This window comes from Neobacillus niacini (assembly GCF_030817695.1).
Classification (GTDB): Bacteria; Bacillota; Bacilli; order Bacillales; family Cytobacillaceae; genus Neobacillus; species Neobacillus niacini_F.
The window spans coordinates 4,117,864-4,348,549 of the sequence record NZ_JAUSZQ010000002.1; the positions used below are offsets into that span (position 1 = coordinate 4,117,864).

General features: G+C 37.3%; 253 protein-coding genes, 3 pseudogenes, 1 riboswitch and 1 other annotated feature (2 of these 258 running past the window's edge). Of the genes and pseudogenes, 36 read left to right on the forward strand and 220 right to left on the reverse strand.

Going from position 1 to position 230,686, the window contains the following annotated elements:
• From QFZ28_RS20650 to QFZ28_RS20735, 18 genes are all read right to left on the reverse strand, one after another.
• A protein-coding gene (locus QFZ28_RS20650; RefSeq protein WP_307196390.1) for a PolC-type DNA polymerase III crosses the window boundary here: on the reverse strand, positions 1–2,929 show its 5' portion. 1,394 nt of this gene lie to the left of the window's left edge; only the first 2,929 of its 4,323 coding nucleotides appear in the window; the start codon lies at positions 2,927–2,929; its stop codon lies off the left edge, out of view.
• Positions 2,930–3,084: 155 nt separating this feature from the next.
• Entirely contained in the window at positions 3,085–4,344 is a 1,260-nt protein-coding gene (gene rseP / locus QFZ28_RS20655; protein WP_307196391.1) for an RIP metalloprotease RseP, read from the reverse strand.
• A gap of 18 nt (positions 4,345–4,362) precedes the next feature.
• Positions 4,363–5,505, reverse strand: a complete 1,143-nt coding sequence (dxr, locus tag QFZ28_RS20660; protein ID WP_307196392.1) for a 1-deoxy-D-xylulose-5-phosphate reductoisomerase — start codon at positions 5,503–5,505, stop codon at positions 4,363–4,365.
• A gap of 21 nt (positions 5,506–5,526) precedes the next feature.
• Entirely contained in the window at positions 5,527–6,315 is a 789-nt protein-coding gene (locus QFZ28_RS20665; RefSeq protein ID WP_307196393.1) for a phosphatidate cytidylyltransferase, read from the reverse strand.
• A 38-nt stretch (positions 6,316–6,353) separates the two neighbouring features.
• Positions 6,354–7,133, reverse strand: coding sequence for an isoprenyl transferase (locus QFZ28_RS20670; RefSeq protein ID WP_307196394.1), 780 nt, complete (start codon positions 7,131–7,133; stop codon positions 6,354–6,356).
• A 251-nt stretch (positions 7,134–7,384) separates the two neighbouring features.
• Complete coding sequence (gene frr, locus QFZ28_RS20675; protein WP_307196395.1) at positions 7,385–7,942, reverse strand: ribosome recycling factor; 558 nt, start codon at positions 7,940–7,942, stop codon at positions 7,385–7,387.
• The gene (gene pyrH, locus QFZ28_RS20680; protein WP_307196396.1) at positions 7,942–8,667 is read right to left on the reverse strand and encodes a UMP kinase; all 726 of its coding nucleotides are present in this window, start codon (positions 8,665–8,667) and stop codon (positions 7,942–7,944) included. The genes frr and pyrH overlap by 1 nt, the downstream gene beginning before the upstream one ends.
• A gap of 107 nt (positions 8,668–8,774) precedes the next feature.
• Positions 8,775–9,656 carry a translation elongation factor Ts gene (tsf, locus tag QFZ28_RS20685; RefSeq protein WP_307196397.1) on the reverse strand — a complete coding sequence of 294 codons (882 nt, stop codon included), beginning with the start codon at positions 9,654–9,656 and terminating at the stop codon, positions 8,775–8,777.
• A 123-nt stretch (positions 9,657–9,779) separates the two neighbouring features.
• Positions 9,780–10,484, reverse strand: coding sequence for a 30S ribosomal protein S2 (rpsB, locus tag QFZ28_RS20690; RefSeq protein ID WP_034677043.1), 705 nt, complete (start codon positions 10,482–10,484; stop codon positions 9,780–9,782).
• Between the two features lie 323 nt (positions 10,485–10,807).
• The gene (gene codY, locus QFZ28_RS20695; protein WP_283864478.1) at positions 10,808–11,587 is read right to left on the reverse strand and encodes a GTP-sensing pleiotropic transcriptional regulator CodY; all 780 of its coding nucleotides are present in this window, start codon (positions 11,585–11,587) and stop codon (positions 10,808–10,810) included.
• Positions 11,588–11,641: 54 nt separating this feature from the next.
• Positions 11,642–13,045 (reverse strand): HslU--HslV peptidase ATPase subunit, encoded by a 1,404-nt coding sequence (gene hslU / locus QFZ28_RS20700; RefSeq protein WP_307196398.1) that lies wholly within the window; start codon positions 13,043–13,045, stop codon positions 11,642–11,644.
• A gap of 16 nt (positions 13,046–13,061) precedes the next feature.
• A complete protein-coding gene (gene hslV, locus QFZ28_RS20705; protein WP_307196399.1) occupies positions 13,062–13,604 on the reverse strand; it encodes an ATP-dependent protease subunit HslV in 543 nt (180 codons plus the stop codon).
• A gap of 347 nt (positions 13,605–13,951) precedes the next feature.
• Positions 13,952–15,259 carry an FADH(2)-oxidizing methylenetetrahydrofolate--tRNA-(uracil(54)-C(5))-methyltransferase TrmFO gene (gene trmFO, locus QFZ28_RS20710; RefSeq protein WP_307196400.1) on the reverse strand — a complete coding sequence of 436 codons (1,308 nt, stop codon included), beginning with the start codon at positions 15,257–15,259 and terminating at the stop codon, positions 13,952–13,954.
• Positions 15,260–15,471: 212 nt separating this feature from the next.
• The gene (topA, locus tag QFZ28_RS20715) at positions 15,472–17,550 is read right to left on the reverse strand and encodes a type I DNA topoisomerase (RefSeq protein ID WP_307196401.1); all 2,079 of its coding nucleotides are present in this window, start codon (positions 17,548–17,550) and stop codon (positions 15,472–15,474) included.
• 445 nt (positions 17,551–17,995) lie between these two features.
• A complete protein-coding gene (gene dprA / locus QFZ28_RS20720; RefSeq protein WP_307196402.1) occupies positions 17,996–18,883 on the reverse strand; it encodes a DNA-processing protein DprA in 888 nt (295 codons plus the stop codon).
• 73 nt (positions 18,884–18,956) lie between these two features.
• Positions 18,957–19,859: a succinate--CoA ligase subunit alpha gene (gene sucD / locus QFZ28_RS20725; RefSeq protein ID WP_307196403.1), complete on the reverse strand. Its 903-nt coding sequence runs from the start codon at positions 19,857–19,859 to the stop codon at positions 18,957–18,959.
• Between the two features lie 23 nt (positions 19,860–19,882).
• Positions 19,883–21,043 carry an ADP-forming succinate--CoA ligase subunit beta gene (sucC, locus tag QFZ28_RS20730; protein WP_283864472.1) on the reverse strand — a complete coding sequence of 387 codons (1,161 nt, stop codon included), beginning with the start codon at positions 21,041–21,043 and terminating at the stop codon, positions 19,883–19,885.
• Positions 21,044–21,263: 220 nt separating this feature from the next.
• The gene (locus QFZ28_RS20735; RefSeq protein ID WP_307196404.1) at positions 21,264–22,040 is read right to left on the reverse strand and encodes a ribonuclease HII; all 777 of its coding nucleotides are present in this window, start codon (positions 22,038–22,040) and stop codon (positions 21,264–21,266) included.
• A gap of 433 nt (positions 22,041–22,473) precedes the next feature.
• Between QFZ28_RS20735 and QFZ28_RS20740 the strand changes: the two genes are divergently transcribed.
• On the forward strand, positions 22,474–23,649 hold the full coding sequence (locus QFZ28_RS20740; protein ID WP_307196405.1) for an IS256 family transposase: 1,176 nt from the start codon (positions 22,474–22,476) through the stop codon (positions 23,647–23,649).
• A 302-nt stretch (positions 23,650–23,951) separates the two neighbouring features.
• Here QFZ28_RS20740 and ylqF read toward each other — a convergent pair whose 3' ends face one another.
• From ylqF to QFZ28_RS20855, 23 genes are all read right to left on the reverse strand, one after another.
• A complete protein-coding gene (gene ylqF, locus QFZ28_RS20745; RefSeq protein WP_307196406.1) occupies positions 23,952–24,842 on the reverse strand; it encodes a ribosome biogenesis GTPase YlqF in 891 nt (296 codons plus the stop codon).
• A gap of 21 nt (positions 24,843–24,863) precedes the next feature.
• Positions 24,864–25,415 carry a signal peptidase I gene (lepB, locus tag QFZ28_RS20750; protein WP_307196407.1) on the reverse strand — a complete coding sequence of 184 codons (552 nt, stop codon included), beginning with the start codon at positions 25,413–25,415 and terminating at the stop codon, positions 24,864–24,866.
• 173 nt (positions 25,416–25,588) lie between these two features.
• Complete coding sequence (gene rplS / locus QFZ28_RS20755) at positions 25,589–25,933, reverse strand: 50S ribosomal protein L19 (protein ID WP_034675704.1); 345 nt, start codon at positions 25,931–25,933, stop codon at positions 25,589–25,591.
• Between the two features lie 147 nt (positions 25,934–26,080).
• Positions 26,081–26,821 (reverse strand): tRNA (guanosine(37)-N1)-methyltransferase TrmD, encoded by a 741-nt coding sequence (trmD, locus tag QFZ28_RS20760; RefSeq protein WP_307197085.1) that lies wholly within the window; start codon positions 26,819–26,821, stop codon positions 26,081–26,083.
• Entirely contained in the window at positions 26,821–27,339 is a 519-nt protein-coding gene (rimM, locus tag QFZ28_RS20765) for a ribosome maturation factor RimM (RefSeq protein WP_307196408.1), read from the reverse strand. The genes trmD and rimM overlap by 1 nt, the downstream gene beginning before the upstream one ends.
• 14 nt (positions 27,340–27,353) lie before the next feature.
• The gene (locus QFZ28_RS20770; protein WP_307196409.1) at positions 27,354–27,740 is read right to left on the reverse strand and encodes a YlqD family protein; all 387 of its coding nucleotides are present in this window, start codon (positions 27,738–27,740) and stop codon (positions 27,354–27,356) included.
• Positions 27,741–27,865: 125 nt separating this feature from the next.
• Positions 27,866–28,096, reverse strand: coding sequence for a KH domain-containing protein (locus tag QFZ28_RS20775; RefSeq protein ID WP_307196410.1), 231 nt, complete (start codon positions 28,094–28,096; stop codon positions 27,866–27,868).
• A gap of 5 nt (positions 28,097–28,101) precedes the next feature.
• Positions 28,102–28,374 (reverse strand): 30S ribosomal protein S16, encoded by a 273-nt coding sequence (gene rpsP / locus QFZ28_RS20780; protein ID WP_307196411.1) that lies wholly within the window; start codon positions 28,372–28,374, stop codon positions 28,102–28,104.
• A 108-nt stretch (positions 28,375–28,482) separates the two neighbouring features.
• Positions 28,483–29,835 (reverse strand): signal recognition particle protein, encoded by a 1,353-nt coding sequence (gene ffh, locus QFZ28_RS20785; RefSeq protein ID WP_307196412.1) that lies wholly within the window; start codon positions 29,833–29,835, stop codon positions 28,483–28,485.
• Between the two features lie 12 nt (positions 29,836–29,847).
• On the reverse strand, positions 29,848–30,180 hold the full coding sequence (locus QFZ28_RS20790; protein WP_307196413.1) for a putative DNA-binding protein: 333 nt from the start codon (positions 30,178–30,180) through the stop codon (positions 29,848–29,850).
• A gap of 87 nt (positions 30,181–30,267) precedes the next feature.
• The gene (gene ftsY / locus QFZ28_RS20795) at positions 30,268–31,257 is read right to left on the reverse strand and encodes a signal recognition particle-docking protein FtsY (RefSeq protein ID WP_307196414.1); all 990 of its coding nucleotides are present in this window, start codon (positions 31,255–31,257) and stop codon (positions 30,268–30,270) included.
• 19 nt (positions 31,258–31,276) lie between these two features.
• A complete protein-coding gene (gene smc, locus QFZ28_RS20800; RefSeq protein ID WP_307196415.1) occupies positions 31,277–34,843 on the reverse strand; it encodes a chromosome segregation protein SMC in 3,567 nt (1,188 codons plus the stop codon).
• Positions 34,844–34,903: 60 nt separating this feature from the next.
• Positions 34,904–35,644, reverse strand: coding sequence for a ribonuclease III (gene rnc / locus QFZ28_RS20805; RefSeq protein WP_307196416.1), 741 nt, complete (start codon positions 35,642–35,644; stop codon positions 34,904–34,906).
• 163 nt (positions 35,645–35,807) lie between these two features.
• Positions 35,808–36,041: an acyl carrier protein gene (gene acpP / locus QFZ28_RS20810; RefSeq protein ID WP_307196417.1), complete on the reverse strand. Its 234-nt coding sequence runs from the start codon at positions 36,039–36,041 to the stop codon at positions 35,808–35,810.
• Positions 36,042–36,110: 69 nt separating this feature from the next.
• Positions 36,111–36,854 carry a 3-oxoacyl-[acyl-carrier-protein] reductase gene (fabG, locus tag QFZ28_RS20815; protein ID WP_307196418.1) on the reverse strand — a complete coding sequence of 248 codons (744 nt, stop codon included), beginning with the start codon at positions 36,852–36,854 and terminating at the stop codon, positions 36,111–36,113.
• Positions 36,851–37,798, reverse strand: coding sequence for an ACP S-malonyltransferase (gene fabD, locus QFZ28_RS20820; RefSeq protein ID WP_307196419.1), 948 nt, complete (start codon positions 37,796–37,798; stop codon positions 36,851–36,853). The genes fabG and fabD overlap by 4 nt, the downstream gene beginning before the upstream one ends.
• Positions 37,799–37,812: 14 nt before the next feature.
• Positions 37,813–38,817, reverse strand: coding sequence for a phosphate acyltransferase PlsX (gene plsX, locus QFZ28_RS20825; RefSeq protein ID WP_307196420.1), 1,005 nt, complete (start codon positions 38,815–38,817; stop codon positions 37,813–37,815).
• Positions 38,818–38,823: 6 nt separating this feature from the next.
• Positions 38,824–39,396 carry a transcription factor FapR gene (gene fapR, locus QFZ28_RS20830; protein ID WP_307196421.1) on the reverse strand — a complete coding sequence of 191 codons (573 nt, stop codon included), beginning with the start codon at positions 39,394–39,396 and terminating at the stop codon, positions 38,824–38,826.
• A 117-nt stretch (positions 39,397–39,513) separates the two neighbouring features.
• Complete coding sequence (gene recG / locus QFZ28_RS20835; protein ID WP_307196422.1) at positions 39,514–41,562, reverse strand: ATP-dependent DNA helicase RecG; 2,049 nt, start codon at positions 41,560–41,562, stop codon at positions 39,514–39,516.
• 1 nt (position 41,563) lies between these two features.
• Positions 41,564–42,442 carry an L-serine ammonia-lyase, iron-sulfur-dependent, subunit alpha gene (gene sdaAA, locus QFZ28_RS20840; protein ID WP_307196423.1) on the reverse strand — a complete coding sequence of 293 codons (879 nt, stop codon included), beginning with the start codon at positions 42,440–42,442 and terminating at the stop codon, positions 41,564–41,566.
• 71 nt (positions 42,443–42,513) lie between these two features.
• A complete protein-coding gene (sdaAB, locus tag QFZ28_RS20845; RefSeq protein WP_307196424.1) occupies positions 42,514–43,176 on the reverse strand; it encodes an L-serine ammonia-lyase, iron-sulfur-dependent subunit beta in 663 nt (220 codons plus the stop codon).
• 250 nt (positions 43,177–43,426) lie between these two features.
• Positions 43,427–45,109, reverse strand: coding sequence for a DAK2 domain-containing protein (locus tag QFZ28_RS20850; protein ID WP_307196425.1), 1,683 nt, complete (start codon positions 45,107–45,109; stop codon positions 43,427–43,429).
• Between the two features lie 36 nt (positions 45,110–45,145).
• Entirely contained in the window at positions 45,146–45,508 is a 363-nt protein-coding gene (locus QFZ28_RS20855; protein WP_045515300.1) for an Asp23/Gls24 family envelope stress response protein, read from the reverse strand.
• Between the two features lie 360 nt (positions 45,509–45,868).
• Here QFZ28_RS20855 and rpmB point away from each other — a divergent pair, with 360 nt between their 5' ends.
• Positions 45,869–46,057: a 50S ribosomal protein L28 gene (gene rpmB, locus QFZ28_RS20860; protein ID WP_289340368.1), complete on the forward strand. Its 189-nt coding sequence runs from the start codon at positions 45,869–45,871 to the stop codon at positions 46,055–46,057.
• A 101-nt stretch (positions 46,058–46,158) separates the two neighbouring features.
• On the opposite strand, the gene spoVM is transcribed toward rpmB, so the two are convergent.
• From spoVM to QFZ28_RS20945, 17 genes are all read right to left on the reverse strand, one after another.
• Entirely contained in the window at positions 46,159–46,242 is an 84-nt protein-coding gene (gene spoVM / locus QFZ28_RS20865) for a stage V sporulation protein SpoVM (RefSeq protein ID WP_035445740.1), read from the reverse strand.
• 96 nt (positions 46,243–46,338) lie between these two features.
• On the reverse strand, positions 46,339–46,986 hold the full coding sequence (locus QFZ28_RS20870; RefSeq protein ID WP_307196426.1) for a thiamine diphosphokinase: 648 nt from the start codon (positions 46,984–46,986) through the stop codon (positions 46,339–46,341).
• Between the two features lie 58 nt (positions 46,987–47,044).
• Positions 47,045–47,689, reverse strand: coding sequence for a ribulose-phosphate 3-epimerase (gene rpe / locus QFZ28_RS20875; RefSeq protein ID WP_307196427.1), 645 nt, complete (start codon positions 47,687–47,689; stop codon positions 47,045–47,047).
• Between the two features lies 1 nt (position 47,690).
• A complete protein-coding gene (rsgA, locus tag QFZ28_RS20880; protein WP_307196428.1) occupies positions 47,691–48,572 on the reverse strand; it encodes a ribosome small subunit-dependent GTPase A in 882 nt (293 codons plus the stop codon).
• A 42-nt stretch (positions 48,573–48,614) separates the two neighbouring features.
• A complete protein-coding gene (pknB, locus tag QFZ28_RS20885; RefSeq protein ID WP_307196429.1) occupies positions 48,615–50,576 on the reverse strand; it encodes a Stk1 family PASTA domain-containing Ser/Thr kinase in 1,962 nt (653 codons plus the stop codon).
• The gene (locus QFZ28_RS20890; protein ID WP_307196430.1) at positions 50,576–51,328 is read right to left on the reverse strand and encodes a Stp1/IreP family PP2C-type Ser/Thr phosphatase; all 753 of its coding nucleotides are present in this window, start codon (positions 51,326–51,328) and stop codon (positions 50,576–50,578) included. Before QFZ28_RS20890 ends, pknB begins: the two co-directional genes overlap by 1 nt.
• A 5-nt stretch (positions 51,329–51,333) precedes the next feature.
• Positions 51,334–52,425: a 23S rRNA (adenine(2503)-C(2))-methyltransferase RlmN gene (gene rlmN / locus QFZ28_RS20895; protein ID WP_373428095.1), complete on the reverse strand. Its 1,092-nt coding sequence runs from the start codon at positions 52,423–52,425 to the stop codon at positions 51,334–51,336.
• Positions 52,426–52,428: 3 nt separating this feature from the next.
• On the reverse strand, positions 52,429–53,778 hold the full coding sequence (gene rsmB, locus QFZ28_RS20900; RefSeq protein ID WP_307196431.1) for a 16S rRNA (cytosine(967)-C(5))-methyltransferase RsmB: 1,350 nt from the start codon (positions 53,776–53,778) through the stop codon (positions 52,429–52,431).
• Between the two features lies 1 nt (position 53,779).
• On the reverse strand, positions 53,780–54,724 hold the full coding sequence (fmt, locus tag QFZ28_RS20905) for a methionyl-tRNA formyltransferase (RefSeq protein WP_307196432.1): 945 nt from the start codon (positions 54,722–54,724) through the stop codon (positions 53,780–53,782).
• On the reverse strand, positions 54,721–55,206 hold the full coding sequence (def, locus tag QFZ28_RS20910) for a peptide deformylase (protein ID WP_307196433.1): 486 nt from the start codon (positions 55,204–55,206) through the stop codon (positions 54,721–54,723). The genes fmt and def (QFZ28_RS20910) overlap by 4 nt, the downstream gene beginning before the upstream one ends.
• A 118-nt stretch (positions 55,207–55,324) precedes the next feature.
• Positions 55,325–57,736: a primosomal protein N' gene (gene priA / locus QFZ28_RS20915; RefSeq protein WP_307196434.1), complete on the reverse strand. Its 2,412-nt coding sequence runs from the start codon at positions 57,734–57,736 to the stop codon at positions 55,325–55,327.
• A complete protein-coding gene (gene coaBC / locus QFZ28_RS20920) occupies positions 57,723–58,946 on the reverse strand; it encodes a bifunctional phosphopantothenoylcysteine decarboxylase/phosphopantothenate--cysteine ligase CoaBC (RefSeq protein ID WP_307196435.1) in 1,224 nt (407 codons plus the stop codon). The genes priA and coaBC overlap by 14 nt, the downstream gene beginning before the upstream one ends.
• 137 nt (positions 58,947–59,083) lie before the next feature.
• Entirely contained in the window at positions 59,084–59,329 is a 246-nt protein-coding gene (gene rpoZ / locus QFZ28_RS20925; protein WP_307196436.1) for a DNA-directed RNA polymerase subunit omega, read from the reverse strand.
• Positions 59,330–59,944, reverse strand: a complete 615-nt coding sequence (gmk, locus tag QFZ28_RS20930) for a guanylate kinase (protein WP_307196437.1) — start codon at positions 59,942–59,944, stop codon at positions 59,330–59,332. It abuts the gene before it with no gap.
• Between the two features lie 11 nt (positions 59,945–59,955).
• Positions 59,956–60,219, reverse strand: a complete 264-nt coding sequence (gene remA / locus QFZ28_RS20935; protein ID WP_095247706.1) for an extracellular matrix/biofilm regulator RemA — start codon at positions 60,217–60,219, stop codon at positions 59,956–59,958.
• A gap of 59 nt (positions 60,220–60,278) precedes the next feature.
• Positions 60,279–61,154, reverse strand: a complete 876-nt coding sequence (locus QFZ28_RS20940; protein ID WP_307196438.1) for a YicC/YloC family endoribonuclease — start codon at positions 61,152–61,154, stop codon at positions 60,279–60,281.
• 117 nt (positions 61,155–61,271) lie between these two features.
• Complete coding sequence (locus QFZ28_RS20945) at positions 61,272–63,950, reverse strand: calcium-translocating P-type ATPase, SERCA-type (RefSeq protein WP_307196439.1); 2,679 nt, start codon at positions 63,948–63,950, stop codon at positions 61,272–61,274.
• 190 nt (positions 63,951–64,140) lie between these two features.
• Here QFZ28_RS20945 and QFZ28_RS20950 point away from each other — a divergent pair, with 190 nt between their 5' ends.
• A complete protein-coding gene (locus tag QFZ28_RS20950; protein WP_307196440.1) occupies positions 64,141–65,850 on the forward strand; it encodes an Rqc2 family fibronectin-binding protein in 1,710 nt (569 codons plus the stop codon).
• 32 nt (positions 65,851–65,882) lie between these two features.
• On the opposite strand, the gene pyrE is transcribed toward QFZ28_RS20950, so the two are convergent.
• The 45 genes and pseudogenes from pyrE to QFZ28_RS21175 all read right to left on the reverse strand — a co-directional run bounded on the left by pyrE (position 65,883) and on the right by QFZ28_RS21175 (position 112,197).
• Positions 65,883–66,515: an orotate phosphoribosyltransferase gene (pyrE, locus tag QFZ28_RS20955; RefSeq protein ID WP_307196441.1), complete on the reverse strand. Its 633-nt coding sequence runs from the start codon at positions 66,513–66,515 to the stop codon at positions 65,883–65,885.
• Complete coding sequence (gene pyrF / locus QFZ28_RS20960; RefSeq protein WP_307196442.1) at positions 66,512–67,228, reverse strand: orotidine-5'-phosphate decarboxylase; 717 nt, start codon at positions 67,226–67,228, stop codon at positions 66,512–66,514. Before pyrF ends, pyrE begins: the two co-directional genes overlap by 4 nt.
• Positions 67,200–68,141, reverse strand: a complete 942-nt coding sequence (locus tag QFZ28_RS20965; RefSeq protein ID WP_307196443.1) for a dihydroorotate dehydrogenase — start codon at positions 68,139–68,141, stop codon at positions 67,200–67,202. The genes pyrF and QFZ28_RS20965 overlap by 29 nt, the downstream gene beginning before the upstream one ends.
• Positions 68,138–68,911, reverse strand: a complete 774-nt coding sequence (locus tag QFZ28_RS20970; protein ID WP_307196444.1) for a dihydroorotate dehydrogenase electron transfer subunit — start codon at positions 68,909–68,911, stop codon at positions 68,138–68,140. The genes QFZ28_RS20965 and QFZ28_RS20970 overlap by 4 nt, the downstream gene beginning before the upstream one ends.
• Positions 68,908–72,114, reverse strand: a complete 3,207-nt coding sequence (carB, locus tag QFZ28_RS20975; RefSeq protein ID WP_307196445.1) for a carbamoyl-phosphate synthase large subunit — start codon at positions 72,112–72,114, stop codon at positions 68,908–68,910. The genes QFZ28_RS20970 and carB overlap by 4 nt, the downstream gene beginning before the upstream one ends.
• Positions 72,093–73,199 carry a carbamoyl phosphate synthase small subunit gene (locus QFZ28_RS20980; protein ID WP_307196446.1) on the reverse strand — a complete coding sequence of 369 codons (1,107 nt, stop codon included), beginning with the start codon at positions 73,197–73,199 and terminating at the stop codon, positions 72,093–72,095. Before QFZ28_RS20980 ends, carB begins: the two co-directional genes overlap by 22 nt.
• The gene (locus QFZ28_RS20985) at positions 73,196–74,485 is read right to left on the reverse strand and encodes a dihydroorotase (protein WP_307196447.1); all 1,290 of its coding nucleotides are present in this window, start codon (positions 74,483–74,485) and stop codon (positions 73,196–73,198) included. The genes QFZ28_RS20980 and QFZ28_RS20985 overlap by 4 nt, the downstream gene beginning before the upstream one ends.
• Positions 74,445–75,389 (reverse strand): aspartate carbamoyltransferase catalytic subunit, encoded by a 945-nt coding sequence (locus QFZ28_RS20990; protein WP_307196448.1) that lies wholly within the window; start codon positions 75,387–75,389, stop codon positions 74,445–74,447. Before QFZ28_RS20990 ends, QFZ28_RS20985 begins: the two co-directional genes overlap by 41 nt.
• A 156-nt stretch (positions 75,390–75,545) precedes the next feature.
• Complete coding sequence (locus QFZ28_RS20995) at positions 75,546–76,856, reverse strand: solute carrier family 23 protein (RefSeq protein WP_307196449.1); 1,311 nt, start codon at positions 76,854–76,856, stop codon at positions 75,546–75,548.
• 162 nt (positions 76,857–77,018) lie between these two features.
• The gene (pyrR, locus tag QFZ28_RS21000) at positions 77,019–77,561 is read right to left on the reverse strand and encodes a bifunctional pyr operon transcriptional regulator/uracil phosphoribosyltransferase PyrR (protein WP_307196450.1); all 543 of its coding nucleotides are present in this window, start codon (positions 77,559–77,561) and stop codon (positions 77,019–77,021) included.
• Positions 77,562–77,737: 176 nt separating this feature from the next.
• Positions 77,738–78,649: an RluA family pseudouridine synthase gene (locus tag QFZ28_RS21005; RefSeq protein ID WP_307196451.1), complete on the reverse strand. Its 912-nt coding sequence runs from the start codon at positions 78,647–78,649 to the stop codon at positions 77,738–77,740.
• Positions 78,621–79,112, reverse strand: a complete 492-nt coding sequence (gene lspA / locus QFZ28_RS21010; RefSeq protein ID WP_307196452.1) for a signal peptidase II — start codon at positions 79,110–79,112, stop codon at positions 78,621–78,623. The genes QFZ28_RS21005 and lspA overlap by 29 nt, the downstream gene beginning before the upstream one ends.
• A gap of 79 nt (positions 79,113–79,191) precedes the next feature.
• Positions 79,192–79,488, reverse strand: coding sequence for a hypothetical protein (locus QFZ28_RS21015; RefSeq protein WP_307196453.1), 297 nt, complete (start codon positions 79,486–79,488; stop codon positions 79,192–79,194).
• A 144-nt stretch (positions 79,489–79,632) separates the two neighbouring features.
• A pseudogene (gene ileS / locus QFZ28_RS21020) lies at positions 79,633–82,405 on the reverse strand (isoleucine--tRNA ligase).
• 74 nt (positions 82,406–82,479) lie between these two features.
• Positions 82,480–82,717: a binding site (T-box leader), on the reverse strand.
• A gap of 50 nt (positions 82,718–82,767) precedes the next feature.
• Positions 82,768–83,283, reverse strand: a complete 516-nt coding sequence (locus QFZ28_RS21025; RefSeq protein WP_307196454.1) for a DivIVA domain-containing protein — start codon at positions 83,281–83,283, stop codon at positions 82,768–82,770.
• A 92-nt stretch (positions 83,284–83,375) separates the two neighbouring features.
• Positions 83,376–84,149 (reverse strand): YlmH family RNA-binding protein, encoded by a 774-nt coding sequence (locus QFZ28_RS21030; RefSeq protein ID WP_307196455.1) that lies wholly within the window; start codon positions 84,147–84,149, stop codon positions 83,376–83,378.
• Between the two features lie 28 nt (positions 84,150–84,177).
• Positions 84,178–84,441 carry a YggT family protein gene (locus QFZ28_RS21035; protein WP_307196456.1) on the reverse strand — a complete coding sequence of 88 codons (264 nt, stop codon included), beginning with the start codon at positions 84,439–84,441 and terminating at the stop codon, positions 84,178–84,180.
• A gap of 6 nt (positions 84,442–84,447) precedes the next feature.
• Positions 84,448–84,882: a cell division protein SepF gene (locus QFZ28_RS21040; RefSeq protein ID WP_307196457.1), complete on the reverse strand. Its 435-nt coding sequence runs from the start codon at positions 84,880–84,882 to the stop codon at positions 84,448–84,450.
• 1 nt (position 84,883) lies between these two features.
• Complete coding sequence (locus QFZ28_RS21045) at positions 84,884–85,570, reverse strand: YggS family pyridoxal phosphate-dependent enzyme (protein WP_307196458.1); 687 nt, start codon at positions 85,568–85,570, stop codon at positions 84,884–84,886.
• Positions 85,567–86,391: a peptidoglycan editing factor PgeF gene (gene pgeF, locus QFZ28_RS21050; protein ID WP_307196459.1), complete on the reverse strand. Its 825-nt coding sequence runs from the start codon at positions 86,389–86,391 to the stop codon at positions 85,567–85,569. The genes QFZ28_RS21045 and pgeF overlap by 4 nt, the downstream gene beginning before the upstream one ends.
• Before the next feature lie 73 nt (positions 86,392–86,464).
• Positions 86,465–86,734 carry a YlmC/YmxH family sporulation protein gene (locus tag QFZ28_RS21055; protein ID WP_307196460.1) on the reverse strand — a complete coding sequence of 90 codons (270 nt, stop codon included), beginning with the start codon at positions 86,732–86,734 and terminating at the stop codon, positions 86,465–86,467.
• A gap of 101 nt (positions 86,735–86,835) precedes the next feature.
• The gene (sigG, locus tag QFZ28_RS21060; protein ID WP_307196461.1) at positions 86,836–87,615 is read right to left on the reverse strand and encodes an RNA polymerase sporulation sigma factor SigG; all 780 of its coding nucleotides are present in this window, start codon (positions 87,613–87,615) and stop codon (positions 86,836–86,838) included.
• 169 nt (positions 87,616–87,784) lie between these two features.
• Entirely contained in the window at positions 87,785–88,504 is a 720-nt protein-coding gene (sigE, locus tag QFZ28_RS21065) for an RNA polymerase sporulation sigma factor SigE (RefSeq protein WP_063251599.1), read from the reverse strand.
• A gap of 44 nt (positions 88,505–88,548) precedes the next feature.
• The gene (gene spoIIGA, locus QFZ28_RS21070) at positions 88,549–89,487 is read right to left on the reverse strand and encodes a sigma-E processing peptidase SpoIIGA (protein WP_307196462.1); all 939 of its coding nucleotides are present in this window, start codon (positions 89,485–89,487) and stop codon (positions 88,549–88,551) included.
• A 237-nt stretch (positions 89,488–89,724) separates the two neighbouring features.
• Entirely contained in the window at positions 89,725–90,861 is a 1,137-nt protein-coding gene (gene ftsZ / locus QFZ28_RS21075; RefSeq protein WP_307196463.1) for a cell division protein FtsZ, read from the reverse strand.
• 42 nt (positions 90,862–90,903) lie between these two features.
• The gene (gene ftsA, locus QFZ28_RS21080) at positions 90,904–92,190 is read right to left on the reverse strand and encodes a cell division protein FtsA (RefSeq protein WP_307196464.1); all 1,287 of its coding nucleotides are present in this window, start codon (positions 92,188–92,190) and stop codon (positions 90,904–90,906) included.
• A gap of 126 nt (positions 92,191–92,316) precedes the next feature.
• Positions 92,317–92,679 (reverse strand): small basic family protein, encoded by a 363-nt coding sequence (locus tag QFZ28_RS21085; protein WP_132085939.1) that lies wholly within the window; start codon positions 92,677–92,679, stop codon positions 92,317–92,319.
• On the reverse strand, positions 92,679–93,416 hold the full coding sequence (locus QFZ28_RS21090; RefSeq protein WP_307196465.1) for a DUF881 domain-containing protein: 738 nt from the start codon (positions 93,414–93,416) through the stop codon (positions 92,679–92,681). The genes QFZ28_RS21085 and QFZ28_RS21090 overlap by 1 nt, the downstream gene beginning before the upstream one ends.
• 52 nt (positions 93,417–93,468) lie before the next feature.
• Positions 93,469–94,176 carry a DUF881 domain-containing protein gene (locus QFZ28_RS21095; protein WP_307197087.1) on the reverse strand — a complete coding sequence of 236 codons (708 nt, stop codon included), beginning with the start codon at positions 94,174–94,176 and terminating at the stop codon, positions 93,469–93,471.
• A complete protein-coding gene (locus QFZ28_RS21100; protein WP_307196466.1) occupies positions 94,157–94,957 on the reverse strand; it encodes a cell division protein FtsQ/DivIB in 801 nt (266 codons plus the stop codon). Before QFZ28_RS21100 ends, QFZ28_RS21095 begins: the two co-directional genes overlap by 20 nt.
• Before the next feature lie 193 nt (positions 94,958–95,150).
• On the reverse strand, positions 95,151–96,059 hold the full coding sequence (murB, locus tag QFZ28_RS21105; protein WP_307196467.1) for a UDP-N-acetylmuramate dehydrogenase: 909 nt from the start codon (positions 96,057–96,059) through the stop codon (positions 95,151–95,153).
• Between the two features lie 63 nt (positions 96,060–96,122).
• Positions 96,123–97,226 (reverse strand): undecaprenyldiphospho-muramoylpentapeptide beta-N-acetylglucosaminyltransferase, encoded by a 1,104-nt coding sequence (murG, locus tag QFZ28_RS21110; RefSeq protein ID WP_307196468.1) that lies wholly within the window; start codon positions 97,224–97,226, stop codon positions 96,123–96,125.
• A 154-nt stretch (positions 97,227–97,380) separates the two neighbouring features.
• Positions 97,381–98,481, reverse strand: coding sequence for a stage V sporulation protein E (spoVE, locus tag QFZ28_RS21115; protein WP_307197088.1), 1,101 nt, complete (start codon positions 98,479–98,481; stop codon positions 97,381–97,383).
• 53 nt (positions 98,482–98,534) lie between these two features.
• A complete protein-coding gene (gene murD / locus QFZ28_RS21120; RefSeq protein ID WP_307196469.1) occupies positions 98,535–99,887 on the reverse strand; it encodes a UDP-N-acetylmuramoyl-L-alanine--D-glutamate ligase in 1,353 nt (450 codons plus the stop codon).
• Positions 99,888–100,862, reverse strand: a complete 975-nt coding sequence (gene mraY / locus QFZ28_RS21125) for a phospho-N-acetylmuramoyl-pentapeptide-transferase (RefSeq protein ID WP_307196470.1) — start codon at positions 100,860–100,862, stop codon at positions 99,888–99,890. It lies immediately after the preceding gene.
• A 1-nt stretch (position 100,863) separates the two neighbouring features.
• A complete protein-coding gene (locus QFZ28_RS21130; RefSeq protein WP_307196471.1) occupies positions 100,864–101,319 on the reverse strand; it encodes a hypothetical protein in 456 nt (151 codons plus the stop codon).
• 2 nt (positions 101,320–101,321) lie between these two features.
• The gene (locus QFZ28_RS21135; RefSeq protein WP_307196472.1) at positions 101,322–102,782 is read right to left on the reverse strand and encodes a UDP-N-acetylmuramoyl-L-alanyl-D-glutamate--2,6-diaminopimelate ligase; all 1,461 of its coding nucleotides are present in this window, start codon (positions 102,780–102,782) and stop codon (positions 101,322–101,324) included.
• A gap of 191 nt (positions 102,783–102,973) precedes the next feature.
• Positions 102,974–104,893, reverse strand: coding sequence for a stage V sporulation protein D (locus QFZ28_RS21140; protein ID WP_307196473.1), 1,920 nt, complete (start codon positions 104,891–104,893; stop codon positions 102,974–102,976).
• A gap of 89 nt (positions 104,894–104,982) precedes the next feature.
• Entirely contained in the window at positions 104,983–107,217 is a 2,235-nt protein-coding gene (locus QFZ28_RS21145; protein WP_307196474.1) for a penicillin-binding protein, read from the reverse strand.
• Positions 107,214–107,573, reverse strand: coding sequence for a cell division protein FtsL (gene ftsL / locus QFZ28_RS21150; RefSeq protein ID WP_307196475.1), 360 nt, complete (start codon positions 107,571–107,573; stop codon positions 107,214–107,216). The genes QFZ28_RS21145 and ftsL overlap by 4 nt, the downstream gene beginning before the upstream one ends.
• A 36-nt stretch (positions 107,574–107,609) precedes the next feature.
• Positions 107,610–108,542, reverse strand: a complete 933-nt coding sequence (gene rsmH / locus QFZ28_RS21155) for a 16S rRNA (cytosine(1402)-N(4))-methyltransferase RsmH (protein ID WP_307196476.1) — start codon at positions 108,540–108,542, stop codon at positions 107,610–107,612.
• A gap of 60 nt (positions 108,543–108,602) precedes the next feature.
• On the reverse strand, positions 108,603–109,034 hold the full coding sequence (gene mraZ / locus QFZ28_RS21160; RefSeq protein ID WP_306072615.1) for a division/cell wall cluster transcriptional repressor MraZ: 432 nt from the start codon (positions 109,032–109,034) through the stop codon (positions 108,603–108,605).
• 154 nt (positions 109,035–109,188) lie between these two features.
• Positions 109,189–110,823, reverse strand: coding sequence for a bacillithiol biosynthesis cysteine-adding enzyme BshC (gene bshC, locus QFZ28_RS21165; RefSeq protein ID WP_307196477.1), 1,635 nt, complete (start codon positions 110,821–110,823; stop codon positions 109,189–109,191).
• A gap of 79 nt (positions 110,824–110,902) precedes the next feature.
• Positions 110,903–111,295 carry a DUF3397 domain-containing protein gene (locus tag QFZ28_RS21170; protein ID WP_307196478.1) on the reverse strand — a complete coding sequence of 131 codons (393 nt, stop codon included), beginning with the start codon at positions 111,293–111,295 and terminating at the stop codon, positions 110,903–110,905.
• A complete protein-coding gene (locus tag QFZ28_RS21175; RefSeq protein WP_307196479.1) occupies positions 111,292–112,197 on the reverse strand; it encodes a 2-dehydropantoate 2-reductase in 906 nt (301 codons plus the stop codon). The genes QFZ28_RS21170 and QFZ28_RS21175 overlap by 4 nt, the downstream gene beginning before the upstream one ends.
• 170 nt (positions 112,198–112,367) lie before the next feature.
• Here QFZ28_RS21175 and QFZ28_RS21180 point away from each other — a divergent pair, with 170 nt between their 5' ends.
• Positions 112,368–112,841 (forward strand): N-acetyltransferase, encoded by a 474-nt coding sequence (locus QFZ28_RS21180; protein ID WP_307196480.1) that lies wholly within the window; start codon positions 112,368–112,370, stop codon positions 112,839–112,841.
• 65 nt (positions 112,842–112,906) lie between these two features.
• Here QFZ28_RS21180 and QFZ28_RS29880 read toward each other — a convergent pair.
• The 5 genes and pseudogenes from QFZ28_RS29880 to QFZ28_RS21200 all read right to left on the reverse strand — a co-directional run.
• A pseudogene (locus QFZ28_RS29880) lies at positions 112,907–113,128 on the reverse strand (RsfA family transcriptional regulator); the annotation flags it as partial.
• A gap of 167 nt (positions 113,129–113,295) precedes the next feature.
• Positions 113,296–113,530, reverse strand: a pseudogene (locus QFZ28_RS29885) (RsfA family transcriptional regulator); the annotation flags it as partial.
• Between the two features lie 81 nt (positions 113,531–113,611).
• Positions 113,612–114,379 carry an enoyl-CoA hydratase/isomerase family protein gene (locus QFZ28_RS21190; protein ID WP_307196482.1) on the reverse strand — a complete coding sequence of 256 codons (768 nt, stop codon included), beginning with the start codon at positions 114,377–114,379 and terminating at the stop codon, positions 113,612–113,614.
• Between the two features lie 102 nt (positions 114,380–114,481).
• Positions 114,482–114,655 (reverse strand): 50S ribosomal protein L32, encoded by a 174-nt coding sequence (rpmF, locus tag QFZ28_RS21195; protein WP_307196483.1) that lies wholly within the window; start codon positions 114,653–114,655, stop codon positions 114,482–114,484.
• Between the two features lie 82 nt (positions 114,656–114,737).
• Positions 114,738–115,265, reverse strand: a complete 528-nt coding sequence (locus QFZ28_RS21200; RefSeq protein ID WP_307196484.1) for a YceD family protein — start codon at positions 115,263–115,265, stop codon at positions 114,738–114,740.
• A gap of 261 nt (positions 115,266–115,526) precedes the next feature.
• Between QFZ28_RS21200 and QFZ28_RS21205 the strand changes: the two genes are divergently transcribed.
• Positions 115,527–116,744 carry a nucleotidyltransferase gene (locus QFZ28_RS21205; protein WP_307196485.1) on the forward strand — a complete coding sequence of 406 codons (1,218 nt, stop codon included), beginning with the start codon at positions 115,527–115,529 and terminating at the stop codon, positions 116,742–116,744.
• A 31-nt stretch (positions 116,745–116,775) separates the two neighbouring features.
• Here QFZ28_RS21205 and QFZ28_RS21210 read toward each other — a convergent pair whose 3' ends face one another.
• Positions 116,776–117,795: a SepM family pheromone-processing serine protease gene (locus QFZ28_RS21210; RefSeq protein ID WP_307196486.1), complete on the reverse strand. Its 1,020-nt coding sequence runs from the start codon at positions 117,793–117,795 to the stop codon at positions 116,776–116,778.
• Between the two features lie 7 nt (positions 117,796–117,802).
• Entirely contained in the window at positions 117,803–118,582 is a 780-nt protein-coding gene (locus QFZ28_RS21215) for a patatin-like phospholipase family protein (RefSeq protein ID WP_307196487.1), read from the reverse strand.
• A gap of 212 nt (positions 118,583–118,794) precedes the next feature.
• On the opposite strand from QFZ28_RS21215, the gene ylbJ reads away from it, so the two are divergent.
• The gene (gene ylbJ / locus QFZ28_RS21220; protein WP_307196488.1) at positions 118,795–120,012 is read left to right on the forward strand and encodes a sporulation integral membrane protein YlbJ; all 1,218 of its coding nucleotides are present in this window, start codon (positions 118,795–118,797) and stop codon (positions 120,010–120,012) included.
• 46 nt (positions 120,013–120,058) lie between these two features.
• Here ylbJ and coaD read toward each other — a convergent pair whose 3' ends face one another.
• Together coaD and rsmD are read right to left on the reverse strand one after the other, a co-directional pair.
• On the reverse strand, positions 120,059–120,541 hold the full coding sequence (coaD, locus tag QFZ28_RS21225) for a pantetheine-phosphate adenylyltransferase (protein WP_307196489.1): 483 nt from the start codon (positions 120,539–120,541) through the stop codon (positions 120,059–120,061).
• A gap of 13 nt (positions 120,542–120,554) precedes the next feature.
• Positions 120,555–121,115 (reverse strand): 16S rRNA (guanine(966)-N(2))-methyltransferase RsmD, encoded by a 561-nt coding sequence (gene rsmD / locus QFZ28_RS21230; protein ID WP_307196490.1) that lies wholly within the window; start codon positions 121,113–121,115, stop codon positions 120,555–120,557.
• 365 nt (positions 121,116–121,480) lie between these two features.
• Between rsmD and QFZ28_RS21235 the strand changes: the two genes are divergently transcribed.
• Entirely contained in the window at positions 121,481–121,870 is a 390-nt protein-coding gene (locus tag QFZ28_RS21235) for a DUF7147 family protein (RefSeq protein ID WP_307196491.1), read from the forward strand.
• Between the two features lie 38 nt (positions 121,871–121,908).
• On the opposite strand, the gene QFZ28_RS21240 is transcribed toward QFZ28_RS21235, so the two are convergent.
• Positions 121,909–122,184: a YlbG family protein gene (locus QFZ28_RS21240; protein ID WP_307196492.1), complete on the reverse strand. Its 276-nt coding sequence runs from the start codon at positions 122,182–122,184 to the stop codon at positions 121,909–121,911.
• A 114-nt stretch (positions 122,185–122,298) separates the two neighbouring features.
• Between QFZ28_RS21240 and QFZ28_RS21245 the strand changes: the two genes are divergently transcribed.
• Positions 122,299–122,631, forward strand: a complete 333-nt coding sequence (locus QFZ28_RS21245; RefSeq protein ID WP_307196493.1) for a hypothetical protein — start codon at positions 122,299–122,301, stop codon at positions 122,629–122,631.
• Positions 122,632–122,666: 35 nt separating this feature from the next.
• Here QFZ28_RS21245 and QFZ28_RS21250 read toward each other — a convergent pair whose 3' ends face one another.
• The 4 genes from QFZ28_RS21250 to QFZ28_RS21265 form a co-directional block, all read right to left on the reverse strand.
• The gene (locus tag QFZ28_RS21250) at positions 122,667–123,110 is read right to left on the reverse strand and encodes a YlbF family regulator (protein ID WP_307196494.1); all 444 of its coding nucleotides are present in this window, start codon (positions 123,108–123,110) and stop codon (positions 122,667–122,669) included.
• A gap of 60 nt (positions 123,111–123,170) precedes the next feature.
• Positions 123,171–123,557 (reverse strand): hypothetical protein, encoded by a 387-nt coding sequence (locus tag QFZ28_RS21255; RefSeq protein ID WP_307196495.1) that lies wholly within the window; start codon positions 123,555–123,557, stop codon positions 123,171–123,173.
• A gap of 100 nt (positions 123,558–123,657) precedes the next feature.
• Entirely contained in the window at positions 123,658–123,897 is a 240-nt protein-coding gene (locus QFZ28_RS21260; RefSeq protein WP_307196496.1) for a YlbE-like family protein, read from the reverse strand.
• An 18-nt stretch (positions 123,898–123,915) separates the two neighbouring features.
• Positions 123,916–124,311: a YlbD family protein gene (locus QFZ28_RS21265; RefSeq protein ID WP_307196497.1), complete on the reverse strand. Its 396-nt coding sequence runs from the start codon at positions 124,309–124,311 to the stop codon at positions 123,916–123,918.
• Between the two features lie 139 nt (positions 124,312–124,450).
• On the opposite strand from QFZ28_RS21265, the gene QFZ28_RS21270 reads away from it, so the two are divergent.
• Complete coding sequence (locus QFZ28_RS21270; protein ID WP_307196498.1) at positions 124,451–124,939, forward strand: PaaI family thioesterase; 489 nt, start codon at positions 124,451–124,453, stop codon at positions 124,937–124,939.
• Positions 124,940–124,963: 24 nt separating this feature from the next.
• Here the strand turns inward: QFZ28_RS21270 and QFZ28_RS21275 are convergent, their stop codons facing one another.
• Both QFZ28_RS21275 and QFZ28_RS21280 read right to left on the reverse strand, forming a co-directional pair.
• Positions 124,964–126,019 carry a CAP domain-containing protein gene (locus QFZ28_RS21275; RefSeq protein WP_307196499.1) on the reverse strand — a complete coding sequence of 352 codons (1,056 nt, stop codon included), beginning with the start codon at positions 126,017–126,019 and terminating at the stop codon, positions 124,964–124,966.
• 513 nt (positions 126,020–126,532) lie between these two features.
• Complete coding sequence (locus tag QFZ28_RS21280; RefSeq protein WP_307196500.1) at positions 126,533–126,967, reverse strand: CBS domain-containing protein; 435 nt, start codon at positions 126,965–126,967, stop codon at positions 126,533–126,535.
• A 188-nt stretch (positions 126,968–127,155) separates the two neighbouring features.
• On the opposite strand from QFZ28_RS21280, the gene QFZ28_RS21285 reads away from it, so the two are divergent.
• Positions 127,156–127,515 carry a YugN family protein gene (locus tag QFZ28_RS21285; RefSeq protein WP_307196501.1) on the forward strand — a complete coding sequence of 120 codons (360 nt, stop codon included), beginning with the start codon at positions 127,156–127,158 and terminating at the stop codon, positions 127,513–127,515.
• A gap of 38 nt (positions 127,516–127,553) precedes the next feature.
• Here the strand turns inward: QFZ28_RS21285 and QFZ28_RS21290 are convergent, their stop codons facing one another.
• The 8 genes from QFZ28_RS21290 to cyoE form a co-directional block, all read right to left on the reverse strand.
• A complete protein-coding gene (locus QFZ28_RS21290; protein WP_307196502.1) occupies positions 127,554–128,732 on the reverse strand; it encodes a GNAT family N-acetyltransferase in 1,179 nt (392 codons plus the stop codon).
• 78 nt (positions 128,733–128,810) lie between these two features.
• Positions 128,811–129,275: a DUF420 domain-containing protein gene (locus tag QFZ28_RS21295; protein ID WP_307196503.1), complete on the reverse strand. Its 465-nt coding sequence runs from the start codon at positions 129,273–129,275 to the stop codon at positions 128,811–128,813.
• A gap of 94 nt (positions 129,276–129,369) precedes the next feature.
• On the reverse strand, positions 129,370–130,275 hold the full coding sequence (gene ctaG / locus QFZ28_RS21300) for a cytochrome c oxidase assembly factor CtaG (RefSeq protein WP_307196504.1): 906 nt from the start codon (positions 130,273–130,275) through the stop codon (positions 129,370–129,372).
• Positions 130,276–130,401: 126 nt separating this feature from the next.
• Positions 130,402–130,737 (reverse strand): cytochrome c oxidase subunit IVB, encoded by a 336-nt coding sequence (ctaF, locus tag QFZ28_RS21305; protein WP_307196505.1) that lies wholly within the window; start codon positions 130,735–130,737, stop codon positions 130,402–130,404.
• Positions 130,738–130,741: 4 nt separating this feature from the next.
• Positions 130,742–131,371 carry a cytochrome c oxidase subunit 3 gene (locus tag QFZ28_RS21310; protein ID WP_307196506.1) on the reverse strand — a complete coding sequence of 210 codons (630 nt, stop codon included), beginning with the start codon at positions 131,369–131,371 and terminating at the stop codon, positions 130,742–130,744.
• Positions 131,371–133,245 carry a cytochrome c oxidase subunit I gene (gene ctaD, locus QFZ28_RS21315; protein ID WP_307196507.1) on the reverse strand — a complete coding sequence of 625 codons (1,875 nt, stop codon included), beginning with the start codon at positions 133,243–133,245 and terminating at the stop codon, positions 131,371–131,373. Before ctaD ends, QFZ28_RS21310 begins: the two co-directional genes overlap by 1 nt.
• A 32-nt stretch (positions 133,246–133,277) precedes the next feature.
• Positions 133,278–134,336 carry a cytochrome c oxidase subunit II gene (coxB, locus tag QFZ28_RS21320; RefSeq protein WP_307196508.1) on the reverse strand — a complete coding sequence of 353 codons (1,059 nt, stop codon included), beginning with the start codon at positions 134,334–134,336 and terminating at the stop codon, positions 133,278–133,280.
• A gap of 183 nt (positions 134,337–134,519) precedes the next feature.
• Positions 134,520–135,458 carry a heme o synthase gene (cyoE, locus tag QFZ28_RS21325; protein ID WP_307196509.1) on the reverse strand — a complete coding sequence of 313 codons (939 nt, stop codon included), beginning with the start codon at positions 135,456–135,458 and terminating at the stop codon, positions 134,520–134,522.
• 587 nt (positions 135,459–136,045) lie between these two features.
• Between cyoE and QFZ28_RS21330 the strand changes: the two genes are divergently transcribed.
• Positions 136,046–136,951: a COX15/CtaA family protein gene (locus QFZ28_RS21330; RefSeq protein ID WP_307196510.1), complete on the forward strand. Its 906-nt coding sequence runs from the start codon at positions 136,046–136,048 to the stop codon at positions 136,949–136,951.
• A gap of 42 nt (positions 136,952–136,993) precedes the next feature.
• Here QFZ28_RS21330 and pyc read toward each other — a convergent pair whose 3' ends face one another.
• The 3 genes from pyc to QFZ28_RS21345 all read right to left on the reverse strand — a co-directional run bounded on the left by pyc (position 136,994) and on the right by QFZ28_RS21345 (position 142,157).
• A complete protein-coding gene (gene pyc, locus QFZ28_RS21335) occupies positions 136,994–140,434 on the reverse strand; it encodes a pyruvate carboxylase (RefSeq protein ID WP_307196511.1) in 3,441 nt (1,146 codons plus the stop codon).
• Between the two features lie 59 nt (positions 140,435–140,493).
• Positions 140,494–141,693 (reverse strand): FtsW/RodA/SpoVE family cell cycle protein, encoded by a 1,200-nt coding sequence (locus QFZ28_RS21340; protein WP_307196512.1) that lies wholly within the window; start codon positions 141,691–141,693, stop codon positions 140,494–140,496.
• A 182-nt stretch (positions 141,694–141,875) separates the two neighbouring features.
• Positions 141,876–142,157: a YlaN family protein gene (locus QFZ28_RS21345; RefSeq protein ID WP_307196513.1), complete on the reverse strand. Its 282-nt coding sequence runs from the start codon at positions 142,155–142,157 to the stop codon at positions 141,876–141,878.
• A gap of 173 nt (positions 142,158–142,330) precedes the next feature.
• On the opposite strand from QFZ28_RS21345, the gene QFZ28_RS21350 reads away from it, so the two are divergent.
• Positions 142,331–142,828 (forward strand): peptidyl-prolyl cis-trans isomerase, encoded by a 498-nt coding sequence (locus QFZ28_RS21350; RefSeq protein ID WP_307196514.1) that lies wholly within the window; start codon positions 142,331–142,333, stop codon positions 142,826–142,828.
• Positions 142,829–142,892: 64 nt separating this feature from the next.
• On the opposite strand, the gene QFZ28_RS21355 is transcribed toward QFZ28_RS21350, so the two are convergent.
• The gene (locus QFZ28_RS21355) at positions 142,893–144,221 is read right to left on the reverse strand and encodes a PhoH family protein (RefSeq protein ID WP_307196515.1); all 1,329 of its coding nucleotides are present in this window, start codon (positions 144,219–144,221) and stop codon (positions 142,893–142,895) included.
• A 198-nt stretch (positions 144,222–144,419) separates the two neighbouring features.
• On the opposite strand from QFZ28_RS21355, the gene QFZ28_RS21360 reads away from it, so the two are divergent.
• Entirely contained in the window at positions 144,420–145,007 is a 588-nt protein-coding gene (locus QFZ28_RS21360) for a YhcN/YlaJ family sporulation lipoprotein (protein ID WP_307196516.1), read from the forward strand.
• Positions 145,008–145,026: 19 nt separating this feature from the next.
• Here QFZ28_RS21360 and QFZ28_RS21365 read toward each other — a convergent pair whose 3' ends face one another.
• Positions 145,027–145,482: a pyridoxamine 5'-phosphate oxidase family protein gene (locus QFZ28_RS21365; RefSeq protein ID WP_307196517.1), complete on the reverse strand. Its 456-nt coding sequence runs from the start codon at positions 145,480–145,482 to the stop codon at positions 145,027–145,029.
• Between the two features lie 169 nt (positions 145,483–145,651).
• Here QFZ28_RS21365 and QFZ28_RS21370 point away from each other — a divergent pair, with 169 nt between their 5' ends.
• Positions 145,652–145,852 (forward strand): YlaI family protein, encoded by a 201-nt coding sequence (locus tag QFZ28_RS21370; RefSeq protein ID WP_307196518.1) that lies wholly within the window; start codon positions 145,652–145,654, stop codon positions 145,850–145,852.
• A gap of 33 nt (positions 145,853–145,885) precedes the next feature.
• Here QFZ28_RS21370 and QFZ28_RS21375 read toward each other — a convergent pair whose 3' ends face one another.
• The 3 genes from QFZ28_RS21375 to typA form a co-directional block, all read right to left on the reverse strand.
• Entirely contained in the window at positions 145,886–146,179 is a 294-nt protein-coding gene (locus QFZ28_RS21375) for a hypothetical protein (RefSeq protein WP_307196519.1), read from the reverse strand.
• A 14-nt stretch (positions 146,180–146,193) separates the two neighbouring features.
• Positions 146,194–146,445 carry a YlaH-like family protein gene (locus QFZ28_RS21380; protein WP_373428154.1) on the reverse strand — a complete coding sequence of 84 codons (252 nt, stop codon included), beginning with the start codon at positions 146,443–146,445 and terminating at the stop codon, positions 146,194–146,196.
• 93 nt (positions 146,446–146,538) lie between these two features.
• Positions 146,539–148,374 (reverse strand): translational GTPase TypA, encoded by a 1,836-nt coding sequence (gene typA / locus QFZ28_RS21385; RefSeq protein WP_307196522.1) that lies wholly within the window; start codon positions 148,372–148,374, stop codon positions 146,539–146,541.
• Between the two features lie 177 nt (positions 148,375–148,551).
• Between typA and QFZ28_RS21390 the strand changes: the two genes are divergently transcribed.
• Positions 148,552–148,737 (forward strand): YlaF family protein, encoded by a 186-nt coding sequence (locus QFZ28_RS21390; protein ID WP_307196523.1) that lies wholly within the window; start codon positions 148,552–148,554, stop codon positions 148,735–148,737.
• Positions 148,738–148,802: 65 nt separating this feature from the next.
• Here the strand turns inward: QFZ28_RS21390 and QFZ28_RS21395 are convergent, their stop codons facing one another.
• The gene (locus tag QFZ28_RS21395) at positions 148,803–149,600 is read right to left on the reverse strand and encodes an inositol monophosphatase family protein (RefSeq protein ID WP_307196524.1); all 798 of its coding nucleotides are present in this window, start codon (positions 149,598–149,600) and stop codon (positions 148,803–148,805) included.
• Between the two features lie 203 nt (positions 149,601–149,803).
• On the reverse strand, positions 149,804–149,998 hold the full coding sequence (locus QFZ28_RS21400; RefSeq protein ID WP_179597428.1) for a hypothetical protein: 195 nt from the start codon (positions 149,996–149,998) through the stop codon (positions 149,804–149,806).
• 178 nt (positions 149,999–150,176) lie between these two features.
• Here QFZ28_RS21400 and QFZ28_RS21405 point away from each other — a divergent pair, with 178 nt between their 5' ends.
• Entirely contained in the window at positions 150,177–150,809 is a 633-nt protein-coding gene (locus QFZ28_RS21405; RefSeq protein WP_307196525.1) for a YktB family protein, read from the forward strand.
• Positions 150,810–150,844: 35 nt separating this feature from the next.
• Here the strand turns inward: QFZ28_RS21405 and QFZ28_RS21410 are convergent, their stop codons facing one another.
• Positions 150,845–151,117, reverse strand: coding sequence for a UPF0223 family protein (locus tag QFZ28_RS21410; protein WP_307196526.1), 273 nt, complete (start codon positions 151,115–151,117; stop codon positions 150,845–150,847).
• 238 nt (positions 151,118–151,355) lie between these two features.
• The gene (locus QFZ28_RS21415) at positions 151,356–152,315 is read right to left on the reverse strand and encodes an NAD(P)H-dependent flavin oxidoreductase (RefSeq protein ID WP_307196527.1); all 960 of its coding nucleotides are present in this window, start codon (positions 152,313–152,315) and stop codon (positions 151,356–151,358) included.
• A gap of 201 nt (positions 152,316–152,516) precedes the next feature.
• Here QFZ28_RS21415 and QFZ28_RS21420 point away from each other — a divergent pair, with 201 nt between their 5' ends.
• Positions 152,517–153,989 carry an aminotransferase class I/II-fold pyridoxal phosphate-dependent enzyme gene (locus QFZ28_RS21420; protein ID WP_307196528.1) on the forward strand — a complete coding sequence of 491 codons (1,473 nt, stop codon included), beginning with the start codon at positions 152,517–152,519 and terminating at the stop codon, positions 153,987–153,989.
• A 47-nt stretch (positions 153,990–154,036) separates the two neighbouring features.
• Here QFZ28_RS21420 and QFZ28_RS21425 read toward each other — a convergent pair whose 3' ends face one another.
• Entirely contained in the window at positions 154,037–154,159 is a 123-nt protein-coding gene (locus QFZ28_RS21425) for a GapA-binding peptide SR1P (RefSeq protein WP_307196529.1), read from the reverse strand.
• 275 nt (positions 154,160–154,434) lie between these two features.
• Between QFZ28_RS21425 and QFZ28_RS21430 the strand changes: the two genes are divergently transcribed.
• Positions 154,435–154,869 carry a DUF1885 family protein gene (locus QFZ28_RS21430; protein ID WP_307196530.1) on the forward strand — a complete coding sequence of 145 codons (435 nt, stop codon included), beginning with the start codon at positions 154,435–154,437 and terminating at the stop codon, positions 154,867–154,869.
• 411 nt (positions 154,870–155,280) lie between these two features.
• On the opposite strand, the gene lpdA is transcribed toward QFZ28_RS21430, so the two are convergent.
• From lpdA to QFZ28_RS21455, 5 genes are all read right to left on the reverse strand, one after another.
• Entirely contained in the window at positions 155,281–156,696 is a 1,416-nt protein-coding gene (gene lpdA, locus QFZ28_RS21435) for a dihydrolipoyl dehydrogenase (protein ID WP_307196531.1), read from the reverse strand.
• Positions 156,697–156,699: 3 nt separating this feature from the next.
• Positions 156,700–158,046 (reverse strand): dihydrolipoamide acetyltransferase family protein, encoded by a 1,347-nt coding sequence (locus tag QFZ28_RS21440; protein ID WP_307197089.1) that lies wholly within the window; start codon positions 158,044–158,046, stop codon positions 156,700–156,702.
• A 122-nt stretch (positions 158,047–158,168) separates the two neighbouring features.
• Complete coding sequence (locus QFZ28_RS21445) at positions 158,169–159,146, reverse strand: alpha-ketoacid dehydrogenase subunit beta (protein ID WP_307196532.1); 978 nt, start codon at positions 159,144–159,146, stop codon at positions 158,169–158,171.
• A gap of 3 nt (positions 159,147–159,149) precedes the next feature.
• A complete protein-coding gene (gene pdhA / locus QFZ28_RS21450; protein ID WP_307196533.1) occupies positions 159,150–160,265 on the reverse strand; it encodes a pyruvate dehydrogenase (acetyl-transferring) E1 component subunit alpha in 1,116 nt (371 codons plus the stop codon).
• 342 nt (positions 160,266–160,607) lie between these two features.
• Positions 160,608–161,273 (reverse strand): YkyA family protein, encoded by a 666-nt coding sequence (locus QFZ28_RS21455; protein WP_307196534.1) that lies wholly within the window; start codon positions 161,271–161,273, stop codon positions 160,608–160,610.
• A 148-nt stretch (positions 161,274–161,421) separates the two neighbouring features.
• On the opposite strand from QFZ28_RS21455, the gene def (QFZ28_RS21460) reads away from it, so the two are divergent.
• Positions 161,422–161,976, forward strand: coding sequence for a peptide deformylase (gene def / locus QFZ28_RS21460; RefSeq protein ID WP_307196535.1), 555 nt, complete (start codon positions 161,422–161,424; stop codon positions 161,974–161,976).
• A gap of 41 nt (positions 161,977–162,017) precedes the next feature.
• Here def (QFZ28_RS21460) and QFZ28_RS21465 read toward each other — a convergent pair whose 3' ends face one another.
• Positions 162,018–162,788: a Cof-type HAD-IIB family hydrolase gene (locus QFZ28_RS21465; protein WP_307196536.1), complete on the reverse strand. Its 771-nt coding sequence runs from the start codon at positions 162,786–162,788 to the stop codon at positions 162,018–162,020.
• 530 nt (positions 162,789–163,318) lie between these two features.
• Here QFZ28_RS21465 and QFZ28_RS21470 point away from each other — a divergent pair.
• Positions 163,319–163,528 carry a DNA-dependent RNA polymerase subunit epsilon gene (locus QFZ28_RS21470; protein WP_307196537.1) on the forward strand — a complete coding sequence of 70 codons (210 nt, stop codon included), beginning with the start codon at positions 163,319–163,321 and terminating at the stop codon, positions 163,526–163,528.
• Between the two features lie 6 nt (positions 163,529–163,534).
• A complete protein-coding gene (rnjA, locus tag QFZ28_RS21475; RefSeq protein WP_307196538.1) occupies positions 163,535–165,202 on the forward strand; it encodes a ribonuclease J1 in 1,668 nt (555 codons plus the stop codon).
• Between the two features lie 76 nt (positions 165,203–165,278).
• Here the strand turns inward: rnjA and QFZ28_RS21480 are convergent, their stop codons facing one another.
• From QFZ28_RS21480 to QFZ28_RS21545, 14 genes are all read right to left on the reverse strand, one after another.
• Positions 165,279–165,938 (reverse strand): potassium channel family protein, encoded by a 660-nt coding sequence (locus QFZ28_RS21480; RefSeq protein ID WP_307196539.1) that lies wholly within the window; start codon positions 165,936–165,938, stop codon positions 165,279–165,281.
• A gap of 71 nt (positions 165,939–166,009) precedes the next feature.
• Positions 166,010–166,588, reverse strand: a complete 579-nt coding sequence (locus QFZ28_RS21485) for a DUF4349 domain-containing protein (protein ID WP_307196540.1) — start codon at positions 166,586–166,588, stop codon at positions 166,010–166,012.
• Complete coding sequence (locus QFZ28_RS21490) at positions 166,578–166,916, reverse strand: DUF4349 domain-containing protein (RefSeq protein WP_307196541.1); 339 nt, start codon at positions 166,914–166,916, stop codon at positions 166,578–166,580. Before QFZ28_RS21490 ends, QFZ28_RS21485 begins: the two co-directional genes overlap by 11 nt.
• A 107-nt stretch (positions 166,917–167,023) precedes the next feature.
• Positions 167,024–167,479, reverse strand: coding sequence for a TlpA family protein disulfide reductase (locus tag QFZ28_RS21495; RefSeq protein ID WP_307196542.1), 456 nt, complete (start codon positions 167,477–167,479; stop codon positions 167,024–167,026).
• 65 nt (positions 167,480–167,544) lie between these two features.
• A complete protein-coding gene (locus tag QFZ28_RS21500; RefSeq protein WP_179158453.1) occupies positions 167,545–168,093 on the reverse strand; it encodes a peroxiredoxin in 549 nt (182 codons plus the stop codon).
• Positions 168,094–168,250: 157 nt separating this feature from the next.
• Complete coding sequence (locus QFZ28_RS21505; protein ID WP_307196543.1) at positions 168,251–169,369, reverse strand: N-acetyldiaminopimelate deacetylase; 1,119 nt, start codon at positions 169,367–169,369, stop codon at positions 168,251–168,253.
• A 63-nt stretch (positions 169,370–169,432) separates the two neighbouring features.
• The gene (dapD, locus tag QFZ28_RS21510; RefSeq protein ID WP_307196544.1) at positions 169,433–170,143 is read right to left on the reverse strand and encodes a 2,3,4,5-tetrahydropyridine-2,6-dicarboxylate N-acetyltransferase; all 711 of its coding nucleotides are present in this window, start codon (positions 170,141–170,143) and stop codon (positions 169,433–169,435) included.
• Between the two features lie 77 nt (positions 170,144–170,220).
• On the reverse strand, positions 170,221–171,105 hold the full coding sequence (locus QFZ28_RS21515) for a LysR family transcriptional regulator (protein WP_307196545.1): 885 nt from the start codon (positions 171,103–171,105) through the stop codon (positions 170,221–170,223).
• Positions 171,106–171,211: 106 nt separating this feature from the next.
• Entirely contained in the window at positions 171,212–172,654 is a 1,443-nt protein-coding gene (locus QFZ28_RS21520; RefSeq protein WP_307197090.1) for an MDR family MFS transporter, read from the reverse strand.
• Positions 172,655–172,773: 119 nt separating this feature from the next.
• Positions 172,774–173,226 (reverse strand): cyclic-di-AMP-binding protein CbpB, encoded by a 453-nt coding sequence (gene cbpB / locus QFZ28_RS21525; protein ID WP_307196546.1) that lies wholly within the window; start codon positions 173,224–173,226, stop codon positions 172,774–172,776.
• Positions 173,227–173,337: 111 nt separating this feature from the next.
• Entirely contained in the window at positions 173,338–173,574 is a 237-nt protein-coding gene (locus QFZ28_RS21530; protein ID WP_045515459.1) for a YkuJ family protein, read from the reverse strand.
• Between the two features lie 180 nt (positions 173,575–173,754).
• On the reverse strand, positions 173,755–174,249 hold the full coding sequence (locus QFZ28_RS21535; protein ID WP_307196547.1) for a DUF3993 domain-containing protein: 495 nt from the start codon (positions 174,247–174,249) through the stop codon (positions 173,755–173,757).
• A gap of 184 nt (positions 174,250–174,433) precedes the next feature.
• On the reverse strand, positions 174,434–174,673 hold the full coding sequence (locus QFZ28_RS21540) for a hypothetical protein (protein WP_307196548.1): 240 nt from the start codon (positions 174,671–174,673) through the stop codon (positions 174,434–174,436).
• A 68-nt stretch (positions 174,674–174,741) separates the two neighbouring features.
• Positions 174,742–175,953, reverse strand: coding sequence for an EAL domain-containing protein (locus QFZ28_RS21545; RefSeq protein WP_307196549.1), 1,212 nt, complete (start codon positions 175,951–175,953; stop codon positions 174,742–174,744).
• A 158-nt stretch (positions 175,954–176,111) separates the two neighbouring features.
• Between QFZ28_RS21545 and QFZ28_RS21550 the strand changes: the two genes are divergently transcribed.
• The 4 genes from QFZ28_RS21550 to QFZ28_RS21565 all read left to right on the forward strand — a co-directional run bounded on the left by QFZ28_RS21550 (position 176,112) and on the right by QFZ28_RS21565 (position 179,884).
• Positions 176,112–176,900 (forward strand): C39 family peptidase, encoded by a 789-nt coding sequence (locus tag QFZ28_RS21550; protein ID WP_307196550.1) that lies wholly within the window; start codon positions 176,112–176,114, stop codon positions 176,898–176,900.
• A 207-nt stretch (positions 176,901–177,107) separates the two neighbouring features.
• The gene (locus QFZ28_RS21555; protein ID WP_307196551.1) at positions 177,108–177,986 is read left to right on the forward strand and encodes a metallophosphoesterase; all 879 of its coding nucleotides are present in this window, start codon (positions 177,108–177,110) and stop codon (positions 177,984–177,986) included.
• A 131-nt stretch (positions 177,987–178,117) separates the two neighbouring features.
• Positions 178,118–178,594 (forward strand): YkyB family protein, encoded by a 477-nt coding sequence (locus QFZ28_RS21560; protein ID WP_373428096.1) that lies wholly within the window; start codon positions 178,118–178,120, stop codon positions 178,592–178,594.
• A 135-nt stretch (positions 178,595–178,729) separates the two neighbouring features.
• Positions 178,730–179,884 (forward strand): aminotransferase A, encoded by a 1,155-nt coding sequence (locus QFZ28_RS21565; RefSeq protein WP_307196552.1) that lies wholly within the window; start codon positions 178,730–178,732, stop codon positions 179,882–179,884.
• Positions 179,885–179,918: 34 nt separating this feature from the next.
• On the opposite strand, the gene QFZ28_RS21570 is transcribed toward QFZ28_RS21565, so the two are convergent.
• From QFZ28_RS21570 to QFZ28_RS21610, 9 genes are all read right to left on the reverse strand, one after another.
• Positions 179,919–180,098, reverse strand: coding sequence for a hypothetical protein (locus QFZ28_RS21570; protein ID WP_215040604.1), 180 nt, complete (start codon positions 180,096–180,098; stop codon positions 179,919–179,921).
• A 67-nt stretch (positions 180,099–180,165) separates the two neighbouring features.
• On the reverse strand, positions 180,166–181,044 hold the full coding sequence (locus QFZ28_RS21575; RefSeq protein WP_307196553.1) for an NAD(P)-dependent oxidoreductase: 879 nt from the start codon (positions 181,042–181,044) through the stop codon (positions 180,166–180,168).
• Positions 181,045–181,199: 155 nt separating this feature from the next.
• Positions 181,200–181,673 (reverse strand): hypothetical protein, encoded by a 474-nt coding sequence (locus QFZ28_RS21580; protein WP_307196554.1) that lies wholly within the window; start codon positions 181,671–181,673, stop codon positions 181,200–181,202.
• 88 nt (positions 181,674–181,761) lie between these two features.
• Positions 181,762–182,547 (reverse strand): SDR family oxidoreductase, encoded by a 786-nt coding sequence (locus QFZ28_RS21585; RefSeq protein WP_307196555.1) that lies wholly within the window; start codon positions 182,545–182,547, stop codon positions 181,762–181,764.
• A gap of 150 nt (positions 182,548–182,697) precedes the next feature.
• A complete protein-coding gene (ptsP, locus tag QFZ28_RS21590; RefSeq protein ID WP_307196556.1) occupies positions 182,698–184,410 on the reverse strand; it encodes a phosphoenolpyruvate--protein phosphotransferase in 1,713 nt (570 codons plus the stop codon).
• Complete coding sequence (locus QFZ28_RS21595; RefSeq protein WP_307196557.1) at positions 184,410–184,676, reverse strand: phosphocarrier protein HPr; 267 nt, start codon at positions 184,674–184,676, stop codon at positions 184,410–184,412. The genes ptsP and QFZ28_RS21595 overlap by 1 nt, the downstream gene beginning before the upstream one ends.
• A gap of 342 nt (positions 184,677–185,018) precedes the next feature.
• Entirely contained in the window at positions 185,019–186,671 is a 1,653-nt protein-coding gene (locus tag QFZ28_RS21600) for a glycerol-3-phosphate dehydrogenase/oxidase (RefSeq protein ID WP_307196558.1), read from the reverse strand.
• 54 nt (positions 186,672–186,725) lie between these two features.
• Positions 186,726–188,216, reverse strand: a complete 1,491-nt coding sequence (gene glpK / locus QFZ28_RS21605; protein WP_307196559.1) for a glycerol kinase GlpK — start codon at positions 188,214–188,216, stop codon at positions 186,726–186,728.
• A gap of 64 nt (positions 188,217–188,280) precedes the next feature.
• Complete coding sequence (locus QFZ28_RS21610) at positions 188,281–188,475, reverse strand: hypothetical protein (protein WP_307196560.1); 195 nt, start codon at positions 188,473–188,475, stop codon at positions 188,281–188,283.
• Between the two features lie 232 nt (positions 188,476–188,707).
• On the opposite strand from QFZ28_RS21610, the gene QFZ28_RS21615 reads away from it, so the two are divergent.
• Positions 188,708–188,896, forward strand: coding sequence for a YkvS family protein (locus tag QFZ28_RS21615; RefSeq protein ID WP_063251529.1), 189 nt, complete (start codon positions 188,708–188,710; stop codon positions 188,894–188,896).
• A 241-nt stretch (positions 188,897–189,137) separates the two neighbouring features.
• Here the strand turns inward: QFZ28_RS21615 and QFZ28_RS21620 are convergent, their stop codons facing one another.
• Positions 189,138–189,257 carry a DUF6254 family protein gene (locus QFZ28_RS21620; protein WP_257029191.1) on the reverse strand — a complete coding sequence of 40 codons (120 nt, stop codon included), beginning with the start codon at positions 189,255–189,257 and terminating at the stop codon, positions 189,138–189,140.
• Between the two features lie 151 nt (positions 189,258–189,408).
• On the opposite strand from QFZ28_RS21620, the gene QFZ28_RS21625 reads away from it, so the two are divergent.
• Complete coding sequence (locus tag QFZ28_RS21625; RefSeq protein WP_307196561.1) at positions 189,409–190,020, forward strand: CPBP family intramembrane glutamic endopeptidase; 612 nt, start codon at positions 189,409–189,411, stop codon at positions 190,018–190,020.
• 42 nt (positions 190,021–190,062) lie between these two features.
• Here QFZ28_RS21625 and QFZ28_RS21630 read toward each other — a convergent pair whose 3' ends face one another.
• On the reverse strand, positions 190,063–191,115 hold the full coding sequence (locus tag QFZ28_RS21630) for a YkvI family membrane protein (protein WP_307196562.1): 1,053 nt from the start codon (positions 191,113–191,115) through the stop codon (positions 190,063–190,065).
• Between the two features lie 205 nt (positions 191,116–191,320).
• Here QFZ28_RS21630 and QFZ28_RS21635 point away from each other — a divergent pair, with 205 nt between their 5' ends.
• Positions 191,321–193,480, forward strand: coding sequence for an ATP-dependent Clp protease ATP-binding subunit (locus tag QFZ28_RS21635; RefSeq protein WP_307196563.1), 2,160 nt, complete (start codon positions 191,321–191,323; stop codon positions 193,478–193,480).
• Between the two features lie 43 nt (positions 193,481–193,523).
• On the opposite strand, the gene QFZ28_RS21640 is transcribed toward QFZ28_RS21635, so the two are convergent.
• Together QFZ28_RS21640 and QFZ28_RS21645 are read right to left on the reverse strand one after the other, a co-directional pair.
• Complete coding sequence (locus QFZ28_RS21640; RefSeq protein ID WP_307196564.1) at positions 193,524–195,218, reverse strand: M3 family oligoendopeptidase; 1,695 nt, start codon at positions 195,216–195,218, stop codon at positions 193,524–193,526.
• A gap of 97 nt (positions 195,219–195,315) precedes the next feature.
• Positions 195,316–195,756, reverse strand: coding sequence for a MarR family winged helix-turn-helix transcriptional regulator (locus QFZ28_RS21645; RefSeq protein ID WP_307196565.1), 441 nt, complete (start codon positions 195,754–195,756; stop codon positions 195,316–195,318).
• Between the two features lie 313 nt (positions 195,757–196,069).
• Between QFZ28_RS21645 and QFZ28_RS21650 the strand changes: the two genes are divergently transcribed.
• On the forward strand, positions 196,070–197,302 hold the full coding sequence (locus tag QFZ28_RS21650) for an MFS transporter (RefSeq protein ID WP_373428097.1): 1,233 nt from the start codon (positions 196,070–196,072) through the stop codon (positions 197,300–197,302).
• 30 nt (positions 197,303–197,332) lie between these two features.
• On the opposite strand, the gene QFZ28_RS21655 is transcribed toward QFZ28_RS21650, so the two are convergent.
• Positions 197,333–197,872, reverse strand: coding sequence for a hemerythrin domain-containing protein (locus QFZ28_RS21655; protein ID WP_373428098.1), 540 nt, complete (start codon positions 197,870–197,872; stop codon positions 197,333–197,335).
• Positions 197,873–198,056: 184 nt separating this feature from the next.
• Between QFZ28_RS21655 and QFZ28_RS21660 the strand changes: the two genes are divergently transcribed.
• Positions 198,057–198,404, forward strand: a complete 348-nt coding sequence (locus tag QFZ28_RS21660; RefSeq protein WP_307196566.1) for a hypothetical protein — start codon at positions 198,057–198,059, stop codon at positions 198,402–198,404.
• A gap of 129 nt (positions 198,405–198,533) precedes the next feature.
• Here QFZ28_RS21660 and QFZ28_RS21665 read toward each other — a convergent pair whose 3' ends face one another.
• From QFZ28_RS21665 to QFZ28_RS21720, 12 genes are all read right to left on the reverse strand, one after another.
• On the reverse strand, positions 198,534–198,818 hold the full coding sequence (locus QFZ28_RS21665) for a ferredoxin family protein (protein WP_063251520.1): 285 nt from the start codon (positions 198,816–198,818) through the stop codon (positions 198,534–198,536).
• Positions 198,819–198,918: 100 nt separating this feature from the next.
• Positions 198,919–200,052, reverse strand: a complete 1,134-nt coding sequence (locus tag QFZ28_RS21670) for a site-specific integrase (protein WP_307196567.1) — start codon at positions 200,050–200,052, stop codon at positions 198,919–198,921.
• A gap of 132 nt (positions 200,053–200,184) precedes the next feature.
• Positions 200,185–200,355, reverse strand: a complete 171-nt coding sequence (locus QFZ28_RS21675; protein ID WP_307196568.1) for a hypothetical protein — start codon at positions 200,353–200,355, stop codon at positions 200,185–200,187.
• Positions 200,345–200,497: a hypothetical protein gene (locus QFZ28_RS21680; protein WP_307196569.1), complete on the reverse strand. Its 153-nt coding sequence runs from the start codon at positions 200,495–200,497 to the stop codon at positions 200,345–200,347. The genes QFZ28_RS21675 and QFZ28_RS21680 overlap by 11 nt, the downstream gene beginning before the upstream one ends.
• Positions 200,498–200,504: 7 nt before the next feature.
• The gene (locus QFZ28_RS21685) at positions 200,505–200,702 is read right to left on the reverse strand and encodes a helix-turn-helix transcriptional regulator (protein WP_307196570.1); all 198 of its coding nucleotides are present in this window, start codon (positions 200,700–200,702) and stop codon (positions 200,505–200,507) included.
• A 10-nt stretch (positions 200,703–200,712) separates the two neighbouring features.
• On the reverse strand, positions 200,713–200,886 hold the full coding sequence (locus QFZ28_RS21690) for a helix-turn-helix domain-containing protein (protein ID WP_307196571.1): 174 nt from the start codon (positions 200,884–200,886) through the stop codon (positions 200,713–200,715).
• A gap of 18 nt (positions 200,887–200,904) precedes the next feature.
• Positions 200,905–201,141 (reverse strand): helix-turn-helix domain-containing protein, encoded by a 237-nt coding sequence (locus tag QFZ28_RS21695; RefSeq protein ID WP_307196572.1) that lies wholly within the window; start codon positions 201,139–201,141, stop codon positions 200,905–200,907.
• A 263-nt stretch (positions 201,142–201,404) separates the two neighbouring features.
• The gene (locus QFZ28_RS21700; protein ID WP_307196573.1) at positions 201,405–201,683 is read right to left on the reverse strand and encodes a hypothetical protein; all 279 of its coding nucleotides are present in this window, start codon (positions 201,681–201,683) and stop codon (positions 201,405–201,407) included.
• Positions 201,684–201,686: 3 nt separating this feature from the next.
• Complete coding sequence (locus tag QFZ28_RS21705; RefSeq protein ID WP_307196574.1) at positions 201,687–202,388, reverse strand: replication-relaxation family protein; 702 nt, start codon at positions 202,386–202,388, stop codon at positions 201,687–201,689.
• 4 nt (positions 202,389–202,392) lie between these two features.
• Entirely contained in the window at positions 202,393–203,604 is a 1,212-nt protein-coding gene (locus QFZ28_RS21710) for an FtsK/SpoIIIE domain-containing protein (RefSeq protein WP_307196575.1), read from the reverse strand.
• Positions 203,605–203,615: 11 nt separating this feature from the next.
• Positions 203,616–203,960: a hypothetical protein gene (locus QFZ28_RS21715; RefSeq protein WP_307196576.1), complete on the reverse strand. Its 345-nt coding sequence runs from the start codon at positions 203,958–203,960 to the stop codon at positions 203,616–203,618.
• A 157-nt stretch (positions 203,961–204,117) separates the two neighbouring features.
• On the reverse strand, positions 204,118–204,552 hold the full coding sequence (locus QFZ28_RS21720) for a hypothetical protein (RefSeq protein WP_307196577.1): 435 nt from the start codon (positions 204,550–204,552) through the stop codon (positions 204,118–204,120).
• Positions 204,553–204,854: 302 nt separating this feature from the next.
• On the opposite strand from QFZ28_RS21720, the gene QFZ28_RS21725 reads away from it, so the two are divergent.
• Genes QFZ28_RS21725 through QFZ28_RS21735 form a run of 3 tightly spaced genes read left to right on the forward strand, consistent with a single transcriptional unit; the run spans position 204,855 to position 205,435 of the window.
• Positions 204,855–205,070 (forward strand): helix-turn-helix transcriptional regulator, encoded by a 216-nt coding sequence (locus QFZ28_RS21725; RefSeq protein ID WP_307196578.1) that lies wholly within the window; start codon positions 204,855–204,857, stop codon positions 205,068–205,070.
• Positions 205,042–205,200 carry a hypothetical protein gene (locus tag QFZ28_RS21730; protein ID WP_307196579.1) on the forward strand — a complete coding sequence of 53 codons (159 nt, stop codon included), beginning with the start codon at positions 205,042–205,044 and terminating at the stop codon, positions 205,198–205,200. The genes QFZ28_RS21725 and QFZ28_RS21730 overlap by 29 nt, the downstream gene beginning before the upstream one ends.
• Positions 205,184–205,435: a hypothetical protein gene (locus QFZ28_RS21735; protein ID WP_307196580.1), complete on the forward strand. Its 252-nt coding sequence runs from the start codon at positions 205,184–205,186 to the stop codon at positions 205,433–205,435. The genes QFZ28_RS21730 and QFZ28_RS21735 overlap by 17 nt, the downstream gene beginning before the upstream one ends.
• Positions 205,436–205,488: 53 nt before the next feature.
• Here the strand turns inward: QFZ28_RS21735 and QFZ28_RS21740 are convergent, their stop codons facing one another.
• Entirely contained in the window at positions 205,489–206,187 is a 699-nt protein-coding gene (locus tag QFZ28_RS21740; RefSeq protein ID WP_307196581.1) for an EAL domain-containing protein, read from the reverse strand.
• A 75-nt stretch (positions 206,188–206,262) separates the two neighbouring features.
• A riboswitch (cyclic di-GMP riboswitch) is annotated at positions 206,263–206,345 on the reverse strand.
• 303 nt (positions 206,346–206,648) lie between these two features.
• Positions 206,649–206,798, reverse strand: coding sequence for a hypothetical protein (locus QFZ28_RS21745; protein WP_307196582.1), 150 nt, complete (start codon positions 206,796–206,798; stop codon positions 206,649–206,651).
• A 193-nt stretch (positions 206,799–206,991) separates the two neighbouring features.
• Between QFZ28_RS21745 and QFZ28_RS21750 the strand changes: the two genes are divergently transcribed.
• Both QFZ28_RS21750 and QFZ28_RS21755 read left to right on the forward strand, forming a co-directional pair.
• Entirely contained in the window at positions 206,992–207,138 is a 147-nt protein-coding gene (locus QFZ28_RS21750; RefSeq protein WP_307196583.1) for an aspartyl-phosphate phosphatase Spo0E family protein, read from the forward strand.
• 121 nt (positions 207,139–207,259) lie between these two features.
• Positions 207,260–207,616, forward strand: a complete 357-nt coding sequence (locus QFZ28_RS21755) for a DUF898 family protein (protein ID WP_307197094.1) — start codon at positions 207,260–207,262, stop codon at positions 207,614–207,616.
• Positions 207,617–207,713: 97 nt separating this feature from the next.
• Here QFZ28_RS21755 and QFZ28_RS21760 read toward each other — a convergent pair whose 3' ends face one another.
• From QFZ28_RS21760 to QFZ28_RS21875, 24 genes are all read right to left on the reverse strand, one after another.
• The gene (locus QFZ28_RS21760; RefSeq protein ID WP_307196584.1) at positions 207,714–208,421 is read right to left on the reverse strand and encodes an N-acetylmuramoyl-L-alanine amidase; all 708 of its coding nucleotides are present in this window, start codon (positions 208,419–208,421) and stop codon (positions 207,714–207,716) included.
• Between the two features lies 1 nt (position 208,422).
• Positions 208,423–208,893: an HNH endonuclease gene (locus QFZ28_RS21765; RefSeq protein WP_307196585.1), complete on the reverse strand. Its 471-nt coding sequence runs from the start codon at positions 208,891–208,893 to the stop codon at positions 208,423–208,425.
• A complete protein-coding gene (locus QFZ28_RS21770; RefSeq protein ID WP_307196586.1) occupies positions 208,893–209,117 on the reverse strand; it encodes a phage holin in 225 nt (74 codons plus the stop codon). Before QFZ28_RS21770 ends, QFZ28_RS21765 begins: the two co-directional genes overlap by 1 nt.
• Position 209,118: 1 nt before the next feature.
• Positions 209,119–209,316 (reverse strand): hemolysin XhlA family protein, encoded by a 198-nt coding sequence (locus tag QFZ28_RS21775; protein WP_307196587.1) that lies wholly within the window; start codon positions 209,314–209,316, stop codon positions 209,119–209,121.
• A gap of 36 nt (positions 209,317–209,352) precedes the next feature.
• Positions 209,353–209,535, reverse strand: a complete 183-nt coding sequence (locus tag QFZ28_RS21780) for a hypothetical protein (protein WP_307196588.1) — start codon at positions 209,533–209,535, stop codon at positions 209,353–209,355.
• Between the two features lie 3 nt (positions 209,536–209,538).
• Positions 209,539–211,155: a phage tail protein gene (locus QFZ28_RS21785; protein WP_307196589.1), complete on the reverse strand. Its 1,617-nt coding sequence runs from the start codon at positions 211,153–211,155 to the stop codon at positions 209,539–209,541.
• A gap of 161 nt (positions 211,156–211,316) precedes the next feature.
• Entirely contained in the window at positions 211,317–212,426 is a 1,110-nt protein-coding gene (locus QFZ28_RS21790) for a GerAB/ArcD/ProY family transporter (RefSeq protein WP_307196590.1), read from the reverse strand.
• A gap of 94 nt (positions 212,427–212,520) precedes the next feature.
• Entirely contained in the window at positions 212,521–212,652 is a 132-nt protein-coding gene (locus QFZ28_RS21795) for a hypothetical protein (protein WP_307196591.1), read from the reverse strand.
• A gap of 152 nt (positions 212,653–212,804) precedes the next feature.
• Complete coding sequence (locus QFZ28_RS21800) at positions 212,805–214,511, reverse strand: glycosyl hydrolase family 28-related protein (RefSeq protein ID WP_307196592.1); 1,707 nt, start codon at positions 214,509–214,511, stop codon at positions 212,805–212,807.
• Between the two features lie 51 nt (positions 214,512–214,562).
• Positions 214,563–215,378 (reverse strand): phage tail family protein, encoded by an 816-nt coding sequence (locus QFZ28_RS21805; RefSeq protein WP_307196593.1) that lies wholly within the window; start codon positions 215,376–215,378, stop codon positions 214,563–214,565.
• Positions 215,375–217,561 carry a phage tail protein gene (locus QFZ28_RS21810; protein WP_307196594.1) on the reverse strand — a complete coding sequence of 729 codons (2,187 nt, stop codon included), beginning with the start codon at positions 217,559–217,561 and terminating at the stop codon, positions 215,375–215,377. The genes QFZ28_RS21805 and QFZ28_RS21810 overlap by 4 nt, the downstream gene beginning before the upstream one ends.
• 2 nt (positions 217,562–217,563) lie before the next feature.
• Positions 217,564–217,848 carry a hypothetical protein gene (locus QFZ28_RS21815; RefSeq protein WP_307196595.1) on the reverse strand — a complete coding sequence of 95 codons (285 nt, stop codon included), beginning with the start codon at positions 217,846–217,848 and terminating at the stop codon, positions 217,564–217,566.
• A 68-nt stretch (positions 217,849–217,916) separates the two neighbouring features.
• Positions 217,917–218,261, reverse strand: a complete 345-nt coding sequence (locus QFZ28_RS21820; RefSeq protein WP_307196596.1) for a hypothetical protein — start codon at positions 218,259–218,261, stop codon at positions 217,917–217,919.
• A gap of 68 nt (positions 218,262–218,329) precedes the next feature.
• Complete coding sequence (locus QFZ28_RS21825; RefSeq protein WP_307196597.1) at positions 218,330–218,755, reverse strand: phage major tail protein, TP901-1 family; 426 nt, start codon at positions 218,753–218,755, stop codon at positions 218,330–218,332.
• 11 nt (positions 218,756–218,766) lie between these two features.
• Complete coding sequence (locus QFZ28_RS21830; RefSeq protein ID WP_307196598.1) at positions 218,767–219,165, reverse strand: DUF3168 domain-containing protein; 399 nt, start codon at positions 219,163–219,165, stop codon at positions 218,767–218,769.
• Positions 219,162–219,593: an HK97-gp10 family putative phage morphogenesis protein gene (locus tag QFZ28_RS21835; protein WP_307196599.1), complete on the reverse strand. Its 432-nt coding sequence runs from the start codon at positions 219,591–219,593 to the stop codon at positions 219,162–219,164. The genes QFZ28_RS21830 and QFZ28_RS21835 overlap by 4 nt, the downstream gene beginning before the upstream one ends.
• An 8-nt stretch (positions 219,594–219,601) precedes the next feature.
• Positions 219,602–219,910, reverse strand: a complete 309-nt coding sequence (locus tag QFZ28_RS21840) for a phage head closure protein (protein WP_307196600.1) — start codon at positions 219,908–219,910, stop codon at positions 219,602–219,604.
• The gene (locus tag QFZ28_RS21845) at positions 219,907–220,206 is read right to left on the reverse strand and encodes a phage head-tail connector protein (RefSeq protein WP_307196601.1); all 300 of its coding nucleotides are present in this window, start codon (positions 220,204–220,206) and stop codon (positions 219,907–219,909) included. The genes QFZ28_RS21840 and QFZ28_RS21845 overlap by 4 nt, the downstream gene beginning before the upstream one ends.
• A gap of 6 nt (positions 220,207–220,212) precedes the next feature.
• The gene (locus QFZ28_RS21850; RefSeq protein WP_307196602.1) at positions 220,213–220,380 is read right to left on the reverse strand and encodes a hypothetical protein; all 168 of its coding nucleotides are present in this window, start codon (positions 220,378–220,380) and stop codon (positions 220,213–220,215) included.
• A 58-nt stretch (positions 220,381–220,438) separates the two neighbouring features.
• Positions 220,439–221,251 (reverse strand): phage capsid protein, encoded by an 813-nt coding sequence (locus QFZ28_RS21855; protein ID WP_307196603.1) that lies wholly within the window; start codon positions 221,249–221,251, stop codon positions 220,439–220,441.
• 27 nt (positions 221,252–221,278) lie between these two features.
• Positions 221,279–221,902, reverse strand: a complete 624-nt coding sequence (locus QFZ28_RS21860) for a DUF4355 domain-containing protein (RefSeq protein WP_307196604.1) — start codon at positions 221,900–221,902, stop codon at positions 221,279–221,281.
• Between the two features lie 88 nt (positions 221,903–221,990).
• Positions 221,991–222,677 (reverse strand): minor capsid protein, encoded by a 687-nt coding sequence (locus tag QFZ28_RS21865; protein ID WP_307196605.1) that lies wholly within the window; start codon positions 222,675–222,677, stop codon positions 221,991–221,993.
• A 184-nt stretch (positions 222,678–222,861) separates the two neighbouring features.
• Positions 222,862–224,145, reverse strand: a complete 1,284-nt coding sequence (locus QFZ28_RS21870; RefSeq protein ID WP_307196606.1) for a phage portal protein — start codon at positions 224,143–224,145, stop codon at positions 222,862–222,864.
• Between the two features lie 14 nt (positions 224,146–224,159).
• A complete protein-coding gene (locus tag QFZ28_RS21875; RefSeq protein ID WP_307196607.1) occupies positions 224,160–225,635 on the reverse strand; it encodes a hypothetical protein in 1,476 nt (491 codons plus the stop codon).
• A 386-nt stretch (positions 225,636–226,021) separates the two neighbouring features.
• Between QFZ28_RS21875 and QFZ28_RS21880 the strand changes: the two genes are divergently transcribed.
• Positions 226,022–226,189, forward strand: a complete 168-nt coding sequence (locus QFZ28_RS21880; RefSeq protein ID WP_307196608.1) for a hypothetical protein — start codon at positions 226,022–226,024, stop codon at positions 226,187–226,189.
• A 616-nt stretch (positions 226,190–226,805) separates the two neighbouring features.
• Here QFZ28_RS21880 and QFZ28_RS21885 read toward each other — a convergent pair.
• The 8 genes from QFZ28_RS21885 to QFZ28_RS21920 all read right to left on the reverse strand — a co-directional run.
• Complete coding sequence (locus tag QFZ28_RS21885; protein WP_307196609.1) at positions 226,806–227,228, reverse strand: phBC6A51 family helix-turn-helix protein; 423 nt, start codon at positions 227,226–227,228, stop codon at positions 226,806–226,808.
• Positions 227,229–227,267: 39 nt separating this feature from the next.
• Positions 227,268–227,585 carry a hypothetical protein gene (locus tag QFZ28_RS21890; protein ID WP_307196610.1) on the reverse strand — a complete coding sequence of 106 codons (318 nt, stop codon included), beginning with the start codon at positions 227,583–227,585 and terminating at the stop codon, positions 227,268–227,270.
• 52 nt (positions 227,586–227,637) lie between these two features.
• The gene (locus tag QFZ28_RS21895; protein ID WP_307196611.1) at positions 227,638–228,030 is read right to left on the reverse strand and encodes a hypothetical protein; all 393 of its coding nucleotides are present in this window, start codon (positions 228,028–228,030) and stop codon (positions 227,638–227,640) included.
• A 166-nt stretch (positions 228,031–228,196) separates the two neighbouring features.
• Positions 228,197–228,322, reverse strand: a complete 126-nt coding sequence (locus tag QFZ28_RS21900) for a hypothetical protein (RefSeq protein ID WP_307196612.1) — start codon at positions 228,320–228,322, stop codon at positions 228,197–228,199.
• 119 nt (positions 228,323–228,441) lie between these two features.
• On the reverse strand, positions 228,442–228,636 hold the full coding sequence (locus QFZ28_RS21905; protein ID WP_307196613.1) for a hypothetical protein: 195 nt from the start codon (positions 228,634–228,636) through the stop codon (positions 228,442–228,444).
• 91 nt (positions 228,637–228,727) lie between these two features.
• Positions 228,728–229,285 carry a hypothetical protein gene (locus QFZ28_RS21910; protein WP_307196614.1) on the reverse strand — a complete coding sequence of 186 codons (558 nt, stop codon included), beginning with the start codon at positions 229,283–229,285 and terminating at the stop codon, positions 228,728–228,730.
• Positions 229,286–229,354: 69 nt separating this feature from the next.
• Positions 229,355–229,543 carry a helix-turn-helix domain-containing protein gene (locus QFZ28_RS21915; protein ID WP_307196615.1) on the reverse strand — a complete coding sequence of 63 codons (189 nt, stop codon included), beginning with the start codon at positions 229,541–229,543 and terminating at the stop codon, positions 229,355–229,357.
• 172 nt (positions 229,544–229,715) lie between these two features.
• A protein-coding gene (locus QFZ28_RS21920) for a hypothetical protein (protein WP_307196616.1) crosses the window boundary here: on the reverse strand, positions 229,716–230,686 show its 3' portion. The gene runs 487 nt beyond the window's last position; the window shows 971 of its 1,458 coding nt (coding positions 488–1,458); the start codon falls outside the window, past its right edge; it ends in the stop codon at positions 229,716–229,718.

Consider the following 230,686-nt stretch of genomic DNA (forward strand, 5'->3'; position numbering starts at 1 on the left):
CTCCAGAGAAGTTCAAATCGATATCAGGAACCTTGTCTCCTTTAAAGCCTAGGAAAGTTTCAAACGGGATGTCATGTCCGTCTTTACGGTATTTACCACCACATTGCGGGCAATCCTTATCAGGTAAATCAAAGCCTGAACCAACAGAACCATCATTGAAGAATTCTGAATGCTTACAGTTTGGACAGACGTAATGAGGCGGCAATGGATTCACTTCGGTAATTTCCGTCATCGTTGCTACCAAAGAAGAACCTACCGAACCACGTGACCCAACAAGATATCCATCATCTAAGGATTTTTTCACTAGCTTATGAGAAATCAAGTAGATTACAGCGAAACCATGTCCGATGATACTCTTCAATTCTTTTTCAAGGCGTGCTTCCACGATTTCTGGAAGCGGCTCTCCGTAAATCTTCTTTGCCATTGAATAACTCATTTCGCGCATTTCTTCATCTGCGCCTTCAATTCGCGGTGTGTATAAGTCGTCTTTAATTGGCTTAATGACATCAATCATTTCCGCAATTTTGTTTGTATTGGTTATAACAATTTCTTTCGCTTTTTCTCCTCCAAGGAAAGAAAACGCAGCAAGCATTTCATTGGTTGTCCTGAAATGGACATCTGGCAGTTTGTGACGATTTAACGGGTTTGCTCCACCTTGTGAATTAACTAATATTTTTCGGTAAATCTTATCGTTCTCATTTAAATAATGTACATTACCAGTTGCAACAACCGGAATGCCTAATTTATCACCAAGCTTTACAATATTACCAATGATATCTTCAAGTGCCTTTTCATCACGAACTAGTTCCATTTCAATTAATGGAGCATTGACTTCCTTCGGCATAACCTCAAGGTAGTCATAGAATTGTGCCGCTGATTCCACTTCATCAGGGGATTTTTGCATCATCCCTTCAAAAACTTCCCCTTTATTACAGCCGGATCCTACAAGAATACCTTCTCTGTATTTTTGAAGTACAGACCGTGGCAATCTCGGAACTCTATAAAAATATTCAATATGTGAAATAGATACAAGTTTAAATAAGTTCTTTAAACCCACTTCTGTTTGCGCAAGCAGCGTACAATGATAAGGACGTGCCCGTTGATAGGCATTCCCTTTCCCCATGTTATCGTTAAATTGGTCATGGTACTCAATTCCTTTTTCTGTCGCATCCTTTAGCATTTTCAACAGTAAATATCCTGTTGCTTCAGCATCATAAATAGCTCGATGGTGCTGGGTTAATTCTATATCGAATTTCTTTGTTAATGTATTTAAACGATGATTTTTCATTTCCGGATAAAGAAATCTACCTAATTCAAGCGTATCGATAACTGGATTTTTCGCTTTTTCAAGACCAATATTTTTATAACCCACATTTAGGAACCCCATATCGAAAGAGGCATTGTGCGCAACCAGAACAGTGTCCTCTACCCAGCCATAAAACCTTTGGATTACTTCTCCAACATCAGGAGCATTTTGCACCATATCATCAGTAATACCTGTTAGGTTAATAGTTGTTGCTGATAGCCGATGATGAGGATTTGCGAATGATTCAAATCGGTCAATAATTTCCCCATTTCTAATTTTAACTGCCGCAAGTTCAATAATCGTATCATACACGGCTGACAAACCAGTCGTTTCCACGTCAAATACGACAAATGTATCTTCTGCCAATAAACGATGGGCATCATTATAGGCAATCGGCACACCATCATCCACAAGATTTACTTCTACACCATAAAGGATTTTAATATCGTTTTTCTTTCCTGCACCATAAGCCTCCGGGAAGGATTGGGCAACAGCATGATCCGTAACGGCAATCGCCTTATGACCCCACTTCTTAGCTTGTGCTATAAGCGCCCCTACAGGAGTGACTGCATCCATTGAACTCATAGGAGTATGAAGATGAAGCTCTACACGTTTTTGATCTTCCGGAGCTGTATCTTTACGCCCCTCAGGCTTAATTTCGTTTATATCATTTCCAATCATGACTAAATCACGTACAAAGGTGTCATTTTGAATGCTGCCTCGTACTCTAACCCACATGCCTTTTTTGACAAGCTGGTAAAGAGCCGCGTCTTCTTTATCCCGCGAAAACATTTTAACCATAAGAGAGCTTGTGTAATCCGTAATCTTAAAGGTTAGCAGTGTACGGCCGCTTCGCAATTCTCTTGTCTCCGCATCAAATATATACCCTTCGACTGTAACTCTTCTTTCTTCATCCACAATATCAATCATATTTCGCAGGTCTGAATCATCTTTAATAGTAAGACCAATTGAAAGCGGACCCTCAGGAGCACCCCCGCCAGACTCTTTCTCCGCTTCTTTCTTTTGTAAATCAGCTAAGGCCATGAGTCCGCGTTCTTGATCTTCTTTCTGTTTTGCTAATAAAAATTGTTGATATTCGTCATTTTTTTCTACACTCTTGATGTCTGTTTCAACCGTTAAACTTGGAAATCCAAACGATTGATATAGACTGGTAATCATTGTTCCATACTTCTTTTTTAAGGCCATACCTTCCGTCTCATTGCGTACTGATATGGTTAACTTATTACCATTAACAGCCGGAACTTGTTCATTCAATAATTTTAGCATTGGCGGAGAGATACCATCAATTTGTCGTATACTATGATTCCAATATTCTAGAAGTAGTTCTGGTTGAAAGCTTTGATCTTCTACTTTTAAATCATAGGTAATATTCGCTATATTTGAGAACTTTCTTTCAAGTTGAGTTGTGAAACGAAGATATAAACTATAAGGAAGAATTTTTTCTAGTAAAAATTGAAAATGCCATTTTCTTGCCTTTTTTTCAACAATAAACCTTTCAATTTGTGCATTTTGAAATTGTGCTACCACAGCGTCTTCGATTAATTCTAGTTGCTGGAGCAAGAGTAAGAATCGCTCTTTTTTGCCAGAGGCATGTTCGCTCATCATTCCCTCTCCCATCTATATAAAGTCTCTATTATATCTTTTATCAAAAAGTAATTATATCATATGATACCTAATCATTCGGCTTATTTCGACAGAAAAATAAAACCAAATTAGAAATTAAAAAAAGGTCCACTAGGGAACCTTTTTCTAAAAACTTATAAGAAAAACCTTTGGATATCATTCCAGGTAACAACCAGCATAAGGAGCATAAGAAGTGCAAATCCAATAAAGTGGACCATTCCTTCCTTATGACGATCAATTGGTTTACCTCTTACTGCTTCTACTGCAAAGAACATTAGCCTTCCGCCATCAAGCGCAGGAATAGGCAAGAGATTCATAATTCCAAGGTTAATACTCAAAATAGCAGCCCATTTCATGACATAGTAAATGCCAGACTGCACTACTGTATCAGTTGAAGCATAAATTCCAACCGGACCTGAAAGCATGTCGATGGAGAACTGACCGGTAACTAACTGACCCAACATGACAAAAATCTGCTTTGTCCAAAAGTATGTCTCAGTAAAACCAGCCGTAATCGCTTTAAGCGGTGATTTCTCAATAGGACTATAAACACCAATTAAACCGATTTTTTCACCCTCAACGGTTTGCTCCTTTGGAGTAACGGTGAGTTCCTGATCTTTGCCATCTCGAGTTATTGAAAAATCAAGTTCCTCATTCGGATTTTCCCTAATAATTTCAACAACATCGGACCAACTTGAAATTTCAGCGCCGTTAATACTGTTGACAATGTCTCCTTGCAGGAGACCTGCAGCATTTGCAGCACCATCGGGCGTGATCTCCCCTAATTTTGGTTCATTTGTAGGAACACCTTGTAGGAACGCAATGATAATGAACAAAAAGAACGCCAGGACAAAATTCATCATCGGCCCTGCAAAAATGGCCATTGTTCTTTGTGGCAGCGTCTTGGAGGCAAATTGTCGATTATATGGAGCTAATTGTGTTTCAATCCCATTTTCAATCGTAACTGCCGTCGGGCTCACAGAGAAAGTTTGCAAGCTTTCTTCTTCATCCTCTGGATATCCCTTGATAAATAGCTTGTGTTCAATATCTGCATATTCCACTTCAACAATCCTGCAATCAGGATACTTTTCTTTATTGTTTAATATGATTTTAGTAACCGTATTATCTTTGTCAAATAAAAGCCCAATTCTGTAACCTGGTTTTATTTCGACACTTTCTGGATCTTCACCTGCCATGCGGACAAAACCACCTATTGGCAATAACCTAATGGTATACGTGGTTTCCCCTTTTTTATGGGAGAAAACCTTAGGACCAAACCCGATTGCAAATTCACGGCATAAAATACCTGCACGTTTTGCAAAAACTAAATGGCCTAATTCATGGAAGAAGACTAGAGCTCCAAAGATAACAATAAAGGCAATAACTGTACTCAAACTAAAAAACCACCTTTTTTATAGAAGTGAAGATACATATTGTCTTGTTTCTTTGTCCACCTCATGAATAATGGATAAGTCAGGATCTATAATTACATCATGCCTGCTTAATGCCTTCTCAATCATATCCTCAATTTGTAAGAACGTAATCTTTTCATTTAAAAAGGCAGCTACGGCAACTTCATTTGCTGCATTCAAGACAGTTGGAAGTGTTCCGCCTTTTTTTCCAGCTACATATGCAAATTGCATACAGCGAAACCGATTTTTATCCATTTCTTGAAAATGCAATGTACCAATTTGTGCTAAATTTAAACGTTGTGAAGTAGTTAGTGGTAAGCGATCAGGGTATGAAAGCGCATATTGGATAGGTACACGCATGTCCGGTGTTCCTAGCTGTGCGATTATGCTGCTGTCATGAAATTCGACCATCGAATGAATAATGCTTTCTTTGTGAAGAAGGACATCAATTTTTTCATACGGCATATTATAAAGCCAATGTGCTTCAATCACTTCAAGCCCTTTATTCATCATCGTAGCAGAATCTATCGTTATTTTTGCTCCCATTGACCAATTGGGATGATTTAAGGCTTCCTTGACGGTAACACCTTCAAGGTCGTTCCGTGTACGATCACGGAAACTTCCACCGGAAGCAGTCAAAATCAATCGTTCTATGTTCTTATCTTTTTCACCCTGCAGGCATTGAAAAATAGCCGAATGTTCACTATCTACTGGAAGTAATGCTACTCCATTCCGTTCGGCAGCTTCCATGACAAGATGTCCAGCTGTTACCAATGTCTCCTTATTAGCAATCGCGATGGTTTTTCCACTTTCAATTGCTTGTAAAGTGGGATTTAAACCAACACTTCCGATAACAGCATTTACAAGGATATCAGCCGAAGGATAGACAGCAACTTCTACCAGTCCCTCATCACCAAAAGTAAATTTAGTTTTAGGAAATTCTGATTTTAATGTATTACAATCATGGTACTCTTGTACAGAAACAAGCTCTGGTTGAAATTCAGTAATCATTTTTCTAGCTAATTCTAGATTTTTTCCCACAGAGATTGCCACTAATTTAAATGCTGATGGATGTTCACGCAGAATATCTAAAGTTTGGGTCCCAATCGAGCCAGTAGCACCCAAAATACTAATTTTTTTCAACGTTCATTCAACTCCCGAATTCTACCATAAGTGGAAAAAGTGTAATAATGGTAGAATGAATAAAAGACTATCAAAACGGTCAAGGATCCCACCATGTCCTGGCAAAATATTTCCCGAATCCTTCACGCCAAAGTGACGTTTAAACGCAGATTGGACTAAGTCCCCAATTTGTCCAAAAATGGAAAGGACAGCAGTTATTGCGAGTAAAGAAAGCAAGTTTGCGTTGATTTCCGTCAATAAAGAAAATAAGACCGCGACAATTAGTGCACAAAACACACCGCCAAGAGAACCTTCTACCGTTTTGTTCGGGCTAATTTCAGGCCAAAGTTTCCTTTTTCCTGTAGCTTTTCCTACAAAATAAGCACCTGAATCAGTTGCCCAAATCATAAATAAAGAGTAAAAAATATAAACTAGACCCGCATCACGCGTTTCAATAAAGAAATAAAAACCGATTCCAACATAAATGGCAGATAATATGGAAAAACCAACATCTTCAAAGGTAAAACGATTTTTTGTTATCACTGTAAATGCCAATAACAAGAAGATAAAAGCAATGCCAAGTTCTGTTTTTGTATAATATAATATATTAGCTATATCACTGTACTGCTCTGGATAAAGAATCACCCAAAGAAATAAAAGTGTTAATAGTCCATGTACAGAAAAAATACTAAGTTTCTTCATTTTTAATAACTCATACAACCCCACTGTTGCCAAGAAGTACGTTAAAAATACAAAAGGTAGTCCACCGTAAAAAACAATAGGTAGAAATAAAGCAGCTGCTACGACTCCTGTTATGATTCTTTGCTTCATCTAAGATTTCAACACCTTTTTAGGACTTGAGAGAGTACTTAAATACCGCCAAATCGACGTTGACGATTCTGAAATGCTTCAATTGCTTCAATTAGATGTTTTTCTCTAAAGTCTGGCCATAATACATCCGTAAACCAAAACTCCGTATAGGCTAATTGCCATAGCATAAAATTGCTTAGCCGTATTTCTCCACTAGTCCGAATCAATAAGTCCGGGTCTTTGTGGGCTGAAGTCATCAGATAGGAGGAGAACACCTCTTCGTTTAAATCGCTCTCTTTCAGTATTCCACTTTTATAATCATTTAAGACTTTTTTGGTTGCGTCAATTATTTCGGATCTACTCCCATAGTTAAGCGCAAAATTTAATACAAGACCATTATTGTCTTTTGTATCTTCTATCGCTTTTTCGATTGCATGTAATGTATGTACCGGAAGCTGGTCTTTATAGCCCATCATCGCTACTTGAACATTTTCTTCAATTAATTCAGGCAGGAAGGTCCCTAAAAATTCCTCTGGAAGCTTCATTAAATAGTCTACTTCATTTTTTGGGCGTTTCCAATTTTCTGTTGAAAAAGCATATAACGTCAGCGTTTTTATCCCAAGGGTGTTTGCTAACTTCGTTATTTTACGCACGACCTTCATACCCTCATGATGGCCGGCAATTCGTGGCAATGCTCTCTTCTTTGCCCAACGCCCATTGCCATCCATAATAATCGCTACATGTTCCGGTACCGGCAAATTTTTAACCTTTTCTATATTTTCTCGGAGTGTGGAAGAGTTATTATTTTGATTCTTCCAAAGCCTAATTTTATTAAACATAACATTGCTCCTCCAAATTAAGATAATCATTTCCTCCGATAATAGATCATGCCCACAGAGCCTGTGTTGATATATATGAAGAATGCTGATTTTCGCATGCTTTTATCATACCAAAAAAGCAAAAATATATCTTCTTCTAATTAATTTATGTATTAGGACAAGAAATAAGAATGACGTTTACCTTTCAACTTTAAATATATTAAAGTGAAAATAGTGAAAAAACCCCCTGAAAAGAGGGTTCTTCAAAATAATTAAACTTCCAAGATTTCTTTTTCTTTGTCTTTTGTTATTTGGTCAATCTTACTGATATGCTCATCTGTTAGTTTTTGGATATCATCAGAATAACCGCGAAGTGCGTCTTCGGTTATTTCTCCGTTTTTCTCCAGCTTTTTCAAATCGTCGTTACCGTCACGGCGGATATTACGGATAGCTACTTTAGCCTCTTCTGATTCTTTCTTAACCACTTTCACAAGCTCTTTGCGTCGCTCTTCTGTCAATTGAGGAATCGCAAGGCGAATAACCTGACCATCATTTGACGGATTTAAACCTAAATCGGATTTAAGAATGGCTTTTTCAATATCACCTAAAATAGACTTATCATACGGCTGAATGACAAGTAGTCTAGCTTCTGGAGTTGATATTCCAGCCATTTGATTCACTGGAGTTGGTGCTCCATAATAGTCAATTGTTATTCTATCTAGTAATGAAGCACTCGCTCTCCCTGCACGAATACTTGCAAGCTCACGAGTGTAAGCTTGTATTGCTTTTGACATTCTGTCTTTTACTGTTGAAATCACTTGTTTTGGCATTAATTTTTCCCCCTAACAATCGTTCCAATCTTTTCACCCATAACGGCACGTTTAATATTACCTTGTTCCATAATAGAGAAGACAATAAGTGGAATATCATTATCCATACATAATGAAGAAGCAGTTGAATCCATAACAGCCAATCCTTCTTTAATTACGTCTAAGAAAGTGAGGTCATCATATTTTGTTGCATTAGGGTCCAAACGTGGATCAGCTGAATAGACACCATCAACATTGTTTTTTGCCATTAATATTACTTCAGCATCGATTTCAGCTGCTCGGAGTGCAGCAGTTGTATCTGTAGAGAAATAAGGATTTCCTGTACCAGCAGCAAAAATAACTACTCGCTTTTTTTCTAAATGTCTCATTGCACGACGTCTAATATATGGTTCTGCAACCTGGCGCATTTCAATGGACGTTTGAACGCGGGATTCAATCCCCAAGTGTTCTAAACTGTCTTGAAGTGCTAATGAATTCATGACTGTGGCAAGCATACCCATGTAATCTGCAGTTGCTCTGTCCATTCCCATCTCACTGCCTATTTTACCACGCCAAATATTACCACCGCCAACAACAACTGCCACCTCTACACCAAGTTCTGCAATTTCCTTCACTTGTCCAGCGATTGATTTAATAACGGATGGTTTAATACCGAAGCTAGATTCTCCAGCAAGTGCTTCCCCGCTTAGTTTTAGAACGACACGTTTGTACTTAGGACCGCTCATATGAACCTCCTTATTATGTATATTAATTATTTAAAAAAACTTTAAAAATAGGGAACACAACGTGTTCCCTATTCAAAACATATTTTGCGTACCATGCTTTCAAAAAATTACTTTTTATTAACTTGGTTCATAACTTCTTCAGCGAAGTTGTCTTCACGCTTTTCAATACCTTCGCCTACTTCGTAGCGAACGAATTCACGAACGGTTGCGCCTTTTGATTCAACAAACTGACGAACTTTTTGGTCTGGGTTTTTAACGAAAGTTTGGTCAAGCAGACATACATCTTCGAAATACTTTCCAAGACGGCCTTCAACCATTTTTGCTACGATATTTTCAGGCTTACCTTCGTTAAGTGCTTGTGTAGTTAGTACTTGACGCTCACGTTCAACTTCTTCTTGAGAAACTTGGTCACGAGAAACATATAAAGGTCTTAGAGCAGCAATGTGCATTGAAACATCTTTCGCTGCATCTGCATCAGTAGTACCTTCAAGAACTGTTAATACACTAATACGACCACCCATGTGAAGGTAAGCACCAAAAGCATCATTGTCAGTTTTTGATACTACAGTAAAGCGGCGTAGTGATAATTTTTCACCAATTTTAGCAATAGCTGCATTGATATAGTCTGCAACTGTTACTCCATTGATTGTTTGTGCAGAAGCTTCTTCAACTGTTGCTGGCTTGTTAGCAAGCAAGTGAGCAGCTAATTCTTTTACAAGGGTTTGGAATGCTTCGTTCTTTGCAACGAAATCTGTTTCAGAGTTTACTTCTAAAATAACTGCATTGTTTCCTTCAGCAACAACATATGTTAAACCTTCTGCAGCAATGCGGTCGCCTTTTTTCGCAGCTGAAGCAATCCCTTTTTCACGTAAGAAGTCGATTGCTTTTTCCATATCACCATTTGTTTCTGTTAATGCTTTTTTACAATCCATCATGCCTGCGCCTGTTTTTTCGCGTAGTTCTTTTACCATTTGAGCAGTAACTGCCATTTTAAATTCCTCCTTAAACTATGTACTATACTAATATCTTAGCCATTCCAACTTAAGATAAACATTTCTTAAAAAAAGGTGATAAAGGGTCTCCCTCTTATCACCTTTGAATAAGTCGATATCTTACGCTTCTTGTGCTACTTCTTCACCTTGTTTAGCTTCTAAGATAGCATCCGCCATTTTACCAGTTAAAAGCTTAACAGCGCGGATTGCATCATCGTTAGCTGGAATTACAACATCGATTTCATCTGGATCACAGTTAGTATCAACAATACCTACGATAGGAATGTTTAACTTTTTAGCTTCTGCTACTGCGATACGCTCTTTACGAGGATCGATGATGAATAGTGCATCTGGAAGCTGCTTCATATCTTTAATTCCGCCTAAGAATTTTTCAAGGCGTTCTTGTTCTTTCTTTAATTGAACTACTTCTTTTTTAGGTAATACTTCGAAAGTACCGTCTTCTGACATTCTTTCAATATCTTTTAAACGGCCAATACGCTTTTGGATTGTTTCAAAGTTTGTTAACGTACCACCCAACCAACGTTGGTTAACAAAGTACATACCTGAACGAGCTGCTTCTTCTTTAACAGAATCTTGAGCTTGTTTCTTAGTACCAACAAAAAGGATCGTTCCGCCATTAGCAGCAAGATCTTTCACCCAGTTATAAGCTTCTTCAACTTTCTTAACTGTTTTTTGTAGGTCGATGATGTAGATACCGTTACGCTCTGTGAAGATATATTTCTTCATCTTAGGGTTCCAACGGCGAGTTTGGTGTCCAAAGTGTACACCAGCTTCAAGCAATTGCTTCATTGAGATTACTGACATGTTTTTTTCCTCCTATGGTTTCGTTTTCCTCCGCTTGTCTCATTTTCAAACAGCAACTGTAACATCTACAGCACCGGCTGTTTAAATCAACAAGCGTGTGTAATAACACCGTTAAATAATATAGCATATGTCCAGATAACAATCAAGTTTTACTTTCAAAAAAAATCCCCAGTTAGACTGGGGACTCACTGCTTACATTGTCTAGCTCCAGCGCCTAGCCCCTCGAGGTCAGAAGCCAATCGCTTCGGAAGGCAAAAAGCGCCTTCTGTCAGCGCTTGTCTTCTGCTTGTCGGGGGCTGAACCAGGCGCTTCCGCTTTTCGTCTTAGTTAGATCTTAGTTTATCAAGTTCTACTAGGAATTTGTCGTTTAGAACTTTGATATACGTTCCTTTCATACCTAGGGAACGAGATTCGATGACTCCAGCACTCTCAAGCTTTCTCAAAGCGTTAACAATAACGGAACGTGTAATACCAACACGATCTGCAATTTTTGAAGCTACTAGTAAGCCTTCGTGGCCATTTAACTCTTCAAAAATATGTTCGATAGCTTCAAGCTCGCTATAAGATAATGAACTGATGGCCATTTGAACAACTGCCTTGCTTCTAGCTTCTTCTTCAATTTCTTCTGACTTTTCACGTAAGATTTCCATACCGACAACCGTTGCACCATACTCAGCAAGAATAAGATCATCATCATGGAACTTTTCTTGCAGTCTTGCAAGAATTAATGTACCAAGGCGTTCACCGCCGCCGATAATTGGCACAATTGTTGTTAATCCTTCGCGGAATAAATCTCTGTTTTCAACAGGGAATGCAGTATACGCACTATCAACGTCAAGGTTTGAAGATGTCTCTTGAATGTTAAAAAGACCATTAGTATATTCCTCTGGGAATTGTCTATCTTCCAACATTTTTTTCATACGTTCATTTTCAATTTGTTGATTAATTGCAAAACCTAAAAGCTTACCTCTTCGGCTGACAACGAAAATATTCGCTTCAATCACTTCACTTAGGGTTTCAGACATTTCTTTAAAGTTTACTGGTTTTCCTGCTGCTTTTTGTAATAACACATTAATTTTTCTAGTTTTACTAAGTAAATCCATTTGTTTCTTCCTCCTAATTAACTGGAACCATTATTAAATTTTATTGTTATATAATTATAAGATAAATTGGCTTAAATCTTTGTTTTTGGATATTGCTCCAAGCTTATCATCTACATATTGTGGAGTTATCGTAATCTTCTCCATTAAAATATCAGGTGCTTCAAAGGACAAGTCTTCTAGTAGTTTTTCTAAAATGGTGTGAAGTCTTCTAGCCCCTATATTATCTGTATTTTGATTCACTTCAAAAGCAACCTCAGCTATTCTACGAATAGCATCGTCAGAAAATTCAATTTGTATACCTTCTGTTTCTAATAATGCTTGATATTGTTTAATTAGAGCATTATCAGGTTCAATTAAAATCCTGAAGAAATCGTCAACGGTTAACTTCGTTAATTCAACTCGAATCGGTAACCGCCCTTGTAATTCAGGGATTAAATCTGATGGTTTTGACATATGAAAAGCACCGGCAGCAATAAATAAAATATAATCCGTTCTAATGGAGCCATATTTCGTAACAATTGTTGAACCTTCAACAATTGGTAAAATATCTCGCTGCACTCCTTCACGAGACACGTCTGCGGAAGAACCGCCAGAATTTCTGCTGGCTATTTTATCAATTTCATCGATAAAGATGATCCCTGTTTGTTCAGCACGGTAAATTGCTTCCGTTGTAACCTCATCCATATCAATTAATCTTGCAGCTTCTTCATTCGTTAAGACTTTCCTTGCCTCACGGACTGTTAATTTTCTTTTTTTCCGTTTCTTGGGCATAAAACTGCTTAGTGCGTCCTGCATATTCATACCCATTTGTTCCATTCCTGAACCTTGCAGCATATCAAACATGGATGGTGTTTGTTCTTCCACTTCTACTGTTACGATTTCTTCTTCTAATTGACCAAGTGCTAGTTTTTCCCTTACAATTTTACGTTTTTCAGTTACTGAGTAATCTTCTTGTTGGGTATCATGTTCTACAGTTGTATTGCCGCCGCCAAATAACATTTCAAGCGGGTTTTTATAATTTTGTGCCTTCTTTGCAGATGGAACTAGTAAATCAACCAGCCTGGCATTAGCATTTTCTTCAGCACGTTCCTTTACGGCTAACATTCTGTCCTCTTTAACCAATCTGACAGATGTTTCAACGAGGTCCCGGACCATCGATTCAACATCACGGCCAACATAACCGACTTCTGTAAATTTCGTCGCTTCTACTTTAACGAACGGCGCACCAACCAGCTTCGCAATTCTACGAGCGATTTCCGTTTTACCTACACCCGTTGGACCAATCATTAAAATATTTTTAGGAATAATTTCTTCGCGGAGTTTTTCGTTTAACAAACCACGTCTATAACGATTTCTCAGCGCAACCGCAACTGCTTTTTTTGCATCCTTCTGACCTATAATATATTGATCAAGTCTCTCAACAATTTGACGCGGTGTTAGGTTATCTGTTTTAGCCATTGTAGGTTCCCTCCCGTTAGAGCTCTTCCACGATAATGTTGTGGTTTGTATATACACAAATTTCAGCAGCTATTTCTAAAGATGCCTTTGCAATTTCTTTTGCAGTAAGATGGTCACCTGCATATTTCTTTAGAGAACGTCCAGCTGCAAGCGCATAATTACCACCCGAACCAATTGCTAGAATTCCATCATCAGGCTCAATTACTTCACCTGTTCCTGACACAAGGAGTATATCTTCTTTATTCATGACGATTAACATTGCTTCTAGTTTTCTTAGAACCTTATCACTTCTCCACTGTTTAGCAAGCTCAACAGCAGCTCGTTGGAGGTTACCATTATATTCTTCTAATTTGCCTTCAAACATTTCAAATAGAGTGAATGCATCGGCTACAGATCCGGCAAAACCAGCTAATACTCTTCCATTAAATATTTTCCTAACTTTTTTTGCAGTGTGCTTCATCACAACTGCATTACCAAATGTGACTTGACCATCACCAGACATTGAACATTGACCGTTATGATGGATTGCAAATATCGTAGTAGCATGAAATTCGTTCATCATTTCTCCTCCTCTTGCATTTTCGTTAGCAAACCTATGTAACAAGAGATTGTCTTACGTAGACAAGTGCATTACACTAGAATAGTATGAAAACTTTATTCATTTATTCCCTTTTGTGTATAGGCATATACGTTTCAATTAAACCCTTCAATCTTCACTTGTTCACCCATGAACAAAAGGAAATTATGTTGAGCATATTGGGGTTGTCCAATTGTATATTGTGATTAAGTTTGTACCAAGTGTAAATGGTTATTACGTAATGTTACTAAAACAGTCACATTTATAAATATGTCAACCTACAAAGGCTACTAAAGCGTAACACACTTCTTAATCCCTTGCAATAAATTTTACAAAACTTTCACAAAGTTCTGAATTGTTTCTAACGCTCTGTTTGCATGCTGCATATTTCGTTCTTGTTTTCCCTTGATCTTTTCAGGTAAATCTGGAAATAGTCCAAAATTAGCATTCATCGGCTGAAAATTCTTTGCATTAGCTGTAGTAATATATCTTGCCATGCTTCCAATTGCCGTTTCAACAGGAAACTCAACAGGTTCATTTCCCAAAGCTAATCTAGCAGCATTTATTCCAGCAGCTAGTCCGCTTGCAGCTGATTCCACATATCCTTCCACACCTGTCATCTGTCCGGCAAAAAACAAATTTTCACGTTCCCTAAATTGGTAGGAAGCTTTAAGTACCTTTGGTGAATTGATAAAAGTATTACGGTGCATAACCCCGTAACGAACAATTTCTGCATTTTCAAGTCCTGGGATTAACTGAATTACTTCTTTTTGTGGACCCCATTTTAAATGTGTTTGGAAACCTACGATATTATAAAGGGTTCCCGCGGCGTCGTCTTGACGCAATTGCACAACCGCATAAGGTCTTTTCCCTGTTTTTGGGTCTTCTAAACCAACTGGCTTTAGCGGACCAAATAACATCGTTTTCTTACCTCTTTGTGCCATAACTTCGATTGGCATACAGCCTTCAAAAAAGATTTCCTTTTCAAATTCCTTTAACGGAACTGTTTCTGCTGCAACTAGTGCTTCATAAAACGTGTTAAACTCTTCTTCCGTCATTGGACAATTTAAATAAGCAGCTTCACCTTTATCATATCTTGATTTTAAATAAACCTTGTCCATATTAATGCTATCTTTTTCAAGGATAGGTGCCGCGGCATCATAAAAATAAAGGTAATCCTCACCGGTTAAAGATTTTAATTTAGCCGATAACTCAGGACTAGTTAATGGACCTGTTGCAATGATGGTTATTCCCTCAGGAATTTCTGTTACTTCTTCATTTATGACCGTAACATTTTCATGGTTTCTAACCATATCTGTCACTTTAGCTGCAAACTCATGACGGTCTACTGCTAATGCACCTCCTGCAGGAACTGAGCATGCATCGGCGGCAGCAATGATAACAGAATCAAGTAATCTCATTTCTTCCTTTAATACGCCTACTGCATTTGTTAAGGTATTTGCTCGTAAGGAATTGCTGCAAACTAGTTCTGCAAATTTATCTGTATGATGGGCAGGTGTTTGTTTGACTGGTCTCATTTCATAAAGACGGACCTTTACACCACGTTTGGCTATCTGCCAAGCAGCTTCACTACCAGCCAAACCAGCACCAATTACATTTATTGTTACATCGTTCATGTTATACCTCCTGATTTTCCAAAGCAGATGTTCAGTTATTCTAGCTTTACTTTTTACTTTAATTACTTTTCCCTCTTTTTAACCCATCTTGCATTGTACTATACGAATCAAAAACAAAAAAGTTTTAAGTTTGGGAAAAAAAGCGGAAGCGCCTTGACCAGGGGCTGGAGCTAGATTAGAAAAAAGATAAAAGAGTGAGCCTATGCTCACCCTTAACTTTGTGGTTCTTCCTTGTAATCACACTTTGTACATTGAACTTGAACGCCTTTTTTCAATTTCTTTTCTACAAGTGGACCTTCACATTTAGGACAAGGTCTTGGTAATGGTTTATCCCAAGAGATAAAATCACATTCTGGAAAACGATCACAACCGTAAAAGATCCTTTTTTTCTTACTTTTACGCTCAATGATATTACCTTGTTTACAGTTTGGACAGGTGACACCGATTTCTTTAACAATCGCTTTAGTATTTCGGCAATCAGGGAAATTGCTGCAGGCCATAAACTTACCATACCTGCCCATTTTGAACACCATCGGACTGCTGCATAATTCACAATCCTCACCTGCCGGCTCATCTTTAATCTCGACAGACTGCATTTCCTTTTCTGCTATAACCAAATGCTTTTCGAATTCCTGGTAAAATCCATCAATGATTTCAACCCAGCGTACTTTACCATCCTCAACATTGTCTAAATCCTGCTCCATTTTCGCAGTAAAGTCGACATCCAGGATATCAGGAAAAAATTCAAGCATTAATTCATTACAAATTTCCCCTAACTCAGTCGGGATAAAGCGCTTATTATCTAATGCTACATATCCTCGCTTTTGAATGGTATCCAATGTTGGTGCGTAAGTGGATGGGCGTCCAATTCCCAATTCTTCAAGTGTTTTAACTAATCGGGCTTCCGTATACCTTGGTGGCGGTTGAGTGAAATGCTGTTTTGGTTCTATATCCTTTTTAAAAACCTCATCGCCTTCTTGTAAATTTGGGAGCATTTTATCCCGTTCTTCTACTTGATCATCTGTTCCTTCTACATAAAGCTTCATAAACCCTGGGAACTTAATTTTGGAACCTGTTGCACGGAAAATTACATTGCCATTTTGTAAGTCTACACTCATCGTATCCATCACGGCTTGTGCCATTTGACTGGCTAAAAATCGATCCCAAATTAATTTATATAAGCGTAATTGGTCTCTAGATAAATATTGTTTCACACTATTTGGTTCACGTAATGGACTAGTCGGCCGGATAGCTTCATGTGCATCCTGGGCATTTGATTGTTTTTTTTCTTTTCTTTGCTCTTCTTTTAAATAGTTCTCACCATATTCATTTCGAATATAATCTGCTGCCTCTTTTTGAGCTACCTCAGATATCCGGGTTGAGTCTGTTCTCATATAGGTGATAAGTCCAACTGTGCCTTCAGAACCAAGCTCAATCCCCTCATATAGCTGCTGAGCCAGCATCATGGTTTTCTTAGCACGGAAATTGAGTTTTCTAGCTGCCTCCTGCTGTAAGGAAGATGTAATAAATGAAGGTGAAGGATTTCGTCTCCTCTCCTTTTTCGTTACCGAAACCACCTTGAATTTATCGCCTTCCATTTGGCTTAAGATTTTCTCAACATCCTGTTTAGATTTTAGTTCCTTTTTTTCCTTGTCTGCTAACGAGAAATAAAGAGCACTAAAATGATCTTTACCCTTTAAAAGCTCTCCTTCAATTGTCCAGTACTCTTCAGGAGTAAATGCCTTAATTTCTTTCTCTCGGTCAATGATCAGCCGGACAGCAATCGATTGAACCCGGCCCGCACTTAGTCCTTTTTTTACTTTTTTCCATAAAAGCGGGCTAATATTGTAACCGACTAGACGATCCAAAACCCTTCTTGCCTGCTGCGCGTCAACTAAGTTCATATTAATTGGACGAGGATGTTTAAAGGACTCTTTTATCGCATCCTTTGTTATCTCATTAAATACTACCCGGCAATCAGAGTTAATATCAACATTCAAACTATGGGCCAAATGCCAAGCAATTGCCTCCCCTTCCCGATCAGGGTCGGCTGCGAGAAAAACTTTTTTTGCTTTTTTCGCTGCCGTTTTTAGTTCTTTTAAAACTGGGCCTTTCCCACGAATCGTAATGTATTTTGGCTCAAAGTTAGTTTCTTTAGAAACTCCCATCTGACTTCTAGGCAAATCACGTACGTGCCCCATGGATGCTTTTACTTTATATTTACTTCCTAAATATCGTTCAATTGTTTTTGCTTTTGCAGGTGATTCCACAATTACAAGAAACTCTGACATGCAAATAATCCTCCTCAAGGGGATATAAGAAATGTGAAAGCAAATCTGAAAATGAACAGACCTACTTACAATTTGAGAAGTTTTCATAAATTCCAAATTTCTCAATTCGGACCCGTGAAAATACTTTACAAAAATGCCTTATCCCTAAATTTATTCTTTTATATAATCATTCCTAAGAAAAATGGATCGTGTATCTTCATGAATACCTCTTATTTTTAAACAAATAACTATTGATGTCAATGATATCGAAACCGTTTACAACTAGTTAATGATAATAATACGCCAAAATATTCCTATTTACACATTCTTTTTTTCGAATATCTGTTGGAAAATGTATAACATATTAGAAATAATTTCAAGCCTTTTTAGCATCATTCTCTAAAAATAGAGAAAAAACCTTCAAAAAACGAATAATTTTCATTGATATAGGTACAGACAATAAAAGTTATAACCGTAATTCCTCTAAAATATCCTCACTGCTCATGACTAGCTTTGCACCTTGCTTGATTAGGTCATTTGTACCTAGTGAATTCTGATTAAATATACTTCCTGGCAGTGAAAAAACATCACGGCCTTCATTTACTGCATAATTAGCTGTAATGAGAGATCCACTTTTTCGTTTTGCTTCTATTATAAATGTACCATTTGATAACCCACTGATGATTCGGTTGCGGGCAGGGAAATGCCATCGTAATGGTTTGGTATCTGGGGGATATTCGGAAATAATCAGCTGTGATTTCATCATTTCCTTTGCCAATGCAGCATTCTCCTTTGGATAGATATGATACAACCCTCCAGCAATAACTGCAATTGTTTTGCCTCCATTTTTCATTGCATACTCATGTGCAAGTGTATCTATCCCACTCGCTAACCCACTAACTATAACTACTCCCTTTTCCACTAATGGAGGGAACATTAATGAGATTGCATTCTTGCCATACGGAGTTGCCTGCCGTGAACCAACCACGGCCAGCTTGGGGTGTTTCTCAAGCAAAGATAGATCTCCTTTTACAAATAATACCCATGGCGGCTGGTATATTTCTTTTAACAAACTGGGATAATTTTGATCAAAGATTGTAATAACTTTTATGCCGTTTTTTTCATATTGCTCGATTTGTTGGGAAATGTGTTCAAATTGAATGGATGTTAAGGTAGGTATTCTTTTTGAGATGGTGTTAGTTGAAGAAGGGAATAAATTATATTGGCAGAATCGTGGTTCTTCATGTATATCCAATTGAAGAGATGGGTCTTTTTTAATAAATTGAAAAACTGTATTCCAAGTCATTTCTGATTGGTGGAGTAAAGCGATAAGTCTCTCTCTGAAATCATCCATTTTCTAATCCTCCATTAATAAAAGATTAAATAAGAAATAGTCCCTCTGTAAAAAGGGACTATTTCTACTATTCTTAATGTGTTTTACACTTATCGTATATGCCTTGTTCTTTTAAGACTTCAATTAAAGTTTCGCCCATAACAGATGGTGTGTCCGCCACTTTAATTCCGCATTCGTTCATAACACGGATTTTTTCATCAGCAGTTCCTTTACCACCTGAAATAATCGCACCAGCATGGCCCATACGCTTTCCTGGAGGAGCAGTACGTCCACCGATAAATCCAACAACTGGTTTAGTCATATTTGCTTTAACCCATTCCGCTGCTTCTTCTTCAGCTGTACCGCCGATTTCACCAATCATGATAACAGCGTATGTTTCCGGATCTTCATTAAATGCTTTTAAAACATCGATGAAGTTTGTACCATTAACAGGGTCTCCGCCAATTCCAACAGCAGTAGTTTGACCAATTCCTGCTTGTGTTAACTGGTGAACAGCTTCATAAGTTAGTGTTCCAGAACGAGAAACAACCCCAACATGACCTTTTGTATGAATGTAACCAGGCATAATCCCAATTTTACATTCATCAGCTGTAATAACACCTGGGCAGTTTGGACCAACTAAGCGGGTCTTCTTGCCTTCCATATAACGCTTTACTTTCACCATATCCAATACAGGAATATGTTCAGTAATACAAATAGCAAGTTCTAACTCCGCGTCAACAGCTTCGATAATGGCATCAGCTGCAAATGGAGCTGGAACATAGATAACGGATGCAGTAGCCCCTGTAGCAGCAACAGCTTCACTCACGGTATTAAATACCGGTACACCTTCAACTTCCATGCCGCCTTTACCTGGAGTGGTACCAGCAACAATTTGTGTTCCGTATTCTAACATTTGTTTTGTATGAAAAAGGGCAGTTGAACCTGTAATCCCTTGAACAATTACCTTCGTATCTTTATTAATAAAAACGCTCACGTTAATTCCCCTTTCTTTCGATCCTATTTCACAAGTGAAACGATTTTTTGTGCACCGTCAGCCATTGATTCTGCAGGAGTGATGGCTAAACCAGACTCAGCAAGAATTTTCTTACCTAAATCAACGTTTGTTCCCTCTAGTCTAACAACAAGAGGCACACTTAGTTGAACCTGCTTAGCAGCCTCCACAACACCCTCAGCAATGACATCACATTTCATGATTCCGCCAAAGATATTAACAAAAATACCTTTTACGTTTGGATCAGAAAGGATAATTTTGAATGCTTCTGTAACCTTCTCAGCTGTAGCACCGCCCCCAACATCAAGGAAGTTCGCTGGGTCTCCGCCATAATGCTTAACAATATCCATTGTTGCCATAGCAAGTCCAGCACCATTAACCATACAGCCGATATTTCCGTCTAAAGAAATATAGCTTAAATCATATTTAGAAGCTTCGATTTCCTTTGGATCTTCTTCCTCAAGATCACGGTAAGCAAGTACGTCTTTTTGACGATATAAAGCATTTGAATCAAAGTTTAACTTTGCATCCAACGCCATTACTTTTCCATCACCTGTCACAACCAATGGGTTGATTTCAGCAATCGAGCAATCCTTTTCGATGTAAGCATTGTATAGGCCCATCATGAATTTAACAGCTTGATTAACAAGCTCTTTTGGAATGTTGATATTGAATGCGATTCGGCGAGCTTGATAAGGCATTAAGCCAAGAACCGGATCAATTTCCTCTTTAAAGATTTTCTCCGGAGTTTTTTCAGCTACCTCTTCAATTTCTGTTCCACCTTCTTCAGAAGCCATAAGTACGACTCTTGAAGTAGCACGATCTAATACAAGACCAACGTAGTATTCTTTTTTGATGTCGCAGCCTTCTTCAATTAAGAGACGCTTTACTTCTTTACCTTCAGGACCAGTTTGGTGTGTAACCAATGTTTTCCCTAGGATTTCACTAGCGTATGTACGCACTTCATCTAGATTTTTAGCAACTTTAACCCCACCGGCTTTACCCCGACCGCCAGCATGGATTTGCGCCTTTACTACACAAACTTGTGTGCCTAATTCCTTTGCAGCTTCTACAGCTTCTTCAACCGTGAATGCCACTTTGCCATTAGGAACACTTACCCCGTATTTTCTGAGGATTTCTTTCCCCTGATACTCATGGATATTCATTTCCCATCCTCCTATCAAACTCTTCAAAAAATTGACTCCGTTTTCATTTTATAGAATGACTGAAACCTTGTCCACAGTTATGCACAAAAAAATTATATTCCTCATAATATTATGAATTGTTAAACCTTAAAATTAAAGCGCTTTCATAAAAGTTCAACCCAAAAAATGTTAACCAAATATTTTATAACAATAACAAAACAAGCTAGTTATGCTTGTTTTGTTATTGTTTCATCACCCATTCTTTTACTGGCGCAAAGCTCTTTCGATGGTAAGGTGTAATGCCATGCATTTGAATAGCCTGTAAATGTTCCCTTGTGCCGTACCCCATGTTTTGTTGAAAACCATATTCAGGAAATTGTGTTGAGAATTCAACCATTAGTCGATCTCTAGCAACTTTTGCTACGATGGAAGCTGCAGCGATAGACACACTTTTTGCGTCTCCTTTAATGATAGACTCAATTACAAATGGTGTCTCAAGCTTCATCGCATCAACCAGCAAAACATCAGGATTGGGGTCTAAAGAAGCAATCGCAGCAAGCATAGCCTTTTTTGTAGCCTCATAAATATTAACACTGTCAATTTCAGGTGCGTCAATCTTTGCCACACTAACTGCTATTGCTTCTCTCCTAATGATTTCATCATATTCATTACGTTTTTTTTCCGAAATCTTTTTTGAATCATCAATCCCTGGCAAGAAAAAATCTTCCGGCAGTAGAACTGCTGCTGCCACTACTGGTCCTGCAAGTGGCCCCCTGCCAACTTCATCCACACCAGCAATATATTTATAGCCTTGCGCCCGCCATTTGTTTTCGTAAAGGTTCATTTCATTAAACTTTTCCTGCAGCTGTCTTTCCTGTTCCATTCTTTTTTTCCATTTATGTATTAATATTTGAACCCCTTTACGCTCATCCTGCTGAATTCTTTTAAAAAAAGGGTCACTCTCGGCCTTTATGTTATTAAGCTGTTGTTCTATTTCGGCTATTGTTACTAATTTCATTTTCTTCACCCGTTGTAAATATACCTTTCTGCGTAATTAATTACAATGACCAAAAATAAACAAAAAAACTCTCCGTGAGTGCGAGAGTAAAGGGTTTATTTTTCTGCTGCATTCCTATTAAAAGACATTGACGTATGAATTGGCATACTTTTTTTATCTAGGTTCAATAAGGTCGGCACCTATGGGTTGAAGAATCAGGTTAAGCACCTTAATTAATAAATAGACGGAGAAATTCCGCTTAATTCTTAATTAGTAATAAAAAAGCTTAAATAGACGGAGAAATTCGCCTATTGGCTCGAAAAATTCGAAAATGAGGGAGTTTGCTTGGATTAAGCGATTAAGTCCATATAATTGTGTAAAAAGAAAATGAGTCAAATTAATTCCTCTTGGCTACAATGTTAACGGCGAAGAAAACAATGTGGAGGAATTAATTATGACTCAAGTACAGTTTAACCTAAATATCGATGATTTAAAAGATTCTGTTATGAACTCTAATATAGACGCTGTCATCAAAGCGTCTATCGTCTTGGTATTGAATTCTTTTATGGAAAAAGAACGTGATGTGTTCTTGCAAGCTGGATCCTATGAACGTTCAATTTTACGGCGTGACTACCGCAACGGATACTATGATCGTGATTTATTAATTAGCATTGGAAAAGTTACTCTTCGAGTACCACGTACTCGTAGTGGAGACTTTTCGACTACTGTGTTTGAACAGTATGCTCGTTGTGACCAAGCTCTCGTATTAGCCATGCTTGAAATGGTTGTGAATGGGGTCTCCACAAGAAAAGTTTCAAAGATCGTGGAACAACTCTGTGGGCAAAAGGTTTCTAAATCATTTGTATCTACGCTTACAGAAAAGCTAGATCCTATAGTGAATCAATGGGCAAGTCGACCTCTGAATACGATGTACTACCCTTATATCTTTGCAGATGCCATGTATATCAAAGTAAGAGAACATAATCGTGTTGTATCTAAAGCTGTTTATATCGCAACGGCTGTTGACCAAAACAATAGACGTGAAATTCTAGGCCTAAGAGTAGACCATGGGGAGAGCACTGAATCCTGGCAACGATTTTTCCAGTACCTAAAGTCAAGAGGACTACAATCACCTAAGCTAGTTATTTCAGACGCACACAAGGGGTTAAAGTCTGCCATTGGTACAGAGTTTGTTGGATCCTCTTGGCAAAGGTGCACGGTGCATTACAAAAAGAATATCATTACGCATATGCCCAAAAAAGGCATGGACGAAGTGAAAATGGGTTTAAAAAGAATATTTGAGGTAACGACGGTTGAAGAGGCAAGAAAATATAGAAATGAATTCATTGAGCATTTTGGAGATAATCCAAAACTAGAAAAAGCTATAGAGATATTAGAAGAAGGCTTCGAAGATGCCATTCAATATCTAAATGAGAAACCAAAATACCATAAGCATATTCGAAGTACAAACTCGTTAGAAAGAATCAATGAGGAAGTTCGGAGAAGAGAGAAGGTAATTAGAATATTTCCTAATACACAATCCGCATTCCGATTAATTGGTGCTGTCTTAATGGACTATGCAGAGGAAGTAGGAAGAAGAATTATTCAGGACGAAGAAGAGAAGAAATAGTAAAAGCGAAGCGCGAATTTTTGATGTACTGGAAGGGGGGTACCCCCCTTCCAGTACATCAAAAATAAATAAGCTGCTTAACATTGTTCTCCATAGGAATGAATTTACACATAATAATGGGCTTGACTGATTAAGCGGAAAACCTCCGCTTATTTTCCCCGGAACGAGCTCGATTTTGCAATTAACCGGAAAATCTCCGCTTATTTCACTTTTCCTGCTTACTCGATTAAGGAAGTGCATACCGGTGAGCCTTATTACTAGTAAATAAGATTTTGTCTTCTTAAAAAAGAAACTCACAATAGCTATCGTGAGTTTTCTTTTTTATTTTCAGTTTTATCCATTATATCGCTTGGTCTTTCAAAGGTCAGCGGTCCAAATTTATCAGACCTAATTTCCCTTATCACCAGCTCGGACACCTTATCATAATCCACGATTCCGCCTGATCCAAGGCAGCCTCTAAGCTCACCAATTTGGTCAAACATCTCGACTACATTTTCGGGAACAGAATCCAGCTTATAACGTTCCTTTAGTCTCTCAGGATAATTCTCTTCCAAAAACTTAATGGAAAATACCACAAGGTCCTGCAAATTTAGCAGAGTGTCTTTTATAGCACCCGTTACAGCCAGTTTCTTACCAACCTCTTGGTCTTCAAACTTAGGCCATAAAATACCGGGAGTATCTAATAACTCTAGCTCTTTGCCAACTTTTATCCACTGCTGTGCTTTTGTTACTCCTGGCATATTCCCTGTTTTTGCGATATTTTTCTTTGCGAGCCGATTAATTAATGTTGATTTTCCAGCATTAGGAATCCCAACAATCATAGCACGAATTGCTCTTGGGTTAACAACACCCTTTGCTCTTAAACGATCAAACTTTTCCTTTAAGATTTCATGTGATGCCTTTACAATATCCTTCATACCCTCGCCAGCTTGAGAGTTAATGGCTATTGCTTTTATTCCTCTTGCTGCAAAATAGGCAATCCATTCCTTTGTAATTGCTTTATCTGCCAGATCCGCTTTATTTAAGAGAACTAGTCTTGGTTTATGCTGGATAATTTCATCTATCATCGGATTTCGGGACGAGTATGGAATTCTTGCATCCACTAATTCATAAATAATATCTACTAGTTTTAATTTTTCCGTGACCTCTCTTCGAGCTTTCGCCATATGACCTGGAAACCATTGGATTGTCAAAGCTGTCACCTCCTAGGTCTTCTACTTTACGATGTGTGCATCTTTTATAGGCCAGTATACAATACTAGTCTTCCCGATTATTTTGTCCATTGGGACGGTTCCAATATGCCTGCTGTCTTTGCTGAAACGACGATTGTCACCCATTACGAACAATTCACCTTCTGGCACTGTTTGGGTGCCTACAGGTGTTTCTTCCAGTGTAAAAGGATCAGTCAGCGGTCCTTCTACCTTTTTCTTGTATTCATCCAAATATGGTTCTTGATGTGGCTTACCATTTACATATAAGGTATCATCCTTATATTCGATACGATCTCCTGGAAGCCCAATTACTCTTTTAATGTAATCCTTCTGTTCAGGCGCGTGGAAGACGATAATATCAAAACGTTTTGGCTCACCTATATTATAACTTAGCTTGTTTACAATCATACGATCCTGGTGCTGCAGTGTCGGCATCATAGAGAGCCCGTCTACTACAATTGGTGCGAAAAGAAAATAACGAATAACTGCTGCTAGTGCGACAGCAATTAAAAGCGCCTTCGTCCATTCCCAAAGTTCATTTTTCTTTTTTATCATGTCTTGTTCCCCGCCAATCACAAAAAAATGTTTTCATCATCTTATTTTACATAAAAATTGTATATTAAACACGTGGGGCAACACTTTTTAACCAAACTTTAATATCACGATTCTTACAATAATTGAAATGATATGTACGAAAAAAGAGCTTGCAGAGCAAGCTCTTTCTTTTATTATCGAATTTCTTTAATACGAGCTTTTTTACCACGTAGCTTACGTAAGTAGTATAGCTTAGCACGGCGAACTTTACCGCGGCGCAATACTTCAAGCTTCGCAATTTTAGGTGTGTGAACAGGGAAAGTACGCTCAACGCCTACTCCGTAAGAAACCTTACGAACTGTGAAAGTTTCGCTAATTCCACCACCACGACGCTTAATCACTACACCTTCAAATAACTGAATACGCTCGCGAGTACCCTCGACAACTTTAACGTGTACACGTACAGTATCACCAGGACGGAACGCAGGCAGATCAGAACGAAGTTGTTCTTTTGTGATTTCTTCAATCAATTTTTGCATCGTTTTCAACTCCTTCCAACAGACGCTCATGCATATCTACTATCCTTATCCATTGCAGCGGAACATCTTTATAAGACTCTACTGAATAAGCTATTCAGCTTAAGTCACAAGAAGTATCATAACATAAAAGACAACTTCATGCAATAACTACTCGTATTCTTTTTTTATTTCGTTAAGCCATTTTTCCTGTTCAGTGGTTAAATCTATTTTTTCTAATAAGTCAGGTCTTCTAAGGAATGTTCGTCGTAAAGCCTCTTTGTTTCGCCACTCTTCGATTAATTTATGATTACCTTGCAGGAGGACCTCAGGAACCTTCATACCTCTAAAGTCAGAAGGTCTTGTATAATGAGGATGTTCCAATAGACCAGTACTAAATGAATCTTTCATATGCGATTCTTGATTACCTAAAACTTCAGGTAAAAGTCGGACAACACTATCTATTACTACCATAGCACCAAGCTCGCCGCCAGTTAAGACATAATCTCCTATTGAGATTTCATCCGTTACCACATGTTCACGTATTCGTTCATCATAGCCCTCATAATGACCGCATACAAAGATAAGATGATCCTCTTTTGCTAATTCCTCTGCTATTTTTTGGTCATAGCGCTTTCCTTGGGGGCAGAGGAGAATCACTCTTGTTCGATTCCCTTCAACTTGTTCCTTTAATGCTGCAACAGCATCGAATAGCGGCTGCGTCTTTAATACCATGCCTGCTCCACCGCCATAAGGATAATCGTCAACAGTCTGATGTTTATTATCAGCAAAGTCTCGGAAATTGACGACATTGTATTGAACAGCACCTTTTTCAGCCGCTTTATGTAAAATGGAATGTCCTAATACACCTGAAAACATCTCAGGAAATAACGTAAGTACATCTATTTTCATCATGGAAGCAGTCCTTCCATAGGTTCAATTAAAATGACCTTTTCCTTTACATCTACTTTTTTGACAACATCTTCTATATAAGGAATTAATATTTCCTTGCCAGCAGGCGATTTGATTACCCATACATCATTTGCGCCAGGGGATAGAATCTCGGTAACCTTACCAATTTCCTCACCGCTAGTCGTAGCCACCAGGCATCCAATAATCTCATGGTAATAATATTCATCTTTATCAAGATTTCCAAGCTGTGATTCAGGGACCTTAAGGATTCCGTCCCTGAACTTTTCAACTTCGTTAATATTTTCTAGACCTTCAAAGGTTAGAAGGTTAAAATTTTTATGGGTACGGTGGGTTTTGACGGTTAATTCAATCGGCTTATTAGATCCTGGCATAAATAAATACAGTGTATTCCCCACTTTGTAACGCTGCTCAGGGAAATCCGTTTTTGAAATTACCCTAACTTCTCCTCTAATTCCATGTGTGTTGACGATTTTACCTACATTAAACCATTTTTCCATTTTGTTTGTCACCTCTATCTTATTTCCTCAATCTTACCGTTTTTAATGATGATTGTACGCTGCCCTGTTACTTCATCCCAATTGTCACCAACATTGACTTCAACAAGGGCTTGCACTTCTTTTTCCTTTAATTCACTACCTAATGGTAGCATATGTAGTTGTTCGATTTGAAACTCATAAAGCTTCTCTTTATCATGACGTTTTTTCAGTTCTTTTTCAAAATGAGTTTTAAGCGCACTTGCTTGATATTTTTTCGCTTTTTCTAATTTTTTTAATTCAAATTGAAGTTGCTCATACTCTTTTTGCATCTGTATTTTCCCTGCAAAATATTTATTAAGCAGCTTTTGTTTGCTTTCTTCCGTTAAAATTTGCTTTACGATAACAGTTTGAATAAGTTGCATGATACGCTTCCTCCTTCAATACTCTGTTTCTCATCTGTCCAGCTTCAGTGCCTAGGCGCTTCCACTTTTCATGATAGCAAAAAAGGGAGGAATTTTATTCCTCCCTTTCATCTAGATGCAAAAAGCTATTCACCAATTTCTAGAAAAATTTTCTTTTGTTGTGAAGATCCTGCTGCGTATACAACAGTCCTAATGGCCTTTGCAACACGCCCTTGCTTGCCAATCACCTTTCCCATGTCCGTTTTATTAACAGTAAGGTAATAAGTAATTCGCTGATCCTCTTCGTTAACATTCACACGAACATCTTCTGGAAAATCAACAAGGGGCTTTACAATACTTTCAATTAATTGCTTCATAGCAATTACTTGCTTAACTTAGCATTATGGAATTTTTCCATGATACCTTCGTTAGAGAAAAGGTTACGAACTGTATCAGATGGTTTCGCACCATCTTGTAACCATTTAAGAGCTAGCTCTTCGTTGATTTGAATTGCAGCTGGTTGAGCTACTGGATTGTATGTTCCAATTACTTCAATGTAACGTCCGTCACGAGGAGAACGAGAATCTGCTGCTACGATACGATAGAAAGGAGTCTTTTTAGCTCCCATACGCTTTAAACGAATTTTTACTGCCATTTTAAATAAGCACCTCCGAATAGTTTCACACAAGATAGTATATTATCAATTATTAATTCATTTGTAAAGTGTTTTTTCTTTACACTAGTATTACCAATTTTTTCAGCCTTAAAACCCTTTGAACGGAAATTTAAATCCGCCTTTTTTCTTGCCTTTTTGCTGCATTCCTGTCATTTGCTTCATCATCTTTTTCATATCTTCAAACTGTTTTAATAAACGGTTTACTTCAGGAACGGTTCTGCCGCTTCCTTTAGCAATCCTTCTTTTACGGTTTGAATTCAAGATTTCAGGATGAGTCTTTTCTTCTGTAGTCATAGACCGAATGATGGCTTCAACGTGTGCGATTTGCTTCTCTTCGATTTGAATATTATTCAGACCTTTAATTTTGTTTGCACCTGGCATCATTTTTAATAATTCATCTAGCGGTCCTAAATTACGAACTTGCCCAAGCTGCTCCAAAAAGTCATCAAGGGTAAACGATGCGGTACGCATTTTCTGCTCAAGCTCTTTTGCCTTTTCCTCGTCAACATTTGCCTGGGCCTTCTCAATAAGGGTGAGGACGTCACCCATGCCGAGAATCCTAGAAGCCATCCGCTCAGGATGAAAAGGTTCAATCGCGTCCATTTTTTCCCCTAGACCGACAAACTTAATAGGTGTTTGCGTAACAGCACGAATGGACAGCGCAGCTCCGCCACGTGTGTCACCGTCAAGCTTCGTTAAGACGACTCCAGTCAAACCAAGTTGTTCATTAAAGCTTTGAGCTACATTTACAGCATCTTGACCTGTCATTGCATCGACAACAAGGAAAATTTCATCTGGTTTCGTAAGCTCTTTAATATCTTTTAGCTCACCCATTAGGTTTTCATCGACGTGCAAACGTCCTGCTGTATCAATTAAGACATAGTCGTAATGTTCTTCTTTTGCTTTCGCAATCGCTTGCTTGGCAATTTCCACTGGGCTGACTTGATCACCAAGGGAAAACACAGGCATATCCAGTTGCTTTCCAAGGGTTTCAAGCTGCTTAATCGCAGCAGGACGATAAATATCGGCTGCTACTAGCACCGGCTTACGGTTATATTTCTTGCGAAGCAGGTTGGCAAGCTTACCTGTCGTAGTCGTTTTACCTGCACCCTGTAATCCAACCATCATAATGACAGTAGGAGGACGATTAGAAGCAGCAATCTTGCTTTGCTCACCGCCCATTAATTGTGTCAGTTCTTCATTAACTATTTTAATAATTTGCTGACCAGGGGTTAAGCTCTTTAGGACTTCTTGTCCTACTGCACGATCGCTGACTTTTTTAACAAAATCTTTGACGACCTTAAAATTAACGTCAGCCTCGAGTAGTGCCAGGCGGACTTCACGCATCATTTCTTTTACATCCGCTTCAGAAACTTTTCCTTTTCCACGGATTTTTTGAATCGTATTCTGCAGTCGGTCGGCTAATCCTTCAAATGCCATTCATGCCGCCTCCTAATCTAATTTCTGAAGCTCGGCAACCACTTCCAGCATTGCCTGCTTTGATGGGTGTTCTTCATTTAGCAATTCTTTTACATGCTTTAATAGTTTGCTGCGCTCTTGAAATTTCTGAAATAGTAATAGCTTTTCTTCATACTCCTCAAGCATAGCTTCTGTACGTTTGATATTATCATATACAGCCTGACGGCTTACATCGTACTCTTCAGCGATTTCTCCAAGTGAGTAATCATCTAAATAATAGAGAGACATATAGCTTTGCTGCTTTGGTGTTAACAACGAAGAATAGAAATCATAAAGATAATTCATTCGCGTTGTTTTTTCAAGCATGCGTATACCTCCCCTTTGTTAAGTGAAAAGCCTTTACAAATGTAGTTTACACAGTGATAGCTAGTCTGTCAAGAAAATATCTTTACATCAATTTACAGCATTATCCACTTGGTCAGCGAATAAACCATAAACATATTGCTCTGCGTTAAATTCCTGAAGATCATCCATTTTTTCACCAAGACCGACGTATTTTACTGGGATTTTCAATTCATTTCGAATCGCCAAAACAATGCCGCCTTTTGCTGTACCGTCCAATTTGGAAAGAACGATTCCGCTCACATTCGTTACCTCTTTAAAAGTCTTGGCCTGAATAAGTGCGTTTTGACCTGTTGTTGCATCTAGTACCAGCAGGACTTCATGTGGTGCACCAGGCACCTCTCTCTCGATTACCCTTTTTACCTTTTCAAGCTCTTTCATTAAGTTGACTTTATTTTGTAAGCGTCCGGCAGTATCGCATATTAAAATGTCTACTTTCCGAGATTTAGCAGCCTTAATCGCATCATACATTACGGCTGCTGGGTCAGAGCCTTCTGCCTGTTTAATCACGTCTACTCCAACTCTTTCTCCCCAGACTTCTAACTGCTCAATGGCACCAGCACGGAAAGTGTCGCCTGCTGCTAATAAAACAGATTTCCCTTCACTCTTAAACTTATGACCAAGTTTTCCGATGGTCGTTGTTTTTCCCACGCCGTTAACACCGACAAATAAAATAACCGTAAGGCCATCCTCTTGAATATTCAACTTAGATGATTGTTCCTCACCCGCATTATAAATTTCGATCAACTTTTCGGAAATAACACTTTGAACTTCCTGTGGGTCCTGGATATTTCGACGTTTAACTTCCATCTTCAATTCTTCTATTAACTTCATAACCGTATCAAAGCCTACATCTGCCTGTATTAGAATTTCTTCTAATTCTTCGAAGAAATCTTCGTCCACTTTACGGTATCTAGCTACAAGGTCATTAACCTTTCCAGAAAAGTTATTTCTCGTCTTCGAGAGGCCGTCTTTAAATTTTTCTGTTACCGTCTCTGTTTGTTTCGTTATTTTCTCTTTTAATTTTTTAAAAAAACTCATTCTTTTTCACTTCCTAGATTTAAGTTTCAACAAGCTCCTTTGTATCCTCAAGGCGGACCGAAACGAGCTTTGAGACACCTGATTCCTGCATTGTTATACCATATAAAACATCCGCTTCTTCCATTGTACCTTTTCTGTGTGTGATAACAATAAACTGTGTTTCAGAACTAAATCTCTTCAAATATTGACTAAAACGAAAAACGTTTGCCTCATCTAATGCTGCTTCTACCTCATCCAAGATACAAAACGGAACAGGACGAACTTTTAAAATGGAAAATAGCAGTGCAATTGCTGTTAATGCTCGTTCTCCTCCTGATAATAACCCAAGGTTTTGCAGCTTCTTACCTGGAGGCTGTGCGACAATTTCTACACCCGTATTTAATAAATCGTCTGGATGAGTAAGTCTTAAATCTGCCCTTCCGCCGCCAAATAAAGCCCTGAATACAGGTTCAAATTGCTCACGAATTCCATAAAACGTCTGTTCAAAACGTTTTTTCATTTCCGTATCCATTTCGTCAATGACCTGATAGAGTGTATCCTTTGCCTCTTGGAGGTCGTTCTTTTGCTCATTTAAAAATTCATATCGTTCCGAAACTCGCTCGTATTCTTCAATGGCTCCAATATTAACACTGCCAAGTTCATCGATTGCCAGCTTAATCAGTTTCACTTTTTTCCTAGCTTCTTCTACTGGTAACCCTAGTGGATACTGCTCTTTCGCTCCCTCAAAAGAGAGTAAATATTCCTCTCTAAGATGTGCAAGTTTTGTTTCAAGTTCCACATCCAAGCGGTTAATTTTTACTTCTTCATCCTTTAAAACTTCAACCATTCCTTTGTGAAGTCTCTTTATTTCTTTCGCTTCAATTTCCGCATCTTCAAGTGCCGCATGCATTTGGAGCCGTTCCTGCCTTCTTGAAGATATAAGCGAAATCGTTTCTTCCTTGTCCTGCTGCTTCCGTTTTGCAGCAGCCTCTAACTGTTCTTCACCGGAAGTGCTTCCCTCCATTTCCGATGTCAGCAGCATAAGGTCCTCTTTATAAAGCGTAAATCTCCCTTGACTCTCGTTTAATTCTTCAACAATCATAGCCAAACGTTCTCTTGCATTTACAAATTGCTCATTTTTGGCAGCAAATTCTACTTTTAAATCGGTTATTTCCTTGGTCAATGTTTCTTTTGATGAGATATCATTCGTTTTTTGTTCTGTAAGTTTAGCAATTTGAACATCAAGGAAAGCGATCTTTTCTTTGTAGCTGTCAATAGCTTCCTTGAGTTCAGCTTTCCTGGTAACTATCGTTTTTTGTTCCTCAGCCAATTGGCCTTTTTCAAGGTCATAGATTTTCAAGCGGTCATTAATATTTTTTGCTTCGAACTCAGCCTCACGGAGGTCACCTTTTAATGTTTGCTCCTGTTGTCTTAATTCTTCACCAAACCTTCGCATTGTCTCAAGCTCAAGTTCATGTGTTTTAACATCCTCTTTTAATGCCTTTACATGACTTTCTAAACTTGAAGTTTTCTCACTCATGATGATAAGTTTTTCTTTCAACTCTTCAAGCTCGCCTTTTCTGGTCAATAACGAACTTGTTTTTTGCTTTTGAGCACCGCCAGTCATCGAACCGCCTGGGTTCACAATATCTCCATCCAGAGTAACCATTCTACAACGATACTGGAGGATTTTTGCCAGTTCGTTCGCACCCTTTAAATCTTTCGTAATGACAACATTCCCTAGAAGGTTACTTATCACCTCAGAGTATTTAGGATCAAAGCTTACTAGATCTACTGCGCTGCCTACCAATGAAGGATGGTTTTGAATAGATGAAAGTTGTGAGGATGACAACAATCTGCCTTTAATAACGCTTAAAGGCAGAAAGGTGGCTCGTCCGAATGAATTTTGTTTCAAAAATTGGATGGCTATTCGAGCATTTTGTTCGGTATCGACTACGATGTGCTGCAAGGCACCGCCTAACGCTGTTTCAAGTGCTGTCCCATATTCCTTTGGCACTGTTACGAGCTCAGCGACAGCTCCTTCAATGCCATGCAACTTTTTTCCCCTTGCCTTCAATACTTCTTTTACGCCTTGGAAAAATCCAGAATAATCTTCTTCCATTTCCTCGAGCATTTCTTTTCTTGATTTCGCCTGTTGAAGAATTTGATAAGCCTGATATAAGGTCTTTTCTTGCTTTTGATAGTTGTTTTGTACATTTTCAAGCTTACGCTGCTTCTCTCTAAAACTCGTCACTTGATTGGAAAGACTCTTTTGGACCTCTTCTAATGCTGTTTGAACCTGCAACATTTTATTATGAGCTATTTGTCTTTCCTCAAGGAACTTAACATTTTCAGAGTCAAGACGTGAGCTCTTTGTTTCCTGCTGTTCTAGCTGCTGATCAATATACTTAAGCTCATTTTTTGCACCAGCCTGATCATTTAAAAGCTCAATATATTCACTCTTTAAGGTTTCAATTTTCTCTTCAATATTTTCAGTAAATAAAGCCAATTTCCCCTGTTTGTCTTTTAACTGAGATTGAAGGGTATTCACCTGATCAGTCAGTTTATCAACTAGGTCGGCTTGATTTTCCTTGTTACGTTTTAAATGTGAGATTTTATCTGTAAGTTCGGCAATACTTTTTTCAAGCTGTGCTCTATTTTGAGAGGCATTTTTCTTGCGTTCTTTTAAAACATCTTTCCTGCCTTCTAACTTTTCTAGTTCTTCACTTGCATGAAGTAGAACGTTTTGCAAATCGGTAATCGACTCATCAAGCGCAGCTATGTGGTCCCTTGTTTCTTCAATTTTTGCTTCCTTTACCTGCAGCTGGGCCGAAAGCTTAATTTCTTCTTGCTGATGTTCTGCTAGCTGCTCTGATAGATGAGTCCACTTTAGATGTAAATCTTCAATATCATAAACTGTAAGGGCTACCTCAATTTGTTCAAGTTCTTCCTTTTTCTCTAAATAATCTTTTGCCAAGGAAGCCTGAATCTTCAAAGGTTCTACTTGTCCTTCGAGTTCATAGAGAATATCATTCACTCGATTTAAATTATCTTGTGTTTCTACTAATTTAGCTTCTGCCTTTTTCTTGCGATTTTTATATTTTAAAACGCCAGCAGCTTCTTCAAAAATGGTTCTTCGGTCTTCCGCCTTACTGTTGAGTATTTCTTCGACTTTGCCTTGGCTGATAATGGAGAAAGCTTCTCGGCCAAGACCAGAATCCATAAACAAATCAATAATATCTTTAAGTCTGCACGGCTGCTTATTAATTAAATATTCACTATCTCCTGCACGGGTGACCCTTCTTGTAACACTAACTTCATTGTAATCAATGGCTAATCCTTCGTCCTGATTATCCAGTGTTAAGGTCACTTCCGCATAATTTAACGGTTTTCTTGAATCACTTCCCGCAAAAATGATATCCTCCATTTTAGAGCCTCTAAGTGATTTAGCAGACTGCTCGCCTAAAACCCAGCGGATGGCATCTGTTATGTTACTTTTCCCACTTCCGTTAGGACCAACTACAGCAGTGACTCCTTGAACAAAATCCACCCCAATACGCTCTGCAAAAGATTTAAAACCAATGATGTCCAACCGTTTTAAAAACATATCCTTTTCCTCCCTAGGGCTTTGGCCGGAACCTTTCCTTAGCATTCTATGGTTGTTTAACTATGATGTTTTAGCCTTTAAGACCTCCAGTGCCATTTGGGCGGCATGCTGTTCTGCTTCTTTTTTTGATTTACCCGTACCGATACCTAATTCTTCCCCATTTAAAGATACTCTTGAAACAAATTCTTTACTGTGGGCAGGGCCCTTTTCAATTAATACCTTATATTCAATTAAACCGGTGCCATCTCTTTGAATTAGTTCTTGAAGCTGGCTCTTGAAATCCATCACATGAGAAAAAGCACCGTCATTAATTTTAGGGAAAACCACTTTAGCTAGAAATTCGTTTACTACCTCAAGTCCTTTATCCAAGTAAAGCGCACCAATGAATGCTTCAAATACATCCGCTAACAGTGCTGGGCGCTCCCTGCCCCCCGTCATTTCTTCACCCTTACCTAACAAAATCAACTTGCCGAAGCTCAGTTCGTTCGCCAAGGTTACAAGTGAAGGCTCACACACGATAGCAGCACGAAGCTTTGTCAGTTCACCTTCACTCATCATTGGATATTTTAGAAACAGGAATTTTGAAACCGTAAGTTCTAGTACAGCATCCCCTAAAAATTCAAGCCTTTCATTATCTTCATAAGGCTTTCTGCGATGCTCATTCACATAGGATGAATGAGTAAAAGCTTGTTTTAATAGTTTTTCATTTTCAAAATGAATACCGATCTTCTCCTGAAAATCCTTAAATTGATTTTCTTTTGCGCGATTGTTCATTTCTTTTTCCTTACCTTTTCTGCGCATTAAAGTCTCCACCTTGCATATTTTTTACACATACCTATCAATAGTTTAAGTAAAATTAAATCAAAACGCAAAGAAACCTGGCAGTATTTTTTCAATTTGCCAAGTTCTATAATACAGAAAGAAGCTCCGTTTGAAAACGGAGCTTTTGAAGAAATCCAACGAATTAATTCTTGCTATTTATGTAATTAACAGCATCACCAACTGTGCTGATTTTTTCAGCATCATCGTCAGAAATTTCCATATCAAATTCATCTTCTAATTCCATAACTAGTTCAACTACGTCAAGGGAATCAGCACCAAGATCATCTTTGAATGAAGCTTCAAGTTTAACTTGTGACTCATCTACGCCTAAACGGTCAACGATGATTTTTGTTACACGCTCTAATACCTCTGCCATTCTAGTTCACCTCCCCTCAAGCTATTATAAAGTATATCAATAAAATAATACACACACTTTAATAAAAAATTACATAACCATGCCGCCATTGATATGAAGAGTCTGCCCTGTAATGTATGAAGCGTCATCGGATGCCAAGAAAGCTGTCATTTTAGCAATGTCTTTAGGCTCTCCTAAACGGGCTAGCGGAATTTGTTTTAACATCTCACCTTTTACCTCATCCGATAATTTATCTGTCATATCGGTTGTAATAAAGCCTGGTGCAATCGCGTTTACAGTAATATTACGGGAAGCCAGTTCTTTTGCCGTCGTTTTTGTTAAACCAATAACGCCTGATTTTGCAGCAACATAGTTTGCCTGACCTGGATTTCCACTTACACCAACAACAGAGGTAATGTTAATAATACGGCCGACACGCTGTTTCATCATTTGGCGGGTTACAGCTTTTGTACAGAGAAACACACCTTTGAGATTGATATTAATTACATCATCCCATTCGTCTTCTTTCATTCTCATTAATAGATTGTCTTTTGTAATACCAGCATTATTGACAAGTATATCCAATTTACCAAAACGTTCTACGGTTTCTTTAACCATTGCCGCAACTTCTTCACTATTGGAAACGTCACATTTAATCGCAAATGCCTCTTTACCGATTGCTTTTATTTCATCCACCACTTCATTCGCTTTACCTTCACTGCCAGCATAATTCACAGCGACATTGGCTCCCTGTCTTGCTAGCTCAAGGGCAATTTCCCTACCTATACCTCTTGATGCTCCGGTTACTAGGGCAACTTTGCCTTCTAGTGTCATAGATTTTCCTCCTTCAAAGCCTCGATAACAGATTGGCAGCTTTCCTCATCCGAGATCGAATATGTTTTAACACTACGGTTTATTTTTTTAATTAACCCAGAAAGCACCTTGCCAGGGCCAATTTCAATAAACGTGTCTACACCTGAATCAATCATCTTCACAACAGAATCTTCCCACAAAACAGGTGAATAAAGCTGTTCAATTAAATTTTCCTTAATTTCTTCTGCCTTTGTCATTGGATTTGCTGAAACATTCGCGATTACAGGAATCTGCGCATCTTTCATATCGATTCCATTTAAAACCTCTCGTAATTGGCCTGCTGCAGGCTTCATTAGTGAGGAATGGAATGGTCCGCTGACCTCTAAAGGAATCGCTCTTTTTGCACCGGCTTCTTTTGCTTTTGCACTTGCAAGCTCTACACCTTTTCGAGAACCCGAGATAACAATTTGACCCGGACAGTTCAGGTTTGCAAGGGAAACCGGGAAGCCAGATTCACTAATTTCAGCTATTACGTTAGAAAGGGGTTCACGGTCAAGCCCTAAAATAGCTGCCATTGAACCTTCACCGTTTGGAACGGCTCCTTCCATAAATTCCCCTCTTTTTCTTACAGCATAGACACCATCTTCAAAGGTTAATGCACCCGCTGCTACAAGCGCTGTATATTCACCAAGACTATGTCCAGCCACATAATCAGGCTTGATTGCTGCTTTGTTAAATCTTTCGAGAATGGCTAAGCTTGTTGTTAATAGTGCTGGCTGTGTATTTACCGTTTTTGTCAACTCTTCTTGAGGTCCCTCAAAAATTAGCTTACTTAATTCAGTTGAAAGTTTTTCGTCAGCTTTGTTGAAATATTGCATGACCTCAGGATACTGTTCAGCAAGCTGTTGCCCCATACCAACTGTTTGTGAGCCCTGCCCTGGAAATACAAACGCGATTTTTCCCATTTCCGCACCCCTTCTTACACTTGTATTTTAGATGTCTTTTTATCTTCAATTGTCTTTTTAATCAGTCCGACTACATCTTTTTCGACCATTTCCCTGGTTTGACGGATTGCACTGAATACAGCTTGTCCGTTAGAGGATCCATGTGCTTTAATTACGGGCGCCTTTAAACCAAATAGCCCCGCACCGCCATACTCAGAATAGTCCAATGTATTTTTTAAAGTTTTGAATTCAGGCTTTAATACGGCTGCAGCTAGTTTACTTTTGAGACTGCTCATTAACGTTGTTTTCAACATTTTAAACATGGACAGTGCAGTACCCTCAACGGTTTTCAACACCATGTTACCAGTAAATCCGTCCGTCACAACAACATCAGCTGCGCCATCAAGAAGATCCCTAGCCTCCACATTGCCTACAAAGTTAAGGTTAGCTGACTTTAAAAGTTCAAATGCTTGTTTTGTTAGTTCGGTCCCTTTCTTTTCTTCTGTTCCGATATTAAGAAGACCTACTCGCGGATTAGTTATCCCTCTTACCTTTTCACTATAAATAGACCCCATGATCGCATATTGCAGCAAATGCTCCGGCTTGGCGTCTACATTTGCGCCAACATCCAATAATAGGAACCCCTCACCGCCAATGGTTGGTAAAGTAGGTGTAAGTGCTGGACGTTCAATGCCCTCAATCCTGCCAACTACAAATAATCCAGCAGCCATTAATGCTCCTGTATTTCCTGCTGATATGCACGCGTCTGCGTTTCCATCAGCCACTTGCTGTGCTGCAAGTACCATTGAGGCAGTTTTCTTGCGACGGACAGCCCTAACAGGTTCGTCTGTACCAAGGATTATCTCGGATGTATGTAAAATCGTTATTCGTTCTTGGTTGGTTAAGTATTCTTTAATTTTGATTTCATCCCCAACTAGGGTTATATGTATATCTGAAAATGCTTCTACAGCTTTCATTGCACCGATTACGATTTCTTTAGGAGCATGGTCGCCGCCCATTGCATCGATAGCTATTTTCATTTTTTCTCATCCTTTGATTTTTTCTGAACGGTACATTTCGAATTCGCCTTTAAAAACAAGTTCGTTATTAACATAACTTATTACTTCAACTATTGTCCTGCCAAGGCCATCGTCTATTTTTAAAACTTTTGCTTTGGCAATCACCCGTTCACCTTGTTTGACAGAACGCTTAAATTGAATATTTGCTTTTGCTGTTAACGCCAACTCATCATTTATTACCGCTACTGCTAGTGAGTTTGCCTGGGCGAAAACATGGTGCCCACGAGCAATCTTATTCCGAATGAAAACATGCTCTTCTCTAACATCAAATATGGAAATCGCACTTTGATCGAGTTCCATATCAATTATTTCACCAATTACTTCTTCAAGTGGTAAAGACCGGACCTCATCTTCAAATTTTTTCTCGGCGACATACTTTATCCTTTCCCGTAGTTCAGGAATTGATAATTCCAGGCGGTCAAGGCGTATCGTTTGGACACTAACTTGAAATTTTTCTGCAAGGTCTTCATCGGTTATAAAAGGATTTTCCTTAATGGTTTCTTTTAGCATTTGTTGTCGTTCTTTTTTTGTTCTCTTCATATCATACACCGTCCGAGCTATTATGACTAGGTACTAATAGTAGTATAAAATTAGAAAAAGCAGATTGCAAGAATAAGTTTTTATTCAAGCAGTCTGCTCCAAGTTCATTTTATATAATTAATCCAGTTTTTCTCCTTCTAGTACACCGGTTGCTTCTAGCTGGTTTCTTAGGTATTGGTATTCTTTTCTTGTCCAGAAGGTTTTTGATTGAATCATTATTGCTGCGTCATTTCTTGCGGTTTCTAGTGTGCGGTAATCATGTACCATGTCTGCAAGCTTAAATTCTGGGACACCGCTTTGTTTTTTTCCAAAGAAGTCTCCTGGTCCCCGTAATTCTAGATCCTTTTCACTTAAAACGAAGCCGTCATTTGTTTCAGTCATGATACGCATTCTCTCCTGACCCACTTCTGACTTTGGATCAGCTAATAAAATACAATAAGATTGGTTACTGCCTCGCCCTACCCTTCCGCGAAGCTGATGGAGCTGGGAAAGTCCGAATCTTTCTGCATCATAGATGACCATCATCGTAGCATTCGGAACATTCACACCTACTTCTACTACCGTGGTTGAAACTAATACCTGTACCTCATTTGTACTAAAAGCCTTCATAATGCTATCTTTTTCTTCTGAGCTTAACCGCCCATGCATAAGTCCAACCTTATAGCGACTTTGAAAGTGATGTGATAACGTGGTATGAACGTCAATTGCGTTCTGGACATCCAGCTTGTCCGATTCTTCAATCAACGGGCAAATTACATAGGCCTGATGACCCTTTACCAATTCCTTTTCTACAAAAGTAAGGACTCGTCCTAACATTTCCGGTTTTGCCCAGTAAGTTTCTATCGCTTTTCTGCCAGCGGGCATTTCATCAATAATAGACACATCCATCTCACCAAAAACGGTTATAGCAAGCGTTCTTGGTATCGGTGTAGCAGTCATAAACAGGACATCAGGATTTTCTCCTTTTTCCCGTAAAACCCTCCGTTGTTCAACCCCAAAGCGATGCTGTTCGTCCGTTATGACGAACCCTAGTTTTTTGAATATAACCTCGTCTTGTATAAGGGCATGTGTCCCTATTAAAATATCTACTTTCCCTTCTGATACATCTTGAAGAATTTCTCTTCTTCTTTTACCTTTAACAGAACTTGTTAATAATTCACACCTAATACCAAAGGGTTCTAATAAACTATTAAGCGACTCCGCATGCTGTTCTGCTAGAATTTCCGTTGGTACCATTAATGCCCCTTGATAGCCAGCCGTTACACTTGCATATAATCCAATGGCTGCCACCACCGTTTTCCCAGAACCAACATCTCCTTGCAGCAGTCGGTTCATTCTAATAGAGGATTTTAGGTCGTCAAGAATTTCCGATACAACACGATTCTGTGCATTGGTCAAGGGGAAAGGCAATGATTGAATAAACTTCTCTACCTTCGTTTCTAGATAATTTTGCTCAATTCCAGGTGAATGCTCTCGTTCAAATTTCCGTAATGCCTGCATTTTTAACTGAAATAACAGAAACTCCTCATACACTAAACGGCGGCGGGCCTGTTTTACGTCCTCCTGATTAACTGGAAAATGCATCGCTTTCAGAGCGTCATTGCGGTCTAACAAGCGATACTTTTTCACGAGAGATAACGGTAAACTTTCCTCGATATATTGGCCGAATTGTTGAAATGCAATCGAAATAAATTTGCGCATACCCTTAGTTGTGATTTTCCCTTTAAGTGAGTAAACTGGCTCGAAATCTATTGTTTTTGCATTTTGTCCAACCTGCATTTCATTAGCAGTAATCGTTTGTCGGTGGGCGTCCCATTTACCCGTAACAGTAATGGTTTCATTCATGATTATTTTTGTCTTTAAATAAGGCTGATTAAAAAACACAACCTTTATTAAATATTGTCCGACGAACATTCTAATCATCAGCTTAGATTTCTTCCGGCCATAATATGTAAGAGAAGGCTCACTATGAACCTTCCCTTCTACTGTAATCTTTTCATCATGCTTTACCTCTGAGAGTTCACGAAGCCGATAATCTTCATAACGATATGGGAAATACTCTAATAAATCTAAAACCGTAAAGATTTTCATTTCTGCTAAACTCTCAGCTGTTTCTTCCCCAATACCTTTTAATACTGTTACTGATTGTTTAAGATAATGATTCACGTTACACGCGCGGAATACCGAAGATCTTAGCTTCGAGTTCACGACCTGTCGGAGTTGCCGCCAACCCTCCCTGTGCTGTTTCTTTTAATGCGGTCGGCATTGATAGTCCTATTTTATACATGGCATCAATGACTTCATCACATGGTATTCTACTGGTTATACCCGCTAAAGCCATGTCAGCAGCTACCATCGCATTGGCTGCACCCATTGCATTTCTTTTTACACATGGTACTTCGACTAGACCGGCAACAGGATCACAGACAAGACCAAGCATATTTTTTAAGGTGATAGCCATTGCTTCTGCACATTGCTCTGGAGTCCCGCCTGCCATTTCAACGATGGCGGCTGCAGCCATTCCCGAGGCCGAACCAACCTCCGCTTGGCATCCACCTGCTGCACCTGAAATCGAAGCATTGTTCGCAACAACAAAACCAAAAGCGCCTGCTGTAAAAAGAAATGCCACCATTTCTTCTCGGGTCGGATTTAGTTTTTCTCTTACTGCAAATAGTGTACCAGGTACAACTCCGGCTGACCCGGCAGTTGGTGTAGCACAAATGGTACCCATTGCTGCATTGACTTCATTCGTCGCTACAGCTTTGCTAACTGCATCAAGGACAGTTTTACCGGATAAGAAATTTCCTTTTTCAATATATTTTTGTAAAAGAACGGCATCGCCACCAGTTAAACCTGAATGGGATTTTACTCCCTTAATACCGCGCTCAACCGCTTCTTCCATAACCCTTAAATTACGATCCATAAAAGCCAGCACTTCTTCCCTGGTGCGACCAGTGACTTCCATTTCTTGCTCGATCATAATCTCTGAGATTTTTTTATTTTTACTGACAGCAAGCTCAACTAACTCTGCGACATTTCGAAACAATTGCCTTCCCCCTTGTTGTAAATATGGTATTTGTCTAGCTCCAGCGCCTAGCCCCTCGAGGTCGCTTCTAGCTAATCTACAATCTTAGTTACTTTTAATATATTGGGTAATTCTTCAAGTTCTTGAAGGATTTTATTTTCGATATTTTGGTCAACTTCAATAGTCATAAGGGCAAGCTTACCAACTTCTTTTCTAGATACTTCCATATGACCAATATTGATTTGGTATTTTGCCAGTACATTTGAGACACTTGCAATCGCACCAAAACGATCATTATGAACGACTAAAATAGCTGGATGGTTTCCTGATAATTTCAATTCAAAACCATTTAACTCAGTTATTTCAATTTTACCGCCGCCAATTGAGATTCCGACTAGCTCTAATTCACCTTTATCATCGCCAATGATGACTCTAGCTGTGTTGGGATGATCCGTAATGGCTTCTTCTTCTATAAATCGAAGTTTAATTCCCCGTTCTTTCGCTATATCAATTGCATTTATTATTCTAACGTCATCGGTATCAAAATCTAACAAACCACCAATAATCGCAACATCTGTACCATGCCCTTTATACGTCTTAGCAAACGAACCGTATAAAGAGATATTTGCCCATTTTGGTTCTCTGCCAAATAAACTTCTTGCAACTCTGCCAATTCTGGCAGCGCCAGCAGTATGCGAGCTAGATGGCCCAATCATAACGGGTCCAATTATGTCAAACACGCTTCTATATTTCATCCGTCTTCTCCCCCTAGGACAAATAAATCTAATTTGGTTATCCATTTATATTTATAACACAGAAAAAGGCTGATTTCTAAAAGATTGTTGTTAAAATCTTAAAGCCGATTTTAACGTGGAAAATCTATTTTGCGCTTTAGAATTTAGTTTGCAAGCTCTTTTCTTATTATATTTCGTTACAAAAAAACAAAAAGTTTAAGAAAAGAGCCTAAAAAGAAAAAAGAAGGGTTTCCCCTTCTAATTTTATCACTTATTCAATTGCAAAGATAAATGAATATAATGGTTGTTTTCCATTATGAAGTTCGACTTCTACGTCTTCGAAGTTCGCTTCTACAAACGCTGTTAAGGCATTTACCTCATCCTCGGTTACGTCTTCACCGTAAATAATGGTTAAAATTTCCGAATCCTCATCCACCATCGCAGTAAGTAAATCTTCCGCAGATTTTCCTTTATCTTTGTTTTTCACAATAATCTTGCCTTCTGCAATTCCCATGAAATCATCTTTTTCAATTTCTAAACCGTCGATTTGGGTATCACGAACTGCAAAAGTAATTTGTCCCGTCTTCACATGCTGCATAGCACCTGTCATCGCCGCTTCATTTGCTTTTACATCTCCCGCTGGATTAAATGCTAAAAGTGCAGATAATCCTTGAGGGACTGTTTTTGACGGAATTACATAGATTTCTTCATCAGATACATCTGCCGCTTGCTGCGCAGCCATAATAATATTCTTATTATTTGGGAGAATAAATACCTTTTTTGCATTCACTTCTTTAACGGCTTTAACAATATCCTCTGTACTCGGATTCATCGTTTGTCCGCCTTCAATTACTGCATGTGCCCCGATACTTTTGAATAATTCAGCAATCCCGGAACCCATTGATACCGTTACAATTCCATACTCCTGTTGTTCTTTAGGAGCTTGAGGTTTATCGGAAACCAATGGAGTGTGCAACTCTCCAACAATATTGGAATGCTGCTGCCTCATGTTTTCAATTTTAATATTGATTAAGCTTCCATACCTCTGTCCGTAGCTAAGGCAATCACCAGGCTGTTCAGAATGAATATGTACCTTTACAACCTCGTCATCTGCAATAACTAGTAAAGAATCACCAAACTTACTAAGATCATTCCGGTAAACCTGTTCATCGAATGGATGCTTTGCCAGCTTATCATCTTCAAACTTCACCATAAATTCTGTACAATAGCCAAATACAATATCTTCTGTATTGATATGACCTTGAACACTTTTATGGTGTTCCGCACTGACCATTTCGTCCATTGACGGATAGGCTTCAGGCGAATCCGGCAGCTTCTCACCTTTTAGTTCAGCAAGAAATCCTTCATAAACAAACACCAGCCCTTGTCCACCGCTATCAACCACTCCAACTTCTTTTAGAACTGGAAGCAGATCTGGTGTACGCTTAAGCGATGCCTTCGCTTCTTTTAAAACTTCTTCCATAATCACTATGATATCGTTTGATTTTTGGGAAGCTTGTAGACCTCTTTTGGCAGAATCCTTTGCAACGGTTAAGATCGTTCCCTCTACCGGCTTCATTACTGCTTTATAGGCAGTTTCAACCCCGGATTCTAACGCTGCTGCAAATTCTTTTCCAGAGATGGCTGCTTTGGTTTCAATTGCTTTTGAAAATCCACGAAATAATTGGGAAAGGATAACCCCGGAGTTGCCCCTTGCACCCATAAGCAGGCCCTTTGATAGAGCCACCCCTACTTTACCAATATGTTCCTGAACATTATTTTTTACTTCCTTTGCCCCTGAGGTCATTGATAAATTCATATTCGTTCCAGTATCACCGTCGGGCACAGGAAAAACGTTTAATGCATCGACCATTTTTGCGTTGGCACCTAAATGATTCGCACCTTGAATCACCATTTCTGCAAAACGTTTTCCATCTAAAGCTGTAATAGACACAAACTTTCCTCCTCTACTTGCGGTTCGTTACACCACTTACGGGTTCGTCACACGAACTCCCTGAACGTAAATATTTACCGAGTCAACGGCAAGTCCAACGGTCTTATCAAGTGTGTATTTCACCTTTGATTGCACGTTATGAGCAACCTCGGAAATCTTTGTTCCATAGCTGACAATTATATACATATCAATATGTACTTCTTCATTCTCTTGGCGAACAATAACTCCACGAGTAAAATTTTCTTTTCTTAAAATTTCTGTAAGTCCGTCTTTTATTTGGCTCTTTGATGCCATACCGACAATTCCATAACAATCGATAGCGGCACCTCCAGCGATGGTGGCGATTACCTCATTTGAAATATCAATTTGTCCGAACTTAGTTTTTAATTCGATGGACATGAATCGTTCCCCCTTTTGGAAATTGCTCCTTGACTAGGCTCTTTAAAAAAGAGCTTGCATACTAAATTCTAAAGCGCAAAATAAATATTTAAGCGTTAAAATCGGCCTTTAAGATTTTAACAACAATATTTAGGACACTACCTTGACTAAAGCCATTTTACTATAGTCAAGAAAAATTTAAAAGCGATACTTTCTTCTAATAGTATTTACAAACACTAAAGATGCATGTCAAGGTATTTTTCTTGAAACGTTTCGTAATCACTCTTGCATTCAAACTGGTTGTATGATAAATTATTAAAGTATCTTTAGACAATAACGTAAATGCTGTATAAAGCTTTGGGTATTAAGGAGGGAATCATTATGCCACGTAAATGTGTTGTAACTGGAAAGAAAACTACAACTGGTAACGCACGTTCTCACGCTATGAACGCTAACAAGCGTACATGGGGTGCTAACCTACAAAAAGTACGTATTCTTGTTGATGGAAAGCCTAAGCGTGTTTGGGTTTCTACAAGAGCGTTAAGATCTGGTAAAGTAGAACGCGTTTAATATGTCAGGGCATCCTTCATAAGGGTGCCCTTTCTTACTATCTTTCCCATATTTCCTCAAAATAAAAAAGCACCCATAAAATAGGTGCTTAAACAAATTCTCTATTCATTCTTTTTAAATGCACCAATCATCGCTCGGACAAGTCCACCTAAAAACTTTGGCAGTTTAATTGTATAAAACTTCATAATGTCCCTCCTCACCATCTCACACATCTAACTTCTCTCGTACGCCCTTACTATTTTATTCAAACGGACGAAATCAGTACCTCTAAAATAAGCAATTTAATCGTTACTTCTTATCACTAATAATATGCCTTCCGAAAATGAAAAAGTACCATGATCACTAATAAGTTCATTACTAATACATAGTGTAGAGCCGATGGAAATATGACGGTTTTTTAACGGATATTTAAAGCCACGAAGAGTGAGACCTTTTACTTCAAGGGTTAGAGGAACAAAAGAAATATACTTTTTATCTACCCTCATTTCAATTTTATAACTTCCCGGTCCTTTTAATGATAAAATATTTTGATTATCAATAAGAACAATGTTAATATGATTTTTTTCCAATACGGGCTTAACCAATAAGTGTACATTCGCTAGGAAATGGTCTAATCTCCCTCCAGTGGCTCCAAAAATCCGAATTAAAACAGGCTCTTGTTTTACGGCCCAATTTAAAGCGAGCTCCATATCTGTTTCATTTTTTTCGGGCTCATACCTTTTCATTTCCTTTACATGACCTTCAATTACCAGCAATTCTTCTTTAGAAACAGAATCGAAGTCTCCAAAAGCAAGTGCTGGTGTAATCTTCTTATTAATAAGAGTATATACCCCTCGATCGACGCCAACCCAAATATCATTATCACTATAATATTCATGTAAATTGGGAAGAAATTCTTCAGGACCACCTGCTAATATATTTATATTCATATAGTAACCCCCTTTTTTGCTACGAAAAAAGCCAGCATTTAAGCCGGCTTTTTACCATTTATCCTCTTATTAATGAGATGGCTGCTGCGTAGTCCTCTTGATCGTAAATAGCAGATCCAGCAACAAGAACATTAGCCCCTGCTTCTACACACAGTTTTGCAGTTTCAGGATTTACTCCGCCATCTATTTCAATTTCAAGTTCTTTTCCTATTGAGTCTGCCATTTCCTTTACTTGTTTAATTTTAGGAAGGACTTCAGGTATGAATTTTTGACCGCCGAACCCCGGATTAACGGACATTAACAACACCATATCAATATCTCTTAAAATATGCTGTATTGTATGAACAGGAGTCGCCGGATTCAACACTACTCCTGCTTTAATCCCAAATGATTTTATATGATGAATTGTCCGATGAAGGTGCCGGCAAGCTTCAACATGTACAGTAATATAATCTGCTCCAGCTTTAGCAAAGGCTTCGATATATTGATCAGGGTTATCAATCATTAGATGTACATCCAGCGGAAGCTTTGTAACGGGACGAATTGCTTCCACAATCAATGGTCCTATCGTAATGTTGGGAACGAAATGTCCATCCATTACATCTACATGGATATAGTCTGCTCCAGCCTTTTCAACTGCAACGATTTCTTCACCTAATTTGGAGAAATCAGCAGAAAGGATGGAAGGTGCAATTTTAAGCATTTTAATACCTCGGCTTTCTATCTTTTATTTCTTGAAGGAAATCAACATAATGTTGATAGCGATAATGAGTAATGGACCCTGATTCAACGGCTGCTTTCACTGCACATTTAGGCTCACTAATATGTAAACAGGCTCGAAATTTACAATGTTCACTTTCTCGTGCCATCTCCGGAAAGCAATGTGTTAACTCCTCGGCCTCAATATCGGTGAATTCCAAAGAACTGAATCCTGGTGTATCAGCAATAAGGCCATTACCGATACGAATTAACTCAACATGCCGGGTGGTGTGCTTTCCTCTGCCTAAATGTGAGGAAATATCGTTGGTTTTTAGTTCAAGATCAGGTCGTAAGACATTTAAAAGTGAGGATTTTCCGACGCCTGATTGACCAGCAAAAACTGATATTTTATCTTCGACATGTGGAGTTAAACCTTCAATACCTGCTTCTGTTTCGGATGAAGTAAGTAATACTTCATAACCAATGTTTCTGTAATGATCAGCATATTCATTAATGGCCTGCTTTTCGTTGTCATTTGTCAAATCCATCTTTGTAATGCAAATCAAAGGTTTAATATGATTATATTCCACAAGGACAAGAAAACGGTCCAATAGAACGGTACTAAATTCAGGTTCGACAGCGGAAAAGACGAGAATGGCCTGATCGACATTCGCAATAGGCGGACGAACCAGTTCATTCTTCCTTTCCTTCACTTCCATAATATAACCATCGCGTTCATTCTCGGCCTGAAAAATAACTTCATCGCCGACTAGTGGAGTAATCTTGTTTTTTCGAAAAACCCCTCTTCCCCGACATTGAATCATTACTCCATCATGAATTACGTAGTAAAAACCACTTAATGCTTTTACAATTTTCCCTTCAGGCATAGCCACACTCCTTGCCTTTTCTTCGCATTATATTTTTACGATTTAAGATTCTGGATATTTAACTGGCTCATCCGCAACTACCGTACTATCTCTTATAACTTTATATCCAGCTTCGCCTTCATATGGAACTAAGAGCTCAATTGTCATTTTTCTTGTTGCTGTTATCGTAAAGGTTTCCGCTGGAGTTGTCATACTGCGATTTGCATCTTGAATGTAAATGAGAACCTTTTGTTCTTGATTTGGCTGGGTACCTGTATATTCAATGGTTATATCAATTGGTACAGTTATATGTGGTTTCTCTTCCTTACCTTTTGAAATAACGACCGAAACCGTATCACCTTTTTTCATCTGAGTTCCAGGCTCAGGTGACTGAGATATGATATTACCAGCAGGAATGGTATCGTCATATCTCTCCTCAGAAGCGTCGAGAGTAAGACCGACAGAATCAACGTAATCCTGTGCACCTTTAGTATTTGATAGTTTTAAGTCTTTTAGGACAATTTTTTCCGGTCCCTTGCTAACCTCAAATTCTAAAACCGTTTCTTCAGGGACCACTTCCTCACCGCTTCCAGGGTTTTGACTTAGGATTGTACCCGGTTCACTATCATCAAAGACCTCAGTTTTTTCAATATCCCTAAAATTCTTATTTTCCAATAATCGAATTACATCATCATATTTGCGATCTGTATAATCCGATAATTCAAATTTCTCTTTTCCAATACTGATATATATAGTGATTGGTGAATCTTCCTTTACGGTGATTCCTTCTTCGGGATTGGTTTTTATTACCTTTCCTTCTTCTATTTCATCATGCGGGCTCTCAATTTCTTCATCCACCTGAAGACCGGCAGCTTCAATTTTTGCAATCGCCTCATCTAATTCCAAACCACTTACATCAGGGATAGCGATATCTTTAGGTGCTATTAATTTAGGTAGTAGTGTGATAGTAAATAGCCCTATTAAGGCTAATATGATAAAAGTAGAAATTAATATAAAAGGCCACTTTTTACGTTTTTTCTGTTCTTTACCATTATTTGCAGGAGCAATATTTCCATTGTTTTTATCCTGACTATGGATTAAAGTTTCATCAAGATTTTGAAATGGTCGTTCGTTCGTGATCACTGGGATTGCTTTCGTTGCTTCATCATCGATAGGAATAACAAATTTGGCTTCATTTAGCCTGTTAGAATCGAGTGCCGTTCTTAAATCGTCCTCCATTTCATCTACACTGTTATACCGATGAAAGGAGTCCTTAGCAGTCGCCTTTAACACGATATTTTCAACACTTTGTGGAACGTTCGGATTCCACCTTCTTACGGAAGGAGTTTCTGATTGTAAATGCTTTAAGGCAATGGAAACTGCAGATTCACCAGAAAAGGGCAGTCTTCCTGTTAATAATTCAAACATGACGATTCCGAGGGAATAAATATCTGATTTTCTATTTGCCATGCCCCCGCGTGCTTGTTCAGGTGATAAATAGTGAACAGAACCCAAAACAGAATTTGTTTGGGTAATACTAGTTGCACTTAACGCCATCGCAATGCCGAAATCAGTTATTTTCACATTTCCAAAACGGTCAACAAGAATATTTTGCGGCTTAATATCCCTGTGGATAATATGGTTTTGATGAGCATGAGAAATAGCAGATGTTAATTGTTTCATAATATCAATTGTTTCGGCAACTTGTAATGGTGAATTCTGTTGTATGTATTGTTTAAGCGTTTGACCTTCAACATATTCCATTACAATAAAATAAAGATCATTCTCTTCTCCCACATCATAAATACTTACAATACTTGGGTGAGCTAAACTTGTCGCCGATTGTGCTTCCCTGCGAAACCTGCGAATAAATTCATCATCATTGGCAAAATCAAGACGGAGCATTTTCACGGCAACATCACGGTCTAGAATCATGTCGTGGGCTAAATAGACATTTGCCATCCCGCCGCCGCCAATCATTTCTAAGACTTTATATCGACCGCTTAAACGTTTTCCAATCAACATTATAAATCACCCTCGCCGGTATCAGAAAACTCTACAATCGCCACTGAAATGTTATCCTCGCCGCCACGCTCATTTGCGATAGAAATAAGCATAGTTGCTTTTTCCTCTAAGTCAAAATCGTTCTTAAGAATTTCAGCCATTTCCCCTTCACGTACTTTGTTCGAAAGTCCGTCAGAGCATAATAAAAGGTTGTCCCCTTCTTCAAAAGTAATGGTTTTAATGTCTATGTTTACATTCGGCTCAGTTCCAAGAGCCCTCATGATAACATTCTTTCTTGGATGATGTTCGGCATCCTCTTTAGATATTTGCCCTGTGCGAACTAATTCATTAACTAAAGTATGATCTTCAGTCAATTGCTGAAATCCCGATTCATTTAATATATAACTACGACTGTCTCCGACATGTGCAATTGTAGCAAATAGATGTGTAGTAATTACAGCTTCAATGGTTGTACCCATTCCATCACATTCATCATGGTTGAGTGAATGGTCAAATAACACTCTATTCACTTGAATAATTCTTGATTTTAACCATTCTTCCGCTTGTTCTGCAGTTTGAATCCCTTGGGATTCCTCCCACATCTCCTTTAAAGAGGTTATTGTCATGTTACTTGCCACGTCACCAGCCCGGTGACCGCCCATACCATCTGCTACGATGGCAAGGCGCTGCCCGTCTCGATTTAAAAATATACCAACACTATCTTCGTTATTCTTTCGAATTCTCCCTACATCCGTCTTATACACAGCTCTCAACGCTGTCACCTCGTCTCTTCTTTTCGCTCCTTTGCACGAAGTTGTCCACATGCTGCGTCAATGTCGTGACCTTGCTCCCGGCGAATGGTTACATTAATACCGCGATTTTTGAGTGTTTTTTCAAATGCGAAGATTTTATCCTTAGGGGTCCGTACATAGTCCCTCTCAGGAACATAGTTAACAGGAATTAGATTAACATGGCATTTTAGACCTTTTAATAAGGATGCTAATTCTTCTGCATGTTCAACAGAATCGTTAACACCGCCAAAAAGTCCGTATTCAAAACTAATCCGGCGTCCCGTCTTATCGATATAATACCGTACAGATTTCATTAAGTCATCTAGTTTATATGCTCTGTTGATAGGCATTAACCGAGATCTTAATTCAGTGTTAGGCGCATGAAGTGAAATTGCAAAATTTATCTGCATATTTTCATCTGCAAATTGATAAATCTTTGGAACAATACCACTAGTGGATACTGTTATATGACGTGCACCAATCATCAATCCTTTATCATGATTAATGATTTTAAGAAATGACATCATATTATCATAATTGTCGAAGGGTTCACCAATTCCCATAATCACTACAGAGCTCACACGCTCGTCTGTTTCGTCAAGAGCTTGCTGTACCGTTACAACCTGAGCAACAATTTCACCAGCTTCTAAATGACGCTTTAGTCCTCCAAGTGTTGAAGCACAGAAGGTACAGCCAATCCGGCAGCCAACTTGCGTTGTTACACACACAGAATTCCCGTAATCATGCCGCATTAAAACAGTCTCAATTGAGTATCCATCGTGCAATTCAAACAGAAATTTAATGGTACCGTCAGAAGAGGATTGTTTTATTACCGTTTTTAATGTTGTGATTTGAAAATTGTCAGAAAGCTTATCACGTAGGCTTTTTGATAAATTATTCATATCTTCAAACGAAGTTATTCTTTTTTTGTATAGCCAGTCATAGATTTGTTCTGCCCGGAAAGGCTTTTCACCATTATTTGTCAGCCATTCCTTGAGTTCATGAAGCTGCAGGGAATAAATAGAAGTTTTTTTCATGTCCAATGTTGTATTGTTCTCAGTTGTATTTAGTTGTTCCAACTGTTACACCTTCTTTCTTAAGCATGCGATAAAGAAACCGTCGGAGCCAATATCCTGGGGAAGTATTTGTAAAAATCCTTCTGTTACCAGGGGTTGGATTGCCTCAGGCATTCGTTCTTTTAATGAAGTATCTATCTCAAATTCAGGATGTTCTTGTAAAAACTTCAAGACAGTCCCTTCATTTTCTTCCTTATCTACTGTACACGTACTGTAGACAAGAATTCCACCTTTTTTCACTAAAGGTGAGACAGAGTTTAATAAATTTTGTTGAATGGTACTTAATTGATAAAGATCTTGTTCTTTTTTGGTATATTTCATGTCAGGTTTTCTTCTCATAACACCCAGTCCTGAGCACGGGGCATCGAGAAGGATTCTATCAAAATATTCCTCTTGAAACTGTTCTCCTGCCTTGCGTGAATCCATTGTTATTGTCCTTATATTGCCCAAACCTAAACGTTTAGCATTTTCATTAATTAATTTTACTTTATGTTCATGTAAATCGAGCGAGATTACTCCACCAGTTAATTTCATTGTTTCTGCAATATGAGTAGTTTTCCCGCCAGGAGCGGCACAGGCATCCAAAATCAATTCGTTTTCATTTGGAGCTAGTGCATAGGCTGCGAGCATTGAACTTTCATCCTGTATGGTAATCATGCCTTTTTTAAATGCCCTTGAAAACGCCAAATTCCCTCTCAATGCTCTAATAGCTTCAGGAATAACAGGACTTTTTTCCACAAGAAAGCCTTCCTCATCAAGATCCTCAATCACTTCTCGGACGGTCGTCTTTGTTAGATTTACTCTAGCTGTTTGCAGTGGTGCCGTTAAGTTGACCTCACACATTTCTTTCGTTCTTTCATATCCAAATTGGTCAACCCACCTCTTAACAAGCCATTCTGGGTGGCTCGTTTCAATTGATATTTTTTCAATTGGATCACTAACCCCTTCAAACGATGGAAGTCCCTCACGCTGAATACTTCTCAGTACACCATTCACCATTCCAGCAATCCCTTTGTGACCTCGCTTTTTAGCAATTTCGACTGCTTCAAATATGGCCGCTCTATCGGGAATTTTATCAAGGTATACCATTTGATAGAGGGTAATCCTTAATAGCTGATGCACCCAGCTTTCCAACTTTTTGCTATTTTTAATAAAGGGCTTTAGAAAGAAGTCTAATGCCATCCTTCTTTGTAATGTTCCATATGTTAATTCTGTTAGTAAACCAATATCAATTGAGGGAATGTTGTTTTTCTCAATGGTACTATTCAACAGCAAGTTACTGTATGATTGGTTCTTTTCAATGTTTTCGAGTAATTCCACCGCTGCTTCACGTACATTTTTCTTTTTATTCGTCATTTTATTCTCCCAATCTGCTGCCTACTAAGATTTTCGATCCCGTACCTCTGTAAAACTCTTCACCCGTCATTTTTGTTTTTCCAGAAGGCTGCAGTTCTTTAATCTTAATAGCTGTTTCATTACCCGTTGATATAGTTAGACCATCAGGTTCATTTTTTATGACAGTCCCAGGCACCTCAATCCCTGTACCTTTTACCTTTTCTGAACGCCAGATTTTCACCGTTTGACCATCAAGGGTTGTAAAAGCAACTGGCCAAGGGTTTAATCCGCGGATATGATTATAAATTTCTTCGCCCGTTTTGGACCAATCAATCTTTTCCTGCTCACGCTTAATATTATAAGCAAATGTTGCTTTCTCATTATCCTGAGGAATAGGCGTTAATTTTCCTTCTAGTAAATTTGGCAAAGTTTCAGATAAAAGGGCAGCCCCAGCCTTACTTAACTTTGTATGAAGAGTGCCTACGTTATCTTCTTCGGTAATCTCTACTTCACTTTGAGTTAATATGTCACCTGCGTCCAGCTTTTCAATCATATACATAATGGTGATCCCAGTTTTCTTTTTACCTTGAATAAGTGCATAATGAATGGGTGCACCGCCGCGAAGTTCGGGAAGAAGTGACGCATGGACATTAATACAGCCATGTGCTGGTGCTTTTAATATTTCATTCGGCAAAATTTGTCCAAAAGCAGCTGTAATAATCAAATCGGGATTTAAAGAAAGAATTTTTTCTATTTCCTCTTTTTGACGAATTTTTTCAGGCTGATAGACAGGGATTCCATGCTTTAACGCTTCGACTTTGACAGGCGGCGGCGTTAGTACTTTTTTTCTGCCAACTGGCCTATCCGGCTGGGTAACGACACCGATCACCTCATAACCGTCTTCTATAATTCTTTGCAAAACAGGTACTGAAAAGTCTGGGGTACCCATAAAAACGATTCTCGTCATTCACTTTCTACTCCTTTTAACTCATCTTCTTCGAGATACCGGCTTACCTTTGATGTGAATAATACCCCGTCTAAATGATCCATTTCATGCTGTATCGCTCTCGCGAGAAATCCCTCTGCCTCGAGCGTGAATTTTTTTCCTTTGCGGTTAAATGCCTCAATTTTTACATAATTTGGTCTGGTTACTTCTCCAAAAAGGTCTGGAAAGCTTAAACACCCTTCTGGACCGGTTTGCTCTCCTGATGTATTGATAATATGAGGATTGATCATCTCAATCGTACCTGATTCATCATCAATATCAACGATTGCAATTTGTTCATCTATCCCAATTTGCGGGGCAGCTAGGCCAACACCATCGTGTTCAATCATAGTGTCATACATATCATCAAGCAATTTAGCAAGCTTTCTGTCAAACTTGACAACAGGCGTGCATTTTTTTTCAAGTACCTCTGCAGGGTACATAACAATTTTTCGTATAGCCAAAGGTGTTCCTCCATCTAAATCGTAGTTGTCCGATTTTTTTCTCTTTTTGATTAATTACTATACATTTTCACCCAAATTACTCTATCATAACCTTTTATATCAATGATATTTCCTTATCTTACATTAAAATAAATGGGTTTACGTCGATTGACACGAGTAATCCACTTTTTGGGTCGGCTTGATATTGGTCGAGTATGGCTTTTAGTGTTTTATTAAGCTCGGGTTCACGCTTGTATTTTATTAGGCAATGATAGCGGTAGCGGTTATTAATCCGCGGGATTGGTGAGGCCGCAGGCCCTAGAACTACGGCTTGATTGGATAGCCGTGACCTGACAAAAGCGGCAATTTTTTCCGTAGCCGAAACGACGGTTATTAATTCTTCATGACTAATGGTAATTAAGGCCAAATAATAAAACGGCGGGTAATGATGAGCTTTTCTCATCATCATTTCCCTGTGGTAAAAGCGATCAAAATCCTGCGTTCCGGCCAGTTCTACACTATAGTGCTCCGGAGTATAAGTTTGGATAATGACTTCCCCGGGTAACTCATGGCGCCCCGCCCTGCCACTAACTTGTGTTAATAATTGAAAGGTTTTCTCAGATGAACGGAAATCAGGTAAATGGAGCATCGTATCTGCTGATAGAACGCCGACAAGTGTAATATTAGGAAAGTCCAGTCCTTTTGCAATCATTTGCGTACCTAATAGTATATCTGCTTTACCTTCGTGAAACTCCTTTAACAGCCTCTCATGGGCTCCCTTTTGTCCTGTTGTATCCACATCCATACGAATTACTTTTGCTTCAGGAAGAATTTTCCCTAGTTCATCTTCAACCTTTTGTGTTCCTGTACCAAAATAGCGGATGTAGTCACTTGAACACTCAGGGCACTGACTGGGTACATGGCTCTCAAAACCGCAATAATGGCATTTCATTTGTTCCTTAACCTTGTGATAGGTTAAGGAGATATCACAATTAGGACAATTCATTACATACCCGCAATCCCTGCACATAACAAAAGATGAATGTCCGCGTTTATTTAGAAATAGTACGGACTGCTCTTTTCTTTCAATTCTTTCTTTAAGCAATTCAAACAACTTTCTCGAGAACATTGACCGATTTCCCGCTCTAAGTTCTTCACGCATATCAATAATTTCAACCGCCGGCAGTGCTCTCTTATTCATTCGGTTTGGCAGGGATAATAGTTTATAAACCCCTTTTTGTGCTCTTGCAAAAGACTCAAGTGATGGAGTTGCACTTCCAAGTACAACTGGGCAATTATTTTTTTGGGCTCGTTCAACGGCCACATCCCGTGCATGATAGCGTGGCATTTCTTCCTGTTTATAACTTGTTTCATGTTCCTCATCAATAATAATGATTCCCAGGTTCTCAAATGGAGCAAAGATGGCTGACCTTGCACCGACCACCACTTTAACCTCTTTACGTTGAATCTTCCGCCATTCATCATATTTTTCACCGGCAGAGAGTCCGCTGTGTAATACAGCTACTAAATTTCCAAAACGGCCCTTAAAGCGATTTACCATTTGAGGAGTCAACGCAATTTCTGGTACTAGTACAATCGCTTCTCTACCTTTTTCAATAACATCCTGAATGGTTTGTAAATAAATTTCGGTTTTCCCGCTGCCAGTTACCCCATAAAGTAAAAAAACCTCATGGAGTTTATTTTCAATACTATCAAGAATTGGAACCATCGCTCGTTGCTGATCTTCTGTTAAGAGCAGGTGCTCGGTGCGAGTAAAAGTCCGATTTTCATAAGGGTCCCGATAAACTTCCATGTCTTTCTCAGCAAGAAATCCTTTTTCAACGAGTGCTTTTACGGTTGATGAGGAAATATTTAATAGTGATAACAAATGCCTCAATTCCACCGGATCACTGTGCTCAACAAAATACTTTAATACTTCTTTTTGTTTTTCTGCTTTTGGAGGCAGGCCATTTTGGGCTGCTTCTAAATCTCTTGAGGAAAGCAGCGGGATAACATACTTTAATTTCTTTTTCTTGAGTCTTTCTTTCACCACATAAATAACTTCTAACAGACCTTTAGCAGCTTCTCTTTGAAGAATGGGAACAAGACCGTTATTTAATGCATCATCCCAGTTAATAGCTTCTTCATTTTTAAATGCTTCTTGAAGTTGGGCAGGTAAATGACTTGGTTCTACTCCCGCGGAAAGCTTAACTTTCTTTTCGTACTTCGCTTTTAATGCTGCGGGGAGCATTGCCTGAAAGGCATAAATCTTAAAGCACAAGGTATTTTCTGTCAGCCAATTACCAAGATCAAGTAACTCGTAAGTTAGAACAGGTTGTAGGTCCATCGGTTCGATAATTTCACGGAGTTTCTTAAATTCAGATTCTGCTTTTATCTCAGTAACAAAACCTTGAATTTTCCTTGGACCAAAGGGGACAATCACCCTCATTCCAGGCTTAATCGTTTCAAGCCATTGGGATGGAATTAAGTAATCAAAAGCCCTATCCGTTTGTTTTGCGGGCACATCAACAATAACACTAGCAACTTTCATTTGATTCCAAATCCTTTGGCAATACAATGATTTCTTCAATAATTTTGTGTGCAACCTCAAGCTTTGACATTAAAGGTAGCTCAATCTTGGTTCCGTCACGCTTAAAAAGCGTCACGATGTTTGTATCTCTGCCAAATCCTGCACCTTCTGCCTTTACATTATTAGCTACAATCATATCTGCATTTTTGGCTTTTAATTTTTTTACTGCGTATTCTTCGACATTCTCAGTCTCCGCTGCAAATCCAATTAGGATTTTGTTTCTCTTCTTGGTTCCAAGTTCAGATAATATATCTTTCGTTCTTTCAAGTTCAATCACTTTGTCCCCGGGCTGCTTTTTCATTTTATGTTCATAAGAAACCTTAGGAGTGTAATCCGCTACTGCTGCTGTTTTGATAATAATATCGGCACCAACAAAGTTGTTCATGACTGCATGATACATCTCATCTGCACTCTCAATTTTAACAATATCCACACCAGGCGGTGGAGATAATTGTACCGGACCAGAAACTAATATAACCTTTGCGCCCGCTTTTTTTGCTGCTTCGGCCAGAGCATATCCCATTTTTCCAGTAGAATGGTTCGTAATAAACCGGACGGGGTCGATCTTTTCCCTTGTTGGACCAGCAGTAATTAAAACGGTTTTCCCTTTTAACTTCAAAGAGCTTTTATTAAAAAAATGCTGCTTGGTTAGTTCAACAATTTTCTCAGGCTCCTCTAGACGCCCCTTGCCTACATAGCCACAAGCTAAATAGCCCTCACTTGGTTCAATAAATTGGTAACCGTAAGAGGCCAAAATTGATAGGTTCTTTTTCACTGCTGGATGGTCATACATATGTACATTCATCGCCGGAGCAATCCAAACTGGAGCAGTTGCGGCAAGTAAGGTGGTGGTAATCATATTATCAGCAATGCCATTTGCCAGCTTACCTATTGTATTGGCTGTTGCTGGCGCCACAAGTACTAAATCTGCCCAATCAGCTAAATCGATGTGTGAGATTACAGTGGGATTTTTTTCTTCAAAAGTATCGGTATACACATCATTTCGGGATAACGCCTGAAAAGTTAAAGGGGAAACAAATTTTGCAGCAGAGTCACTAAGTATTACCTTTACCTTGGCACCAGCTTGGACAAGTTTGCTTGTTAAAGCTGCAGCTTTATATACCGCAATTCCACCAGACACACATAATAAAATCTTTTTATCCAACATCATCGTATCCCCCACTTCTATTCCACAAGTATCTATTCTTTTATTATGCTAGAAACACTTTATTTTTTCATCTTTTTCAACCGCTTTTCGACAAAAAATAAAAAAGGCTGACATCTCTTGCTGTCAGACCTTCTCACTTTTTACTTGCCTATATTGCTATCTTTACCGTAAATCGCACCTGTTTCTGATTTTTTTGGAACTCGGTATGTCAGCTCTCCGCTGTAGATTTCCTCTAATGCTTTTCCTACATGTTTATAAGAAACATATTTAGTTAATCTTTCATCACGTGTTTGCTGCATGGAGCGGGCACGTTTTGCTGCAACAGAAACTAGTGAGTATTTTGAGTCAATTTTATTAAGTAATGAGTCAATCGAAGGATATAACATTTATTCGACCTCCAGTAATTTTTTATATCGGTGTTCTACACGTTCCCGTCGGCAATGTTCCGCGACAACAATGGCTTTTACCCGTTCACATGCCAATTCTACTTGATCATTTTCTACAACATAATCGTATAATTCCATCATTTCAATTTCATCACGTGCTGATAACATCCGATTGTTGATCAACTCTTCTGTTTCTGTACCTCTTGTAACAATCCGATTCTTTAACTCGGAAAGACTGGGAGGCATTAAGAAAATAAATAAACCTTCAGGAAATTTCTCCCTAACCTGTCGCGCACCCTTTACCTCGATTTCTAGAAATACATCTTTCCCAGCATCTAAGGTTTCACGTACATAATCTACAGGTGTACCATAATAATTCCCAACGAATTCTGCATACTCTAAGAGTTTACCTTGCTCAATTAATTTTTCGAATTCTTCACGTGACTTAAAAAAATAATCAACCCCATTTACTTCCCCTGGGCGAGGCGCACGGGTTGTTGCGGATATTGAGTATTCAAAAGCCGTGTCCGGATGGGAAAATATTTCTTTTCTAACCGTTCCTTTTCCGACACCAGATGGACCAGAAAATACGATAAGTAATCCTTTTTCCTGCATTTTCTATAATCCTACCCTTCATCAATAATTTCATCACGGTCTGCCAGTCGATGGGCAACCGTTTCAGGCTGTACTGCTGATAAAATAACATGGTCACTATCCATTACAATTACCGCACGTGTACGTCTTCCATATGTAGCGTCAATCAAAGATCCCCGATCACGGGCATCTTGGATAATCCTTTTTATTGGAGCAGATTCAGGGCTTACAATTGAAATTATCCGATTGGCAGATACGATATTTCCAAATCCAATATTAATCAACTTAATCGACATGATTATCATCCAATCATCAATAATATATTTTGGTCGAGTCAACCATTTTCTAAACACTGTTATTCAATATTTTGAACTTGTTCCTTCAGTTTCTCAAGCAAACTTTTTATTTCAACTACTTTTTTAGTAATAGCTGAATCGTTTGCTTTAGAACCAATCGTATTAGTTTCCCTATTCATCTCCTGAACAAGAAAATCAAGTTTTCTACCAATTGGCTCTAACTCAGTTAATGTTTGCCTAAATTGCTGAACGTGGCTATTTAACCTTGTTAACTCCTCGTTAATATCAATTTTATCAGCAAAGATGGCCACTTCGGTTAATACTCGACTTTCATCAAATTGTCCTTGTACTAATTCCTCAATTCTTTTCAATAAACGTTCTTTATAGGCTGAGACAACTAGCGGAGCGTATTCTCTTAGTTCATCTATATTTCTATCTAATTGTAATAAAGAAGTGAGCAAATCCTTACTTAGCTCTTCCCCTTCGGTTACTCGCATTTGCTTACATAGTATAACTGCCTCTTCTGTTGCTTTGATCACTAAATTTTCCAATTCTTCGTTGCCAGCATCATTTTCTTCAATATGTAAAAATTCGTTCCGTGTCAATAAATCCTGAACTAATACTTTTCCTTCAAGATTAAATTTATCACGTGCCTCTTTGATAAATAGGTAGTACTCCTCGAGCAGCTGCCAATCAACCTGAATTTTCCGAGTAACTGCACCTTCCCCTTCTATCATTATATACACTTCAGCTCTACCGCGTCGGAGATGCTGATTTAATTTTTTCTTAATCTTATCTTCTACCTTTAACAGCTGCCTCGGCATCCGAACATTAATTTCACTAAAACGATGGTTGACTGTTTTTACTTCCACAGTTACAGAAAAAGTGGCAGAGGATATTCTGCTTCTCCCAAAGCCCGTCATACTTATAACCATCAAGGACACTCCAATCTTCTGAGCGGTTAACCTGCTATGTAAAGTATATTGTTTCTTTGCGAAAACTAACAAAAGGTAATAGAGTCATCTCTACTACCTTTTGGATTATAACACACTTTATTTTGTTTTTCTTAACAAAAATGTTCCTGCTAGTAAAAAAGTTGGTATCGATGAGAGACCGATAATTAAAATCCAGTCTTTTGCTAAGATTGGTAAGGTATGAAATATTGGTTGGATTGGCGGATAGTATATTACTGCAATCATTAAAGCAAGAGATGAGACAACCGCCCAAACAAGGTATCGGTTTCCAAACGGATTTCTTGATAAAACGGACTTTTCGCTTCTACAATCAAATACATGAATAAGCTGTGCCAATACTAGCGTTGCGAATGCAATCGTTTGTGCATATTGTAGATTTTCAGGATTTTGTTTATAGACAATCATAAAGGCTAATAGGGTTACGATTCCAATGAGAAAACCCCTAGAGACCACTTTCCAGCCTAATCCTCGAGCAAATACACCTTCATTTGGACTACGCGGTTTACGCTTCATTACATCCTCTTCAGGACGGTCTAATCCTAATGCCATTGCCGGAAGGCCATCCGTTACTAAATTGACCCAAAGAATTTGAATCGGAACTAAGGGCAGCGGAAGCGCTAAAATCATAGCAAATAACATCACCAAAATTTCACCAACATTTGAAGCTAGTAAGTATCGAACAAATTTCCTTATATTTTCATAAATATTTCTGCCTTCTTCAATTGCTGACTTGATTGTGGCAAAATTATCATCCAATAGGACAAGTGAAGATGCTTCTTTTGCCACGTCTGTTCCCGTAATCCCCATGGCCACACCAATATCTGCAGCTTTAATGGCTGGTGCGTCATTCACACCATCACCTGTCATTGCAACAATATGACCTCTATTTTGTAAAGCTTTAACAATTTTCAACTTATGCTCTGGTGAAACACGGGCAAATACAGAAACATCATCTACTACTTCTTCAAGCTCCTCAACGGACATGTTTGATAATGCATTGCCATCTAAGACCTTACTCTTTTTAGTTAAGATTCCGAGCTGTGCGGCAATAGCCTTAGCCGTTATCACATGATCACCGGTAATCATTACTGTTTTTATCCCGGCCTCTTTACATTCTTTTACGGCGTCTTTAACTTCTGGTCTAGGCGGGTCAATCATTCCTTGAACACCAATAAAGGTTAATTTACTTTCGGCTTCCTGTTCGCTCAGGATAATGGTATTCGCAGGAATAGGTTTAAAGGCAATCGCAATCGTCCTAAGCGCTTTTGAAGCAAGGCTATTGATTGCCTCTTGGACCTGGCTTTGTACATTCTGTCCTAGATATTGTGTCTTACCATCCCAAAGAATCGATTCACTCTTACCAATAATTACATCCGGTGCCCCTTTTGTTACAATAAAATTCCTGCCTTGCTTATCTTTAACATGCATACTCATCATTTTTCTCGCAGAGTCGAACGGGAATTCCTTTAAGATTGTAAATTCATTTAATAAATTTGTACGATCCAATCCCGCTTTCATAGCACTAACAAGCAAAGCACCCTCTGTTGGGTCTCCGTCAAGAATATAATCTTCATCTTTGATTACTAATTCAGAATGATTGCAGATCATCCCAAAGACAAGCATTTGCTGCAAAGCTTTTTCATCTTTTGGATGTACACGTGTATTATCACGGTAAAAATCACCTTGAGGCTGATAACCTACACCATCGACTGTCCATGTATTACCACCGCTCCATAAATGGGTAACGGTCATTTTGTTTTGCGTCATCGTTCCCGTTTTATCAGAACAAATAACCGATGCACAGCCAAGTGTTTCTACTGCCGGCAGCTTTCTGACAATCGCATTTTTCTTAATCATTTTTTGTACTCCAAGAGACAAAGCAACTGTTACAATTGCCGGTAATCCCTCAGGAATTGCGGCAACTGCAAGAGATACACCCGCTAAGAACATCGTATAAAGTTCGTGTCCCTGTAAAACCCCAATCGCAACCACAAGCACGGTTAACAATAAAGCTACTGTTATCAAAATTTTACCCAGCTGCTCTAAGCGTCTCTGTAGGGGAGTTTCCTGCGATTCTGCATTTTGGAGTAAATCGGCAATTTGCCCCATCGCTGTTTTCATCCCTGTAGCGATAACGACTCCTACACCACTTCCCCTAGTAATCATCGTGCCCATGAAGGCGATGTTCTCCATGTCACCAATCCCAGGGTTGATTGTCTTTAATGGATCTATATGCTTAGATACCGGCACGGACTCTCCAGTCAGTGCGGACTCTTCGATTTCTAAACTTCTAGATTCAATAATCCGTACATCGGCACCTATTCTATCTCCACTTGAAAATTTAATGATATCTCCGGGGACAATTTCTTTAGAAGGGATTTTCACCCATTGTCCTTCCCGCAATACCGAAACCTGTGGAGCGGATAATTCCTTTAGTGCCTGCAAAGATTTCTCAGCTCTTCTTTCTTGATAGAAGCCAAGGATACCGTTAATAATGACGATAGCAATAATCGCTACTGCATCAATATATTCGCCAAGCAATCCTGATAACAGCGTGGCTGCGAGCAGTACCAACACCATAAAATCTTTAAACTGACTAAAAAATAAGAGCAAAGCAGATTGCTTTTCCCCTTCTTGCAACTCATTAAGCCCATGTTGAGCTATTCGTTTCTTTACTGCTTCTGGTGATAACCCAGAAGAAAAGTCGGTATCTAAGACCTTTTCTACTTGATTTATCTCCATCTCATGGAATTTCATCCGACCATCTCACTTCCCCCTAGTTTTCTTAGACATTACTCTAAAGAAAGCTTATTCAGCCTCGTCCCAAAAAATGCTATGATAATTTAGACGAGTTATGAGAACTGCATGAACTAGTTAAAATAAGACATACTCATACTTTGTAAGCTATACTTAAGAATAAAAATGTTTGAAGTAAAGGATGTTTTCCATGTCATTTGATGGTTTATTTACAAAAGCAATGGTTGATGAACTCTCGCGCACTTTAAAGGGCGGCAGAATTAACAAGGTGCACCAGCCTTATAAAAATGAAGTCATTCTAACAATCCGTGCGAATGGAGTGAATCAAAAATTATTATTTTCAGCACACCCCAGTTATGCGCGTGTACAGCTCACGAATGAAGGATACGAAAATCCCAGCGAACCGCCAATGTTCTGTATGCTGCTAAGAAAGCATATAGAGGGTTATATATTAGAGGATGTATACCAAGTAGAAAATGATCGGATGATTATTTTTGAAATCAAAGGCCGGAATGAAATCGGTGATGTTAGCTACAAACAGGTAATCATTGAAATCATGGGCAGACACAGTAATATTGTACTGGTTGATAAAACTAGGAATATCATTCTCGATAGCGTTAAGCACGTGTCGTTTGCGGTAAACAGTCACAGAGCGATATTGCCAGGGCAGACATACATTTACCCGCCAGAACAAAACAAACAAAACCCTTTTTCTGTTGGTACTGATGATATCTTGAGAAAGATTGATTTTAATAGCGGTAAGCTTGATAAGCAAATTGTTGAGCATTTTGCTGGAACTTCACCACTGTTTGCAAAAGAAGTAATTTTCCAAAGCGGCATTGCCAACCGGGCAACTTTACCGACTGCATTCCTTCAATTGATACAAAGAATTAAGAGCGGAGAGCTTGTTCCGTCTATAATGTCAACAGATAATAAGGAAGTGTTCTACCTCTTTCCACTTGAACATATTAAAGGGGAAGTAAAGAGCTTTTCCACCTTAAGTGAAATGCTTGACCGCTTTTATTTTGGAAAGGCTGAACGTGACAGGGTTAAGCAGCAAGGAAATGATATTGAGCGGTTAATCATCAATGAAAAAGAAAAGAATGAGAAAAAAATTGAAAAGTTAGAGAGCACATTAAGAGAGGCTGAAAAAGCAGACCAGCTCCAACGTTTTGGGGAATTGTTAACAGCAAATCTTTATGTTGCAAAAAAAGGGATGAAAGAAATCGAAGTAATGGATTATTATGATGAAATGGGCGGCACAGTTGTCATACCATTGGATCCACGGAAAACGCCATCAGAAAATGCGCAAAAGTATTTTTCTAAATACCAGAAGGCGAAAAACTCTGTATCCATTGTTATCGAACAAATTGAAAAAGCACGTGAGGAAGTTCTTTATTTTGAGAATTTACTTCAGCAGGTGCAGACAGCCTCCCCTAAGGACATTCAGGAAATTCGCGAAGAACTGGTGGAAGGTGGATATATCCGCGACCGTCAAAAACGAAATGCGAAAAAGATATCTAATGCTAAACCTATATTAGACCATTACCTTTCATCTGATGGCACTGAAATGATCGTTGGTAAAAATAATAAGCAAAATGATTATTTGACTAATAAACTTGCTGCAAGAGATGAGATTTGGCTTCATACCAAAGATATTCCTGGTTCACATGTGGTCATTCGTAGTAAAGAACCATCCGAAGCAACCATCTATGAAGCAGCAAAATTGGCTGCATATTTTAGCAAAGCTCGAAGCTCCAGTTCCGTACCTGTAGATTATACAAAGGTGCGGTATGTTAAAAAACCAAGCGGTGCAAAGCCCGGCTTTGTTATTTATGATAATCAACAGACAGTATATGTTACCCCTGAAGAAGAATTAGTTCTTAAACTTAAGAAATAATAAATTTGCCCCGGATATCCGGGGCGAATGTTTTATTCAAATTTTTTGCTCCATTCTGCTGGGGCATCACTCCATGACAGTAAACTTTCTTGATCATTTTTGCTGATGTAGCCCTTTTCAATGGCAACCTCAACTAGATTTGTAAAATCCGTAAGTGATTCACTTTGAATGTCTTCTTGTTTAAATGCTTCCTTCCCCTTTTCCAGTCCATATGTAAAAATAGAAACGACTCCAAGGACTTCACATCCGGCATCTCTTAGTGCTTGAACTGCGGTAATGACACTGCCGCCAGTAGAAATTAAATCCTCAACGACGACTACCTTTTGACCCTTTTCCACATTGCCTTCGATTTGATTCCCTTTGCCATGACCTTTTGCACTCGAACGTACATAACACATTGGTAAGTTTAATAAATCACTAACCCAAGCAGCATGTGGAATCCCCGCGGTTGCAGTACCAGCAATGACCTCTGCTGCTGGGTATTTCTCAAGAATAATCGATTGCAGACCTTTTGCAATTTCTTTCCTTACTTCTGGATAAGAAAGAGTTAGACGGTTGTCACAATAGATAGGCGAACGTAATCCTGAAGTCCATGTAAATGGTTCGTTCGGTTTCAAAGCAACCGCGTTGATGGTTAATAATTTTTCTGCTATTAATTTTTTCATAGTTGAACTCTCCTCCATGCATTTACCCATTTCTCGTAGCTGGTTACTGGATCTTTTGATCTCGTGATGGAACGACCTACTACAATCGCCGACACACCAGCTTCCCTTGCAAATTCAGGAGTGGCGATTCGTTTCTGGTCTCCCGTATTATCTTCTTCCATACGTATACCTGGTGTAACCGTGTAAAAACTGTCACCCAATTTTTCACGAATCGGTAATGCCTCCCACGCTGAGCAAACGACTCCATCTAAACCAGCTTCTTTTGCGAGTGATGCATAATGGAGAACAGATGTTTCAAGTGGAACAGAAATCAGCTGTTCTTTATTCATTTGTTCTTCTGATGTACTCGTAAGCTGGGTAACTGCAATACAGGCTGGACGTTTATGTCCTGCAGCAGTCCCAGCCTCCAGACCTTCTATTGCAGCAGTCATCATTTCTTTTCCGCCTGCAGCATGTACATTGACAAGGTCACATTCCAGTCTTGCAAGACCCCTCATTGCACTCTTAACTGTATTCGGAATATCATGAAGTTTTAAATCGAGAAAAATTTGATGACCATTATCTTTTAAATAATGAACAATACCAGGACCTTCTTGATAAAATAGCTCCATCCCCACTTTTACAAAGAGCTGCTTCCCATTAAAAGGCTGTAAAAATTGCTCTACCTCGTTACGATTTGCAAAATCAAGCGCGATGATTAGCGAGTTGTCCATGCTCCTGCCAGCTCCTTCCCCTGCATTCACTGATGTGTTCATAGCCTAATTGGTCTAACAACGAAGGTAATTCATCAATAATGGCTGGACACACAAACGGGTCCACAAAATTAGCTGTACCAACGGCAACGGCACTTGCGCCGGCATAGAAGAATTCAATTACATCTTCAGCAGACTCAATACCGCCCATCCCAATGATAGGAATATTTACTGCCTGACTCACTTCATAAATCATCCTTAGTGCGACAGGTTTAATTGCAGGACCTGATAGACCACCAGTACGATTAGCTAAGATTGGTTTACCTGTCTTAAGATCCAATCTCATACCAACAAGTGTGTTGATCATCGTTAAGCCATCCGCTCCGCCAGCTTCTACTGCTTTGGCCATTTCCACAATATTGGTTACGTTCGGTGACAGCTTTACATAGACTGGAACTTCGGAGACTTCTTTTACTTTCCGAGTTAACTGCTTTGCTACCTCCGGAATCGTACCAAAAGCGATTCCCCCTGTCTTTACATTCGGGCAGGAAATATTCAATTCTAATGCATGAACATTGGGCACCTTAGAGATTTGAGCCGCAACTTCGATGTAGTCTTCTTCGATCGAACCTGCAACGTTGGCAATAATCGGGACATCATACTGTGATAACCATGGAAGTTCATTGCTTACTACTTTATCTAAACCGGGATTTTGCAGACCGATTGCGTTAAGCATTCCTGATGATGTTTCCGCAACTCTTGGTGTTAGATTACCAAACCGAGGTTCCACTGTCGTGGCTTTAATCATAATTGCACCAAGTTTACTTAAGTCATAGAATTGGCTATATTCTCTTCCAAATCCAAAGCAGCCGGAAGCAGGCATGATAGGATTTTTTAAGTTTAACCCAGGTAACTCTATGTTCAATCTGCTCATATTAATACCTCCCCGGCACGGAAAACTGGACCATCACTGCAAACTTTTTTATAGGAAACATCTTCTAGCTCATTGCTTGTTTTGCATACACAAGCAAAGCATGCTCCTACCCCGCAGCCCATTCTCTCTTCTAACGATAGAAACACTTTCTTATGTGAATACTGTTTTTCAATAGCTTTCAACATGGGAGTAGGGCCGCATGTATATAAACAATCAAATTCTAACTCTTTGATAATATCCGTAACAAAACCTTTTTTCCCGTAAGAACCGTCCACTGTTGCAATATAAGTGTTTCCATATTCTAAAAACTCTTTTTCATAAAAAACAGCAGATTCTGTCTGGAAACCAAGGACGTGGATAACCTTTACTCCTTTTGAGGTCAACTGCTTAGAAAGTTCATATAACGGCGGCACACCAATCCCGCCGCCAACAAGTAATGCAGTTTCCTCTGGTTTGACTTCATTGACGGGAAAACCATTGCCTAAGGGACCGAGAATATCTAGCAGCATTCCCGGGCCCTTTTCAGCAAGCAGTGTAGTCCCTTTTCCTTCCTTGCGATAAATCATGGTAAATTGTGAGTTACGCTTATCAACAGATGAAATACTAATGGGTCTTCGCAAAAGTGGGTCTAGTCCCTTACCAACCTTAATATGCACAAACTGGCCAGGTGCGTTGATTTCATTTACGAAATCTGCTGAAACCGTTAGTTGAAAAATATCATTAGCGATTTCCTCTTGGGAGATGATTTTGCATAATTCCTTTTTTATCAAGCAAAAACAACCTCCTTTTCCTCGACTGCCATGGCTTCTGCTGAAAAATTCATTGATTCGATTACTTTAAGTATGGCGTCAGCTGTATCCAATGATGTTAAGCATGGAACTCCATTTTCAACTGCCTCACGGCGGATTCTAAAGCCATCACGTTCAGGCTGTTTTCCTTTTGTAAGTGTGTTGACAATGAACTGGGCTTCGCCATTATGAATAACGTCCAGCACCGTTTTGCCTTCTGAGCCGATTTTTTCAATTACCTTAACCGGCAGACCAGCAGCCTGAAGAACCGAAGCTGTACCACTTGTTGCCATGATACGGTAGCCGTTTGCAGCAAATCGTTTTGCAAGCTTTGATGATTCTTGTTTATCCTTATCTGCGACGGTGAATAATACAGTACCGAATTTCTGAATATTCATACCTGAGGCAATTAGTCCTTTATAAAGTGCCTTTTCAAGGGTACTATCTTTTCCCATTACTTCCCCTGTTGATTTCATTTCAGGTCCGAGAGTGATATCAACACTTCTCAATTTTGCAAAGGAGAACACTGGAACTTTTACATAAACTCCATTCTTCTCAGGGACGATTCCAGGTGAGTAGCCTTGTTCTACAATTGAAACACCTAAGATTGCCTTTGTTGCAATTTTAGCCATTGGAACATTTGTGATTTTGCTTAAGAATGGAACAGTACGGCTTGAACGCGGATTGACTTCAAGAACATATACTTGATCCTTTGAAATTACATATTGAATGTTCAACAGTCCAACAATGTTTAGACCTTTCGCCATTTTTTCGGTGTATTCAACCAGCGTTTGTTTGATTCTATCTGAAAGTGTCTGTGGCGGGTAAACCGCAATCGAATCCCCGGAATGGACCCCTGCACGTTCAATATGCTCCATAATTCCAGGTATCAAGACATTTTCACCGTCACAGATGGCATCCACTTCAATTTCTTTTCCTGTTAAGTAGCGGTCAATTAAAACTGGATGTTCTGGATTGATTTTAACCGCATTTTCCATATAATGGAGCAGTTCTTCTTGGCGATAGACAATCTCCATTGCTCTGCCGCCTAGTACATATGAAGGGCGCACAAGAACTGGGTAGCCTATTTCATTTGCAATTTCAACCGCTTCAGAAACGGATAATGCAGTTTTTCCAAGCGGCATTGGAATATCGAGCTGAACAAGAGCTTGTTCGAATTTATCCCTGTTCTCTGCACGATCCAAATCCTCTAGGCTTGTTCCGAGAATTTTTACCCCATTTTCCTCTAGTTTAGCAGCAAGGTTAATCGCTGTCTGCCCGCCAAATTGTACGACGACACCTAGAGGATTTTCTAAATCAATAATACTCATTACATCCTCAATCGTTAGTGGTTCAAAGTAAAGCTTATCCGAGATACTGAAATCAGTCGAAACCGTTTCTGGATTATTATTTATAATAATCGCTTCATAACCTGCCTCTTTTATCGCTTTAACAGAGTGAACTGTTGCGTAATCAAACTCAATACCTTGACCGATACGGATTGGACCAGACCCAAGAACAATGACACTTTGTCTGTCGGTTACAATCGATTCATTTTCCTCTTCGTATGTTCCATAATAGTAAGGAGTTTCTGACTCAAATTCAGCTGCGCAGGTATCTACCATTTTATATACTGGAATCATACCCAAATCTTTACGTAGATTGTATATATCCTGTTCCTTTCGATTCCAAAGCTGGGCGATCGTTTTATCAGAGAAGCCTTTTTGCTTCGCTTCCTTAAGGATATCCATATCCATTTGGTTTGATGCAAGTTTTGTTTCTAAATCAATAATTCCCTGGAACTTATTTAGGAAAAACAAGTCAATCTGGCTCCATTGATGGATGGTTTCTACCGTGATCCCTCGCTTAAGTGCTTCAGCGATGTAAAAGAGTCTCTCATCTCCGGCTTTGCAAATTCGTTTTTCTAATAATTCATCACTGATTTCTTCTGCTCCATTTAATTCGAAATGGTAGACACCAGCTTCTAAGGAGCGGATTGCTTTTAATAAAGATTCCTCAAATGTACGTCCAATCGCCATAACTTCGCCAGTAGCTTTCATTTGCGTTCCAAGTGAACGGTTGCCTGATTCAAATTTATCAAATGGCCATCTCGGAATTTTTGTAACGATATAGTCTAGAGCCGGTTCAAAGCTTGCATATGTTTTTCCTGTTACAGGATTAAGCATTTCATCTAACGTTAAACCTATTGCAATTTTTGCTGCAAGTTTAGCAATCGGATAACCTGTTGCTTTTGAAGCAAGTGCCGACGAACGGCTTACCCTTGGATTTACTTCGATAATATAGTAATTAAAGCTATATGGGTCTAAAGCCAACTGAACATTACAGCCGCCTTCAATTCCTAATGCACGAATGATCTTAAGAGAAACATTCCTTAATAGTTGATACTCTCTGTCGCTTAATGTTTGACTCGGAGCCACAACAATCGAGTCGCCTGTGTGTACGCCGACAGGATCAATGTTTTCCATATTACATACGACAATGGCGTTGTCATTTCCATCACGCATTACTTCGTACTCAATTTCTTTATACCCGGCAATGCTTTTCTCAAGTAAACATTGAGTTACAGGACTATGCTTTAAACCACTCGTAACGATTTCATCCAGCTCTTCTGAATTATGGCAAATTCCGCCTCCAGTACCGCCGAGCGTATAAGCAGGACGAACAATGACAGGAAATCCGATTTTTTCAACAAATGCATGGGCTTCAGCTAATTCATGGATGATTTCACTATCCGGCACAGGTTCCCCAAGTTCATTCATTAGAGTACGGAATAAATCACGGTCCTCTGCTTGTTTGATCGCTGATAACTTCGTTCCTAAGATCTCAACTTCACACTCTTCCAAGACTCCTGATTTTGATAACTCAACAGCTAGATTCAGACCGGTTTGACCGCCAAGAGTTGCCAAAAGTGCGTCTGGACGTTCTTTGCGAATGATTCTGCTTACAAATTCCTCTGTTAATGGTTCAATATAAACAGCGTCAGCAATTTCTGTATCTGTCATAATGGTCGCCGGATTCGAGTTTACAAGAATAACACGATACCCTTCTTCTTTAAGAGCAATACAAGCCTGAGTGCCTGCGTAATCAAATTCTGCTGCCTGGCCGATGACAATTGGTCCTGAACCAATTACTAAAATGGAGTTTATATCAGTACGTTTTGGCATGTTGTAGAAACCTCCTGTTTTTGATCTTCAATCATCGCAAGAAACTGATCGAATAAATGGTTTGCATCTTCAGGTCCCGGTGACGCTTCTGGGTGGTATTGAACGGTAAAGGCAGGATAATCTAAATGCTTTAAACCCTCGATTGTTCCATCATTTAGGGCGATATGAGTAACTGCCAGTCTTGTATCCTGTAATGACTTTTCTTCAACGGTAAAACCATGGTTTTGTGCTGTAATTGCGATTTTCCCTGTTGCTAAATCCTTTACTGGATGGTTAGAACCACGGTGACCGAATTTCATTTTATCTGTATTACCACCACATGCTAATGCGAATAATTGGTGTCCAAGACAGATTCCAAATATCGGTACTAATCCTAGTAACTGCTTAATCATATGAATCGCTTCTGGGACATCCTTGGGATCCCCAGGTCCGTTGGAAAGCATAATTCCGTCTGGTCGTAACTGCAGGATTTCATCCGCTGTTGTATGGTATGGAACCACAACCACATCACAATTACGTTTATTTAATTCTCGTAGTATGCCATGTTTCATCCCGAAATCCACAAGCACAATTCTTTTTCCTCTACCCGGACTTGGATAAGAATTTTTTGTAGACACCCTTCTCACTTGGTCAATCGGGAGTTTCGTCTGTCTTAGTTTACTAATTACTTCATTTGGATCACTTTCAATCGAGCAAATAGCTCCTTTTAATGTTCCATATTGACGAATAATTCTTGTTAATTTACGTGTATCAATCCCTGCAATTCCAGGAATATTTTTCATTTTAAAGTACTCATCCATTGTAAATTCACTTCTCCAATTGGAAGGGAACTCCGCAGCTTCCTTCACAATAAAGCCTTTTACGGCAGGGTTGATGGTTTCAAAATCGTCCCGGTTGATTCCATAGTTTCCAATCAGCGGGTACGTCAGCATAACAATTTGCCCGCAATAAGATGGGTCTGAAAGTATTTCTTGATAGCCTGTCATTCCTGTATTAAAGACGACTTCTCCGATTGTATCCATATGACTTCCGAAACCATCGCCAATAAAAATCGTTCCATCTTCTAAAATAAGCTGTGCTTTCATACTGTTCCACGTCCTTTTTCCCAAACTACTTGCCCGTTAAAAATCGTCATTTCTGGCCAGCCCTTACAGTTCCAGCCGCTAAATGGAGTGTTTTTCCCTTTAGAGAGAAATTCTTGTGGGTCAATCTCTCTTTCTTCATCAAGATTCAATAATACGATGTCTGCAGGTGCACCTACTTCAATCGTTCCAAATGGTAGAGAAAATGTTTCTGCTGGTTTTCTTGTCATAAAACCAATTAACTGCTCAAGACTCATAATGTTATTTAAGACAAAATGTGTATAAAGCAGGGGAAATGCTGTTTCAAGCCCAACTATTCCAAAAGGAGCAAGCTCAATTCCTTCATTTTTTTCTTCGTTTGTATGTGGCGCATGATCGGTTGCAATAAAATCGATTGTTCCGTCCAATAATCCTTCAAGCAGCGCCTCTCTGTCAGCTTTATCGCGAAGCGGCGGGTTCATTTTAAAATTAGGGTCAAGATTATCTGGGATATCATCTTGAGTTAATAATAAATGGTGCGGTGTGACCTCCGCGGTGACTTTAATCCCTGCTTTTTTTGCATCCCTAATTACACGAACGGATTCCTTTGTACTGACATGGCAAACGTGATAATGGCACCCTGCAGCTTCAGCAAGCAGAACATCCCTTGCAATCTGGACAGACTCACAAACGGATGGAATTCCGTTTAATCCATGTTTTTTAGAAAAAGAACCCTCATGGACACAGCCTTTATTTATTAATGTATTTTCTTCACAATGGGCAACAATCGCCATGTTAACTGCGGCCGCCTTTTGCATTGCCTTTAACATCATATCTGCTGATTGAACGCCGACACCATCATCCGTAAATGCGAAGGCTCCAGCATTTTTTAGCCCCTCAAAATCCGTTAAATCCCTTCCAAGCTGTCTGACCGTGATCGAAGCATAAGGCAAAACACGGACACTTGCTGTTTCTTGAATTCTGTTTTGTACCCATTCCATTTGTTCCACTGAATCTGGTACCGGTCTTGTATTCGGCATTGCAGCAAGTGTTGTATAACCACCTCTTGCTGCTGAACGTGTACCCGTTGCAATCGTTTCTTTCTTCTCGCCTCCTGGCTCACGGAGATGGACGTGTAAATCAATAAATCCTGGAGAAACCAGCAATCCTTCTGCATTAATTTTTCGGTCCGCTGCTGCTTCTATTCTTTGATTAATCTTCACAATTTTCCCATCTTCTATTAGCATATCGGCCTGTTCTTTAACGCCGTTAAATGCTATGTAACTGGCGTTCTGAATAAGTAGTTTCATTTCCATACACTCCTTTTAAACTTTCTAGTGACCTCTTTAATACAGCCATTCTTACAAATACACCATTCTCCATCTGTTTGAAGATTCTTGAACGTTTGCATTCTACTAAGCTATCCGATATCTCAACATTTCGATTTACTGGTGCTGGGTGCATAATGATACTATCAGGCTTCATCATCTTCTCTCTTTCTAACGTGAGCCCAAACTGACTATGGTAATCCGCTGCTGTGTAGCTGCCCTTCTTTTGGTGCCGTTCATGCTGAACGCGCAGGAGCATGACCACATCAGCCTCTACAATTGCCTCATCGATTGGTCTAAATCTTGCAGCACTTAGACTATGATGATCAAACCATTCGATTGGTCCTGAGAAAATTACTTCAGCTCCTAATCTTGTCAAAGTGTCAGCATTGGATCGTGCTACTCGGCTGTGCCTGATATCACCAATAATCGCTATTTTTAATCCAGTAAAAGTGCCAAACTCCTGATAGATAGTTAATAGATCTAAAAGGGATTGTGTAGGATGATGGCCACAGCCATCGCCTCCATTAATAATCGGGATATTTATTTTTCCAACGAGTTCATCAAAGTAACGGTCCTGTCCATGGCGAATAACAACTGTATTTACACCAATCGATTCCAGTGTTTTTACCGTATCGTACAATGTTTCTCCCTTTTGAACACTAGAGGTTTGAACTTCAAAGGGAATGACCTTTAGACCTAACCTTCTCTCTGCCACTTCAAAACTTGATTTGGTTCTTGTACTAGCCTCAAAGAATAAGTTAGCAGAAAACATTTGTACTTCTGGACTCCACTTCATTCCATCAGCAAAATGCTGCGCCTCTGTTAAAATTTGATAGATTTCTTCGACTTTAAGCTCGTTTGTGGTCAGCAAGTGATTTAACATGCTATTCCCCCATCCCTAAATTTAGTAAAAAAGACCCTGACCGTAAAAGATCAGGGTGTAATAGATCTTACCGAGTTCATAGATGTGCTGACACATTCGATGACTCAGTATTACACCCTTATAGCCTCTCTGGACTACTTTAAAAGGTTGATTATCTTATGCAGTTTTGTGTTTATCTTTTTCTACAGTTTGTTCGAGCATATCCTCATTTACTGGTTCCTTACCAGGCAGGATTAGGTGTAAAAGAACTCCGGCAATTGCTGCAAATGCCATTCCTTGAATCTGGAAGGAATCTGTAACTTTTATAAAGGCTCCACCAATTCCGATAACAAGGATGACCGATGATATCACCAAGTTACGATTGTTACCAAAATCAACTTTACTGTCAACAAGCATCCGCAACCCTGATGAAGCAATTATTCCAAAGAGCAGTATGGAGACACCGCCCATAACAGGTGTTGGGATGGTACTGATTAATGCAGTTATTTTTCCGATAAAACCAAAGATCGTTGCGAGAACGGCTGCACCTGCAATGACATACACACTGTAAACGCGAGTTATCGCTAGGACACCGATATTCTCACCATAAGTTGTTTTTGGTGGTCCGCCAATCAAGGCAGAAATGATGGTTGCTGTTCCATCTCCTAAAATAGAGCGGTGTAAACCTGGTTCTTTAATATAATCACGTCCAACTACTTTACTAAGTACAAGCTGGTGTCCAATATGTTCAGAAAGCGTTACGATTGCGACTGGTACCATTAGAAGGGCTAAATCCCAAGTTACCTTCACTTCGTAACTTACGAACGGGATGATGAATTCTGGCATTTCAAACCAACTTGCTTCCAATACAGGTTTAAAATCAACAATTCCGATTGCAAAAGAGTAAAGGTATCCAACAACAATGCCTGCCAGAATTGGGATAATGCTCAAAATACCGCGCATATATATGGTACAGATAATGGTTGCTGCCAGAGTTACTAAAGCAGCAGAGAAATGAATCAAGCTATATTCTCCTGCAGGATTATTCATTGCCATATTCACAGCAGTTCCAGCAAGTGCTAAACCGATTACGATAATAACTGGGCCAACTACAATCGGAGGCAGCAGATTCATAATCCATCGATGGCCTGCTTTACTAATAATCAGTGCTACAATTCCGTAAACAAGACCTGCAAGAAAGGAACCAATCATGGCACCCCCAGGTCCGGCTGTTGCTTTTGCCGCAATCACTGGAGCGATAAAAGCAAACGAGGAACCAAGGTATGCTGGTACTTGCCATTTGGTAATCATTAGGAAAGCGAGTGTTCCTAAACCACTTGATATTAATGCAATTGCTGGACTTAGCCCCACAAGATATGGAACTAAAATGGTCGCACCAAACATTGCGAATAAATGTTGTAAGCTTAAGGTAAGCCATTGAGCAGGATTTGGTATCTGATTTACGTCTAGGATGGGTTTGTTGTTCATTTTTCTCCTCCACAAGCTTTCTATTATTATGTCTGTTTTCTAATAAAAAAACCCTCTTTGTCCATGAGTGTACAAAGAGGGTATGGAAATGCCATTTCAACTTCTATGATGGCATTTTCCCCTTTGTCAGCCTCACAGGACTGCTATTAAAAGGGTTGTTATTTACTTTTCAAAGATACTTACTTGGTCAACCTTATCAACATCTTGTAGTTCAACCACAACTTTTTCACTGCTGGAAGTTGGGATGTTTTTACCTACATAATCGGCTCGAATCGGCAGCTCGCGGTGGCCGCGGTCAACCAGCACAGCCAGTTGTATCGATGAGGGACGGCCAAGGTCCATGATAGCGTCTAGTCCTGCTCTAACGGTTCTGCCCGTGTATAAAACATCGTCAACAAGAATTACTTTTTTATCTCCTAATTCGACCGGAACATCTGACCCCTTCACGAGAGGTTCCTGATCATCGGTCTTCTTGGTTAAATCATCCCGGTAGAGGGTGATGTCCAATTCCCCAACAGGTATCGGTTTTCCTTCAATCTCTTCAATCTTTGCAGCAAGTCTTTCTGCAATGAATATTCCCCTGGTCCGAATACCTATAAGCACACAATTTTCAATCCCTTTATTTTTTTCAATGATTTGGTGGGCAATTCTTGTTAATGCTCTTCCAATTGCTTGTGCGTCTAATACAACTGCTTTTTGATTCACTCATCTCACCCGCCTGATATAATAAAAAAACCTCTCACCTAGAGGTGAGAGGTACAAGAGTTTGTTAGTATGGGCATAGATATCCCAACCAATTTATCCGTTTCCTTCTCAGCCTCACTGGACTGATTTAAAGGCATATTCAACTGTTGTTATCGTACTTTAATTCGACAAATATGTCAACGATTATTTCGCAATTGTTCTAATAACTCTTCAAATTCCTTTGGCAGCGGCGCTTCGAATTCTAGGTATTCGTTGGTTCGAGGGTGGTTAAATCCAAGGATTCCTGCATGTAATGCCTGTCCATTTATATCCAATGTTTTCTTGGGACCATACTTAGGGTCACCTGCAAGCGGATAGCCAATGTATTTCATATGAACACGAATTTGGTGTGTCCGGCCTGTCTCCAGTTGACACTCCACAAATGTAAAATCCTTAAACCGCTCAATCACATGGAAATGAGTAACGGCATGCTTCCCATTATCTACCACGGTCATACTTTGGCGATCTTTTGTATCTCTTCCAAGCGGCGCATCGATCGTTCCAAAATCGTGCGGAATGACTCCATGAACGATGGCTCTATATTTCCTAGTAACGGTTTTTTCCACTAATTGGTTTACAAGCTTTTCATGAGCCATGTCATTTTTAGCTACCATTAAAAGACCCGAAGTGTCTTTATCAATACGGTGAACGATACCGGGCCTGAGGATCCCATTTATTCCTGATAGATCCTTACAATGGGCCATTAATCCATTAACAAGTGTTCCTGTTAAATGTCCAGGTGCTGGATGAACCACCATCCCGCTTGGTTTATTAACCACTAAAACATCTTTATCTTCGAAATAAATATCTAAATCCATTTCCTCCGGAATTACATCAAGTAATTCTGGGTCTGGGATTGTAATCTCGATTTCATCATTCATACTGCATTTGTAATTCGTTTTAATTTTTTGTCCATTCACTAAGACATTTCCTTCTTTAATCCATTGTTGAACCTGAGTTCTTGACCATTCTTCATCTAAAGTCGAAATAACTTTATCAATTCGGTCTCCCTTTTGTTGTTCAAGAATGGTGTGTACCATTTTCTCCATATGATTTCTCCTTTGTTTCACGCTCATCACGCAGCATTTGAATCATTAATAATACTACGCCAATGACTAAAGCCGAATCCGCAATATTAAAAACTGGGAAGTTATAATTGAAAATATACGTATGAATAAAATCAACAACTTCTTTCCGAAGTAAGCGGTCGATAAAATTACCGATGGCGCCGCCTAGCATAAATGCTAAGGAAACACCTAACAGCCACTTACCTTTTGCTTCTTTTTGAATGTAATAAATGATCGCAATTATTACTATAGAGGTAATTACATAGAAGAACCACATTTGTCCTTGTAATATCCCCCATGCTGCCCCCCGATTTCGGTGAGAAGTAATATACAAAAAGTCCTCAATAATGGGGATACTTTCACCAAGATACATTTTTGTGACAATCTGCCATTTTGTCACTTGGTCCAATAAAATAATAAAAATTGCGATTAAATAATAAAACACTAAGGAAAACCCCCATCTCACACGTTGACTTTACTCCTTAGCATTTTAGCATAATCTTCAACTAAACGACAATGTAACGCTAGAAAATCGTGGAATTAATTGGTTTCCGATAAAAATGTTCCAAAATCTCTGAATCCATAGAGGTCTTAATCGTCGGCATAATTTTTAAAAGATATTCGGGTATCGGTTCCCCTGAAGTTTCACATTTTCCAAAATTACCTTCTTCTAACTTTTGAATCGCAGTTGTAATATCCTCCAATTCGTCCTCTAACACAGTAACGATCCATTCATTTTTCTGCTTATTTCTCAATGATCTTACTATTTCTAATTGTGTTTTACGGAGTTCCCAAAACAGCTCTTCCTGCATTGCATTCATAGTTGTAACCTCCGTTAAGTCATTTCCTATATTATCTCTCTATAACTCGGTCTGACCCGGGAAAACATTTGACAACACCAACAACAATTAACGGAATAGGGTAAAAAATGAAAAAACCCCATGAATTAACCATGGGATTTTCTCTTATGCCAAGTGTGTATAGTTTTCTTTCACTACTTCTGCACAACGCGGGCAAAGTGTTGGATGCTCTGGATCTTTACCAACTTCAGGTGTCACAACCCAGCAGCGTTCACAAGTTTCACCTTCGGCCTTGGTGACAACAATAGCAGCTGTATCTAATTTAATTGCATTTTCAGGTGCTTGATCATAGCTTCCTGCGACTTCAAATCCAGAGATGATAAATAATTGCTGAACATTCTCTTGAATAGAGTCTAACAAGTTTTTCGTATTCTCATTCACATATAATGCAACTTTTGCAGTTAACGATTTACCAATAACTTTTTGGTTTCTAGCTTCCTCAAGTGCTTTTAAAACATCATCACGGAGCTTCATGAAAGAAGTCCATTTTTCCTCCAAAGCTTTTGCATTATCAAGTTCCTGATATACAGGCATATCAGTTAGTTGTACGCTTTTCTTCTGTAACTGCCGGAATGAATTTCCAAACTTCATCTGCTGTATGAGGAAGAATTGGTGTAACTAACTTTGTTAATGCAACTAACGAATCGTAAAGAACCGTTTGGATTGCACGTCGCTCAGGATTGTTGACTGACTCAATATAAAGAACATCCTTAGCGAAATCAAGGTAGAAGGCACTTAAATCAAGAGTACAGAAATTATTAACTGCATGGTAAATGCCTGCGAACTCATAATTTTCATAAGCATTTAAAGAATATTTGATCAGCTTATTTAATTTAACGAGCATAAATTGATCGACTTCACGCAGGTTTTCATATGAAACCCGATCTGTTTCCGGATTAAAGTCGGCTAAGTTACCAAGCAAGAAACGGAAGGTGTTTCGGATTTTTCGATAAACCTCTGCAACCTGCTTCAAAATAGCATCGGATACACGAACATCCGCCTGATAATCAACAGAAGCAACCCAAAGCCTTAGAATATCTGCTCCTAATTGTTTCATGACTTTCTCAGGAATAACAACATTTCCTAATGATTTACTCATCTTTCTTCCTTCGCCATCTAAGGCAAAGCCGTGGCTTAAGACTCCTTTGTAAGGCGCTTTACCAGTCACAGCTACCGCAGTTGATAACGAAGAGTTAAACCAGCCGCGATATTGGTCAGAACCCTCTAGATAAAGATCTGCTGGACGTACTAAGTCATCTCTTTCTAAGAGAACTGCTTGGTGTGAAGAACCAGAATCGAACCAAACATCCATGATATCAGTTTCTTTTGTAAACAATCCATTTGGACTTCCTGGGTGTGTAAATCCTTCTGGTAAAAGGTCCTTCGCTTCGCGCTCAAACCAGATATTTGAACCAAATTCACGGAACAAACCTGAAACATGGTCAATCGTCTCATCCGTGATAATTTCCCCGCCATTTTCAGCATAGAAAACAGGGATTGGTACACCCCATACGCGTTGGCGTGAAATACACCAATCTCCGCGGTCACGAACCATATTAAATAGTCTTGTTTCCCCCCATGCTGGTACCCACTTTGTTTCTTTAACTGCTTCAAGCAGGTCATCCCGGAAGTCTTTTATCGAAGCAAACCATTGCGCTGTAGCTCTGAAGATTACAGGCTTTTTTGTTCTCCAATCATGTGGATAGGAGTGAGTGATGAAAGAAAGCTTTAAGAGAGCCCCTGCTTCTTCTAATGCTTGAGAAATTGGCTTATTTGCACTATCGTAAAATAATCCTTCGAAACCAGGTGCTTCACTCGTCATTACACCTTTATCATCCACAGGGCATAGTACTTCCAGTCCATACCTTTGACCAACATGAAAGTCATCCTCACCGTGTCCAGGAGCAGTATGAACGCAGCCTGTTCCAGCATCTGTTGTGACATGTTCACCTAGCATTACTAAGGAGTCACGGTCATATAATGGATGTGCTGCAAGGATATTCTCTAGTTCATTTCCTTTTACCTTTTGAACAACAGTCACATCTTCCCAGCCTATTTCCTTCGTTACTGCTTCTAGAAGAGCCTCCGCCACTAAGTATTTATTTCCATCCGTTTCAACAACTACATAGGTTAGGTCCGGATGAACTGAAATTCCTAAGTTGGCAGGAATCGTCCAAGGTGTAGTCGTCCAAATGACAATTTGGACGTCCGTATCAAGAACACCTTTTCCATCTTTTACTTTAAAGCCTACATAAATGGAAGGTGACTTTTTATCTTGATATTCAATTTCAGCTTCAGCAAGAGCTGATTCACTTGATGGGGACCAATAAACAGGCTTAAGACCTTTATAGATATAGCCTTTCTTCGCCATTTCTCCAAAGACTTTAATCTGTTGTGCCTCATATTCAGGCTTTAGTGTGATATATGGATTTTCCCAATCACCACGTACACCGATACGTTTAAATTGTTCACGCTGATTGCTTACTTGTTCAAGGGCATATTTTGTACAAAGCTGACGGAATTCAGCTACCGTCATCTCTTTACGTTTTACTCCCTTATTGGTTAACGCCTGCTCGATTGGCAAACCATGTGTATCCCAGCCTGGAACATATGGTGCATTAAAACCACTCATCGATTTAAAGCGAACAATCATATCTTTTAATACTTTGTTCAGGGCATGACCCATATGAATATCGCCATTTGCATATGGAGGTCCATCATGGAGTACAAACATTGGACGTCCTGCAGTACGCTCCTGAACCTTTTTGTAAATACCCATTTCTTCCCACTTTGCCTGAATTTCAGGTTCTCTTTGCGGGAGATTGCCACGCATTGGAAATTCAGTTTTTGGCATTAATAACGTATCTTTATATTCCATATTGTTATTCCTCCTGTAATACTCATCATAAACAGAATTGACAAATGACAAATAAAAAAACCCTCTCATCCCAAAAAAGGGACGAGAAGGTTTATTCCCGCGGTACCACCCTGATAAATAGCACGTAAATTGTACTATCCTCTTTAAGATTCGTAACGTGAATAACCCGCCATAACTTACTCTTCTTCTAAAAAGTTTCAGTCTGGGACTCAAGGGTGATCTTCCAATTTTTCACTTTTCCAGGCTTCCACCTTCCCCGGCTCGCTATCAAAAGTTTATGAAAAATTGTACTGTCCCTCTCATTGTCATTACCATTCTTTATTTACCTGTTAAAAAATTATATGCGAAATAATACCAATCCGTCAAGCTAGGGAATCTTCCTCTTCGTGGATTTTTAATTCTGTGGCATCCACTTCATATTCTAATAAATGATCCCAGTCATCTGTATTCAGCATGTCCAGCTGAGCTTCAATCAACATTTTAAAACGTGTACGGAACACTTTTGATTGTTTCTTCAAATCCTCAATCTCAAGGGCAATTTTTCTAGCCTTTGAAAGCGACTCATTTACAATACGGTCCGCATTCTTTTCTGCTTCCTTTATGATGAGTTTCGCTTCCTTTTGTGCATTTCGTTTTACATCTTCACCAGCCTCTTGAGCAATAACAATAGACTTGTTTAAAGTTTCTTCAATATTTACAAAGTGACCTAAACGGTCCTTCATTTCATTTAATCGTTCTTCTAATTCTTTTTTCTCACGAAGGACTAATTCATAATCCTTAATGACTTGGTCTAAAAATTCATTTACCTCGTCTTCATCGTAACCACGAAAACCTTTATTAAATTCTTTATTGTGAATATCTAACGGCGTTAACGGCATGATGCCACCTCCAAGAATCTTTCTTCTGTATGTATCTAGTGTATAGAGCAAATATTCGACATTGTTTTCGAAATTCCTGCAAAGTATTAAATTTATTTTTGCTTTCCGACAACGATCCGCCATTTATCTTTTTTTGTTCTTCCTTCAATTGACAAAATTTTTACTCTGCCATAGCCTCTTACTGACAATAAATCACCTTCTGCACATTCAAAAGAAACATTTTCAATAGTTGTCCAGTTTACTTTTACTAATCCTTGTTGAATAAAAAGCTGTGATTTTTGCCTTGAGATATTATGAATACCAGAGATCATTGTATCTAGCCTTAAGGAGGAAACCGTTATGACCTGTTCCATCCATACTTCATCCGTCGTTATGGTTTCATTCAGTGCCAGCTCTTTTAATCGAATTGAAGCTTTGCCAATCGATTCTAAATTATTTTTAATATAATCACTGATTTCAGCAGCAGCAAAAAACTGCACTCGATGATCTTTCATTAAGATGTCGCCAAATTTCCCGCGTTTTAATCCTAGGGACATGAGTGAACCTAGAACCTGGGGGTGCTCAATTGAAACAAATTTAATAGGATAATCGATTTCAAAGAGATTAATCTGAAACTCATCTTCGGTTGGGATCAGGTAGTCCGGCATGATTAATGCTCTTTTTCTTTCACTTCCAGGTATCCCGCCAAAAAGCTGGTACTTTATAGTTCCATTCTCACCAATTAAGACCTTTAAAATATGCTGCTCTCTTGGATCAAGAAAATCGGTAAGCTTTGCTGTATAACTGGAATCAACATATTCTTTCCAATGTAATACTTGATCAATAAATTCCCGTTCCTCCGGGCGAAAATGCTGATAAATATTCATGTTTAACTCCTCAGACCGGTTGGGTAAATTAAGAAATTAAGTTTTGCAAAACTCTTAATCCATTAGGGGCAAAAGATAAAACAAAGAATGCCGCTAAAGGAGAAAGATCCATCATCCCAATAGGCGGAATGATTTTTCTAAATGGTTCTAGAAATGGTTCACATAATTTACCAAGAATTGCTCCAACCTGAGAGTCTCTCATATTCGGGAACCAAGATAAAAGGATATAGATGATTAGCATCCATTTATATATTCCAAGTAATTGGATTAAAACATTAAAAATAATATCCATTTCTTTTTACCACCTCGTATCTTGATATTCTTGTTCCTTCACTAATTCAGAAATATTGCCAGATATCTCAACATTATCAGGAGTACATAAAAAGATACTCGATCCTATTTTCTGAATGTCTCCACCTAATGCATAGACAGCTCCACTTAAAAAGTCGACGATTTGTCTTCCTTCCTCATGGCCAATACGCTGAAGATTTACGACAACTGCACGGCGGTTTTTTAAATGGTCGGTAATGTCCTGGGCTTCTGCATATACTCTTGGTTCTACTAAAATTACTTTAGAAGCCTTTTGGACACTTTGCAAACTAACAACATTTTGAGGTTTCATAGACTGTTTTTGAGGCTTTATGGGTTCAACCTTTTCATAGTCATCCTGATTATTATCATCGTAATCATCATCTAAAAAGAAAAATGTTTTTAATTTCGATTTAATCGTCATTTTATTCCTCCTCACCAGCCACACCGACAAGTGCAGTTCCAATTCTGATCATCGTAGCTCCCTCTTCAATCGCGATTGCAAAATCATTTGACATCCCCATAGAAAGCTCTGTACAAGGGGCAAAATCAAAATGACAATCCTGTATTTGATCACGGAGTTCCTTTAGCTTTCGAAAACAGGTACGAAGCTGATCTTCATCATCCGTCAGCGGGGCCATTGTCATTAAACCTTCAATACTAATATTCTCATACGGACGAAGGTTTTTGATGAAGTCTAAGACATTCTCAGGTGCTAGACCATGCTTTGACTCTTCCTGTGAAACATTCACCTGGACGAGACATTTGATCTTTTTCACTGCACGTTTATTAATTTCCTCTGCTAATGAAATTCGATCTAAAGAGTGAATATATTCTACCTTATCAATGATATTTTTAACTTTGCGTGTCTGCAGGGTTCCGATAAAATGCCAAACTGGCTTGTCCTTTAAAACTTCCCACTTTTTTAAAAGCCCGTCATCTCGGTTTTCACCTAGATTTATTATACCAGCTTCCAAGGCTTCATTCGCTCTTTCAATACTGACATATTTGGTAACGGCAATCAGTTTCACTTCATCAGGAGTCCGATTTACCTTATGGCATGCATTGATTATTTGTTGACTGATATGTATGAGATTTTCTGCAACCTTCATTCGGAGGTCTCCTTCCATCCTATATAACTTAACATCCTTCCCGTTTTACCTTGGTCACGGCGATGAGAAAAAAATTCTGATTGGTCACAGCTAGAGCATAGTTTAGTTATTTGAATATTTTTTTCTGGGACACCCGCTTTAAGAAGGATAATTTTATTTAGTTCCCGCAAGTCTAATGAATATTGACCTTCTTCTATTGTATTATAGGGTTTTTTTTCGACATCTACTAGAGTATTTTCTACAAAGTTAATTACATAATCATTAACAATATAACATTTTTCACAAATAGATGGACCAATTACCACAAAAATTTGATTGGGAAGTATTCCTTCCTCGCCCCATTTGTCCACCATCTTCCGAGCAATTTCATTTACCGTTCCCTTCCACCCCGCATGTGCGGCACCGATCATCCTGTGGTTTGGGGAAATAAAAAAAAGAGGGACACAATCTGCGTAACAAAGAGTTAATAATATCCCCTCTTCATTCGTATAAAATCCATCGGTCCCCTTAAATGCACGGTCATAAGAGTCTGAACCTTTACCACGATCAGCCTTGGTAATTTTTCTAATTAGGGTATCATGGGTCTGTTCACCACCTACCCAGGCTTTCAGCGGAAATTGGATAAGGTTAGCCAGATGGTTCCGGTTAGAACAAACAGCTTCCAGCTGATCCCCAACATGAAAACCCATATTAAAACCTTCATAAACCCCCGTACTGCTGCCGCCTTTTTTTGTTGTTATTCCAGCTGCAAGCCCAGGGTACTGTTCCATCCAATTATTAATTGAAAAATATGATTGATGATTATATGCAAAGGGTTCCATACTCAACCTCATTTGTTTTTTACCCTAGTTTACCATGAATACTTTAAATGGTCACCGTAGATCATGCACAGAGCTATACTTCCATTTCTTCTGCAGGTCTCTCTTCAATCGCTTTGAATCGTACCAGTATTACATCTTGACCTATTTTAATAATGTTTTTCCACGGAATAACGATATCTTCTTCTCTGCCAAAAAAACCTAAAACTTTGCCGCTGCCGGTAACGATAACCGCTTCAATTTTCCCTGTAGTAAGATTAATTTCGATATCTCCAATATTCCCAAGTTTTTTTCCATCAGCTACATTCACCACATCTTTAATCTGAAATTCTGATATTTTCACCATATCTCTCACTCCCACTATTTTATCCTACTGAAAATATATGATTTGTTCCTGCAATATATCTGTAAATGACAGAAAAAATAAAGCTGCCCAAAAGGACAGCTTTAGCTCTGGATATTTTTATTCATTTGTTTAATTGCAGCTTTTTCTAAACGTGATACCTGCGCTTGTGAAATCCCAATTTCGTCTGCAACTTCCATTTGTGTTTTGCCCTGGAAGAAACGTTTTCTTAAAATTAACTTTTCCCGCTCATTTAAGCGGCGCATACCTTCTTTTAGGGCAATTTCTTCAATCCAATGAATATCTTTACTTCGTTCGTCACTTAATTGGTCCACCACATAAATAGGGTCGCCGCCATCATTATAGATTGGTTCAAACAAAGACACAGGGTCTTGGATAGCGTCTAATGCAAATACTATTTCTTCATGTGGGACTTCTAATACTTTTGCAATCTCCTCAGCAGTTGGTTCCCGTGAAGTTTCACTCATTAATCGTTCCCTTACTTGTAATGCCTTATAAGCGATATCTCTTAAGGACCTAGAAACGCGAATAGGGTTGTTATCGCGCAGGTACCTGCGTATTTCGCCAATAATCATTGGTACGGCATAAGTGGAAAACTTAACGTTTTGACTTAAATCAAAGTTATCAATCGATTTCATAAGCCCAATACAGCCAACCTGAAACAGATCATCAACAAACTCGCCGCGGTTGTTAAACCGTTGAATAACACTTAGAACGAGCCGTAAATTTCCGTTGACGAGTTTTTCTCGTGCTGTAATATCGCCCTCTTGCATTTGCCTGAAGAGTAATCTCATTTCTTCATTTTTTAATACAGGAAGTTTTGATGTATCTACGCCACAAATTTCAACTTTATTTCGAGTCAATCCCTTTTCCCTCCTCATAGGAGTTGCTGTACAAAAAACAGTATCTCCTTGAGCAGGAAAAATATGCACTTGTACTTTCTAGGGGATTGTCACGAAAATGTCGAAAAATACGATTATATCTTTAGTTTCAAAGGTCTATCACCAAGAAAAAAATTCTTTTTTTGTGTTATTAAACCATTTTATTAAATTCTTTTCGCAATCTTTTAATAATTCTTTTTTCAAGCCTAGAAATATACGATTGAGAAATTCCCAGCATATCGGCTACATCCTTTTGTGTTTTTTCTTCTCCATTGGTTAATCCGAAGCGCAGCTCCATAATTTGCTTTTCCCTATCCGACAATTGGTGTAACGCCTTGGTTAATAATTTTCTGTCTACATTTGCTTCTAAATCCTTGGTAATAATATCATCGTCTGTTCCTAAAACATCGGATAATAATAGCTCATTACCGTCCCAATCGATATTTAATGGTTCATCGAAGGAAACTTCAGATCTGATTTTATTGTTTCTCCGCAAGTACATAAGGATTTCATTTTCAATACATCTGGACGCATATGTAGCCAACTTAATTTTTTTCTCAGGATTAAAGGTATTCACCGCTTTAATTAAACCAATCGTTCCAATACTAATTAAATCCTCGATATTAATTCCGGTGTTTTCAAATTTCCTAGCGATATAGACAACAAGCCTTAGATTCCGTTCGATTAAAATCGATCTAGCTGCCTTATCACCACCTGGAAGCTTATTTAAAAGCAGCTCTTCTTCATCCTTACTTAAAGGAGGCGGTAAGGCTTCGCTGCCGCCAATATAATAAACTTCATCACTTTTAATTCCTAATTTAATCAGTATCTTATACCAGTAGTAGGATAAGCGAAGTCTCCATTTTTTCACGCAAGTTCCTCCTTCTAAAATATGTTTTTCTGAGTATAGTATTATTAGCTTACTTTCACCGAATCACTATGCTGCTTAGGTCCGGTGAGCATTTTTGGATGAACGATGCATTGAAAGGCATCATCAGCAGATAATTGCTGCATAGTAAATGATACGAGACCCTTTTCGCATAAGTAACTTTCTCCTTTTGTATGAATAATAATTAAGTCAGGCTTTACAGCAGCGATGAGCTGGTGCTCTTGTCCTACCACCCGGCATGGGACAATCCTTAGCTTATTTTGCCAATCATCAGGAATCTCTTGGTTTCCTAAAATCAGAGATTCTGGATCAGCTGCCATTTTTATTATTGGTTCGGCCATGCCTTCTAGCATATTCTTAATGGAAACAAACATAACTGGAAGTTTTGATAATGGATCATAAAGCTGATTTCCACTGTCAACTAAACCCTTAAAAGTAAAAGTTTCGTTATTTATTTTCAAGGTGACATTGACAATCTGATCAAATTGGATCTTGGTCATTTCCATACTCTCGATATTCCGTTTGGAGAAATGCCAAGCTATTGGAAAACCTAGCAAAACAAAAATCCAGCTAATTGGATCACCAAAACCAGTCACACTTGCAATCATTACTTTTGTTGACATTTCAGAATCAAATTGGACAAAATAATGTGCTCCAATTAATGCTCCTCCAATTAGAAATGTTGTTACATAAAGAGTCATTAAAGCTTTAATGAAAAAGGATAATCGTTTATACCCAAATACAACTAAAACCATTACCACCGAAAATATTAGCTTCGAGAACGGGTGGTTAGAGTAGGTATGTAATGGTGTAAACGACAATACTATGATTAGTGAACCAATAAAACCGCCTGCTATTATCCTCCATATTCGAATTTGTCTTTTTAAAAAAATGGCAGATAGATACAGGAGAAGGCTATCAAACAACAGATTAAGGGCCCAAATAACATCTAAATATACAGACAACCAGCTTCCCCCTTTGAATGTCAAAAGCAATTACTAGCTTTATGGATTATACATAAGGGTGTATTACCAATCTTTTCTATTATTCTGTTTAGAAAAAAGTATAACCTAATTTATCGGCTAAAGTGTGTCACTTTCTGTAATCAAAAAAACAGAAATTTTCACTATAAACAACGTATTTTGTCTAATAAAATTTAAACAAAAAAGACATAGCCCTTCTGGACCATGTCTTTTTTATTATTATCTTCTACGGTTTCGGTTGCGTAGGAATGTTGGTATATCTAGTGTTTCTTCTTGGGGAGCGTTGTTGTTGCTTCGGATTGTTTCTTGTGGTGCTTCTTCACGTTTTTGTTCCCGCTTTACTGCACTTAGCTGCGGTTTTGCTTGTCCAAATGTTGGACGAGTAGCCTTTGGCTGAATCACTTCTTCATTAAATCCAGTAGCAATAACGGTAACAATAATTTCATCCTTGTGGTTCTCATTGATTACAGAGCCAAAAATCATATTTACTTCTTGGTCTGATGCTGTTGCCACAATATCAGCAGCTTCCTGAACTTCATATAAACTCAAGTTACTGCCGCCTGTAATATTCATTAGAACTCCTTGTGCACCATCAATAGATGTTTCTAACAATGGAGAACTTATCGCTTTTTTAGCAGCTTCCGTTGCACGATTTTCACCGGTTGCCATACCGATCCCCATCAACGCGGACCCTTTGTTTGACATAATCGTCTTCACATCTGCAAAGTCCAGGTTAATAAGACCTGGAACTGCGATTAAGTCTGAAATACCCTGAACCCCTTGACGAAGCACATTGTCTGCTTCACGGAAGGCTTCGAGCATTGGAGTGCTTTTATCTACGATTTCAAGAAGGCGGTCATTCGGGATTACAATCAAAGTATCCACGGCTTCTTTCATTGCACCAATACCACCGGCTGCTTGGTTAGAACGCTTTTTACCTTCAAATGTAAATGGGCGAGTTACAACCCCCACTGTTAGAGCTCCTAAATCACGGGCAATTTGTGCGATAACTGGAGCAGCCCCTGTACCTGTTCCACCGCCCATACCAGCAGTAACGAAAACCATATCGGCACCACGTAATGCATCTTCTAATTGTTCTTTACTTTCTTCTGCCGCTTTCTTGCCTACTTCAGGATTAGCTCCTGCACCAAGACCTCTTGTTAATTTTGAGCCAATTTGCATTTTTACTTCTGCTTTTGAAAGGTTTAGTGCTTGTGCATCGGTATTAACCGCGATAAATTCTACTCCTTGAACACCATGCTCGATCATTCGATTTACTGCGTTGTTACCTCCGCCGCCAACCCCAATAACTTTTATTGTAGCAAGAGAATCTAAATTTGTATCAAACTCTAACATGACAAATCCTCCTAATTCGTCGATAATCCTTTTCGTATTTGTCTATTCGAAAAAGAGACCAAGGAATTTTTTTACTTTTGATGACATCTTATCTTCCGGATGTTTTTCTGGTTTTGCTTTTGGCTGTTGTTGTTGTTTTTGAACTTTCTTCTCGATTGGTTCAGTAACAGGTGCTGAAGCGACGAATGTTCCACCTGGTAATCTAGCATTCTTGTAAGCATATTTAATTAAACCAACCGCAGTTGTATACTGAGGCTCTCTTACTCCAATATAGTTGGGAACGGCTTTGCGTACTGGACTTTGGAAAATCGTTTGAGCTAGTTCTAATATACCTTGCATATTTGCAGTACCACCTGTAAATACAAACCCTCCAGGTAAATCATTGATACCTAATCGTTTCAGTTCATGAGCAATCAACTCAAAAATTTCTTCCATTCGAGCTTCTATTATTTCGGAAACATATAATTGATTAAATTGTTGATGCTGATCGCTTCCGATAATTGGAACACTGAAGAACTCATCTTCTGAAGCATCATCGTAAAAAGCATGTCCATATTTCACTTTGATTTTTTCAGCATCCTCGGTTGAAGTGTGTAGTACCTTAGAAAGGTCATTTGTAATGAGGTCTCCGCCTACTGGTATTACACTTGTAGCGGCCAAGAACCCTTCTTCAAAGTACGCTATGGTTGTTGAACCGCCGCCTAGGTCGATTAAAGCAACTCCTAGATTTTTCTCGTCCTTAGAAAGTGCATACTCTCCTGCTGCAAGCGGCTGCAGGATAATATCGGTAATTTCTAATCCAGCCCGCTCGACACATCGTAATGTATTCGTAATGATGGCATTGGAACCAGTAATAAGAGTTCCTTCAACTTCCAAACGGACACCTATCATACCACATGGATTATTAATTTCATCCTTACCATCAAGGATAAATTGTTTCCGGATAACCCCAATAATTTCTCTATCCTGAGAGATAGATACAACTTGTGCCTCGTCTATAACACGTTTTACATCTTCATTTGTGATTTCGCGATTTTGACTGGAAACCCCGACAATTCCACGACATGGTTCAAGAGCAACCTGATTGCCAGAAATTCCAACAATCACTTGTCTTATTTCCATTCCTATCATTCTTTCAGCTTCTTCAATTGCACGTTTAATAGAATGAACGGTATCATTAATGTCAATGATAGATCCTTTACGCAGTCCTTCAGACTTTACGTTTCCAACACCAATTATATTTATCGAGTCGTTGACAATTTCACCAATGATTACTTTTACACTGGATGTACCGATGTCAAGACTTACATATATTTCATTGCTGTTCATTCTTTGGCACCTCCTTAGCATTCCTTCAGTCGAACAACAATTATTAATCATAAGATATATAATAAAAGTACATACCTATATCTTATAAAATTATTCGTCACAACTAGATAATTCCCTTTAAAAAAATCAATTTTTTTCTAATTTTTCTTTGTTTGTTGACCATTTTGTCAATAATATCCGCCTAATTACTGCAATATTTTGAAATAAGCGGACACCAAAGGCAAAAACAGCTGCTAAATACAAGTCTACACCAAGATGAACCCCTAGAAAAGCTAAACTTGCAGCAAGTAAAATATTAAAAAAGAAACCAGAAACGAAAACTTTTTCATCATAAATATTTTGCAGGTGCGCCCTTATACCCCCAAATAACGTATCAAGAGCTGCCAAAACTGCAATAGACAAATAATTTGAATACTCTTCAGGAATCCTAATATCTGTTAATAGGCCAAGAAAGATTCCGACTATTAATCCTAATAACGGAAGCCACATTATGTATTCCCTCCTTCATTCGCCTTCATTGACTCTAAATATCGAATCCGGATAGGATTATCATATGCAGGAATAGTAATTCCAAGATTTGGCTCCGAAATAGTCAATTTTAGGTTTTCGATGAAGAATTCTTCCGTAGCCTTCGATACTTTCATTTGATTGTATAATTTTTCAGCGGTTTCTATATGATCAACGCCTACTTTAATTTCAATTGGTAAGCTTGACAATGCGTGACCATCAATTTTTGTTTCATTGTTAATATCTCTTATGACCGTTGTATTAATAATTCGCTGACCATCAACAGAAACATATTTTGCGTCATACATATTCAATTCATTTAATAATCGTTTTAAAAGTTCAGGTGACACAGCCGTTGATAACTCAACCCCAATTTGAATTTCCTCAACAATCGGTTCAATTCTCAATAGTAAACCCGGAGCTGTTACCCTAGTCATTCCTGCCTCATTCTTCAATTCTTGAATGGTATCACGTAATGCCTGTTCCTTACTTTGCTTTTGCTTCGATTCATAGGCAAGTAATTTTTCTTCAATCGAACGAATTTCAGTTAGTAACTCAGACTGCAATTCTTTCTCTTGAAGTATAGCCTCCCGTAGCTGCCATAAATCTCGAGTATCACGTTCTACAGGCTTTTTTACTGTTTGAAATTGGATGGCAATCATAAAACCTATCACTGCAGATATAGCAATAAAACTAAAATTTTTTTTAAGCTTGTCCACTTTTTTCACCTAACCTTTATTTTTAATCTTCACGTGGACATATTCAAATACCTTATGACTGTCCTAAAATTGGATTTAGGATGATTTCACTCTTTTCTTCTAAAGTAAAAACAATATTATCGTTAACAAGTTGATCTTTTACACCACCTGTAAGGTTCAAGGCAGAAGTTAATACCTCTGGGTCACCAATTGCAGTAATCACAAATGGCGCTGGATGTTGAATGCCATCAACCGTAATGACCGGTCCGTTACAAATAATATAAGATTGGCCTGTCAATCTCTGACCATTAATTGCAATCGCTGCTGCACCTGAAATGTAAAGCTCATTAATAACTTTAAATACATGGTGTTCATGAACTAAATAGTTATTTAAATTTTCTTCGTTTGGGTCGTAAGCACCATCTGAAAGCTGGACACTGACTCCTTGACCCTTCACCTTCACCTTGCCTAAGAACATCCGGTATTTTTCTGCATCTTCTGCAAGAGTTGAATAGACTTCCGCTTCTTTTGAAAGGTCTTTTTCGTTCTCTAGAACCTTATCTTGCTTTTGGTTTAATTCCTTTTGTAACTTACGATTTAGTTCCTCTATTTCAATAAGTTGATTTCTAAGATCAAGTGTTTTCGACCATTGATCACTTGTTAAATTTGTTTCATTTTTATTTAATTCTTTTTGGGTAAAATGATAAGAAAATGCAATCATAAATCCAAGAACAAGGCACACTAGGGATAAAACAACATGTTTACCCTTCACCTTTATCATTTTCAATTTCCAATTCCTCCGATTCGTCCGCTTCCAATTCATAGGCCTTAAAATAGGAACCTACCTCTAAATCGATAATACCCTTAATGCTCGGATCCAATTGGCTTATGATCGAAGGATAATGTATCATTTTTTCCGAAAAGCTACGCAGTGTAGCACTTACTTCAAAACCATCATTCATAAATAATGAAATATGATACTCGTCTGTTTTTTTCGGCGTATAGTGTATTTCAGAAATAGCATTCAAAACCTCTACCGGAAGTTCATCTAGTGCAGTGACCATTTCTTTAAGGATTGCTCCCTCTGTAAATTTAAAAAGGATGGGCGCATTAATAGGTAATTCAGTAACTTCCCTATCCTTAAGGACCTTTCCGTTTTCCATTACTGGGAAATAGGAGCCATCGGACTCTAAATAGGCAATTTTATTACGTTCTTCTATCTCAATCATGACGGTATTGGGCCATTTTATAGACACTTTTGCTTGTTTAATAACGTTCATTTTTTGAAGCGTTAATGATATCGTATCTTTCTTTACACTCCAAATATTTGTATTTTTAGATATCTCAGTTATTTTAATGATTTCATCTGTTGACAGCAATTCATTTCCTTTAATCGTAATCTTTTTTACATGACTTAATGGTGACTGTGCATATGCGACAACGGCAATCATAGTAAAGAACAAAAATAGAAGAATGATCAGCCTTCTGTTAGCTTTACGCCGTCTTTGCTCTTTAAGCTTGGGAATTCGATCCTCAAGAGCGACAATCTTACCTTTATCCATACACTTCCCTCCATTAAGAATAACGCTTAGCATGTCCAAAAAGAAAACCTATTAAATACTACCCGCTTCCCCTGCCTAAAAAGCGAAAACAACGGCACGAAAAGTCATGCCGTCATTCATTTTCTCAGTTTTTTTCCATATTTATAATGAGTAATTATATCACAAAATTTGTAATTAGGACGACTATTTCTTTTTACACACGCCCAATAATTTCTACCTCAGTTTCCATTTTAATTCCATATAAATGAAGGATTGTATCTTTTATATATTGAATTAAATCTAGAACATCCTTAGCGGTTGCATTACCAGCATTCACAATAAAGTTTCCGTGCATTTCTGATATTTTCGCACCGCCCATTTGGTACCCTTTTAATCCCGCGTCTTCTATAAGTTTTCCTGCGTAATTCGGCAGTGGGTTTCGGAAAATACTCCCTGCACATGGGAAATTCCATGGCTGCGTTTCTTTACGGTAATCTTTGTTTTTTTGCATTTGTGAAACAATCGCAGTCCTATCACCTTTTGTGAGTTGGAATTCTGCTTCTAAAACAATACCAGGCCGCTTCTTTTGAAGGACTGACGTCCTGTAAGTGAACTCCATCTCCTCGTTCGTTATCCATTCCATGGATCCGTCTTCAAACAATATATGTGCCTTAGTTAAAATCTTACTAATATCTGAACCATGTGCTCCTGCATTCATATAAACTGCTCCGCCCACAGACCCAGGGATGCCGCTGGCAAATTCAAGTCCCGATAATCCCTTTTTAGATATCAAGGTAGATAAGCTTACTACAGAATGACCCCCGCCTACTGTTATCGCAGAATCATTTATGGTTAGATGGTCTAAACCTGAGCCTAATTTAATTACTACACCCTCAATCCCTTTATCAGAGACCAGTAAATTCGAACCTCTGCCAATTGCCCTCCATGGAATTTGCCGCTCCTTTAAAAAGGTCATTACCTTTTGGATATTTTCCAAAGAAGAAGGCTCAATAAAAATGTCAGCAGGACCTCCAATCTTCATGGTCGTATGCTGGGATAACCGTTCATTTCTCTTCACTTTGCCAATGTTTAAATCTTGAATTTCTGTAAATAATCCGTCCATTCCTATCACCCTATCTTTCAAAACAAACGTATAGTTTTAGTTTATGCTAAAAACCTGTTTGGGCTACTTTTGTTTTTCTTGTACTAGCTGTTTCATAAGTTTATAAAGTCTCTCAGCAGAGTCAGGTACCCCTAATTTTTTTGCTTTCATTTTCATTGATTTTAAATACTCATTATCTAACAAAATTTTGTCTATTTGCTGAACAAGACTTTTGTTATTTAAGTCTTTTTCGAGGAGTAGTTCTGCTGCACCGTGATCACTAAGTGACCGCGCATTTTTTTCTTGATGGTTATTTGTCACATATGGACTTGGGACAAGAATACTTGGAATTCCTAATGAAGTGATCTCAGCAAGCGTTGTTGCGCCGGCTCTTGAGACAACTAAGTCAATACCAGATAAAACCTCTGGCATGTTATGAATAAAGGGCTTTATGACCACATTTTTCGGATTTCCCACAAGCTCTACTTCGTTTTGTACATCTTTAAAATGCACATCACCTGTAACATATAGTACCTGATACGGCTTTTCACCAAATTCAGATAGCGCCTTAACAACCGCATCATTTATCGGTCTCGCACCACGGCTGCCTCCAAAAATTAATACCGCTGGCATGGTCGTACTCAATCCCGCGGATAATCTTCCTCTGATTCCATCTTTACCATTTACTTCCGACGCTCGAGGATTCCCTGTAAACACCACTTTATCCTTTGGAAAATATTCTTTGGCCTCCTCAAAACAAATGGCAACCTTATTTACGTATCTGCTCAAAAATTTGTTTGTCAGCCCTGGTACGCTATTCTGCTCATGGACGATAGTTGGGATATTTAATTTTGCGGCTGCATACACAACGGGACCACAAACATAACCACCAGTTCCAATAACAATATCAGGTTTGAATTCTTTTAACATTTTTTTACTGTCCCTGGCACCTTTTAAAAATCTTAATACGGTTTTGATATTATCTAAGGATAATTTTCTTTTGAATCCAGTAATATGAATCGATTTAAAAGGTATCTTCTCCCGAGGAACAATTGTACTTTCCAATCCGTTCTTTGTCCCTATGTATAAAAACTCGGCATGTTTGTTTTCTTTTTGTATTTCCCTTATGAGAGCAAGTGCTGGATATATATGTCCCCCAGTCCCCCCGCCGCTTACTACTATTTTCATATGTCCACCCCAAATTAATAAATGCTTTAAGCTAATTTCTTATCCTATCTTACTATAAAATTAACAGAAGTTAAGGATTGAAAAAAGATTGTTATCTAATTGTAAACTAAGACGGAAATAAATAAAAAGAACCCTGCCTAAAAAACAGGGTAAGTTAATATCGAGAATAACGGCTAATATTTAAAAGAACACCTATTGCCATCAACATCAATGTTAGAGAAGAACCACCATAACTTAAGAACGGCAGCGTAATTCCGGTAACAGGCATTAAACCAGTGACAACACCGATGTTAATCATAACTTGTATCGCGACCATTGATATGATACCAACCGCCAAAAAGCTGCCATATAAATCTGGTGCACCAAGGGCAATACGTATTCCCCTCCATAACAACAATGCGAATAAAAGAATGATAAAGGATCCGCCAATAAAGCCTAATTCTTCAGACAAAATAGCAAAGATAAAATCCGTTTGCGGTTCAGGTAGGTAGAAGAATTTCTGCCTGCTTTCACCGAGGCCCAGCCCAAATAGTCCACCAGGACCGATTGCATAAAGCGATTGAATAATTTGGAATCCACTGCCTAACGGATCCTGCCAAGGATCTAGAAACGAGGTTATTCTTTTCATCCTATATGGCGCGGAAGCAACCAGAGCTACAAATCCTGCTAAACCTACTAAACCTAATAAAGCAAAATGTCCCACCCGAGCTCCTGCAATAAAAATCATAACCACACATGTTCCAATCATTACTGTTCCAGTCCCTAAATCTGGCTGAAGCATAATAAGAGCAAAGGCTACAAAAGCAAGACCGAGCGAAGGAACCAGCCCTTGTCGAAAAGAGGTTATCAATTTCTGTCTCTCAGAGAGAAACTTAGCTAAAAAGGCAATCATTGCGAGCTTCATAAACTCTGATGGCTGGATGGAGAATGCCCCTACACCAATCCAGCTCCGTGATCCGTTCCTAACATTTCCAACTCCTGGGATGAGTACCAGAATGAGTAGCACAAAGCAGGTTATTAATATGACCTTTGACCACTCTCTCCATGTCCAATAATTAACATTCATAATAAAAAACATGGCGGCAATTCCAACACCGGCAAAAAGTGTTTGTCTTTTCGCGAAAAAGAAGGAGTCATCGAATTTATACTCTGCCCATATTGCACTCGCACTATAAACCATAATAAGTCCTACTGCTAATAGCGTAAATGTAACAATTAATAATATAAAATCAGGAGTTGTTCTTTTTGTCGGCACACCTAACACCTCGAATAGCAAGTTTTAGGGCTCCCGCTTTCCGTGGACAACCCTTACTTAAGCTTATGCACCGCTTCGATAAAAATGTCTCCCCTGACTTCAAAAGTTTTATATTGATCCCAGCTTGCACATGCAGGAGATAACAAAATAACGTCGCCTGGTTCTGAGTATTCAAAAGCAACCGGCACGGCCTTTTCAACATTATCGACAGTGTTAATTTGTTTTATTCCTGCTTCCATTCCAACACGATTAATTTTCGCTGAGGTTTGACCAAAGGTAACCAACGCTTTCACATTTTTCAAATATGGCAGCAATTCATCAAATTCATTTCCGCGGTCAAGTCCTCCAGCTAAAAGGATAATTGGAGCCTTAAATGCCTGTAATGCATTTATCGTAGCTAAAATATTCGTTGCCTTTGAGTCATTATAAAACTTTCTATCAGCAATTTCTGTAACATACTGAAGTCGGTGTTTAACCCCTGTAAATGTTCTAAGAACGGTCTCAATGGCTTCATTGCTCACACCAGTTAACTTTGCTGCAGCCATAGCTGATAAGATATTTTCAAGATTATGGACTCCAGGAAGGGCAATTTGATCTACTTTCATTACATTCTCATTATTAAACCAAATCCAACCATCACGAATATAAGCCCCTTCATTTAGGACTCGCTTTGTTGAAAAGGGAATAATAGTTGCTTGTGAACACTCGGCAATTTCCCGTACTTCCTGCTGGTCTGCATTATAAATAAAGTAATCTTCTTCCGTCTGATTTTTATTAATATTCGCTTTTGCTTTGTGGTATTCTTTTCTCGTTCCATGATAATCCAAATGCGCATCATAGAGATTTGTAATAATGGCTATCTTTGGATTAAAGCTCTGTATTCCCATTAATTGAAAAGAAGATAATTCAATCACGATATTATTTTCTGAAGTAGCTTCCTGAGCCACACCTGACGCTACCGTTCCAATATTACCGGCAATTAATGGGCTCTTTTTGCCTTCATTTAACATTTCATAAATAAGTGTCGTCGTGGTTGTTTTTCCATTTGTTCCGGTTATACCGATGAAAGGTGCTTCTGATATTTGGTAAGCAAGCTCCACCTCTGTTAATACAGGAATCCCTTTCTCCAGCGCCCCTTCAATAATAGGGTTTTGGTAAGGAATGCCGGGATTCTTAACAATCAGTTCAAATCCTTCATCAAGAAGTTCTACCGGATGTTCGCCGCAAATGACTTTAATCCCTTGTTCTAATAATCCTCGCGCTTCCGGATTTTCTGATAATGGCTTTTTATCATTTACCGTTACAAATGCACCAAGCTTATGTAAGAGCGCTGCAGCTGTTACCCCGCTTTTGGCTAAACCAAGGACAAGAATTTTTTTATGGAGATACGTATTTAACTGCTTCACTTATAACCACACCTCAATATAGATACCTAGTATCGCTAATATTAATCCAACACTCCAAAAAGTGACAACAACCTTCCATTCTGACCAGCCAATTAGCTCATAATGGTGATGGAGCGGACTCATTCGAAATATTCTTTTACCTGTTGTTTTAAATGAGATTACCTGTAATATAACCGATAACGTTTCAATGACAAATACGCCTCCGATTATGACTAATAATAATTCTAACTTGGTTAGAATTGCAATGGTTGCTATGGCGCCGCCAAGTGCCAACGAACCGGTATCACCCATAAACACCTTTGCAGGGTGAGCATTAAAAACAAGGAAGCCTAACACCGCCCCTGCTACAGCAACTGAAAAAATCGCCACTTCCATCTGCGATTGATTCCAGGCTAAGACGGCATAGGCACCAAATGCAATTGCTGCTGTACCTGAAACTAATCCGTCCAATCCATCTGTTAAATTGACTGCATTCGAGAAACCTACCAGCCAAAAGAGTATGAAAAATACATAAAACCAGCCAAGTTCAATAGAATAATTACTTCCGGGAACGGTGATTTCTGTTGGAAACCCATTCTGTTTATATACAAGATAAAAAATAATTGAAATGATGACTTGCCCTAACAGCTTTTGTCTTGAGGTTAATCCTAGATTACGTTTTAGCGCCACTTTGATAAAATCATCTAAAAATCCAAGTAATCCAAAACCAAAGGTCACAAGGATAAGTAAGTAGGTTTTAACAGTGGGTTCAGAAAATTTCCCTGTCATTACTAAAGTAGTAATGATAATAGAGAATAAAATCATAATTCCACCCATCGTTGGTGTACCTGTTTTTGCTTGATGGGATTTGGGTCCTTCCTCCCGAATGCTTTGTCCAAATTTCAACCTTCTTAAGAAGGGAATAAATATTGGAGAAAGCAGCACTGTAATCAGAAATCCCATTAATATTGTGAAAAAAATAACTTGTTCCAGCATTTTATCCCCTCCTTTCGAGATTATCTATTGAATTTATCTTTGATATCTTTTCCAACATTACAGCTATATCATATGTTTCTTTATTTTCTTTGAGAAGTTTTTTATTCAAAAATGCAAATTTAGTCATATTCATTTTTTCTGCTTTTTCTCCGTCCATATTTTCAATGTAAAATCGTAAAAGTTCTCTAACAGCTTCAATGGGGTTATTCGTAAAAAAGATTGGAAAGTGATTAGGTGTGTATTTAGGCAGCTGCTTTTTTTTATCCCAAATGGCCGCGATCGCTCCGTTGGCAATTGCCTCTAAAAGTTCCCCCGAATCTTCGTTTAACGGTATGAATAAACCTCTAGTCTGTATTGCCTTTGCATCGTCTGTTACCGTAACATAATGATGATCCGCTTCTTTTATGCCCCTTATATCAGAGAATAACTTTACTAAATCATTAAACGCTAAATACATTTCTATCTCCCCTCGATAGCTTCCCGAGCAACCAGTCGGTCATCAAAATCATAAACATTACTGCCAATAATTTGGTATGTTTCGTGTCCTTTACCAGCAATTAGGATTACATCACCAGCAGAGGCCTGGTTGATTGCCGTTACAATCGCATCTTTTCTATCAGGAATTGTGATATAACTTTTCCCAAGGACACCTACTTCCATATCTTTTAATATGGCTAAAGGATCCTCGCTTCTTGGATTATCTGAGGTAAATATCGGATCTGTAGCATAACGACAAGCAATTTCTGCCATTAAAGGTCTCTTCGTTTTGTCCCGGTCTCCACCACAGCCCACTATTACAAAAATCTTCTTATCTGCAAAACTTTGTATCGTTTTCAATACATTTTCTAAACTATCAGGTGTGTGAGCGTAATCTACGATAACGGTAAAGTCTTGACCTGCACTTACCAGCTCAAACCTACCGTCTACTCCCCTAACACTCTCGATTGACTCAATAATTTTTTCCATCGGTATCCCTGAAACAAACGCAGTTGCAATACTAGCCAAAACATTATATATACTAAATTTACCTATTAATTGAATGTTAATGGAATAAATCTTCTCTTTTATTCCTATTTCAAAGGAAGTCCCCGCAGAAGTCATATGAATATTTCTTGCCTGGAAATCCGCATTATTATCAATTCCATACGTATAAACAATCGCTGCTGTCGATTTACAATAAATATCAGAAGCCGGATCATCTGCATTTAAGATAGCAAATTTCGGTTTATTAGCATCAAATGTGTTTCCTAGCTGGGAAAATAATAAACTCTTTGCCTGCATGTAGTCTTCCATTGTTTTATGGTAATCCAAATGATCTTGGGTGAGGTTTGTAAATACCGCAATATCGTAGTCACAGCCATGAACTCTTCCCATATGTAAAGCATGCGATGAAACCTCCATAATCGCTGTATCAACGCCATTTTCAAGCATTTGTTGGAACCCTTTTTGGAGGACAAGACTTTCAGGAGTTGTATTTTTCGTTTCAAACTTCTGATCGCCAATTTTTGTATACATGGTTCCAATTAAGCCGGTGCACCGATTTACATCAGAAAATATTTTTTCAATTAAATGACTTGTGGTTGTCTTTCCGTTTGTTCCTGTAATTCCGATTAAATGCAGCTTTTTGGTTGGATGTTGATAAAAAGCATCAGCCAGTATTGCCATTGCCCGCGTTGTGTCATTAACGATTATTACCGGTACAGATAGTGAAAGTTCCCGTTCAGCAAGTATTGCAACAGCACCACTTTTAACTGCTGATTCCGCAAAATCATGACCGTCGACCGTATATCCTTTTATACAAATAAATAAGCTTCCCTTTTGCACCTTACGATTGTCGTTTTCAATCGAAGTGATTTCTGGATTTGTTCCTTGATAAGGAACGAGAAGGTGCAAATGTCGAAGTAAATCATGTAGTTTCATAATCTCAAATCCTCTCTTGCCTTAGAAAATTACCAATTTTAACATAAAAAAATTCCCTTATAAAAGATTCACCTTATTTTACAGCAAAACACAGTAGAATGCTATTTATCATTAAGATTCCTATTTGATTTTTTCAATAGAACAGGCGGCGGAAATCATTCCGGCCGCCTGACTTAAATACTTTTAACTATTTACTCATCTTTATCAAAATAAAGTCTAATGGTTGATCCTTCTTTAACTTTTGAGCCAGCTTCAGGGGACTGTCTTACCACAATATCTCCTTCACCGCTGGCATCAATTTTAAGATCCAACAGTTGTTCTGTAATTTCTAACTTAGTCATACCGGTTAGGTCAGGCAGGGTAATCAATGGCCTATCTGGCCATTTTATTTCCTTTTCAATTTGATCTTTTCGAGGTTCTACCCCCATTGCCATAAGACCATCCTTCATAATACTGCCAACGATTGGAGCGGCTACAGTTCCACCGAAAATAAGTCCACCTTTTGGATTATCAACGGCAACATAAACAACGATTTGTGGATCATCTGCAGGAGCAAAGCCCATAAAGGAAACGATAAAGTTATTTTCCAAATATCTCCCATTTTGAGCTTTTTGAGCTGTTCCTGTTTTACCACCAATTCGATAGGAATCAACAAATGCCCTAAACCCTGAACCTTGAGCGACTACCGTTTCAAGTGCATGGCGGATTTCTTTAGACGTTTCTTCAGAAATTACTTTTCTTTTTGCAACAGGTGTATTCCTCATGACTACTTCCTTAGTCACCGGATCGATTAACTCTTGTGCAATATATGGCTTGTAAAGAGTCCCGCCGTTTACCGCTGCCGCTACTGCAGCAACCTGTTGGATCGGCGTTACCGATACCCCTTGACCAAACGCGGTAGTCGCTAATTCAACCGGACCGACTCGATCTAAATTAAACAAAATTCCTGATCCTTCACCAGCTAAATCTATCCCTGTTTTCTGCCCAAAACCAAAATCTTTTATATATTTAAACAAAGTATCCTTACCTAATCTCTGCCCTAATTCTACAAAACCAGGGTTACATGAATTTTGCACGACCTCAAGGAAGGATTGACTTCCATGACCGCCTCTTTTCCAGCATTTCAATCTTGCCCCAGCTACTTCTACAGAACCTGAATCATGGAAATGTTCCTTTTCTAAATCAACTTTTCCTTCCTCTAAAGCGGCCGCAAGAGTGATAATTTTAAAGGTTGAACCAGGCTCATAACTTGACCATACAGGCAGGTTTCTGTTGTATACCTCTTGTGGAACGTTTTGAAAGTTAGCTGGATCAAAGGTTGGACGACTTGACATCCCTAATATTTTCCCATTATTCGGATCCATCGCAATCGCTATGATTCCATCGGGATTATAGGTTGCCTCAGCAATATCAAGCTCTCTTTCCATTATGGTTTGTATTTTTGTATCAATCGTCAGCTTTAAATCAAGACCATCAACCGGGTGCTCATAATCGTCAGCCATGTCATTCATTCTTTCACCTTTAGCATTTGCATAAAACTTAACAGAGCCTCTTTCGCCGCTTAGCTCTTTATCGTAGTAAAGCTCTAATCCCATTAACCCTTGGTTGTCCACCCCAGAAAACCCTAGAACATGAGAAAGGTAGCTTCCGAAAGGATAGTGCCTTTTTGAGTCTTCTCCTATATATACCCCTTCAAGACCCAAGGCCCTGATTTCTTTTGCTTTTTCATGAGAAATTTTTCTTCCTTCTTTAATCCTGACGATGGACTCCCCCTGGGTAATCTGTCGGTAAGCATTTTCTTTTGGAATATTTAAGACTGCTGCAAGTTTTTCAGAAGTAGTTGCTGGGTCCTTGACCTGTCTCGGTACCACATATACAGTTGGAGCACTAATATTTGTTGCTAATGGCACACCATTACGGTCTACAATCTCGCCGCGCTCTGGTTCAAAAGGAATATTTCTGCTCCATGAACCCTTTGCCTGATCAGTCAGCATATCACCAAGAACAAACTGTACATAACCAAGTCGGACATCAATGATTAAAAAGATTAAAATTCCTACGAACATTGCAATCATTAACCTTTTACGGACAGTTACATTTGAAACACGCATAAAATGAACGAGCCTCCTTTATCCTACTCGTACATTTATATGCTTGTACTAAATCGATTAGAACGATTACAGCGGTTCTTCTATCACGATTAATCCCTTGGTAGATTCTCCAAATCTTCCTCAGATCCATCAGTTTTTTCTTCCGCTTCTTTTGCTTCCATTTCCAGCTTTTCTTCCGTCGTTTTTAAATCAACGATAAGAAAATCTCCTTTGCGTAAAGAAGCACCTTCTTTAATATTTTGCTTAACAACGTAACCGTTGCCTGTAGAATTTAGCTTCAATCCCGATATCTTCGCGACCTTCATTACGTCTCTAAGTGACCATCCTGTCATATCCGGTGCCGCCAATTTCCCACCTGTTTGGATAATTATTTTCTCACCTTCAAGAACATTTGTATCTGCTGCAGGAAGCTGACCTGTGACTTTTGCTCCTTTTCCTAACACAACTACATCTAGACCGGATTCCTCAAGTTGTTTAACTGTTTCAGGTACACCTTGACCCTGTAAATCTGCTAATTTCGTAGTTGAGGCTTTTTCTTGCTGTGAAGGCTGAATGTTTAAATACTGTAAACTGTTTTTCATCACAGGATTAAAGACCATTGAAACTGGAATCGACCCCATGGAATAGTGGTCAATGTCCGGTTGTTGAACCGCAACGTATACAATTAACTTCGGATCATCTTTAGGCGCCATTCCTAAGAATGAAAAAATATAATCCTCTTGCCCGTCTAAATAACCGCCGCCCTTTGGATTAGGAATACTTGCTGTTCCTGTTTTCCCAGCAACACTATAGCCATCAATTTGATATCGAGTCCCCGTACCTGTTTCCTTATTTGTTACTACCGTTTCGAGAATGTCACGGACTTCTTTCGCAGTTTCTGCGGAAACAGGTGTTGATACAACCTCAGGAGTCACATCTCTAATTACCTCACCACTGTCATGATTGACAATTTTATCAATCACTTGCGGCTTCATCATTTTCCCATTGTTAGCAATCGCAGTCATCGCTTGAATTTGCTGAATGGGCGTAATTGCAGTCCCCTGTCCATAAGCGGTGGTTGCTTTTTCAATTGGCCAAGTATATTGAATTTTCCCCGTAGTTTCAGAAGGCAAATCAATGCCGGTTGGCCTATCAAAACCGAATTTAGTCAAATATTCACGAAACTTATCAAATCCTAAGTGTTCATTTGCTATTTTTGCAAAAGCCACATTCGAAGAGCGTTGAACTCCTTCAAGATATGAAATCGTTCCCCATCCAGATCTCTTATGATCATGTATCGCCTTATCTTTTGATGTTACTTTATAAGAACCAGACTGGAAAAGATCATTGGGATTAAATTTATTTTCTTCAATTGCCGCAGCAAGCGTAAAAATTTTCATGGTTGAACCAGGCTCAAAAGAAGTTTCGATTGCTTCATTGTGCCAGCTGTTCTCTATCCCTTCCTTCGTTTTTGGGTGAAAGGAAGGTCTTTGTCCCATCGCTAAAATATTACCTGTTTTTGGATCGGCAACAATTGCAATAATTTTTTTTGGTTTATATTCTTCTACTACTTTGTTCATAGCATCTTCCAAAAAGGTTTGAATCTTCTTATCGATCGTTAAATACACATCATTTCCATTCTGAGCTGGGGAAACCTTTTGTTCTCCATTAGGAAGCAAATATCCCCATAAATCACTTTCATAATTAATCTTCCCATCCGTGCCTGTTAACTCTTTGTCTAACGTTTTTTCAATCCCCATTTTTCCAACATAGTTATAAGTTCCATCCTCCTCGTCGATTCTGTCAGCGTAACCTACTAAGTGAGAAGCAAAAACTCCATTCGGATAAAACCTTTTTGAATCGCGTTTAAACGTTATACCTGGCAGCTTAAGGGCTTCAATTTCTTTTTTCGTTTGATGTGATATATCTCTGCCCGCTTTCCCAAATTCAACCTGAAATTGATCTTTGGTTAAAATCTTATAAATCTCTGATTCTTTCAAATCTATAATTTTTGCTAATTCGCTTGCTGTTTTTTGTGGATCAGTGACATGGTTCGGCTTTTTTGGGTTTGTCGTCATTTTTTTATCCAAAATTGCAATTAATGTGTATGAAGTTGTATCCTCAGAAATAACTTCCCCTTTTTGGTCATATATGACTCCTCTTACCGCCTCTAAATTTCCTGTTCTGCTGTATTTTTGCTGGGCCTTTGCGGCGAGTGGCTGTGAGCCGACCTCACCGGTAATCTGAATAGAAAAATATCTAAAAAGCAATATAAAAAAGAGCAGGCCGAATAATGCAAACAATCCGGCTGCCCCGACATTCATATATGGCTGTTTCTTGTTCATTCCTCGTGCACAACCTTGACGTTATTTTCGTTTAAAACAAGTCCCATTTCTTTTGCTTTTTCCCATATCCGTTCATACGTGCTAAGTTCACTCACTTGAACCTGCAGGTCATTATTTACCTTTTCTATTTCATTAATCGAGGTTTGGACCTCCTGAATTTCCTTATTCACCTGGTAAATTTCCGCTTGATTCGAGATGAGATGGACGGCACCAAAACAAACCAACCCTGTAAATACGACTCCGATTATTTTCTCCCCAGGTGTAAGCCAGTGTTTTTTTGTTTTTACAATACTTTGTTCCTGTACTGTCCGTTCTCCTTGCTGTTGCTGCTGAAATTTCCTGGCAAGACTACTCATTCTTTCCCCTCCACATGGTTATTTTATTATTTCTCTTTATAGTTTTTCCGCAATCCGCAATTTTGCAGATCGTGCGCGGTTATTATGTTCTAATTCTTCTTCAGAAGGAAGAATAGGTTTTCGGGTAATTAGCTTTAAAATTGGTTTAAATTCTTCAGGAATTATAGGTAATCCATGCGGTAGATCTGGTGTTTCACTTGCCTTTTTAAAAGCCGCCTTACAAATCCGGTCTTCTAAAGAATGGAAAGTAATAACACTGATTCTTCCTTCTGGATTAAGGATATCAATTGCTTTTTGTAAAGATTTTTCAAAAACCGCTAGTTCATCATTAACAGCAATTCTTACAGCTTGAAATATCCTCTTAGCCGGATGTCCGCCCTTTCTTCTTGCTGGGGCAGGAATTCCTTCCTTAATAAGTTCAACCAGCTCAAATGTAGTTTCAATTGGCTTAATTTCTCTTCTAGCCTCTATTTTTCGCGCAATTTGCTTAGAGAATTTCTCTTCTCCATAGCGAAAAAAGATTCGAACCAAATCCTCGTAAGACCAATGGTTTATAACATCATAGGCTGAAATATCCGCATCATTGTCCATCCTCATGTCCAGTGGTGCATCATGATGGTAACTGAATCCTCTTTCTGGAGTGTCTAATTGGGGAGAGGAAACACCAAGGTCATATAGGACCCCATCAACTTTTTCAATCCCAAGCTGTTCAAGTTCTTCTTTTAGATATAAGAAATTGCTCTTGATTATGATTAGCTGCTCACCGTAGAGTGACAATTTCTCTTTTGCATTGGCAATAGCCACTTCGTCTTGATCGAAGGCAAACAATTTTCCGTTATCAGTAAGTTTTGATAGTATCAGGGAACTATGTCCAGCCCCGCCTAATGTACAATCAACATAAATGCCGTCTGGTTTAATATTCAATCCGTTAACAGCTTCATCTAGTAACACAGTTGTATGTTCAAACATCATTATCACCTTTTCCAATCGAACGATATAAAACGGAGTTATAATAGAATAACTTGTCCATTATATATCAAAACCAATCATATTTTCTGCAATTTCAGCAAAAGATTCTTCAGACTCTGAGAAATAGTCTTCCCAAATCTGTTTGCTCCAAATTTCAATTCGATTGGATACTCCTAAAACTACACATTCTTTTTCTAGTTTTGCATACTGAAGTAATGGTGCTGGAATATTAATTCTTCCCTGTTTATCTAGTTCACTCTCTGTCGCACCAGAAAAGAAGAATCGGGTAAATGCACGGGCGTCTTTTTTTGTCAGGGGCAGACCTTTAAGTTTGTCTTCGATAAGCGCCCACTCTTTTAATGGGTAACCAAACAAACATTGATCCAAACCGCGTGTGATAATAAACATTTCTCCAAGCTCTTCGCGGAATTTGGAAGGCACAATCATCCGGCCCTTATTATCAATGCTATGATGGTATTCACCCATAAACATACCCGGTACCCCCACTTTCTATTTAAAATGTACCACATTCCCCCACTTTCCTCCACCTATTTTTTAATTATTCTTTTCTAGCTTCCCTAAATCCTTTTTTATGCAGTAAATTTCTTCAAAAAAAAGAAACTTCACTCATGAAGAGTGAAGTTCCTTAAAGTTTTATAACCTTATGCTTTCCATCAAATACAAACTCGAGTTCCATTAATTCTTTAATAAAACTTGGTCCATACTGATTTAAATAATAGAAAATGTTCCAAACTCGCTCTTGCGGAAATCCATCAGGTCGTAAGGATAAATCTATGCGATTAAACTTACTAAGAATCACATTGAACTTTGATTTAACAGATTCCTCCAACTTTGTTTCCATAAATCCAATCTGTTTTAATAAATAGGTTTCATTTTTCTTTACCAGTGGCAGCAAACTGCTATCAAGCTGATTCGTTTTCATTTCAATCAGTTCATACTGCTTTAATAATTGTGATCTCAGGTTAGTAAAAAGCTCAGAAATCTCTTTATCCTTGATTGACTCTAGATACTGGTCTCTATCCTCTACAGATCCCCTGCTCAATACCTGGGATAGGTCTAAGTTGAGTTCATGAATATCACTTTCAACAGCTCTCTCCACCAAGGTTATGTTTAACCTTGGAACAATTGGAGGCATTTTTATTTTAAAATGTTCAAAAACAAGCTTCAATTCAGCCCAATAAGAAATTTCTCCGGGTCCAGCAATAAATGCCAGAGTTGGGAAAAGCCATTCTTGCATTAATGGACGTGTCACCACATTATTACTAAGTTTTGCCGGGTCGTGATAGGCCATTTCAATTAGTTCCTCTTTTGCAAAGGAGACAACCCCACTTTTCCCCACAAAAGAATTACTTTCTGAATCAAATTCAAGCAAAATTCTTTCATTTGATTTTGGATTGTAATAAAACAAATTGGCAGCTTTTTCATTTGAATCAATGGTGATTGGATAACCCTTTTTACCTATAATACTTTGCTGTTCAAGTAAATAATTGGTAATTTCCCTATACTGCTCGATTTGTTGAGAAAATTGCTCTGTTTGTAAAAGCCGGAAGTTACGGTCACCTGAATCCACAATTAATAAGCCATAATCCTTAAAGAGCTCCATTACAATATTAGCAAAAAAATCAACAAACGTTGAAGAATTGCTTAATGTCTCTTCTGCAAAGTTGATCAGCTGATTTGTATGATTGGTCTCACCAAAGTTTTCAATTAAATTAATGACCCATTCTCGGCAAACATCTTTGTCAAGGGTGATATCTGAGACCATTTTCTTTTGTTTAACCTTCTCAGGGTAAGACCATTTGTCAACTCTTTGCTCTACCGGTATAAAAACATGATTCACCTCATGAAAATCATGGTCTTCTCCAGCTATCCAGAACACAGGTATGACTGGTACACCAAGCAGCCGCTCTTTTTCCTCTGCTAATTTAATAATGGAGATAATCTTATGTATCGAATAAAGGGGTCCTGTAAGGATACCTGCTTGTTGACCGCCAATAACCACCACACTATTCAATTGTTTTAGTTTTTCAAGTGAATTTTTCACTGCTTCTGATGATGGAAAACGTTCCATAAATTTCTCTATGTGACCAGCTACTTTTTCCCGAGGAAAGTCTCGATTGCTTAATTCGTCTAACCTCTTCTGATCTTCGGCAAAGTCATTAAACCGATAATGGAAAAAAGGCAGAATATCAGGAGATTGTTCTAAATAATTAGAAGCAAATCGATTTGTTGCTGACAATGAGAGATTTAAAATCTCCATTTAAGTACTTCCTTTCTGATCAACCATATTCATTCCATATGAGTATAGCATCATCCACACTAATAAAAAAAATCTTTGCTTAAGAAAATGTAAAAGTTATTGCACTCCGCAGTATGCCAAATACGGTTAGGGATATATAGGCTAGAAAGAAAATAAGAAAATTAAAACGCCAAAACCCTTTAAAAACCTTTGCAAATATAATTTCTCCTTTTAGCTTCCAATGTATTACCACGAATATCATTGCAATGACAAGTAATATTAGCAGAATTAGACCAAAAAAAGATTTGCCCCAAATGGTTATTAACAAAAAATGAACGGCCACTATAAAGAAAATCGTGGAGTAGTCCAATGCTTTATGAAAAGACTTTCGAGCGTTTTTTGTTATCAACTTATTTAAAACATAAATTATGAAAAAACCAAGAAGAGGTACGGTTAAGAAAATGGTAATGATTGATGAGATGAATGAATTCAATTAACTCCCCTCCGATCCTTTTCTATCCCTTTAATTAAATAATAATAACTTTCAATGTTAGCAGCCGTTTTTTGTTGAACCTTAGCTTCCTCTATTAAAAAGCCGAGTATTGCATCAATTTCAGTTCTACTCCCTGCCTCTAGGTCTTTTAGCATAGATGACCGGTTATTGCCTGTTTTTTTACAAATCTTCAACACATCTCTAAATCTTTTAAGCGGATCTTCTAGGTTTAAAATATAAGAGATTTCTAGAAATAGTTTTTTTACAGCAGCAAAATAGAAAGTATTTGAAATTAATTCACCATTTTTGACTTGAAGGATTGCCGATAGAGGATTAATGACTGCATTTACAATTAATTTATTTATAAGCATATTATAATAATCGTCTTTCAGGGTAATAGGGAACTGTATAGCAGCGCAAAGTTCAGCGAACTCCCTTATTCTTCCAAAACCGCCTTTAAAAAGAGCAACATTAATAGTCCCTTTACCATTGTGAGAAACACTATATGTATTCACTTTACTGGCCCCATGCTCAACGGATCCAACAAAAATATTAGCAGCTGGAATGTTTCTAAGTAATTTTAAATGACTCATTCCGTTTTGTAAAAATAATAGGTTTTGAGGCACAAAATCCATACTAGTTATCTGATTAATAATAGACTGAAGTTGATATTGTTTGACCGCAATAATGGTTAATTCTTCTAAACCAGTCCATTTTGAAACGGGAAAGGCCTCGATACAAACTCTGCTTTGTGAAGCCCCCTCTTGCAGGCATATCCCGTTTTGGTTAATCATTTCCGCTTGCTCGCTTGTTTTGGTATAAAGCGTGACAGAAAAGGTCTTACTTAAGTATGATGCGAATAATAATCCAATAGAACCAGCACCAATAATACCAATCTTCATGTTACCCACCCATTTATTGTCTTTTTTTATTTTATTTTATCAGATGCCGCACGTAGTTTGTACGGTTGTCCTAAAAAAGAAATAAAACGCTTTCCGAGGGAATATATAAAGAATTTTTTGTTTCTTTGTTATATAATAATATTAATTCATTTCTTAGGGGGGGCTTATATATGGTGATGAAAGTTGAAAAATTAAAAATTAATTTTAAAACATTAGAGGAATTTAAAAAATTTAAAGAATATGGCATTCAAGAACTCTCCATGTTTGAGGACTTAGAAGCAAATATGATTGATAATGATATCGACTCTCCTTTTTACGGAATCTATTTCGGAGACAAACTAGTAGCTCGAATGAGTTTATATCAAATTGACGCTAAGTTTGACCGTTATTTCTATCCTCCACAAAATTATTTAGAATTATGGAAGCTTGAAGTTTTACCGGACTATCAGGGCAAGGGCTATGGGAGACAACTTGTAGAGTTTGCTAAAAACTTTGGTCTACCAATTAAAACAAACCCTAGAGTACAATCAAGAAGCTTTTGGGAGAACATGGGCTTTACAAATGTTGATTACGATATGGAGCGTGACCGTGGCGAAAACCCACTCGTCTGGTATCCTGAAGGTGTAGAAGCACAACACAAGTAAAAAAAGCTGTAGAGCATTGCCCGGGGACAAAAATAGTAAAAAGCGGACAAAATGTCCGCTTTTTACTATTTTTCAACTCTTTCGAGGTTTCCGTTTTTATCCATTTGAAATTTTACTTTTTGCTGTCGATCTTCTTCTTGTAAAACGACCATCTTCCGTGCTCTTTCCATAATTTCGATTAAAGAGCGATAGTCCTCTTCAATTGCTTTTAGATTTTTTGCTAATCTCTCATTTTCTGCTGCAAGCGAATAAGATCTTCTTTCAAGTTCTTTTATTTTTTGAATAGACTTTTCCTTCGCTTCTGCGATGCTTGAAGAAGCTGCTGCTTGCTTTTGGAGATTTTCTAAGAAGTGAATAACCGCTTGAAATGTGATTCCTTCACTCCCGGCTGCCCTAGAGGATGGCGTTTCTTCAGCGGCAAACTCTCTTGTTATCTCATTATCCGCCGGTATACTCTGTTTTTTTAATTCTTTCCTCTGTTTTTTAGCCAGTTCAATTCCTGATTTATATTGCTTCCTTACAAATGAGTTCCAACGAAATCCGCATGCCGCAGAAGTTCGAGAAAGCTGTTTCCCCACTTCCTCAAATGCTTGAAGCTGTGTCCCGCCTTCTCGAATATGTCTCAACACAACTTCAGCAAGCAATAAATCTTCGTCCTGGGACCATGCATCTTGGCGAGTTGGTGACATAAGTCAAATCCCTCCTAGTGTTTTTATTCATACATATGCATCTACTAGAAAAGATAGACTGATAACAGATTGTCTTTATTCTTATTTCTGCATTTTTTTACTAATAAAGTTTTGGACATACTTATGATGCGACTCACTTTCCCATAGGACACTGCAATTTCTTACTTCTTTTTCTATTCTTTCTCTCAGCTTGTTCTCTTCCCACTTTAAAACCCACATCATTTTATATGATTCTAATACCTTTAGATCAACCGCTAAAAGCCTCTCAAGAAAGCTCTCGCAAGCAGTGATGTGATGATTTGAATAAATATGATCTATAAAGCCCGCTTCTTCTTTTAAATATTCAGCACTTTGAATTTCAGCTTCCATTAAAAGCTTCATACTGCGTGCAGTTGGTAGTTTTTCTGATAATATGGTTCCACCGCCCCAACCAGTGGTGATAGCTTGTCTACCTTGTACGAATCCAGCTTTAATCCCTTCTCTCGCTAAACGGAAATCACAAGCAGCAGCCAGCTCACACCCGCCGCCGACGGCTGTACCATTTAAAAGAGCAATCGTGGGCTTTGTTAATGTCATCAGCGAATATAGAATGTGTGACATCTTTGAAAGCATTTCATAAGCTTCTTCCTTTGTCTGAAGTTGGTGAAAAACGGATAAATCTCCCCCTGAACAAAAAGCCTGATTCCCTTCTCCCGTAATAACAAGCGCCTTAATAGCTGGATCATTTGTCAAAGACACAGCCTCTGTTAAGCCCTGCATGACATCATAATTAATCGCATTTCTTTTTTCGCTTCTGGTTATTGTAAATAATAAATAACCCTTATCACGTTTCTCAATGGAAAATGACAAATCGTTTCCCCCCTTTTAACCTGAAAAGTATGTATAAATTTGTTGAGAACGACAAAAGCACAAGGGGCATACTGCTCCTTGTGCTTTTTATCATGATGAAAATTAGTCGTTAACAACTTCTTTTCCTTTGTAAGTACCGCAAGCTTTACATACGCGGTGAGCAAGTTTCATTTCACCACAGTTTGGGCAACTTACCATACCAGGTACGTTTAATTTAAAATGTGTACGACGTTTTCTTTTTACAGTTTTAGAAGTCCTTCTAAAAGGTACAGCCATTCTTCCCACCTCCTTAAAGAGTATTAAGAAAGTAATGAAGGCCAGGAATGCTGGTTCTTCACTTTGCTTCTTGTTTTCTAGATTATGATTCGGAAGAAGAATTGTTTTTGTCAAAAAACTTTGCAAGACCTGCTAGTCTTGGATCAATCTTTTCGGATTGAACTTGATCATGAACAACTTCCCAGTCCTTACCGGATTGTGGTGCAGCGTCTTCATGATTAACATCCTCACAAAACACCTGCATTGGAACTTCGAGTAAAAGGATTTCTCTAATGACGGGCATTAAATCAATTACTTCCCCTTTTACTTGATACACTTCCTCTTCAGTTTCATATTCTGAACCTTGTAAGAGGAAAGTTTCAGTTGTTTCGACATTAATCGGAAGTTTTACATCCACTAAAGTACGAGAACAAGGCAGGATCAAATATCCTTCTATTTTCAAATGAAATGTCACTTTCGTTGAATCAATGTCACCCCGACCCGTAATACGCATCGGAGATACTTCACGAATCGATGGATCCGTTTCTTTTATTTCATCAGCTCGAATAGTATCATCAATCAGAAAATCCTTGTTTCGATATTTTTGTAATTGGCTTAATGTCCATTTCAATTGAATCACCCCAAGGCAACAAAGGTAATTATAGCCTTCGATTTTATTTTTGTCAATGTTTTTTCTTTACACCTAAAAATGTGATTTCTCATTTTTACTATTCTAATAAAAACAACCTCTTCATATTAGTTTACCCAGTTAAATCAGATTACAATCCCAGCAGCTCTTTATCGTTAATTATTATTCTATTATGGTAATTTTTGTTATAATACGATTACTGTAAAAATTACGTGATCTTACAAACATATAAGGAGATTTTTAATGATGAAAGCTGTTGGTGTAATTGTCGAATATAACCCATTTCATAATGGACATGCCTATCATTTGCAAGCAGCAAAGGAAACAGCGCAAGCTGATCTTGCTATAGCGGTTATGAGCGGGAATTTCCTTCAACGAGGGGAGCCTGCTCTCGTTTCTAAATGGTTTCGGACAAAAATGGCGCTGCAAAATGGTGTTGATATCGTCCTGGAACTCCCTTATCAATTTGCAACACAAAAGGCAGAGACATTCGCAAATGGCGCAGTCTCGATTCTAAATGCCATTGGCTGCCATTCACTCTGCTTTGGCAGCGAAAGCGGGGATATATCTTCCTTCTTGCAGACCGTTGACTATTTGGATACACATAAAGAGCGTTTTGACCAAAGTATTAAAATGAATATCAAATCAGGTGTTAGTTACCCTAAAGCATTATCGTTGTCTTTTCAATCCTTGTCAAGCCCTGAAAATATATTGAGTCTAGATAAACCAAATAATATCCTTGGTTTTCATTATGTAAAATCTATCATTCAGCAAAAAAGTTCAATCATTCCTCTCACGGTAAAGAGAAAAAATGCTAATTACCATGATGAACACTTTGCCACAGATACTATCGCTAGTGCCACAAGCATAAGGAAAGCATTGTTTGCCAATAAGGAAGAAAAAATTTCAATAGAACAATATGTCCCGGCTGTAACTAGCACACTTCTGAAAGAGTACCTAGCTGTATATGGACATTTCCATGAATGGGAAAATTATTGGGACTATTTACGCTTTCGCTTGTTGCAAATGAGTCCGGAAGAGCTAAGGGAAATTTATGAGGTGGAAGAAGGAATTGAGCACCGTTTACTATCAGCGGCATTAGATTCCACTAATTTCAATGAATTCATGCAAAAAATAAAAACGAAACGCTACACTTGGACAAGGCTGCAAAGAATATGTGTTCATATTTTAACCAATGCAAAAAAGACGGATATGAAAAACACTTCAGAGCAACCCTCGTATTTACGTCTTTTAGGTATGACAAAAAAGGGAAAAGAGTACTTGAATCTGTATAAAGCCCAATTTGCTCTTCCACTCGTTTCTAAACTATCCGCTTATAAGGAAAACGATATCTTATTAGATATAAGGGCTTCACGGGTCTATTCATTTGGTATAGGGAATCAAACTAAAGATAGCTTATTACACCAGGAATATAAGCAACCGCCTATTTATATAGAATAAAGAAGATGGTGCCATGAAGACACCATCTTTTTTATTTCTTTGGCAATTTTTCCAAGTAACCAATTGCGTCATCGATTACGTCTACAGGAATAACCTTCATTTTTGAATCAATGTCTTGGGCTGTCTTCACAGCAAGCTTGTAATTGGAATCCTTGCCCCCTTTTTCATTCGGTGCAAAGAAGATTTCTGCTCCTGCCTTGTCAGCAGCAACGATTTTTTGATCAATTCCCCCAATTGGTCCAACTGTTCCTTTTGAATCGATTGTCCCTGTTCCTGCGATTTTGTACCCTTTGGTAAAGTCCTCTTCCATTAATTGATCATAAATTTCAAGTGAAAACATTAAACCCGCAGAAGGTCCACCGATTTCATCCGTCTTGACCGTAACTTTAGGATCGACAATAATTTCCTTGTCATCAACTAGTGAAATTCCAATTCCAAATTTCTTTGGATCGTCCTTAAAAGGCTTAACACTTACATTGACTGTTTTTGTTTTATCTTCCCTTTTAATGGTTAACTCTACTTGATCGCCTGCCTCTTTCTTGCCTACATACTCGATAAACCTTTCAGAGGAGGAAAATTCTTGTCCATCTACCTTAATGATCCGATCACCACTACGTAATTTTCCTTCTGCAGGCATGTCAGGGACTACCTGGACAACGTAAACCCCTTTATATTCGTAATCCACAGGATATCCTGCTTTTTTATAAGCCACTTCAATGGCATTCAACTTGGAACCTGCCATCATATGAAGCTGTCTGGCATTATACTCTTCTTGCGTTTCTGTTTCGTGTAAAATGGCCTCCACTGGGTAGAGTTCAACATAATCAAAAAGTTTAGCCTCAACATAAGAATAAATATTGGCCCTTCCCATCCTCACGGTTGTCAGCATAAAGCTTCCCTTTCCCTCCGTTCCATCTGCAACTTGTATGATGGGTGCTAATTCCTTTGCTATACCTGGTTTCGAAACATAGTACGGTAAGGAAAAAAATATCCCTGCAATCATCAGTAGTGCGACAATAATGGAAGACCCTGCAAATATTTTGCTTCTCAAAAGGACCCTACCCCTTCCATTCCTCTATAACCTTTTTTATTTCACCTAAGTGTTTTTTGGCTTCCTCTTCTCCTAGTGCAATAATTTCTTCAATGTTTGTGAAAGCACGGGAGCTGTATACCTCAACCGGCGGCCGAATCATAATATCTGAAGCAATCTCACGATAATTAATAATTTCAGTTTGCATGATGTCGATACTTTGCATGATGACATCGTATATAGAAGTGATTTCAGCATTCCGTTTTACTCTAGACACGTCCACTGCTATTACGATATCAGCTCCCATTTCCTTAACAACCGATACAGGAACCCTATCTGACACACCGCCATCCACTAAGATTCTTCCATTATACTTTTCAGGCACAAAAATCCCTGGTATCGCTATACTTGCTCTGACAGCTTCAGCAACAGGACCTTGTTTAAAAATTACTTTTTCACCTGTAAGTAAATCAGTTGCAACGATTCCTAGGGGGATGGATAACTCTTCAATATTTTTTCCATGAGAAAACACTCTAATAAATTCTTTTACCCGTTTTCCTGCAATAAACCCCATTTTTGGAACGGTAAAGTCTAAAAAATATTTCCGTTTAAATGCTGTTGATAATTTATATAAACGGTCTAGTTCAATACCTGCACTATAAAAACTTCCGACAAGTGCTCCCATACTGCTTCCTGCGATCAAATCAATGGGGATTCCTGCTTCCTTTAATACTTTTATGACCCCTAAATGGGCAAACCCTCGTGCTCCCCCGGAACCTAGCGCTAATCCAATTTTAGGACTCTCCATAACACTTCCCTCCTTTTCATAAGCTTAAAAAGCATTATGATTCTAAACAATTTGTTAGGAGAAATCTCGTTCAATCTTATGGTCTAAATTAGCGTTCTATGAGTATATTTGTGTTATATGGGACAAGGCCGAATCTATAAATAGCGAGTAATCCTTATTTTAACATTTTTTATTTATACAGTATAACAAAACCCTCGGACTGGAGGATATTCATGTTTTATTCAAAATTAAAAACAATTTTTCTATCTTTATCTGTGATTATTTTAGCTGGTTCTATGATTGCTTATCCGAAGGAGTCCTTTGAAGCCTCTCTCCGTGGACTTAATATGTGGTGGGAAATTGTTTTTCCCTCTTTATTGCCGTTTTTTATTGTATCTGAAATGTTAATTGGTTTTGGTGTAGTTAAGTTTATTGGAGTTTTATTAGAGCCGCTCATGAGACCACTTTTCAGAGTTCCTGGAGTAGGGGGTTTTGTATGGGCAATGGGAATGGCTTCTGGATTTCCGGCAGGAGCTAAGCTGTCTGCAAGACTTCGTCAGGAAGGTCAGCTTACACAAATTGAAGCAGAAAGACTTGCTTCCTTCACTAACTCCTCTAACCCCTTATTTATCTTCGGTGCTGTAGCTGTTGGTTTTTTTCATAACCCGCAATTAGGAGTTATTTTAGCGTTGGCCCATTATTTGGGGAATATTTGTGTTGGGCTAATGATGCGGTTTTATGGGAATGAAACCCCTGATAAGAAGAAGGACAAGCAAGATAAGTTTATACTAAGGTCCGCTTTATCTGCATTACATCAAACCAGAATAAAAGACAAGCGGCCAATTGGTAAACTTCTTGGAGACGCTGTAAATTCTTCTATTCAAACTTTGTTAATGGTTGGTGGATTCATTATTTTATTCTCAGTAATTAATAAGCTGCTGTTTCATCTACATATTACTGCTGCACTTGCAAGAGGTTTTGATATTCTACTTTCCTCCCTTTCACTCCCTGATATGCTCAGTATTCCATTTATATCAGGTTTATTTGAAATTACACTTGGGAGCGATTTAACAAGCCGGGTTGGGGACGCAACTTTGCTTCAGCAAGCAATTGTTACAAGCTTTATCTTAGGATTTAGCGGGTTTAGTGTTCAAGCACAGGTTGCAAGTATTTTAGCCCAGACTGACATCCGATTTAAGCCGTTCTTTTTCGCAAGAATTGCCCAGGGGTTATTCGCCAGCTTTTTTGCTTTACTCTTATGGAAACCGATTTATGTCCGCTTTTATCAAACAGAACAGCCATCTAATGCGATCCCCGTTAACCTTTTTGGTGAGGGTACATGGTCGCAAATTTATTTTCATAAATTAACAGAAGCAGGTCCACTGATAACGATAATTTCACTAATGATATATGTATTATTACTATATAATCGATTACGCAAAAGTTATTAGCATCAAAAAAGCCCTGGTTTACCAAGGCTTTTCGTTTTTTGCTTTTTCATCGATTAAATTTTTTGTTTAATGCTTCTTCCACAATGGGTGGTACAAGCTCTGAAATTTTGCCATTGTACTTTGAAACTTCTTTAACAATACTAGAGCTTAAAAATGAATATTGGTTGTTTGTCATGATAAAGAAGGTTTCAATTTCCTCATTCAGCACTCTGTTCATGGAGGTTATTTGCATTTCATATTCAAAGTCAGAAACAGCACGTAAGCCGCGAATGATGGCATTCGCGTTAACAGACTTAGCATAATCTACAAGGAGGCCAGAATGTTCATCCACGGTCACATTTGGAAGATCCTTTGTCACTGCTTTTATAAGTTTTATCCGTTCCTCGACACTAAACAGCGGATTTTTTGAAGAATTATTCATAACACTTACATAGATCTTATCAAATACCTTTGCGCCTCTTCTAATGATATCTAAATGTCCATATGTGATCGGATCGAAACTACCAGGACAAACGGCAATACTTGCCACAAAAGACTCCCCCTTATTTCTCACTAAATCGCGAATAAATTGTTATCGCAATGATTCCATACTTTTCATGCTTATACTGTGAAAACTCCCCTGCACTTTTAGGTAATTCCACATCATGACTGTGTTCGCAGATAATGAAGCCGCCATTTGCTACTAGCCTGTGTTCTGATATTTTTTCCATTAAACTGAGCAGCTGCTGCTTTTTATACGGCGGGTCTAAAAATATGTAGTCAAAATGAATTTCCCTTTTTATTAGTGCTTTTAATGCTCTGTCTGCGTCATTTCGATAAACTTCTGCCTTATCTTCCATCTTACATGCTTGGATATTCTCATGAATCGTTTGAATAGCCTTTACATCCCTATCGACAAAAATAACTTTATCTAAACCTCTGCTTAACGCTTCCAACCCTAATCCACCGCTTCCAGCAAAAAGATCCAATCCTGTTCCACCGTCAAAATAGGGTCCAATCATATTAAATAACGCTTCTTTTACTTTATCCGTTGTTGGTCGCGTTGTATTTCCCGGAACAGCTTTTAATGGTCTTCCTTTACATACACCTGAAACAACTCTCAATAGTTATCACCACAATTTTTCCAGTATTCTATTTTAACAATATCCTATCATAATTGTATAAACTAGCCAACTTGTTGGATTATTTCTGAAAAATTATTTTAAATACGTATAAGCTTGTTAGTTGTGGAGATAATGTAACTAACAACATCAATTCGAGGATGTTGTTGCCAACCGCGGAGAAGACTTACGTTTCCCCATAAGTTCTTCCTCCGGTTTCTCCTCTCCCTTTGCCTTCTATCCTTTATGAGGATATAGAAGGACCCTGCAGATTTAGATCTGCAGGGTTTTTTTCTTTTTGTTGAAGCATTACATCCAAAAATATGATAAAGTATGGGAATGAATTCTTAAACAAAGGAGAGTTTTCTTTGATACAACGTTTTATTGAACTTGGTGAGGGTTATTCAGATTTATATGAGCTGCTTGAACTAGCAAAAGCAAATCGACACCGGCTTCTCCATATGATGGCATTCCACACCGTAAAGAATGAAAAGCAATTGACCTCGTTAGCAGTCGTGCTGCAGCTTACAGACCCAGGAAAATTCCAAGCGCTTTATATCTGCCGTGAAGGGATTCCGAATCCAAACTTCATACCAAATAAAAGATATGATTTGTTTCAACAGACTGCAGAGGAACTTGGCAAGCAGATTATTCAACTATCTGTGAAACCTTCTACCATCTTCCATGAAAAAGAACTTTACTACCAACACCTAATCGCAATACTCAGATTAAATCACTATATTAAGCCTCTCCATTAAGAAAAGCGGAAGCGCCTAGTGGCACTTCCGCTTTTTTATTAAATACCCATTTTATAATCATATTCTTTTGCTTTATCAGGTGCTGCATTTTCAAATTCCATCTTTAAGAAAGGTTTATATGACGGTTCTACTTTCTTAACAAATGAAAAGGAATTTATTTTTTCCATTATCACATCAAGTTCGTCTTGATTACAATAAAGTACAACATACTTTAATTTTTTTGAAACATAATGAACATTCCCAAAACGTCTTAACATCTTTGCCTGTTTTAAGGAATAGAGCCAAATAACCAATCCTTGTCTTTGTACGAACATACTTATTTTCCCCTTCAATAAACCATCATTTTAATAAGTCTAGCATAGTAAAACACTCTTTTTCAATTCAAACTTTACTGACGATTCAAAAGTAAACGAAAACACCAAAGGATTATGGTGATTTATATGGATTTAGAGCCCATTTGGCAGCAGTTTATGAGAAATCTCACTTTAAATAAGGGTATTAAAAGTGCCTATTGGAGAAAAATAGCAGGAATTCCATTTCTATACATTAACATTACCCCCGAACTATCTCAACTAAATCTTGAAGCAATAATCAAAAAATGTTCTGTTGCCGCAATAAAAGGAAACAGATTGCACTCTGATACAATATTTGTTCGGAAGGATGATATGCTTTTAGTGTATCGTCATCGGTTTTATGTACCACAAGAAAAAATGTTCTGCTGCGGAAACTTATGTGCCGATTGTACACGTTTAAAAAGATAGAAAAATCGGCTTAATATAAAATTAAGCCGATTACCTTAAGCCGAACAACTGCAGCTTCCACCGCCGCCACAGCCTGAGCCATGAGAACCTTTATCGAAAAATGGATTTCCAGAAGGCACTTTTATGTGTTTGGAGACAGCACCACCGACGAGCATACTAATTTCATCGAGCAGTCCTTGCAGGTCATTTTCTGCTAATTTGAAATCAGCAACATGTGGATCTAAATCCATCTCCCGTTTGTACTCACGAATTTGACTCATTACCCTTTTGTAGTCAGGATGGTATTTACCAAAGCGCTGCACCTCTTCATAAAGCTCTTTAAGCTTTACAAATCGGCTAATCTTTTCTTGTGTATCATTATTGTTTTGCATTTTATATAGACAAATTTGATATTGTTCTACAATATCCGATTCTAATACCATTTGCGCTAATTGCTCAGCATATTCTAAAAGTTCTATTCTTTCTGATGTAGCAAGCATGTACGCCCACACCTCCACTCACATTTTAACATGAATGTATGCAGAAAGTGAAATAAACTGTCACTTAGGGATATTTACCAAGAATTCCTTTGTTACTCCATACGGTACGTTTTTTAAGTCAACAACCTCCAGCTTAACACTATGTTCGCCAGGGGGCAGACCTTTAATAATAAAAGCGGCTGAATTTACTTCTTTCGTTCTTTTACCATCCAGCCAAATTACAAGCTTGCCTACCTTACGATCATTTTGTTCGGATTGCCGAAAACTGATTCCAGATAAGACACACTCTACAAAAACATTATTACCTTTGGTTCTGGATTGAACAGATAACGACGGAGTACTTTCTGAATACTCACCAACCAGCGGTAAAACAGCTGACTTTTGGAAGCCTGAAAGGATACCGACTAAAATTATTGATAAAATCGTTAATTCTATGTACTTTTTCAAAATGATCACTCCTTTTAACTGTATTGTTCGCCTCCTTTATTTTTTTTACTCTATACTCTGTGTTTCCAATAAAAAGACCACATTGCCATGTGGTCGAATCTCAACTCTGATCTTTCATTGATTGCAGCATATAGAACATCATCGAGGCCATTTGTACATTATTAGTAAATTTTTCCACCTGGTGAGGGATTGTTTTTTTATAATAGTGAAGCGAGGCAATTTCTAATGTCTGCAAATCATAGGGATTCCTTGATAGCTTTCGGTACCAAAGCGGCTGTTCGCGAATAAATTTTTTTAGTTCCTTTTGACGATTTAAATATTCAAGTACATCTTTTCTCATGGAAAATGTCCCCTTCTATTAGTCTTTACGAAATGAAAACGGATGTTTGTGTTCGACTTTTGGATTAGGCTGCTTTGGCTGACTACCTTGAAATTGGGATATTACCCCTTGTATGGCCCCTAATGCCTGACTTAAGCTATGGATATAATGTTGAATTTGATCAGGGTCCATTTTCTGTACGGTTCCTAGGATTGTTGAAATCCAGTCTCCTTTTTTTTCATCTTCCTTTTCAACACTAGGACTTGGTTTAACCCCTAATGTTTCCCAGCGATTATCCTCTTCTCCCAGCAGGTACCAATCCTCATATAATTCCTGCCAGGTGGTATTTCCATTTCGTACTTCCATAATTAAAGCCGGATTTTTTTTCACAAACTCTTTAAATTTTATCACGGAAGGATGTAAATTTTTATGCATATTTCTTCACTCCTGCCCAAATCAATGCCTATTATACGATATGTTTTAAATCCAAAATTGTGAAAATCCTACTTACTGTAAAAATTGTTATTTTAGTGGTAAGATGTCTTCAGAAATAGAAACGAGAGAGGGATTACCGATGAAAGAAAGGTTAAATCAGTTATTAGGTAATTGTATTGAAAAAGGATCAGAAGAGGATTTACGTGCACTGGTACATATATTAGAAGGATTTGAAAAGAAAATAGATTATAAGCTCCCTCAATTTATTGATGGTCTTCTTCATTTGGAGAGGAAAATAGATAAGGAGCAGAAAACATGTGAAATCACGGTACCATTAAATTCAGTTTGGAATAATGCATTAGGTATTGTTCATGGAGGAATAACTGCCACTCTTCTAGATACTGTTATGGGAACAGCAATACATGCCATCCTTCCAGAAGGCTATGGAGCAGTAACGAACCAGCTGAATATACATTACATCGCTCCTGGAATAGGTGACACTATCACCTGTAAAGCAGAAATCATACATCACGGGAGTAAGACAGTAGTAATATCAGGAGAAGCTTTCCGTTCTGATGGAAGAAAAATTGCCCACGGAACAGGTACATTTTTTATCATCCAAAAATAAAAAAGATAAAAAAATTAAAGGTGACTAATTGTCACCTTTATTAGCTGATTGATCATCCGTTTTTTGGATAAAGTTTTGTGTATAATATTTTTGATATACACCAACACCTAAGTGGGTGAATTCCTCATTTAATAAAGACTCCCGGTGCCCTTTACTATTTAACCATCCTTCTGCTACGGCAGGTCCATCCGGGTAATTAGCGGCAATATTCTCACCAGCATACTTATACGCAATGTCCGCTGCCTCTAACCTATCGGAGAGATTGCCAAACTTCTTAGAAGTATGTGAGAAGTCGTTGCTATCTGACATATCCTTACTGTGGTTATAGGCGACTTCTGAGGTTTCTTGATCCCATTCTAATGTCTTTACATTATGCCTTTGTCGCATAACATTGGTTATATCAAGTATTTCCTTCTCTGTTCCTTCTTCAATCAATCTCCATACGTCTTCTGTGGGTTCCTCTATCTCAATTAATTCCCCTGTATATCCAAGTTCGTATGGTCGTTGTTTAATTAACGTTACATCATTCAAAAATCTGACACTTGAGAGACTTCCTGTAAATTTATCAATATATAATTGTACAAAAATATCACCCAATTTAATTAATGGACGAATATTTAAATCAGTATCATTCAATTCAAAACGATAAGAGTTCCCGTTATATTCAATATCTATATTTGTATCAATATACTGAGTATTAAAAATTTCTTCAATTGGCTGTCCAATTTTAAAGGGAGAAACATCCATACTCTCCCCTATTGCGTATATTGTCACTACTTTATTGTTTTCTACTCCAACCTGTACATATTTTGAGTAGTCAATATTATATATATACCATTGGTAGCCGTACAAAGATTCATCTATTCTTTGCGGTTCACCTAATATACCTTTTAAATTAGCAAGATCTTGACCAATTAATGATCCCATACCACTAGTTGGACGTTCAGCAGTTGTTTTCTCTTGAGCACCGTTATCTTGATTTTGATATAATGATTCATTTATTTCTAACGTATGTTCATCAGTTATTAAGACTTCATTATCGTCATTTTCATTTATACTTACATAAAAACCAATTGTCACGAAAATAGACGCTAGGATGAGGATTCTGAAGAGAGTACGCAGATGTATTCACCCTCTCTATTACTTTTGTTCATTATATGTATTGCTTTTTTTAATTATATCACCATTATCTTTGTTAGTAATAGAGAATATTAAACTTATCAGAAAAATAATATTTATGTAAAGGCTGTGTTAAATAGGCCTGTTGATTTCCACTCCACTAAGGAAAGCTTCTTTGAATAATCACCGCAGGGACAGGCGGTCTTTGCCTGTCACGAGGCACTTCGCGCACCTTAGGGCGTGCCGGGGAGCCTGTCTAGCTACAGCGCCTGTGGGGTCTCCCCAGCCCCGTACTCCCGCAGGACATTGAATTTCTTCCTCGAATTTGCCCACGCACGAAGAAAATGCGATAGCATTTTCGAGGAGTCTTCGTGCCTTCCGCTCCAATCAACAGGGTGCAAAATCAATATTTAGCTATAACACAGCCTATATAAAAAAACAGATACACCGGTTGATGTATCTGTTTTTTATTTCTTAATGTTGTACCCCGTTATAATTTTGCTCTGAAATTTCACTTAAAGCCTCTTTTGCTTGATCATCAGTCATTTGTCTTATTGCAAAATCACCTAGAGAGACAATTCCAATTAATTTATCCCCTTCTACTACTGGCAGACGTCTAATTTGATGTTCTGCCATTAAATTTGCTGCCTCTTTCGTAGTAGCATCAGCAGATATGGTTATAAGTTTGTCGCTCATAATGTCCTCTACTTTTGTTGAACCTGGATGTTTTTCTGCAACCCCTCTTACAACAATATCACGGTCCGTAATCATTCCCACAAGTCTATCCTTATCAACAATAGGAATGGCTCCAACATTTAATTCTTTCATTTTTACGGCAACTTCAAATACGTTATCCAACAAAGTACAACACTCTACTTGGTCTGTCATAATATCACGGATCTTTTCCAATTCTTCGCCCCCAATTGCAGATAAATTATTCTTAACATTTACTTATGTTTTCCAAAAACGAATGATTTATTCGGTAATGTATTCATTGCAAGTTTAAACATTTTCAACTATTATTAAATTGAATTAATTTGCTATCCTGCTAAGTAAATAACAAAGGGGTTAGGCATGTTTCTAGGAGGGACTACGAAATGAAATTCGATAATACTGGCTTAGACAAGTTAAAAGCTGATTTAAACCGTTTAGATGAAGTAATGCTTGATTACGGTTTAGTCCGTGAAGGTCAGTGGGATTATGAACGTGTTACATATGATCGTAAGTTTGAGTTAAAAGAAGGCGTATTTTACTTACGTGTTCGCGGCTATGCGGTCGAAGGGGATGTTGATACCAATAAGGCAGTTATTCAGTTATTAACGCCATTGTTAGGAAAACATTATTATCCTCATGGAGTAGAATATGGTGAAGGGGAAAACTTCCCAGCGTCACTTGTTAACCAATGCAAAAAAATTCTTGATGATGTAAAAAACGAAGTAGAAAAATTTGCTTTATAAGCAAAACGACGCATGAATACAATTCATGCGTCATTTTTTTAGAAAAAGTCATAAAAGAATGGCTTGGAATATGGGAATAGTTTTTCTAATACAGCAATTTCTGATTCAGGACCTTTTAGGTACCCTAATTCAAATAATTCAGCAGGACGCTTATAACCGAATACTAAGGCGGTTAATGAATTAATATCCATCCTTACGCCTCTTTGCGGCGGGTGCACACAATTACTGCCTTGCTTCTCCTTAAATACCTTAACTTCCCCATTTGTAATTAAATAACTTCCATTGTTCCAAGGTGCATATTCATCCTCCAGGTGAATGAAAACCTTGTTGGTAACATTATTAAACTGATATTTTTGCAAGCATTGCTCTGCATCGACAATCCGTGCCATAAAGTATGGTGTGACCTCTGCCTTTACTTTTGGCTGCGGAAGGATATAAGGCAATAACTCATGATTGGAAGTTAGAATGCTGACGTTATCAACCATAGAGTCGTGCTGGCAAATAAAATTCCACAATCCTACTCTTGCTTCTTGATTTAACGCCACCATCTCTAGAACGTCCAATTTTCGGTCTTTTACTTCAAACAAGATATACCCCTTGGCTTCATCACTTTTATTGTAGTAAACAGCAATCTGACCATCACCATATACGCTGTTCTTCCACCACGTTAAATCACGTACAAGCATACCCATGTAATTTTTACTAAACTGAGCATAAACAGTTTCAATATTAGGGTGATGACTATCTTTTTGATACCTTTTAATAGATCCTGGCTGTCCTTCTAGAAACTTAAGATCCTTTTTCTCAATAAGAAGCTTCTTGTTCTCCGTAAATACTTCCCACCCAAATTTTCGATAAAAGTGAATATCAAAGGGATGTAATTGGGAAATAATTTGCCCTTCATTACGCATTCTTTCTAATGCTTCAATGATTAACTTTTTCACGTATCCGTTCCTTCTAAATTCAGGATAAGTTGCAACCCCCGCAACTCCGCCCATTTTCCACTCTTGATCATTCATATATATATTGAATGGAATAATATGAAGCTTAGCTGCAAGATTATCAGCCTCCCAAACTCCTATTATATTATGGCGTTTTAACATTTCTATCCTTGAAGCTATGCTTTCTTCAGGTATTTTATATTGAAACGCATACATTGAAAGCTTCATTGATTCTAAATAATCTTTTTCAGTTAATTCTTTAATTTCCACTTGCATCACTCCCCTTCTAAATTATTTCTATTAAAGTATGAAAATACCCTTTATAAAAATAAAAAAGTGCCTATTATAGACACTTTAGAATCCAAGAATGGCTTTAATAACTGAAGTTGTTTCACCACCGCTAAAAAAGACATATAACAATAAGTATACTGCTACCCCTGTGATGGCTGTAAAAAACCATATAACACTTGTAACCGGACCTAGCTTCCTATGTTTCGTTAAGTTATTCTTATAACCAGTATAGAGTGTCACAATACCAAAAACAGCACCAGTGGTTGCTAAAATGATGTGGAAAATTAAAAAGATTGTGTAGTAAATTTTTAGATTATCGGGACCGCCAAAGGCAGTGTTTCCAATAAAAATCGTCCTTGAAGCATAAATGATAAAGAAGATAAGTGCAAATATAGCGGCTGTAAACATAGTCTTCTTATGTGCTTCTATCTTCCTTTGTTTAATTTGCCACCAGCCGATTGCAACCGTTATGGCACTTAATACAATAAAGGTAGTACTAATCGTTGGTAAAATTGGTAGGGAATTCATGGCATTAGCCTCACTTTTTATATATTCTACAATAATTTTAGTTTAGTTAGCCCTATTTTTCAATAAAAAGAAAATCTCCCAGGGATTTGGGAGATTATTCAATCAGAGTGGGCTCTAAAGTCTGCTGTAACTCTTTCTCACTGTCGGCTTGATCTTTACGGAACCATTCAAAGAAAACATGTCCTAAGATAGCGCCATAGACGATTTCCTGAATGATTTTCATAAGGACACCGCCAAGCTGTTGATCATGTAGTAATGACATCGAACTAAATAACTCTGGGCCGCTAATATTTAAACCTGCAAATGTTGCCGGACCAACACAAAGACTCATTACCTGAGCCCATACTTCTGGATCAGAATAGGTTGCGTAGATAGAACCAGGAGCAAATATTATCAAGGCACACGCAGGAGTAATTAAAATACCGTCCGCAAAGATGTACCCCACTTTCTTAAGACCGCTTAACCTTTGATGTTCTGGTACGGGGTTAATTAGCGGCCACCACATGAATATCGCGACGATAAACAAAAGAAGCGAATAACCAGCATGTAACCAAAAACTCTGCATAACCCGGTCAAAAATCATTGGAATATGGTAAAAAGAAAATAAGCCATTAAAAATGATTAACGCAATGAGTGGTTTTGTAAAAAACTTAAATAATGTATGAACCCAGCTAATCTTGAAAATCTTTCTCCATATCCATACAGGAATACCAAATATAAAGATTGGTGGTACGACAAGAACTAATAGCGCCATTGAAATCATGTGGATGTAAAACATTAAATGAGCCATTAAATCCAGCGGGGAGCCCTTAATTGCATAAATAAGTGAAATAGAGAGCAAAAATAACCCAGCCTGTTTTTTTGTCAGTGGTTCACTATCAACAAATTTGCTGCGAAACGTAACTGTAATTAAAAAATATACAGCTATAAGTGCTAGTAAACCTAATAGGAAGTACGGGCTCCAAAGTGCTTTAAAGCCAAAAATATCTAATGTAAGCACCGCATATCACCTCTAAATAGTAGTTATATCATAGTTCTATTATATACGTAAGCAAAATCAAGAAGCAAAGAAATGAATTATTTCCCTATAAAAAGAAAATCGGCATAAAGCCGATTTTCTAAAGAATTACCACCAAATAATTGTTGTAAAAGCCAATATGGTTACTGCGCCAACAAGCACTCCGGAATAGAGAAACATTGATGGAGCTTCGTGGCCTTTATGGCTCATATGCATGAAATAGTATAGCTGAAAAATCACTTGAACGATAGCCAAGAGAAGTATAAACGGCACGATAAACCAAGCCGAAAATCCTTTCATGGCGACTACTGCAAAAGCAATTAATGTTAAAAAGATCATCAAGGCAAATGAAACAACTTGATGTCTCATTTCTTCAGCACTTTTTTTGCGGCGATATTCAATGTCAACTCTTGGGTTACCTGAATTTAATTGTGGATTTGCCATCAGTTTATCCCACCATCCCCATTAAATATACTACTGTAAAGATGAATACCCAAACTACGTCAATAAAGTGCCAATAAAGGCTGGCAACATAGAATTTAGGTGCATTGTAAAGATCTAATCCGCGTTTATAATTGCGGACAATTAATGTAGTAATCCACAATAAACCGAAAGCAACGTGGCCACCATGGAAACCAACTAATGTATAAAATGCAGAACCAAATGCACTGCTGGTAAAGGTATGATGATACTCATGTACATAGTGATAGAATTCATAAACCTCTAAACCAAGGAAACCTAGACCCAATAAAAGGGTTAAGATTAACCAAAGATTCATTTTTTTTGCATTAAAGTTTTTCATGTGATACATCGCATAAACACTTGTTAAAGAACTTGTTAGTAACAGCATGGTCGCTACAAATGTCAATGGCAGGTCGAACAAATCTTTCGCTAATGTATGCGTTGTATCAGGTACTTTATCCTTTAAAGCAAGGTAGGTAGCGAAGAGAGAGGCGAAAAGCACAGTCTCTCCACCTAAGAAGAACCAAAAGCCTAAAAATTTATTTTTTGCTTCAAGGGTTGATTTTTCAGGCTCAGCAGGCCATGTTTCATATGTTAATTTTTCTTCTGCTTGCATTATGCCTTAACCCCCTTATCATTATCATCTTCAATTAATTCTTCTTTATGAATATGGAAACCATGGTCATCCTTCACAGAACGTAAGAACATAGCTCCAAAGGTAATCAATAAACCAATAATAAGAACTGGAATTGACCATGCTTTATCATCCATGTTAAACAATGCACCAAATGCGGCTACGAATAATCCGAAAGCCATCACAAATGGTAAAAATGATGCGTTTGGCATGTGAATATCTCCAAGCGGCTCAGCAGGAGTCATCCCTTTTTTGCCTTCCATCTTTTCTAACCAATATGCATCTAATCCACGTACAAGCGGAAGCTGCTTAAAGTTATAGAATGGTGGTGGTGAAGGAATTGCCCACTCAAGTGTTCTGCCATCTCCCCATGGGTCATTACCTACACGTTCGTTTTTCACTGAAGTCATAATGATATTGTATAAAAGTACCAAAACACCCAATGACATAAAGACTGCACCTAACGAACTAATTAGGTTAGAGGCTTCAAACCCCTGGCCTGGCAGGTATGTGAATACACGACGCGGCATACCCCAAAGACCAAGAAAATGTTGAATAAAGAATGTCATATGGAAACCGATGAAAAACAACCAGAAAGTAATCTTACCTAGTGTTTCATTAAGCATCGTTCCAAACATTTTTGGCCAATAAAGGTGGGTACCGGCAAAGATTGCAAAGACAACACCGCCAACAATTACGTAATGAAAGTGTGCTACAACGAAATAAGTATCATGGTACTGATAGTCCGCTGCTGCTGCTGCAAGCATTACTCCTGTTACCCCACCGGCAAGAAACGTAGGAATAAATGCCATGGCCCAATACATTGGAGTTGTAAATTTAACACTGCCTCCCCAAACGGTTAAAAGCCAGTTGAAAATTTTAATACCAGTTGGTACACCAATTGCCATTGTAGCAACAGCGAAAATCGCATTGGCAATAGGTCCTAAACCTGTTGTAAACATATGGTGTGCCCAAACCATGAATCCTAAGAAGCCAATTAATACAGTCGCAAAAACCATTGAAGAATATCCAAATAAACGTTTTCTTGAAAAAATTGGGAATATTTCCGAGAAAATTCCGAAAGCCGGAAGTACCAAAATGTATACTTCTGGGTGTCCAAAAATCCAGAATAAATGTTCCCAAATAACTGTGTTACCACCCATAGTTGTAACAAAGAAATTAGATCCAAACATACGGTCAAACATCATTAAGACAAGACCGACTGTTAATGGAGGAAAAGCAAATAAAATTAGTGCTGACGTGACAAATGTTGTCCAAGTGAATAATGGCATTCTCATATAAGTCATTCCAGGTGCACGCATATTAATGATCGTAACAAGGAAGTTGATACCACCAATTAGTGTTCCTATACCTGAAATCTGTAATCCTAAAACATAGAAATCTATACCGTGACCCTTTGAGGCCATTGCAAGAGATGCATATGACGTCCAACCGGCATCAGGCGCACCGTCAAAAAACCATGAAAGATTTAGGAATACTCCTCCGAAAAAGAATAACCAAAATCCTAATGCGTTTACAAATGGAAATGCCACATCTCGGGCACCAATTTGTAAGGGCATTACAGCATTCATAAAAGCAAAAATAAGCGGCATCGCTGCAAGGAATATCATTGTTGTTCCATGCATGGTAATAATCTCATTAAATAATCCTGCACTAACAAAATCATTGTTTGGTACTGCAAGCTGGATGCGGATGAACACTGCTTCTAGTCCTCCGACTACAAAGAAGAATCCACCAGCAAAAAGATATAGGATCGCGATTTTTTTATGGTCAACAGTTGTTAGATAGTCCCATAAAGTCGCACCGAATCCCTTTTTTTGTGCGTAGGTACTCACGCTTTTTACCTCCCTTTCTACCATTTCCCCTATTATTCCTGAACTTTTAATCCCATTAAATAAGCAGTTAAAGCATCAAGCTGTTCTTCACTTAATTGTGGATATTTATCTGTCATCAAGTTACCTGGCTTGTATTTTTCAGGTGTGCGCAGCCAATTTTTTAATTCTTCTTCATTATGGTCTAATACACCTGCAATACGAGAGCGTTCTCCGAAGTTCGTTAAGTTAGGTGCAAACCGTGCTTCAGGAGGTGTTGTATTTCCTGGTGTTACAGCATGACAGCTAATACAGCTTTGATTAAAGATTTCTTGACCTTCCTGAGCTAAAGCTGTATCAGCTTTTGCAGGTTCTTTAACTTCCTTCATGTCAGCAACCCAGTTGTCAAAGTCATCACGGCTTAAAGTTTTTACTTTAAAATCCATTAAAGCATGTGAAGGTCCGCAAAGCTCTGCACACTTACCGTAAAACAAATCCCCTGCCTCTTCTGCCCTAGCGCTGTCAAACTCCAGCCAGAATTTATTGACATTTTCGGTATTCGTATCAAGTTTACCGCCTACCGCTGGAACCCAGAATGAGTGTTTTACATCAGAAGATATTAAATTAAAATATACCTTTTCATCTGTTGGAACTACTAAATCTTGACCTGTAACAATACCCTGGCCAGGATATTCAAATTCCCACCAATATAAATTGGAACGTACATTGATAACAAGTGCATCAGAATCTTTCTTATCCATTGGTGATACATCTGCTAATTTAAATGTAGCAGAAACCGTTGGAACCGCTAAAAGCAATAGTAATAAAATAGGTATAACTGTCCAAATAATTTCTAGTTTGTGACTTCCTTCTACTTGTTTTGGTATCTTCTCATCTTTACGTCTGAACTTAATCATAACAATAAAGAAGATTACCAGTACAACAACAATAACCCCTACCATAATCAATGTACTTAGTTTCATCAGATCATATTGAATGTCTGCAACTTCACCAGCAGGCCTTAATGTCGATAGGAACGGTTCGCCACATCCTGAAAGGATAAGCGAAAGAATCGCAAATATCGAGATTAAACGCCATTTTGCAAGCCTTTTCATAGCTAAATCAAACCCCTCTTTCGCTAAATGATTTCTTTAATAATCTGTGATCAAAAATGTATGTAGTATATTCCTTCTTAAACGTTAAAAGAAACACGGAGGCAAAAGGTTATTAATGCCTCCAATATTTTTATAACCATTAGGAATACTTATATTCCCCTTAATTAAGAGAGAACATCCCAGCTAAACCAATGTTACAATGACCATTGCAACAAAAATAATGGTTAGATATTGCAATGAGTACACAAACATTAATTTTGCCCACTTAATATCATCTTTGATCTTATATCCATAAATCCCTAATACAAGCCAACCGATATTTAATACAGTTGCCAAAATTAGAAATGGGATTCCTAATGAAGTAAGTAATAAGGGTGTTGGCAGAAGTGCTGCAACCCATACTAGGATGTGTTTCTTTGTTGTTTTAAAACCCTTCACTACTGGAAGCATTGGGATGCCAGCAGCGCGATATTCCTCTACCCTTCTCATTGCAAGAGCATAAAAATGTGGAGGCTGCCAAATAAACATAATAATAAACAATGACCATGCGATAATATCGAGATTTCCATCTACTGCAGCCCATCCGATTAATGGAGGTACTGCCCCAGAAATACTGCCTATGATTGTATTTGAAACCAATTGTCTTTTAGACCACATGGAGTATAGGACAACATAAGTAAAAACCCCAAGCAGCCCAATCACTGTTGCAGTTACAGTAGTAAACAATAGAAAAATCGCACCTATAGCAATTAAGATAATACCCAATCCAAGTACCTTCGAAGGAACTATTTTCCCAGTAACCGTAGGCCTTGATTTTGTTCTTTCCATTAACGGGTCAATATCACGATCAATATAATTATTTATACTGCATGAACCCGCAATAATTAGGGAGGAACCTATAACGGTAAATAAAACTATATCTAAGTTATTTAGGAAACTTAGCCCGTTAAAATGCAGTGCAAGCCAAATTCCAGTAAAAGTAGTAATTAGATTTGAATTTACAATTCCAATCTTTATTAGTGCCATAAAATCTTTCCACATTGTGGTTTTTACCAAATGTGAATTTAGACCAGTAGAGCCATTTTCGATCGTCGCTTCACCGTATGCCTTTGAATTTGGCATCTTTCCCCCTCCTAAAATGTTCTAATTATTATTATAAACTCGATAGATAACTTTACCAAATTATAATAGTTATTTATAAGCTATTATTATTTTATAATATTGTTATTTATGAAACACTTTCTCTGTATATTAAATCACACTTCAGTGGATTTTTGTGAATTTTTTTTGAATAATTTTTGTCTAAATTGTGTCCGTCTGTATTCAATACTCATTATACTATATTTTAGAATCTTTAGATAATGAAATACACTCTAATTTAAGTAAAATCTAAATAATTTATTTGTGTTATAGACAACAAAAGTAAATATAAAGATTGTTATATATAAGTTCCACTTAGCTTACCTTTTATTACTAACAGACTCCTCTCTATTTAGCAATAGTTTTCACTATAATAATAGTTAAAACTCAAAGTTATTTATAACCATATATTCTAAAAAAAGTTATCCAAAAATTTCAGTTTTAATTCTGTTCTTTTTCCTATGTTTTCGTTATGATAAATAAGTACTTTTATCATTTATATTCTAAATCATTATATTTACAAAATATTGATAAAAATGATTAAACTTTTATTTAAAGAAGGTGATTTTTTGCAACGTTCTTTGAAGTGGTTAGCTGTGGCAACTACTATTGGAATGATTTTAGTTTTACTAGGGGGCGCACTTGTTACAAAAACAGAATCTGGTATGGGCTGCGGAAGATCTTGGCCATTATGCAATGGGGAGTTTGTGCCAACGGAGATAACTCCTGAATTAGTTATTGAACTTGCTCACAGACTAGTATCTGGTGCGCTTGGATTAATGGTACTCGTATTATCCATTTGGACTTGGAAAGTAATCGGGCATATTAGGGAAACAAAGTTCCTTTCCTTTCTATCCTTTTTCTTTTTACTATTGCAAGGTTTAATTGGAGCAGCAGCTGTTATTTGGGAACAGTCTGACTTTATCCTCGCATTGCACTTTGGTATATCACTAATTTCTTTTGCCGCTGTATTTTTGCTCACTTTATTAATCTTTGAAATTGATAAAAAATTTGATGCAGATAAGCTCATAATTGATAAAAGAATGAGTTTTCATATTATCTCTATTTCCATTTATAGCTATTTTGTCATTTATACAGGTGCCCTAGTTCGTCATACCAAATCAAGTTTGGTTTGCCGTGATTGGCCATTATGTATCAATGACAGCCCCGCACTCCCAACTAACCTATTTGAATGGGTGCAGATGGGACATCGTGCAGCGGCTGGTCTTATCTTTATTTGGATTGGATATGTTACTTATATAGCAGTAAAAAGGTATCGTCAGCAAAAAGTTCTCTATTGGGGTTGGATTAGTGCGTTTACTTTAGTAACCCTCCAGGTATTATCCGGAGCTCTTGTCATTTTCACGCAGTTAAATCTTTTCATTGCTTTAATGCATGCTTTATTTATTACCTGCTTATTTGGTGTCCTAAGCTATTTTCTTTTTTTACTATCAAGATCACGAAAAAAACAATAAAAAAAAGTTGCCAGTTATTATACTTGGCAACTTTTTTTATGATTACTTATCCAATTCGAGCAATAAATCTCCCGTTTGAATGGCTTCTTCATTTTTTACGTAAATTTCTTTTATCACTCCTGAAAAAGGAGCTTGAACGGTTGTTTCCATTTTCATTGCCTCAGTGATTAGGAGATGGTCCCCTCGTTCTACTCTCTCCCCTTTTTCCACTAATACTTTTACAACAGTACCAGGCATTGTAGCCGAAATATGTGTTTCATTTTTAGGATCTGCTTTTACTCGAGTTAATACCGAAGCTTTAATACTTTCATCTTTAATATTAACCTCACGCGGCTGACCATTAAGTTCAAAATACACCACACGCGTACCGTCTGCCTGCGGCTGACCAATTGAGACAAGTTTAACAATAAGTGTTTTTCCTGTTTCAATCTCTACCTCAATTTCCTCCCCTAGCCTTAGACCATAAAGGAAAGTAGGGGTGTCTAGAAAGGATAAATTTCCGAATTGCTCAACGGTATTTAAATACTCTTTATACACCTTTGGATAAAGTGCATAGGAAATCAAATCAATATCCGATATGTTTCGTCCTAAATCCTTCTCTAACTCTTCCTTTAAGTCCGTAAAATTAATATCTGGAAGTAATTCACCTGGACGGACCTCCAATGGCTTTTTCCCCTTTAATACGACGTTCTGAAGTCTTTCCGGGAATCCTTGATGCGGCTGTCCGAGATATCCCTGGAATAATTCAACTACGGAATCTGGGAAGTCAATTGATTCTCCTTTAGTAAGGACATCAGCTTCTGATAAATTATTTTGTACCATAAAGAGTGCCATATCCCCGACAACCTTAGAAGATGGCGTAACCTTTACGATATCCCCAAACATGTGATTAACTCTAGTGTACATTTGTTTAACCTCATCCCAGTGCTCTCCAAGTCCGACACCCTTGGCTTGCTGCTGGAGATTACTGTATTGTCCACCTGGCATTTCATGCTGATACACCTCAGAATGCGGTGCAACCATTCCACTTTCAAAATCGTGATAATATTTTCGGACATCCTCCCAATAATAAGAAAGCTGTTCCAGGGCTTCAATATTTACATTTGGTTTCCTATCCTTACCCTCTAATGCATAATAAAGTGAATTTGAGCTTGGCTGAGAAGTCAGCCCTGCCATCGTACTTAATGCCGTATCCACAATATCTACTCCGCCGTCAATAGCACGTGCATATGTGTAAATACCATTCCCGCTTGTATCATGGGTATGAAGATGAATTGGAATATCTATCGTTTCTTTTAATTCAGAGATTAGGCGATAGGCAGCTTCCGGTTTTAGCAAACCAGCCATATCTTTTATCCCTAATATATGTGCTCCTTGGTTCTCAAGCTCTTTGGCAAGTGTTTTATAATAGTTCAAATTATATTTCACTCTTGTTTCGTCGAGAATATCACCAGTATAACAAATCGCTGCTTCTGCAATCTTTCCGCTGTCTCGAACCGCTTCAATCGCAATTTCCATTCCAGGCACCCAGTTTAAACTATCAAAAACTCGGAATACATCAATACCTTCCTCTGCAGACTTTCTTACAAATTCACGGATCAGATTGTCAGGATAATTTTTATATCCTACTGCATTAGAACCACGGATTAACATTTGAAATAGAACATTCGGAATTTTTTCACGAAGAACCTGTAATCTTTCCCATGGATCTTCTTTTAAAAAGCGATAGGCTACATCAAAGGTTGCTCCCCCCCACATTTCAAGAGAAAACAGGTTTGGTAACAACTTTGCTGTCGGTTCAGCAATATGCAAGATATCAGTTGTTCTAACCCTGGTTGCTAGTAACGACTGATGGGCATCTCTGAAGGTAGTATCCGTTAGCAGTACCTTTTTTTGATTCTTTAACCATTGAACAAGACCTTCAGCACCATTTTGGTCCAGTATTTGTTTCGTTCCTTCCTGGTAAGGAAAATCATATTTTAATTTAGGAATTCTCGGGTTAGAAAAAACAGGTCTTTTCTTTTTCTCAATTCCAGGGAATCCATTTACCGTCACATTTCCAATATACGATAGCATTTTGGTTCCACGGTCTTTACTAACTGGAAATACGAATAATTCCGGAGTTGAATCGATAAATGATGTATCATATTCCCCTCTTCTAAACTTCTCATGTCTAACTACATTCTCTAGAAACGGAATGTTGGTTTTGATTCCGCGAATTCTAAACTCACGCAGGTTTCTAACCATTTTTGATGCAGCTTGTTCAAAGGTTAATGCCCATGTAGAAAGCTTCACAAGCAAAGAATCATAATAAGGTGTGATGACAGCACCTTGAAAACCATTTCCAGCATCTAGACGTACACCGAATCCCCCTCCGGAACGATAAGCCATAATTTTTCCGGTATCAGGCATAAAGTTATTTAGCGGGTCTTCTGTTGTAACACGCGACTGAATAGCAAAACCGTTAATACGAATCTCTTCCTGTGGAGGAATACCGACAATTGGGCTGTGTAGATCTTGGCCTTCAGCAACTAAGATTTGTGTATGTACAATATCAATTCCTGTTACCATTTCAGTTACAGTGTGTTCAACTTGAATCCTTGGATTTACTTCTATGAAATAAAAGTCTTCACCCGAAACCAAAAATTCAACTGTCCCTGCATTTAAATAAGCTACATTCTTCATCAGCTTTACTGCAGAAGCGCATATTTTCTCACGTAATGAATCTGATATTGATACACTAGGTGCTACTTCCACAACCTTTTGATGACGCCGCTGTACAGAACAATCCCGATCATATAAATGAACGATGTTCCCATTTTTATCCCCAAATATTTGAACTTCAATATGTTTTGGTTTTTCAATTAATTTTTCCAAGTATACTTCGTCACTGCCAAAAGCTGCTTTTGCCTCTGATTTAGCTCGGTCAAATGCTTCTTGCATTTCTTCTTGATTTCTAACAATACGCATTCCACGTCCGCCGCCGCCTAGGGCTGCTTTTATTATGATTGGAAAACCATGATGAAACGTAAAATCCTGAACTTCTTCAATGTTTTTAACTGGTCCATCACTGCCAGGAATTACGGGTATACCCGCCATTTCGGCTTGCTTTCTTGCTTTGACCTTATCACCAAACATATCAAGGTGGGTGGAGGTTGGTCCGATAAAAATAATTCCCTCTTCTTCACAACGTCTTGCAAAATGAATGTTCTCAGATAAAAAACCATAGCCTGGATGGATGGCATTTGCACCGCTAAATTTTGCAATTTCAATGATTCCATCAATGTCTAAGTAGGCATCAATCGGTTTCTTTCCTTCACCAACTAGATATGCCTCATCTGCTTTATAGCGATGGTATGCACCTGTATCTTCCCTGGAGTAAATTGCAACCGTTTGGATATTTAATTCGGTACATGCCCGAAAAACACGAATGGCAATTTCTCCTCTGTTTGCGACTAACACTTTGTTGATTTGTCTAGTCAATCTAAGCACCTCATTCTTTCTATTTTTTATATAAAAGCGCAGGGATTTGTTTCCCCGCGCTATGTTCGAAATTGATATACATTTCCTTCTTGGTGGTTACTAGTTTTTTCTTGGTGCTTTTGTTTGTATTTATTTTCATATTTAACAAACATAGATACATTAACAAGAATACCAGCTGCTATTGCTAATTGTAAAAGTGAAGATCCACCATAGCTCACAAATGGTAATGGGACACCTGTTAGCGGCATAACTCCTGAAACCCCTGCTAGATTTATAAAAGACTGTATTCCAATCATACTCGATATCCCAATAGCCAATAAACTGCCAAATGGATCCTTACACTTCAAGCCCAGGTAAATTCCCCGTAATACAATATATCCTAGAGTTATGATTACGAAGCTGACACCCCAGACTCCTAATTCTTCTGCAATGACTGCCATAATAAAATCTGTATGAGATTCTGGTAAATACCCTAACTTTTGGACACTCTTCCCTAATCCTAATCCATTTACACCGCCTGAGCCAATCGCAATATACGAGTTTGCTAGATGGAACCCAGAATCAAGTTCATCTTCGAATGGATTACTCAAAACTTGAAAACGCTCCAAACGTTTTTCCGAAAAAATTTCGTCCTGCAATACTAAAATAACAGGAGATAAGAGAATCATTCCAAGCAAAACTAATTTGGTGATCGTTTTGATATTCATTCCTGATGAGATAATTATAGTACCTGCAATTAGTCCTATAATAAGTGCTGTTCCAAAGTCTGGTTGAAAGGCAATCAAACCAAGCACGATTACTAGATAGGCTAATGGCGGCAATACACCGTGATTGAACTTATTAATGTATGCCTGTTTTTTCGCGTAAACAGCCGACAAATAAATAATAAGAGAGATTTTTACAAACTCTGCCGGCTGAATACTAATAAAGCCAAAGTCATACCAACTTTGAGCATTTCCTCTAACTTGTCCAAATACAAATAGACCTAAAAGACTTAAGATGGATAACCCCACCATTGGTAATAAGAACTTTGTACTTTTCATAATTTTATAGGGAAATAATGCAATAAATATAAAAATCAATCCAGAGGTAATTAAATAGAGCTTTTGTTTTTGATAAAAATAATCACTTTCTACCCCATATCGTTGAACGGCTGATGCCATACTGGCACTATAAACCATCACTAATCCAAATAAAGACAAAAGAATAATCGCGATGATTAATGAATAATCATAGGATTTCAATATTTTTTTAAACATCTTATAACTTCCTCGTTTTTAAAATTGTCGTTATTGCTATTATAATAGAAAATGAAACAATTGGGTTGAGGAAAAGTTACATTACTTCAAAATTTCGTATAGGAATATTCTGAAAACGGAAACGGTTAATAAAAAACTCAAACAACACATCATTATTGTTTGAGTTGTTTGAGTTTTTTTAGCTATTTTCTAATGGATGCTTCATGAAGCGCAGATAATTCTCTTTCTAATTTATCTAGTATCGCTTTGCCATCCTTGACCTCAATTAAGCCTAATCTAACCGCAAATTCTATCTCTCTAGATAAACCAAACATTTGCGTATCCAATACCTCTTCATAAAGTGGGCATTGAGGCATCGTGAGATTTTCCATTTGCACTTTAATAAGCTTTAATATTTTTTCAGCGTCTGCCTGTAACAAGGCATAGGCTTTTTCATGATGATTCACTATCATTTCAGACGCCAACATTGATCCCCCCATTCAGAGCGATAACCCAACTTATCTATAAATTTTACCTTTTAACACAGAAAAATGCAAGAACAATAACTGTGGAAGTCTTTTGCTGTACCATATTACTTATATGACATTCACTCTATTTCACGGTATACTTTACTAGAAATGAACGGGAGGAATGAAAGATGGAAAACATAATTGTACTGTCCGGCAAGGTTAAATATACGATTACTCTCGATCCCAGTGTTTGGATTTTTGATGATCGAAGGGTTGATTTGACTACTTACTTCTTAACCACTTCAAATCCCTCTAACGACCTAGAGGAATATACTAAATCAGTATCTAAACATTGGGACCGTGAAATTATGGAAGGCGCTGTCTATCCGCCAACCTTAAACACAGAGAAGAAATACGAGAAAGAAAAGGTATTAACGGGAAGCTTCGGAATCCCATTTGAACCTTTTTTAAAAAATGCTGAGCCAGATGAAAGTGCAGCAGCTTTAGTAATAAAAACAGCAACATCACAACACGAAATTTCTCTTGATAAGGCAAAGAACTTAGTATTAGGTTTTTCGAAGGCTGGGAAACCACTTTCAGAAGATGGACCTGTCCACGTTTATTTCGGAGATGGTTCTAACCAGCAAAACCCGATTAAATATGTCAAGGAGTTTACTATAAAATAAGTAAACAACGGGTGCCAATGCGGTACCCGTTTGTACATTGTATCGATATTATTCCTCATGCTGTTTACAGCAAGTCTGCAGCCAGCCTTGCTAATCCAGATCGCTCTCCTTTTAGTAATTTAACATGTCCGGAAATAACTTGGTCTTTAAAACGTTCGACAACATAAGTTAAGCCATTATTGTAGGCATCAAGATATGGGTGGTCGATTTGTTCTGGGTCGCCCATTAAGACAATTTTACTTCCCTCACCTACACGTGTTAATATGGTTTTCACCTCATGTTTAGTTAAGTTTTGGGCTTCATCAATGATAATAAATTGTTTTGGCAGACTTCTTCCCCTGATATAGGTTAAAGCTTCCACTTCTATCGATCCCATTCCAGCAAGGATGGCATCCAATTCTCCAGGTTTCTTGGTATTAAATAGATATTCAAGATTATCAAAAATCGGCTGCATCCAAGGTCTAAGTTTTTCCTGTTTTTCTCCAGGTAAATACCCTAAATCCTTACCGACCGGTACAATAGGTCTAGCAACTAATAGCTTTTTAAACTCCCTAAAATCTTCAGTCTGCATCAATCCTGATGCTAGAGCTAAAAGTGTTTTACCAGTACCTGCTTTACCTATTAATGTTACTAACGGTATATCTTTACGGAGTAATAACTCAATTGCCATCGTTTGCTGTACATTCCTTGGATGTATTCCCCATACATGTTCCTGATTAATTGCCAGTTTCTTTACCTTTTGCTTTGTTTTATCGATCATCCCTAACGCTGAAGCAGATCCACCCAGAGCATCTTTCATGATTAAGAATTGATTCGGATAAAACGAATATTTACCTATTTCTGATAAAGGTAACTCCCCTTTTTCATAAAAAGTCCCCATTAATTCTCCAGATAAATAAACCTCTAAAAAACCAGTGTAAATATGGTCGATTTCGACCACTCTGTCGCTTAAAAAATCCTCTGCCGTTAAACCGATTGCGTCAGCCTTTACTCTGACTAATGCATCCTTACTTACAAGGATCACCGGTTTCCCATCTTCCTTCTGTTGTTCTTCTGTTGCTAAATTTTTTGCTACTGCAAGAATTCGATTGTCATTTGTTTTCTCAACAAAAATTTCCTGTAATTCATGAAATGCACGGTGATTAAGTTCGATTCTAATGGTTCCACCGTTTTCAAGTGGGATTTTTTCATGAAGTTTCCCCGCTGCTCGCAATTCATCAATTAATCTTGATACATGGCGGGCATTCCTGCCAATTTCATCCATGTACCTTTTCTTTGAGTCCACTTCTTCAAGGACAACTGCAGGAATGACTACTTCATTATCTTCGAATGAGAATATGGAATACGGGTCTTGTAATAAGACGTTTGTATCTAACACGTATATTTTACTCAAAGCGACGCCTCCACTTTTTCTAGTTGTGGCTTGTTCATGGTTCAAACAAACCGATTGCTAGATAGGACTTTGGTAAAATATATGTTTGTTCGAATAAAGATAGAAGGATTTCCGCACAATAAATGTAAGTTCAGTATAACAAAACTCGAGTTTTCGTTGAATCATTTATACAACTCTATGTGGAGGTGGATTTTTTAAATGAAAAAGGTTTTGATGTTTGCTTGTTTATTATTAATCTTAGCTGCTTGTAACAATAACACCAACAATGCTCAAAATAATGAGAAGCAATCATTAGTTAATGTCAAGAACAGCAATATAGAAAATGTAGATAGGCAAACAGGTCAGGAAATTTCCAAACGATTAGTTGAACTTGCTACTAGTATTCCTAATGTCCATGATGCAACTGCTGTAGTCATTGGCAGATATGCAATTGTTGGTATTGATGTAAATTCGAAGATTGAGCGCTCACAAGTCGGGGCAATAAAATATTCAGTAGCCGAAAGTTTAAAAGAAGACCCTCATGGTGCACGTGCCATCGTTGTTGCTGATGCAGATACCAATCAACGCCTTAAAGAAATTGCAGCAGATATTGAAAAAGGAAGACCCATCCAGGGTATAATGGAAGAACTTGCCGACATTGCGGGCCGGTTAATGCCTGAAATCCCTGGAGATATGATAGATCCTAATCCTAAAAATGCTCCTGAGGAACCTAAGAAAAATCTGCAGGAGAATGAAAAGAAAAGTTTAGAGGACAAACAGCAAGAAGAATCAAAACACCATAAATGAAAAAAGCTTAGTCGCGAGACTAAGCTTTTTTCATTGCTTCCATAACCTGCTTATCTAATCGAGAGGCTGCATTTTTATCATATGTTTTGTCATACTGTGGCTCTGTGACGATCTTCGAACCATAGAACATGACGTCTCTAACTTCGTGAATACTAATTTCAATTAACGCTAGCTTTAAAGGAACGTCCTGCAGGCGCTCTTCTTTCAACGAAGCTTCACCTTGTATGGAATATGTAGATTCATTCGCAATTAAATTGATAACCACCTTATTATTGTGTGTGATATTTTGAATAATTCTTGATTTATAATCTACAGCAAAATAGATGGTTTCTTCATCTTTTGCTAAAATCCAAGATATCGCACTAACATTTGGACCACCTGATTCATAGTCCACTGTTGCTAATGTTACAAACCTTTCTTTTTGCAACTCATCATACAAAGGCTTAATGAGTCTTGGTTCCACTTGATTTGGCATTTTTACAACCCCTTCATTTATATCCTTACTCTATGTTAAAAAAACAGACATTCTCATAGTACTATTATCTGTTTTTTTCAGCAACTTAATCAGATTGATTTACTAGTCAACATAGTTGCATGATATACTATAGTAAAACAAAGCAAGACTAGAGGACTTGAGGTGCATTATGAGAGTTAAATGCGTAATCTGCGACAAAATTGAATCGATAGAAGATGAATCCTTTATAGCAAAACGTCTTCGAAATCGTCCAATCCATACATATATGTGTCATGACTGCAGCAGTAGAATCTCAGAAAAAACAAAAGCAAGAATTGATACTGGTAACTTTAGATTATACCGAGCACAGTCTGAGAAAGACGATTGGTAAAAAAAATTCATGCCGAAACCGGCATGAATTTTTTTACTCTTCAACTGGAAAATTACAATATTTATCTGGTTCTTGATTGATTTGATTAAGCATTACTTCGATCAGGTCACGAGGAAATCGAGTCTTCTTCGTTTCACCCTCATGGATAAAGGAAACATAATACATGACTTCATCCGTTGTCACTTCAATGTTTGTTAGATGTTGTTCATCCTTAATAATCTCATCAAAAAGGTCTAACGTTTCTCTTGCTGCAGTATCTTCAGGACGAGCGTCACAAACAACCTTAATCGATAGCCAATTATAGAGTGCATCCTGTACCGATCTCATGAATATATCCCCCGTTACTTAGCCTCAACTTGCTGTTTCTTCGACTGGTGCAAGCGAATTTTGTAAATGATTAAGATTAAAGCCGCAACAACAAGACCCTCTGTTATTGGTAAAAAAATTCCTAGTACAGTAAGAATCGTACACCCTGCAGCTAAAAAGATATAAATCATTATTGATTTTCCTAGTGGAAGCTTTTGAGCAAACCCAAGTTTATATACCAAGATGGACAGAGCAACAATTGTGAAATAAAGTAGCCACATTCCCATTTTTGGATATTCAGTTACGTTATAGAGGGCTGGAAAAAACGAAAGCCGGTCTGCTATATTCACGCGTATTACCTCCCCCGAAGAGATATTAGCTTAAATTTCTGCGTATTTTTTCTTTTTAGCCATTCTTTCGCGTTCATTCTTATCAAGAATTTTCTTACGTAAACGAATTGATTCCGGTGTAACTTCACAGTATTCATCTTCGTTTAGGTATTCTAATGATTCTTCAAGAGTCATGATTCTCGGCTTCTTAATAACAGACGTTTGATCCTTATTCGCAGAACGAATATTTGTTGCTTGCTTCACTTTTGTGATGTTAACGGTAATATCATTTTCACGCGTGTGTTCACCAACAATCATGCCTTCATAAATTTCAGTTCCTGGTTCAACAAAGATTGTACCACGGTCCTCCACTTGCATGATACCATATGTCGAAGCTTTTCCTGACTCCATAGATACAAGTACACCTTGGCGTCTTCCTCCAACTTGCCCTTGTACCATCGGCTGATAGCTGTCAAACGTATGATTGATAATTCCATAACCGCGTGTCATAGTTAAGAACTCTGTAGTATACCCAATTAAGCCGCGTGCTGGAACATTAAAGATTAGGCGAACTTGACCCGAACCATTATTAATCATATCAATCATTTCGCCTTTGCGGGCACCAATAGATTCCATTACAGAACCTGTATGCTCTTCAGGTACATCAATTTGAACTCTTTCAATCGGTTCACAACGAACACCATCAATTTCTTTCACAATAACTTCCGGTTTAGAAACTTGGAGCTCATAACCTTCACGGCGCATGTTTTCGATTAAGATAGATAAATGTAGCTCACCACGTCCTGATACGATCCATGCATCTGGAGAATCTGTATTTTCAACTCGTAAGCTTACATCAGTTTGCAATTGAGCGAGAAGTCTTTCTTCAATTTTTCTAGAAGTTAGATACTTACCTTCTCTACCTGCAAATGGGCTGTTATTTACGACAAACGTCATTTGCAATGTTGGTTCATCAATTCTTAGAATTGGCAGTGCTTCCTGGTGCTCCACTGGACAAACCGTTTCACCTACATTGATATCTTCCATACCAGAAACAGCAATTAAGTCTCCTGCTACAGCTTCTTGAATTTCCTGTCGTTTTAAACCAAAGAAACCAAAGATTTTCGTTACACGGAATTGTTTAACTGAACCATCTATTTTCATCAATGCAACCTGTTGCCCAACTTTCATGGTACCGCGGAAAACGCGCCCAATTCCAATTCTTCCAACATAATCATTATAGTCCAGCAGGGCAACTTGGAATTGCAGGGGCTCATCACGATTGTCAATTGGGGCTGGGATGTGTTCAACAATGGAATCATATAAACATTGCATGTTTTCATCCTGTTTTTCAGGATCAGTGCTAGCAGTACCATTTATTGCAGAAGCAAAAATGACCGGGAATTCAAGCTGATCTTCATTGGCATCCAGCTCGATAAATAAATCAATAACTTCATCAATTACTTCTAATGGGCGTGCAAAATCACGGTCAATTTTATTAACGACAACGATTGGAGTTAAATTTTGCTCTAATGCTTTTTTTAAAACAAATCGTGTTTGAGGCATTGTTCCTTCATATGCATCAACAACGAGTAAAACACCATCAACCATTTTCATGATTCGTTCAACTTCTCCGCCAAAGTCAGCATGTCCCGGTGTATCCAGGATATTGATTCGTGTATCTTTATATTGAATCGCTGTGTTTTTAGCGAGAATCGTTATTCCACGTTCTCTTTCCAGATCATTTGAATCCATGGCACGTTCTTCAACATGCTCGTTGGTACGAAATGTTCCAGATTGCTTTAATAATTGGTCAACTAACGTCGTTTTCCCGTGGTCAACGTGCGCGATGATCGCTATATTGCGAATATCTTCTCTTATTTTCAAGTAATTCACTCCTGCCTCTATTTCAAAAAATTTTGAGCTATTTATAGTTTCCCATATACAACTAATGTATTATACCACATTTATGGTGGAAAGCTAACTGCATTTTATGTAGAATTAAGCTATGTAAATTATCACATTAATAATTTTATTTTTCATATGACAAAGGGGACTAGCAAAATGAAGCAAATTAAATGGATTTTTGTCGTTTTTGCAGTACTGGCAGCTGCAAGTATTATGGGAATAGGAGTGGCAATTGGGGAAGAAAGTATATTAGGGGTAATTGGCAGTATCCTTGCACTCGTTCTTATAATGGGCTTCGGATTTAAAACAAAAGCAAAATATAGAGCAAATGGAGATTTATAAAAAGAAAAGCTGCAGCGCCTAGGCGCTGCAGCTAGACAAAAAAGAAGCCTGCGCAGGCTTCTTTTTTACCATTTACCTTCTTTTAGATAATCGTTAATGATAGTTTGGTGTAAACCTGGTTTGGCAACGAGCAATGAGTCTTTTGAAAGAAAATCCAACTTATGTCCTCTTAAATTGGTGACAACACCGCCTAATTCCTCAATAATAACTGAACCAGCAGCAACATCCCAAGGTGACAACCTCATTGAAATATAGGCATCCACTCTCCCTGTTGCCACAAACACCATTTCAAGAGCAGCTGTACCGTAAGATCTCGTCCCTCTTGCTTCTCTAACCAGTGGTATAAGCAAGTTATGGTCAATACGATGATTTTCCATTACCCAGGTTGCATTTAAAGCGATAATCGATTCTTTTACTGTCACTTTGTTAAGAGGAGGCAGCTGAGTATCGTTCATAAATGCACCTTTACCAGAAATAGCATGATATAATTCACTGTGTGCTACATCATAAATTATCCCAATTTTGCCCACTCCATTTTCATACACACCTAAGGATATAGCAAAATTTCGCTGTTGATGAATAAAATTCATCGTCCCATCAATCGGGTCGATAATCCATACAACGCAATCAAGATTATTTACTTCATCCCCAAGCCCTTCTTCACCCAAAATTCTATGGTTTGGGAACGTTTTTCTGATTTTATGAATAAAGAATTGTTCAATTTCTTTATCTATATTAGTTACTAAATCATTAGGATTTGATTTGGTTTGGATATTTAACGTTTCAGTAAAAGAATCCCTAATTTTATCACCAGCTTCCATTACCCATTGCTTAGCCTGAAGATCAATGTACTCCCAGTCCATTTTATCCCTCCATTTTTCAATCCTATATGTAACATATCATTAGCTTAATCAAATTTATGTAAGCCTTCAACTTTTAACACCTTTATTTTTATGTACAAAACAATAAACGAACTCTCTACTTCCCTACACAGAGTTCGTTTTATAATATGAATATGAAATTCTTTATTTTCATTCTAAATGGTATCCCCTTTGAAAACAAATTATCAAAGAGCTTTTAGTTTTACTAACTCTTGGCGGATCTTTTCTAACTTCTGTTTACATTCCTTCATCTTTTTTTCATTTTTTTCTTCAATCGCTTCAAATAATGTTGCCAGCTCATAATCCATTTCTAAGCGTAAATAGGCTAATCTTTCTTTCTCTCCAACCTTTTTTAGTGAAGTATTCATCAATTGTTTCATTTAGTTTTCTCCTTTCGATTGTTATTTAATTTTTCAGACTATTTTTAGTAATATAATATGAGCCACCATGTAAGGTTGCAACAAATATGTGCGTTAACCCATATAAGCAGTTAGTTTCAAGAATTTTCGCTAGTATGCTACAATAAATGACAAATGTCTTCACATGGAGGTTTAGCAAATGGACTTTAAAGGTTTTAATAATGAAGATTTCGATGTTTTTCAAATAGATGGATTAGAGGCTAGAATGGAAGCATTAAAGGAACGGATTCGTCCAAAACTAGAAAGTCTTGGACATCATTTTGCACCAACCTTAACCACATTGACTGGGGATGAAATGCATGTCCATGTAGCCAAACACGCAAGACGTACGATAAATCCTCCCAAAGATACATGGGTTGCCTTTGCCGATAATCCCCGGGGTTACAAAATGCTTCCACATTTTCAAATAGGTTTGTGGAATACCCATTTATTTATTTGGTTTGCTGTTATTTATGAAGCACCTCATAAACAAGAGTTTGCTGCCAGATTCACAAAAAAAATAAACAAAATTTATAAAGAGATACCTAAAGATTTTGTTTGGTCTTTAGACCATACAAAACCTGAATCAGTACTACATGGAGAACTGTCAAAAGAGGATTTAAAAGGCATGTTTGATCGGCTTGAAAATATCAAAAAGGCAGAAATCTTATGCGGGTATGAGATTAAACGAGATGATGTTGTGAATTTAAGCACCGAAGACTTCCTACAGCAAGTGGAACAAGTCTTTAATAAAGTAGCACCTTTATATAAGATAGCTCTTAATATTAAATAAAAAACTCCTGAACTTGGTTCGGAGTTTTTCTTTGTTTATTTCATTGATATTCTTTCTCCCGGTGAGGCACTTTTGGCTTTTTTTATCGTTCTATAGGCAGAATAGCTGCTAATGTCCTCAAATTCACCACAAAGTGTCTTTTCTTCTGCTTTACTAGGGACGATTTCTTTGAATCGTCGATATATCGCCATCAACTCATCACGGTCAATTCCTTTTTCGTATGCTCTTTCTATTGCTTCGTAAAATTTTATTACGTCAACAATTTCATCTGTTGTCCAATGGTAATCAATGGGGTATTGGTATTCCATATTGTTTTCACCTGCTTACTATAGTTCTATAGGGCTGTGTTAAATTAGACTGTTGATTTGCGCTCCAGGCACTTCGCTTTCCGCGGGCGGTCCGGGGAGCCTCCTCGGCGCTTAAGCGCCTGCGGGGTCTCCCCTGCCCCGTCCTCCCGCAGGAGTCTTCGTGCCTTCCACACAAATCAACAGAGTTCTAAAAGCACTAATAAACTTTAACACAGCCTACCATTTATGTATAATACCTTTATTTTGCCCATTTTTCACGAATTTGTTCTGCGTCGGTTATTATTCGATTAAATAATTCTGTAACGGCTGGGATGTCTTTGATGAGTCCCATTACCTGTCCTGCCCATGCAAACCCTTCTTCTTCTGCTCCATCATAAATATATCGTTTGTTTGCCTGGCCGCTAATATAATTCTTCAACTGTTCGTAATTGCCATATTCTTTCTCTATTTCGAGTATTTTATTTGTCCATGTATTTGAAATTGCTCGCGCTGGCGCTCCAAGAGTTCGTTTAATTACAACCGTATTCGCTTCAGAGCCTTCTATTAGTCTTTTCTTATAAAGTTCATTGGCATGAACACATTCCTTGGTCGCAATAAAACGTGTACCCATTTCAATTCCTTCTGCTCCCAAGCTAAGAGCTGCCATTAGTCCTCTGCCATCACCAATACCGCCAGAGGCGATTACTGGTATAGAAACTGCATCCACCACTTGAGGAATTAATACGATTGTACCGATATCATCCCTGCCTAGATGGCCGCCGCCTTCCTGCCCCACTACCATTACCGCATCGGCACCTAATTCTTCAGCCTTTACTGCCTGCCTTCTAGCCGCTACAAGCACTAATTTTTTTATTGGTGTTCCTTTTAACTGTTCAAATATCGGAGCAGGATTACCACCAGTCATAGAGACCACAGGGACGTCCTCATCTATAGCTACTTGAAGCATTTCTTCGAAAGGTCTACCGTGCTGACCAATAGCGTAATTAACTCCGAATGGTTTATTCGTTAATTCTTTTACTTTTCTGATTTCTTCCCGAAGTTTAGCTGGACTCTCAAGCGACATTGCTGTAATTTGCCCAAGTCCCCCTGCATTCGAAACAGCTGCAGCTAGCTCAGAATAAGCTAAGTATGCTAAACCTCCCTGTATAACAGGATATTTGATCTTAAGTATATCAGTAACGCGCGTTTGCCAATTCACCGTAACCCCTCCTAAGTATGTTACCTTCATATTCTCCTTTAAAGGTTAATTTTCCTGTTTTATTGAGAAACTAATGTAACACGTGAAAAAGTGTTTATTTACGACACAAAATTCTATGCAAGCAATGCTATTAGTGCTATAATTCATTTGTTTTGTATTGATATTAAACGCATTCTGTATATAAAGAGGTGTGGAAATAAATTGTCTCAAAACCAAACACCGTTATTTAGCGGTTTATTAGAACATGCAAAGAAGAATCCGGTCCAATTTCATATCCCTGGTCATAAAAAGGGTGTTGGTATTGATCCTGATTTTCGAAATTTCATTGGTGATAATGCCTTATCAATAGACCTAATTAATATTGGTCCACTCGATGATCTCCATCAGCCAAAAGGAATGATTAAACAAGCACAAGATTTGGCTGCTGAAGCATTTGGTGCAGATAGAACTTTTTTTTCAGTTCAAGGAACGAGCGGTGCCATTATTGCTATGATTATGGCGGTTTGTGGACCAGAGGATAAAATCATTGTGCCTAGAAATGTGCATAAGTCTGTTATGTCAGCCATTGTCTTCTCGGGTGCGATTCCTGTGTTTATACATCCGGAAATTGATGAGGATTTAGGAATATCCCATGGTATTACAACTGATTCAGTTGAAAAAGCACTGAAACAACATCCAGATGCAAAAGCTGTCTTGGTTATTAATCCAACTTATTTTGGGATTTCCGCAGATTTAAAAAAAATTGTTGAAATTGCTCATTCTCATAACGTTCCCGTTCTTGTTGATGAAGCACATGGGGTTCATATTCATTTTCACGATGAACTGCCTCTTTCGGCTATGCAGGCGGGTGCTGATATGGCTGCAACAAGCGTTCATAAACTGGGCGGTTCGATGACACAAAGCTCTATTCTAAATGTAAAAGAGGGTCTTGTTTCTGCTAAGCATGTTCAAGCTATACTTAGTATGCTGACAACCACCTCAACATCTTATTTATTACTCGCTTCCCTTGACGTAGCCCGTAAACAATTGGCAACGAAAGGGAAAGAGTTAATTGATAAAACAATCAGTCTTGCCCAATCAATTCGAACAAGAATTAATGAAATTGATCATTTACATTGTATTGGGGAAGAAATCTTAGGGTCAAAGGCGACATTTGATTATGATCCGACAAAATTGATTATCTCAGTAAAAGAATTAGGCTTAACTGGGTATGAAGTTGAAATGTGGTTAAGAGAAAGACATAATCTTGAAGTTGAAATGTCTGACCTATACAATATTCTTTGTATCGTAACACTTGGCGACACAGATTATGAAGCCGATATTTTAGTAAAAGCATTAAAAGAGCTTGCGGAAGAACGAGAACATAGGAAGGAAAAGCTTGAACCAATGCCGGTTCTTCTTCCGGACATTCCTGTACTTGCGTTAACTCCAAGAGATGCCTTTTATGCCGATACAGAGGTTATTCCTTTCGAGGAGTCAGAGGGAAGAATTATTGCCGAATTTATTATGGTCTATCCACCAGGAATTCCAATTTTCATTCCCGGCGAAATTATCACAAAAGAAAATTTACATTATATTCGTGAAAACCTTGAAGCTGGTTTGCCTGTTCAGGGTCCTGAAGACGAGGAAATAAAAACCATTAGAGTTATCAAAGAGTATAAGGCTATCAAATAAAAATACAGGATTCCATTGAGGAATCCTGTTTTTATTTAAGTAAGCTTTTATAGTTCTTCTTCTGAATGGTGATCATCGCAACAATTACATCTAGAATAGAGAACTGTTACTTTTTCATCTTCGAAATGATCAATTGTTGAGTCGCAAGCCTGGCAAATGATTGTACCCATCTTTTTTCAATCCCCTTTTCATTATTAATTATACATTACATTGAAAACGCTTTATGTTGTTAATTTAATAATAATATAACACATTAGATTTATCAAGCCTAAATTGTATATCACATTTAATTATTTTTCTCACGAATAGGCCCACTAATTAGCCTTTTTATTTTCCATTTTCAAATTAAGTAACAAAAGAGACATTTATCTCCCTAACTGTTGTCATCTAGGTTTTTACAATGCTAGAATAAAAGAGATATCAATGGGACTAGGGGGGGATGATGATGGCTGAAAACGCATTTATTAAACTAGTGCCTTCATCTGCACAACAAACAATTACGGTAGAAGAAGTAAAAGAACTCTTAAATTATTATAAAGATATTACCAGTAGAACAGGGAATCAAGTTGATTGGGAATATGGCGAATCTGCCTTTCCTTATGAAATGAAAGAAAAAAGTGAAGGTAAAGGGAAATGGTTTTATTTGCAATCAACGAACGAACGTTATTACGCAATCTTAATTGGTGTCGACAAAGAAATCGTTCGCGATGAAGACGGTACGGAAAGAATCCAAACCTACATACAAGTCACTCTTCCGGAACAGTCAACTTTCGGTGATAAAGGCAAAGCAAATGAATTTTGTAAGTTCCTGGCAAAGAAACTAAAAGGAGAATTACACCTTTTTAACGAACGAATCATGTATTATTATCCGAGAAAGTAAGCGCACTCACTCCCATCTGTGGGAGTTTTTTTAATGAGTAAGTAGTGCAAGTGTATAATGAATCGAAGAATAAATCATGAGACTCAGAGACGTTATAAAAAGGGTTTTGGCAGTTGATTGTGTCACTCTATTGCAAAGTGCAAAAGCTAGGTAAAAGAATACAAAAAACATAATAACCTTGTATAATAGTTGGTCATGCTTAGAAAGCCATTCGATTAGCGTAAAACCACTCCAAATCATTAATTGCAATATCATAATCACATAAATCCTCATTATTTTATCACCACTTAAGATCTTTTTCTAAATAAAGATGGTAGTGTTTTAAATATATGATTGATACGCTAATATATTTATTTTTCCATAAAAAAATGAAAGTCCTTTCCATATTACCGGAAAGGACTTTCTTATGGTCTATTTTAAAACATGAATTGGTGTACCAAGTGCTACCTCAGCAGCTTCCATCGTGATTTCACCTAATGTTGGATGAGCATGGATAGTCAAAGCTAAATCTTCGACTGTCATACCTGCTTCAATTGCCAACCCTAGTTCAGCAATCATATCAGACGCGCTTGCACCAGCAATTTGTGCACCGATCAACACACCATCTTCTTTACGTGAAACTAATTTCACAAAGCCATCTGCGCTGTCTAGAGATAGAGCACGACCATTTGCTGCAAATGGGAATTTCGCTGAAGTAACATCAATTCCTTCTTGTTTTGCTTGTTCTTCAGTATAACCGACGCTAGCTAGTTCTGGATCTGAGAATACAACAGCCGGAATAGCTAAGTAGTCAATTACAGCATTATGCCCTCCAATGGCTTCAGCTGCAATTTTACCTTCGTAAGATGCCTTATGTGCTAATTGAGGACCCGCTACCACATCACCAATCGCATAAATGTTAGAAACGCTTGTACGGCACTGATTATCAATCTCAATGAGTCCACGATCTGTAAGCTTCACACCGACTTGTTCAAGACCCATTTCATCTGTGTTTGGCCGGCGTCCAACCATTACAAATACATAATCTGCTTCAATCTTCTTTTCTTCGCCTTTAACTTCAAAGGTTACAACTACACCATTTTCAGTTTCTTCTACACCTTTAGCCATAGCCTTTGTATAGAATTCAGCACCTTTTTTCTTCATGGTTTTCTTAACAAGGGCAGCCATTTGCTTCTCAAACACACCAAGACCTAATATCTCGTCTGCTCCTTCTAGAATGGTTACTTGAGTACCGAAGTTCGCATAGGCACCTCCAAGTTCGATTCCGATGACACCGCCGCCGATAACTACAATTTTTTCAGGAAGTTCTTGTAAATTAAGCGCACCTGTTGAATTAAGTACTCGTTTTGAGTATTTAAAAGTTGGCAGCTCAATTGGCCGAGAACCTGATGCAATAATCGCATTCTTGAAGTTGTATGTTTGTGCAGAATTTTCACCAATCACTCGTAATGAATTTCCGTCCACAAAATATGCCTCACCACGGACGATTTCTACCTTATTCCCTTTTAATAGCCCCTCAACACCACCAGTTAACTTTTTCACGATTCCAGCTTTCCATTCTTGAACCTTTGAAAAATCAACCTTTACATTTTCTGCAGTAATCCCGAATGACTCAGAGTGTTTTGCCACTTCGTAACGGTGTCCAGCAGCAATTACCGCTTTAGAGGGAATACAACCAACGTTTAAACAAACGCCGCCAATATATTCTTTTTCTACTATCGTTACCTTTTGACCTAACTGGGCTGCACGAATAGCAGCCACGTAACCGCCAGGACCAGCACCTATAACTATAGTATCAGTATCAATTGCAAAATCTCCTACTACCATTTGTTACGCCTCCATTAACAATAGTTCTGGATCGTTCAATAATCTCTTAATATGATTTAACGCATTTTGAGCTGTTGCCCCATCAATCATTCTGTGGTCAAAGCTTAATGATAATGCTAATACTGGAGCTGCTACAATTTCACCATCGCGTACGATTGGTTTTTCTGCAATTCTGCCTACACCAAGAATTGCTACTTCAGGATGATTAATGACAGGTGTAAACCATTGCCCGCCAGCAGAACCAATATTTGAAATCGTGCAAGATGCACCCTTCATTTCATTAGGAGCAAGCTTTCCATCACGCGCTTTACCAGCTAATTCATTGATTTCATTTGAAATTGAGAATACTGATTTGCGATCAGCATCTTTAACAACTGGTACCAATAAACCTTTTTCTGTATCAGCAGCAATTCCTATATTATAGTAATGCTTATGGATAATTTCACTTGTTGCGTCATCAAGTGATGTATTTAACGCAGGGAATTCACGTAAAGCACTCGTTAATGCTTTTACGATGTAAGGTAAGAACGTAAGCTTAATTCCTTTTGCCGCAGCAACCTCTTTGAATTTTTTACGATGTGCAACAAGTTTCGTTACATCGACTTCATCCATAAGCGTTACATGTGGTGCTGTATGCTTTGAATTTACCATCGCTTTAGCAATTGCTTTACGAATACCGCTCATTTTTTCACGAGTTTCAGGATATTCACCTTGTGGAATTGGAGCAGCTTTTGGTGCCTGTGGTGCCTCACCTTCCGCAGCAACTGGTGCTGGAGTTTCTGTCGCTTGTGGTGCCGTAACAGCTGCACCACCGCTTAGGAACACATCAATATCACTTTTAACAATACGGCCATTTTTACCAGAGCCAGGAACTTGTGTAATTTCTACACCTTTATCACGAGCATATTTACGAACAGATGGCATTGCTATGATTTTGCGGTTAGGATCTACTTCCGCTTGTCCTTGGCCTTGTGGGTGTGTTACTCCAATACCGTATGCAGGTGGTGCAGGCGGCGGTGTTGTTTGTCCCTCAGGAACTGCTGCAGTAGCTGGTGTAGGTGCGGCTGGTGCTTCTTGTTTTGGAGCTTCTTCAGCATGGTCGTCACCTTTGAATTGAAGGTTTTCGTAACCAGGTGCGTCAAATGTTACTAACACCTGTCCAACTGTCGCAACAGTTCCTTCAGCTACTAAAACTTCAAGCACAGTACCTTCAACAGGTGAAGGAATCTCCACTACTGCTTTATCATTTTGTATTTCGCAAAGTACATCGTCTTCCTGGACTTTATCACCTGGCTTTATGAACCATTTAACAATCTCGCCTTCATGTATACCTTCACCAATGTCAGGCATTTTAAATTGGAATGTGGTTGCGGTTGCGCTCACTGGGATTCATCCTCCTATTTTTGCATATATTTCTGCCGGTCAATAATTAGAAATAAGTGGGAAACAGTATTACTATTCCCCAACTTATATTAGAATGTTAATACTTTTTTCGCTGTTTCGATTACGTCTTTATAGTTTGGAAGCCAAACAGCTTCTGCCTGTGGGAATGGGTAAATCGTATCTGGTGCTGCTACACGCAAGACAGGTGCTTCTAAACTTAAAATAGCACGGTCGTTAATTTCAGCCACAACATGTGCACCTACACCAGCTTGTTTTTGTGCTTCTTGAACTACAATTGCACGGCCTGTTTTTTCAACAGAAGCAATAATAGTTTCGATATCAATCGGACTAACCGTACGTAGATCGATAACTTCAGCAGAGAATCCTTCCTTCGCCAGCTCTTCAGCAGCTTTTAGTGACTCATGAACCATCGCACCATAAGTAATGATGGAAATATCCGTACCTTCACGTTTCACATCTGCCTTACCAAGAGGAATAGTATATTCACCTTCAGGGACTTCTTGACGGAAAGAACGGTATAATTTCATATGCTCAAGGAAAATAACTGGGTCATTATCACGAATAGATGAGATAAGAAGGCCTTTCGCATCGTATGGTGTTGATGGGATAACTACTTTTAGCCCTGGTTGCTGTGCCATTAATCCTTCTAAACTGTCAGCGTGCATATCTGGTGTATGTACGCCACCTCCGAATGGTGAACGGAATGTGATTGGAGCACTGAATTTTCCGCCTGTACGGAAACGAAGGCGAGCAGCTTGTCCAGAAATGGAATCCATAACTTCATATACAAAGCCAAAGAATTGGATTTCTGGAACAGGTCGGAAGCCTTGTAGAGCTAGACCAACAGCTAAACCGCCGATACCTGATTCAGCTAATGGTGTATCAAATACACGATCCTCGCCGAATTCGCTTTGTAATCCTTCTGTTGCACGGAAAACACCGCCGTTTAAGCCTACATCTTCACCAAAAACTAATACATTCGGGTCATTTTTTAATTCCACACGCATTGCATCTGTAATTGCTTGAATCATTGTCATTTGAGCCATGACTTACTTCGACTCCTTTGCTGAATAAATTTCATATTGCTCTTTTAAGTTTTGAGGTAAGTCCGTATACGTAATATTGATTAGGTCCGTTACCTTTTGCTTAGGAGCAGCATCTGCTTTTTTAAGCGCGTCTTTAATTTCTTCTTTTGCTTGTTCGATTACTTCATTTTCTTTTTCCTCACTCCATAGGCCTTTCTTTTCAAGGAATTTACGGAAACGAACTAGCGGGTCTTTCTTTTCCCATTCATTATCTAATTCAGCAGTACGATAACGTGTTGGATCATCACCGGCCATTGTGTGTGGACCATATCGGTATGTTAACGTTTCAATAAATGTAGGTCCTTCTCCGTTAATCGCACGCTCACGTGCATCACGAACTGCAGCATAAACTGCTAATGGGTCCATACCATCGACTTGGATACCAGCTATACCTGCAGCAACAGCTTTTTGAGCAAGTGTTTTTGCTGCAGTTTGTTTTTCAACAGGAGTTGATATTGCAAAGCGGTTATTTTGAGCAATAAAGATTGCTGGAGCATTGTATGCACCCGCAAAGTTCATTCCTTCATAGAAGTCACCTTGAGATGTTCCGCCATCACCTGTATATGTAAGAGCAACAGCTTTAACTCCACGTTTTTTCAATCCTAAGGCAACACCTGCAGCTTGAACGTACTGGGCCCCAATAATAATTTGAGGAATCGCAACATTAACTCCTTCAGGAATCTGTCCGCCTGCTAAATGACCTCTGGACCATAAGAACGCTTGATATAATGGCAGACCATGCCATACAATTGGTGGAACATCACGATAACCAGGAAGAATAAAGTCTTCTTTTTCAAGAGCGAACTGAGAAGCTAACTGAGAAGCTTCCTGCCCTGCAGTTGGTGCATAGAATCCAAGACGTCCTTGACGATTTAAAGAAATAGAACGCTGGTCAAGAATACGAGTATAAACCATACGGCGCATTAATTCCTGAAGCTGTTCATCGCTTAAATCAGGCATTGCTGATTCATTAACGACTTCGCCTTCTTCATTTAATATTTGAAGCGTTGTAAACTGATTTTCTACAGCTTCGAGTACTTTCTTAGCATCGAGCTGAGCATTTTGGGTTTTAGATGCCATTCGTCACATCTTCCTTTCTCTCATTACAATAATGTAAAAAAATAAATTCACTCATATTAGATTACCCAAAAACCTTACACAACATTAACGATTACCTTACTTTAGTTATCTGTTGTTCTGTACTATAAATTTTTGCGAAGTTAATAGTACAATAATTAATTCCATATTGAGTTTACAACAACTCAATACACTCGTCAAATACTATGTTTTAATAATTTTACAACATGTATATATTATTAACTTAATCTCAATCTAAAAGTTCTGTACCACCTACCGATCCATTCTGTTATATTAATATATTTCACTTAGTTAACAAAAAAATCGACCACGACGGTCGATTATTTAAGCATTTTCAAGTTTAAGTCCTGCTTCTCGATAAAATTCTAGTTTTTTCTTATTGTATTGTGCAGTTAATTCATTAAATTCTTCATTTTTGTCATATACCTTTTTATAGATAGTATTTAAATTGGTAACATGATCTTCTAGCTTTTCGTACGAAACACTCTCATTTTTTAACATGAGATACAATTCTTTATCACTATCTAATGCATTTGAATATTCCTTTGTCAGTTGACTATGTACTTTATATCTATTCCTCATGATTTCCAATAGTTCAGAAGCTTTTTTCTTTTGATCATGGTCGTTTATTTCATTATTTATTTCTTCTGCCTGTTTAAATTCAGTTTTTGATGCATTGATACTGTCAATTTCCTTTTGTAAATGCTCTCTTCTTTTATTAATGATTGAAAGTGCTTCGTCAGAAAGCTTAACAATCTCATCATGCTGCTTCATACCTAGGGCCATTATTTTATTATAAATTTCCTTTTCTTGCTTTTCTAACTCTACAAGGGGCTCTTGCTGCTCCTCAAATAATTTTTCTGCTTCTACCACGTTTTCTAAGGCTTGATACATTCTTTCAGTTGTCTTTTCTTTGCTAACGCATCCAGTTAATAAGCAACTAATTGCGAAAACAGAAAAAATAATACGATTAATTCTGCCTATTGACACTTTGCAACCCCCTTAATGATTACAATTCTTACTATATCTATACTTCATATGTTTGACAATATCTCATACAACAATTAACTTTTTAAGAATTGTCTGATAGACTAATGAATATTAATATTTTAGATTTTATACAGGAGTGAATGGAATCATGTTAATGATGGATGATATCATTCGAGACGGCCACCCTACATTAAGAAAAGTAGCGACTGAAGTATCAATGCCGCCATCGGACGAAGAGAAAGCAATACTTGAAAGTCTTTTAGAATATGTGAAAAACAGCCAAAACCCTGAAATTTCTTCCCAATATGGATTACGACCTGGAATCGGTTTAGCTGCGCCGCAAATCAATGTCTCAAAGCGTATGATTGCTGTTCATCTTCATGATGACAGAGGTAATTTATACAGCTATGGATTGTACAATCCCAAAATTGTCAGTCATTCTGTCGAAAAAGCTTATTTGGTTTCAGGAGAAGGCTGCCTTTCAGTAGACGAGGAAATTCCAGGATATGTAGAAAGGTTTGCTCGAATTACGGTAAAAGGAACTTCCCTTGAAGGCGAAGAGATTAAGCTCCGTTTAAAGGGTCTTCCAGCGATTTGCTTTCAACATGAAATTGATCATTTAAATGGAATTATGTTTTATGATCATATCAATAAACAAGATCCCTTCAAACCAATTGAAGGTGCCATTGCTATCGAAAGATAAAAAATGCGCAAGTGCTCCTAGGCCCTTGCGCATTTCTCTATTTATATGAGTTTTAATTCCTTCAATCCATTCCATATTCCATCTTTCGAAACATCCGTGGTCACAATGTTCGCAAGTGCCTTAGCCTCGGGAACGCCATTCCCCATTGCAACGCCGGTTCCAACAGCTTTAAGCATTTCTAAATCGTTTAAGCCGTCACCGAATGCATAAACATCCTTTAAATCAAACCCCAACCTATCAATCATTTGTTTTATCCCTTCAGCTTTAGAGCCACCTTTTGGTAAAACATCGACTGAATATGGATGCCATCTTATAAAATCAAATTCAGGAAAATGATCAAAATAGAACTGCTCCTCACCCTCTTTACAGAATAGTAAGGATTGATAAATCTCTTTGTCGACATAGAAATTTTTGTCCTCTTCTGGATGTGGAAATAACAAGCTGCCTAAACTTGTTTCAATATAAGGATGAAACTGAGTAGTACTCTTCATGGTTAATTCGTTCATAAAAATCAACGGATGGTCTTTAGCAGTTGTTTCCTGTAGAAATCTTTTCAATTCGGTTTTGTTTAGGGGATTCTTATAAATCGCTTCATTTTCAAACACAACATACTGCCCATTGAAACTAACGTAGGAATCAATATCTAGTTCTTTTTTCAAACTTGTAAACATAAAAGGCGCTCTTCCCGTTGCAATCGCTACAAACACACCATTCTCCTTCAATGTTTGGATTGCTTTTTTCGTACTGCTAGGAAGTTTTTTTTCATGGTCGAGCAAAGTTCCATCTATATCAAAAAAAACAATTTTATTCATATAATTCTAACTCCTCTTTACTTTTATAACAGAAAAGCCCTTCTATAATTTTCCTCTTATAAACACTAACGATAACAGGAATAAATGTCAATTTATTAAACTTTCATAATTCTTCCATATTTATCCATGAAAGAAATCCTGTTTATACCATATAATATTAGTATAAAAATGATTAAATAAAAAAATTTACAATAAACTATCATGGCTTGCTTTACATTGGACAAGGATCGTTTAAAATAGGAAGTAAGGAGATGATCCACTATGTTAAAGAAGCTAAGAAAGAAGCTCTTAAAACAGTGGAACGATTTACTGCGAAAAAAATCAATTGCCTAACTACAACTTTTTTCGAGCCCTTCAAACTTGCGAAGGGCTCCTTCCTTATTGTAAATTGATTATCAGTGTTTTATTTACATATTTTTTCTAATAGGTCCAAGCCTTTACTTTTTAGGTGAAAAGTGAATTTAAATGAAAAAAATGTAATTATTTTATATAATAGAAAAAGTCATGATCGATTAAGGAGCGATTTTATTATGGTATTTAAAGTTTATTTTCAAGAAAACATCAAGGAAGTTCCAGTCAGAGAGAACACAAAGGTTCTTTATGTTGAAGGAGAATCTGTTAGGGATGTTCGAAAAAAAATAGTAGATCGTGGGTACAATGTTGAATTTGTACAAGAAGTAAGCGGAGCATTTTTAGAATATGAAAAACAAAATGTAGATTATAATGTATTGGAGATTTGATAATTTATGAAATTTGTAAAAAATGACCAAACTGCTGTCTTTGCTTTAGGCGGTTTGGGAGAAATCGGAAAAAACACATATGCAGTACAGTTTCAGGATGAAATCATCCTGATTGATGCAGGTATTAAGTTTCCAGAGGACGAGTTATTAGGAATTGATTATGTTATTCCTGATTATACCTACTTAGTAAAAAATGAAGATAAAATTAAAGGATTATTTATTACCCACGGACACGAAGACCATATCGGCGGTATTCCATATCTGTTACGAGAAGTAAATATTCCCATTTACGGCGGCAAGCTGGCATTAGGACTTATTAAAAATAAACTGGAAGAACATGGGCTATTAAGAACGGCAAAGTTAAATGTAATTCAAGAAGATGATGTGATAAAGTTCCGCAAGACATCTGTTTCTTTTTTCCGTACAACACATAGTATCCCTGATTCATACGGTATCGTTGTAAAAACCCCGCCAGGACAAATCGTCCATACAGGTGACTTCAAATTCGACTTTACACCAGTAGGTGAACCGGCTAATTTAACCAAAATGGCTGAAATCGGAAAAGAAGGCGTATTATGCTTATTATCAGATAGTACCAATAGTGAAATACCTGAATTTACAATGTCTGAACGTCTTGTTGGCGAAAGTATTGATGATATTTTCCGGAAGGTCTCCGGCCGCGTTATTTTCGCTACCTTTGCCTCTAATATTTACAGACTGCAGCAAGTTGTTGAAGCTGCAGTTGCGAACGGAAGAAAAGTTGCTGTTTTTGGACGCAGTATGGAATCTGCAATTACGATTGGTCAAGAGCTTGGCTATATAAATGCACCAAAAGAAACGTTTATCGAAGCAAATCAAATCAACCGACTCCCAGCTGACAAGGTAACCATTTTATGTACTGGAAGCCAAGGTGAAGCTATGGCTGCCTTATCTAGGATTGCAAATGGTACGCATAGACAAATTCAAATTATCCCAGGGGATACTGTTGTATTCTCATCATCACCGATACCTGGAAACACAATTAGTGTTAACCGGACAATAAACATGTTGTTCCGAGCAGGTGCTGAAGTGATACACGGAAAACTTAGTAACATTCATACTTCAGGGCATGGCGGACAAGAAGAACAAAAACTAATGCTCCGTTTGATTAAACCAAAGTTTTTTATGCCTATCCATGGAGAATATAGAATGCAGAGAATGCATGCTAAACTTGCAGTTGACTGTGGTGTGGAAGAAGAGAATTGTTTTATTATGGACAATGGTGAAGTATTAGCTCTTTCTGAAAACAGTGCGCAAGTAGCAGGGAAAATCCCTTCAGGCTCCGTTTATATTGATGGCAGCGGTATTGGCGACATCGGAAATATTGTTTTACGTGATAGAAGGATCCTTTCAGAAGAAGGATTGGTCGTTGTAGTAGTTAGCATTAACATGAAAGACTTCAAAATAGCTTCAGGTCCTGACCTTATCTCTAGAGGTTTTGTCTATATGAGAGAATCGGGCGATTTAATTAACGACGCTCAAAACCTGATTACTAAGCACTTAAATAAGGTAATGGAACGAAAAACAAGTCAATGGTCAGAAATTAAAAATGAAATTACTGATACTTTAGCTCCATTCCTTTATGAAAAAACAAAACGCAGACCAATGATTTTACCAATCATTATGGAAGTATAAGAAAAAGCGGAAGTGCCTCGTGGCGCTTCCGCTTTTCTTATTGTCTAGCTCCAGCGCCTAGGGGCTTCCGCTTTTCTTATTGCATAACTTTTCTTTCGAATCGATCGATATCTTCGTCAGTTCCTATTACAATTAATACATCGTTTGCTTGGATATCTTCATTCGGTTTTGGAGACACGATGATATCCATACCTCTTTTAATCGCTACTATATTTAATCCATATTTCTTTCGAATGTCTAAATCAATGATGGTATGACCGCTAATCTTACTGTTTGCTACGATTTCAACGATACTATGTTCATCCGATAACTCAAGATAATCCAACACACTGCTCGACGCCATATTATGAGCTATTCTTCTTCCCATATCTCGTTCGGGATGAACAACCTTATCAGCGCCTATCTTCACAAGCACTTTCTCATGATAATCATTTTGAGCTTTAACCGTAATATGATTTACTCCTAGTTCTTTTAAGATCAGAGTAGTTAAGATACTAGATTGAATATCATCACCAATCGCAACAATAACATGATCGAAATTTCGAATACCTAGACTCTTTAGTACTGCCTCATCCGTTGTATCTCCCACAGCAGCGTGAGAAGCTATCATCGCGTAGGCATTTACTCTTTCTTCATTTTTATCAATTGCCAGTACTTCAAAACCTTCATCTGAAAGTGTACGACAAATACTGCCTCCAAAACGGCCAAGTCCTATTACTGCAAAATTTTTCTTCAACTAAAACTCCCCCAGCAAAATCAATTAACCATTTTCATTTTATCATATCCAAATTAGTTGAATATACTTATTTATCCGTTACTATTTTTGTTGTGCACTTTCTTGAAGTATAGGTAAATGAAAACCGCTGCCACTGCTACGATTACCAATATTGGCATATTACCGACAATTAAAACAAATAACCCTGAAATAGCTGCTAAAAGCATGTTTGTGCTTTTCATAAATTGTTTTTTTGTTTTATCCCAAGTATTAAGGTTTTCATCTTCAAGATTTGGTACTATAACCTTATTTTCAAAAAGTGATACATGAACGGTAGATAATGAAGTCTGATTTTCTAAGTATTTCATTCTTCCTTGAATCGTTTCAATTTCCTCTTGTACTGCAGCGAGGTCTGCTGAGATTTTCAAAAGATCTTCTGTCTTTTGTGCTGATTGCATAAACGATGTTAACCGTTCCTCCACTACTCTTTTTGCCTTTAGTCTTGAGTCAAGGTCAACATACTCTTCGGTAACATCTGTACCGGTAATATTCCTCTGTAGAATCTCAGCTGCCTGCCCCTCAGCATCATGCAAAAAGGCTTGGAAATTTTTTTGAGGAATGCGAACAGTAATATGCCCGCTTACTTGTTCTACACCGTCCTTAGGACACATTGGATTCAGAGATATAGCCGCCTAGTTTTATTACCTGTTCCTCAATTTTTTGCAATGTTTCTTCGAATTTCTTTACACGAAGCTGTAAATCTGCTTGATAAATGACCATTTGGTTAGGAGCTTCTAATTCTGCCGGAGCTGCTTTCTCTTGTTTTGCATGATTATCCAATGATACTTGTGACTTTTCTTCCATAGCAGGCTGACCAGAATCCATTGCCGTACTACTGTCACTACTCTTCTTTAATTCTTCACTTTTACTGCTCGAACTGCAGGCAGCTAGGAAAAGAATCAGAGAAAGTATGACAATAAATTTGATTACTTTTTTCATTTCGGTAACCCCCTCTTGCCTATTTATAAATACCGACGTTAAAAAATTAGGATGGTTACATAAAAATAAAAAGACTGCTCGTTTGGTTACGAACAGCCCTTCATTGTTTATTCTGTTTTTTCTAATTCATCCAGTACACGGTTAACTCGCTTTTCAAGCATTTTCATGCCGCTGCCGCCTGCTTGGAAGTGGCGGAGTTTGCCTTCACGGTCGAATACGTAATAGGCAGGGACATATTGATTTTCAAATGCTTCTGTTAGTTTATGTTCACTGTCAACAAAAATCGGCTGATTGATTCCATGCTCTGCAGCCACCTGCTTGATTTGCTCTAGGTCTAAATCCTCTTCAGATCTAGGCATATGAACAGCCACCACATTTAATTTATCTTTATATTGATCTCGGAATTGATTAACTTGCGGCATAGCCTCTTTACATAGGTAACAGCTGACTGACCAGAAATGAATAAGTGTTGGTTTATCACCCACTAAATCATCTTTTGTGACTTCTCCATTTAACCATTCAACGGCACCAGTTAATTCCGGCATTGGCTCACGTAGTTTCATGACATATCCCCTTTTTAAAAAAGACCTAACTCGGAAGGTTAGGTCTATCTTATTAGACTAAAGTATTAAGCATTAAGAGTAGCTTGTCCTGGTTTCCAGTTTGCCGGGCATAAACCGCCAGTTTGTAATGCTTGAAGTACACGCAATGTTTCATCTACATCACGGCCGATGTTGTTGTGGTTAACGACAGAATACATTAATTCACCTTCTGGGCTGATAATAAATAAGCCGCGAAGTGCAATTCCTTCTTCTTCAATTAAAACGCCATAGTCGCGTGCAACAACGTGGTTAGTGTCTGCAGCTAATGGATAGTTTAGTTCACCAAGGCCATTGTTTTTGCGGTCTGTATTAATCCATGCAAGGTGTGTATGTATTGTATCAGTAGAAGCACCAATAACAACTGCATCAAGATCATCGAATTCTTCATATCGATCAGAAACTGCAGTAATCTCTGTAGGACATACAAAAGTGAAATCCATTGGATAGAAGAATAACACAGTCCATTTGTCATTTTTCATGTTTTCTTCAAGGCTGACTTTTCCAAATTCTTTGTTCGGTAATACGGCATCCATTTCAAATCTAGGTGCTTGCTTAGCTACCATGCGTTCTGGCATGCTTAATCCCTCCAATTAGTTTAATAAATAGTCCCTTAATTGGTTTACCCCATCTACTTATAGAATAAACGACAATATGTAACAATCTTTTCTAATTTTCAGTTTAACATTTTTATACAAGAGAATAAACTAATACGCTCTTAGAATATGTGTCGCATCAATTTCCTTTAAATGTGATATAGCTGGTGAGTATATTGATTGCAACCTCTATTGCCTCTTCCTTTGGATTTAATTTGGCATGATGCAGTCCATAAGGTGAGTCCACTCCGAGCCAAAACATTAATCCAGGAATTTCCTTCAACATGTAACCGAAATCTTCTCCTGTCATCGCTTCTTGACATTCAATGACATTAATAGAAGTCTGTGTTCTCATAAATTGAATAAAATCTTTTGTTATTTCCTCATCATTGTATACCTGGTGGTACATCGCACCGTAATCAATCACTGCTTCACATTCAAAACTAGTCTCTATACCTTTTACCACTGCATCGATTCGTTGTTTAACCTTATCCATTGAATCATCAGAAAGTGTACGAATCGTTCCTTCGAGTCTTGCCTTTTCAGCTATAATATTTTGCACGGTTCCGCTAGTAATTTTGCCAATCGTTATGACAGCACTATCTAATGGATTAACATTGCGTGAAATGATGGTTTGAAGTTGTCCGACAAGTGAGCAAGCAGCTATTACCATATCATTCGTTAAATGCGGATATGCAGCATGCCCTCCCTTACCTTTTAGGTCAATAAACAGCTCTGATGTATTTGCAAATAATAACCCTTCTTTTAGGGCAATGGATCCAACAGGATACTCTGGTGCGATATGTAAGGCAAAAATAATATCTGGCTTCCATTCCTGCATAATGTCGGATTTTAGCATGGGTTCCGCTCCGCCGGGTCCCTCTTCTGCAGGTTGAAAAATAAATAAAATGTTATCATCAATTGGATTATCGACAAAGTGCGTTAACACACCTAGAGCAATACTCATATGAAAATCGTGACCGCAAGCATGCATTTGTTCCGCATGCGTTGATGAGAACTCTAGATCCGTTTCTTCGACGATTGGCAAACCATCAATATCTGCCCGATAACCAATTGTTTTTCTTGGATTTAAACCATGAACTTTAACGAAAAGACCCGTTTTCCATTTTTTTATGGATAATCTCTCTTGTGATAGATTTTCTATATACGATAATAAATAAGCTTGTGTTTTATATTCTTGAAATCCTAATTCAGGAATTAAATGCAAATCACGTCTGATTTTTATAAAAGGGTTCATTCTATCACTCCTTTACTAGAAAGAAAGCGTGGAGAGTATCCACGCTTTCCATTTTCCTTAAGTTTATAACTGGCGAAGCTCTTGCATAATTTCCGTTTTAGATTTTGTTTTCTCATCAATATCCTTAATTTTTCTAGCAGGGGTTCCAGCTACGACTGTATAAGGAGGAACATCCTTCGTAACCACTGCACCAGCAGCAACCACTGATCCTTGTCCAACTCTAACTCCTTCTAACACCACTGCGTTTGCACCAATTAGGACATCATCTTCGATAATGACAGGTTGTGCGGATGGTGGTTCGATAACACCAGCTAGAACTGTACCAGCACCAATATGACAGTTCTTTCCGACAGTAGCTCTTCCACCAAGTACAACACCCATGTCTATCATGGTTTTTTCGCCAATAACTGCTCCAATATTAATAACAGCACCCATCATGATTACTGCATTGTCGCCAATTTCAACTTGGTCACGAATCGTTACGCCTGGTTCGATTCGGGCATTAATATTTTTAGTATTTAATAATGGAATCGCTGAATTACGGCGATCATTTTCCACTACGTAATCTTCAATCTTTGCTTGGTTTGATTCTAACGCCGGGTTAATGTCAGACCATTCACCAAAAACCACACCAGTATTACCATTAATAAAAGTTTTAGAATTGCTTCCAAAATCGATACCTTCTAAATCACCTTTCACATAAACCTTTACAGGTGTTGATTTTTTGCTGTTTTGAATAAAAGAAATAATTTCGTTTGCATCCATCATTTTCATATAGTCTTTACCTCCAAATATAATTAAAATTTACTTTACCAAAATAAAGTGTTGAAAACAAGAAAAATGAATATAAATCATTCGTTGCTTTGATTACTATGTTCTTTAATGAGATCCACGAACGCTTGTACTTGTTTGAGCTTAAAAGAAGATTCGTACGCTAGTAACCAAGTATCACGTTGAAGAGATTCACCATTTTCATCTAATAACGGAATTTTATAAATTTCTCTTTCACTATTATTCAACGTTATGCCCGGTAAGATTGAATATCCTAAACCATTAAAGGTTAATTGCTTACATGTCTCAATTTGATCGACAACAATGGTTCTTTTGGGAGAGGTTTTGAATTGGCGCATCCACCAATCTTGTATTTCTTGATAATAATTAGAATCACTTTTAAATTGGATGAAAGGTCTGTCTGTTTCCAATAACTGTTCGGGTCTGGTAATATCACGATCAACTAAAAAGAGCGGATCGCTGAATAGTTTAATTTTAACCCCTTTCCAGTCTGGCATTCCTCGAATAATACCAATATGTACTTGATCATCATATAAACTTTTCAGTATTTCACTGCTCCATCCAGTAATTAGTGATATCCTTGCTTGCGGATAAGTATCGCTATATTTTTTTAAAACGGGCGGCAGCCAATTTTGACCTACGATTGAAGCCACTGCAATTTTTAATGTTCCTGATACACCCGATTGAAGGGAGTGTATTGTTTCCCGAACCTTTTCTTCTTTACCAAGAACTTCGTTTACAAATTGAATGACATGTTCACCTGCAGGGGTGAGGGCAAGTCCTTTCTGTGAGCGGATAAATAGTTTCGTTCCCCACTCTTTCTCTATGGTTTGCAGCCGTTGTGACAACGCTGGCTGTGATACGAAAAGCCTCTCCGAAGCTTTACGCATGTTCATCTCTTGAGCTAGTACAGATAATAAGTGAAATTCAGATATAGAGGACAAAACCATCCACCTTTATACTTTATTAAACATCACTATCTTATTATATAGAGAAAATTAAAAGTTTTCATTACTAAGCTTTATTTTTATTAGAAAAAAGCCCTGCATATTATGCAGAGCCATGTTTTTGTTTTGGAATGAAAGATATTAGGATTAAACTTATTATGGCAAAGGTAAGGACGACATAATATACCCAGTGTAAGGATTGAGTAAGACCTTCCTGCAGTAGTTCTTTCACATTTATATGTAATTCTGCCCGTTCTTTATCCTTTAATAACAGGTTAACTGAATCCACTGATAGTTTTTCTTCTGTACTGCCAGCATTTGCACTTAGATAGTTTGCAAGTCGATTATTAAGAATTCCTCCAAGTAAAGCTGCGCCAATAGTGTTTCCTAGATTCCGCATAAACATATTAGCAGCGGTTGCTGCCCCTCTTTGCTGCCAACTTACAGTGCTTTGAATTGAAACAATAAAAGCAGTTGACGTTAAACCCATACCAACACCAACAATAAAAGAACCTGCAGCCGCCCAGAGAGGTCCTGAGGAGGAAGTCATGGTAACAAATACTACACTGCCAATGATTAAGGCTGCAGCGCCAATAAGGGAAGTTTTACGGTATCCTATAGAATTTAACATCTTTCCAGAAAAAGTAGACGCAATCGGCCAGCCAATAGACATCGCTGTTAGTGTAAACCCCGCAACAATCGGTGATTGTTCCATTACCCCCTGTACAAATGTAGGAAGAAAACTCGAAATTCCAATCAGCATGATTCCTGTGGTTAAACTTGTTACATTGGCTATGAAAATAGACCGTTCCCTCCAAATATTAAACGGCATGACAGGTTCTTTCGCGCGGCCTTCATGAACAACAAAGATACTAATAGTGAACATAAATAGGACGGCTAAACTCATGATTTGCCAGGAACCCCATGACCATCTTCCTCCACCCTCAACGAGTAAAAACATTAATGATGAGATAGAAATAGTTAATAAAAACGTACCTATGTAATCGATTTTGTGTTTTTTCTTCTCAACGTTTTCATGTAAAAAGACTCCTATACCAATCAAAGAGAGTATCCCCAGTGGAATATTGATCCAAAACACATAATTCCAGCTTACATACTGAACAAGTAACCCACCCACAGCTGGTCCCGTGACAGCAGAAATTCCCCATACACTTGCTAGGTAACCCTGGACTTGCGCCCTTTCTTCAGCTGAATAAATATCGCCTACTATAGTGGTGGCGATAGGCGTAACAGCTCCTGCCCCAAACCCTTGGATTAACCGAAAAAGAATAAGGGATTCCATCGACGTGGCAAATCCGCAAAGAATGGATCCAATTAGGAAAATAATGATTCCGATAAAGAGAATAGGTTTTCTACCGAATAAATCTGATAATTTACCATAAATTAGCACTGTTACCGCATTCATCAATAGATAAGCTGAAAACACCCAACTATAGAGAGTAAAGCCTCCTAAGTCAGCCACAATTGCCGGCATGGCTGTTGAAACAATCGTTGCTTCTATCGCTCCCATGAACATGGCAAGCATGACTGCTGCTAGGACAAGTGGTCTATTTGTCTTTCCTCTTTTAGGCTGGGAAATCGGAGCACTCACTTTCACACCACTACTTTCTCGACTGAAAATAATACAGCCCCCTTTTGGGAGCCTTATTTATCACTTTTATTCATTTTATTAACAGCTAAATTTAACTGCGTTAACACAGTACTTCTCGGCAATATACCTTCGAAATACCCATCCTCTGTGTCTACACAAAGAAAGGGATGATTTACTAAGAGCCGAAGACAGGTTCTGATGGAAGCAGTATTTTTAACTCGAGGTACAGATGCATTCATTACTTCTTCCACTCTTTTTTTTTCAAGTTGTTCAAATTCTATTCTTTCTAGACCGAGAATCGAATCCATTATAATTGGGGTACTAATTAGACCGTGTAATTTGTAATTAGGATCTAATACAGGTATTGCCGTATATCCACTCTTCGTTAAAACTAATAAGGCATGTTCAAGGTTATTTCCAACCTGTACATGAGCAACCCGCTCAGATGGAATCATTAACTTTCGTATATCTATCTCTAAAAATTCTCCACTGTGAAGACTTATCATCGCCGAAAACTCCTCAATGTTTGTTATACCACATGTATATTCTACCATAGTTTTTGAAGAACTGGGTTTTTTTATAATAAAACAGAAAAAGATAGGAACCGTTACCGGTTCCTACTGGATTAAATCAAAAATTTCGATTGTGATCATGTCAACATTATCAAATTGATAACGCTTTGGCTTTTCCTTTTCATTATATATTTCCAATTCAAATGTTTCTGTTTTTGGATGAAATGTTACCTGACACTTTCTTTCGCCATTCACTTCGAAATAGCGTTGTGCCGGTTCACCTCCATTAGACTGTTCCTGAAGGTTTTTTAACCGGGTTAATATCCCTTGAAGCTGTGACATATGCTCCGTCTCCTTTCAAACACAAGCAAACTTTCTACTGTTATGTTTCTCTTTTAGCCTATTTCTATCCTTATGGATTATTTCCAGAAAAAATCCCAATAGCAAATATGCCAATATTAAAAGAATAAAATAACAGACAGCATTTGTCCAAATAAAAATGAAGAAAATGGGAACTTTTTTTCAATAGGCTTTATCAATAATCGATTTAGGGATATTATCATATAAATATTCATCCACTTTCCAACCGCCATCGACTTTCTTTAACAATACACCCTCGTAATGGTCTGTGTAACTTACTGGCCCATGTGTTGTGGAAGGGAAAAATTGTAGAACATAAATGCTTTCTTGGAAGATGACTACTTTTGTTTCTTCTGAGTAATGGAAAAAGGGAATATAATAAAAGGCAAAATCTGAGCCATATGTAACAAATTTACCGTCTTCTTCAAAAATATTCTCTTTCCAAAACATTTTTTGATATTTTTCAGTAAAATAAGGGCTTAAAACATCAATGATTTCTTCCTTTGTTCTAGTTTGATCACTAAGGGAGATTTGGGCTTGAAAGGCTTCTTGCAAGAAACTAAAAACATCATTTTTATTGCTTAGATGATCTTTAGCGTTTGGAGACAAGGGTATTAATAATAGTACAACGAGGAGCATCAGCAAGGTTTTCTTCATTTCCTTTTCCCCCTGTTCATGAAAACTCAAGTTATTATTCATTTTAACAACAAATATTCCATCGAAAGAGATAAATAAATCGCAAAAAAACAGCAGTAAAAGACATTTAATCACAAATTATTCGATTATTTATTCATTCCCCCCCCGAAAAATCTTTATAAAAAATAGGCCTCTAAATGAGGCCTTATCGTAAAAAGGTAATTGCACAAAAAAGGATGATAAAAAGAACCAAGGCAAAAAATATACCATATGACAAAAATATTGGGTTGCTAGAATAAATATGTTTTTGTACTGGCTTAGGAATAGTTGAATCAATTTCTCCTTCAACAGCTTTTTGTTTTCTGGCAACAACCAGTGTATAAACAAGCGAAACCGCAAGAACACCAACAATAACGATGGATAGTGCATTAACAAAAAGATTCATGAGCGATTTCTCCTTTAATAAAGATATTATTAAAGTTCCACCACCTGAAACATTCTATTCAAATTAACCTATAACAACTGGTCATGATCAAATAAATACTGATAAGTAATATCAATAAATAAATAGTCATTACCATTTATAGGAATGGAGAAGGTACGAATTGTTTCCCCTGACTCGATATCACTATATAAATCAGAAAGAATTCCTTTGCCTTCATTTCTCATTTTAATAATATTTTCTAAAAAATATGGCCGCCAGCTCCAATTTTTTTGGATATATTCTTTTTGCGTAAACCAGCCATTTTCGCCTTTAAAGATATTAGAAGATTTTTGGAAACCATCTTCATCACATACATACATTCTAAATGCAATCCCATCCATCTCTTTCGCGAGTGAAGTAAATAACTCCTCATAATTAGCTTTTTTATTCTTCACTAAAATGTCTTGTACTTTATTTTGGAAATACGCAGCAGCCGAATAAATTGCCTCCAGTTTTCTCTTCTCATAGGCAATAAAATCATGAAATTTTCCTTTTAACCGGTCTTTTAGTAATTCCCGCTCAATAAACTCCGGTGCAGGTGGATGAAGATAAAACCCTTGGTAATATCTCCCTCCATTTTTCCAAGCAAACTGAAGTTGATAACTCATTTCTATATTTTCAAACAGTAATGTCGCCCCAATTTTTCTTGCTAACAATGACAGAGAAAATAAGACATCAGTAAAGCTTGATGCTGTTGCGTTTGATTTTATAGCCTGTAGATTTATTTTAATGATTTCAGGATTTAATTGGCCAATTCGCTCAAAGTAATTGGTGTCACTATCAATACTAGCAATAGCAACCTTAATGCCATACGTACGATAGTATTGTAATAAATGATCCAGCTGAGCAAAATCACCCTTATAATTACCTTCAGAAATTTCTAGAACTATTCTCTTTAAATTCAATCCTCTTTTTTCATAAGCCAGCAGTTCCTGTAGAAATGGTTCACCATGTCGATACATGAGTAAATCGGCATCACGATTCAAATAGAAACTGACATCATCTTCTAGCCTGATTGCAAGGTCTAATGCTTTCTGCACTATCAATAGATCAACTTCATATTTGTATTCATCTGGAATTTGGTCATCAAGAAAAAATTGACCTAAGCTAATGATGTTACCTTCCGATTGATATCTGCCCAAGACCTCATATGCTATGACACGCTGTTCATCGGCACTGAAAATTGGTTGAAAATAAGGAATGACATTTTCAAGATCCGTTAGGATATCCAATGCATCCATTCAAGTACCCTCCAGAAAAAGATTTTCCTCATTATACCATACCCTTTTATACAATACGCTCCACTTACATAACTTGTTCTTTTCCAAAAGGATACCATCATAGCAAATCTTAAACAACCAAATGATAAAACCAAGTCCATATGATTGGAGGATAACTTTTGAAGAAACTTTGTTTGGCGGTCTCCATTCTTCCACTTTTTGGATGTAACAATACCGATGAAGCTGTTTTGCAACAATCAGAGAAACACAGCTACACGGAAAAATATGAACAGGTACCAAGCCCTTCCATCAGGAAAACGAGAAATCCCGTCCCTGGTCATACAGAAGTTATCAATCAGCCAGCTAAAAAGGACTCAATAATGCTGGACGTTGTCTTAATAAAACAAAATCCAGAACTCAAATATGGTTGTGAAGTAACAAGCCTTGCAATGGTTCTGAATCATGCAGGAGTCAATACGGACAAAATGGATTTGTATCGTTCCATTCAAAAAGATCCTGACCCTATCAAAAGAGGAACAAACGGCGATATATTAAATTGGGGCAATCCTGCTGATGGTTTTGTTGGAGATATGACGGGAAGGCAGGCTGGTTATGCCGTCTTTGATAAACCCATGGAAGCACTCGTGAACCAAAAGCTGCCTGGAAGAGCAATAAATTTAACCAATCAGCCATTTGAACGGCTTCTAGAGCATATTTCTGCCGGGTATCCCGTAGTAGTTTGGACGACAGGAGATTACCGGTTACCTGACCGCTGGGAGTCATGGAACCATGGACAGCAAGTGATAAAAACACCTCTAGATCTGCATGCAGTCGTTCTTGTAGGGTACGATGCAAACAATGTATATTTGAATGATCCACTTTCCGGCAAAAAACAAGTAAGAGTAGGAAAAAATCAATTTATTGAATCATGGAAAGCTCTCCAGAGCAGGGCAATTAGTTATAAATAAGAAAAGGCAAAAGTTATCACAGGAGCAGCCAAAAAATGGCTGCTTTTATGTATTTTTTGTCCATTAAAGAATATGAACTAGTATATACTTTTTTATTTGAAATTTTCATTATCATATTACTTGCAAATTCGTCCAATTTTAACGAAAATACGAATGACTCTCTATTAATACCAGATATAAAAATCGGAGATAGGTTGGTTGACAATTATGGCAAAAAAAATGAAAAGGAGAACTTTTTTGAAACGTACCTTTGGTACATTCCTTACAGTTCTCGGGCTTGGTTCCGGAGGTTACTTCTATGCCAATCGTGTAGAACCTTCACTTTTAGAAATCAATAAACTCGAAATCAAACATTCCTTAATTCCCACTAGTTTTAACGGCATCAAAATTGTCCAATTTAGTGATACACATTTAGGATTTCATTATAATGTAAACCAATTTAAAAAATTGGTTGAAAGAATTAATCAACTGGAACCTGACTTGATTTTTTTTACAGGAGATTTATTGGACGAGCCGAATAAATATGATGAAATTAACAAAGTCGCTCTCATCCTGCAGCAATTAAACGCCACTATCGGTAAATACTGTATTTATGGAAACCATGATCATGGGGGTTATGGTTCTGAAATCTATCGGAACCTAATGGAATTATCTAATTTTACTGTCTTGCTAAACGAATCACTGCTAATTAAACAAACAGACGGCAGCTCTATTTCTCTCCTAGGCATAGACGACCGCATGCTGGGAAGACCCGATTTGAAAACAGCTATGAAACAGGTACCTGAGGATTCATTTAAACTTCTATTATCGCATGCTCCCGATGTTGCTGATGAAGCCTTATCTTATGGGATACATTGGCAATTAAGCGGGCATAGTCATGGGGGACAGGTAAAAATACCGTTTGTTGGTGCACTGGTAATCCCGCCGTTTGCACAGAATTACCCTGAGGGGCTATATTCAATTGGCGAGAACAATCCCTTATCATTATATGTAAATCGAGGAATAGGTACTACCCGCCTGCCCTTTCGCTTTATGGCGAAACCTGAATTAACGGTTTTTACTCTCATCACATCAGGAAAAGATTAAAAGAATCCTTGCCATTGATTGGATAAGGATTTTTTTATTTTTTACAATAATGTTTTTACTTTCTTGTATTTCTAATTTACAATTAATAATAATAAAGATAGTTAATATAAAAATAAAAGGAGTACCCTATTTTGACTGATGATAGAAAACACCCCTATACAAAAGGAAAGCTAACAATCGATAACCTCTCACAAGCTCTCTTTATTGTTAATCGCCATGCAAAAACAGCTCCAAACCCCAAATTTTTATACAAATTAAAACATGAATCATTAAAGAAATTGATAGAAGAAGGAAAAGCAAAAAAAATTGGCCTTCATTTTTCGCAAAATCCACGTAATAGTAAGCAACAATCCGACGTCCTCGTCGAATGTGGGCATTATACTTTTCATATTCCTCCTACCAAGTCTGATTTTGCTGAACTGCCGCATTTGGGTAAATTAGATGGAAGTGTAAGAAATCCCAAAACCTCACTTTCACTGAGCCAGGCAAAATCGGTTTTACAGGCATATACCGGAATTAAAGAAATCGAACAGCCCCCTTCAAGCACACCAAAAAACCGCCCCTACCAAAAACCTATTTTTAAAAAGTTAGGGGAAAGATATACGTAAAAAAGCCGGACTAATCCGTCTTTTTTACGTTATTTTACGTTTAAGAATATCGCTACTGCCCATTATTGTAGAATATTTCTATAAATCTGTTTATAATCAAAAGTATTGATGTAAGCGATGGAAGGATGAATAAGAGTGGAGCATTTAATTAATACCAAAGTTCAAGAAATTGAAGTTTCAGGTATCAGAAAATTTTATAATTTGGTTTCACACATAGATGATGTTATTTCATTAACGATTGGTCAGCCAGATTTTAAGACACCGGAGCATGTGAAACAGGCTGGTATGCAAGCGATTGAGGAAAATTTCACCTCGTATACCCATAATGCAGGTATCAGCGAATTACGAAAAGCTGCCTGCGATTTTGTCGCAAAGAAATACAATCTTTCCTATGAGCCAGATTCGGAAGTAATTGTTACGGTGGGAGCAAGTGAAGCCATTGATATCACATTTAGAACAATACTAGCGGAAGGTACAGAAGTCATTTTGCCTGGACCAATATATCCTGGTTATGAACCCATCATACGGATGTGTGGTGCAGTACCAGTTCATGTCGATATTAGGAATAATCACTTTCGATTTACCTTAGACATGATTAAACCCTACATAACCGATAAGACACGTTGTATTGTCCTGCCCTATCCATCTAATCCAACAGGAGTCAGTCTTACAGAGACAGAGTTAAAAGAAATAGCTGACTATTTGAAAGAGAGAGAGATATTCGTACTTGCAGACGAAATATACAGTGAGTTAACTTATGATCAATCCCATATTTCCATTGCTTCGTTTTTAAAAGAGAAAACGATTGTAATTAATGGCTTATCAAAATCTCATTCAATGACCGGGTGGAGAATAGGGTTCATATATGCACCTAAAGACATTACCAAGCACATTTTAAAGGTGCACCAATATAACGTTTCCTGTGCCACTTCAATTGCACAAAAAGCAGCTTTAGCCGCTTTAACAACGGGAATCGATGATGCCATTCCGATGAAAAAGGAATATATCATAAGACGCGACTATGTTTATAACCGTTTAACTGCAATGGGGCTTCAAGTCGTCAAGCCCGATGGGGCATTTTACTTTTTTGTAAAGATCCCTGAATTCATTCAATTAAACAGTTTTGACTTTGCTCTAGAGATGGTTCATCAAGCAAAAGTAGCCGTAGTTCCTGGAAGTGCATTCTCTGAATACGGTGAAGGTTATTTTCGATTATCTTTTGCCTGTTCACTAGTATCCCTTGAAACTGGATTGAACCGAATAGAGAACTTTTTAAATACGAAAAAATAAAATTACCCTCACTGCTGCAGTGAGGGTAGTTTTATTATTGACCTTTATATTTACCATTATTTTTAGATGCTTTTTCTTTTTTAGCTTTATCTTTATGAATTTTATTTGTTGCTGCTGAGCCCATCTCATGAGCGAATTCTTCATTTAATACAGCAGAATCGAATCCCTTTTTATTCTTTTGCTGCGGATCATTCTTTTTCGTTCTTTTTGCCATAAAAAGTTTCCTCCTATTTCAGCTTCTATCATAGTTTCTGAAAATAGGAGCTATTTATACAAGCCTGTTATGACTTCCAATATTTATAAAGAGCCTGCGTACCGCTATTTTCCTCGCCCATTTCAGCAAGTTGGTCATAGAGTTTCTTTGCTAAAGTTAAACCTAGAACTTCCATGTCCATGTGCTCGGCTTCATCCAAGGCAATTTTCATATCCTTAATAAAATGTTTTATGTAAAACCCTGGTTCAAAATTACCTTGAAGCATTCTTGGTGCAAGATTGCTTAATGACCAGCTTCCCGCAGCCCCGGTCGTAATACTTTTTAAAACGGAATCTGGGTTTAATCCTGCTTTTTCAGCGTATACGATCGCTTCACAAACCCCTATCATATTAGAAGCAATCGCAATTTGATTGCACATTTTCGTGTGCTGCCCTGCTCCAGCTTTCCCCTGATAAACAATATTGGTTCCCAACAGATTAAGCAATGGTCTTATTGCTTCCACATGCTCTTCCTCTCCGCCAGCCATTATCGATAGCTTCGCTTCCTTTGCACCTACATCCCCTCCAGAAACAGGAGCATCAATCGTATGTATGCCTAGTCCCTTTGCTGCTTTAAATATTTTTACTGCAAGTGATGGAGCTGAGGTTGTCATATCAATGAGATAACTGCCTGCTCTCGCATGATTAACTAATCCATTTTCCCCCAAATAGATCTCTTCAACATCTGAGGGATAGCCAACCATGGTAATGATTACATTCGCCTTTAGAGCCACATCTCGTGGAGTTTCACCCCAAGCAGCACCTTGTTCTATTAAATCCTCTGCTTTTTCCTTTGTCCTTGAATAAACAATTAATGGATAGCCCGCACCCATCAGATGTCTAGCCATGCTTTTCCCCATTACGCCTGTCCCTATAAAGCCAATTACAGTATTTTCTGGAGTAAACAAATATATCAATCCTCCGATTATCAAGTTTTCACTTCTAATTATATAATTAATAACGCAAAAAAACCGGAACTAAGTACTTTCCGGTTATCGTGCTCAATCTCCAAATTTATGCACCTTTTTATTCTCTCCTAGATAAAAAAGTGATAAACACGATTTCAGAGCTCAGAAGAAAAATTTGTTAAATAGACCCTTCCAAAAACTTCTTGATTGTTATATATCTCTATTGATACTGCCTGATTTTTTTCTATCATGTTTTGAAGCTCATGGATGTGCAAGTCATCTTTTAACGGAAGTGGATCCATGAATATATATTTTTCACTTTTACCCCTTACCTCTAAATATTCACCATTAAGAACTTGTTCCTCACCATATATGATTTCACGTTTTCCGATTGCTGAAGCCAAGCGATCATCATGGATGGTAACTTTCACTTTATATAATTCATGTCTATCTAATATTTCATTATTAATTCTAAACCGAAATTGAAGTTCGTTATTCTTTGTTAACAAAGCATCTGCATAACGATTGACAATTAGTTCCTTTGATAGAGGAAGTCCACATCCAGTAAGTAATGTTCCCAAAAGGATCATACTTACTAACACAATAACCATCTTTTTACTTCTCCGCATGATAAACACTCCTTTATGTTTTTACCTTAGCCAATTATTACTGGTAATAAACGTTAAACGAGTTTGATTATTGGAAGGCCCCAGAGAGTTAAATGGATTTAATCATACCGCCATCAACTAAAAAAGAACTTCCGGTCATATAGGTATTCGCATCTGATAGGAGAAATACTGCAACATTGGCAAATTCCTCAGGCGTTCCATATCTCCTTAGAGGAATTTGTGCTTTCATCGACATCTCAACACTTTCAACGTCCACTCCCTGTTTCTCTGCAGTAAACTGGTCTAAGTGTCTCACACGGTCGGTAGCAATTCGTCCAGGTGCTATCGTATTAATTAATATATTATAAGCTGCTAATTCTGAAGCTAATGTTTTGGAGAGCCCTACGATCCCTGTTCGAAAGGTGTTGGAGAGTATTAAACCTGGTATAGGTTCCTTTATTGAAGACGAGGCGATATTAAGAATCTTACCACCTTGCTCCTTTATGTATGGTAATGCTTCACGGATAGCTCGAATATAAGATAACAAATTTAGTTCAAACGCGTTCTGCCAATCATCATCGGTTAAATCCTCGAAAGTGCCAGCGGGCGGACCACCAGCATTATTGATTAGTAAATGAAGACTTCCAAATACCTCGATCGTTTTAGAAACCAGCCTTTTAATATCTCCGGTTTTCGTGATATCTGTTTTTTGGAAAGCAACTTTACCAAGTCCAATTGATTCTAATTCAGCAGCCTTCTTTTTAAGTTTCTCCTCATCTCGGCCAGAGATCATTACATTCGTACCTTCTCGGACTAATCTTTCAGCGATAGCAAAGCCTAAGCCTTGACTAGAAGCCATAACAAGCGCTGTTTTCCCGTTCAAATTCAAATCCATGCATTCCATCCTCCTTCGAACTTGTCTATCATCATTATACTAAAAATTTCCTTCGAACTTGTCTATCATCATTATACTAAAAATTTCCTCTAATTCCTGCAACCTACACAAAAAAAGAGACAGAATCATTCTGTCTCTTTAAAATCGTTTCTATTTGGTAGCTGCGTTAACTGCTTCAATTACTTGAGATGTTGTCTGCATATTTAAGACTTGGTTAGCCAGGCTTTCCATTTCGGATTTAGTCAACTTTTTAATTTGTGAACGTGCTTTTAAGATAGACGTTGCACTCATTGAAAATTCGTCTAACCCAAGACCAAGAAGAAGTGGGATTGCTGTTTCGTCACCAGCCATTTCACCGCACATTCCTGCCCATTTACCCTCTGCATGTGCTGCATCGATAACCATCTTAACCAATCGTAAAATCGATGGGCTATATGGCTGGTAAAGGTAGGATACACGCTGATTCATCCGGTCTGCTGCCATTGTATATTGGATTAAGTCATTTGTTCCAATACTAAAGAAATCAACCTCTTTTGCAAATTGATCTGCTAAAACGGCAGTTGATGGAATTTCAACCATGATTCCCAGTTCAATTCTGTCTGCTACCGTTTGGCCAGCAGCAATAAGCTTTTGTTTTTCATCTTCAAGAATCGCTTTTGCCTCACGGAACTCATCCAGAGTTGCAATCATTGGGAACATGATTTTCAAGTTTCCATAGCTGCTGGCGCGGAGAAGCGCTCTAAGCTGGGTACGGAAAATATCCTGTTCCTCTAAGCACAAGCGAATAGCTCGGAATCCCAAAAATGGATTAAGCTCTTTTGGAAGCTGAAGGTATGGAAGCTCTTTATCGCCACCGATGTCCAATGTTCGAACCACAACTGGCTTCCCATTCATTCCTTCTAAGACCGCTTTATAAGCGTCGAATTGTTCTTCTTCCGTAGGAAGCTGGTCTCTGCCCATGTAAAGGAATTCAGTCCGGTATAGACCCACACCTTCCCCGCCGTTTGCAAGGACACCCTTTAGGTCATTAGGAGTACCAATATTAGCCGCTAATTCAACATGATGTCCATCCGCTGATAGCGTTTTTTCATTCACAAGCTTTGCCCATTCAGTCTTTTGAGCCTCAAATTGTTGATGGATATTGCGGTATTCTTCCACAAGTTCTGGAGTCGGGTTAATATGTACTTCACCTTTCAGACCATCGACAATGACCAAGTCACCATTGTTGATTTCCTCTGTAGCTGTTTTTGTACCTACAACGGCCGGTATTTCCATGGAACGAGCCATAATGGCAGAGTGCGAAGTACGTCCGCCAATATCAGTAGTAAATCCTAATACATACTGTCTGTTTAATTGAGCAGTATCGGACGGAGTTAAATCCTCTGCAACAATGATTACTTCTTCGGCAATCATGCTAGGGTTTACCAACTGCACGCCAAGTAAATGTGAAAGAACACGCTTTGTAACATCCCGGATATCCGCAGCTCGTTCTTTCATATACTCATTGTCCATTTGCTCAAACATCATAACAAACATGTCAGCCGTCTCTTTTAATGCTGCTTCAGCATTTACTTTTTCCGACTTAATCTTATCTTCTATCGGTCCATTTAATTCTGGATCCGTTAGAACAAGTAAATGTGCTTCAAAGATAGCTGCTTTATCTGCACCTAATTCAATATGGGCGCGATCACGAATAGCCTCTAGTTCTGCTTTAGATTTCGTTATAGCAGACTGAAAACGAGATACCTCTGAAGCAGTATCTTCAATTGACTTTTTATCAAATGATAAATTTGGTTCTACTAATCGATATGCTTTTGCAATGGCAATGCCATTAGAAGCAGCAATTCCCTGTAAAAATGCCATTACTCAGCCAGTCCTTCTTTTTTCAATAATTCGTCTAGACTTCTTAAAGCTTCTTCACTGTCACTGCCTTCTGCACTGATAGCAATATCTGCACCTTGTCCAATTCCTAAAGACATGACACCCATAATTGATTTCAAGTTAACTTTTTTGCCTTTATATTCTAAATTGATTTCTGAATCAAATTTGCTTGCTGTTTGTACTAGTAATGTTGCTGGTCTAGCGTGAATCCCTGTATCAGCTGTTACTTTAAATTGTTTTTCTGCCATGTTAAATCAAACTCCTTCTGATTAATGTAAAATGATGCTGGCTTATTCTTCTAACAGCTTATAGTCAGTTAAGACAAATGAGCTAATTGTTATATTTTCTCCAAAAGAAAATGAAGTATGTAAGCTGCGAGCCTCATTTTATTATTATAATTTCATACATTTGCTAGAATAACATGTTCAAACCTTACAGACAACCTATATTAATTTTTGTAAGCGCATTAAAAAATCGACAAAACGTTTTTTGGAAAAAGTTCACAAATTAGCCATTAAATAATCTATTTAGACACAAAAAAAGCTTACCTATTAGGCAGCTCTTCAACTAGATCAATTTATTGCTATTTCTTAAACAGTACCTACTGCACTCTTCAAAGCAAGTTCTAGTTCTTCCGTATATTTTACTTTAGCCGTATCATTCCATTCCAATTTATCTGCCAAATACTCTATAACTGGTTTTTTATACAAATGGACCGACTGAATATTGAATAAGACATCTCCAGTTCTGCGAGTAAAAAAATCAGTTGGTGTGACAGCCATTTCACACTGTAACGCATAAACGAGCTTAGCAAAAAGCATGTTAGGGATGCCATATTTTAATGCCTCTGCCTTATTTTCAAGGAATAAATGAAAAACCTCTTCGATATTTGAGCCATATATGGAAGCTAACCATTGTGACTCTATTTTAGTAAGACCATATTCTACTCCCTTTACCGCTTTTTGAGAGATAAAGTCAGGAAAATTTGCTGCTCCCCCTACATCACCACCGGAAACAGGCAAATTTTTCGTTAGACATTCTTTGTAACTGGTATTTTCTTGTTTGGACAAACTTACTGCTAACAAATTAACAATTGCTTCGGCCATTTTTCGATAACCTGTTAATTTTCCTCCTGCTATCGTTAGCAGCCCCGATTTTGACTCCCAAATTTCATCCTTCCTAGAAATTTCAGAAGCTTTCTTGCCTTCCTCAAAAATCAGCGGGCGCAGCCCAGCCCAGCTTGATTCAATGTCATCATCTTGAATATCCATCTCAGGAAACATATAATGAATGGCATTAATTAAGTACTCTCGTTCATTTTCAGTTATGAAAGGATGAAGTTTATCCTCGTTAAAAAATGTATCTGTTGTGCCGACATAGGTTTTTTGTTCTCGAGGTATTGCAAAAATCATCCTGCCATCAGGGGTATCAAAATAAATAGACTGCTTTAGAGGAAATCGTCCTTGATCAATAACAATGTGGACACCTTTTGTCAGTTGCAGCGTTTTTCCCTTCTTAGAATGGTCCAGTTCTCGTATTTCCTCCACCCAAGGCCCAGCTGCATTAACAATTTTTTTCGCACGAATCTCGTACTGGGTTCCAGTAATCTCATCTTTGACTACTATTCCGTTTATTGTTTTCTTTGTATAAATAAACTTAATGACTTTTGTATAATTAATTGGCAGAGCGCCCTTTTCATATGCTTTCTTTAAAACTTCAATCGTTAAACGTGCATCGTCCGTACGATACTCGACATAGTATCCACTGCCAATTAATCCTTCTTTCTTTAACATAGGCTCTTTTTCTAAAGTCTGCTCTTTCGAAAGCATGACCCTTCGCTCAGTTTTTTTCACACCCGCAAGAAAATCATAAACTCTTAAGCCTATGGAAGTACTTAGCTTGCCAAAGGTTCCTCCTTGATAAATCGGAAGTAACATCCATTCAGGTTTTGTCACATGAGGACCGTTTTCATAAACAATGGCACGCTCCTTCCCCACTTCAGCCACCATTTTCACTTCGAATTGTTTTAAATAACGAAGTCCGCCATGGATTAATTTTGTCGAACGGCTTGATGTACCAGCAGCAAAATCCTGCATTTCAACTAGTGCAGTTGCCATCCCTCTAGTTGTGGCATCCAATGCAATCCCGGCTCCAGTAATCCCACCGCCAATCACTAAAACGTCAAATTCCTTCTCTTTCAGGCTTTCAATCATTTCATTCCTATTTATGTTAGAAAACTTCATATTTCTCCCCCTAAATAGAAAAAAGACGATAATTGGAATGTAATTTATCTATTTTTATTTAAAGACCATCGCAGCTTCTACAGCCTTTGTCCATCCATTATACAGACTACTTCGTCTCTTATCGGTCATTTTCGGAACGAATTTCTGATCAGTTACCCATTGCTTTGAAATTTCGTCCCGGCTTTCCCAGAAACCTACCGCCAGCCCTGCCAGATATGCTGCTCCAAGTGCAGTTGTTTCACTAACTTTCGGTCTTTCTACTGGTACATTCAAAATATCACTTTGGAATTCCATTAAAAAATTATTTTTTACAGCACCACCGTCTACACGAAGGGTTTTTAACGTTATTAAAGCATCTGCTTCCATAGCAGATAGTACATCTTTGGTTTGATAGGCTAAAGATTCGAGTGTTGCGCGGACAAAATGCTCCTTTGTCGTTCCTCTTGTTAAGCCAAACACAGCGCCTCGTACATCACTATCCCAGTAAGGCGTCCCCAACCCTACAAATGCCGGTACAACATATACACCCTCTGTGGAATTCACTTTCAATGCATAAGACTCACTATCTTTAGCGTCTTTAAACATCCTTAAGCCATCACGGAGCCATTGAATAGCAGAACCAGCAACAAAAATACTTCCTTCAAGGCCATATTCAACCTTACCGTTAAGTCCCCAGATAATAGTTGTCAATAAGCCATTTTTAGACCGAACGGCTTTATCACCGGTATTCATCAGCATAAAACAACCAGTACCGTAAGTATTCTTAGCCATACCTTTTTCGAAACACGCCTGCCCGAAAAGTGCAGCTTGCTGATCACCAGCAATCCCTGCGATGGGTGTTTCCCTTCCGAAAAAATGATAATCAACTGTTTTCGCATAAATGGCGGATGAGGGCATAACTTCAGGCAGCATAGATTTAGGGACGTCCAATATCTTCAATAATTCATCATCCCATTGGAGGTCATAAATATTAAACATTAATGTCCTTGAGGCATTGGAGTAATCCGTTATATGTGCACGTCCTCCTGAAAGTTTCCATACAATCCAGGTATCAATGGTTCCAAATAAAAGCTTACCTTGTAATGCTTTTTCACGCGCACCATCGACATGATCCAAAATCCATTTAACTTTTGTTCCTGAAAAATAGGCATCTATTAAAAGACCTGTTTTTGAGCGAAAAAGATCATCATAGCCCTGTGCTTTCAATTCCTCACAAATTTCACTCGTTTGCCTTGATTGCCAAACGATTGCATTATAAATAGGCTCACCCGTATCCTTATCCCAAATCACCGTAGTTTCCCGTTGATTTGTAATGCCTATTCCGGCAATCTGCTCCGGTTTTATTCCCGATTCAGACAATACCTCTGCAATAACAGATAAAACGGAGCCCCAAATTTCATTTGCGTTATGTTCCACCCAGCCAGGTTTAGGAAAATGCTGAGTAAACTCTTTTTGTGCACTAAAAACAATTTCCCCCTGCTTATTAAAAAGAATAGCCCGTGAGCTTGTTGTCCCTTGGTCTATAGAGAGAATAAACGTCTCCAAAAAAATCCCCCTATTCACTATATGGTTATTTTCTATTTACAATACTAGATTAGATTATTCTCTATTAGCTTCTAGGCTCCTCCAAATATTGATATAAAACATCTCCACCTCTTTGACCTATGCCTCGAAAATGTTTAAAGTCATCCCTTTTCACAAGTACTTGGCGAAAATCCATAAAGTCTTCTTTCTTAACATAAAATTCTGACAGCTCACCTTTTTTTAATTTTTCCAAAACTTCTTGCACAAATTGTTCATTCATAAACGGCACCACCTTTATTCCCCATTTTATAGCAAGGACCATTATTGTAGTAAATATTTGCACGGTATTCTATAAAAATTTCTTCACAAAATGTAAACGATTGCATTTTTTCATGATTTTTATTAATAATTAACAAAATTGTCAAAAAAAATCCTTTACGAAACATACAAAGTAGTGCAAACTGTTACTTAAATGAATATATATAGATTGTCAGGTAAAGGAGAGAGACTAATTGAAAAAAGCAGAAGTAGGAAATGTCATTGAATTCCGCGGCGGATTAAAAGGTATTGTAGAAAAGGTCAATGAAAACTCTGTAATAGTCGACCTAACACTTATGGATAATTATCGTGACTTGGAATTGGATCAGCGGACTGTTGTAAACCATAAAAATTATAAGATAGTAAAAGAAAGCGCTTATTAAATTGAAAATTTTGTAGATTAGGCAGCCAGGGGCTGCCTTTTTATTTTTTAGGCTGTGTTAAATGGGTCTGTTGATTTCCGCTCCAGGCACTTCGCGCACCTTAGGGCGGTCCGGGGAGCCTCCTCGGCGCTGAAGCGCCTGCGGGGTCTCCCCTGCCCCGTCCTCCCGCAGGAGTCTTCGTGCCTTCCGCTCCAATCAACAGGGTGCCAAAATCAACATTTATCATTAACACAGCCATATTTTATTTATCTCGTCCAGCTTCTTTTAATAGCTCATCTTTTGATTTTACTTTTCCGTGCGGGTTTTGGTCTTGTTTTCGGACGGTCCATTGCCGCTCTTGTTGGCTTTGGGATTTTGTCATTGTTCTTCCTCCTTTCCGTTCACCTTCATATTTTTTGCAATTTCTTTTTTCTTATTTATCCGATTACTTCAAAAGTGTGATGTAAACATTTCCTTTCATAAATTTTTTTTGTTAAAATAAATTTTATTGTTAGAAAGGAGGTATTAGATAAATGAAGTATAGCTTTTTGGATGTTCGGCTCATCACGGGTTTTGTAATTGCCCATGCTCTTATGTATTTCACCTTTCATGACCGAGCCATATTCTGGTACATATTTACTGGGTCACTCCTTATATTAATAACATATGCGATGTTTCAAGAAGATGTTGAAGATGAAGCGTCTTTTTTCAAATATATCTCCATAGGGACAATATCGGGATTACTTCTCTATTTATTATTTTGGCTGGGCGTACAAGCCTTTGACCTGCTAAATTTACCTTTCGAAAATAGTATAAAAAAACTTTACCGCTGGTTTGCTCCTGCGTTATTTTGGCAATACCTTGCACTTATTTTGGTCGCAGCTCCTGGGGAAGAACTCTTTTGGCGCGGATTTGTTCAAAAAAGACTACTCCGCTATTTCGGTCCATTCAAGAGTATTTTAATTGCGGCTTTGCTTTATGCTTCTGTTCATATTTATTCGGGAACACTTATCCTAATGCTTGCTGCATTTCTTTCCGGTCTTATGTGGGGTGCACTATATTTATGGAAGAAAAGTATGCCTTTAGTAATTGTTTCGCATATCGTCTTTGACATTATGATTTTTATTATTTTGCCATTAAAATAGGAAAAGCACATGTCAAACTAACGGACAATGCTTTTCCTATTTTTATAATTTATTCTCTTTATCGTTTAGAGGCTTCCTCCATAAAAGGATGAAAAAGATTAGGCTAATATAGCCAAACAATGGATAAAGATTTGACAATAGCTTGCTATAGTCTATCAGACTAATCATATAAGAAACGATGAAAATAGCTGATATCGTTATCATAGTAGGAACTTGAACAAACTGCTTTAACTGACGGTCCAGTCCAAAGACATTTCCAATGACCGAAGTGAAGATTTCTCCATAAATAACAAGGACAAATATCCAATAAAAAAAAGGCGCTATTTGTTTCATAATGATCGCCATCGGTATCTCATAGAGCTCTACATTCGGCAGCATAATCAAGGTAAAGTGGCTGGATATTAAAATAAGAGTTAACGCTGCCCCTCCTAAAATTCCTCCCCACTTTATTGTCCAATCATCTTTAATTTCATTTGCAATTGGAACAAGCACAGCTTGTGCTAATGCTAGGTTTAATGCTGTATAAGAAAAGGGCGCTAATATACTTTTCCAGCTATCCTCCGTTTGTGGTACATATAACAAGTGATTTACAAAATCAGACTGTTTAATCGAAAGTGACATTAACATAAGACTGAAACACACCATAATAGGTACAACAAACGAATTGACTGCAAATAACCCCTTTGTACCAATCAGCATGACAATAAAGGACAAAAATATGGTTATATAAATCCCTAAATTCTTCGAAAGGCCTAATTGCTCTTCAAACACTGCTCCTGCGCCAGCAAGCATGACTGCACTTACTCCAAGAAGCATAAAAAGCATGATTATATTAATACCCCTGCCTGCCCATTTTCCAAACAAGTGTACATTAAATTCCTGATATGAAACTGCGTTAATTCGAGCAGCAATTCTCATTAACTTTGACCCTAACACGATAAGGAGGTAGCCGCTCAACAAAATACCTAGAAAGCCAATGAAGCCAAACCGAGAGAAAAACTCAACGATTTCCCTTCCTGTAGCAAATCCCGCCCCAACTACTGTACCCACGTATACTGCGGCGATTTGAAATGCTGCTGACCAATTTTTTTTCACCTCATCTCCCCCTCAACTACAATATATGAGCAAGAGGACAAACAAAGACGAGCTTTTTTGAAACAAGCCCAATTTATTAGAAGAAAAAATTACCATAGGCAAACCTCTTGAAAGTCAAAAAAGGTCAAATTATACTAATTGCATAAGGTCAAATATAGTCAAAGTCAAAATTAAATTAATATAGATTTTTAGGAGGTTTTATATTATGCTGTGTCAAGTATGTAAAGAAAACCAAGCCAATGTTCAATTAAACTTAAACATAAATGGACAACACAGCAATATGAAGCTGTGCCATGAATGTTATACAAAAAATAAACATGCAATTCATTCAGGAATGGGTCCAAACATAAACTCCTTCCCTGGTTTTTCATTTGATGATTTATTCTTCAATATGAAGGGCACTGAAAATAATCATATAAATGGTCAGAAACCTTCTTCACAACATGGCCAGAATGGCAAGGGAGGCTTTATTGATCAATTTGGACGTAATTTAACACACATGGCCAAAGCTGGTCTCATTGATCCCGTGATTGGCCGTGACGAAGAAGTTAAAAGGGTTATCGAAATATTAAATCGTCGGAATAAAAACAATCCGGTGTTAATTGGTGAACCAGGTGTCGGGAAAACCGCTATTGCCGAAGGTCTGGCAATGAAAATAGTTGATGAACAGGTACCTGCTAAATTAAGTAATAAAGAAGTTTATTTACTAGATGTTGCTTCTTTGGTCGCGAACACTGGTATTCGCGGGCAGTTTGAAGAAAGAATGAAGCAATTAATAGCAGAATTACAGGAACGTAAAAATATCATTCTCTTCATTGACGAAATCCATCTCCTAGTAGGAGCGGGTTCTGCTGAAGGTTCTATGGATGCGGGTAACATTTTAAAACCAGCTCTTGCACGCGGCGAACTTCAACTTATCGGTGCAACAACTTTAAAAGAATACCGTCAAATAGAGAAAGATTCGGCACTAGAACGTCGATTCCAACCAGTTCAAGTCGCTGAACCTACACCAGAGGCGGCAATTGAAATCCTAAAAGGGATTAAGAATAAATACGAGGATTACCATGAAGTAACCTATTCTGACGCTGCGATTAAAGCATGTGTGCAATTGTCACACCGTTATATCCAGGATCGTTTCTTACCTGATAAGGCAATTGATTTACTTGATGAAGCAGGATCTAAAATAAATCTTACTTCAGATAGTCAAAGCAAGGACCAGATAGAGAAACGTTTACAAGAAATAGCTGTTCAAAAAGATTCTGCTCTCAAAAATGAAAACTATGAACTAGCTGCCTCACTTCGTAACGAAGAAGCTTTACTTGAGAAATCATTAAATGAAACTTCAGAAATCACAAGACCAGTTGTAGAACTTTCACACATTCAAGAGATTATTGAGCAAAAGACTGGTATTCCAGTTGGTAAATTACAAGAGGATGAGCAGCAAAAACTGAAGCATCTAGAGGAAAACTTAAATACTAAAGTCATCGGCCAGAAGAAAGCTGTAGAGAAGGTTTCAAAGGCGATTAGAAGAAGCCGTGCCGGCTTAAAATCTAAGAATCGACCGATTGGTTCCTTCCTTTTTGTCGGACCAACAGGTGTTGGCAAGACCGAGCTTACCAAAACACTGGCGGAAGAATTATTTGGTTCATCTGAATCAATGATTCGTCTCGATATGAGTGAGTATATGGAAAAACACAGTATTTCCAAATTAATTGGTTCTCCTCCAGGCTATGTAGGTCACGAAGAAGCAGGACAACTGACTGAAAAAGTAAGAAGAAATCCATACAGCATTATTCTTTTAGATGAGATTGAAAAAGCTCATCCAGATGTGCAGCATATGTTTTTACAAATTCTTGAAGATGGACGTCTTACTGATAGTCAAGGAAGAACCGTAAGCTTTAAGGATTCAGTTATCATTATGACAAGTAATGCTGGTGTGGGACACAAAACCATTCATGTTGGCTTTGGAACAAATGAAGCAATCGAAGAAGCTTCTATCCTAGATTCCTTGGGCAGCTTTTTCAAGCCAGAGTTCTTAAACCGTTTTGATAGTATTATCGAATTTAACTCACTTGAAAAAGAACATATCATGCAAATTGTTGATTTAATGGTAAATGATTTACAAGATACGTTAAAAGAGCAAAATATCGAATTTACAATTACACTTGAAGCAAAAGAAAAGCTTGCAGAGCTAGGCTACCATCCAGCATTTGGTGCCCGCCCGCTTCGAAGAGTAATTCAAGAACAAATTGAAGATAAAATTGCAGACTATATTTTAGAAGAACCTGAGGCAAATAAATTATCTGCGATTTTAGATGATGAACAGATAAAGGTAACAGCAGTAGAAACTATAAACGTTCATTAATTGGAAAAAGCGAAGCCGATTGACCGGCTTCGCTTTTTTAATTCTATAACTTTTGATCTTCAACAAAATTTAACCAGTTTTCAATTTCGCCAACGACGGATTCTACGCAGCCATCCTCAAATGGTGAAATTAGATTCGCTTCTTTAACCAGTTTTGTAAATGACATGCTTCCGCCAAGTTTGCAAAGATATACATAGTCTGCCCAAGCGTCTTCTTGATTTTCTCTCGAACGTTTCCAAAATTGGAAGGCACAAATCTGAGCTAAAGTGTAATCGATATAATAGAATGGCGAGTTAAAAATATGTCCTTGTCGCTGCCAGAAACCGCCATTCTCTAGATAAGCATTTCCGTCATAATCTTTATGCGGCAAATACTTTTTCTCTATTTCCCGCCACTGCTGTTTACGCTCCTTGGGGGTTGCTTCCCAATTTTCATACACCCAATGTTGGAATTCATCTACGGAAACTCCGTATGGAAGAAATAATAATGCATCACTTAAGTGGGAGAATTTATATTTATCGGTATCTTCCTTAAAGAAAAGGTCCATCCATGGCCAAGTGAAAAATTCCATACTCATGGAATGAATCTCACAAGCCTCATAAGTTGGCCAATAATATTCAGGGATTTCAAAATTCCTACTGGAATAAACCTGGAAGGCATGGCCAGCTTCATGTGTTAATACATCAATATCCCCTGAGGTTCCATTGAAATTAGAAAAGATAAACGGTGCCTTGTAGTTTTCGATAAAGGTACAATAGCCGCCGCCTGCTTTACCTTTTTTAGCCACAAGATCCATTAAGTTATTATCTTGCATAAATTTGAAGAACTCTCCTGTTTCCTTTGATAATTCTTCATACATCTTTTGCCCGTTTTCAATAATCCATTCTGGGGAGCCTTTGGGCACAGCATTTCCTGTTTTATAGTTAAAGCCCTCATCAAAGTATTTTAACTGTCCAACACCGATACGGTCCTGTTGTCTTCTTTTTAATTTCGTCGCAATTGGAACAATGAAGTCCTTTACCTGCTGACGAAAGTTTGCTACCATTTCCGCATTATAATCAGTTCTCATCATTCGATAATAGCCTAGTTCAACAAAGTTTTTATACCCTAACGTATGGGCAATTTCAGTCCTGACCTTAACAAGGTCATCATAGATACGATCAAGCTCGCTTTCATGTCCAGCTAAAAAGCCGAACTTTGCTTCAGAAGCAAGCCTTCTTGTTTCTCTGTCTGTTGATTGGGTGAAAGGCTCTAATTGAGCAAGTGTTCTTTCTTCCCCTTCAAAATTAATTTTTGCGGAAGCAATTAGTTTTGTATACTCTGTAGATAAACGGTTTTCCTTTTGAAGCAAAGGAACAATTTCTGGTTTAAACGTCTTTAATTGCCCTTCAGCAAGTGCAAATAATTGCTTACCATATTTGGATTCTAATTCATTCCTAAATTTGGAGGTTACTAGAGCCCGATAATATTTTGTAACAAGCCCTTCTATTTCAGGCTGAACTTCATCCATATAATCCTGTTCGGCTTTATAAAGCTCATCATTGGTGTCCACAGAATGACGAATATAGCAAAGATTAAACATGGTCCCAATATCATTTCTAATTTGATTCACATCGTTCATGGCCACACTTTGCTCTTCTAAAGAAGAAGCATTCATAAACTTTCCAATTGCGGCCTCAAATCTTGCTTTAACTTCGTCAAGATTTGGACGGGTATATGTATACTCTTCAAATCTCATTGACACAACCCCTTTATATGAATTTTTTGCAACTATTATCTTTCGACACTATTCATTAATATTCCTTCAAGCAAAAAAAAATACGGCAAAGGCCGTATTAAAATTTTCCAGCTGGCAAACCTAGTTTTTTCAACAATTCAATCGCTTCCTGTTTTTCGGAATCTGTCAAACTAGACATTAGTGAATGAATCTGCTGTGCGTGTTCAGGAAAGATTTCTTGAATAAACTCTTTCCCTTTATCTGTAATTTGTGCAAAGGTTACTCTTCGATCGTTAGGACAAGCAATCCTTACTAAGAATCCTTTTTGTTCTAACTTATCTACAACATAGGTGATGCTTCCGCTTGCGAGTAATATCTTTCCGCCTATTTGCTGCATAGGCTGATCACCTTTATGATATAAAAGTTCTAATACGGCAAATTCCGTTGGGTTTAGTCCATTTGCTTGTATTACCTTATTAACATGCTCATTAATTGCTTTATAAGCTCTTGAAAGAACGATAAATAGCTTCAACGATTGAGATACTGATTCATTTTCCATAAAAACTCATCCTTTTTATAAAATCTCGAACTATCTAGCTCCAGCGCTTCGGAGCTTCCATTTCTTATTGTCCAGTTGCAGCGCTTTGGCGCTTCCGCTTTTCTTATTATCTCGACTTCAAGATTATTATAAAAAACTTTTGGTTTTATGTCAATTTAACCTAGCATGAAGAATTATGGAAGCTGTTTTCTTTAGTATACCCTTAATGCTATTTAAATATTTCGAATATAGAAACATTTTATTTCTCATTTTTACGGAATTTATGTAAGATAGGTACTAAAAGATTGATAATTTCATAAACGAGGTGTGGAAAATGAGTCAACCAGCTACAGTGTCTGCAAACAGGGCAAAAGCAGCAGACGCGACCATGTTTAATATTCTTTTTATTATCGGGCTTTGTCATTTACTCAATGATGCCATACAATCTGTTGTACCAGCGATGTTTCCAATCCTTGAAAAATCAATGGGGTTATCCTTCACACAACTTGGTATCATTGCCTTTTCCTTAAATATGGTTTCATCCGTACTGCAGCCTGTTGTTGGAGTCATCACCGATAAAAAACCAATGCCATTTGCTCTGCCAATAGGTCTAACCTTGACGTTAGGCGGAGTGCTTGGAATAGCATTTGCACCTTCCTTTGGTTTAATCGTTATTTCTGTTATTTTTATAGGGCTTGGGTCAGCAGTTTTTCATCCTGAAGGGTCAAGGGTAGCCTATATGGCTGCGGGCAATCGAAGAGGCCTGGCACAATCCATCTATCAAGTTGGCGGTAATACAGGGCAAGCATTAGCCCCACTTATCACAGCTCTTATTCTGGTCCCTTTTGGACAAAAAGGCGCTTCATGGTTTACGATTGTTGCGGCAATAGCTGTATTATTATTAATCTACATTGCAAATTGGTATAAGAAAAGATTAGTTAAATACCCGCTTATCAGTAAAAAGCAAGAAACATTAACAGCAAAAAAAAGCGGTCTCTCGAAAAAGGTAAAGCAGGCATTGCTTTTTATTCTTCTGTTGATATTTGCACGGTCATGGTACATTTCTGGTATGACAAATTTTTATGCCTTCTATGCGATTGAAGAGTATTCCTTATCGATTAAGGACTCACAGCTTTTCTTATTTGCCTTTTTGATTGCTGGTGCTTTTGGAACTTTTTTTGGCGGACCACTTGCTGACCGTTTCGGTAAAAAGAAAGTAATTTCAATCTCTATGCTTTCTACTGTACCATTTTCCATACTGATTCCTTTTGTACCTTCTGTGTTGGCATTTATCTTTCTTACTATTACAGGTTTTATATTGATGACAAGCTTTTCGGTTACTGTCGTATACGCGCAAGAACTTGTTCCCGGAAAGATCGGGACCATGTCGGGGTTAACGGTCGGACTCGCTTTCGGTATGGGAGCTATCGGATCCGTTGGACTTGGTTACATAGCGGATTTATTTAGTTTGTCATCCATGGTCTCTACAATTGGTTTCTTACCATTGCTTGGCTTAATAGCATTCCTTCTTCCCAGTGATCACACCGTACAAGAATGGAATCAATAGAATGCAAAAAGGATGGACTCAGGCCCATCCTTATTTTATTTCCTGAATTTTTTGGTATAGTTCTTCTTTTTCAACATCAGAAAGCATACGCTCAGCCATTGGAAAAAGCACATTTTCTTCTTTTGCAAAGTGTTCTGTTAAAATATAATATGCATGTTTGATTAATGAGGCCAAGTTTTTCTTTTCACCCTCTGCTTCCGAGCTATCAGCTTTCTCAAGAAATTCATGAATCTTGGCTTTGGCTTGATCGTGGTCATATTCCATAACAGCAATCGGTCCAGATGTCGTACCAATATAAGCACCCATCATCGGAAATAACACTCCCTCTTCCCGTTCAGAACATGGGTCAAGTGCTGCTTTAAATTCTTTTACTTTACTAATCAACTCGCCAAAGGTTTCTTCACCAGAATCCGCTTCTATTTGTTTTGTTAAATTGAATAAACACTCTAATTGTGCCAATAACCGAGGATGCTCCGATTTTAATTGATGAAGTCCCTTACTTAGTTCTTCTGGAGACATACCTCCAAAACTGCTCATACAGCCGCTCATCTGCATACACCTCTTATTCATTATGTTGTTTTAAGTATAAAAGCTTTCTTTCTATTTTGTTGTGACACGAATCACATAGTAATAAAGAAATTAGGAATTCAAAATAGAAGTGTTGTAAGTTTTCAAAAAATTTTAACATTTATACTCAAAAAAACTTAAAAACTATCATATAATATAGTTAGAACATAAAAGGGAGGGCTATATCATGAAAACGCCTAATTATCATGACTTTTATCAAAAGGCATTGGTACCAATTGGTTTCAATGACATACGAACACTAAAGGAATTAAAATCTAATGACTATGATTCACCTTTCACCCATTGGCTTATTGCAGTTGAGGGAGAAATGCTCTCACAGCCAAATATATATTTTCTTTGGAAAGTAAGTATCTATCCGTCAAATGCTGAAGGTGACTTTAATTGGAAGAAACCTTTTTATTGTTCTCCAATTATGGAATCTATGGATAGTGCACACGAGCTCGCTTGCTCATTGGTTACGTCAAGTAAATTAGATCAACTCTCCTCCTTAAGCATAATAGAGAAAATTAGTTAATCCACAAAAAATATTCCCCTTCTGCTTCACCTTCTTTTTGACCATACTTGTGAAAAAAACCACAAATAGTGTTAATAATATATTAAAAAAAAGTGCTGCCCGCATATGCAAGCAACACTCCGTACTTTATTAAGCCAGTCGAAATACTATTCCATGTCCGCCTTTTGGATATTCCCATTTAATATTTTGATACGGGCAGCCAATACGGCAGCTGCCGCATTCGTGACAGCCTTCATAACCAACCTGCATCCGTAACCCTTCCCATTTGTACACTTCCGCAGGGCAGAAAATGGTGCAAATCTTATCAGGGCATTTTGTCATACAGATATCATTGTCCATAACAGTTAGATGGGATTTCGTATCAGCTTTAAAACGAAGAAGGTACTGTTTTTCCTCGATATTCTTCGTTGACATTATTTCACCGCCTTCCAAGCACGAAGGGGAAAAACAACAATAAACCCTTATCCTTCAATGTTTATTGATCCAATGGTCACAAATCGTGGTCACAAATTGATTAAATTATAACCATTTCGTCCAATTTATCAGCGACTTGTTGTTGCATGCTTGGAAGTACATGACTGTATATATCTAATGTGATTCCAATTCTCGAATGTCCTAATCGTTCCTGAATGATTTTAGGATTAATGTCCTGTTCAATTAACATTGTAGCGTGTGTATGTCTCAAATCATGAAATCTTATTGAAGGTAGTCCAATATTTTTAGTATCCTTCTTAAATGTCTTTAATAAATTGGATGGTTGGATTACTGAACCTTTTTTTGTACAAACAACTAAGTCGTTATCTAAATATTTATTGCCAAGTATTTTCTTATCACTCAGAACCTTTTCTTTCGCTTTCATTAGATGGGCACACACATTAACTGATATACTAATTGTTCTTGTTCCAGACATTGTTTTCGTTCCAATTTTTAATTCTTTGCCATCATGGGTTAATATCTGCTTAACGAATATTAATTTCTTTTCAAAATCAATATCCTTCCATCGGAGTCCTAATATCTCCCCTTGTCTCATTCCCGTTGTGATAGCCAATAAATAAGCAGTAAAAAATTGATCTGAATTCCTAATACTATTTACCTCAGTAAGGAACTTGTTTACTTGCTGTAAATTCCAAACTTGCATTTCTTTTCTTCGTATCTTTGGTAAATCAACAAATTTACAAGGATTTTCTTTTATCAACTGGATTTTAACTGCTTTACTTATAGATACTTTTAGGACATCGAAAATTTTGTGAATGGTTCCTGCTGCTAATTTTTTAGATGTGAATAGATCATTAGCAAAATTTTGAAGAATTATAGGTGACAATTGACTTATCTTATATCTACCTAAATTGGGTGATATATAGCACCTGTAAAACGCTAATTGATTATTGAGAGTTGTTCTTTCAATAAGATTTTCCCTTTCAATAAACCAACCTTCCATATACTTACTAAAAATCATATCCGAATCCAGTTTCTTATCTAATCCAAAATCATGTTCAGATAGGAATTTTACTAACCCAAGTTCAGCATCTTGTTTACTCTTGTATCCCCTCTTTTTCTTTTGAATCCTTTTACCAGTAGCATCTTTTCCTAAGTCCACTACAAAATAATAATTACCTGTCTTATTGTCCTTCTTGATACTACCTTTCACTTTTCAAGAGCCTCCTACGACTCTCTTAACTGACTGTATAAGTAATATTTTATCATTATTAAAAGTAATAAAGAAATACCAAATTAGGACAAAAAAAAGAGCGACTATTTTAAGTCACTCTTAACAACCAATTTATATTTTAGTCTTCTTTTTGATCATTATCTCTCCTTTTTTAGTGCTTTCGTATAGATTGATAATTGCTCTAGCCATTAGTTCTAAATTGGGTTCGTTTCTTTCTGTCACATTGCTTGGAGGTCTTCTTTTGCCAGTACGTTTAGAATATACAATTTTTTCACCACTCATTTTTTATTTCCTTTTTCTTTAGTTTTAACTCATAATACAATTCACGAAAAGCATATGCCATTAATTCTAAATTTGGTTCGTTAGTTCTGATTACTTTACATGGAGGCTCATTGTCCTCATAAAACGGTTTATCTTCGTACATATCCTTTTCACCATCTTTTCTTTGGCTTTCCTGTTTCCCCTTTTAGCCAATTCTCAAGGATTTCTTTATGAACTAGATACTTTTTACCAATTGTTTTAACGTGAAATTCTCCACTTCTCATAAGATCATAACTTGCATCTCTACCTAACCCTGTAATTGTCATAACGTCTTTTACATCAAGCATTAATTTTTCTAATTCAGTCACCATCTTTTCTTTATTTGGATTCTCCTTTTAACCAACTCTCAAATACTTCTTTATGAACCATATACTTTCTTCCCATTTTTATAACGTGAAATTGACCACTTTTAAATATCTCATATGCTTTTGGTTTACAGATACCCATCATATTCATTACATCTTTAACTTCGAGCATAATTTTTTCTGACATTTCAATCCCCTCTAAACATTACCATCTCTTCTTCAATGGCTTACTACGTAACCAATTTTGAAATACCTCTTCATGTACTAAATATTTATTACCTATTTTTTTCACTTGGAATTCTCCACTTTTCATTAATTCGTAGGCATTGTTCCTTCCTATACCTGTTAATTCCATAATATCCTTTACATCTAACATCACTTTTTGAAATTTAGTCACACCTATAGTTGCACCTCCAAGTCCCAAATGATTATAACTTTTCAAAATTAAATTGCAAAATATTCTGTCTAAAGATAATTAACTTGATAATAGTCAAATCAAATATTTTTACACATTAACGCTTTAAACTATTGAAATAATATTCAGAAAATAGTAATATTGTCCTAAGTTTAAATTCTTCTGAGTTTAGACCTCCTAAAACTAGGGCTTAGCCTTGACCACTAAGCTCATCTTTTGCCTTTGGTTTTTATTGATCAAAGGTCTTTTTTATACTTTAAAATAAAAAAAGAGTGACAATAAGCCACTCCCTAACCAACTTTAGACTTTATACATTCATTTATTGCCTTTCTGAATCCCCATATAATATCTGTCAACATATCAATATCTGTCTTTATTTCTTTTATATCCCAATACAACTCATTTTTTCGATGGTAAGTAAATTCTCCATTGTTATACTTCATAATTGTCAGAGTCCCGTTAGGATTATCGGTTTCTAAAGTTAGGTAATATTTTTGTCCATCAAAATTAGCATACTTTGTGAAGTTATCAAGAAAGGTAACTGCTTCTTTTTTCCTCTTAATAACCATAATTTATCCCCCCTTAAGTTTCAATGAATTAACAGAGTTATTTATTATTTGTGTAGGCATAATCTGGTTTTCTATATGATTCTTCATTTTGTTCTTAAATTCCTGCAATTTCACACTTTTATACCGTTTTATTGTATCAGTCAGGTCTTCTATTCCCCTAACCTGCTTCACTTTAAAAGGGTAATCATTAGGTTCAAATTTTAAATTAACTTTACCGATGATTAGCACTCGTTCATTGTTCCAGTATCCTTTGTCGAAATAGGACTTGTATCTATCTAGTTTTGAGTAAAGTTGTTTTGTCGTATAGAGGGAATTTTGACATTCAATGAACCAATCATTATCAAGCCAACCCTTGACATAGACATCTGGAATAAAGTCTGCATTTGGAATGGAAGTTTCAAATTGAAACTCACTAATTGGAGAATATTTCAACATATCAATAATGGTTTGATTCATCAATAAATAGTGGTCTAGTTTTTGGGAGTCAGTTTTAATTGGTGAAGGATTATTAAAGTAGATGTACTGCTGGAAAGAACGGTCTGTATTTGCTATTACATGATTATCCCTTCTAAGTCGTTTTAATACTTGATTAGCTGATATATGTGGACGAGCATTGTTCGAAAAATGAAGTGCTGCTATTTGATCTCTTGTTAATGCTTTAAATCTTTGTAGTGACTTTATAATGTCTAAATCTCTAGGTTTCATATTATCACTCCAAAAAGAATTTTAAATCATCATCAGACTGTTTAGGCTTAGATTTGAGTAGTTTTGTATTATTCGGTAATGTATTTGTATTCGATTCCTTTTTGACCTCTGTAATATCATTTAAATCAGTCTTAGAGACAAAGAATGGATTTAATAATTTCTTTGCTTTTTCATAAGTTAAATGTGGACTCTGTAATTCTTCAATGTCTCCATAATTAAGGATAAACCTTCCTTTAAGTTCCCCTTTAATTTTCTCTGCCCCGTCAGTTCCTAATAACCTAGCATTCACACGGTCTACTGCTCTAAAACTCATACGAATATTAAAATTTGCTCTTGCTTTTGTATCAATAACATCAGCATCCATTCGTTGAGCACTTAGCAAAAGGATAATACCTACTGACCGTCCCTTACTTGCGATTTTTATTATTTTCTCCTGTATAACATCATCATCCATATACTCATACATTTCATCTATGGCAAGTAGAATATACTTCTGTTTATGCTCCTTTGGTAAATCGTCAATATGGGGAACGTCAAAGGTTTCCTGTAAGTCTTCTCTCTTCTTCATTTCATTACAAAGATGATCCAGTATCTCCCTAGCATGTTTATTTGAATGAACAACCGCCTGAACATGTTCTACCTTTTTAAAAAGTTGAAATTCTGCCTTTTTACCATCAATAGAATAAATATCTAATTGCTCAGGTCTAAGAGTTTTAATTAAGGTTGTCAAGATTACACGAATAGCAGAACTTTTCCCACTACCTGAAACACCTTGAATTATTACATGAGGTAATTCCATTGCATCCAAAACTAAATATCTTCCATTCTTCTTTTGTCCAGTAACAATTGGAAACTTTATATCCTCTAAAAAAGATTTGATATTTTTGTAATTGTAAATTAAATCTGGTTTTAAAGCAGTGTGATAAACAAACAGTGTATATTTTTTTAAATCCCCTTTAAGTTCAATCGAACGTCCAAAGAATTGTTGAAAGACATACAATTTCTTTTTAACTTCACTTGGATCAAGTCCATTCATTAGAGTAAATGTTATTTCTGTACAGTTCTCATCATTCTTTTTTACTACAGAATGTACTTTGGGATAAATATAAATTGTTTTATCACCTGATTTGGATTTGAAATATAGATTAGCTGCTCTAAAGCAATTCATCATTTTAACCTTTAAAGTAAAAGTATAATATTTCTCTTTAAGTCCCATCTCAATCCCCCTTAAAATACTGCAATTATTCCAAAGTACAAGTAGATATAGAACGCAATAGGGAACATTATCTTTGTTGATGTTGCAATAATATCGGCTGTAACTTCTTTCCCTTTCCTTCTGTAAAGATATTCTAATAGTGTGGAAAGTAAAGCTACTGCTGCTACTCCAAAAACCATCCAATATGCACCTGAAAAAGAAGGACTAAAGAATGTACCATGAGTAACATCGATTCCCATAAATCCCATTAATGGTGTATAATTTTGTTGAGGTGTTTTACTTTGAGCAGATTCTTTTGGCTGGCGGGCTAAAAATTCACTCACTGTAAAAACCTCTTTTTTAGTTGTGAATATCATAGTTGTCTTCCCCTTCTTTGGAATTCATTTTGAATTTCTTTAAAAAGCATGATTTGCTTATTAACAAAACTTTGATCATTACTTTTTTCCATTTTTATTAAACACTCAGTCATTAAGGTTTCTAAGACAAGTAGACTTAAAGATTCAAGTTTTATTATCATAAAAACCAACTAATACAATTTAAAATAAACTGCCAATCAATAAAATCAAGTATTGCTCCAAAGTCTATATAGTCAGGAAGAAAGTTATTAGTAAATCCTTCTCGAATAACACTCATTCGATGACTTATAAATTTAAAGATGTCTGCTGTTAATTCCGTTTTGTTCATAATCGACCAGTTAAAGGAATCCATATAACAAACTATGTTATTATTACAAATTGCCTGAACATCATTGAAGTTATGGACAAGATCAAAATTTATTGGTGTGTGGTCATACCATTGTGAATTATGGATAGCATCAGATATTTTAGAAATAGCTGCATTTCCAATAGAATCATAGGTATTGTCCTCAACAATTTGATGAATACAGTCATAGTCTAGTGAACTAGTACATTGGAGAATTCCGTTTACTCTAATATTCAGAATAGTCACATCCCCTCTGGTCTACTAATTATTTGGTTTCCTCTCCCCCGTACCCCCTCTCCTTCCTCGTTCGTTTTTCTCTCTCTAAATCTTTTTGTTTTTTCAGATTTATAGATGGATGGACAATGTAAAAATCTATTTTGCTATGATTAAGTAGTAAATATATTTGCTGATTTATTAGCTGATAATGTAGTATATTGGGCGAATAACTATTTATTGCATGTCTATCAAAAATAAACTTTGAAAACTACAAGATAAACCGTGAAAGGATTTTAAATAAAAATGGTGAATTGTAATAATAGGTGATGAAAATGAAGAAATTAAAAAGTAATATAGGTTGGTTAATTGATAAATCAGATTATACACGAGAGGATATAAGGCAACATTTTAAAAAATCAGCGAATACAATATCTAGTTGGTGTACTGGAAAAAGCCATCCTTCTGCAATTGAATTGTTTGATTTAGCTGAATTATTGAACTGTAAGGTGGATGATCTTTATGAACGAAAAGTGGATGAAACTGATTAAGAATTTCGAGGATAACGGTTATGAACCTGAAGATATTCAATTCATAGTCCATTTTTACGATACGATGTTGGAAACACACGAACAAATGAAGAAACTATATGAGGAAGAAAAGAATGAACGTAACAATTGAAATTCATTATAAAGCAAACAGTCGAGCATACCAAAAAGGATCATTCCCTCTAAGAGGTAAACCTGAATATGTAGCATTGGAATTTTGGAAACAGATAAAGAAGGATATGGGATATTTTGCAGAATTAGAGAAGGTAATTGTGGATGGAAATAATGATATTACAAATTCGGTTATAGATTTAGAGGAAGTAGAAAGAAAAAAATCTGATGATAATATGGATTATTTACCTTTTTAAGCCCCTACTCAAATCAGTAAGGGCTTTCTTAATCCATACTACCCATCAAATTTTTATGTTAGAATTGATGGTCTACCTAGCAAGTAACCTTGAGCATATTGTACCCCTATACTTTTTAAAAGTGCTAAACTAGCCTTTTCTTCAATACCTTCAATAATCAAATTTGAGTTATGTTTTTTACAAAAGTGAAGTAAATATTGTATCATATCTAATTTTTTTTCAGTTAAATCATCCATGAAATATCTATCTAATTTTACAAAGTCAGGACTCAATTCAATTAGTGACTTTATTGAAGAATTCCCCTTACCAAAGTCATCAATAGCAATAGCTATACCTAGATTCTTAAGATAGATAATGACATTCTTAATAATGTCTAGCTCAGCTATTTCGCCTTCATTAATTTCTAAAATAATTTGTTGACATGAAATACCACTTTCGTTAATAATCTTACTTACAAAGGTAGGAAACAAAGGATTTGTTAGTGTCGAAGGAAAGACATTTAAAAACAAATGATTGTACTTTGTTAAGTATCCTGCTTGGGTGTAAGATAAAGATGCTTTATGAATAGACCGCGAATCTAATTCATAAAGCGTTTTTTTTATTTTAGCGTTGTTAAAAGCCTCTTCTGGTGACGAACCATTTCCCGTACGAAAAAGACTTTCATATCCAAAAACTTCCCATCTTTGTATATCATAAATTGGTTGGTAATGATGAAAAAATTGATCGTCTATACTAACACTTTGAATCTCCAATTAACCATTTCACCCCCTAACAAAAAAAGTACAACCTCAGAATTGAGATTGTACTTTCTAATTATCTCCACTTCTTTCGGTAACACAGCCACCATAGCTTCTGCCTTAGGTCTGTAGCTTTGCGTCCCTATCTTTAGATAAGTTTGCTATTATCGTATTTTAGTAAAAAACAAAATTTAATTCAAATTTAATTTAAACAAATTATTCGACAAAAGTCTATATAAATACTAGTAAAATTAGTATATCTTACCGGATTTTACTATTGTATTTTTCTTTTAATTATGCCTTAACGGAAATGATGAATATATGGAGTTTGTTTAGTTGACCTTGTGTTTATTAAGGACTGTCAGGATTCAGTTTTTTTTGATTGAATAGTGTGAATAAGGAGATTTAATGAATTGTTTGATTTTGAATAATGTGCCCATCTCGAATGAGAAGGGCTTTCTTGTTGTGTAGGGCGTTTACATAGCTGTCATTGTCAATTCAGAATAATGTACAAGTATTATTTCCTCGTTCAGTTTTCCCTCTTCCTTTATTTCACAGTATCCAGAATCATATTGATGAATGAGAATATATTCTTTTCCTTCATAAATAACGTATGTTTTCTCCATGCTAATACACCTCGAATTATTATATAAATATATTAATTGCATTAAAATTTACTAATAATATCTATGTCTATGGAATAAAATTTATGAAAGAATATAAAAATTGTTCAAAATATTGTAAAATTTATCCTTGTTTGAAATCGCTTACAACTGGTAAGATAATCCCATATTTTTATTATAATGGGAGAGAAAACTAGTGAGCAATGAAGATTTAATGAGGAAAATTGAAATTATTAGAAATAAAATGATTTCAGTTGGGATGGCTGAGGGATTCACTTCACCAAATACAATACAATTAAGTCAAACACTAGATAAATTAATAAACCTGAAAATGATTTCATAATAAGAACAACCTTCCAAAATTAAGGAAGGTTTTATTCTTTTGTGTATATTTTGAAACTTTTCCTTTTTTTGTTACGTACTACCGGTATAATTGTACTAGATTAGAAAAAACAGGGGGAAATATTGTGAGCGAAATAACTGTAAACGTAAATCAAAATTACGTAGCACAAACAGAAGGTAACTCGTATTTCGATGGTGGATTACTACAATACATTGGATGGTCAATTTTAGGTGGGCTAGTGACAATTTGCACACTTGGTATCTGCTATCCTTGGGCAATTACGTTGATCTTAGGATGGAAAACTAATCATACTGTCATTAATGGAAGAAGATTGAAGTTTACTGGTTCGGCTGTAGGTTTGTTTGGTAATTGGATAAAATGGTGGGTACTAACTGTTATTACATTAGGAATCTATAGTTTTTGGTTATTTATTGCAATGGAAAAATGGAAAGTAAAACACACTGTCTTTGATAATTAAATAGTAAAAATTTTGCCCCCCTCAATTCAGAGAAGGGCTTTTTTCTGGAGGAATCGTAATACATTGTGATTATTAATATTTCCAATTAAATTAGAATTTATTCATTTACCACAATTACTGAATATCCTTTACCTTTTAACTCGGCAGCTAAACGATCCGCATTATCTTTAACAGAGAAAGCACCTACTTGAACTTTATATGTTCCGTTTGTTTGAACTAGTGTTGGTTGAGGTTGTAGAACTGGTACAGCTTTTTTCTTTAACCCATAATACTCTATTAATCCACTAGCTATCCCTTCAGCACACAAAGCACGATAAGAATCTGATTTCAACAACTTCAAATCTTCTGTGTTCGTGAAGAAACCTAGTTCCAGTAATGCAGATTTCATGTTCGTGTCTCTTAGTACAGCAAAGTCTGCTGTTTTAATTCCCCTATTCTTCTGCTTTGTCAACCACAAAACATGTTCATGAATGAGACTCGCAAGTTTTACAGTTTCCTGTCCTGCTTTTGGATATACAAATGTCTCTATTCCCCTTGCAGAAGTTGCACCTGCATTAGCATGAATACTTATAAAACAATCTGCATTTAATTTGTTTGCTTTATCTGTTCGTGTTTTTAGTGAATCGTCTATTCCATCATATAAATCATGAGATAAAAACAATTCTACACCCTCATATTCTTCCAATAACCAATACACTTTTTCTGTTACTGCACGATTAAATTCAAACTCCTTCATTGAACCATCTAACGCACGTTTTCCCGGAGTATTAATATCGTGTCCACTATCCAACATCACACGTACCATATTAAATCGCCCTCCTAAAGTTTCTAGGTCTAGAGATACCTAACTCTTTAATATAAGAAGCTACAGTTGACTTTCCAATTTTCAGTTCATCAGCAATTTTTCTACAAGAAAAGCCTAGTAGATATAATTTTTCTACAAGGCTTACATCGTACTTTCTTATTCCTTTTTTATCTAATACATTATGTAGTGCTCTATGATCTGCCATGTTTGTTAATTCTAAGTTCTCAATACGATTATCGTTTGTAATTCCGTTCTTATGATGTACATGTTCATCAAGTGATAATAGTCTACCTAGATGTTTTTCCATTACAAGTCGATGTTCTTTTACATACCCGTTAGCAAGAGCATATGGATGATTACTTTTTCTTACAAGCCTGTAACCCTGTCCATCAATAGAATAACCTTTGTTATCTTTATTATTAAAATTCCTCGAAATTTCAGGTTTATCATGGTCATGTGTAATTTTAACCATTACTTATCCCCTTTCTCATCCATAAATCCTTTTCCAGAGGTAGGATTACTTACAATTCCTAGGACTGATAACAGAATTAAAACAGCATCAACAAACCCGATTACTTCTGCTTTAAATTCTTCTGTGAGGTTGTAGTCAAAAAATAAAGCTGCTCCTAATTGAGCAACTAATAAGACTTGTGATGTTATTGCCATTAACAAACCATAATTTTTAAATCGTTTCATACTATATTCCCCCTTTTAAAATAAGTCTTAAAATTGCCATCACAATTGCACCAACTACAATTCTCAATAACCAAGTTGTATTACTTTTAATTGATGAAATATCTTCTTTTATATCCTTGATATTCGATTCAGCAACAGCTAAACGTGTTTTTACATCTACCATGTCATTTTCCAACTTTTCAAAACGCTGCTGATCCATTCTTCATCCCTCCAATAAAAAAGAGGACTGAATTTATCAGCCCTCTAAAGTTAATTGTCCATTGACTACTCTATAATTTAGGATGTTTTGAGCCACGATTTCAGAAGTTTCTGCAAGGAAGAAAAAATGATGGTACTGTCTCATCGGAATAACCCTTTCCCCCATAATGCTATCAACTATTTTTCCGTTTTCGTCTACATCACAAAACAATAAACACATATATCAACCCTCCTGTACGATATATCTAATACTTCCATAAACAGACATACCAGTAGTCGCTGTGTATAATCTCCAATACATTACAAGTAGGTCTCCTGTCGGAACTCCTAAATCTATTAACAATTCCTTTCGAAAACCTTGGTCATCATGCGATTGGGTTTCGTATGCGTATGTTGATGAAACAAAACCGTTTGGATCGTTTTCTAAGCCTTCCTTGTAAACTTCAAACCTAGAATACCCTCCAGCTGGTGCAGTAACATACATGTTGGTGATGATTCTCAAATATCGACTATCATGTTTGAATACAAACCTTTGAGCGTTTTCGGTTGTACTAGTCGTTGAGGATTTATAAAATTGCCCTATTTCCTCGATACCCTGTGTTTTAAACGATGGTGTTGAACCTTGTATCGCAAAACTATGTTGAACAACCCCACCAATGATGACAGCATACCCATCTTCCCTTTCCACACGAACTAATCCTTTATGAACATCTAACCCACCAGCCCCAATGTGTACATAGGCATTTGGATCATCTTCCGAGATATACCAATCACCAGTATGATCACTGTAGTGGTTACTATTACGATATAACCGCTTCAAGGCTAAGGATAAATTTCCATCAGCATCTGTTAGTTGTTTTACAGTTTTACTTGTCTGTTGGAAAGATGTCATAACCTTTGTCATACTATTTTTAAAGTTTGCTAACACCACTGTTGGCGATTTAAAGCTTTCCGGATAATCTGTATATTCTAAAATCCTTACGGTTGAATCAATACCCAAATCTTCATGAATCAAGAAAATGGTATCTCCTAACCCATATTCATGAATAGGAATTCCTTGATTTTTTAACTCCACCACATCGATTTCAATGACAATATTCGGTGTATCAATGAGAACTTTTTGTAAATGTTCCTGCAAACTGTCTACATCAATAAACCGTTCATCTCGAACAGGTGGAGCATGACGAATTCCATACACAGACGAATTTGGAGAAGTGTATTCGGTTGTAATATCCTTTCCAAATCCTTTAATAAAGGTAGATATGTTACTGCTGTCAATGTCCTTATAAAGCGTTTTAATATTGTGCTTATATCGAAATTGCGCATCTCGTTGAGCACCAACTTGATTTTTTAATGTAATTTGATTTTCTCCTGTGATTTCAAATTCAGCACCATAACGTTCTAGGATAGTTCCAAACAATTCAAGCGCCGTTCCATCCCCGAAACTGTCAAATTCCACAGAGTTAAAAGCACCCTGATTAACCCAAGTCCAATCGGTAACGGAAAATACATGATTTAATACTTGAGTTATGTTTAAAGTTCCAGACAACGTGCTGTATTGATAGTCCTCGATGATATCAAAAAAGACATGTGAACACTGCTGGATTTCCTTAACAGGTGTACTTCCCTTCATGTATTCACGAAACTTTTTTATTCGGTATTTTTGACCGTCATATTCCACAATCGAATCTTCTTGTACCAGTGGAAATGAATGTTCATTCCTTTCTGTTTGGACAACTGAAAAAGGTAATGAATATACTCCATTTACTACCCTTTTTCGTTCTCTGATAGTATAGTCAGTCAAGTACTCACTTTGACCGCTTAATGTGTTGATAATCAAGTTCTCACCACCCTTCAATCAAATAAAAAAGAGGACTAAAATTAGCCCTCTTTCGTGTAAATGACACTGATTTTTTAAAACAAATTATCGTCGTTCTTTTTTCCAATTTCATACGTAATTTATTATATTTCAAGACATGATCTCCAATAATAGTTTAATTTTCAAGCAGAAGGGTCTCCAGGATTGAACTTTATACGAATGAATGCAATGCAAAGCAATAAAATCGGCAACATGATTTGTATTAGAGGAAGAACATATGGAATATAATACTCCCTCCCGATTTCTAAAGATTGAACAAAACTAGTTGCACTTACTAATGATAAGGGAGTAATAATGGTACCCAAAGCAAGTAGTACCGATTTAATATGATTTAGCTTGAATAATTGAGAGATCGCAAATGCAGCTCCGAATGTCCAACATCCAACCTTAAAAAATACTCCTACTACCATAATCAAAATAATCAATGCATCAAATCGTTCAAGAAAATCCCCAATAGAAACCATCTGTGTAGCTGAAAGTAGAGGGAAATTATTCCGGCTGTAAATTTCTGGACCTAATATAGAAATCATCATAATTGAATTAACCATTAACAGTATGCCACCAATTAATATGATGGACATACCTACTTTTCTGTTTATCTGTTTATTGTTTAAAAAAGGAAAAAACATCATTGAGATAATTGTCTCTCCAAATGGGAAGTTTATGACACCAAGATATACCTCTTTCAATATTGGTTTTATACCGTTTCCTAATACAGGGGTAAGATTTTTAAGATTGAAATCTTCTACACTAAGTAATAAAATCCAAATCACAACTATTGACATAATGTAAATTGGAAAGACCAATTCCCCCATTCGACCAAAAGTCTCAACTCCACCACGAAGACAATAGATCACTAACACCATAAAGCTTCCTATCAAAACGACGGTTGGGGTTTCATCTAAGATTGTCGAGTTAAGCAATTCCCCAAGATTTCGACATACTCTTGCTGCATTATATATAAATTCTAAAATATAAATCATGATGACTGGATAAGAAAGGTACTTTCCGATAATTTTAGGAATCATAGAGACCAATGTATCATCAGGATAATAGGATGATAATTGCGTAAAAACCCCCATTAATAACAGACTGCTTATCATCCCAATCCCAATAACCAACCATGCATCCTGCTTAGCTTCTGTACCTAATCCCAAAATAATCGTGGTTCCTAATTCAAATCCAACTATGACATAAAAGAATTGAAGTACACTTATTTTTTGTTGTTGCATAATGATCTCCCTAGAACGATTTTCCATTCTTGCTCATTATTTCCGGGATATAACACTTTATGCAAACTTCTAGCAATAAGGAATTTGTAATTTACTACTGCACTCTTTCTTCCATCTTTACTTGTACCCAAGTTGAAAACTTAATGCCCTTCTTTCCAGCAAGCCGATAAAATTCATCAAGTACTTTCGGATCAACGGTGATATTTACCCTCTCTTTCACCAACATTTATCCCCTCCAAGGTTTGTACTCTTTGGAAATAATTGTCTGATAATTACCAGTAAATATCAATACACATGAGTGTTAATTAATATATATTTATGTTCATCTTTTGTGCCAAAGATGACGCATTATCATCTACTTTTTGGACGAAATCTTCCTTAAGTTGTTTTTAATCCATCCGTAAAGGATACACGGAATGAAACTTTTTGTCCTAAATCCCTAATATCTTTCCTTACAAACGTTTTATTGGTATTATCCCAAACATCCACAAACATAACGTTTGTATTCCCGTCTGTATTTGGCTTGTAATAGGAAAGTCTTGCTATATCTGTTTCGGCGGTCATTACTTCAATGAAATGAATATCTTCATTTCCGTTGAAGTACAATCCCATTTGGGAAGTCGTTATAGCAGGAGAACTATTATCAAATCTTGTTGATTTTCTAACAGTAACAGCAATTCCGATATCCACTGCTCCTGTTTTATCGCCTGTGCCTGTTGTAGTAAACACACATACTTTTGGCTTCGTTCGATCTACGGAATTTCCGTTAGGATGAAAGAACCATTCATCTCCTTCTACAACACATGTTCCATCAAAATCACTGTTTGTAATAGCTGCGTGGGCAAAAACGTTAGCTTTACCTTTACATAGACCAACTTTGTTTTCTACTCCGTATCTCATGTGGACTTGATAAACCGAGTAGGCTTCATTACAATAGTTTCTGTACATTTCGTTATTAAGTGCATTATTTGTACCCACATGAACTAAACTGTGTCCTATTTCAAAGTAATTCTCTTTTATGTCATTGTCAGCAGCATGATATAGAACAATTCCAACTTTGCATGGTTGAAAAATAACGTCATGTATTTTACTCTGTAAAAGAGAAAAACCGTTTATCCCAAAGTAAGAAATATCTTCAAACCATATTTTATCGAACGTTAATGTTGTACAGCGTGAATTCGTATCCCATAATGACCCAGGTAAATACCCTCCATCTTGACAATCCACTCCAATACCGCACCTTTTGAATTTCATATTGTAGAATGTACTGTTATATGCACCATAGATAGTCAAAGCAATTTTCCATCCTACAAACTCACATTCGGTGAATGTAATACCTTCTGGGGCTGTGATTTTATTGGTGTCTTCTTTATTTGTAATAGTCCAATAAAAAGTATCAATGTCCTCAAAATTTACCGTACCCAGCGTAGTCCATTGAGTGTAATCTTTATTCCAAAATCCAGTACCATTCATTTTTTCAGTACTGTCCGTTGCACAGATATTATTAGGTGTAGTGGTTTTATTCCCGATATAAACACGTTGTCCATATTTCCTTTTAACATCTGGATTAGTAACTAAAGAGTCATAACTTTGACCAGCTTGTGAAGCGTTCCAATATGAGGTTTTGTCACTTTCAAAAATTATACCTTTAATAAATGAAATGTCATACCTACGACTTCCATCTGTTTCATAATTTTTGAAATTATGTCCTTCATTAAATAACAAAGTCGCTTTATTCCCTACCATATTACATTTAAGTATGATTGAATTTGTTCTAATGGTAAGGTTTCCTAGATTCAAAACAAGATTATTTTCGTAGCAATAGTCAATGGCAGACTGAATCGCTTGGGTATCATCATTTACTCCATCACCTTTTGCTCCGAACAACTTTACGTTTATCGCAATTTGTGCCAACTGTGACGAAAAATCATCCAGACGATCACGCAAAACAGGGAACCCTCCACGAGAGTCAACTACTTCACTAGGCTGTGGAGTACCAATAATCAAATCGTCTACTCGTTTTTTCTGTGCTTTTATATCCGTATCAACATCGTTAAAATTAGCATTTAAATCATTACGGAACACCCTATCAAGGAATGATCCTAAAACTTTATATTTACCATTTAAGAACCTCCTCTATAGGGTGTAAAAACGGAAAGCAAATGAAATAGTAAAACTTCCGCTTGTTCCTGTTAATTGAAAATCGTTATATCCCGGTGCTAAAGTAATAATTTTGTGATTTGTGTTTCGAAATATAGTTAATCCGTTTTTGGTTGAACGAATACCATCAAGCTTGATTTCATCACCTATATTTGATGTACCTGTATAAGCCCACTCATCACCATTAGTAACGTTCTTTATTTTCAAATTTGTTGATGCACCTTGAAAAGCAATAGTTAATGGTATCGTCCTTGGATCAATTGTCACTCCATCGGCAGCATTATAAATTTGAAATGTACTCGTACTGTGAGTGTACATTGTTTCATCCAGTGTTAACCCTTGTCCGGTTTGCCACAATTCTGAGTCAAAGGTGAGTGGGTCTAAGGTGGTTCCTATTGATTCTGCATATCCTTTTCCACAAATGAAATCTAAATCAAAAAATCCATAATGTAATATTTGTTCAGGTTTAAAAACTGTATTACATTTAACTTCCCATCTTTTTCCTGATTCCCTTTCATCAATTAGATAAAAGGATTCTTTAGATGAGAATATACGGAAAATTTCATTTCGTAATAATGGATAATCTAACAAATCATGTGCTGTAAATTGAAACTTTCCAGTTAATATTCTTGCACCGATTGTAGTACCCAAGTCAATTACCCCATCAGCACCATCTATTTCTTCGTATTGAGTCCGATATTCAGGAGAAGAAACGATAAAGTCTAGAGTTTTTATTCCTAGATTACTTAAATCGTATATTGTACCATCTTTACGAATAACTGTTAGATTCATAGTTTCACCCCTGTGTATCTGACTTGGTTACTGAAATTAGAAGCTTGCATATCATCAATATGTGGATGGATTGCTCTTGCAATTTCATAACTATCAAGATTAAGTACAACTTCAAAAGGTTGTCTATTCGTTCCTTCTTGTGTTACTCCGTGATATGCATTTGAGGTATTTGTGTCAAAATTAATACTAGGCATTGATAATAAGTCACCCATTAACCCTTTAACCATAGGAACTGCTTTATCAATACTGTCTGTGATGGGTCCCCCAAAATCTAACTTATCCAAATCTGATAAAGGTCCCTCTTTAGCTGGTGAAAATGGTAAGAAATCACGGGCTTTCTTTGCAAGACCTTTTACTGCATCAAGTACAGCACCAGCAGCATTTTTTATCCCATTTGCCATCATTTCTATAAGTCCCTTACCAGCGTTAAAGAAAGTCTTACCTAATCCTGTCACAAAACTAACTACTTTATTAAATCCAGTGGATACAAGATTTTGTACTTTTGAGATACCTGTAGTAAACAATCGAACCGCAACATCCCATATTCCTGAGAATAAAGTTTTTAGCGTTACTGCGACTCCTTTTATTCCCTTTACTAATCCACCGATAAATGTTAATTGGACAAATCCAAGTAAGAATTGAACAGCACCTTTTAAAATCTGCTTGGTCGCTTCCCACAATTTACCCCAATCTCCTGTAAATAGAGCAGAGAAAAATTTTATTATTCCTAGAATAATATTTATAGCTCCATTGATTGCTAATTTAATAGCCTCCCATGTTGAAATTACCAACGCTTTTACAACTGGCCATACAACTTTCATAATTGCACCAATGACCGTTAACGCTACCTCAATTACTTTAGAAATAACATTCCATACATTTTGACCAGCTTGGAGTATCATTTGTCCATTTTCACTCCAAAATTGAAGGACTTGTGACATTTTATCCTGAATAAAGGATTGAATTGCTGTTAGAACTGGTGTAATAACATTATTCATAAGCCAATTCCAAGCGGTCAGAGTTGCTGTTTTAATAGTTTCCCATGCTAATAATACTGCATTTTTAAACCAATCTGTTTTCGTCCACAATGCCCATAAAGCGACACCTATTAATGCAATAGCACCAGCAACTAATAGAACCGTACCCATCATAGAAGCTAATCCTGTAACTAGTGGAGCAATCATCATCCAAACGGATGCAAAGGCTGCTCTCATTCCCATGAACAATCCAATTCCTATTGCAAGTGGACTTAAAATAAGGGTTAATATAGGGATTAACATTAAAAATCCCTGTATAAGTTTAGCCAATACAGGGTGGGCTTCATTAAATTTAATTACTAAATTTGCAATCCATGTAATAAACTCATAAACCTTTGTCATTACTGCTCCGAAAACGTCTACCATCGGTTGAAATGCTTCTCTGACTGCTGAACCCATTTCCTCAAAGGCTTGTTTGTATCCAGGAACACTATCCATAGCCGCTTTATGTAATGCAGAAAACATCAGAGCGTTTGCTACTACTGCTGCCATTGCAACCATTTGAAAACGCATTAAACCACCAGTAATAAGTCTTTGCATTTTTAGCAAATCTTTCATACTTGCAGTGGGTCCCAACATCTCTAAAGCCAATGCCGCTGGTTGACCTCTTTGTGCTATACGTTCCATTCCACCACTAATCCTAAGCAATCCATTGTTGACACGATATAAAGGGTTATTCATACGGTCAAAATTAGCTTCTATTGCACTACTTTGTGTACTAGCTGCTAACATTGTAGCAATCCCTTGAATAAAGCCCATTCTAGCCATGTTATTGTTAGCAATCATTTGGTCATTTACTTGTCTATTTCTATTGCCCAATTGAGTTAATTCATCCATGAAATCACGAGTTGAACCTTGATACTCGGACATACCTTCTGCCATTTGAAAAAACTCGTATTGTATTTCCTGTTGTTGTTCTCGAAAAGGTGCTAAAGCTTCTGTATTTCGTTGTGCTGCTGCTCTCATTTCTGAACTCATGTTTCTCCAGTTTCTAGACATCTCACTGGTACTAACACCCATATCCTGAGCCAATGTAGACATTGAAGCACCCACTGAGCGAACATTATTTTCTATTCGTCTTGTACCTCTGTCAAACTCAGTTGTATCAGCACCAATACGAACAGCTAACTCAGCTATTGTTGTCATTATTATTTCACCCCCAATTGTTTCTCTAGTTTATCAAGTATTTTTTTACTTTCTTCTGGGGTAGTCGTTTTCTTTTCAGTGTTCAATTTATTAATTCTTTCAGGATTATATAAATCAGTTGGTTTTACCGTCTTCTTCACTTGAGCAGATAGCAACCAACTACCTAAAACTGAATACTCTCTCATACGCAATTCATGCATTGATTTTATTTCTTCAACACGTCTATTCTCTCGCCATTGCCATCCCTCATATAGTTCAATGAATTCAGCAGGAGTAAGTTTCCACAAAACATCGTGGCTTAGATTAAGAGCACCAAACGCAATTTCTTTAATCCATGCCCAATCTAAGCCACCGTTTAGTTTTTTTCGTTTTTATTATTTGAAAGTAATTTAAAGGCTTTTGAATTAAATAAAGCGTCAATTGCTGTTTCTGTTAACTTCTCAAAATCAAACTCTTCATTTTTCTCAAGATCATCTTGTAACATCTTTCCAACATGGAAAGGTTTTAAACTTGGATTTTTCCAAAGCATACCTGCCCAAAAAATATTTCTAACTGTATTAAAACCAATTGTCTCGTCAGTTACGATCCCATGAATCCCTTTATTGTAGAATTGTTCTAGTTCAGAAATTCCATTAAAGTCAAATTTTAAAACATGATCTTCCCCATTTAACGTAACTTTTTTATAAGTTGCTTCGCTCATATTTCCACCTCATTAGTTTTGTTTGAATAAAAAAAAGCCCATAGAAAAAACTATGGACTAAAATTAAATTAGGCTACTGGAGTTGTTGGAATACCTACTCCTTGGAATTCAACCGAATACGTAGCAGATTCTTCGTATCCTGCCTCCAGTTCTTTAGAAGTAATAATTGCCAATCCTTCTTCTACTGCTTGACCTTCTTCTTGAATACGAAGTTTTACTTTTTTACCTTGTCTCATAGCTGTTTTAAGTGCCGTGTAACCTTCATCATTTTTCACATAAAGACCATCACAACTAACAGTCCAACCATACCTTCCTGGTACATAATCATAACCAGTGTCAGATTTGGTTGTTGTATCGATAGCCTCAACCTCCTCTGAAAAAGTTGCTGACTGCTGACCTCCAACTACCGTCCAATCTGCAACACCAGTTGGAGTTGTAAGTAATGCATCTAAATCCACCATTACTAAAATATCTTTACCTTGTACTTTTGCCATTTATATCACTCCTATTGTGAGATTCTAAATCTTAAACGCATTACTCCATGACGAGTTATACCGTCTGGATCATCAAATACTTCCATTAATTCGACTTTTGAAAAGTCAATAAAAAATCCACCTTCAATTGAAAGTGGTTGAGAAAGAGATTCAAGTATTAAGTTCATTATTTCTTTTGCTTCTTTTTTCCCATCATACCTAGACCAAATATGGAGAGTATGTGTAATTTCTTCACCTATTGTTGTTTTGGTTGACCAATCACTTGCAGTATCTTCACCTAACGCAATATAAGGATAAGATTGATTTTTAGGAACAGCGTCATACACACCTGTAACTTTTGATAATAAGTTAGAATCATTGGATAAACGATTATAGAGACTAGTTTGTAATTGTAATAATGCTGTCTTCATCGTGTATCACCTAATGCTCTTTCTAACTCATCTATATATTGATTTTTCTCCTCTTCCCAAGCTGGAAAAAGAAATGGCTGGGCAGGTGATCCAGGATGATTAACTTCTTTACCGAAAAAGCTATTCCCATCACTTAATATTGAAGCGTCTTTGACCTCAATTTTATGAGGAGCAGAACCAAATTCTACCGAAGCAGCATACTCAATTTCTGTAAAAATCTTTGCACTTAATTCATCAGGTGAAATATCAACACTGATTGAACGCTTTAAAGCTCCGCTTAAGACTGGACTGCGTTGTTTTGCGTTGGCTTGGATTTGTAAAGCTGTATCTTTAATAATATTCTTTACGTCCTCTTTTTTCTCAACTTCATAGTCTTGAATATTCCTTATTGCTTTCTCTAAACCTTGAAGTCTTACATTCACTCTCATTTCATCACCTAATTTCCACTACACATTAATACCATGACTTCATTTAACCCACCTTGATCAATTACGGTATCAATTGTTAAAGGTTTTTCTTGATATAAAACCCTCATTTTGTTGGTAATTTCCATATCGAAATCAATAAACACTTTATAGTTAATTTTAGATTCAATTTGTTGTGCCTGAAAAAAAGTTGTTCCTGATATGGGTTGAACAAAAGCCTCAACATTTTTAAAAAGAGTCCAATCCTTTTTATGACCACCTGAGCCATCAGGAACTTTAGTTTCAATTTGAATATCAATTAAGTGTGGGTATTCAATCATACTCTTATCCTCGAATACGGTTGTAACATTCTTAAGATTGAAGGTGGAAAATCTAAACTATAAGAATAGGAAACTTCTCCAAATGAACTTGAAGAGACACCAGACTTATTCAAATTAAACTCAATCATTTTAGCAATTGCTAATTTAACACCACCTGGTAATTCTCCAGTACTTAGAGACTGGTTATTACAATATTCCTTCACATAATCAATATACAATGGAATAACTGTATCAATGTATACGTCATGTTTACTATCTGTCCTACCAAGAATATCTTTAACTTCTTGTAGATTCATTTAGCATCACTCCTTATCGGATGCTTTAGATTTAACTTTTGAAACAGATTGCTTTTTAGGCTGTTCAACTTCAGTTTTAACTTCTTCATAAGAAGGGTCATTTTGACAACGTTTAATATGGTCTTCGTCTACAACTTCCCAAACAAGACCAGTTTCTTTATTTTTAAAAAACATTTAAACACCTCATTAAAAAAAGAGTAGGAGAATAACCCCTACTCAATTAGTTTTATTATTAAGCTACAGTTGCAGTTAATACAGCGAGTGCTTCAGGACGAAGTACACTAGTACCATATACCATTAGTCCACGTACACCATCAGCAAATGAACTTTCTAAGCGGAGTGCCTCAGTTTCATCAATTTGCTTACCGTGTCCGATTGCGCTTTTATGTAATGCAACAATTTTATATTTACCAGTTACATTTGCAATTTCTTCAGAAACTACAACTTGCATACCATTAATTTTTTGACCTTCAACAACACCATTTTCAAGTACAACTGGTTGATTTGTGAAACGAGAATCTTTAGAAAGAAGACCTAAAACATCTGAGTTAATAACAACGAAACGACCAGCTTTAGGAACTTTCTTTTTATTCAATTTTGTTCCAAGGTCTACGATGTAATCATAAACATTAGCCTTATCAAGTGCAATTGGAGTTGTGTCGTTACCGATAGCATTGTCAGCATGAGCACCAGTGTATAATCCTAAAACATAACGGTCAATAGTCTCTTGAAGAGTTGCTCCTGCTTCAGAAGTGTGAGCGTCAACTAAATCACCAGCAGCTTGAACCTTATCAACATCATCAACTTTAAACGCAAAATATTTCTTTTGATCCATGTTTACATCTACTTTAGAAGTAGTAAGTTCGTCAAATGTAACGTTTCCAGCGTAATCCTTAACTGCTACAGCACCAACTTTATTGAAAGTAATAGTTTTACCGCTGATTTCAGTTGGAGGAGTTGTAATTAAATCTGCAATAGATGCCTTATGAAAATTTTCTAATAAACGTGCTTCCCAAATTTGTGGAATGAAAGTAGTTACTGCCATATAATATCACCTTGTCCTTGTAGTTTTTTAATTTTGATTTAATACTTTTTGAATTGCGTCCCAATTTTTATTAATTTCTTCAGGACTCATGTTTTTAATTGCTTCCATTGTGAAAGTAGTCCCTCCACCGCTTCCAGCAGGAGGAGTGTACGAACCTTGTAATCTTTCATCAACTTGTGTTTTTACGTAAGTTTGCATTACATCTTCAAAAGTTTTTAGATTAGTAACCGTTGAATCTTCATCCTGTCCAATGAAAAAGTCAATAATTTGAGTCGGTATTTTCTTTTCAGTTGCAATAGTTAATGCTTTGTTTTTCAACGACTCTCTTGTCTTTTCATTTTCCATTTGTTGCAGCTGAGCCTTGATTTTTTCAAGTTCAAGTTGTTCAGGTGTTTTTGAAGGATTGCGTTTTTGGATTTCTTGATCAATAAGTGAAGGCATTGTTTTCATTTTGAATGTTTCTAAACCCTTAGAAAAATGCTTATCCTTCTCACTATCAAGCCATTTCCTGATATCCTCTTTTTCATTAACTAATCTCTGTAGGTCATCAATTCCGAATTCTTGTTGTGGAACATACTGCTTAACCACCCCAAGTACGTCCTGATTTTCCTTGTTTTCATCTAAAAACTTTTTGATTTCTTCTAAATTCATTTAATTTTTCTCCTTTGTGCCCTTCTAACACTTATTAGCCCTAGAAGTGCAAGTTATTTTTAAAATAAAAAACACCTAAAATAGGTGCTTAATTAAATCCTTTATGTTTCATCCAATCATCATAATTGGAATAATCAATAACAGGTTTTACCCCATCTTCATTCTTGATATTTTCCCTTTTCTTTTTAGGAGTCCATCCATCAACAATAGGGATAATATCTGACCTACATTGTACATGTGTTTCTTCTGGTATCTTAGGGTGATCTCCAAAGTTATAAACTTTTCCATCATGCTCACGACAAAACTTACTGGTTTTCTTATCCAAAGTTGCGTCAAACATGACCTTCTTAACTCCTTGCTGCTCATAAGCAATGTCCTGAGCCTGTCTAGTGACTCTTGCAACCTCATTATTTATCAGTCTCTGAGATTCATAAGCTGTAACACCAAAAATACGTTTAACTTCACGAGCCAATTTTTTAGGATCAGTACCTTTTATTAAAGCCTGTTCTACACTGTGTCGGACTTGTTTCACTAATTTCTCTTTGTTTTTCCAAATCCTATCACCAAACATTTCCTCTTTTATAGGTGTATTAACAAGTGCTTTAATTTGATTTTCTTTTAATTTACTAATTTTTAAAGGATTATCTAAACCAGCTTCAAGAAGATAATTAGTTCGATAATAAGATTCTACTGCTGTATCATTAAGTATCTTTGTTGTTACTTCAATATCCTTATTCCCCATTACCTTAGCTTGTTTTAATAATGTTTTATCCAATTGTTTTAGTAGTTTGTATCTGTCTTTCTTCGATACCTGTAACTGACCATCCACCATGTAACCCATAAGTAAATTATTAATATCCTTTTGAACTGTTTTTAAGGATAAATTAAACACCTTAAACAATCCGGGTAGATTACCAGTTATTATTGACTCAATGAATGTCCTTATTAGCTGTAGTTACTTAATCATTACCTATCGCATCCAAATCAACTTCACTTTCCATTAATGTTTCACGTTCTTTTAAGTACTTTTGATACTCAACAGAAGGATTCTCAACAAATGGGAAAAGGCTGTATAGAGTCTCATAAGCAAATATATCCTTCAATTTAGAAGCAATATCTGCTAAGTGTAGAAGATCATTAGGAACGTTCATTGTGAATTTCTGTGAAATTAAACGATAATCGTATTCAATATTTTCTCTAATTCTAAGTATGTAGAAATATTCTTTTAATCTAGATTTAATACATTGCTCAAGCATGGTATGAATAGTTGAACACTTATTAGAAAGTGTGATTAAACGTCCCTGTAAGGCTGAACCGCTTGTATTACTGGAAAGTTTCTCATTAGTATCAATGTGAGACGCTTGTTTATAGATGTTTTCTTTGATTTCCTTCAATGTGCTATTTGCAAACTGATCAGGTAAATTCTTAATCAGATAATCAATATCTGCACCAGTTTGTAGTTCAATTACACCCTTTTCGACCATTTTCGAAATATCATCTTCTGTTTCAAACCTTGTGCCAATAACTTTAATCAGTGCCATACGGAAATCGCTCAACTCATTACACATATTACTGATTGTAGTGTTATATGCATCTACCAAGTCCTTAATATCATCTAACATACTTTTCCGTTCTGTATTAGCTTCCACAACAGTAACCGGAACATTAATAAAGGCATGAGTACTCTGACCTTTAGTTATTAATTCATCCCCATCAACTTCATAATGTTGGACAATCTTATTAGGTAAATATACATCTACCTTTTCAACCTCTGAGAATTGATTTTCTTTGTAAAAATGCATGGCTAATTGTACTGTTCTATCTGCATCATTACCTTCAAGAACAAAACAGTTTAATGGTGTTAATACAGTTGCCTTGAATTCATTATCTTTTAAATATCTCAATTCATAAGCATGACCAAATGTATTAACTTTGAGCATTAATTTTTGATTATGTACCTTTTCCCAAGTGGAAAAATCTAAGTCAATTCGATCAATGTACTCTGGATTAGCTGTTTTATCAATGTAATTAACTGGGTTTGATAACGAAAAAGCTAATTCATCCTGAAGGAATTTTTTAAACCAGTTAACTACAATTTTCATGTTCGCTCTTTTTGGATTGAACTTATAAGTAGATAAAATATCATGCTTACCATCGTAATAATCTTGGTATTTTTGTTTTTCTAATTGTTGCTGCCTAAATGCTTCTAGGCATTTTATTAATAACTCTTGTGTAACTTCCACTTAATCACTCCTTTCTAGAGTCCGATTGCTGATCTATCATAAAGTTTTATTGGACGGATTATATTTATCTCATCAATACTTGCGTCAAACATTTCAACAACATCGGCAGCATCATCATGACCAATCTTAGAGCCTTTATAATCTAATATCTGTTGCCAAAATTGTTCATCCTCTTCACAAAAAATGATAAAGCCGTTATTGACTTTACCAGCAATTGAACGTATACGATTTTCTTTGTTACTATATTGTCTTTTTTCAGTAACTTCAATGTGACGTTTTCTAAGTTGTGGATCATTTTCAATTAACTTCTTCAATTCTGCTTCAAATCTACCTTGGAAGGTGTTCTTTTCAATGAGTACATGCGTAACGTCATCATATTTCTTTAACAAATCAAAAACAGTTGCAACAGAATCATCGAATTCTTTTTTATACAATAACCCTTTTCTTATATATCTGTTACCAGTATGAGATTTAGAACCTAAACACACTGAAGAATAATCGTGTCTATCCTCTATTTCAACAGCACAGTCAACAGTAATCATTGTCTTTTCAAATTCTAACTTTTCCATTTCTTCACGTTTCATTTTCTTAATGTTAAAGAAACATTTACTACCAGTTAGGATAGAGGCATCGTTCATCATTTCCTGCTTCATCGCAATTGGATCAGAGTAATATTTGATTGCTAATTCTAAAGGATGCCATTTATCTTCCCAAAGAACAGGGAATTTCATTTTGTCCTCATTCTCATAGTAGTAAGATTTAGAATCAGCTTCAGAATATGGATTCTTATTGTCATAATAAATTTCTTTGAATCTAGTCCAATATTCATTAGCAAACATTTTATCTATATCATCAACTAAGATTGCTCTACCTACAATCGATTTATATTGTGGGTCTTTAAGTAATGTTGAAATAAAGCAATCAGCAGCTAAAACAGTTCCACTGATAATAAACTTTGTTCCTGCTTTCACTTTCTTACCGTTACGGATAACAGGCTCATCACCAGCGAAAAGAATATCCTTCTTATAAACTTCCATTTTCTTCTTCTTAGCTTCATCTGTAAGAACATCGGCTAATCCTTGAGTATCGTCTAAATATACATGTGTAGGACGTTTTCCCATGTGCTTCTTACCACGAATAGAGGAAGTAGAAGATAATGCTAATACCTTACAATTGTTTGTAAAGTGTATCTCATTCTTATTTACTGTGAACCGTTTAGAATCGATTAATTGACCAAATGTATACTGAATATAAGGATTCTCTTCAAATTGCTTTCTAACCTCAAAGATAAATTCCTGGGCATCTGCTTCAGTTTTACCTATGATGACCTGAAAGAAAGCACCGTAACAAACTTGATGGATTGAAGTTGCAAAAGTTGATATGGTTGTCTTAGCAAAACCTCTTGGTAAACAGAGAATCATTTTATCTACTGTATCCTTAATGACACAATCAGATAACAATTTCCAGCACTCTAAATGAGTTGGTGACAATTTACGTGCTAGATTATTAGGCTTGGGAACAAATGTATCCTGTAGATAGAACATGCAGAAGAATTCTAAATCCCTACGACCTAATTCATAAGCGAGTGAGTTAGAACCGAATAGATAATCGTTTTTCGATTCCTGAGATTTAATTTGATTATCCTGAATCAGTTGTAAGGCTTTATCTTTGCCAAATTTCTTAGTTAAATATTTTGCTAATAGTTGAAGATTTTCTTTAGTATGTATGATTTCTGTTGATATGAGTTACACCTCCCAACCTTGAAAGGATAAAAGTATAGAACTACGTACTTGATTATGAATAAATGATTTATTGTATTTTTTTTAATCCCAAGAAAAATAATAATTTAAAGTTAATATTTAGGAGATGATTAAAATTGACTTATAGTAATAAAATTAAAAGTATTCTTGGTGTTGATGTGCGCGCTCGTTATCTTAATGAAGACGATCTAATTCATGATCCTTTCAAATATCCTATAATCCATAAACAAATAAATGGAAAAGTAATTGTTCCACTTGATTTAGTAAGATTGTGGCAGAAATAAAGTTTACAAAATATTGACTACCTTACGGATTACGTGTTTAAAAATTGTTTAAATATGATTGACGATCGGAATTTCCTCCGAATTCTAGAGTCAATTTTGTCGTAAGAACACCCAAACTAACTCCCCAATTTTGGGTGTTCATTTTTGTCGCAATTTTTGTCAAGTTTGGAACAATAAAAAATATTATAAAAAATTGTGTAGATAATCCTAACTAAATCTGAAAATTTTAGATTCAGAAGATACCCCACCAAATAAAAAAGACCATCAAATAATTTAATGATCAGCTTTACATGGGTATTAAAGTAAGGGAAAATAACATTATAAATATTGTTTTTATCCTGGTAAATCGCTGCTTTTATTCACTATTTCATGCAGTATAATTGATGTATAAAATAATGTATATTAACTAGCAGCTTACCACTCTTAACAGATGGCTTTATATCAACGTTTTTTTAGTGTAAAAAGATAATTACGCATAATCATAATTTTACGTAATTATGTATCATTTTACCCCTTAACCCTTACTCTCCCAAGGGATTGACTCAATTACACTCTTGTTTTATTACCGTTTTAACATCCCTTTTCAGCAGTTATCACATGAATAAAAATACAACGATTATTCCTCTTCCTCAATCTGATCAAATACCTCTTTAATATCATTACTATTTAGATTAGAACTGGTTGCTTCAACGGTTATTTCAGCCTTATTAGTAAGCTTCCCTAGTGATCTTTCAATAAAGAACTCATAACCCTTTGCTGCTACCATAGAATTATCAGTCCCTTTGATTAAATCCCAGTAACCATTGACAGCTTCAACTAATTTACTTTCCATTAATTCCTTACCAAAAGTTCTGAATTCACGTTTGAGTCTGTCCACTTCCGCAATAAATTTATCCTGTTTCATGTAGTGGTATAATGTTGTCCTACTAATGCCTACAATTTTCGCAATCTCTTGTTTCTCATGGCTTCCAGTCGCTAATAACTGAGCAGCAGCTTGTTGTTGATGAGTTAATTTTTCCTCATTCATGCCTATTCTCACCCCTTTACAACCCTTACACAATTAAGCGTAATTTTACACCTATTTCTTACCTTCCATCTTATTAATACTTGCTATGATCCTATTTAAATTGTCACCGATTACCCTTGAGTTAGCTTCAAACTGTATCTTGTCCAGTAATCGCTTCTCAACTTGTTTCATTGTTACTTTAGAGTCAGATTCCAATTTAGCAAGTCTACACTGAAAACTAACAACGTCCGTAATAATGACACCTAATGCAACTGGAATAAACGCATCTTTAAAATTAACATCTAATATCCAACTTGTTATAAAGGTTGTACCTGAAATTAAAGCAAAATAGGCAATGACTGTTAACACTCTGGTTAATATGTCTTTCATTCTCTTCATCTCCCTATTCTTTAGACAAAATAAAAAGCATCCATTTAGGATGCTAAAAGTCGGAATCATTATTTAAATATTTTAATACAACTGATTCTTTATTTTGCTTTTTTACCTCTATACAATACTTGATTATTTCAACTTGTGTTTTTGCCCTTGCATGAAAATTAAACATCTTTGTAATATGATTTGAAACTTTAATGATAAAGAAAATAGATAAAATAGCAAAAAGAAAATCTACCCACCAAATATTATTTCCACCCTTGATAATAATACCCACAGATAACATAGTAACAGCGATCATATAAGGTAACTGCTTGGTTCCCTCATCTATCTTATTCTCTGCAATTATGGCTTTTATCTTTAAATATTCAAGAACATCAATTTCAGCTTTTAAAAAATCTTCAATACGTTTCTTATATTTTATTAATTCCTTCTCACCCATAATATCACCTCATTGATATTATAGGACAACACGAATGTTCTATGGAAGAATTATACATGGAAATATTTTCGACAAAAGTAAAAAGCAAATCCCGAAGGACTGCTTTGAAAATTATTGTGATCTTTGAACATACATACAGCTTTTAAATTGTGTTTAATTTGTCTTGTTAATCAATATCTGCATCACGTTCATTGTTCTCAGATATCATTGATTCTAATGCTTCAATTTCTAATTCGATTTCTTTTACTTTGTTAAATAATTCCTTTTGTTCATCTTTGTTTTTTATTTGCATTTTTTCACTCCTCACTAAACAGATAATATTTACTATTCCCTTATTTAGTATGGAGCATCAAAAATCCTGCACAAAAAAAATAAAAGCAATCCCCGAAGGAACTGCTCTAATACTACTTATTAATCCAAATTTTCTTTATTTCCATAAAACTTAACAATTCCTTTACTTGAAACATTTTTATATGCTACTTTGATTGTATTACCACTTATAGTAACGTATTCAGATTGCATCATTAGTTGCACAATATTAGAATCTAATTTTTCTTGAGATCTAACTGTTTTATCCATAATCATTTCAACTACAACTTGTGTCATTATTCTCACCCCCTAACCCATCTATAATTAGACAAGTTAGGAGAAAAGTCCTGCAAAATATGTAAATATTTGTTACAACTTTATGTATTAATTAAGATATTTTATCAAACTCAACATCTTTCCATGTTTTACGAGTTAGGATATTGTAAGCATTAATACGAGTAATATCGTACCTATCAGCAATTTCTTGAGCATATCTTGTGATTTTACCATCGAATTCAGAAAACCCAATTAGAATATCTAAAACATCATCTCTAGAAACTTTATTTCTTGAACGACCTGTTTTTTCCTCTGATAGTCTCTTCTTTAGTTCTTCTGTAAATTGTGCAGTACGACTACATAATTCAAGATTATCTCCATAATTATCTTCACGAATGCTATTTCGATGATGTACAGTAAGACCTAATATTTTCCAAGAATTAATTGGTATTTGTTGTTTAGCAGCCATAACAATTGAATGAATGGTAAAAGATGAAGGTTCACCATCTGCATCGTAAAGTGTGTTCATGTAATAACCTGATTGCTCACTATAACTGGATTTAAGTAGTTTTAATGTCCCTCTTCTATTACTGTAAAGAACACCTTTTTCCACATCAACAAAATAATTTTCATATCCCGGTACTGGTTTTAATTGTTTATCTTCTTTCATTCTTTACTTCTCCCCTTTGTTTAATTTCTCTTTGTAAACACAAAAAAGGACTCCGCAATGCAGAATCCTTTAATAACCATTTATTAATTTATGTATTCGTTGTTGTACCTTTGGTGTAGCTGTATATTTTCGATTAATTAACCGACAGTAAGTACTAGCTGATATACCCAAAAGTTCTCCCATTTGCTTTTGAGAATAGTCATTTAACACTTGAAATACTTTCAATCGATCCACATTGTCTTTAATTTGCAATACCATTGCATTCCCTCCATAAAAAAGACACCTATCGCTATGACGAATAGGTGTTTAGATGTTGGGAGAAGGTAGGGAATAGATTGTCTACCCCTACATTATTATTAAACAGTTATAGAAAAAAAGTTATGTATTTTGGTGTAAAAATATTGATTTTATGTATATATTTATGATATATTTAATATTTATTTATTTTTTCTCTTTCCACTTGTGCTAAACATTTTCTACAAATTGACTTGAATCCAGTTTTATTTCGAGTATCTATCCCAAAGTTATTTAATGTAGCCAGTTTTTCCTTCTCACATTTTGTACACTTTAAGGTATGAGTACCAATTTTGATATTATAGTATGTATCAGCTATTAACCTAGCAATCTTATTTTCTATGATATGTATAATGTTCGCCTTAGACTTGTTTAAACCGTATTTTTCATTTATGTATTTCATGACCAAATTATATGGATTTACTGTACAAGCCTGATTATAAATACAATATCCCTCATGTACATCCAATATCAAGTCCACAATATCCTTTTCCATATCATTTAAACCTGTAAGTTTTAAAGCCTCGTGAAACTCCTCAAAGATATAGTATAGCCCACTGTCTGACTTATCCTTGTAATCATTATGTAAGAGATAGTACAAAGGAAAATACTCTTTATCCTTCTTGTCATAGTCAATCTTAAGTAATGCTGCAACATGCTCCGGTTTCTCTAAATCAAACAAATCATAAATCTGATTATCCACATCTACCCAAGGTATAAGTTGCTTCGCTTTATTTACCTTTATCTTCTTCTGCATTTGTTGGAATAACACATGTAAGGAATATCCCATTTCGTTATAATGCTTTCTAAGTTCATAATACCGTTTCTTAGGAGTAACAGGATGATCCTCATTTCCAAATTGAGTAATCCAGCTTTGTTTAAGGAGTTTTCTTTCCTCTTTAGTGTAATCTTCCATATCAAAGCCATACTTCAAACCTAATTGCTTCCAAGAATCATAACTCACTTTTAAGTCTGGACACTTTTCAAGATTATCTAGGACTTCTTGATTTCGTTGTTGTTTCTTTTCATTCTCGCTTAATTTAAAGGATTTTTGCGACTTAGACAGATAATCATCAACCTTATCAACGTGAACCTCTAATCCTTTTT

Bases quoted from the DNA above. Each gene is read 5' to 3' on its own strand.
- QFZ28_RS20665 (WP_307196393.1), bottom strand. From the start codon at position 6,315: ATGAAGCAAAGAATCATAACAGGAGTCGTAGCAGCTGCTTTATTTCTA.
- QFZ28_RS20670 (WP_307196394.1), bottom strand. From the start codon at position 7,133: ATGTTTAATAAAATTAGGCTTTGGAAGAATCAAAATAATAACTCTTCC.
- frr (WP_307196395.1), bottom strand. From the start codon at position 7,942: ATGCCAAAACAAGTGATTTCAACAGTAAAAGACAGAATGTCAAAAGCA.
- pyrH (WP_307196396.1), bottom strand. From the start codon at position 8,667: ATGAGCGGTCCTAAGTACAAACGTGTCGTTCTAAAACTAAGCGGGGAA.
- tsf (WP_307196397.1), bottom strand. From the start codon at position 9,656: ATGGCAGTTACTGCTCAAATGGTAAAAGAACTACGCGAAAAAACAGGC.
- rpsB (WP_034677043.1), bottom strand. From the start codon at position 10,484: ATGTCAGTAATCTCAATGAAGCAATTGCTTGAAGCTGGTGTACACTTT.
- codY (WP_283864478.1), bottom strand. From the start codon at position 11,587: ATGGATTTACTTAGTAAAACTAGAAAAATTAATGTGTTATTACAAAAA.
- hslU (WP_307196398.1), bottom strand. From the start codon at position 13,045: ATGGCTAAAACAGATAACCTAACACCGCGTCAAATTGTTGAGAGACTT.
- hslV (WP_307196399.1), bottom strand. From the start codon at position 13,604: ATGAACGAATTTCATGCTACTACGATATTTGCAATCCATCATAACGGT.
- trmFO (WP_307196400.1), bottom strand. From the start codon at position 15,259: ATGAACGATGTAACAATAAATGTAATTGGTGCTGGTTTGGCTGGTAGT.
- topA (WP_307196401.1), bottom strand. From the start codon at position 17,550: ATGTCAGAGTTTCTTGTAATTGTGGAATCACCTGCAAAAGCAAAAACA.
- dprA (WP_307196402.1), bottom strand. From the start codon at position 18,883: ATGGATGATTTCAGAGAGAGACTTATCGCTTTACTCCACCAATCAGAA.
- sucC (WP_283864472.1), bottom strand. From the start codon at position 21,043: ATGAATATCCATGAGTATCAGGGGAAAGAAATCCTCAGAAAATACGGG.
- QFZ28_RS20735 (WP_307196404.1), bottom strand. From the start codon at position 22,040: ATGAAATTAGTAACAATAGCCGAAATAGAACAACAGCTTAATAACATA.
- QFZ28_RS20740 (WP_307196405.1), top strand. From the start codon at position 22,474: ATGACTCAAGTACAGTTTAACCTAAATATCGATGATTTAAAAGATTCT.
- lepB (WP_307196407.1), bottom strand. From the start codon at position 25,415: ATGATAAAAAAGAAAAATGAACTTTGGGAATGGACGAAGGCGCTTTTA.
- rplS (WP_034675704.1), bottom strand. From the start codon at position 25,933: ATGCAAAAATTGATTGAAGAAATCACAAAAGAACAACTTCGTTCTGAT.
- trmD (WP_307197085.1), bottom strand. From the start codon at position 26,821: ATGAAAATAGATGTACTTACGTTATTTCCTGAGATGTTTTCAGGTGTA.
- rimM (WP_307196408.1), bottom strand. From the start codon at position 27,339: ATGGAAAAATGGTTTAATGTAGGTAAAATCGTCAACACACATGGAATT.
- QFZ28_RS20770 (WP_307196409.1), bottom strand. From the start codon at position 27,740: ATGCAACTTATTCAAACTGTTATCGTAAAGCAAATTTTAACGGAAGAA.
- QFZ28_RS20775 (WP_307196410.1), bottom strand. From the start codon at position 28,096: ATGAAGCAATTAATTGAAAGTATTGTAAAGCCCCTTGTTGATTTTCCA.
- rpsP (WP_307196411.1), bottom strand. From the start codon at position 28,374: ATGGCAGTAAAAATTCGTTTAAAGCGTATGGGAGCTAAAAAGACTCCT.
- ffh (WP_307196412.1), bottom strand. From the start codon at position 29,835: ATGGCATTTGAAGGATTAGCCGACCGACTGCAGAATACGATTCAAAAA.
- QFZ28_RS20790 (WP_307196413.1), bottom strand. From the start codon at position 30,180: ATGCTTGAAAAAACAACGCGAATGAATTATCTTTATGATTTCTATTCT.
- ftsY (WP_307196414.1), bottom strand. From the start codon at position 31,257: ATGAGTTTTTTTAAAAAATTAAAAGAGAAAATAACGAAACAAACAGAG.
- smc (WP_307196415.1), bottom strand. From the start codon at position 34,843: ATGTTTTTAAAACGGTTGGACATCATTGGTTTTAAATCTTTTGCAGAG.
- rnc (WP_307196416.1), bottom strand. From the start codon at position 35,644: ATGCGCAGAAAAGGTAAGGAAAAAGAAATGAACAATCGCGCAAAAGAA.
- acpP (WP_307196417.1), bottom strand. From the start codon at position 36,041: ATGGCAGAGGTATTAGAGCGTGTAACAAAAATCATCGTTGACCGTTTA.
- fabG (WP_307196418.1), bottom strand. From the start codon at position 36,854: ATGACACTAGAAGGCAAAGTTGCCCTAGTAACCGGAGCATCAAGAGGT.
- fabD (WP_307196419.1), bottom strand. From the start codon at position 37,798: ATGGGAAAAATCGCGTTTGTATTTCCAGGGCAGGGCTCACAAACAGTT.
- plsX (WP_307196420.1), bottom strand. From the start codon at position 38,817: ATGAAAATAGCTATCGATGCAATGGGCGGCGACCATGCTCCTAAAGAA.
- fapR (WP_307196421.1), bottom strand. From the start codon at position 39,396: ATGAAGAGAACAAAAAAAGAACGACAACAAATGCTAAAAGAAACCATT.
- sdaAB (WP_307196424.1), bottom strand. From the start codon at position 43,176: ATGAAATATAGAAGCGTGTTTGACATAATTGGACCCGTTATGATTGGG.
- QFZ28_RS20855 (WP_045515300.1), bottom strand. From the start codon at position 45,508: ATGTCCATCGAATTAAAAACTAAGTTCGGACAAATTGATATTTCAAAT.
- rpmB (WP_289340368.1), top strand. From the start codon at position 45,869: ATGCCACGTAAATGTGTTGTAACTGGAAAGAAAACTACAACTGGTAAC.
- spoVM (WP_035445740.1), bottom strand. From the start codon at position 46,242: ATGAAGTTTTATACAATTAAACTGCCAAAGTTTTTAGGTGGACTTGTC.
- QFZ28_RS20870 (WP_307196426.1), bottom strand. From the start codon at position 46,986: ATGAATATAAATATATTAGCAGGTGGTCCTGAAGAATTTCTTCCCAAT.
- rpe (WP_307196427.1), bottom strand. From the start codon at position 47,689: ATGCTTAAAATTGCACCTTCCATCCTTTCTGCTGATTTCTCCAAATTA.
- rsgA (WP_307196428.1), bottom strand. From the start codon at position 48,572: ATGCCTGAAGGGAAAATTGTAAAAGCATTAAGTGGTTTTTACTACGTA.
- pknB (WP_307196429.1), bottom strand. From the start codon at position 50,576: ATGTTGATTGGAAAACGTTTAAGCGGTCGATATAAAGTCTTAGAAATG.
- rsmB (WP_307196431.1), bottom strand. From the start codon at position 53,778: ATGACGAATAAAAAGAAAAATGTACGTGAAGCAGCGGTGGAATTACTC.
- fmt (WP_307196432.1), bottom strand. From the start codon at position 54,724: ATGACGAGAATCGTTTTTATGGGTACCCCAGACTTTTCAGTACCTGTT.
- priA (WP_307196434.1), bottom strand. From the start codon at position 57,736: ATGAAAGTTGCTAGTGTTATTGTTGATGTGCCCGCAAAACAAACGGAT.
- coaBC (WP_307196435.1), bottom strand. From the start codon at position 58,946: ATGATGTTGGATAAAAAGATTTTATTATGTGTGTCTGGTGGAATTGCG.
- rpoZ (WP_307196436.1), bottom strand. From the start codon at position 59,329: ATGTTATATCCTTCGATTGACTCATTACTTAATAAAATTGACTCAAAA.
- gmk (WP_307196437.1), bottom strand. From the start codon at position 59,944: ATGCAGGAAAAAGGATTACTTATCGTATTTTCTGGTCCATCTGGTGTC.
- remA (WP_095247706.1), bottom strand. From the start codon at position 60,219: ATGTCGATTAAGTTGATTAATATTGGATTTGGAAATATCGTATCTGCC.
- QFZ28_RS20940 (WP_307196438.1), bottom strand. From the start codon at position 61,154: ATGGTTATAAGTATGACGGGCTTTGGGAGAAGCAGAATATCCTCTGCC.
- QFZ28_RS20945 (WP_307196439.1), bottom strand. From the start codon at position 63,950: ATGAAATTCCATGAGATGGAGATAAATCAAGTAGAAAAGGTCTTAGAT.
- QFZ28_RS20950 (WP_307196440.1), top strand. From the start codon at position 64,141: ATGTCATTTGATGGTTTATTTACAAAAGCAATGGTTGATGAACTCTCG.
- pyrE (WP_307196441.1), bottom strand. From the start codon at position 66,515: ATGAAAAAATTAATAGCAGAAAAATTATTAACCATCAACGCGGTTGCT.
- pyrF (WP_307196442.1), bottom strand. From the start codon at position 67,228: ATGGACAACTCGCTAATCATCGCGCTTGATTTTGCAAATCGTAACGAG.
- QFZ28_RS20965 (WP_307196443.1), bottom strand. From the start codon at position 68,141: ATGAGCAGATTGAACATAGAGTTACCTGGGTTAAACTTAAAAAATCCT.
- carB (WP_307196445.1), bottom strand. From the start codon at position 72,114: ATGCCAAAACGTACTGATATAAACTCCATTTTAGTAATTGGTTCAGGA.
- QFZ28_RS20980 (WP_307196446.1), bottom strand. From the start codon at position 73,199: ATGAAAGCACAGCTTATTTTAGAAGATGGAACGATTTTTATTGGCGAT.
- QFZ28_RS20985 (WP_307196447.1), bottom strand. From the start codon at position 74,485: ATGAAACTACTTATTCAGAACGCCAGTTACATAGCATTTAACGGCGTT.
- QFZ28_RS20990 (WP_307196448.1), bottom strand. From the start codon at position 75,389: ATGTTAAATCACTTGCTGACCACAAACGAGCTTAAAGTCGAAGAAATC.
- QFZ28_RS20995 (WP_307196449.1), bottom strand. From the start codon at position 76,856: ATGAACAACAAACCCATCCTAGACGTAAATCAGATACCAAATCCTGCT.
- QFZ28_RS21005 (WP_307196451.1), bottom strand. From the start codon at position 78,649: ATGGAGAAAATGGTACACACCATTCTTGAACAACAAAAGGGAGACCGA.
- QFZ28_RS21015 (WP_307196453.1), bottom strand. From the start codon at position 79,488: ATGAATGCAATGCAGGAAGAGCTGTTTTGGGAACTCCGTAAAACACAA.
- QFZ28_RS21025 (WP_307196454.1), bottom strand. From the start codon at position 83,283: ATGCCGTTAACGCCGTTAGATATTCACAATAAAGAATTTAATAAAGGT.
- QFZ28_RS21030 (WP_307196455.1), bottom strand. From the start codon at position 84,149: ATGAATATTTATCAGCATTTTCGCCCGGAGGAACGGGAATTTATTGAT.
- QFZ28_RS21035 (WP_307196456.1), bottom strand. From the start codon at position 84,441: ATGGATATTATTTTTAATGTTTTAATCCAATTACTTGGAATATATAAA.
- QFZ28_RS21040 (WP_307196457.1), bottom strand. From the start codon at position 84,882: ATGACGATTAAATCGAAATTAAAAACATTTTTCTTTTTAGATGATGAT.
- QFZ28_RS21045 (WP_307196458.1), bottom strand. From the start codon at position 85,570: ATGAAGGTTGCAGAAAATCTCATACATATCAGTCAACAAATAATCAAT.
- pgeF (WP_307196459.1), bottom strand. From the start codon at position 86,391: ATGGAACCCTTTGCATATAATCATCAATCATATTTTTCAATTAATAAT.
- QFZ28_RS21055 (WP_307196460.1), bottom strand. From the start codon at position 86,734: ATGGTGAAAATATCAGAATTTCAGATTAAAGATGTGGTGAATGTAGCT.
- ftsZ (WP_307196463.1), bottom strand. From the start codon at position 90,861: ATGTTAGAGTTTGATACAAATTTAGATTCTCTTGCTACAATAAAAGTT.
- ftsA (WP_307196464.1), bottom strand. From the start codon at position 92,190: ATGAACAGCAATGAAATATATGTAAGTCTTGACATCGGTACATCCAGT.
- QFZ28_RS21085 (WP_132085939.1), bottom strand. From the start codon at position 92,679: ATGTGGCTTCCGTTATTAGGATTAATAGTCGGAATCTTTCTTGGCCTA.
- QFZ28_RS21095 (WP_307197087.1), bottom strand. From the start codon at position 94,176: ATGATAAAGGTGAAGGGTAAACATGTTGTTTTATCCCTAGTGTGCCTT.
- QFZ28_RS21100 (WP_307196466.1), bottom strand. From the start codon at position 94,957: ATGGATAAAGGTAAGATTGTCGCTCTTGAGGATCGAATTCCCAAGCTT.
- murB (WP_307196467.1), bottom strand. From the start codon at position 96,059: ATGGACGGATTATTTACAGAAATTCAAGATTTAAACATTGGCAAAGTG.
- murG (WP_307196468.1), bottom strand. From the start codon at position 97,226: ATGAAAATAGTAGTAAGCGGCGGGGGGACTGGGGGACATATATATCCA.
- mraY (WP_307196470.1), bottom strand. From the start codon at position 100,862: ATGCTGGAACAAGTTATTTTTTTCACAATATTAATGGGATTTCTGATT.
- QFZ28_RS21130 (WP_307196471.1), bottom strand. From the start codon at position 101,319: ATGTATTTAGCGTTTAATGATTTAGTAAAGTTATTCTCTGATATAAGG.
- QFZ28_RS21135 (WP_307196472.1), bottom strand. From the start codon at position 102,782: ATGAAACTACATGATTTACTTCGACATTTGCACCTTCTCGTTCCTTAT.
- QFZ28_RS21140 (WP_307196473.1), bottom strand. From the start codon at position 104,893: ATGCGTGTTTCAAATGTAACTGTCCGTAAAAGGTTAATGATTGCAATG.
- QFZ28_RS21145 (WP_307196474.1), bottom strand. From the start codon at position 107,217: ATGAACAAGAAACAGCCATATATGAATGTCGGGGCAGCCGGATTGTTT.
- ftsL (WP_307196475.1), bottom strand. From the start codon at position 107,573: ATGAGTAGTCTTGCCAGGAAATTTCAGCAGCAACAGCAAGGAGAACGG.
- rsmH (WP_307196476.1), bottom strand. From the start codon at position 108,542: ATGTTTGAACATACAACTGTGTTACTAGATGAAGCTGTTAACGGATTG.
- mraZ (WP_306072615.1), bottom strand. From the start codon at position 109,034: ATGTTTATGGGTGAATACCATCATAGCATTGATAATAAGGGCCGGATG.
- bshC (WP_307196477.1), bottom strand. From the start codon at position 110,823: ATGGAGATTTTAAATCTCTCATTGTCAGCAACAAATCGATTTGCTTCT.
- QFZ28_RS21175 (WP_307196479.1), bottom strand. From the start codon at position 112,197: ATGAAGATTGGTATTATTGGTGCTGGTTCTATTGGATTATTATTCGCA.
- QFZ28_RS21180 (WP_307196480.1), top strand. From the start codon at position 112,368: ATGGTGATGAAAGTTGAAAAATTAAAAATTAATTTTAAAACATTAGAG.
- rpmF (WP_307196483.1), bottom strand. From the start codon at position 114,655: ATGGCTGTACCTTTTAGAAGGACTTCTAAAACTGTAAAAAGAAAACGT.
- QFZ28_RS21205 (WP_307196485.1), top strand. From the start codon at position 115,527: ATGATGAAAGCTGTTGGTGTAATTGTCGAATATAACCCATTTCATAAT.
- QFZ28_RS21215 (WP_307196487.1), bottom strand. From the start codon at position 118,582: ATGGAGAGTCCTAAAATTGGATTAGCGCTAGGTTCCGGGGGAGCACGA.
- ylbJ (WP_307196488.1), top strand. From the start codon at position 118,795: ATGTTTTATTCAAAATTAAAAACAATTTTTCTATCTTTATCTGTGATT.
- QFZ28_RS21240 (WP_307196492.1), bottom strand. From the start codon at position 122,184: ATGTTCGTACAAAGACAAGGATTGGTTATTTGGCTCTATTCCTTAAAA.
- QFZ28_RS21245 (WP_307196493.1), top strand. From the start codon at position 122,299: ATGGTGATTTATATGGATTTAGAGCCCATTTGGCAGCAGTTTATGAGA.
- QFZ28_RS21250 (WP_307196494.1), bottom strand. From the start codon at position 123,110: ATGCTTGCTACATCAGAAAGAATAGAACTTTTAGAATATGCTGAGCAA.
- QFZ28_RS21260 (WP_307196496.1), bottom strand. From the start codon at position 123,897: ATGAGAAAAGATGTACTTGAATATTTAAATCGTCAAAAGGAACTAAAA.
- QFZ28_RS21265 (WP_307196497.1), bottom strand. From the start codon at position 124,311: ATGCATAAAAATTTACATCCTTCCGTGATAAAATTTAAAGAGTTTGTG.
- QFZ28_RS21270 (WP_307196498.1), top strand. From the start codon at position 124,451: ATGAAAGAAAGGTTAAATCAGTTATTAGGTAATTGTATTGAAAAAGGA.
- QFZ28_RS21285 (WP_307196501.1), top strand. From the start codon at position 127,156: ATGAAATTCGATAATACTGGCTTAGACAAGTTAAAAGCTGATTTAAAC.
- QFZ28_RS21290 (WP_307196502.1), bottom strand. From the start codon at position 128,732: ATGCAAGTGGAAATTAAAGAATTAACTGAAAAAGATTATTTAGAATCA.
- QFZ28_RS21295 (WP_307196503.1), bottom strand. From the start codon at position 129,275: ATGAATTCCCTACCAATTTTACCAACGATTAGTACTACCTTTATTGTA.
- ctaF (WP_307196505.1), bottom strand. From the start codon at position 130,737: ATGGCAAATCCACAATTAAATTCAGGTAACCCAAGAGTTGACATTGAA.
- QFZ28_RS21310 (WP_307196506.1), bottom strand. From the start codon at position 131,371: ATGCAAGCAGAAGAAAAATTAACATATGAAACATGGCCTGCTGAGCCT.
- coxB (WP_307196508.1), bottom strand. From the start codon at position 134,336: ATGAAAAGGCTTGCAAAATGGCGTTTAATCTCGATATTTGCGATTCTT.
- cyoE (WP_307196509.1), bottom strand. From the start codon at position 135,458: ATGCCAAATTCAAAGGCATACGGTGAAGCGACGATCGAAAATGGCTCT.
- QFZ28_RS21340 (WP_307196512.1), bottom strand. From the start codon at position 141,693: ATGTTTAAAAAAATATTGAAATCCTATGATTATTCATTAATCATCGCG.
- QFZ28_RS21350 (WP_307196514.1), top strand. From the start codon at position 142,331: ATGGAAAACATAATTGTACTGTCCGGCAAGGTTAAATATACGATTACT.
- QFZ28_RS21360 (WP_307196516.1), top strand. From the start codon at position 144,420: ATGAAAAAGGTTTTGATGTTTGCTTGTTTATTATTAATCTTAGCTGCT.
- QFZ28_RS21365 (WP_307196517.1), bottom strand. From the start codon at position 145,482: ATGCCAAATCAAGTGGAACCAAGACTCATTAAGCCTTTGTATGATGAG.
- QFZ28_RS21370 (WP_307196518.1), top strand. From the start codon at position 145,652: ATGAGAGTTAAATGCGTAATCTGCGACAAAATTGAATCGATAGAAGAT.
- QFZ28_RS21375 (WP_307196519.1), bottom strand. From the start codon at position 146,179: ATGAGATCGGTACAGGATGCACTCTATAATTGGCTATCGATTAAGGTT.
- QFZ28_RS21380 (WP_373428154.1), bottom strand. From the start codon at position 146,445: ATGGGAATGTGGCTACTTTATTTCACAATTGTTGCTCTGTCCATCTTG.
- QFZ28_RS21390 (WP_307196523.1), top strand. From the start codon at position 148,552: ATGAAGCAAATTAAATGGATTTTTGTCGTTTTTGCAGTACTGGCAGCT.
- QFZ28_RS21395 (WP_307196524.1), bottom strand. From the start codon at position 149,600: ATGGACTGGGAGTACATTGATCTTCAGGCTAAGCAATGGGTAATGGAA.
- QFZ28_RS21400 (WP_179597428.1), bottom strand. From the start codon at position 149,998: ATGAAACAATTGATGAATACTTCACTAAAAAAGGTTGGAGAGAAAGAA.
- QFZ28_RS21405 (WP_307196525.1), top strand. From the start codon at position 150,177: ATGGACTTTAAAGGTTTTAATAATGAAGATTTCGATGTTTTTCAAATA.
- QFZ28_RS21410 (WP_307196526.1), bottom strand. From the start codon at position 151,117: ATGGAATACCAATACCCCATTGATTACCATTGGACAACAGATGAAATT.
- QFZ28_RS21425 (WP_307196529.1), bottom strand. From the start codon at position 154,159: ATGGGTACAATCATTTGCCAGGCTTGCGACTCAACAATTGATCATTTC.
- QFZ28_RS21430 (WP_307196530.1), top strand. From the start codon at position 154,435: ATGGCTGAAAACGCATTTATTAAACTAGTGCCTTCATCTGCACAACAA.
- lpdA (WP_307196531.1), bottom strand. From the start codon at position 156,696: ATGGTAGTAGGAGATTTTGCAATTGATACTGATACTATAGTTATAGGT.
- QFZ28_RS21440 (WP_307197089.1), bottom strand. From the start codon at position 158,046: ATGCCTGACATTGGTGAAGGTATACATGAAGGCGAGATTGTTAAATGG.
- QFZ28_RS21445 (WP_307196532.1), bottom strand. From the start codon at position 159,146: ATGGCTCAAATGACAATGATTCAAGCAATTACAGATGCAATGCGTGTG.
- pdhA (WP_307196533.1), bottom strand. From the start codon at position 160,265: ATGGCATCTAAAACCCAAAATGCTCAGCTCGATGCTAAGAAAGTACTC.
- def (WP_307196535.1), top strand. From the start codon at position 161,422: ATGTTAATGATGGATGATATCATTCGAGACGGCCACCCTACATTAAGA.
- QFZ28_RS21465 (WP_307196536.1), bottom strand. From the start codon at position 162,788: ATGAATAAAATTGTTTTTTTTGATATAGATGGAACTTTGCTCGACCAT.
- QFZ28_RS21470 (WP_307196537.1), top strand. From the start codon at position 163,319: ATGGTATTTAAAGTTTATTTTCAAGAAAACATCAAGGAAGTTCCAGTC.
- rnjA (WP_307196538.1), top strand. From the start codon at position 163,535: ATGAAATTTGTAAAAAATGACCAAACTGCTGTCTTTGCTTTAGGCGGT.
- QFZ28_RS21485 (WP_307196540.1), bottom strand. From the start codon at position 166,588: ATGTGTCCTAAGGACGGTGTAGAACAAGTAAGCGGGCATATTACTGTT.
- QFZ28_RS21490 (WP_307196541.1), bottom strand. From the start codon at position 166,916: ATGAAAAAAGTAATCAAATTTATTGTCATACTTTCTCTGATTCTTTTC.
- QFZ28_RS21495 (WP_307196542.1), bottom strand. From the start codon at position 167,479: ATGAAACTACGTGAGCCAATGCCGGAATTAACTGGTGCCGTTGAATGG.
- QFZ28_RS21500 (WP_179158453.1), bottom strand. From the start codon at position 168,093: ATGCCAGAACGCATGGTAGCTAAGCAAGCACCTAGATTTGAAATGGAT.
- QFZ28_RS21505 (WP_307196543.1), bottom strand. From the start codon at position 169,369: ATGAACCCTTTTATAAAAATCAGACGTGATTTGCATTTAATTCCTGAA.
- dapD (WP_307196544.1), bottom strand. From the start codon at position 170,143: ATGAAAATGATGGATGCAAACGAAATTATTTCTTTTATTCAAAACAGC.
- QFZ28_RS21520 (WP_307197090.1), bottom strand. From the start codon at position 172,654: ATGCTTGCCATGTTCATGGGAGCGATAGAAGCAACGATTGTTTCAACA.
- cbpB (WP_307196546.1), bottom strand. From the start codon at position 173,226: ATGATAAGTCTTCACAGTGGAGAATTTTTAGAGATAGATATACGAAAG.
- QFZ28_RS21530 (WP_045515459.1), bottom strand. From the start codon at position 173,574: ATGTCACAGCTTCAAGGGATATTAACCCGGTTAAAAAACCTTCAGGAA.
- QFZ28_RS21535 (WP_307196547.1), bottom strand. From the start codon at position 174,249: ATGAAGAAAACCTTGCTGATGCTCCTCGTTGTACTATTATTAATACCC.
- QFZ28_RS21540 (WP_307196548.1), bottom strand. From the start codon at position 174,673: ATGAATCTTTTTGTTAATGCACTATCCATCGTTATTGTTGGTGTTCTT.
- QFZ28_RS21545 (WP_307196549.1), bottom strand. From the start codon at position 175,953: ATGGATGCATTGGATATCCTAACGGATCTTGAAAATGTCATTCCTTAT.
- QFZ28_RS21555 (WP_307196551.1), top strand. From the start codon at position 177,108: ATGGCAAAAAAAATGAAAAGGAGAACTTTTTTGAAACGTACCTTTGGT.
- QFZ28_RS21570 (WP_215040604.1), bottom strand. From the start codon at position 180,098: ATGGCAAAAAGAACGAAAAAGAATGATCCGCAGCAAAAGAATAAAAAG.
- QFZ28_RS21580 (WP_307196554.1), bottom strand. From the start codon at position 181,673: ATGCGGAGAAGTAAAAAGATGGTTATTGTGTTAGTAAGTATGATCCTT.
- QFZ28_RS21585 (WP_307196555.1), bottom strand. From the start codon at position 182,547: ATGGATTTGAATTTGAACGGGAAAACAGCGCTTGTTATGGCTTCTAGT.
- ptsP (WP_307196556.1), bottom strand. From the start codon at position 184,410: ATGGCATTTTTACAGGGAATTGCTGCTTCTAATGGCATTGCCATTGCA.
- QFZ28_RS21595 (WP_307196557.1), bottom strand. From the start codon at position 184,676: ATGGCAGAAAAACAATTTAAAGTAACAGCTGATACAGGGATTCACGCT.
- QFZ28_RS21600 (WP_307196558.1), bottom strand. From the start codon at position 186,671: ATGAAGTTTTCTAACATAAATAGGAATGAAATGATTGAAAGCCTGAAA.
- QFZ28_RS21610 (WP_307196560.1), bottom strand. From the start codon at position 188,475: ATGAATGAACAATTTGTGCAAGAAGTTTTGGAAAAATTAAAAAAAGGT.
- QFZ28_RS21620 (WP_257029191.1), bottom strand. From the start codon at position 189,257: ATGACAAAATCCCAAAGCCAACAAGAGCGGCAATGGACCGTCCGAAAA.
- QFZ28_RS21625 (WP_307196561.1), top strand. From the start codon at position 189,409: ATGAAGTATAGCTTTTTGGATGTTCGGCTCATCACGGGTTTTGTAATT.
- QFZ28_RS21635 (WP_307196563.1), top strand. From the start codon at position 191,321: ATGCTGTGTCAAGTATGTAAAGAAAACCAAGCCAATGTTCAATTAAAC.
- QFZ28_RS21640 (WP_307196564.1), bottom strand. From the start codon at position 195,218: ATGAGATTTGAAGAGTATACATATACCCGTCCAAATCTTGACGAAGTT.
- QFZ28_RS21645 (WP_307196565.1), bottom strand. From the start codon at position 195,756: ATGGAAAATGAATCAGTATCTCAATCGTTGAAGCTATTTATCGTTCTT.
- QFZ28_RS21650 (WP_373428097.1), top strand. From the start codon at position 196,070: ATGAGTCAACCAGCTACAGTGTCTGCAAACAGGGCAAAAGCAGCAGAC.
- QFZ28_RS21655 (WP_373428098.1), bottom strand. From the start codon at position 197,872: ATGAATAAGAGGTGTATGCAGATGAGCGGCTGTATGAGCAGTTTTGGA.
- QFZ28_RS21660 (WP_307196566.1), top strand. From the start codon at position 198,057: ATGAAAACGCCTAATTATCATGACTTTTATCAAAAGGCATTGGTACCA.
- QFZ28_RS21665 (WP_063251520.1), bottom strand. From the start codon at position 198,818: ATGTCAACGAAGAATATCGAGGAAAAACAGTACCTTCTTCGTTTTAAA.
- QFZ28_RS21675 (WP_307196568.1), bottom strand. From the start codon at position 200,355: ATGAGTGGTGAAAAAATTGTATATTCTAAACGTACTGGCAAAAGAAGA.
- QFZ28_RS21680 (WP_307196569.1), bottom strand. From the start codon at position 200,497: ATGTACGAAGATAAACCGTTTTATGAGGACAATGAGCCTCCATGTAAA.
- QFZ28_RS21690 (WP_307196571.1), bottom strand. From the start codon at position 200,886: ATGTCAGAAAAAATTATGCTCGAAGTTAAAGATGTAATGAATATGATG.
- QFZ28_RS21700 (WP_307196573.1), bottom strand. From the start codon at position 201,683: ATGGTTATTAAGAGGAAAAAAGAAGCAGTTACCTTTCTTGATAACTTC.
- QFZ28_RS21705 (WP_307196574.1), bottom strand. From the start codon at position 202,388: ATGAAACCTAGAGATTTAGACATTATAAAGTCACTACAAAGATTTAAA.
- QFZ28_RS21710 (WP_307196575.1), bottom strand. From the start codon at position 203,604: ATGGGACTTAAAGAGAAATATTATACTTTTACTTTAAAGGTTAAAATG.
- QFZ28_RS21715 (WP_307196576.1), bottom strand. From the start codon at position 203,960: ATGATATTCACAACTAAAAAAGAGGTTTTTACAGTGAGTGAATTTTTA.
- QFZ28_RS21725 (WP_307196578.1), top strand. From the start codon at position 204,855: ATGAAGAAATTAAAAAGTAATATAGGTTGGTTAATTGATAAATCAGAT.
- QFZ28_RS21730 (WP_307196579.1), top strand. From the start codon at position 205,042: ATGAACGAAAAGTGGATGAAACTGATTAAGAATTTCGAGGATAACGGT.
- QFZ28_RS21735 (WP_307196580.1), top strand. From the start codon at position 205,184: ATGAACGTAACAATTGAAATTCATTATAAAGCAAACAGTCGAGCATAC.
- QFZ28_RS21745 (WP_307196582.1), bottom strand. From the start codon at position 206,798: ATGGAGAAAACATACGTTATTTATGAAGGAAAAGAATATATTCTCATT.
- QFZ28_RS21760 (WP_307196584.1), bottom strand. From the start codon at position 208,421: ATGGTACGTGTGATGTTGGATAGTGGACACGATATTAATACTCCGGGA.
- QFZ28_RS21765 (WP_307196585.1), bottom strand. From the start codon at position 208,893: ATGGTTAAAATTACACATGACCATGATAAACCTGAAATTTCGAGGAAT.
- QFZ28_RS21770 (WP_307196586.1), bottom strand. From the start codon at position 209,117: ATGAAACGATTTAAAAATTATGGTTTGTTAATGGCAATAACATCACAA.
- QFZ28_RS21775 (WP_307196587.1), bottom strand. From the start codon at position 209,316: ATGGATCAGCAGCGTTTTGAAAAGTTGGAAAATGACATGGTAGATGTA.
- QFZ28_RS21780 (WP_307196588.1), bottom strand. From the start codon at position 209,535: ATGTGTTTATTGTTTTGTGATGTAGACGAAAACGGAAAAATAGTTGAT.
- QFZ28_RS21790 (WP_307196590.1), bottom strand. From the start codon at position 212,426: ATGCAACAACAAAAAATAAGTGTACTTCAATTCTTTTATGTCATAGTT.
- QFZ28_RS21795 (WP_307196591.1), bottom strand. From the start codon at position 212,652: ATGTTGGTGAAAGAGAGGGTAAATATCACCGTTGATCCGAAAGTACTT.
- QFZ28_RS21805 (WP_307196593.1), bottom strand. From the start codon at position 215,378: ATGAATCTAACAGTTATTCGTAAAGATGGTACAATATACGATTTAAGT.
- QFZ28_RS21810 (WP_307196594.1), bottom strand. From the start codon at position 217,561: ATGACAACAATAGCTGAGTTAGCTGTTCGTATTGGTGCTGATACAACT.
- QFZ28_RS21820 (WP_307196596.1), bottom strand. From the start codon at position 218,261: ATGAGCGAAGCAACTTATAAAAAAGTTACGTTAAATGGGGAAGATCAT.
- QFZ28_RS21825 (WP_307196597.1), bottom strand. From the start codon at position 218,755: ATGGCAAAAGTACAAGGTAAAGATATTTTAGTAATGGTGGATTTAGAT.
- QFZ28_RS21830 (WP_307196598.1), bottom strand. From the start codon at position 219,165: ATGAAGACAGCATTATTACAATTACAAACTAGTCTCTATAATCGTTTA.
- QFZ28_RS21835 (WP_307196599.1), bottom strand. From the start codon at position 219,593: ATGAGAGTGAATGTAAGACTTCAAGGTTTAGAGAAAGCAATAAGGAAT.
- QFZ28_RS21840 (WP_307196600.1), bottom strand. From the start codon at position 219,910: ATGATTGAATACCCACACTTAATTGATATTCAAATTGAAACTAAAGTT.
- QFZ28_RS21845 (WP_307196601.1), bottom strand. From the start codon at position 220,206: ATGAATCTACAAGAAGTTAAAGATATTCTTGGTAGGACAGATAGTAAA.
- QFZ28_RS21850 (WP_307196602.1), bottom strand. From the start codon at position 220,380: ATGTTTTTTAAAAATAAAGAAACTGGTCTTGTTTGGGAAGTTGTAGAC.
- QFZ28_RS21855 (WP_307196603.1), bottom strand. From the start codon at position 221,251: ATGGCAGTAACTACTTTCATTCCACAAATTTGGGAAGCACGTTTATTA.
- QFZ28_RS21860 (WP_307196604.1), bottom strand. From the start codon at position 221,902: ATGAATTTAGAAGAAATCAAAAAGTTTTTAGATGAAAACAAGGAAAAT.
- QFZ28_RS21890 (WP_307196610.1), bottom strand. From the start codon at position 227,585: ATGAAAGACATATTAACCAGAGTGTTAACAGTCATTGCCTATTTTGCT.
- QFZ28_RS21895 (WP_307196611.1), bottom strand. From the start codon at position 228,030: ATGGGTGAGAAGGAATTAATAAAATATAAGAAACGTATTGAAGATTTT.
- QFZ28_RS21900 (WP_307196612.1), bottom strand. From the start codon at position 228,322: ATGCAAATAAAAAACAAAGATGAACAAAAGGAATTATTTAACAAAGTA.
- QFZ28_RS21905 (WP_307196613.1), bottom strand. From the start codon at position 228,636: ATGACACAAGTTGTAGTTGAAATGATTATGGATAAAACAGTTAGATCT.
- QFZ28_RS21910 (WP_307196614.1), bottom strand. From the start codon at position 229,285: ATGAAAGAAGATAAACAATTAAAACCAGTACCGGGATATGAAAATTAT.
- QFZ28_RS21915 (WP_307196615.1), bottom strand. From the start codon at position 229,543: ATGGTATTGCAAATTAAAGACAATGTGGATCGATTGAAAGTATTTCAA.